This is a genomic window from Klebsiella michiganensis (assembly GCF_002925905.1).
GTDB classification, from domain to species: Bacteria; Pseudomonadota; Gammaproteobacteria; order Enterobacterales; family Enterobacteriaceae; genus Klebsiella; species Klebsiella michiganensis.
The window spans coordinates 56263-285592 of record NZ_PRDB01000004.1 but is presented as its reverse complement, the minus strand read 5'-3'; the positions used below and the strand labels follow the sequence as shown (position 1 = coordinate 285592).

213 protein-coding genes, 3 tRNA genes, 1 other RNA gene, 4 pseudogenes and 1 riboswitch (1 of these 222 cut by a window edge) are annotated in these 229330 nt (G+C 55.8%); of the genes and pseudogenes, 108 read left to right on the top strand and 113 right to left on the bottom strand.

Annotated elements, in window-relative coordinates:
• Positions 1-575: the 3' portion of a triphosphoribosyl-dephospho-CoA synthase gene (locus CDA56_RS12280; RefSeq protein ID WP_103814299.1), read on the top strand. It extends 130 nt beyond the left edge of the window; only the last 575 of its 705 coding nucleotides appear in the window; its start codon lies beyond the left edge, outside the window; it ends in the stop codon at positions 573-575.
• A 27-nt stretch (positions 576-602) separates the two neighbouring features.
• On the opposite strand, the gene degS is transcribed toward CDA56_RS12280, so the two are convergent.
• From degS to zapG, 3 genes are all read right to left on the bottom strand, one after another.
• Complete coding sequence (gene degS / locus CDA56_RS12275) at positions 603-1664, bottom strand: outer membrane-stress sensor serine endopeptidase DegS (protein ID WP_009651894.1); 1062 nt, start codon at positions 1662-1664, stop codon at positions 603-605.
• An 86-nt stretch (positions 1665-1750) separates the two neighbouring features.
• Entirely contained in the window at positions 1751-3118 is a 1368-nt protein-coding gene (degQ, locus tag CDA56_RS12270) for a serine endoprotease DegQ (protein ID WP_014226999.1), read from the bottom strand.
• Positions 3119-3290: 172 nt separating this feature from the next.
• Entirely contained in the window at positions 3291-3689 is a 399-nt protein-coding gene (zapG, locus tag CDA56_RS12265) for a Z-ring associated protein ZapG (protein ID WP_004854637.1), read from the bottom strand.
• Between the two features lie 190 nt (positions 3690-3879).
• Here zapG and zapE point away from each other — a divergent pair, with 190 nt between their 5' ends.
• From zapE to CDA56_RS12215, 9 genes are all read left to right on the top strand, one after another.
• Positions 3880-5013: a cell division protein ZapE gene (zapE, locus tag CDA56_RS12260; protein ID WP_064378048.1), complete on the top strand. Its 1134-nt coding sequence runs from the start codon at positions 3880-3882 to the stop codon at positions 5011-5013.
• 219 nt (positions 5014-5232) lie between these two features.
• The gene (gene rplM / locus CDA56_RS12255; protein ID WP_004106200.1) at positions 5233-5661 is read left to right on the top strand and encodes a 50S ribosomal protein L13; all 429 of its coding nucleotides are present in this window, start codon (positions 5233-5235) and stop codon (positions 5659-5661) included.
• Positions 5662-5676: 15 nt separating this feature from the next.
• A complete protein-coding gene (gene rpsI / locus CDA56_RS12250) occupies positions 5677-6069 on the top strand; it encodes a 30S ribosomal protein S9 (protein WP_000829815.1) in 393 nt (130 codons plus the stop codon).
• 311 nt (positions 6070-6380) lie between these two features.
• Positions 6381-7019: a stringent starvation protein SspA gene (gene sspA, locus CDA56_RS12240; RefSeq protein ID WP_014226997.1), complete on the top strand. Its 639-nt coding sequence runs from the start codon at positions 6381-6383 to the stop codon at positions 7017-7019.
• Between the two features lie 3 nt (positions 7020-7022).
• Positions 7023-7511 carry a ClpXP protease specificity-enhancing factor gene (sspB, locus tag CDA56_RS12235; RefSeq protein ID WP_014226996.1) on the top strand — a complete coding sequence of 163 codons (489 nt, stop codon included), beginning with the start codon at positions 7023-7025 and terminating at the stop codon, positions 7509-7511.
• 751 nt (positions 7512-8262) lie between these two features.
• Positions 8263-8940, top strand: a complete 678-nt coding sequence (locus tag CDA56_RS12230) for a DUF1120 domain-containing protein (protein WP_049084455.1) — start codon at positions 8263-8265, stop codon at positions 8938-8940.
• Between the two features lie 106 nt (positions 8941-9046).
• Positions 9047-9757, top strand: a complete 711-nt coding sequence (locus CDA56_RS12225) for a fimbria/pilus chaperone family protein (protein ID WP_103814297.1) — start codon at positions 9047-9049, stop codon at positions 9755-9757.
• A gap of 9 nt (positions 9758-9766) precedes the next feature.
• On the top strand, positions 9767-12181 hold the full coding sequence (locus CDA56_RS12220; protein ID WP_064378047.1) for a fimbrial biogenesis usher protein: 2415 nt from the start codon (positions 9767-9769) through the stop codon (positions 12179-12181).
• Positions 12172-12732: a DUF1120 domain-containing protein gene (locus tag CDA56_RS12215; RefSeq protein ID WP_064378046.1), complete on the top strand. Its 561-nt coding sequence runs from the start codon at positions 12172-12174 to the stop codon at positions 12730-12732. Before CDA56_RS12220 ends, CDA56_RS12215 begins: the two co-directional genes overlap by 10 nt.
• A 53-nt stretch (positions 12733-12785) precedes the next feature.
• Here the strand turns inward: CDA56_RS12215 and gltD are convergent, their stop codons facing one another.
• Both gltD and gltB read right to left on the bottom strand, forming a co-directional pair.
• Positions 12786-14204: a glutamate synthase subunit GltD gene (gltD, locus tag CDA56_RS12210; RefSeq protein ID WP_004854608.1), complete on the bottom strand. Its 1419-nt coding sequence runs from the start codon at positions 14202-14204 to the stop codon at positions 12786-12788.
• A gap of 9 nt (positions 14205-14213) precedes the next feature.
• Entirely contained in the window at positions 14214-18674 is a 4461-nt protein-coding gene (gene gltB, locus CDA56_RS12205; RefSeq protein ID WP_103814295.1) for a glutamate synthase large subunit, read from the bottom strand.
• A 673-nt stretch (positions 18675-19347) separates the two neighbouring features.
• Here gltB and mnmL point away from each other — a divergent pair.
• The 4 genes from mnmL (at position 19348) to mtgA (ending at position 24364) form a co-directional block, all read left to right on the top strand.
• The gene (mnmL, locus tag CDA56_RS12190) at positions 19348-20283 is read left to right on the top strand and encodes a tRNA modification radical SAM protein MnmL/YtqA (protein ID WP_014226987.1); all 936 of its coding nucleotides are present in this window, start codon (positions 19348-19350) and stop codon (positions 20281-20283) included.
• Between the two features lie 131 nt (positions 20284-20414).
• Positions 20415-22754, top strand: coding sequence for an aerobic respiration two-component sensor histidine kinase ArcB (gene arcB, locus CDA56_RS12185; RefSeq protein ID WP_025108151.1), 2340 nt, complete (start codon positions 20415-20417; stop codon positions 22752-22754).
• 234 nt (positions 22755-22988) lie between these two features.
• A complete protein-coding gene (gene elbB, locus CDA56_RS12180) occupies positions 22989-23642 on the top strand; it encodes an isoprenoid biosynthesis glyoxalase ElbB (protein WP_014226985.1) in 654 nt (217 codons plus the stop codon).
• Positions 23639-24364 (top strand): monofunctional biosynthetic peptidoglycan transglycosylase, encoded by a 726-nt coding sequence (gene mtgA / locus CDA56_RS12175; protein WP_104011367.1) that lies wholly within the window; start codon positions 23639-23641, stop codon positions 24362-24364. The genes elbB and mtgA overlap by 4 nt, the downstream gene beginning before the upstream one ends.
• 52 nt (positions 24365-24416) lie before the next feature.
• Here mtgA and npr read toward each other — a convergent pair whose 3' ends face one another.
• The 11 genes from npr to CDA56_RS12120 all read right to left on the bottom strand — a co-directional run bounded on the left by npr (position 24417) and on the right by CDA56_RS12120 (position 32308).
• Positions 24417-24689: a PTS phosphocarrier protein NPr gene (npr, locus tag CDA56_RS12170; protein ID WP_004106170.1), complete on the bottom strand. Its 273-nt coding sequence runs from the start codon at positions 24687-24689 to the stop codon at positions 24417-24419.
• Positions 24686-25540 carry an RNase adapter RapZ gene (gene rapZ, locus CDA56_RS12165; RefSeq protein ID WP_004106169.1) on the bottom strand — a complete coding sequence of 285 codons (855 nt, stop codon included), beginning with the start codon at positions 25538-25540 and terminating at the stop codon, positions 24686-24688. The genes npr and rapZ overlap by 4 nt, the downstream gene beginning before the upstream one ends.
• Before the next feature lie 45 nt (positions 25541-25585).
• On the bottom strand, positions 25586-26074 hold the full coding sequence (gene ptsN / locus CDA56_RS12160; protein ID WP_004854593.1) for a PTS IIA-like nitrogen regulatory protein PtsN: 489 nt from the start codon (positions 26072-26074) through the stop codon (positions 25586-25588).
• Between the two features lie 65 nt (positions 26075-26139).
• The gene (gene hpf / locus CDA56_RS12155; protein ID WP_004106167.1) at positions 26140-26427 is read right to left on the bottom strand and encodes a ribosome hibernation promoting factor; all 288 of its coding nucleotides are present in this window, start codon (positions 26425-26427) and stop codon (positions 26140-26142) included.
• A 22-nt stretch (positions 26428-26449) separates the two neighbouring features.
• The gene (gene rpoN, locus CDA56_RS12150) at positions 26450-27883 is read right to left on the bottom strand and encodes an RNA polymerase factor sigma-54 (protein WP_004854591.1); all 1434 of its coding nucleotides are present in this window, start codon (positions 27881-27883) and stop codon (positions 26450-26452) included.
• A gap of 47 nt (positions 27884-27930) precedes the next feature.
• Positions 27931-28656, bottom strand: a complete 726-nt coding sequence (lptB, locus tag CDA56_RS12145) for an LPS export ABC transporter ATP-binding protein (protein ID WP_004125705.1) — start codon at positions 28654-28656, stop codon at positions 27931-27933.
• Between the two features lie 6 nt (positions 28657-28662).
• A complete protein-coding gene (gene lptA / locus CDA56_RS12140) occupies positions 28663-29208 on the bottom strand; it encodes a lipopolysaccharide ABC transporter substrate-binding protein LptA (RefSeq protein WP_004125703.1) in 546 nt (181 codons plus the stop codon).
• On the bottom strand, positions 29177-29752 hold the full coding sequence (gene lptC / locus CDA56_RS12135; RefSeq protein ID WP_004854587.1) for an LPS export ABC transporter periplasmic protein LptC: 576 nt from the start codon (positions 29750-29752) through the stop codon (positions 29177-29179). The genes lptA and lptC overlap by 32 nt, the downstream gene beginning before the upstream one ends.
• Positions 29749-30315: a 3-deoxy-manno-octulosonate-8-phosphatase KdsC gene (gene kdsC / locus CDA56_RS12130; RefSeq protein WP_004854584.1), complete on the bottom strand. Its 567-nt coding sequence runs from the start codon at positions 30313-30315 to the stop codon at positions 29749-29751. The genes lptC and kdsC overlap by 4 nt, the downstream gene beginning before the upstream one ends.
• Positions 30316-30329: 14 nt before the next feature.
• The gene (kdsD, locus tag CDA56_RS12125; RefSeq protein WP_160741439.1) at positions 30330-31334 is read right to left on the bottom strand and encodes an arabinose-5-phosphate isomerase KdsD; all 1005 of its coding nucleotides are present in this window, start codon (positions 31332-31334) and stop codon (positions 30330-30332) included.
• Entirely contained in the window at positions 31331-32308 is a 978-nt protein-coding gene (locus CDA56_RS12120) for a calcium/sodium antiporter (protein ID WP_004854581.1), read from the bottom strand. Before CDA56_RS12120 ends, kdsD begins: the two co-directional genes overlap by 4 nt.
• Positions 32309-32517: 209 nt before the next feature.
• Here CDA56_RS12120 and mlaF point away from each other — a divergent pair, with 209 nt between their 5' ends.
• The 7 genes from mlaF to murA all read left to right on the top strand — a co-directional run bounded on the left by mlaF (position 32518) and on the right by murA (position 37324).
• Entirely contained in the window at positions 32518-33330 is an 813-nt protein-coding gene (gene mlaF / locus CDA56_RS12115; RefSeq protein ID WP_004125691.1) for a phospholipid ABC transporter ATP-binding protein MlaF, read from the top strand.
• A gap of 7 nt (positions 33331-33337) precedes the next feature.
• Entirely contained in the window at positions 33338-34120 is a 783-nt protein-coding gene (gene mlaE / locus CDA56_RS12110) for a lipid asymmetry maintenance ABC transporter permease subunit MlaE (protein WP_004125690.1), read from the top strand.
• A gap of 4 nt (positions 34121-34124) precedes the next feature.
• Positions 34125-34676, top strand: a complete 552-nt coding sequence (gene mlaD / locus CDA56_RS12105) for an outer membrane lipid asymmetry maintenance protein MlaD (protein ID WP_014226983.1) — start codon at positions 34125-34127, stop codon at positions 34674-34676.
• An 18-nt stretch (positions 34677-34694) separates the two neighbouring features.
• Complete coding sequence (gene mlaC / locus CDA56_RS12100) at positions 34695-35330, top strand: phospholipid-binding protein MlaC (protein WP_004125682.1); 636 nt, start codon at positions 34695-34697, stop codon at positions 35328-35330.
• Entirely contained in the window at positions 35330-35620 is a 291-nt protein-coding gene (mlaB, locus tag CDA56_RS12095; RefSeq protein ID WP_102803999.1) for a lipid asymmetry maintenance protein MlaB, read from the top strand. The genes mlaC and mlaB overlap by 1 nt, the downstream gene beginning before the upstream one ends.
• Positions 35621-35755: 135 nt before the next feature.
• Positions 35756-36010: a BolA family iron metabolism protein IbaG gene (gene ibaG, locus CDA56_RS12090; RefSeq protein ID WP_004106141.1), complete on the top strand. Its 255-nt coding sequence runs from the start codon at positions 35756-35758 to the stop codon at positions 36008-36010.
• Positions 36011-36064: 54 nt separating this feature from the next.
• Entirely contained in the window at positions 36065-37324 is a 1260-nt protein-coding gene (murA, locus tag CDA56_RS12085; protein WP_004854569.1) for a UDP-N-acetylglucosamine 1-carboxyvinyltransferase, read from the top strand.
• Positions 37325-37379: 55 nt separating this feature from the next.
• On the opposite strand, the gene sfsB is transcribed toward murA, so the two are convergent.
• On the bottom strand, positions 37380-37652 hold the full coding sequence (gene sfsB, locus CDA56_RS12080) for a DNA-binding transcriptional regulator SfsB (protein WP_004854566.1): 273 nt from the start codon (positions 37650-37652) through the stop codon (positions 37380-37382).
• Positions 37653-37849: 197 nt separating this feature from the next.
• Positions 37850-38821 carry an octaprenyl diphosphate synthase gene (gene ispB / locus CDA56_RS12075; protein ID WP_004854564.1) on the bottom strand — a complete coding sequence of 324 codons (972 nt, stop codon included), beginning with the start codon at positions 38819-38821 and terminating at the stop codon, positions 37850-37852.
• Between the two features lie 260 nt (positions 38822-39081).
• Here ispB and rplU point away from each other — a divergent pair, with 260 nt between their 5' ends.
• The 4 genes from rplU to cgtA all read left to right on the top strand — a co-directional run bounded on the left by rplU (position 39082) and on the right by cgtA (position 41918).
• Positions 39082-39393 carry a 50S ribosomal protein L21 gene (gene rplU, locus CDA56_RS12070; protein WP_004106123.1) on the top strand — a complete coding sequence of 104 codons (312 nt, stop codon included), beginning with the start codon at positions 39082-39084 and terminating at the stop codon, positions 39391-39393.
• A gap of 19 nt (positions 39394-39412) precedes the next feature.
• Complete coding sequence (gene rpmA, locus CDA56_RS12065) at positions 39413-39670, top strand: 50S ribosomal protein L27 (RefSeq protein ID WP_003861831.1); 258 nt, start codon at positions 39413-39415, stop codon at positions 39668-39670.
• A gap of 95 nt (positions 39671-39765) precedes the next feature.
• Positions 39766-40749 carry a DMT family transporter gene (locus CDA56_RS12060; RefSeq protein ID WP_104011366.1) on the top strand — a complete coding sequence of 328 codons (984 nt, stop codon included), beginning with the start codon at positions 39766-39768 and terminating at the stop codon, positions 40747-40749.
• Complete coding sequence (gene cgtA / locus CDA56_RS12055) at positions 40746-41918, top strand: Obg family GTPase CgtA (RefSeq protein ID WP_004125676.1); 1173 nt, start codon at positions 40746-40748, stop codon at positions 41916-41918. The genes CDA56_RS12060 and cgtA overlap by 4 nt, the downstream gene beginning before the upstream one ends.
• Positions 41919-41963: 45 nt before the next feature.
• Here cgtA and dacB read toward each other — a convergent pair whose 3' ends face one another.
• Positions 41964-43397 carry a serine-type D-Ala-D-Ala carboxypeptidase gene (dacB, locus tag CDA56_RS12050; protein WP_103814289.1) on the bottom strand — a complete coding sequence of 478 codons (1434 nt, stop codon included), beginning with the start codon at positions 43395-43397 and terminating at the stop codon, positions 41964-41966.
• A gap of 234 nt (positions 43398-43631) precedes the next feature.
• On the opposite strand from dacB, the gene greA reads away from it, so the two are divergent.
• A complete protein-coding gene (gene greA, locus CDA56_RS12045) occupies positions 43632-44108 on the top strand; it encodes a transcription elongation factor GreA (RefSeq protein WP_004854554.1) in 477 nt (158 codons plus the stop codon).
• A gap of 152 nt (positions 44109-44260) precedes the next feature.
• Here greA and yhbY read toward each other — a convergent pair whose 3' ends face one another.
• Positions 44261-44554, bottom strand: a complete 294-nt coding sequence (gene yhbY / locus CDA56_RS12040) for a ribosome assembly RNA-binding protein YhbY (protein WP_004139797.1) — start codon at positions 44552-44554, stop codon at positions 44261-44263.
• Between the two features lie 124 nt (positions 44555-44678).
• Here yhbY and rlmE point away from each other — a divergent pair, with 124 nt between their 5' ends.
• From rlmE to CDA56_RS12005, 6 genes are all read left to right on the top strand, one after another.
• Positions 44679-45308 carry a 23S rRNA (uridine(2552)-2'-O)-methyltransferase RlmE gene (gene rlmE, locus CDA56_RS12030; protein ID WP_004106110.1) on the top strand — a complete coding sequence of 210 codons (630 nt, stop codon included), beginning with the start codon at positions 44679-44681 and terminating at the stop codon, positions 45306-45308.
• A 99-nt stretch (positions 45309-45407) separates the two neighbouring features.
• On the top strand, positions 45408-47342 hold the full coding sequence (ftsH, locus tag CDA56_RS12025; RefSeq protein WP_004854549.1) for an ATP-dependent zinc metalloprotease FtsH: 1935 nt from the start codon (positions 45408-45410) through the stop codon (positions 47340-47342).
• Positions 47343-47440: 98 nt separating this feature from the next.
• Positions 47441-48289 (top strand): dihydropteroate synthase, encoded by an 849-nt coding sequence (gene folP, locus CDA56_RS12020; protein WP_025108148.1) that lies wholly within the window; start codon positions 47441-47443, stop codon positions 48287-48289.
• Positions 48282-49619 (top strand): phosphoglucosamine mutase, encoded by a 1338-nt coding sequence (gene glmM, locus CDA56_RS12015; RefSeq protein ID WP_103814287.1) that lies wholly within the window; start codon positions 48282-48284, stop codon positions 49617-49619. Before folP ends, glmM begins: the two co-directional genes overlap by 8 nt.
• Before the next feature lie 229 nt (positions 49620-49848).
• Positions 49849-50178: a preprotein translocase subunit SecG gene (secG, locus tag CDA56_RS12010; RefSeq protein ID WP_004106103.1), complete on the top strand. Its 330-nt coding sequence runs from the start codon at positions 49849-49851 to the stop codon at positions 50176-50178.
• A 14-nt stretch (positions 50179-50192) separates the two neighbouring features.
• Positions 50193-50279 (top strand) — tRNA-Leu (locus tag CDA56_RS12005).
• A 154-nt stretch (positions 50280-50433) separates the two neighbouring features.
• On the opposite strand, the gene argG is transcribed toward CDA56_RS12005, so the two are convergent.
• On the bottom strand, positions 50434-51777 hold the full coding sequence (gene argG / locus CDA56_RS12000; RefSeq protein WP_004106101.1) for an argininosuccinate synthase: 1344 nt from the start codon (positions 51775-51777) through the stop codon (positions 50434-50436).
• Between the two features lie 308 nt (positions 51778-52085).
• Here argG and CDA56_RS11995 point away from each other — a divergent pair.
• The 12 genes from CDA56_RS11995 (at position 52086) to mtr (ending at position 65801) form a co-directional block, all read left to right on the top strand.
• Positions 52086-52162 (top strand) — tRNA-Met (locus tag CDA56_RS11995).
• A gap of 206 nt (positions 52163-52368) precedes the next feature.
• Positions 52369-52821, top strand: a complete 453-nt coding sequence (gene rimP, locus CDA56_RS11990; RefSeq protein ID WP_004125659.1) for a ribosome maturation factor RimP — start codon at positions 52369-52371, stop codon at positions 52819-52821.
• A gap of 27 nt (positions 52822-52848) precedes the next feature.
• Positions 52849-54336, top strand: a complete 1488-nt coding sequence (gene nusA / locus CDA56_RS11985) for a transcription termination factor NusA (protein ID WP_004854539.1) — start codon at positions 52849-52851, stop codon at positions 54334-54336.
• A gap of 24 nt (positions 54337-54360) precedes the next feature.
• A complete protein-coding gene (gene infB, locus CDA56_RS11980; protein WP_064378043.1) occupies positions 54361-57051 on the top strand; it encodes a translation initiation factor IF-2 in 2691 nt (896 codons plus the stop codon).
• 91 nt (positions 57052-57142) lie between these two features.
• Positions 57143-57544 (top strand): 30S ribosome-binding factor RbfA, encoded by a 402-nt coding sequence (gene rbfA / locus CDA56_RS11975; RefSeq protein ID WP_004106092.1) that lies wholly within the window; start codon positions 57143-57145, stop codon positions 57542-57544.
• The gene (gene truB / locus CDA56_RS11970; protein ID WP_014839629.1) at positions 57544-58488 is read left to right on the top strand and encodes a tRNA pseudouridine(55) synthase TruB; all 945 of its coding nucleotides are present in this window, start codon (positions 57544-57546) and stop codon (positions 58486-58488) included. The genes rbfA and truB overlap by 1 nt, the downstream gene beginning before the upstream one ends.
• A gap of 147 nt (positions 58489-58635) precedes the next feature.
• Positions 58636-58905, top strand: coding sequence for a 30S ribosomal protein S15 (gene rpsO, locus CDA56_RS11965; RefSeq protein ID WP_002918244.1), 270 nt, complete (start codon positions 58636-58638; stop codon positions 58903-58905).
• A 241-nt stretch (positions 58906-59146) separates the two neighbouring features.
• A complete protein-coding gene (gene pnp / locus CDA56_RS11955; RefSeq protein ID WP_009651902.1) occupies positions 59147-61285 on the top strand; it encodes a polyribonucleotide nucleotidyltransferase in 2139 nt (712 codons plus the stop codon).
• Positions 61286-61392: 107 nt separating this feature from the next.
• Positions 61393-62277: a lipoprotein NlpI gene (gene nlpI, locus CDA56_RS11950; RefSeq protein ID WP_004854535.1), complete on the top strand. Its 885-nt coding sequence runs from the start codon at positions 61393-61395 to the stop codon at positions 62275-62277.
• Between the two features lie 100 nt (positions 62278-62377).
• On the top strand, positions 62378-62458 hold the full coding sequence (yrbN, locus tag CDA56_RS11945) for a protein YrbN (protein ID WP_085954934.1): 81 nt from the start codon (positions 62378-62380) through the stop codon (positions 62456-62458).
• On the top strand, positions 62451-64412 hold the full coding sequence (locus CDA56_RS11940; RefSeq protein ID WP_014839626.1) for a DEAD/DEAH family ATP-dependent RNA helicase: 1962 nt from the start codon (positions 62451-62453) through the stop codon (positions 64410-64412). Before yrbN ends, CDA56_RS11940 begins: the two co-directional genes overlap by 8 nt.
• A 144-nt stretch (positions 64413-64556) precedes the next feature.
• On the top strand, positions 64557-65801 hold the full coding sequence (mtr, locus tag CDA56_RS11935; protein ID WP_025108146.1) for a tryptophan permease: 1245 nt from the start codon (positions 64557-64559) through the stop codon (positions 65799-65801).
• 32 nt (positions 65802-65833) lie between these two features.
• Here the strand turns inward: mtr and CDA56_RS11930 are convergent, their stop codons facing one another.
• The 3 genes from CDA56_RS11930 to ubiU all read right to left on the bottom strand — a co-directional run bounded on the left by CDA56_RS11930 (position 65834) and on the right by ubiU (position 68867).
• Positions 65834-66841 (bottom strand): luciferase-like monooxygenase, encoded by a 1008-nt coding sequence (locus CDA56_RS11930; RefSeq protein ID WP_032693258.1) that lies wholly within the window; start codon positions 66839-66841, stop codon positions 65834-65836.
• A gap of 143 nt (positions 66842-66984) precedes the next feature.
• A complete protein-coding gene (locus CDA56_RS11925) occupies positions 66985-67863 on the bottom strand; it encodes a U32 family peptidase (RefSeq protein WP_064404321.1) in 879 nt (292 codons plus the stop codon).
• Between the two features lie 8 nt (positions 67864-67871).
• Positions 67872-68867, bottom strand: a complete 996-nt coding sequence (gene ubiU / locus CDA56_RS11920) for a ubiquinone anaerobic biosynthesis protein UbiU (protein ID WP_004106058.1) — start codon at positions 68865-68867, stop codon at positions 67872-67874.
• 221 nt (positions 68868-69088) lie between these two features.
• On the opposite strand from ubiU, the gene ubiT reads away from it, so the two are divergent.
• Both ubiT and CDA56_RS11910 read left to right on the top strand, forming a co-directional pair.
• A complete protein-coding gene (ubiT, locus tag CDA56_RS11915; RefSeq protein ID WP_004854523.1) occupies positions 69089-69613 on the top strand; it encodes a ubiquinone anaerobic biosynthesis accessory factor UbiT in 525 nt (174 codons plus the stop codon).
• On the top strand, positions 69607-70110 hold the full coding sequence (locus CDA56_RS11910; protein WP_004125592.1) for a GNAT family N-acetyltransferase: 504 nt from the start codon (positions 69607-69609) through the stop codon (positions 70108-70110). The genes ubiT and CDA56_RS11910 overlap by 7 nt, the downstream gene beginning before the upstream one ends.
• Here CDA56_RS11910 and CDA56_RS11905 read toward each other — a convergent pair.
• Complete coding sequence (locus CDA56_RS11905) at positions 70097-70381, bottom strand: GIY-YIG nuclease family protein (protein ID WP_025108143.1); 285 nt, start codon at positions 70379-70381, stop codon at positions 70097-70099. The two genes, CDA56_RS11910 and CDA56_RS11905, sit on opposite strands and share 14 nt — an antisense overlap.
• Positions 70382-70436: 55 nt before the next feature.
• On the opposite strand from CDA56_RS11905, the gene CDA56_RS11900 reads away from it, so the two are divergent.
• Entirely contained in the window at positions 70437-70880 is a 444-nt protein-coding gene (locus tag CDA56_RS11900; RefSeq protein WP_046878315.1) for a YhbP family protein, read from the top strand.
• Here the strand turns inward: CDA56_RS11900 and CDA56_RS11895 are convergent.
• On the bottom strand, positions 70860-71378 hold the full coding sequence (locus tag CDA56_RS11895; RefSeq protein ID WP_004854517.1) for a type 1 glutamine amidotransferase domain-containing protein: 519 nt from the start codon (positions 71376-71378) through the stop codon (positions 70860-70862). The genes CDA56_RS11900 and CDA56_RS11895 overlap by 21 nt on opposite strands.
• A 128-nt stretch (positions 71379-71506) precedes the next feature.
• Between CDA56_RS11895 and CDA56_RS11890 the strand changes: the two genes are divergently transcribed.
• Positions 71507-72157, top strand: coding sequence for an NAD(P)H-binding protein (locus CDA56_RS11890; RefSeq protein ID WP_102804061.1), 651 nt, complete (start codon positions 71507-71509; stop codon positions 72155-72157).
• Between the two features lie 69 nt (positions 72158-72226).
• Positions 72227-73267 carry a permease gene (locus tag CDA56_RS11885; protein ID WP_064404317.1) on the top strand — a complete coding sequence of 347 codons (1041 nt, stop codon included), beginning with the start codon at positions 72227-72229 and terminating at the stop codon, positions 73265-73267.
• A 107-nt stretch (positions 73268-73374) separates the two neighbouring features.
• On the opposite strand, the gene dolP is transcribed toward CDA56_RS11885, so the two are convergent.
• The 4 genes from dolP to CDA56_RS11865 are packed head-to-tail and all read right to left on the bottom strand — an operon-like array spanning position 73375 to position 76998.
• Complete coding sequence (dolP, locus tag CDA56_RS11880; protein WP_004125578.1) at positions 73375-73950, bottom strand: division/outer membrane stress-associated lipid-binding lipoprotein; 576 nt, start codon at positions 73948-73950, stop codon at positions 73375-73377.
• 9 nt (positions 73951-73959) lie between these two features.
• Positions 73960-74550 carry a DnaA initiator-associating protein DiaA gene (diaA, locus tag CDA56_RS11875; RefSeq protein WP_002918211.1) on the bottom strand — a complete coding sequence of 197 codons (591 nt, stop codon included), beginning with the start codon at positions 74548-74550 and terminating at the stop codon, positions 73960-73962.
• Between the two features lie 22 nt (positions 74551-74572).
• Complete coding sequence (locus tag CDA56_RS11870; protein ID WP_103814285.1) at positions 74573-74959, bottom strand: YraN family protein; 387 nt, start codon at positions 74957-74959, stop codon at positions 74573-74575.
• Entirely contained in the window at positions 74917-76998 is a 2082-nt protein-coding gene (locus tag CDA56_RS11865; RefSeq protein WP_103814283.1) for a penicillin-binding protein activator, read from the bottom strand. Before CDA56_RS11865 ends, CDA56_RS11870 begins: the two co-directional genes overlap by 43 nt.
• Before the next feature lie 63 nt (positions 76999-77061).
• Between CDA56_RS11865 and rsmI the strand changes: the two genes are divergently transcribed.
• On the top strand, positions 77062-77922 hold the full coding sequence (gene rsmI / locus CDA56_RS11860; RefSeq protein ID WP_009651852.1) for a 16S rRNA (cytidine(1402)-2'-O)-methyltransferase: 861 nt from the start codon (positions 77062-77064) through the stop codon (positions 77920-77922).
• A gap of 34 nt (positions 77923-77956) precedes the next feature.
• Here rsmI and CDA56_RS11855 read toward each other — a convergent pair whose 3' ends face one another.
• From CDA56_RS11855 to kbaZ, 9 genes are all read right to left on the bottom strand, one after another.
• Positions 77957-79846 carry an alpha-galactosidase gene (locus CDA56_RS11855; RefSeq protein WP_103814281.1) on the bottom strand — a complete coding sequence of 630 codons (1890 nt, stop codon included), beginning with the start codon at positions 79844-79846 and terminating at the stop codon, positions 77957-77959.
• Positions 79847-79937: 91 nt separating this feature from the next.
• Positions 79938-80810, bottom strand: coding sequence for a tagatose-bisphosphate aldolase subunit KbaY (gene kbaY, locus CDA56_RS11850; protein WP_004125566.1), 873 nt, complete (start codon positions 80808-80810; stop codon positions 79938-79940).
• 12 nt (positions 80811-80822) lie between these two features.
• Complete coding sequence (locus CDA56_RS11845; RefSeq protein ID WP_025108320.1) at positions 80823-81977, bottom strand: SIS domain-containing protein; 1155 nt, start codon at positions 81975-81977, stop codon at positions 80823-80825.
• A 304-nt stretch (positions 81978-82281) separates the two neighbouring features.
• The gene (gene nagA, locus CDA56_RS11840; RefSeq protein ID WP_103814279.1) at positions 82282-83415 is read right to left on the bottom strand and encodes an N-acetylglucosamine-6-phosphate deacetylase; all 1134 of its coding nucleotides are present in this window, start codon (positions 83413-83415) and stop codon (positions 82282-82284) included.
• On the bottom strand, positions 83412-83846 hold the full coding sequence (agaF, locus tag CDA56_RS11835; protein WP_004125557.1) for a PTS galactosamine/N-acetylgalactosamine transporter subunit IIA: 435 nt from the start codon (positions 83844-83846) through the stop codon (positions 83412-83414). Before agaF ends, nagA begins: the two co-directional genes overlap by 4 nt.
• A 17-nt stretch (positions 83847-83863) precedes the next feature.
• On the bottom strand, positions 83864-84742 hold the full coding sequence (gene agaE, locus CDA56_RS11830; RefSeq protein WP_004125554.1) for a PTS N-acetylgalactosamine transporter subunit IID: 879 nt from the start codon (positions 84740-84742) through the stop codon (positions 83864-83866).
• A complete protein-coding gene (gene agaW, locus CDA56_RS11825) occupies positions 84732-85511 on the bottom strand; it encodes a PTS N-acetylgalactosamine transporter subunit IIC (protein ID WP_009651887.1) in 780 nt (259 codons plus the stop codon). The genes agaE and agaW overlap by 11 nt, the downstream gene beginning before the upstream one ends.
• A gap of 10 nt (positions 85512-85521) precedes the next feature.
• Positions 85522-85995 carry a PTS N-acetylgalactosamine transporter subunit IIB gene (gene agaV, locus CDA56_RS11820; RefSeq protein WP_038423719.1) on the bottom strand — a complete coding sequence of 158 codons (474 nt, stop codon included), beginning with the start codon at positions 85993-85995 and terminating at the stop codon, positions 85522-85524.
• A gap of 12 nt (positions 85996-86007) precedes the next feature.
• Positions 86008-87309 carry a tagatose-bisphosphate aldolase subunit KbaZ gene (kbaZ, locus tag CDA56_RS11815; protein WP_038423717.1) on the bottom strand — a complete coding sequence of 434 codons (1302 nt, stop codon included), beginning with the start codon at positions 87307-87309 and terminating at the stop codon, positions 86008-86010.
• A gap of 250 nt (positions 87310-87559) precedes the next feature.
• Here kbaZ and CDA56_RS11810 point away from each other — a divergent pair, with 250 nt between their 5' ends.
• Positions 87560-88369 (top strand): DeoR family transcriptional regulator, encoded by an 810-nt coding sequence (locus tag CDA56_RS11810; RefSeq protein ID WP_025108325.1) that lies wholly within the window; start codon positions 87560-87562, stop codon positions 88367-88369.
• Between the two features lie 60 nt (positions 88370-88429).
• Here CDA56_RS11810 and garD read toward each other — a convergent pair whose 3' ends face one another.
• On the bottom strand, positions 88430-90001 hold the full coding sequence (gene garD / locus CDA56_RS11805) for a galactarate dehydratase (protein WP_025108326.1): 1572 nt from the start codon (positions 89999-90001) through the stop codon (positions 88430-88432).
• Between the two features lie 518 nt (positions 90002-90519).
• On the opposite strand from garD, the pseudogene garP reads away from it, so the two are divergent.
• From garP to CDA56_RS11755, 8 genes and pseudogenes are all read left to right on the top strand, one after another.
• Positions 90520-91855 (top strand): annotated as a pseudogene (garP, locus tag CDA56_RS11795) (galactarate/glucarate/glycerate transporter GarP).
• A gap of 28 nt (positions 91856-91883) precedes the next feature.
• Positions 91884-92654, top strand: a complete 771-nt coding sequence (garL, locus tag CDA56_RS11790) for a 2-dehydro-3-deoxyglucarate aldolase (protein WP_025108328.1) — start codon at positions 91884-91886, stop codon at positions 92652-92654.
• A 28-nt stretch (positions 92655-92682) separates the two neighbouring features.
• Positions 92683-93573: a 2-hydroxy-3-oxopropionate reductase gene (gene garR, locus CDA56_RS11785; protein WP_004105999.1), complete on the top strand. Its 891-nt coding sequence runs from the start codon at positions 92683-92685 to the stop codon at positions 93571-93573.
• 65 nt (positions 93574-93638) lie between these two features.
• The gene (gene garK, locus CDA56_RS11780; protein ID WP_025108329.1) at positions 93639-94784 is read left to right on the top strand and encodes a glycerate 2-kinase; all 1146 of its coding nucleotides are present in this window, start codon (positions 93639-93641) and stop codon (positions 94782-94784) included.
• 32 nt (positions 94785-94816) lie between these two features.
• Positions 94817-95195: RNase P RNA component class A (gene rnpB, locus CDA56_RS11775), an RNA gene on the top strand.
• A gap of 1106 nt (positions 95196-96301) precedes the next feature.
• Positions 96302-97654 (top strand): PAAR domain-containing protein, encoded by a 1353-nt coding sequence (locus tag CDA56_RS11765; RefSeq protein ID WP_104011365.1) that lies wholly within the window; start codon positions 96302-96304, stop codon positions 97652-97654.
• The gene (locus CDA56_RS11760) at positions 97647-98054 is read left to right on the top strand and encodes a hypothetical protein (RefSeq protein WP_032751389.1); all 408 of its coding nucleotides are present in this window, start codon (positions 97647-97649) and stop codon (positions 98052-98054) included. Before CDA56_RS11765 ends, CDA56_RS11760 begins: the two co-directional genes overlap by 8 nt.
• Before the next feature lie 466 nt (positions 98055-98520).
• Positions 98521-98931 carry a Spy/CpxP family protein refolding chaperone gene (locus tag CDA56_RS11755; protein ID WP_032751388.1) on the top strand — a complete coding sequence of 137 codons (411 nt, stop codon included), beginning with the start codon at positions 98521-98523 and terminating at the stop codon, positions 98929-98931.
• Positions 98932-98964: 33 nt separating this feature from the next.
• Here CDA56_RS11755 and CDA56_RS30900 read toward each other — a convergent pair whose 3' ends face one another.
• Positions 98965-99126, bottom strand: coding sequence for a hypothetical protein (locus CDA56_RS30900; protein WP_162934508.1), 162 nt, complete (start codon positions 99124-99126; stop codon positions 98965-98967).
• A gap of 24 nt (positions 99127-99150) precedes the next feature.
• Positions 99151-99852 carry a pirin family protein gene (locus CDA56_RS11750; protein WP_014226945.1) on the bottom strand — a complete coding sequence of 234 codons (702 nt, stop codon included), beginning with the start codon at positions 99850-99852 and terminating at the stop codon, positions 99151-99153.
• A gap of 104 nt (positions 99853-99956) precedes the next feature.
• Between CDA56_RS11750 and CDA56_RS11745 the strand changes: the two genes are divergently transcribed.
• The gene (locus CDA56_RS11745) at positions 99957-100853 is read left to right on the top strand and encodes a LysR family transcriptional regulator (protein WP_014226944.1); all 897 of its coding nucleotides are present in this window, start codon (positions 99957-99959) and stop codon (positions 100851-100853) included.
• A gap of 36 nt (positions 100854-100889) precedes the next feature.
• Here the strand turns inward: CDA56_RS11745 and CDA56_RS11740 are convergent, their stop codons facing one another.
• The 11 genes from CDA56_RS11740 to CDA56_RS11690 all read right to left on the bottom strand — a co-directional run bounded on the left by CDA56_RS11740 (position 100890) and on the right by CDA56_RS11690 (position 108334).
• Positions 100890-101258, bottom strand: a complete 369-nt coding sequence (locus CDA56_RS11740; RefSeq protein WP_004105984.1) for a DUF805 domain-containing protein — start codon at positions 101256-101258, stop codon at positions 100890-100892.
• 126 nt (positions 101259-101384) lie between these two features.
• Positions 101385-102371 carry a glutathione S-transferase family protein gene (locus tag CDA56_RS11735; protein ID WP_032693245.1) on the bottom strand — a complete coding sequence of 329 codons (987 nt, stop codon included), beginning with the start codon at positions 102369-102371 and terminating at the stop codon, positions 101385-101387.
• A gap of 69 nt (positions 102372-102440) precedes the next feature.
• A complete protein-coding gene (locus tag CDA56_RS11730; RefSeq protein ID WP_004125512.1) occupies positions 102441-102833 on the bottom strand; it encodes a DoxX family protein in 393 nt (130 codons plus the stop codon).
• 344 nt (positions 102834-103177) lie between these two features.
• Complete coding sequence (locus CDA56_RS11725; protein WP_032693244.1) at positions 103178-103477, bottom strand: YqjK-like family protein; 300 nt, start codon at positions 103475-103477, stop codon at positions 103178-103180.
• Positions 103474-103872, bottom strand: coding sequence for a phage holin family protein (locus CDA56_RS11720; protein ID WP_004854455.1), 399 nt, complete (start codon positions 103870-103872; stop codon positions 103474-103476). Before CDA56_RS11720 ends, CDA56_RS11725 begins: the two co-directional genes overlap by 4 nt.
• Before the next feature lie 2 nt (positions 103873-103874).
• Positions 103875-104180, bottom strand: coding sequence for an ElaB/YgaM/YqjD family protein (locus CDA56_RS11715; protein ID WP_004854453.1), 306 nt, complete (start codon positions 104178-104180; stop codon positions 103875-103877).
• A 45-nt stretch (positions 104181-104225) separates the two neighbouring features.
• Positions 104226-104594, bottom strand: coding sequence for a DUF1090 domain-containing protein (locus CDA56_RS11710; RefSeq protein ID WP_014226939.1), 369 nt, complete (start codon positions 104592-104594; stop codon positions 104226-104228).
• A gap of 149 nt (positions 104595-104743) precedes the next feature.
• Positions 104744-105121 carry an EnvZ/OmpR regulon moderator MzrA gene (mzrA, locus tag CDA56_RS11705; protein WP_161506366.1) on the bottom strand — a complete coding sequence of 126 codons (378 nt, stop codon included), beginning with the start codon at positions 105119-105121 and terminating at the stop codon, positions 104744-104746.
• 8 nt (positions 105122-105129) lie between these two features.
• Entirely contained in the window at positions 105130-105792 is a 663-nt protein-coding gene (gene yqjA / locus CDA56_RS11700) for a DedA family general envelope maintenance protein YqjA (RefSeq protein WP_004125499.1), read from the bottom strand.
• A 336-nt stretch (positions 105793-106128) separates the two neighbouring features.
• The gene (exuR, locus tag CDA56_RS11695; RefSeq protein WP_004854448.1) at positions 106129-106905 is read right to left on the bottom strand and encodes a transcriptional regulator ExuR; all 777 of its coding nucleotides are present in this window, start codon (positions 106903-106905) and stop codon (positions 106129-106131) included.
• 127 nt (positions 106906-107032) lie between these two features.
• A complete protein-coding gene (locus tag CDA56_RS11690; protein ID WP_004854445.1) occupies positions 107033-108334 on the bottom strand; it encodes an MFS transporter in 1302 nt (433 codons plus the stop codon).
• A gap of 481 nt (positions 108335-108815) precedes the next feature.
• On the opposite strand from CDA56_RS11690, the gene uxaC reads away from it, so the two are divergent.
• The 3 genes from uxaC (at position 108816) to CDA56_RS11670 (ending at position 112598) form a co-directional block, all read left to right on the top strand.
• A complete protein-coding gene (gene uxaC, locus CDA56_RS11685; RefSeq protein WP_014226936.1) occupies positions 108816-110228 on the top strand; it encodes a glucuronate isomerase in 1413 nt (470 codons plus the stop codon).
• Between the two features lie 18 nt (positions 110229-110246).
• A complete protein-coding gene (locus CDA56_RS11680) occupies positions 110247-111734 on the top strand; it encodes a UxaA family hydrolase (protein ID WP_014226935.1) in 1488 nt (495 codons plus the stop codon).
• 309 nt (positions 111735-112043) lie between these two features.
• Complete coding sequence (locus CDA56_RS11670; RefSeq protein WP_014226934.1) at positions 112044-112598, top strand: YgjV family protein; 555 nt, start codon at positions 112044-112046, stop codon at positions 112596-112598.
• Between the two features lie 18 nt (positions 112599-112616).
• On the opposite strand, the gene sstT is transcribed toward CDA56_RS11670, so the two are convergent.
• The 3 genes from sstT to CDA56_RS11655 form a co-directional block, all read right to left on the bottom strand.
• Positions 112617-113864 (bottom strand): serine/threonine transporter SstT, encoded by a 1248-nt coding sequence (gene sstT / locus CDA56_RS11665; RefSeq protein ID WP_048260489.1) that lies wholly within the window; start codon positions 113862-113864, stop codon positions 112617-112619.
• Positions 113865-114118: 254 nt separating this feature from the next.
• The gene (locus CDA56_RS11660; RefSeq protein WP_102803975.1) at positions 114119-115087 is read right to left on the bottom strand and encodes a TerC family protein; all 969 of its coding nucleotides are present in this window, start codon (positions 115085-115087) and stop codon (positions 114119-114121) included.
• A gap of 250 nt (positions 115088-115337) precedes the next feature.
• Positions 115338-116327, bottom strand: a complete 990-nt coding sequence (locus CDA56_RS11655) for a Gfo/Idh/MocA family protein (protein WP_016808035.1) — start codon at positions 116325-116327, stop codon at positions 115338-115340.
• Between the two features lie 159 nt (positions 116328-116486).
• On the opposite strand from CDA56_RS11655, the gene CDA56_RS11650 reads away from it, so the two are divergent.
• Together CDA56_RS11650 and CDA56_RS11645 are read left to right on the top strand one after the other, a co-directional pair.
• The gene (locus tag CDA56_RS11650; protein WP_004105957.1) at positions 116487-116708 is read left to right on the top strand and encodes a type II toxin-antitoxin system Phd/YefM family antitoxin; all 222 of its coding nucleotides are present in this window, start codon (positions 116487-116489) and stop codon (positions 116706-116708) included.
• Positions 116705-117079 carry a type II toxin-antitoxin system death-on-curing family toxin gene (locus CDA56_RS11645; RefSeq protein WP_103814272.1) on the top strand — a complete coding sequence of 125 codons (375 nt, stop codon included), beginning with the start codon at positions 116705-116707 and terminating at the stop codon, positions 117077-117079. The genes CDA56_RS11650 and CDA56_RS11645 overlap by 4 nt, the downstream gene beginning before the upstream one ends.
• On the opposite strand, the gene CDA56_RS11640 is transcribed toward CDA56_RS11645, so the two are convergent.
• From CDA56_RS11640 to CDA56_RS11630, 3 genes and pseudogenes are all read right to left on the bottom strand, one after another.
• A complete protein-coding gene (locus CDA56_RS11640; protein WP_025108311.1) occupies positions 117059-117562 on the bottom strand; it encodes a M48 metallopeptidase family protein in 504 nt (167 codons plus the stop codon). The genes CDA56_RS11645 and CDA56_RS11640 overlap by 21 nt on opposite strands.
• 78 nt (positions 117563-117640) lie before the next feature.
• Positions 117641-119283: pseudogene (locus CDA56_RS11635) on the bottom strand (glycoside hydrolase family 43 protein).
• 128 nt (positions 119284-119411) lie between these two features.
• Complete coding sequence (locus CDA56_RS11630; RefSeq protein ID WP_048260480.1) at positions 119412-120278, bottom strand: helix-turn-helix domain-containing protein; 867 nt, start codon at positions 120276-120278, stop codon at positions 119412-119414.
• 107 nt (positions 120279-120385) lie between these two features.
• On the opposite strand from CDA56_RS11630, the gene CDA56_RS11625 reads away from it, so the two are divergent.
• A complete protein-coding gene (locus tag CDA56_RS11625) occupies positions 120386-121729 on the top strand; it encodes a glycoside-pentoside-hexuronide (GPH):cation symporter (RefSeq protein ID WP_004105949.1) in 1344 nt (447 codons plus the stop codon).
• Between the two features lie 104 nt (positions 121730-121833).
• Positions 121834-122964 (top strand): 23S rRNA (guanine(1835)-N(2))-methyltransferase RlmG, encoded by a 1131-nt coding sequence (rlmG, locus tag CDA56_RS11620; protein ID WP_103814268.1) that lies wholly within the window; start codon positions 121834-121836, stop codon positions 122962-122964.
• Positions 122965-123014: 50 nt separating this feature from the next.
• On the opposite strand, the gene CDA56_RS11615 is transcribed toward rlmG, so the two are convergent.
• From CDA56_RS11615 to lsrR, 3 genes are all read right to left on the bottom strand, one after another.
• A complete protein-coding gene (locus tag CDA56_RS11615) occupies positions 123015-125036 on the bottom strand; it encodes an NADPH-dependent 2,4-dienoyl-CoA reductase (RefSeq protein ID WP_103814266.1) in 2022 nt (673 codons plus the stop codon).
• Between the two features lie 223 nt (positions 125037-125259).
• Positions 125260-126852, bottom strand: a complete 1593-nt coding sequence (gene lsrK, locus CDA56_RS11605) for an autoinducer-2 kinase (protein WP_103814265.1) — start codon at positions 126850-126852, stop codon at positions 125260-125262.
• Between the two features lie 37 nt (positions 126853-126889).
• Positions 126890-127861 carry a transcriptional regulator LsrR gene (gene lsrR, locus CDA56_RS11600; RefSeq protein ID WP_004105944.1) on the bottom strand — a complete coding sequence of 324 codons (972 nt, stop codon included), beginning with the start codon at positions 127859-127861 and terminating at the stop codon, positions 126890-126892.
• Positions 127862-128080: 219 nt separating this feature from the next.
• Here lsrR and lsrA point away from each other — a divergent pair, with 219 nt between their 5' ends.
• From lsrA to lsrG, 6 genes are read left to right on the top strand one after another with little or no spacing between them, the layout of a single operon-like run.
• A complete protein-coding gene (lsrA, locus tag CDA56_RS11595) occupies positions 128081-129568 on the top strand; it encodes an autoinducer 2 ABC transporter ATP-binding protein LsrA (protein ID WP_014226925.1) in 1488 nt (495 codons plus the stop codon).
• Positions 129565-130599: an autoinducer 2 ABC transporter permease LsrC gene (gene lsrC, locus CDA56_RS11590; protein WP_014226924.1), complete on the top strand. Its 1035-nt coding sequence runs from the start codon at positions 129565-129567 to the stop codon at positions 130597-130599. Before lsrA ends, lsrC begins: the two co-directional genes overlap by 4 nt.
• Entirely contained in the window at positions 130600-131592 is a 993-nt protein-coding gene (gene lsrD / locus CDA56_RS11585) for an autoinducer 2 ABC transporter permease LsrD (protein WP_103814263.1), read from the top strand. It abuts the gene before it with no gap.
• A 1-nt stretch (position 131593) separates the two neighbouring features.
• Positions 131594-132595, top strand: a complete 1002-nt coding sequence (lsrB, locus tag CDA56_RS11580) for an autoinducer 2 ABC transporter substrate-binding protein LsrB (protein ID WP_025108305.1) — start codon at positions 131594-131596, stop codon at positions 132593-132595.
• A gap of 11 nt (positions 132596-132606) precedes the next feature.
• Complete coding sequence (gene lsrF / locus CDA56_RS11575; RefSeq protein WP_004125444.1) at positions 132607-133494, top strand: 3-hydroxy-5-phosphonooxypentane-2,4-dione thiolase; 888 nt, start codon at positions 132607-132609, stop codon at positions 133492-133494.
• Positions 133491-133787: a (4S)-4-hydroxy-5-phosphonooxypentane-2,3-dione isomerase gene (gene lsrG, locus CDA56_RS11570; protein WP_004854408.1), complete on the top strand. Its 297-nt coding sequence runs from the start codon at positions 133491-133493 to the stop codon at positions 133785-133787. Before lsrF ends, lsrG begins: the two co-directional genes overlap by 4 nt.
• 39 nt (positions 133788-133826) lie before the next feature.
• On the opposite strand, the gene ygjK is transcribed toward lsrG, so the two are convergent.
• The 7 genes from ygjK to ebgR form a co-directional block, all read right to left on the bottom strand.
• Positions 133827-136175, bottom strand: coding sequence for an alpha-glucosidase (gene ygjK, locus CDA56_RS11565; protein ID WP_103814261.1), 2349 nt, complete (start codon positions 136173-136175; stop codon positions 133827-133829).
• A gap of 17 nt (positions 136176-136192) precedes the next feature.
• Positions 136193-137251 (bottom strand): protein YgjJ, encoded by a 1059-nt coding sequence (ygjJ, locus tag CDA56_RS11560; protein ID WP_103814259.1) that lies wholly within the window; start codon positions 137249-137251, stop codon positions 136193-136195.
• Positions 137252-137297: 46 nt separating this feature from the next.
• A complete protein-coding gene (locus tag CDA56_RS11555; protein WP_004854403.1) occupies positions 137298-138731 on the bottom strand; it encodes an amino acid permease in 1434 nt (477 codons plus the stop codon).
• A 228-nt stretch (positions 138732-138959) separates the two neighbouring features.
• Entirely contained in the window at positions 138960-140393 is a 1434-nt protein-coding gene (locus tag CDA56_RS11550; RefSeq protein WP_014226913.1) for an amino acid permease, read from the bottom strand.
• Between the two features lie 93 nt (positions 140394-140486).
• The gene (locus CDA56_RS11545; RefSeq protein ID WP_104011364.1) at positions 140487-140936 is read right to left on the bottom strand and encodes a beta-galactosidase subunit beta; all 450 of its coding nucleotides are present in this window, start codon (positions 140934-140936) and stop codon (positions 140487-140489) included.
• Positions 140933-144025: a beta-galactosidase subunit alpha gene (gene ebgA / locus CDA56_RS11540; RefSeq protein ID WP_103814257.1), complete on the bottom strand. Its 3093-nt coding sequence runs from the start codon at positions 144023-144025 to the stop codon at positions 140933-140935. The genes CDA56_RS11545 and ebgA overlap by 4 nt, the downstream gene beginning before the upstream one ends.
• 514 nt (positions 144026-144539) lie before the next feature.
• A complete protein-coding gene (ebgR, locus tag CDA56_RS11535) occupies positions 144540-145523 on the bottom strand; it encodes a transcriptional regulator EbgR (RefSeq protein WP_032720237.1) in 984 nt (327 codons plus the stop codon).
• Positions 145524-145742: 219 nt separating this feature from the next.
• On the opposite strand from ebgR, the gene CDA56_RS11530 reads away from it, so the two are divergent.
• Positions 145743-146075 (top strand): tRNA-binding protein, encoded by a 333-nt coding sequence (locus CDA56_RS11530; protein WP_102803965.1) that lies wholly within the window; start codon positions 145743-145745, stop codon positions 146073-146075.
• Between the two features lie 37 nt (positions 146076-146112).
• Here the strand turns inward: CDA56_RS11530 and ygjG are convergent, their stop codons facing one another.
• Entirely contained in the window at positions 146113-147492 is a 1380-nt protein-coding gene (gene ygjG / locus CDA56_RS11525; protein ID WP_004854393.1) for a putrescine aminotransferase, read from the bottom strand.
• 240 nt (positions 147493-147732) lie between these two features.
• The gene (locus tag CDA56_RS11515) at positions 147733-148287 is read right to left on the bottom strand and encodes a PadR family transcriptional regulator (RefSeq protein ID WP_004854392.1); all 555 of its coding nucleotides are present in this window, start codon (positions 148285-148287) and stop codon (positions 147733-147735) included.
• A gap of 238 nt (positions 148288-148525) precedes the next feature.
• Between CDA56_RS11515 and CDA56_RS11510 the strand changes: the two genes are divergently transcribed.
• The gene (locus CDA56_RS11510; protein WP_025105901.1) at positions 148526-149299 is read left to right on the top strand and encodes a siderophore-interacting protein; all 774 of its coding nucleotides are present in this window, start codon (positions 148526-148528) and stop codon (positions 149297-149299) included.
• A gap of 583 nt (positions 149300-149882) precedes the next feature.
• Here CDA56_RS11510 and CDA56_RS11500 read toward each other — a convergent pair.
• From CDA56_RS11500 to dhaK, 4 genes are all read right to left on the bottom strand, one after another.
• Positions 149883-151532 (bottom strand): glycerone kinase, encoded by a 1650-nt coding sequence (locus tag CDA56_RS11500; protein ID WP_049082849.1) that lies wholly within the window; start codon positions 151530-151532, stop codon positions 149883-149885.
• Between the two features lie 67 nt (positions 151533-151599).
• Positions 151600-153018 (bottom strand): dihydroxyacetone kinase phosphoryl donor subunit DhaM, encoded by a 1419-nt coding sequence (dhaM, locus tag CDA56_RS11495; protein WP_103814255.1) that lies wholly within the window; start codon positions 153016-153018, stop codon positions 151600-151602.
• A 10-nt stretch (positions 153019-153028) separates the two neighbouring features.
• Positions 153029-153661: a dihydroxyacetone kinase subunit DhaL gene (gene dhaL, locus CDA56_RS11490; RefSeq protein WP_014226902.1), complete on the bottom strand. Its 633-nt coding sequence runs from the start codon at positions 153659-153661 to the stop codon at positions 153029-153031.
• An 11-nt stretch (positions 153662-153672) separates the two neighbouring features.
• Entirely contained in the window at positions 153673-154743 is a 1071-nt protein-coding gene (gene dhaK / locus CDA56_RS11485; RefSeq protein ID WP_009651831.1) for a dihydroxyacetone kinase subunit DhaK, read from the bottom strand.
• A gap of 596 nt (positions 154744-155339) precedes the next feature.
• Between dhaK and CDA56_RS11475 the strand changes: the two genes are divergently transcribed.
• The 3 genes from CDA56_RS11475 to CDA56_RS11465 all read left to right on the top strand — a co-directional run bounded on the left by CDA56_RS11475 (position 155340) and on the right by CDA56_RS11465 (position 158918).
• On the top strand, positions 155340-156437 hold the full coding sequence (locus tag CDA56_RS11475) for a glycerol dehydrogenase (protein WP_009651847.1): 1098 nt from the start codon (positions 155340-155342) through the stop codon (positions 156435-156437).
• 104 nt (positions 156438-156541) lie between these two features.
• Entirely contained in the window at positions 156542-158455 is a 1914-nt protein-coding gene (gene dhaR / locus CDA56_RS11470; protein WP_103814253.1) for a dihydroxyacetone kinase operon transcriptional regulator DhaR, read from the top strand.
• Between the two features lie 139 nt (positions 158456-158594).
• Entirely contained in the window at positions 158595-158918 is a 324-nt protein-coding gene (locus CDA56_RS11465; RefSeq protein WP_071532228.1) for a DUF1889 family protein, read from the top strand.
• 95 nt (positions 158919-159013) lie between these two features.
• Here CDA56_RS11465 and CDA56_RS11460 read toward each other — a convergent pair.
• A tRNA-Ile gene (locus CDA56_RS11460) sits at positions 159014-159089 on the bottom strand.
• Positions 159090-159213: 124 nt separating this feature from the next.
• On the opposite strand from CDA56_RS11460, the gene mug reads away from it, so the two are divergent.
• On the top strand, positions 159214-159720 hold the full coding sequence (gene mug, locus CDA56_RS11455; RefSeq protein WP_009651862.1) for a G/U mismatch-specific DNA glycosylase: 507 nt from the start codon (positions 159214-159216) through the stop codon (positions 159718-159720).
• A 69-nt stretch (positions 159721-159789) separates the two neighbouring features.
• On the opposite strand, the gene CDA56_RS11450 is transcribed toward mug, so the two are convergent.
• The 4 genes from CDA56_RS11450 to rpsU all read right to left on the bottom strand — a co-directional run bounded on the left by CDA56_RS11450 (position 159790) and on the right by rpsU (position 165009).
• Entirely contained in the window at positions 159790-160452 is a 663-nt protein-coding gene (locus CDA56_RS11450) for a TetR/AcrR family transcriptional regulator (protein ID WP_025105906.1), read from the bottom strand.
• 244 nt (positions 160453-160696) lie between these two features.
• Positions 160697-162541 (bottom strand): RNA polymerase sigma factor RpoD, encoded by a 1845-nt coding sequence (gene rpoD, locus CDA56_RS11445; protein ID WP_004105908.1) that lies wholly within the window; start codon positions 162539-162541, stop codon positions 160697-160699.
• Between the two features lie 273 nt (positions 162542-162814).
• Positions 162815-164560 carry a DNA primase gene (gene dnaG / locus CDA56_RS11440; protein ID WP_014226898.1) on the bottom strand — a complete coding sequence of 582 codons (1746 nt, stop codon included), beginning with the start codon at positions 164558-164560 and terminating at the stop codon, positions 162815-162817.
• Positions 164561-164793: 233 nt separating this feature from the next.
• Positions 164794-165009, bottom strand: coding sequence for a 30S ribosomal protein S21 (gene rpsU, locus CDA56_RS11435; RefSeq protein WP_001144069.1), 216 nt, complete (start codon positions 165007-165009; stop codon positions 164794-164796).
• Positions 165010-165371: 362 nt separating this feature from the next.
• On the opposite strand from rpsU, the gene tsaD reads away from it, so the two are divergent.
• Entirely contained in the window at positions 165372-166385 is a 1014-nt protein-coding gene (gene tsaD / locus CDA56_RS11425) for a tRNA (adenosine(37)-N6)-threonylcarbamoyltransferase complex transferase subunit TsaD (protein ID WP_102803259.1), read from the top strand.
• Between the two features lie 47 nt (positions 166386-166432).
• Here tsaD and CDA56_RS11420 read toward each other — a convergent pair whose 3' ends face one another.
• The 8 genes from CDA56_RS11420 to CDA56_RS11385 form a co-directional block, all read right to left on the bottom strand.
• The gene (locus CDA56_RS11420; RefSeq protein ID WP_025105908.1) at positions 166433-168040 is read right to left on the bottom strand and encodes a purine-cytosine permease family protein; all 1608 of its coding nucleotides are present in this window, start codon (positions 168038-168040) and stop codon (positions 166433-166435) included.
• Positions 168041-168191: 151 nt separating this feature from the next.
• On the bottom strand, positions 168192-168809 hold the full coding sequence (gene ureG / locus CDA56_RS11415; protein WP_102803258.1) for an urease accessory protein UreG: 618 nt from the start codon (positions 168807-168809) through the stop codon (positions 168192-168194).
• An 8-nt stretch (positions 168810-168817) separates the two neighbouring features.
• The gene (locus CDA56_RS11410; protein WP_014226895.1) at positions 168818-169492 is read right to left on the bottom strand and encodes an urease accessory protein UreF; all 675 of its coding nucleotides are present in this window, start codon (positions 169490-169492) and stop codon (positions 168818-168820) included.
• Positions 169493-169966: an urease accessory protein UreE gene (gene ureE / locus CDA56_RS11405; protein WP_102803257.1), complete on the bottom strand. Its 474-nt coding sequence runs from the start codon at positions 169964-169966 to the stop codon at positions 169493-169495.
• A gap of 9 nt (positions 169967-169975) precedes the next feature.
• Entirely contained in the window at positions 169976-171679 is a 1704-nt protein-coding gene (gene ureC / locus CDA56_RS11400; protein WP_014839580.1) for an urease subunit alpha, read from the bottom strand.
• Complete coding sequence (locus CDA56_RS11395) at positions 171672-171992, bottom strand: urease subunit beta (RefSeq protein WP_014226892.1); 321 nt, start codon at positions 171990-171992, stop codon at positions 171672-171674. Before CDA56_RS11395 ends, ureC begins: the two co-directional genes overlap by 8 nt.
• 9 nt (positions 171993-172001) lie before the next feature.
• On the bottom strand, positions 172002-172304 hold the full coding sequence (locus CDA56_RS11390) for an urease subunit gamma (protein ID WP_025105909.1): 303 nt from the start codon (positions 172302-172304) through the stop codon (positions 172002-172004).
• A 9-nt stretch (positions 172305-172313) separates the two neighbouring features.
• The gene (locus CDA56_RS11385; protein ID WP_032692884.1) at positions 172314-173138 is read right to left on the bottom strand and encodes an urease accessory protein UreD; all 825 of its coding nucleotides are present in this window, start codon (positions 173136-173138) and stop codon (positions 172314-172316) included.
• Here CDA56_RS11385 and CDA56_RS31245 point away from each other — a divergent pair.
• Positions 173128-173211: pseudogene (locus tag CDA56_RS31245) on the top strand (short-chain dehydrogenase); the annotation flags it as partial. The gene CDA56_RS11385 and the pseudogene CDA56_RS31245 overlap by 11 nt on opposite strands.
• A gap of 298 nt (positions 173212-173509) precedes the next feature.
• Here the strand turns inward: CDA56_RS31245 and plsY are convergent.
• Positions 173510-174130 (bottom strand): glycerol-3-phosphate 1-O-acyltransferase PlsY, encoded by a 621-nt coding sequence (plsY, locus tag CDA56_RS11375; RefSeq protein ID WP_004854283.1) that lies wholly within the window; start codon positions 174128-174130, stop codon positions 173510-173512.
• A gap of 221 nt (positions 174131-174351) precedes the next feature.
• On the opposite strand from plsY, the gene folB reads away from it, so the two are divergent.
• Positions 174352-174735: a bifunctional dihydroneopterin aldolase/7,8-dihydroneopterin epimerase gene (gene folB / locus CDA56_RS11370; protein ID WP_014226889.1), complete on the top strand. Its 384-nt coding sequence runs from the start codon at positions 174352-174354 to the stop codon at positions 174733-174735.
• A gap of 203 nt (positions 174736-174938) precedes the next feature.
• Complete coding sequence (gene bacA, locus CDA56_RS11365) at positions 174939-175760, top strand: undecaprenyl-diphosphate phosphatase (RefSeq protein ID WP_004854277.1); 822 nt, start codon at positions 174939-174941, stop codon at positions 175758-175760.
• 10 nt (positions 175761-175770) lie between these two features.
• On the opposite strand, the gene CDA56_RS11360 is transcribed toward bacA, so the two are convergent.
• Both CDA56_RS11360 and CDA56_RS11355 read right to left on the bottom strand, forming a co-directional pair.
• Positions 175771-177012 (bottom strand): multifunctional CCA addition/repair protein, encoded by a 1242-nt coding sequence (locus tag CDA56_RS11360; protein ID WP_014226887.1) that lies wholly within the window; start codon positions 177010-177012, stop codon positions 175771-175773.
• 60 nt (positions 177013-177072) lie between these two features.
• Positions 177073-177693, bottom strand: a complete 621-nt coding sequence (locus CDA56_RS11355; RefSeq protein ID WP_014226886.1) for a TIGR04211 family SH3 domain-containing protein — start codon at positions 177691-177693, stop codon at positions 177073-177075.
• 214 nt (positions 177694-177907) lie between these two features.
• Between CDA56_RS11355 and CDA56_RS11350 the strand changes: the two genes are divergently transcribed.
• From CDA56_RS11350 to glgS, 4 genes are all read left to right on the top strand, one after another.
• Positions 177908-179206: a CYTH domain-containing protein gene (locus CDA56_RS11350; RefSeq protein ID WP_102803256.1), complete on the top strand. Its 1299-nt coding sequence runs from the start codon at positions 177908-177910 to the stop codon at positions 179204-179206.
• A 24-nt stretch (positions 179207-179230) separates the two neighbouring features.
• Complete coding sequence (gene glnE, locus CDA56_RS11345) at positions 179231-182065, top strand: bifunctional [glutamate--ammonia ligase]-adenylyl-L-tyrosine phosphorylase/[glutamate--ammonia-ligase] adenylyltransferase (protein ID WP_102803255.1); 2835 nt, start codon at positions 179231-179233, stop codon at positions 182063-182065.
• 58 nt (positions 182066-182123) lie between these two features.
• Complete coding sequence (gene hldE / locus CDA56_RS11340) at positions 182124-183557, top strand: bifunctional D-glycero-beta-D-manno-heptose-7-phosphate kinase/D-glycero-beta-D-manno-heptose 1-phosphate adenylyltransferase HldE (RefSeq protein WP_102803254.1); 1434 nt, start codon at positions 182124-182126, stop codon at positions 183555-183557.
• Positions 183558-183830: 273 nt separating this feature from the next.
• Positions 183831-184040 (top strand): cell surface composition regulator GlgS, encoded by a 210-nt coding sequence (gene glgS, locus CDA56_RS11335; protein WP_004854266.1) that lies wholly within the window; start codon positions 183831-183833, stop codon positions 184038-184040.
• A 53-nt stretch (positions 184041-184093) separates the two neighbouring features.
• On the opposite strand, the gene ubiK is transcribed toward glgS, so the two are convergent.
• Positions 184094-184375: a ubiquinone biosynthesis accessory factor UbiK gene (gene ubiK, locus CDA56_RS11330; RefSeq protein ID WP_004854265.1), complete on the bottom strand. Its 282-nt coding sequence runs from the start codon at positions 184373-184375 to the stop codon at positions 184094-184096.
• Positions 184376-184495: 120 nt separating this feature from the next.
• A riboswitch (FMN riboswitch) is annotated at positions 184496-184647 on the top strand.
• A gap of 106 nt (positions 184648-184753) precedes the next feature.
• On the opposite strand from ubiK, the gene ribB reads away from it, so the two are divergent.
• On the top strand, positions 184754-185407 hold the full coding sequence (gene ribB / locus CDA56_RS11325) for a 3,4-dihydroxy-2-butanone-4-phosphate synthase (RefSeq protein WP_004854262.1): 654 nt from the start codon (positions 184754-184756) through the stop codon (positions 185405-185407).
• An 85-nt stretch (positions 185408-185492) separates the two neighbouring features.
• Here ribB and CDA56_RS11320 read toward each other — a convergent pair whose 3' ends face one another.
• The 5 genes from CDA56_RS11320 to zupT all read right to left on the bottom strand — a co-directional run bounded on the left by CDA56_RS11320 (position 185493) and on the right by zupT (position 191704).
• A complete protein-coding gene (locus CDA56_RS11320) occupies positions 185493-186545 on the bottom strand; it encodes a pilus assembly protein (RefSeq protein WP_025105915.1) in 1053 nt (350 codons plus the stop codon).
• Between the two features lie 2 nt (positions 186546-186547).
• Positions 186548-187285, bottom strand: a complete 738-nt coding sequence (locus CDA56_RS11315; protein WP_032751302.1) for a fimbrial biogenesis chaperone — start codon at positions 187283-187285, stop codon at positions 186548-186550.
• Positions 187286-187298: 13 nt separating this feature from the next.
• Positions 187299-189827 (bottom strand): fimbria/pilus outer membrane usher protein, encoded by a 2529-nt coding sequence (locus tag CDA56_RS11310; protein ID WP_064375099.1) that lies wholly within the window; start codon positions 189825-189827, stop codon positions 187299-187301.
• An 88-nt stretch (positions 189828-189915) separates the two neighbouring features.
• On the bottom strand, positions 189916-190488 hold the full coding sequence (locus CDA56_RS11305; protein WP_032751300.1) for a fimbrial-like protein: 573 nt from the start codon (positions 190486-190488) through the stop codon (positions 189916-189918).
• Between the two features lie 445 nt (positions 190489-190933).
• Positions 190934-191704, bottom strand: a complete 771-nt coding sequence (gene zupT / locus CDA56_RS11300; RefSeq protein ID WP_025105919.1) for a zinc transporter ZupT — start codon at positions 191702-191704, stop codon at positions 190934-190936.
• A 193-nt stretch (positions 191705-191897) separates the two neighbouring features.
• Here zupT and ygiD point away from each other — a divergent pair, with 193 nt between their 5' ends.
• On the top strand, positions 191898-192689 hold the full coding sequence (gene ygiD / locus CDA56_RS11295) for a 4,5-DOPA-extradiol-dioxygenase (RefSeq protein ID WP_014226877.1): 792 nt from the start codon (positions 191898-191900) through the stop codon (positions 192687-192689).
• 46 nt (positions 192690-192735) lie between these two features.
• Here ygiD and CDA56_RS11290 read toward each other — a convergent pair whose 3' ends face one another.
• The 3 genes from CDA56_RS11290 to tolC all read right to left on the bottom strand — a co-directional run bounded on the left by CDA56_RS11290 (position 192736) and on the right by tolC (position 196188).
• Positions 192736-193896 carry a glutathionylspermidine synthase family protein gene (locus tag CDA56_RS11290; protein ID WP_025105920.1) on the bottom strand — a complete coding sequence of 387 codons (1161 nt, stop codon included), beginning with the start codon at positions 193894-193896 and terminating at the stop codon, positions 192736-192738.
• 5 nt (positions 193897-193901) lie between these two features.
• The gene (locus CDA56_RS11285; protein ID WP_004125303.1) at positions 193902-194570 is read right to left on the bottom strand and encodes a DUF1190 family protein; all 669 of its coding nucleotides are present in this window, start codon (positions 194568-194570) and stop codon (positions 193902-193904) included.
• A gap of 169 nt (positions 194571-194739) precedes the next feature.
• Positions 194740-196188 carry an outer membrane channel protein TolC gene (gene tolC / locus CDA56_RS11280; protein ID WP_004854252.1) on the bottom strand — a complete coding sequence of 483 codons (1449 nt, stop codon included), beginning with the start codon at positions 196186-196188 and terminating at the stop codon, positions 194740-194742.
• A gap of 195 nt (positions 196189-196383) precedes the next feature.
• On the opposite strand from tolC, the gene nudF reads away from it, so the two are divergent.
• From nudF to parE, 5 genes are read left to right on the top strand one after another with little or no spacing between them, the layout of a single operon-like run.
• The gene (gene nudF / locus CDA56_RS11275; RefSeq protein WP_004854249.1) at positions 196384-197016 is read left to right on the top strand and encodes an ADP-ribose diphosphatase; all 633 of its coding nucleotides are present in this window, start codon (positions 196384-196386) and stop codon (positions 197014-197016) included.
• Positions 197013-197435 (top strand): DUF1249 family protein, encoded by a 423-nt coding sequence (locus CDA56_RS11270; RefSeq protein WP_004854247.1) that lies wholly within the window; start codon positions 197013-197015, stop codon positions 197433-197435. The genes nudF and CDA56_RS11270 overlap by 4 nt, the downstream gene beginning before the upstream one ends.
• Before the next feature lie 24 nt (positions 197436-197459).
• Positions 197460-198287: a 3',5'-cyclic-AMP phosphodiesterase gene (gene cpdA, locus CDA56_RS11265; protein WP_004854245.1), complete on the top strand. Its 828-nt coding sequence runs from the start codon at positions 197460-197462 to the stop codon at positions 198285-198287.
• Positions 198287-198862: an esterase YqiA gene (gene yqiA, locus CDA56_RS11260; protein ID WP_004854243.1), complete on the top strand. Its 576-nt coding sequence runs from the start codon at positions 198287-198289 to the stop codon at positions 198860-198862. Before cpdA ends, yqiA begins: the two co-directional genes overlap by 1 nt.
• Before the next feature lie 30 nt (positions 198863-198892).
• Positions 198893-200788, top strand: a complete 1896-nt coding sequence (parE, locus tag CDA56_RS11255; protein WP_004854242.1) for a DNA topoisomerase IV subunit B — start codon at positions 198893-198895, stop codon at positions 200786-200788.
• Positions 200789-200829: 41 nt separating this feature from the next.
• Here parE and CDA56_RS11250 read toward each other — a convergent pair whose 3' ends face one another.
• The 4 genes from CDA56_RS11250 to qseB form a co-directional block, all read right to left on the bottom strand.
• The gene (locus CDA56_RS11250; protein ID WP_004125281.1) at positions 200830-201144 is read right to left on the bottom strand and encodes a putative quinol monooxygenase; all 315 of its coding nucleotides are present in this window, start codon (positions 201142-201144) and stop codon (positions 200830-200832) included.
• A 91-nt stretch (positions 201145-201235) separates the two neighbouring features.
• Positions 201236-201817 (bottom strand): NAD(P)H-dependent oxidoreductase, encoded by a 582-nt coding sequence (locus CDA56_RS11245; protein WP_014226872.1) that lies wholly within the window; start codon positions 201815-201817, stop codon positions 201236-201238.
• A 106-nt stretch (positions 201818-201923) separates the two neighbouring features.
• Positions 201924-203273: a quorum sensing histidine kinase QseC gene (gene qseC / locus CDA56_RS11240; protein WP_032720253.1), complete on the bottom strand. Its 1350-nt coding sequence runs from the start codon at positions 203271-203273 to the stop codon at positions 201924-201926.
• On the bottom strand, positions 203270-203929 hold the full coding sequence (gene qseB / locus CDA56_RS11235; protein WP_014226870.1) for a quorum sensing response regulator transcription factor QseB: 660 nt from the start codon (positions 203927-203929) through the stop codon (positions 203270-203272). The genes qseC and qseB overlap by 4 nt, the downstream gene beginning before the upstream one ends.
• A gap of 150 nt (positions 203930-204079) precedes the next feature.
• Between qseB and CDA56_RS11230 the strand changes: the two genes are divergently transcribed.
• The 6 genes and pseudogenes from CDA56_RS11230 to CDA56_RS11205 all read left to right on the top strand — a co-directional run.
• Complete coding sequence (locus CDA56_RS11230; RefSeq protein WP_014839568.1) at positions 204080-204487, top strand: YgiW/YdeI family stress tolerance OB fold protein; 408 nt, start codon at positions 204080-204082, stop codon at positions 204485-204487.
• Between the two features lie 77 nt (positions 204488-204564).
• Positions 204565-205434 carry an AraC family transcriptional regulator gene (locus CDA56_RS11225; protein WP_009651841.1) on the top strand — a complete coding sequence of 290 codons (870 nt, stop codon included), beginning with the start codon at positions 204565-204567 and terminating at the stop codon, positions 205432-205434.
• A 122-nt stretch (positions 205435-205556) separates the two neighbouring features.
• Positions 205557-207815, top strand: coding sequence for a DNA topoisomerase IV subunit A (parC, locus tag CDA56_RS11220; protein ID WP_025105924.1), 2259 nt, complete (start codon positions 205557-205559; stop codon positions 207813-207815).
• 192 nt (positions 207816-208007) lie between these two features.
• Positions 208008-208745 carry a 1-acylglycerol-3-phosphate O-acyltransferase gene (plsC, locus tag CDA56_RS11215; protein ID WP_004125254.1) on the top strand — a complete coding sequence of 246 codons (738 nt, stop codon included), beginning with the start codon at positions 208008-208010 and terminating at the stop codon, positions 208743-208745.
• A gap of 84 nt (positions 208746-208829) precedes the next feature.
• Positions 208830-210242 (top strand): cell division protein FtsP, encoded by a 1413-nt coding sequence (ftsP, locus tag CDA56_RS11210; protein WP_004854230.1) that lies wholly within the window; start codon positions 208830-208832, stop codon positions 210240-210242.
• Between the two features lie 30 nt (positions 210243-210272).
• A pseudogene (locus CDA56_RS11205) lies at positions 210273-212513 on the top strand (YgiQ family radical SAM protein); the annotation flags it as partial.
• 127 nt (positions 212514-212640) lie between these two features.
• Here the strand turns inward: CDA56_RS11205 and CDA56_RS11200 are convergent.
• From CDA56_RS11200 to yqhD, 3 genes are all read right to left on the bottom strand, one after another.
• On the bottom strand, positions 212641-213096 hold the full coding sequence (locus CDA56_RS11200; protein ID WP_102803251.1) for an HIT family protein: 456 nt from the start codon (positions 213094-213096) through the stop codon (positions 212641-212643).
• Positions 213097-213194: 98 nt separating this feature from the next.
• Positions 213195-214022, bottom strand: coding sequence for a 2,5-didehydrogluconate reductase DkgA (gene dkgA, locus CDA56_RS11195; protein WP_025105927.1), 828 nt, complete (start codon positions 214020-214022; stop codon positions 213195-213197).
• 132 nt (positions 214023-214154) lie between these two features.
• Entirely contained in the window at positions 214155-215318 is a 1164-nt protein-coding gene (gene yqhD, locus CDA56_RS11190; RefSeq protein WP_032692877.1) for an alcohol dehydrogenase, read from the bottom strand.
• Between the two features lie 196 nt (positions 215319-215514).
• Here yqhD and CDA56_RS11185 point away from each other — a divergent pair, with 196 nt between their 5' ends.
• Entirely contained in the window at positions 215515-216414 is a 900-nt protein-coding gene (locus CDA56_RS11185; protein WP_102803250.1) for an AraC family transcriptional regulator, read from the top strand.
• Between the two features lie 44 nt (positions 216415-216458).
• On the opposite strand, the gene yghB is transcribed toward CDA56_RS11185, so the two are convergent.
• Together yghB and metC are read right to left on the bottom strand one after the other, a co-directional pair.
• Positions 216459-217118, bottom strand: coding sequence for a DedA family general envelope maintenance protein YghB (gene yghB, locus CDA56_RS11180; RefSeq protein ID WP_004125241.1), 660 nt, complete (start codon positions 217116-217118; stop codon positions 216459-216461).
• 132 nt (positions 217119-217250) lie between these two features.
• A complete protein-coding gene (gene metC, locus CDA56_RS11175) occupies positions 217251-218438 on the bottom strand; it encodes a cystathionine beta-lyase (protein WP_032692874.1) in 1188 nt (395 codons plus the stop codon).
• 251 nt (positions 218439-218689) lie between these two features.
• On the opposite strand from metC, the gene exbB reads away from it, so the two are divergent.
• From exbB to yghX, 4 genes are all read left to right on the top strand, one after another.
• Positions 218690-219421 carry a tol-pal system-associated acyl-CoA thioesterase gene (exbB, locus tag CDA56_RS11170; protein WP_032692873.1) on the top strand — a complete coding sequence of 244 codons (732 nt, stop codon included), beginning with the start codon at positions 218690-218692 and terminating at the stop codon, positions 219419-219421.
• A gap of 6 nt (positions 219422-219427) precedes the next feature.
• Entirely contained in the window at positions 219428-219853 is a 426-nt protein-coding gene (gene exbD, locus CDA56_RS11165) for a TonB system transport protein ExbD (RefSeq protein WP_014226862.1), read from the top strand.
• Positions 219854-219995: 142 nt separating this feature from the next.
• The gene (locus CDA56_RS11160) at positions 219996-220490 is read left to right on the top strand and encodes a TIGR00645 family protein (RefSeq protein ID WP_103813978.1); all 495 of its coding nucleotides are present in this window, start codon (positions 219996-219998) and stop codon (positions 220488-220490) included.
• Positions 220491-220611: 121 nt separating this feature from the next.
• Positions 220612-221499: a YghX family hydrolase gene (gene yghX, locus CDA56_RS11155; RefSeq protein ID WP_064375102.1), complete on the top strand. Its 888-nt coding sequence runs from the start codon at positions 220612-220614 to the stop codon at positions 221497-221499.
• Between the two features lie 35 nt (positions 221500-221534).
• On the opposite strand, the gene yghU is transcribed toward yghX, so the two are convergent.
• Positions 221535-222401 (bottom strand): glutathione-dependent disulfide-bond oxidoreductase, encoded by an 867-nt coding sequence (yghU, locus tag CDA56_RS11150; protein ID WP_014226859.1) that lies wholly within the window; start codon positions 222399-222401, stop codon positions 221535-221537.
• Between the two features lie 72 nt (positions 222402-222473).
• A complete protein-coding gene (locus CDA56_RS11145; protein ID WP_103813976.1) occupies positions 222474-223034 on the bottom strand; it encodes a DsbA family protein in 561 nt (186 codons plus the stop codon).
• Here CDA56_RS11145 and CDA56_RS31535 point away from each other — a divergent pair.
• From CDA56_RS31535 to CDA56_RS11135, 3 genes are all read left to right on the top strand, one after another.
• Positions 223022-223165, top strand: a complete 144-nt coding sequence (locus CDA56_RS31535) for a hypothetical protein (protein ID WP_305955792.1) — start codon at positions 223022-223024, stop codon at positions 223163-223165. The two genes, CDA56_RS11145 and CDA56_RS31535, sit on opposite strands and share 13 nt — an antisense overlap.
• 76 nt (positions 223166-223241) lie before the next feature.
• Positions 223242-225113: a bifunctional glutathionylspermidine amidase/synthase gene (gene gss, locus CDA56_RS11140; RefSeq protein WP_009654105.1), complete on the top strand. Its 1872-nt coding sequence runs from the start codon at positions 223242-223244 to the stop codon at positions 225111-225113.
• Between the two features lie 265 nt (positions 225114-225378).
• Positions 225379-226560, top strand: coding sequence for an aminotransferase-like domain-containing protein (locus CDA56_RS11135; protein WP_014226856.1), 1182 nt, complete (start codon positions 225379-225381; stop codon positions 226558-226560).
• A gap of 333 nt (positions 226561-226893) precedes the next feature.
• On the opposite strand, the gene CDA56_RS11130 is transcribed toward CDA56_RS11135, so the two are convergent.
• Positions 226894-227082, bottom strand: coding sequence for a hypothetical protein (locus CDA56_RS11130; protein ID WP_014226855.1), 189 nt, complete (start codon positions 227080-227082; stop codon positions 226894-226896).
• Between the two features lie 273 nt (positions 227083-227355).
• On the bottom strand, positions 227356-229275 hold the full coding sequence (locus CDA56_RS11125; RefSeq protein ID WP_102803249.1) for a tyrosine-protein phosphatase: 1920 nt from the start codon (positions 229273-229275) through the stop codon (positions 227356-227358).
• Positions 229276-229330: the final 55 nt, after the last annotated feature.

Here is a 229330-nt window from a genome sequence, read left to right as displayed (position 1 = left end):
ATCCATCAATCGGTCAGGGGAGTCATGATTTCTTTTTCCAGTGTTATGACGCTGGCGTACAGCATGCGCAAGCGGAAGTCGCTGAAACGGTATCAGCGCTGCCTGATTCGCTGTCACATGAGCAGCAAAGATGCGCGCTGCTGTGTGCCGCAGCGGGTCGCCTGAATGCCCTGGGCCAGCCGCTGACGCACAATCGTCTATGCGATCTGGCCGGTCAGTATTGCGCCAGCGTGGCGGATGCTGATGCCGAAACCCGCAGCGGTTTTTATACCGTACGCAGCATATCGCTGCCGGTTTACCGGCGGCTGCTGCGGGATAAGCATCCTTCTGGCATCTGTCTGCAGCAGGCGCTGCTGCACCTGCTGGCCTGGAAGAGCGATTCCCCCTGGGCCCGGCAGCAGGCTCAACGGTTGCTCTGGCAGGGCGGCGTTCTGGGGGATAAAGGCGAGTTTGCGCTCATGACGCTGGGTGACGAGCTGCGGGAGCGCCAGTTTGCGTGGCCTGACCTGCGGTCGCTGCTGGCCATAACCGGGTTTCTGGCGACATTCCCGGCCGGGCCGCTATTTGCTGATTGAAAGGTGCTCCCCCGGCGGGGGAGCCTGTTAATTGGTTGCCGGATATTCCTGTACGGCGATATGCAGCGTGATTTTTTTATCGTCGCGCATAATCACCACCGGAATTTCCGAACCCGGACGAATCTCTGCGACCTGATCCATGGTTTCGAGGGCGGAAACGGCGGGCTTGTCGTTAACGGAAATAATCACGTCGTTGGCGCGGATACCCGCCTGGGCGGCCGGGCCTTCCGGCGCAACATCATTCACCACAATCCCCTGCAGCTGATCGATACCGCCGCCGCCCTGCGCATGCATCGGCGCAATTTCGCGGCCGCTGATCCCTATATAGCCGCGAATCACGCGGCCATCGCGGATCAGCTTATCCATAATCTTGGTTGCCAGCTGGAAGGGGATCGCAAAGCCGATGCCTTCCGGCGTTTCGCCGTCGTTGCTTTTATCAAATGACAGGGTGTTGATACCCATAAGCTCGCCCAGCGAGTTCACCAGCGCGCCGCCTGAGTTACCGTGGTTGATCGACGCGTCGGTCTGCAGGAAGTTCTGGCGCCCGGTGGGGTTCAGGCCGATACGGCCGGTGGCGCTGATAATGCCCTGGGTAATGGTTTGCCCGAGGTTGTACGGGTTGCCAATCGCCAGCACGACGTCACCGATATGCGGCACGCGTTTCGGATTAATCGGAATGACCGGCAGGCCGCCGCTGGCGTTGATTTTTAATACCGCCAGATCGGTGAGGGTATCGGAGCCGACCAGCAGCGCTTCAAAGACCCGTCCATCCTGCAGAGCAACAATAATCTGGTCGGCATCGTTGATAACGTGCTTATTGGTCAGGATATAGCCGCGCTGATCCATGATCACGCCGGAACCGAGCGTTAGCTGGTTATGGCTGGTGCTGTTGAGGGCGCGGTTATAGACGTTCACGACCGCTGGGGCGGCGCGGCGAACGGCGGAATTATAGCTGGCGGGGGATTCATCCGCGCTATCGTACTGCGTGGTCGGCGAAAGCTGCCACTGGCGCAGCGAAGGCATAACGGCCAGCAGCAGGCCGCCGACAATCAAACCGATAAGTATCGAACGTAAAAACTTTCCAGGCATGATGCAGATATCGTTGATGGATAGACAGGCGCAGCATAACACGTCTTGTCCGGACATCGCACTGCACGCGATGCCCGGAAGGCGAGTTAACGCAGCAGCAGATAGATGCTTTCGCTGCCGCGAATGACGTTCAGCGCAATCACCGTCGGTTTGCTTTCGAGCACTTTGCGCAGTTCGGCAATGGAGCGCACGCGCTCGCGGTTGAGGCCAATAATGATATCGTCTTTATGCAGGCCCGCCTGCGCGGCCGGGCTGCCTTTATCGACATTATCAATGACGATGCCTTTGGTTCCGTCTTTCATCTGACCGTCGCTTAACGATGCGCCCTGCAGGGCCGGTGCGATAAGCTCGGCGCTGGCGGAAGAAGAGGTGCTCTTGTCCAGAGTGACTTCCACTTCAACGGGTTTTCCTTCGCGCAAGAGTCCTAGCTTCACTTTGGTGCCCGGCTCGGTCGTGGCGATGCGTGAACGCAGTTCGGCGAAGCTGTTGAGCGGTTTACCGTTGAGGCTGACGATAACGTCACCAGATTTAATTCCCGCTTTGGCCGATCCGGAGTTTGGCAGCACCTCGCTGACGAACGCGCCGCGCTGGACGTCAAGGTTCATCGCTTTGGCGATATCCGCGCTCATTTCCATACCTTTAATACCCAGCAGGCCGCGTTTGATTTCACCAAACTGAATAAGCTGCTGGGAGAGGATTTTCGCCATATTGCTGGGGATCGCGAAGCCAATGCCGACGCTGCCGCCGCCCGGGGCCAGAATAGCGGTATTGATACCAATCAGCTCGCCGTTGAGGTTCAGCAGCGCGCCGCCGGAGTTGCCGCGGTTGATTGAGGCATCAGTCTGGATAAAGTTCTCCAGCCCCTCAAGGTTCAGGCCGCTGCGGCCAAGGGCTGAAATAATCCCTGAAGTGGCGGTCTGGCCCAGGCCAAACGGGTTACCGACGGCGACGGCGAAGTCGCCCACCCGCAGTTTATCAGAGTCGGCGATCGCGATTTGCGTCAGGTTGCTGGGTTTTTGCAGCTGCAGCAGGGCGATATCGCTCTGCTCGTCGCTGCCGACCAGTTTGGCATCGAACTCACGCCCGTCGTTGAGCTGGACGCTGATTTTCTGGGCCTGATTAATGACGTGATTATTGGTCAGCACGTAGCCTTTTGCAGCGTCAATAATGACCCCTGAGCCCAGGCCTTCAAAAGGCTGCGCCTGCTCTTGCGGCGCGTTGTCGCCAAAGTACTTCTTCAGCTCTTCCGGCATATTTTGCGCGGGTGACGCGGTACCCTCAACCTGTACGCTCACCACCGCCGGCAACACTTTCTCCAGCATCGGCGCGAGGCTTGGCAACGCGCCCTGACCGGGAACCTGTGTCGGTAAAGACGCTGCTGCCGGAGGTAAGGCGGACAACGACAACCCAATGCTTAACGCTAACGCACTCAACAGCAAAGTCGGTTTATTCATTAGTTGCTGGCTCTCGTAACCTAAGGTGTATGGTAAACGTCCCGAATGGCCTGATGTTATTGAATTTTCGACCCGGTAACAACGTGGGCAATCGTTAAATTGTAGCTGGGATGGAAGGTGGAAACGGGCGCAGAGGGTGCGCCCGGAAAATATTTTTACTGTCGTTGCCGGTTTAGTCGCGCTTTACGCCGCCGCGCAGCAGACCGGATGCGCCTTCAGAGTAGTCGCGCGGCATCTGGACCGGGGCCTGATCGTTGCCCGCTTCGGACTCTTCCAGACGATTGCGGAACGGGTTGGCGTCCGCCATGCTGTCCGGCAGCAGGTTGTTGGAGCTTTTCGCCATATGCTGATACAGCTGGCGGTAATCATGCGCCATGTTATCCAGCAGCTCTGCGCTCCGGGCAAAATGGCTCACCAGCTCTTCGCGGTACTCTTCCAGCTCTGCTTTATTCTTTTCCAGTTCGAACTGCAGCGCCTGCTGTTGGCGTAATTTGCGATTGCCAAAACGCATCGCGACGGCGCCGATAATGATGCCGACAACTAGCCCAATTAGCGCGTATTCCCAGGTCATGAACATCTCCCGTTGTTTTGTGGTTCCGTAGGGTGGCTGTGAGGCTCTCCGCCTGCGCCCGATAGTGCCACTATAACCGCTAATTCCACAGAAGTGGAATCCTGGCGTATCATCACGTAGTGTAGAGCGGCCTTTTTTTCGTCAATCGTGAGCTACGGCATTACGGTTTTCAAGGAATAACAATTAGATCATGCAAAGCCTGTCCCCAACATCGCGTTACCTTTCCTCTCTCAAGGAGGGGAGCCATCAACCTGACGACGTCCAGCGAGAAGCGGTCAGCCGCCTCGATACGATTTATCAAGAACTGCAGAATAAACCTTCGGTCGCGCCGCAAACCGGCGGCGGTCTGCGGGCCAAATTCGGCAAACTGCTGGGCAAGCGCGAACCCGTTGCCGAAACGGCTGCCGTTCGCGGCCTCTATATGTGGGGCGGCGTCGGCAGAGGAAAAACCTGGTTGATGGATCTGTTCTATCAAAGTTTGCCGGGAGAACGTAAACAACGTCTGCACTTTCATCGCTTTATGCTGCGGGTTCATGAAGAGTTAACGACGCTGCAGGGGCACAGCGATCCGCTGGAAATCGTCGCGGATCGCTTTAAAGCTGAAACCGATGTGCTCTGCTTCGATGAGTTTTTCGTTTCTGATATTACCGATGCAATGCTGCTGGGCGGCCTGATGAAAGCGCTATTTGCCCGCGGCATAACCCTGGTGGCGACGTCGAATATTCCGCCTGACGAGCTGTACCGCAACGGCCTTCAGCGCGCTCGTTTCCTGCCCGCCATCGACGCCATTAAACAGCATTGCGATGTGATGAATGTCGACGCCGGTATTGATTACCGCCTGCGCACGCTAACCCAGGCGCATTTGTGGCTGTCGCCGCTGAACGCTGAGACGCAGCAGCAGATGGATAAACTGTGGCTGGCGCTGGCGGGGGCAAAGCGCGAGCAGATGCCAACGCTGGAGATCAACCATCGCCCGCTGCCGACGCTGGGCGTTGAGAACCAGACGCTGGCGGCTTCCTTCTCCACGCTGTGCGTGGATGCGCGTAGCCAGCACGACTATATTGCGCTCTCGCGTCTGTTTCATACCGTGATGCTCTTTGATGTGCCGGTGATGACCGGGCTGATGGAGAGCGAGGCGCGGCGCTTTATCGCCCTGGTCGATGAGTTCTATGAGCGCCACGTCAAGCTGGTGGTCAGCGCGGCGGTACCGCTGTATGAGATCTATCAGGGCGAGAGATTAAAATTCGAGTTCCAGCGCTGTTTATCGCGCCTGCAGGAGATGCAGAGCGAGGAGTATCTGAAGCGGGAACACCTGGCGGGGTAAAACCGGGGACAAATCACATAAAGGGGTCGATCTTTGACCCCGACTTCTCTATAATCTTGCGACCCCACGTTACGAGAAGGTTTTTTTCCCAAAACTTTCTATGTGCCGGCATAGGCTATTCGAAGGGGTAGGTTTGCTGGACAATGTCGTGTGAACCTCAACTGACTAAACGTTTGGGTGTTCACCAACGTGTAACTTATTTATTTGGGTAAGCTTTTAATGAAAACTTTTACAGCTAAACCAGAAACCGTAAAACGCGACTGGTATGTTGTTGACGCGACCGGTAAAACTCTGGGCCGTCTGGCTTCCGAACTGGCTCTGCGCCTGCGCGGCAAGCATAAAGCGGAATACACTCCGCACGTTGATACCGGTGATTACATCATCGTTCTGAACGCAGAAAAAGTTGCTGTAACCGGCAACAAGCGCGAAGACAAAATGTACTACCACCACACCGGCCACATCGGTGGTATCAAAGAAGCGACCTTTGAAGAGATGATTGCCCGCCGTCCTGAGCGTGTGATTGAAATCGCGGTTAAAGGCATGCTGCCAAAAGGCCCGCTGGGTCGTGCTATGTACCGTAAGCTGAAAGTTTACGCGGGTAACGAGCACAACCACGCGGCACAGCAACCGCAAGTTCTTGACATCTAATCGGGATTATAGGCAATGGCTGAAAATCAATACTACGGCACCGGTCGCCGCAAAAGTTCCGCAGCTCGCGTTTTCATCAAACCGGGCAACGGTAAAATCGTTATCAACCAGCGTTCTCTGGAACAGTACTTCGGTCGTGAAACTGCCCGCATGGTAGTTCGTCAGCCGCTGGAACTGGTCGACATGGTTGAGAAATTAGATCTGTACATCACCGTTAAAGGTGGTGGTATCTCTGGTCAGGCTGGTGCGATCCGTCACGGTATCACCCGCGCTCTGATGGAGTACGATGAGTCCCTGCGTGGCGAACTGCGTAAAGCTGGCTTCGTTACTCGTGATGCTCGTCAGGTTGAACGTAAGAAAGTCGGCCTGCGTAAAGCACGTCGTCGTCCGCAGTTCTCCAAACGTTAATTGTTTTCTGCTCACGCAGAACAATTTGCGAAAAAACCCGCTTCGGCGGGTTTTTTTATGGATAAATTTGCCATTTTCCCTCTACAAACGCCCCATTATTACCACTTTTTCAGCATTTCCAGAATCCCCTCACCACAACGTCTTCAAAATCTGGTAAACTATCATCCAATTTTCTGCCCAAATGCAGGTGATTGTTCATTTTTTGTTTGGATGACGAACGAAATGAAGTCACGCAAATGGGGTTTTTACATCTGGCTGGCCATGCGTGGTCGGCAGCAGTACAAAAATTCTGAATATACCTGGAGGTTTTCATGGCTGTCGCTGCCAACAAACGTTCGGTAATGACGCTGTTTTCTGGTCCTACTGACATCTATAGCCATCAGGTCCGCATCGTGCTGGCCGAAAAAGGTGTTAGTTTTGAGATAGAGCACGTGGAGAAGGACAACCCGCCTCAGGATCTGATTGACCTCAACCCGAATCAAAGCGTACCGACGCTTGTGGATCGTGAGCTCACTCTGTGGGAATCTCGCATCATTATGGAATACCTGGATGAGCGTTTCCCGCATCCGCCGCTAATGCCGGTTTATCCGGTGGCGCGTGGGGAAAGCCGTCTGTACATGCACCGTATCGAAAAGGACTGGTATTCGTTGATGAATACCATTCAGACCGGTACCGCTGCGCAGGCTGATACTGCGCGTAAGCAGCTGCGTGAAGAACTGCAGGCGATTGCGCCAGTATTCACCCAGAAGCCCTACTTCCTGAGCGATGAGTTCAGCCTGGTAGACTGCTATCTGGCACCGCTGCTGTGGCGTCTGCCGGTTCTCGGCGTAGAGCTGGTCGGTGCTGGCGCGAAAGAGCTTAAAGGCTATATGACTCGCGTGTTTGAGCGCGACTCTTTCCTCGCTTCTTTAACTGAAGCCGAACGTGAAATGCGTCTCGGTCGGGGCTAAATGATGGATGTATCACAGCTGACGCCGCGTCGCCCGTACCTGTTACGAGCGTTCTATGAGTGGCTGCTGGATAACCAGCTGACTCCGCATCTGGTCGTTGACGTCACTCTGCCGGGCGTAATGGTCCCGATGGAGTACGCTCGCGATGGGCAAATTGTTCTCAATATTGCCCCACGTGCTGTCGGTAACCTCGAGCTGGCCAACGACGAAGTGCGTTTTAACGCGCGCTTTGGCGGCGTGCCGCGCAATGTCTCCGTGCCGATGGCGGCCGTGCTGGCGGTTTACGCGCGCGAGAATGGTGCGGGAACCATGTTCGAACCAGAAGCGGCTTATGATGAAGATGTCACTAGCCTGAACGATGACGAAGAGCTGCCTGACAGCGAAACGGTCATGTCGGTGATCGATGGCGATAAGCCGGATAATCACGACGACGATCCCGACGATACGCCGCCTCCTCGCGGCGGGCGTCCGGCGCTGCGCGTCGTTAAATAATGTTTATCAGGCCCTTCGGGGCCTGTTTTACTTTCTGCCATTCACCGTGATTACCGTAAAGCATCCCCGCTTTAATTCTCTATTTCATACTCTCCGATGCGGGTACGTGGCGTTGATTTCAAACTCCGCTAATAAACCTCATATTTCTACTACACTCCGTGTAGGGCTCCTGGGTTGATTGTATTCCCTTTCCACCCCCTTTTAAGTGTATATCCGCTATCTGGTACGTCTTTAATTAAGCTATTAAGCTGGGTTGCCGATGAGCGAAAGAGCTTGCTGAGTCTGTAATACATCAGGGGGTGGCTGAAATTATAATATAGTGCGAGAAATTTATGTGAATTTATTGAATTCATATAATTAATATGCGAGTATTTGATATTAACTTATTTTCCTTGTAAATGACTGTTCGGAATAATGGTGTTTTATTGCCGCTATGATGATAAAATATATCAATATTATTTTTATCGTTTATGACGGTTTTATAATCAAAGTCAATGAATATCCATGTTAAGGCGCAAAATCGTTGGGTTTTTGCTACGATTCATTATTGTTTTTTTTGTTTTCGTGAGTTGCAAAAAAGTAATCATAAGAATTAACTATTGATTAAGTTCTTCTACATTTAAAGTTAATTTTTCTAAGTGTATTTTATTGTACCCTTTAACGTATTATCCGTTTCGTATTTAAGACACGCTCTTTCTTTTAAAATGCGTTTATTAGATATGTAAATATATTATACGTTAAGGATTGACTCATGAAAAAAACACTTCTGGCTGCCATTCTGGCAATGAGCGCGACTTCGGCTATTGCTGCTAATCCTACTGCTGTATTAAAAGTAAAGGGTACTTTAACAAACGCAGCATGCACACCCACTCTGGATAATGGCGGCGTGGTGGACTATGGCACGATTAACCTCGGTGAATTATCTTCCACAGCGGTTAATCAGCTGGGGCAGAAAAATATCAACCTGACCATTAACTGTACTGCTGCAACCAAATTATCCTGGAATTTGATTGATGAGCGTAGCAGTTCTAATGCTAAATTAACCGTTGAAAATGCTACTGCTCTTGGTAACTCCCTGGATGATGAGCGCGTGACTTACGGCGTGGGCAAAGCGGGTAACGTCAATATTGGTTCTTATGGCATGTTCGTAAAAGTGGATAGCGTAACCGCTGACGGCGAAGGTGTGACCGCTATTAGCGCTGATTATTATGACTCAGGTGTTAAGTGGGCCAAGAGCACCGGCGGTATCACCGCAGGCACTTTCCGCGACTTTTCTGTTGCGGCCTTCGGTTCTGAAGCTCCGGTTGCATTCAAAACCGCGACTTTCCCACTGGTAACGTCTCTGGCTATTCAAAACACCAGCACGCTGGCTATTACTGATGACACTGCGCTGGATGGTGAGCTGACTATCAGCCTGCGTTATCTGTAATTATTGATACCATAGGCTATTAATAAAATGGGAGCGACTATTTTGGGCTGCTCCCATTTTTATTGTCGTGGTTAACACGGGGTGTGAATTATCCAAGGGGTTTGTTTTGCGTTTTTTTAATTATTCATCTGCCAAAATTATTATTTGTTCTATTTTCTCTTTTGTCTCACTCTCTGTTTTTTCTGAAGGAATGGTGCCGGAAACAAGTTTATTAGTCATTGATGAGGCGACTCACAGTGGCACAATGAACGTGAAAAATACGGATGCGCACCCCGCATTATTGTATACAACGGTTGTTGATTTGCCTGATGAAAGTAAGGATTTAAAGCTAATACCTACGCAACCCGTGGTTCGCGTAGAACCCGGGCAAACGCAACAAATCCGTTTTATTCTGCAGAATAATAAACCATTGGACGTCGAGCATTTTAAACGCGTGACGTTTGAAGGCATTCCGCCAAAAAGTGAAAATAAAAGAATTAAAATCGGCTTCAATATTCGTCAGGATTTACCCGTGCTGATTCGCCCCGCGGGCCTTCCCGTTGTGACTGATGCGTGGAAGTATCTGCAGTGGTCAGGCTCAGGAAATACTGCAAAAGTCGTCAATCCTGATAAATATGTCGTTCGTCTGGCTCCCGAGATAGTTTTTCTTCCCTCTGGTACGAAGGGGCATATTAGTAAAAGTTACATCTTGCCAGGAGAAACGTTAAATATCACCGTTTCAAAAAATATTAATGGTGATAATAAAGTTCAATTCTATCCTGCTAGCCGCTATGGTATTGAAGTGCCTAGTTTTATTTCGGACCTGAATGCAAAATAAGAAGCGTCTATGTTTAAAAAACGCCGTCTTACTTCTCGCTCCTGTGCGTCATTGTGTGGAATCTTGCCGCTGGCTGCGCTCTGTTCCGTTGATGTACAAGCCAAAGAGATAACGTTTGATACCGAGATGATTCAGTCACGCGGATTGAATGTCAATCTCAACCGTTATTTTGCGCGAGCTCCGCGCTTTCTCCCCGGTACGCATTCCGTGCAGGTGAAGATTAACGGTAAGGATAAAGGAACCGTCGCGGCGCGTTTTGGCGAGGATGGTACGCTGTGCGTTGATCGTGATTTTATTGAGTTTTCCGGGTTAATGCCGGTCCCCCTGAAAAAGAATGAAGAGTGCCATGACATCGTCAATGACTACGCGCAGGCGGTAGTGAAAGCCCTGCCAGGCCAGGAAATGGTCGAACTGTATCTCCCGCCGGAGGCGCTGAACGGGATGAATGGTGATATCAAAAACTTTCAGCACGGCGGAATAGCTGGATTGCTCAACTATGACCTGTTCAGTACCCGCAGCGAATATGGCGGCAGCGATACCAATCTCTATTCTCAGGCCAGTCTGGAAGGGGGCATAAACATCAGCGACTGGTCGTTGCGTAGCCGCTATATCCTTACCGACGATAATGGCGATAAGAATGCTGAAAGTGTTTACACCTTTGCCGAGCACGTTTTTGACGCGTTGAAGATGACTGCGCAGGTCGGGGAGATCAATGCCAGCTCATATGTCCTGAGCGGAGCCCCGATCGTTGGCGTACAGCTGATGCCTACCCGTGCTTTGCAGGGCAGCGGAAGCGGCGTCAGCGTTGCAGGAATGGCGCATAATGCTCAGGCCCGCGTGGAGGTACGTCAGAGCGGACGACTTATCTACAGCACGCTGGTTCCGGCCGGACCGTTCACGCTCGATGATGTACCGATAGCGAGCAGTAATGTGGAACTGGAGGTGACGGTTATTGAATCCGATGGTTCAAGCAATCGCTTTATTGTTCCAGCCGCATCCGTCATGGCGCGGAAGCTTTCCCGGCCGCAGGGCCTGGCCGCCTCTTTTGGTCAGATACGCGATATTAAAGGGGATTATGAAAATCCCTGGGTGCTTAACCTCTCTGACGGTTGGCGTATATTGCCTCGGCTGAATCTGCTGGCTTCTGGTGCGGCAACGAAAAATTACCTTGGCGGCGGCGTCCATACTGAATATCTGTTGACCGATAACTGGAGTGCCTCCACCAGCGTGGCCGCAAGCCAGGAAAAATTCGGCGAGAAAAACAGCGGTGTGAAAACTGAGCTACAGAGTTCACTTAAGCTGGCAGAATCTTTAAGTGCGTCAGCGAGCGCGGCACACTTTACCCCCGGCTATCGTGAACTGACGGACGCGCTGAACGATGATTTTCAACCCTATAGCAATACGTATTCCACCAGTTTGGCCTGGTTTACGCCGCCTGGGGGGACATTTAGCGCTGGTTTTAACTACAACCAAAGCAGAGGGGCGGGTAATGATTCCCGCTACCTGTTGCTTTCATGGGGCAGGAGCTTCGATCGAGCCACCGTTTCTGTTAACTGGCAGAGAGCGATGGGGAACAAAGACGGGCGCCAGGATGATGATCTGCTCTACGTTAACCTGAGCATTCCGTTTGGCGGTTCGCAGCGCGTCAGTAGCTATATGCGTAAACAGGGCAACCGTAACAGCTACGGCGTACAGAACTCTGGCGCACTGTCACAGGATTCTTACTACTATATCTCCGTCGATCGGGACAGGGGAGAGAGTGAGAATAGCGTTAACGGCAACCTGAGCACTAACTTACATTACACTCGATTAGGCATTGGCGGCGGGCGCGTGGGTTCCCGCCACCGTAATTATAATGCCACGCTCTCAGGTGGGGTTGCGGCGCATAAAAGCGGCGTCACCTTCACGCCTTATACCATTCGGAATACGTTTGCCATTGCAAAACTGAGTGAATCGAAAGCTGGCGTTGAAATCAGTACTCCGCAGGGGACGGTCTGGACCGATTATTGGGGGCAGGCTGTTATCCCTGGGCTGAATGAGTGGCGTAATTCGCGCATTGAAATTGACGCGAACAAGCTGCCTGCGAGTATGACGCTGGCAAATGGAACAAAGTATGTGGCAGCTGCGCATGCTTCGGTGAGCGAAGTCGGTTTTAAAGTCCTGAATAACCGTCGGGTGATGATCCGCGTTAAGCGTGCGGATAACAGGGCGCTGGATAAGGGATTATCCATCGTTGATGAGAAAGGCAATTATATTGTCACCAGCGTGGATGACGGGCATGTTTTCCTCAATGAGGCTGAGCAGGTTTCGGCACTGTATGTCATGGACGACGATAATAACCGACTGTGCAAGATTGATTACATCTTAAGCGACAAGAGGGATGAAGACGCATTTTACGAAGAGGTGGACGGCGTATGTCGATGAATCAGTGGATAGGGATGCTGTTATCTGCGGGAATGCTGCTGTCAGGCACCGTTCGTGCCGAAGAGTGCCAGATTACGCTCTCCCGGACAAAAATTGATTATAACCAGATACGCCGTGATGACATTGTTTCTACTACCCAGAATTGGCACAAACTGTCTGAGTGGGAAGTGAATGTGAATGTTTCCTGTTCTGAAATGCATCAGATGGCGGTGCTGGTTCAGGGTGCTGCTGGCGAGAAAGGTCGCTTTTTGTTTGGCGCTCGCGGTGGTGTTGGGCTTAAGGTTGAAAATATTACCGTTGATGGCAAGTCCTACAGCGCTGGAAAAACAGTGGACCAGCTGAACTTTACGCCGGAGAGCGGGACAACATCTCCTCTGTATGTGCGTAACAATGAGGCGGTGATCGCCGTAGAAAATAATGTTGTGCCGCAAGGGAAGCAGATGAGTTTTCGCGTGATGCTGTTCCCCGTGCTCAACGAGAGTATGTTCAGTGGAAATACCGATAACACAACAATGGAAGCGGATATCGCCTGGCGACTGCTCATCAAATAGCACTTAGCTAAACGCTAAACGCCGGACGATTTTCTCATCCGGCGTTTTGTTTTTTACACTTCCAGGTAGTTCAGGATGCCGTCAGCCGCCTTACGGCCTTCGGCAATCGCGGTGACCACCAGGTCAGAGCCGCGAACGATATCGCCACCGGCGAAGATTTTCGGGTTGCTGGTCTGGAAGGCGTTGTCGCTACCTTCCGGCGCAATCACGCGGCCCTGAGAATCGAGCTCGACGCTGTGCTTCGCCAGCCATTCCATGCTGTGTGGGCGGAAACCAAACGCCATCACCACGGCATCGGCGGGCACCACATGCTCAGAACCGGCCACGATTTCCGCGCGGCGGCGGCCTTTTGCATCCGGCTGGCCCATCTCCGTACGCGCCATCTTCACGCCGCAGACTTTACCGTTGGCATTCACTTCAATGCCCAGCGGCTGAACGTTGAACTGGAATTCCACGCCTTCTTCACGCGCGTTTTTCACTTCGCGCTTCGATCCCGGCATGTTCTCCTCATCACGGCGATAGGCGCAGATGACGTGGGTGGCGTTCTGGCGGATCGAGGTACGCACGCAGTCCATTGCGGTGTCGCCACCGCCGAGAACCACGACGCGCTTGCCTTCCATGCTAACGTACGGTTCATCCGCCGTTTCACCAAAGCCCATGATCTGCTTGGTATTGGCGATGAGGAACGGCAGCGCATCAAAGACCCCGCTGGCGTCTTCGTTTTCCAGCCCGCCGCGCATAGACTGATAGGTTCCGACGCCGAGGAACACCGCATCGTAATCTTTCAGCAGATCGTCGAGCTGTACATCGCGGCCCACTTCGATATTCAGTTTGAACTCGATGCCCATACCGGTAAAGATCTCGCGACGACGGGTCATCACCTCTTTCTCCAGCTTAAAGGCCGGAATACCAAAGGTCAGCAGGCCGCCGATCTCCGGATGGCGATCGAAGACCACCGCCTTCACGCCGTTACGGGTCAATACGTCGGCGCACGCCAGGCCCGCCGGGCCCGCGCCGATGATGGCGACGGTTTTACCGGTTTGTTTTACGCCGCTAAGGTCAGGACGCCAGCCCATTTCGAACGCTTTATCGTTGATATAGCGCTCAATGTTACCGATGGTTACCGCGCCGAACTCATCGTTCAGCGTGCAGGAACCTTCGCACAGACGGTCCTGCGGGCAAACGCGCCCGCACACTTCCGGTAGGGTATTGGTCTGATGCGACAGCTCCGCCGCTTCAAAAATACGCCCTTCGTTGGCCAGCTTCAGCCAGTTCGGGATGTAGTTATGAACCGGGCACTTCCATTCGCAGTACGGGTTGCCGCAGGACAGACAGCGGTCTGCCTGTGCTTTAGCCTGGCCTTCTGAAAACGGCTCGTAAATTTCCACAAATTCAATTTTACGGATCTTCAGCGCTTTCTTTGGCGGATCAACTCGCTGTAAGTCGATAAATTGATAGACATTCTGACTCATCTTAACCCCTTACTGCGCCTGCACCCGCAGCTCAGCTGCGGAACGACTACGGTGACCCAACAGTGCTTTAACATCGCTGGACTTCGGTTTAACCAGCGCAAACTTCGCTGAGAAGGCCGGCCAGTTGGCCAGAATCTCTTCACCGCGCTGCGAACCGGTAAGCTGCACGTGCTCGGTAATTAAACCGCGCAGGTGCTCTTCATGGATGGCCAGAGAGTCAACGTCCAGCACTTCTACCAGCTCAGGGTTCACGCGTTTGCGGAAGTCGCCGTCTTCATCCAGAACGTAACCAAAGCCGCCGGTCATGCCTGCGCCAAAGTTGACGCCGGTTTTGCCCAGCACGCAGACGATACCGCCGGTCATGTATTCACAGCCATTGTCGCCAATGCCTTCGACGACGGTGATCGCACCGGAGTTACGTACCGCGAAACGCTCGCCTGCACGACCCGCAGCATACAGACGACCGCCGGTCGCACCGTACAGACAGGTGTTGCCGATGATGCTGGCCTCATGGCTACGGAAGGCCGAGCCTACCGGAGGACGAATGGCGAGCAGGCCGCCGGCCATCCCTTTACCCACATAGTCGTTCGCGTCGCCGGTCAGATGCAGCTCAACGCCGCCGGCATTCCACACGCCGAAGCTCTGACCCGCGGTACCGCTAAAGTGGGCGATAATCGGATCGGCTGCCAGGCCTTGGTCACCGTGGGTCTGGGCGATATAGCCGGACAGCGATGCGCCAACGGAGCGGTCGGTGTTGCGGATATCGAACCAGAAAGTTTTGCTCTGCTTGCTGTCAACGTACGGTTTTGCCTGCTGCAACAGCTGAGCATTGAGTACGCCATTGTCGAACGGCGGATTGTTCTCTGTGCAGTACAGCGCTTTGCCGGGATGCGGCTCCGCGGTTTCCAGCAGCTTGCTCAGATCCAGCTTCTGCTGTTTGGCGGTAAAACCGTCCAGCTCTTTCAGCAGGTCGGTACGGCCAATCAGATCCACCAGACGCTTCACGCCCAGCTGCGCCATCAGCTCGCGCGTTTCGCGGGCGATGAATTCAAAGTAGTTGGTGACCTTAAACGGCAGACCGTGATAGTGGTTCTTACGCAGTTTGTCATCCTGAGTCGCTACGCCGGTTGCGCAGTTGTTCAGGTGGCAAATACGCAGATATTTACAGCCCAGCGCGACCATCGGGCCGGTACCGAAGCCGAAGCTCTCAGCCCCGAGGATGGCCGCTTTGATGATATCAAGGCCGGTTTTCAGACCGCCGTCCACCTGCAGACGAATTTTGTGGCGCAGCCCGTTGGCAACCAGCGCCTGCTGGGTTTCCACCAGTCCCAGTTCCCACGGACAACCCGCATACTTCACGGAAGAGAGCGGGCTGGCGCCGGTGCCGCCGTCGTAGCCGGCAATGGTGATCAAATCCGCATAGGCTTTGGCTACGCCGGTGGCGATAGTCCCGACGCCCGGTTCAGAAACCAGCTTCACGGAGATCATCGCTTTCGGATTTACCTGCTTCAGGTCGAAAATCAGCTGAGCCAGATCCTCGATAGAGTAAATATCGTGGTGCGGCGGCGGGGAGATCAGCGTTACGCCGGGTACGGAATAGCGCAGCTTGGCGATATAGGGGGTGACTTTATCACCCGGCAGCTGGCCACCTTCGCCGGGCTTCGCGCCCTGAGCGACTTTAATCTGAATAACGTCAGCGTTAACCAGGTAAGCCGGGGTCACGCCGAAGCGGCCGGAGGCGACCTGCTTGATGCGCGAGACTTTATTGGTGCCGTAGCGCGCCGGATCTTCGCCGCCTTCGCCGGAGTTGGAGTTACCGCCGATGCTGTTCATTGCTTCCGCCAGCGCTTCGTGCGCTTCTGGGCTCAGCGCGCCTATAGACATCGCCGCGGTATCGAAGCGTTTGAACAGTTCGCTGGCCGGCTCAACGTCGTCCAGGTTCACCGTGGTTCCGTCCGGCGTTACGCACAGCAGATCGCGCAGCGTTGCCGCCGGGCGCTCGTTAACCAGCTTCGCGTACTGCTGGTAATCGCTGTATTCGCCGCTTTGTACCGCTTGTTGCAGCGTGCGCACCACGTCAGGGTTATAGGCGTGATATTCGCCGCCGTGGACGTATTTCAGCAGGCCGCCCTGATCCAGCGGTTTACGCGCCAGCCAGGCACGTTTCGACAGGTTCAGCAGATCCTGCTGGAAATCCTCGAAGCCCGCGCCGCCGATACGGCTGACGACGCCCTGGAAGCACAGGTCGGACACTTCGCGATGCAGACCGACCGCCTCAAACAGCTTCGAGCAGCGATAGGAGGCAATAGTCGAAATCCCCATCTTCGACATGATCTTATACAGACCTTTGTTGATGCCGTTACGATAGTTCAGCATCACCGCGCGGTACGCTTTGTCGATGGCTTTGTTATCCACCAGCTTCGCCAGGGTTTCATAGGCGAGATACGGGTAGATAGCCGTCGCGCCGAAGCCGAGCAGCACGGCAAAGTGGTGCGGATCGCGGGCGCTGGCGGTTTCGACAATAATGTTGGCATCGCAGCGCAGGCTTTTATCGACCAGTCGGGTCTGGATCGCGCCTACCGCCATCGGAGCCGGTACCGGCAGACGGTTTTTGGCGATGTTGCGGTCAGAGAGCACCAGCAGAACGGTACCGCTGCGCACCATTTGTTCGGCTTTATCGCACAGCGCCTTCACGGTTTCAGCCAGCGTGGTTTCGGTGGCATCAAAAGTGATATCCAGGACGTCGGCGCGATAGTGCTCCTCTTCCATGGTGGTCAGCTGTTTAAAATCGGAGTACAGCAGAATCGGCGACTTGAAACTCAGGCGGTGCGCCTGGCCTTCCGCTTCGCAGAAGACGTTCATTTCACGGCCGATGCTGGTGGCCAGCGACATGACGTGCGCTTCGCGCAGCGGGTCGATCGGCGGGTTGGTCACCTGCGCGAACTGCTGGCGGAAGTAATCGTAAATGATACGCGGCTGGCTGGAGAGCACGGCAAATGGGGTATCGTCGCCCATTGAGCCGACCGCTTCCTGGCCGTTTTCACCCAGTACGCGCAGGACGGAGTCCAGCTCTTCGGCGCTGTAGTTGAACTGTTTCTGGTAGCTGGCGAGGGTATCATCATCCAGCTGGCGGCTACCGACTTCTTCATCCGGCAGCTCTTCGAACGGCACCAGACGACGGACGTTTTTCGCCATCCACTCTTTATACGGGTGACGGCTTTTCAGATCGTTGTCGGTTTCCGCGGAGTGCAGAATACGCCCCTCGCGGGTATCGATAACCATCAGCTCGCCCGGGCCGACGCGGCCTTTTTCAACCACTTCATCCGGCTGGTAATCCCAGATACCGACTTCGGAGGCGCAGGTGATGAGCTTGTCTTTCGTGATCACATAGCGCGCCGGACGCAGGCCGTTACGGTCGAGGTTACAGGCGGCGAAACGACCATCGGACATCACGATGCCCGCCGGGCCGTCCCACGGTTCCATATGCATGGAGTTAAAGTCAAAGAACGAACGCAGCTCAGGATCCATATCCGGGTTTTTCTGCCAGGCTGGCGGAACCAGCAGGCGCATAGCGCGGATAATGTCCATCCCGCCCGCCAGCAGCAGCTCCAGCATGTTATCCATTGAGCTGGAGTCAGAGCCGGTTTCATTGACGAACGGCGCGGCGTCGTGGAGATCCGGGATCAGCGGCGTCTGGAACTTATAGGTACGGGCGCGGGCCCACTGGCGGTTACCGGTGATGGTGTTGATCTCGCCGTTGTGCGCCAGATAGCGGAACGGCTGCGCCAGCGGCCAGCGCGGCACGGTGTTGGTGGAAAAGCGCTGGTGGAACAGGCAGATTGCCGACTCCAGGCGCAGGTCCGCGAGGTCCAGGTAGAAGCGCGGCAGATCCGCCGGCATACACAGACCTTTATAAATGTTGACCAGGTTCGACAGGCTGCAAACGTAGAAATCTTTATCTTCCTGCAGACGCTTTTCGATACGGCGACGCGCGATGAATAAACGGCGTTCCATATCGCGCGGACGCCAGCCAGCCGGGGCGTTCACAAAGATTTGTTCAATACGAGGCAGCGAGGAGAGGGCGATTTCACCGAGAACGCCTTCATTGGTCGGCACATCGCGCCAGCCGACGATAGACAGCGTTTCGCGTTGAAGTTCTTCTTCGACGATGCGGCGCGCCGCTTTGGCCAGTTCAGGATCCTTATTAAGGAACAGCATCCCAACGGCATAATTTTTGGCTAAACGCCAGCCGCGCTCTTCCGCAACAATTCGGAAGAAACGATCGGGTTTTTGTAGCAGCAAGCCACAACCGTCGCCGGTTTTTCCATCGGCAAGAATCGCGCCGCGGTGCTGCATTCGGGCCAGTGCGTGTATAGCGGTTCGCACTACCTTGTGGCTAGGTTCGCCTTCTATGTGGGCGATCAGGCCGAAACCACAGTTATCCCTCTCAAGGGATTTATCGTACAACATATCAGTGAACCTCCCCAGGCTCTACGGGACACCCTCCGATACCGATTGCGCACGGGCACAGAAAGAGCATGGCGACGGGGTTTACACCTCGCATTCGCCCTCTTTAAATCCTTTTCGCATCGGTACACAAGTTTGAGGACTTGCTGTTAAGAGGGAATCTCAATTACTGCATAAATATGATGAGCAGAGCACTCATCCAGAAAGCTTCCAGCGGATTCCCAACTTATCGGGAATCCACACATACGTCAAATGGCAATCTTATTTATACAAAAATGTGCTATACAACACCTAATTTGATGATTTTTAAGAAAATAATGGCATTTTAAATGCCAGGGAAACGTACCGGTCGTCATAATTGAGTGTGATCTGTCTCACTATATCGACGGCGAGACATTATCCTTCTGTGCTGAATTGTTTTTCCATTGCAGTTTTTTAAACTGGTTTTTGTTTGATTTGCGGTGACTGATACTGTTTTATGCCCTGGTAAAGATAATGGCAAATCAGCGGCTATATATAAGGAAAACTCATTACCATACGGATGAATTAAATTGCAGTTATCTTGAGTGTTTATGCAATGAGATAGGCAGCCGCGTTGACGATTGATCCAGGTCATCGCCGTCGGTAGCTAAAAATGGCAGGCTTGGCCCCTTTCTTAAGGCCGGTCTATCAGATTATGCAGTTACAAAAATTAGTCAATATGTTTGGTGGGGATCTTATGCGCCGCTATGGTGAAAAGGTTCATAAACTGACGCTGCATGGTGGATTTAGCTGCCCAAATCGCGATGGCACTATTGGTCGCGGCGGCTGTACGTTCTGTAATGTGGCCTCTTTTGCCGATGAAGAGCAGCAGCACCGCTCGATTGCGGAACAGCTGGCCCATCAGGCGCAGCGGGTGAATCGCGCAAAGCGCTATCTGGCCTATTTCCAGGCTTATACCAGCACTTTTGCCGAGGTGCAGGTGCTGCGCGCCATGTATCAGCAGGCGGTCAGCCAGGCGAATATTGTCGGGCTATGCGTAGGGACTCGCCCGGACTGCGTCCCCGGCGCGGTACTGGATCTGCTGACTGAATATCGGGAGCAGGGGTATGAAGTCTGGCTCGAGCTGGGTTTACAGACCGCGCATGATAAAACGCTGCACCGAATCAATCGCGGCCACGATTTTGCCTGCTATCAGCGAACCACCCGTCTGGCACGCGAACGCGGCCTCAAAGTGTGTAGCCACCTTATCGTGGGCCTGCCGGGCGAAGGGCAGCGCGAATGTCTGGAGACCTTAGCGCAGGTGGTAGAGACCGGCGTAGACGGCATTAAGCTGCATCCACTTCATATTGTGAAGGGCAGTATCATGGCCAGGGCGTGGCAGGCCGGCAGGTTAAACGGTATTGCGCTGGAAGCGTATACGGTCACTGCCGGAGAGATGATTCGCCATACTCCGCCAGACGTGATTTATCACCGTATCTCCGCCAGCGCCCGACGCCCGACGTTGCTGGCGCCGCTGTGGTGTGAGAACCGTTGGACCGGGATGGTTGAGCTGGATAAATATCTCAATGAATACGGCGTGCAGGGGTCAGCCATCGGGCGTTGCTGGATCTCTCCGGCTGCTGCCGAATAACGTCTTTTCCGGCTGACGGCTCTCCACCGTCAGGCGCGTAACTACAATCCTTCCCGCATTTTTGGCACAACTTACAGCGTCTTGCTCAGAATTGAGTATTATTGTGCGAAGTTGTCGCGAAGGAATCCCTTATGAAGCAAATCCGTATGCTGGCGCAGTATTATGTTGACCTGATGATGAAGCTGGGTCTGGTGCGCTTTTCAATGCTGCTGGCCTTTGCGCTGGTGGTGCTGGCGATCGTTGTGCAGATGGCCGTGACGATGGTGCTGCACGGCCAGGTGGAAAGTATTGATGTGATCCGCTCCATCTTCTTTGGCTTGCTGATTACCCCGTGGGCGGTCTATTTCCTGTCGGTGGTGGTTGAGCAGCTGGAAGAGTCCCGGCAGCGCCTCTCGAGGCTGGTGGAGAAACTGGAGGAGATGCGCGAACGCGATCTCAAGCTGAATGTGCAGCTTAAGGACAACATCGCCCAGCTTAATCAGGAAATCGGCGAACGTGAAAAGGCGGAAGCGGAACGTGAAACGACGCTTGAGCAGCTGAAAATTGAGATGAAAGAGCGTGAAGAGGCGCAAATTCAGCTGGAACAGCAATCCTCCTTCTTGCGCTCCTTCCTGGATGCCTCTCCGGACCTGGTTTTCTATCGTAATGAAGATAAAGAGTTTTCTGGCTGTAACCGAGCCATGGAACTGTTGACCGGTAAAAGTGAAAAGCAGCTTATTCATCTTAAGCCGCAGGATGTTTACAGCGAAGAGGTGGCGGAGAAGGTGCTGGAGACGGATGAGAAAGTCTTCCGCCATAACGTATCGCTCACCTACGAGCAGTGGCTGGATTATCCGGACGGGCGCAAGGCCTGCTTTGAAATCCGCAAAGTGCCTTATTATGACCGCGTCGGTAAGCGCCGCGGTCTGATGGGGTTTGGCCGCGATATTACGGAGCGTAAGCGCTATCAGGACGCGCTGGAGCGGGCCAGCCGTGATAAGACCACCTTTATCTCAACGATCAGCCACGAGCTGCGTACGCCGCTTAACGGCATCGTAGGCCTTAGCCGAATCCTTCTGGATACCGATCTTACCGATGAACAGGAAAGATACCTGAAAACCATCCACGTCTCAGCGGTAACGCTGGGTAATATCTTCAATGATATTATTGAGATGGATAAGATGGAGCGGCGTAAAATTCAGCTGGATAACCAGCCGGTGGACTTTACCGGCTTCCTGGCCGACCTGGAAAATCTCTCCGGCCTGCAGGCGCAGCAGAAAGGCCTGCATTTTGTGCTGGACCCCACGCTTCCGCTGCCGCATAAAGTGATCACCGACGGAACGCGTTTGCGCCAAATCTTGTGGAATCTTATTAGTAATGCCGTGAAATTTACTCCGCAAGGCGGGAATGTGAACGTCCGCGTGCGCTACGACGAAGGAGATATCCTGCACTTTGAAGTAGAAGATTCAGGGATTGGCATCCCTGAAGCGGAACAGGATAAAATTTTCGCTATGTATTACCAGGTGAAAGATAGCCAGGGCGGCAAGCCAGCGACGGGTACCGGCATCGGCCTCGCCGTATCGAGGCGCCTGGCGCGGAATATGGGCGGTGATATTTGCGTTACCAGCCTCCCGGGTAAAGGCGCGACTTTTACGCTTACCGTACACGCTCCGGCCGTGGCTGAAGAGGTCGAGGACACGCTGGCGGAAGATGAAATGCCATTACCTGCGCTGAACGTGCTGCTGGTGGAAGATATTGAGCTCAACGTTATCGTGGCGCGCTCGGTACTGGAGAAGCTGGGCAACAGCGTGGATGTGGCGATGACCGGCAAGGCTGCGCTGGAGATGTTTGTACCCGGCGAGTACGATCTGGTTCTGCTTGATATTCAGCTGCCGGATATGACTGGACTCGATATTTCTCGTCAGCTGAAACAACGCTTTGCCGCCGATGAGCTCCCGCCGCTGGTGGCGCTTACCGCTAACGTGCTGAAGAACAAGAAAGAGTATCTGGATGCGGGAATGGATGATGTTCTTAGTAAGCCATTATCGGTTCCGGCATTAACCGCGATTATCAAAAAATTCTGGGATGCGCCGGAAGAAGAGGAGAATGCAATGCCATCTGTAGATAGCAGTAAATCGGCTTCTGTACTGGATATTCCGATGCTTGAGCAGTATATCGAACTGGTAGGGCCGAAGCTGATTAATGACGGTCTGGCCGTTTTTGAAAGAATGATGCCGGGCTACCTGGCGGTCCTGGAATCCAATTTAACCGCTCGCGACCAGAAAGGCATTGTCGATGAGGGTCATAAGATTAAAGGGGCAGCGGGCTCAATCGGTTTGCGCCATATCCAGCAATTAGGGCAGCAGATTCAGACGCCGGATTTACCTGCGTGGTCGGATAACGTGGGTGAATGGGTTGAAGAGATGAAATCAGAGTGGCAAAACGATGTCGCGGTGCTGAAAGCGTGGGTCGCGGCGGCAGATAAAAAATGACCCCGGATAAACCGGGGTGCGCGAATACTGCGCCAACACCAGGGAACTGGTCGTTACGCCAGAATCATTTGAGTGATTTTTTTACACGGCGCAACCTGAGGATTTGGCTTACTCGCTCATTAAGATAGCAAACCTTAAATAGTTTGTTACATGAAACAGTAAAATATGTGAAGCATAGCGAGTAATTCAAAATTTTTGACTGCTTTCATAAACTTGTACTAAGGGGCTGATGTGATGAAGAAAATTGGTGTGGTGCTGAGCGGCTGCGGCGTTTATGACGGAAGTGAAATTCATGAAGCCGTCATTACCCTGCTGGCAATAGCCCGCAGCGGCGCTCAGGCCATCTGCTATGCGCCAGATAAAGTGCAAACCGATGTTATCAATCACCTGACCGGCGAAGCGCAGGCGGAAAGCCGTAATGTGCTCGTGGAAGCGGCGCGTATCGCACGCGGAGAGATTCAGCCTTTGGCCAATGCCCGAGCGGATGCGCTGGATGCGCTGATCGTGCCCGGCGGTTTTGGTGCAGCAAAGAACCTCAGCAGCTTTGCTTCACAGGGGAGCGAATGTGAAGTCGATCGCGATCTCAAGGCGCTGGCGCTGGCGATGCATCAGGCGGGTAAACCGTTGGGCTTTATCTGTATCGCTCCGGCACTGTTGCCGAAAATATTTGCTATACCGCTACGCGTGACCATTGGTACCGATCTTGATACTGCCGATGCGGTTGAGGAGATGGGGGCTGAACACGTGCCTTGCCCGGTCGACGATATTGTGGTGGATGAAGACAACAAAGTGGTGACGACCCCCGCGTATATGCTGGCGCAGAACATCGCCGAAGCGGCGAGCGGCATTGAAAAACTGGTCTCTCGCGTATTGGTTCTGACGGCATGACATTTCGCTTTTCGCCGTTGCGGTTGATTAAGCGCTTTGTGCTGAGGCTGCTGTTGGCTTGTGCGGTGCTATGGGGCGGCGGGATTGCCCTGTTTAGCTTCGTACCTGTTCCTTTTTCGGCGGTGATGCTGGAGCGGCAGGTCGGCGCCTGGCTTTCAGGGGATTTTCATTACCTCGCCCATTCCGACTGGGTGGATATGGATGAAATTTCGCCGTGGATGGGGCTGGCGGTTATTGCCGCAGAAGATCAGAAATTCCCGGAACACTGGGGATTTGACGTCACGGCCATTGAGAAGGCGCTGGCGCATAATGAACGCAATGAGAACCGCATTCGCGGCGCCTCAACCCTGTCGCAACAGACGGCAAAAAACCTGTTTCTGTGGGACGGCCGCAGCTGGCTGAGAAAAGGGCTGGAGGCGGGACTGACCGTCGGCATTGAGACGGTATGGAGTAAAAAGCGGATCCTCACGGTCTATCTCAATATTGCTGAATTTGGTGAGGGGACGTTTGGCGTTGAAGCCGCGTCGCAGCGCTATTTTCACAAACCGGCCAGTAAACTGACGGCTTCCGAAGCCGCGCTGCTCGCTGCGGTGCTGCCTAACCCAATACGCTTTCGCGCCGATGCGCCATCGGGTTATGTTCGCAGCCGTCAGGCGCGGATCCTGCGCCAGATGAGGCAGTTAGGTGGGGAAGGGTTTATGCAGGCGAATAAGCTGCATTGATGATTTCACAACCGGTAACCCGGAAGGCACGCTGCCGCCGGGGGAATGAAAGCTAATCCTCATCAAACCCGGCGTTGAACAGCGCGATAACCGCTGCCAGCGCCTCCACTTCCTGTGGGCCGTTGGCTTCAATCTCGATCTGACGCCCTTTAGCTGAATCGAGCATCAGCAGCGCAATCACGCTATTTGCTTCCGCTTCGGTACCTTCATCATTACGCAGCAGCACCTCGGCATCATAGTTCTGCATTAATTCAAACAGCTTCATCGCCGGGCGAGCGTGCATGCCCAGCTTATTGGTGATTTCAACGGTTTGCTTAACGGTCATGATTTGCGTTTTTCCAGCGTCCGATGACGAGACTGCACGTTCTTACCGCGCGAGCGGAAGTAGTCAGCCAGCTGTTCGGCGATGTAAACCGAACGGTGTTTACCACCGGTACAACCAATGGCCACCGTCAAATAGCTGCGGTTATTGGTCTCCAGCATAGGTAACCATAGCTCAAGATAGCTGCGGGTCTGGTAGATAAAATTGTGAACTTCCGTGTGCCGGTCGAGGAAGGCGGCGACGGGCTTATCGAGGCCGGTCATGGGACGAAGCTTCGGATCCCAGTGCGGGTTCGGCAGAAAGCGCACGTCAAAAACGTAGTCGGCATCGATAGGTATACCGTGCTTAAAGCCAAAGGATTCAAACACCATCGTCAGTTCGCGCTCGCGTTTGCCTAATAAACGCGTGCGCAGCATTTCTGCCAGCTCATGCACCGACATTTCTGAGGTATCGACGATCAGGTCGGCGCGGGAACGCAGAGGCTCCAGCAGGTCGCTCTCTTCATCGATGGCGCTTTCCAGCGACAGGTTTTTACTGGACAGAGGATGTAAACGACGCGTGTCGCTGTAGCGGCGAATCAGGGTGTTACGATCGGCATCCAGGAACAGCAGCTGAGGTGAAAATTCTGCGGGCAGATTTTTCATCGCCTGCTCGAAGATTTCCGGCGACTCGGGCATGTTACGCACGTCAATGCTGACGGCTGCCGAGATGTTTCTGTCGGCGAGCGAGCGCGCCAGCTCGGGCAACAGCACAACCGGCAGGTTATCGACGCAGTAAAAACCCATATCTTCCAGCGCTCGCAGGGCGACGGATTTCCCCGACCCTGAACGGCCGCTGACGATCATCAGTACCATGTACCGTTTCTCCTCAGTACGAAAAAGAGTAAGGTGCGACTTCCGTTACGCCTCATTATTACTTCCCGCTTCAGTAATGATTTCATACAGCTCTTCATCACTTTGCGCAGCGCGCAGGCGGCGGCAAATAGTTTTATCTGCCAGACGTTTCGCCACCAGCGAGAGCGTATGCAGATGCGTTTTAGTTTGATCGGCCGGGACAAGAAGGGCAAACAGCAGATCGACGGGTTGATTGTCGATAGCATCGAAGGCAATTGGGGTTTCCAACTGAACAAAAACGCCCACGGCCCGCAGCGTATCCTCTTCGAGTTTACCGTGTGGGATCGCAATACCGTTGCCAATCCCGGTACTGCCCATTTTCTCACGGGTGAGGATCGCCTCGAAGACGATCTGAGGCGGTAAGCCTAGCTGCTTTGCCGCCAGCTCGCTGATGATTTCCAGCGCGCGTTTTTTGCTCTGGCAGTGAACCTGGCTACGGGTACATTCCTGGTTAAGGACATTGCTCAGTTGTAGAGCCGAATCGTTATTTATCATAATTTCACCTGAGCTCTCCTGGCCAACCGCCTGCGGGCGGTTGGCGTAGGCTATTGCCCGGACAATTAGTGTTGTTTCAGTTTATCTTTATGTTTTGTTAGCTGTCTTGCCAGCTTATCGATAAGACCATCGATCGCAGCATACATATCCTGCCCTTCCGCACTGGCATGGATTTCACCACCGTTGACATGCAGATTGGCGTCCGCTATTTGCGTCACCTTCTCCACTTTTAACACAATGTAGACCTGGTTGATCCTGTCGAAAAACTGCTCCAGTTTGCTGAACTTCGCGGTAACGAAATCGCGCATCGCGGGGGTTATTTCAACGTTGTGTCCTGTAATGTTGAGCTGCATAGTGTCTTCCTTATCGGTTGGGTCAAACCAGCTGCTTACGCTGATTTGACGGCGGAATGGATAAAGACTCTCGGTACTTAGCAACGGTTCGCCGCGCCACCATAATACCCTGATCGGATAGCAGGGTGGTGAGCTTACTGTCACTCAATGGTTTCGCGGGGTTTTCCGCGGCGATTAATTTCTTCACCAGCGCACGAATGGCCGTCGACGATGCTTCGCCGCCGCCTTCGGTGTTTACATGGCTGGAGAAGAAATACTTCAGCTCAAAAATACCGCGCGGACTGTGCAGGTATTTTTGCGTAGTAACGCGTGAAATGGTGGATTCATGCATTTCGACGGCCTGAGCGATGTCCGCCAGCACCATCGGTTTCATAAACTCTTCACCTTGTTCAAAAAAAGCCTGCTGCTGTTCGACAATGCAGCGGCTGACGCGCAGAAGGGTGTCGTTGCGGCTCTCGAGGCTCTTGATAAGCCAGCGCGCTTCCTGCAGGTTGCTGCGGATAAACTGGCCGTCAGCGTCATTGCGCGTACTGTTACCCATGGCGGCATAGTGCTGGTTGATCTTCAGGCGCGGAAGGCTATCTGAATTGAGCTCAACCACCCAACGATCGTTCACTTTACGCACCAGAACGTCAGGAATGACATATTCTGGCTCGCCAGTCTGGATCGACTGGCCCGGGCGCGGATCCAGCGATTGGATCAGATTTACCGCTTCCTTTAGCACGTCTTCTTTGAGGCGGGTCACGCGCATCAGGCTACGGAAGTCGTGATTGGCAAGCAGATCAAGGTGGTCGCTGATGATCAGGCGAGCTTCATCAATCCACGGCGTCTCTTTGGCAAACTGTGAAAGCTGCACCAGCAGGCAATCGCGTAAATCTTTTGCTGCCACGCCGACGGGATCGAAACGCTGAATGCGCTTGAGAACCGCTTCTACTTCTTCAAGCCCGATTTCATCATCGCCAATACTTTCCACGATGTCTTCGACAGGAACGGTCAGGTAGCCAGTATCATCAACGGCATCGACGATAGAGGTCGCGATCGCGCGATCGGTATCGGTGAAGGGCGTCAGTTCAACCTGCCACATCAGATAATCCTGCAGGCTTTGCGTGGTCTCGCCCTGGTAGACGGGCAGTTCATCATCCTGGTAATCAACGCCGTTGCCTGACGGCGTTCCGGCGGTGTAAATCTCATCCCAGCTGGCATCAAGCGGCAGCTCTTCGGGCATGTCTTTCTGCTCAAGGGCATCGACGGTATCCAGAGACTCACGATCTTCGGCCTCTTTGGTTTCTACCTCATCGTGAAGATCGGTTTGCTCCAGCAACGGGTTGCTGTCCAGCGCCTGCTGGAGTTCTTGCTGGAGTTCTAACGTGGACAGCTGCAGTAGACGAATCGCCTGCTGCAGTTGTGGCGTCATGGCAAGCTGTTGGCTTAGCCTTAATTGCAAACCTTGCTTCATATTCAGGGCCAATATCTCCGGCTAAAACGTCTGTAACCTCTACCCTATCAGAGTCTGAAGTCTTCCCCAAGATACACGCGCTTAACCTGCTCGTCTTCAAGGATTTGCTGTGGCGTACCGTGAGCTATCAGGTGGCCCTGGCTGACGATATAAGCACGCTCACACACGGCCAGCGTTTCCCGGACGTTATGGTCGGTTATCAGGACGCCAAGACCGCTGTCGCGCAGGTGTTCAATAATGCGTTTGATATCAATGACGGAGATGGGGTCCACGCCGGCGAAGGGTTCATCCAGCAGGATAAATTTCGGGTTAGCGGCCAGCGCGCGGGCGATCTCGACGCGGCGGCGTTCACCACCGGAGAGCGCCTGGCCGAGGCTATCGCGCAGATGCTCAATGTGAAACTCCTCCATCAGCTCTTTCGCCCGGTCTTCACGCTGCTCGTTGCTCAGGTCGTCGCGAATCTGCAGTACCGCCATCAGGTTATCGTAAACGCTCAGGCGGCGGAATATGGAGGCCTCCTGCGGCAAATAGCCGATTCCGCGACGCGCGCGCGCGTGCAGGGGCAGCAGGCTGATATCTTCATCATCGATGATAATGTTGCCGGCGTCGCGCGGTACGATACCAACGACCATATAGAACGTGGTGGTTTTACCGGCACCGTTCGGACCGAGCAGACCAACAATCTCGCCCGAATTCACGGTCAGGCTGACGTCTTCTACAACGCGGCGGCCTTTATAGGCTTTAGCAAGATTCTTTGCAGTTAATGTTGCCATAACGAATTACTTACCCTTCTTTGACTGATCGCTACCCTTGTCCTGCAGCTGCGAAGGAACCAGAACCGTGGTCACGCGCCCGCCTTTATTGCTGAAGGCCTGCATTTTTTGCTCTTTCACCAGGTAAGTGATTTTGTCGCCCTGGATATTGCTATCGATCTGTTCCAGATGCGCATTGCCGGTCAGGACGACAAAGTCGTTTTGCAGTTCATAATGCATTTTCGACGCGCGGCCTTTTACCGGTTTACCGTTGTCCTGCATCTGGTAGAAGGTGGCCGGGTTACCGTAGCCATCAATAACCTCTTTGCCTTTCTCTCCACCCGGACGGGTCACAACAACTTTGTCGGCGTTGATTTTGATCGTTCCCTGAGTGACGACAACATTCCCCGTAAAGGTGACGACGTTGCCCTGCATATCCAGCGACTGCTGATCGGATTCAATGTGAATCGGCTGATCGGTATCACCTGTCTTTGCCTGTGCCGACAGGCTGGCGGCCAGTAAGGCGCTGGCGAGCGCAATCTTAAGGCTGAGTTTGTTTGTTCTGAATTTCATATGAGGTTCTAACCTTTTCAATCAGCTCGGCATTTTTACTGCGCAGGTTCCCGCGCATTTTCAGGCCGCTGGAATTAAATGTTGTTCCGTACAACGTCACCATGTCATCGGAGGTAACATCCTGCGTCACCAGGTTTATCTGGGCGTTATCCGTCGTAATTTTGCGCAGTTGAGAATCCGCCGTCAGCGCATTTACCTCAACGTGCCCGTAAAGATACAGCATGCGGTCATTCGTCAACTTAGCTTTATCCGCTTTGATAGACCAGGTTGGTACTTTATTGGTATCAAAGGTGGTCATCACCGGTTTTGTGAACCACGAGAGCTGCTGTTCGGAAAAATACTCCACGTGTTCCGCGATGAGCCGGTAGTTAAGCGCCCCTTCGGGACTATACACGACGGTATCGGTATGCTCGCTGGTATACGTTGGATCGTCAGGATTGATCGCTTGCTGGGTGGTATCGTCCGTACTCGCCAGGTTCAGGCCGATCAGGATCAGCGCGACCAGCGACAGTAAAATGATAACCCAACGTCTGGTTTTACTCATATAGATTGCCCTTTGGCCTCATCCAGCTTGCCCTGCGCCAATAGTAGCAAATCGCACACTTCGCGTACCGCTCCGCGACCCCCGTTGATACGAGTAACGTAATCCGCGCGCGGGAGCAGCAGCGGATGCGCATCGGCTACCGCTATGCTTAAACCCACTTCAGCCATCACCGGCCAGTCGATCAGATCGTCGCCAATATAGGCGACTTCATCCGCGCTAACGGCCAGTTTATTGAGTAGTTCACGAAACGCCAGCAGCTTATCCGACTGCCCCTGGTAGAGATGCGTAATGCCCAGCGTTTGGCAGCGATCTTCCACCAGTTTAGCGTTTCGCCCGGTAATTATCGCCACTTCAATATCTGAAGTCAGGGCGCAGCGGATACCGTAGCCGTCGCGCACGTTAAACGCCTTCAGCTCTTCGCCGTTGTTACCCATATAGATAAGACCGTCGGACAAAACGCCGTCTACATCAAGTATCAATAAACGGATCTTCGCCGCCCGGTCAAGAAAGTCCTGGCTTACCGGCCCGTAGCAGGTCGCTATCAGGGCATCAGCATTATTCATTATTTTTTCCTTACTTACACTACGCCCGCGCGCAGGAGATCGTGCATATGTATCACACCTACCAGACGGTCGCCATCAGCAACCAGCACGCAGGTGATATGACGGGACTGCATCAGGTTCAGCGCATCAACGGCCAGCGTGCCGGGACGGATGCGGATTCCGCCTCGCGTCATCACTTCGGCAATACTGGCGTTACGCATATCAATGCCGGTATCAAATACGCGGCGCAGATCGCCATCGGTGAAGATGCCGATGATATTCATTTCATCATCGCAAATGGCGGTCATGCCTAAATTTTTGCGCGTGATTTCCAGCAACGCATCGCGGAGCGTGGCCTCCAGGCCAACGTGCGGAATTTCATCGCCGGTGTGCATGATATCATTGACCCGCAGCAGTAGCTTACGGCCCAGAGCGCCGCCAGGGTGCGATAGCGCAAAATCTTCAGCGGTAAAACCGCGGGCTTCCAGCAGCGCTACGGCAAGGGCATCGCCCATGACCAGCGCGGCGGTGGTGCTTGACGTGGGGGCCAGCCCTAACGGGCAGGCCTCTTTGGGCACCTTCACGCACAGGTGAATATCCGCCGCGCGCGCCATACTGCTTTCCGGTCGGCTGGTGATACAAATCAGCGCCACCTGCTGGCGCTTAAGCACCGGAATCAGGGCGAGGATTTCATTTGACTCGCCCGAGTTGGATAGCGCGATCACCACGTCGCATGGAGTTACCATGCCTAAATCGCCGTGCGCGGCCTCACCGGGATGAACGAAGAAAGATGACGTTCCGGTACTGGCGAAAGTGGCTGCCATTTTTCGCCCGATATGGCCGGATTTCCCCATTCCCATCACCACAACTTTACCGGTACAGCGGAAAATGGTCTCACAGGCACGGGTAAAATCTTCATTAATGTATTGATCGAGCTGGGCCAGACCTTCACGTTCAATGTCCAGAACCTCGCGGCCTGCCCGTTGAAAGTCAAAATCCGCTGGCAAATCTATTTGCGACATAATGTTATCCCGAATCATTCAACGAAGAGCGGCGCTGTCCAGTACAGCATCGCTAACCAAAGCACAAAACCACCCAGCAGCAGGGCACCGGCAAGGCGACCGGGCTGCTGCTTACGGCGCCAGCACAGCGCGGCGAAGATCAGGCTGACCAGCAGCATGACGCCATAATCGCGGGTAAAGGCCTCGGCGGCAAAGGTGCCTGGCGCAATCAGCGCGGGGAGCCCGAGGACCAGTACAATATTAAGAATATTAGCGCCAATGATATTGCCGATAGCGATGTCATTTTCGCCTTTTCGCGCTCCGGCGATGGCCGTGGCCAGCTCGGGCAGGCTGGTGCCGATAGCGACGACCGTTAAGCCGACGGTCAGTTCGCTGATAGCAAAAAAGTTTGCCAGCACCGTGGCGTTATCGACCACCATCCGCGTAGCCATCGGCATCACAATCATCGCGACGCCCAACCAGAGCAGCGCGACGGGAAGCGAGCCTTCTCGCGGCAGCTCCGCCAGCTGTTCACGGGTCAGGCTGTCGTTACCCTGGCGTTCCGCAAGGCGGGCAATTTTAAGGGTAAACAGCAGCCACAGAATGGCCAGCGCCAGCAAAAAAAGGCCGTCTATCCGCGTAAGCTGGCCGTCGTACAGCACAAATCCTGCCAGTAAACTAACCAGCAACATTAACGGCAATTCGCGGCGCAGGATATCAGAATGCACGGTAAAAGGTTGAAACAGCGCGGTGAGGCCGAGGATCAGCAGGATATTGGTGATATTCGATCCGAGAGCGGTGCCGATCGCCAGATCGGTTTGCCCATGCAGGGAAGCGGCGGCGGAAACAATCACTTCCGGCAAACTGGTACCGATGCTGACTACCGTCATGCCAATAATCAGGGGAGGGATCCCCAGCATACGGCAGAGTATTGAAGCGGCGTAGACCAGACGATCGGCGCTGTAGACAACCAGCAATAAACCAATAATTAACAGAGCCGTCGCTAAGAGCATCTAAAGTCCTTTCTTCAGGTATAATCGTCGCCTCGCTGGCCGTCCGTAGGCAGCGTAACGAATTCTTAATTTTGACTTTATGTGTGCCAAAAGTAAAACAAATGCCAGCTTTCGCTAACCCGGGCGGGTAAGATTCTGTAAAAATGTTGGGTTTGTGGTGAAAGAAAGCGCCATGCTTAGCCCGACGGGTGTCTAGTAAGGATGATTTTATGAGCCAGAGTTCGGCGAATCTAGTCGAAGTGCGCGGTATTCGCTTCTCGAGGGGCGATCGCGTGATCTTCGATGATATCTCGCTATCGGTACCCCGCGGCAAGATCACCGCGATAATGGGGCCATCAGGGATCGGCAAAACCACCCTGTTACGTCTCATCGGCGGTCAGATCCCGCCCGATAAAGGCGAAATCCTGTTTGATGGTGAAAACGTACCGCAGATGTCGCGTTCGCGCCTGTATACCGTCCGCAAGCGCATGAGCATGCTGTTTCAGTCCGGCGCGCTGTTCACCGATCTGAATGTGTTCGATAACGTCGCTTATCCGCTGCGCGAGCATACGCGTTTGCCGGAAGCGCTGCTGCACACCACGGTGATGATGAAGCTGGAAGCCGTTGGGCTACGCGGAGCCGCGAAGCTGATGCCTTCTGAGCTTTCCGGCGGCATGGCGCGCCGTGCCGCCCTGGCGAGGGCGATTGCGCTCGAACCTGATTTAATCATGTTCGATGAGCCCTTTGTCGGGCAGGACCCCATTACGATGGGGGTGCTGGTGAAGCTGATTTCTGAACTCAATAGCACCCTGGGTGTCACCTGTATCGTGGTTTCGCATGATGTGCCGGAGGTGCTCAGCATCGCGGACTTTGCATATATCGTGGCGGACAAAAAGGTCGTAGCGCATGGGAGCGCGCAGTCGCTGCGTGAAAATGCCGATCCTCGGGTTCGTCAGTTCATTGATGGTATCGCCGACGGCCCGGTGCCGTTCCGCTATCCGGCGGGTGATTATCATCATGATTTATTGGGCAAAGGGAGTTAAGCGACTCATGTTGTTAAATGCGCTAGCCGCGCTTGGGCATCGCGGTATAAAAACTATCGCGACGTTCGGGCGTGCTGGATTAATGCTCTTCAACGCGGTTGTGGGCAAGCCTGAGTTTCGCAAGCATGCGCCGCTGCTGGTGCGTCAGCTGTACAACGTTGGCGTGCTATCGATGCTGATCATCATTGTATCGGGGCTGTTTATCGGTATGGTGCTGGGTCTGCAGGGCTATCTGGTGTTGACCACCTATAGCGCCGAAACCAGTCTGGGCATGCTGGTGGCGCTATCGCTGCTGCGTGAGCTGGGGCCGGTGGTCGCCGCGCTGCTGTTTGCCGGGCGTGCCGGCTCGGCGCTGACTGCTGAAATTGGCCTGATGCGCGCAACGGAGCAGCTCTCCAGTATGGAGATGATGGCGGTCGACCCGCTTCGCCGCGTGATCTCTCCGCGCTTCTGGGCGGGGGTGATTTCACTGCCGTTGTTAACGATTATTTTTGTGGCGGTCGGCGTTTGGGGCGGCTCGCTGGTCGGTGTCAGCTGGAAGGGCATCGATGGCGGATTCTTCTGGAGCGCGATGCAAAACGCCGTTGACTGGCGGATGGATCTGGTTAACTGCCTGATTAAGAGCCTGGTTTTCGCCATTACGGTAACATGGATCGCGTTATTTAACGGTTATGACGCTATCCCCACTTCCGCCGGGATTAGCCGGGCGACGACGCGTACCGTGGTGCATGCGTCGCTGGCGGTTCTGGGGCTGGATTTTGTGCTGACTGCGCTGATGTTTGGGAATTGAGTTCATGCAAACGAGAAAAAATGAAATCTGGGTAGGGGTGTTTTTACTGGTTGCGCTGCTGGCCGCGCTGTTTGTCTGCCTGAAGGCGGCAAACGTAACCTCTTTACGTACCGAACCGACTTATCGGCTCTATGCCACTTTTGACAATATCGGCGGTCTCAAAGCGCGCTCTCCGGTGCGGATTGGCGGCGTTGTCGTTGGACGCGTGGCGGATATTACGCTCGATCCTAAGACCTACCTGCCTCGCGTCGCGCTCGATATTGATGAGCGCTACAACCATATTCCGGATACCAGCTCGCTGGCGATCCGAACTTCCGGTCTGCTGGGCGAACAGTACCTGGCGATGAATATCGGGTTTGAAGATCCTGAGCTGGGAACCACTATCCTTAAAGATGGCGGTACCATTCAGGACACCAAATCCGCAATGGTGCTGGAAGATTTGATAGGCCAGTTCCTTTATAACAGTAAAGGTAGCGACAATAAGAATTCTGGCGATGAACAGGCTGCTGGAGAGAGTCATACTGACGCTACGCCGCCAGCCGGCACGACGCACTAATTTCAGGAGAGTTAAGATATGTTTAAACGCTTACTAATGGTCGCCATGCTGGTGATTGCCCCCTTGACTGCGGCCACCGCCGCGGATCAGTCCAATCCGTACAAGCTGATGGACGAAGCGGCGCAGAAAACCTTCGATCGCCTCAAGAACGAGCAGCCGAAGATTCAGGCCAACCCGAACTACCTGCGCGATATCGTCGATCAGGAACTGCTGCCCTATGTTCAGGTGAAATACGCCGGCGCGCTGGTGTTAGGTCGTTATTACAAAGAAGCGACCCCGGCGCAGCGTGAAGCCTATTTTGCCGCCTTCCGCGAATATCTGAAGCAGGCCTATGGCCAGGCGCTGGCGATGTATCACGGTCAGACCTATCAGATTGCCCCTGAGCAGCCTTTGGGCAGCGCGACCATTGTTCCTATCCGCGTCACCATCCTTGATCCGAATGGCCGTCCGCCGGTGCGCCTGGATTTCCAGTGGCGTAAAAATACCCAGACCGGTAACTGGCAGGCGTACGACATGATTGCGGAAGGGGTGAGCATGATCACCACTAAACAAAACGAGTGGAGCGATCTGCTGCGTACTAAAGGCGTTGATGGTCTGACGGCGCAGCTGAAGGCAAGCTCCGCGCAGCCGATTACGCTGGAACAGAAAAAATAATGACCGGGCAGCTGAGCTGGGCTCGCGATGGTGAGACGCTGGCGCTGCGCGGAGAGCTGGACCAGGATCTTCTGGTCCCGCTGTGGGAAGCGCGCGCGCAGGCGACGGATGGCGTGTCTTCCATCGACCTGAGCGCCGTGACCCGCGTGGATACCGCCGGGCTGGCGCTATTAGTGCATTTTATCGCACTGATTCGTCGGCAGGGTGGGGAGGCTAAATTGACCGGGCAGAGTGAAAATCTGCAAACCCTGGTCAGGTTGTATAACCTTCCTGCTGATATGATCCCATAACTTTTTCAGTGCCTTAGTGCTGAAGCTATTCTGAAAGCCCCATCAAACTTTTCGATGGGGCTTTTTGCTTGTTTAAGACGGCGCCACTTTCCTCTAAGATGTTGGGCTGTTTTCACTATCAGATAAATGTAGCCCATGGAAAATCATGAAATTCAGACCGTGCTGATGAACGCACTCTCCCTTCAGGAAGTCCACGTCTCTGGCGATGGCAGCCACTTTCAGGTTATTGCTGTGGGTGAGATGTTCGACGGCATGAGTCGGGTCAAGAAGCAACAGGCTATCTATGCCCCGCTGATGGAATATATTGCCGATAACCGCATCCATGCTCTGTCGATTAAAGCGTTTACTCCGCAGGAGTGGGCGCGAGACCGCAAACTTAATGGCTTATAAGCTGTGGGGATGTTCCCCGCAGCGTATGTGAATTCTTAACAGAGAACAGAATCAATGGATAAATTCCGTGTTCAGGGGCCAACTCGTCTTCAGGGCGAGGTCACCATTTCCGGCGCGAAAAACGCCGCCCTGCCAATCCTCTTTGCCGCGCTATTAGCCGAAGAGCCGATTGAGATCCAAAACGTACCGAAGCTGAAAGACATCGATACCACCATGAAACTGCTGAGCCAGCTGGGCGCGAACGTTAAGCGCAACGGCTCCGTATGGATCGATGCCGGCCCGGTCGACGTTTTCTGTGCTCCGTATGACCTCGTCAAAACCATGCGCGCGTCTATTTGGGCGCTGGGACCGCTGGTGGCGCGTTTTGGCCAGGGGCAGGTTTCTCTTCCCGGTGGCTGCGCCATCGGCGCGCGCCCCGTTGATTTACACATTACCGGCCTTGAGCAGCTGGGTGCGGAAATCAAGCTGGAAGAAGGTTATGTCAAGGCGTCGGTTAATGGACGTCTGAAAGGCGCGCATATTGTGATGGATAAGGTCAGCGTTGGCGCTACCGTGACCATCATGAGCGCTGCGACGCTGGCGGAAGGTACGACCGTTATCGAAAACGCCGCGCGCGAGCCGGAAATTGTCGATACCGCGAACTTTCTCAACACGCTGGGTGCGAAGATCAAAGGTCAGGGTACCGATCGCATCACCATCGAAGGCGTAGCGCGCCTCGGCGGCGGCGTCTACCGCGTTCTGCCGGATCGTATTGAAACCGGGACGTTCCTGGTGGCGGCGGCGATTTCTGGCGGTAAGATCCTGTGCCGCAATGCCCAGCCGGATACCCTTGATGCGGTTCTGGCCAAGCTACGCGACGCCGGTGCGGATATCGAAACGGGCGAAGACTGGATTAGCCTGGACATGCACGGCAATCGTCCGAAGGCCGTCAACGTGCGTACTGCCCCACACCCAGGCTTCCCGACCGACATGCAGGCTCAGTTCACCTTGCTGAATCTGGTTGCCGAGGGCACCGGCGTGATCACCGAGACGATCTTCGAAAACCGTTTCATGCATATCCCGGAACTGATCCGTATGGGCGCGCATGCGGAAATCGAGAGCAATACGGCGATTTGCCACGGCGTGAAGCAGCTTTCTGGCGCCCAGGTGATGGCGACGGATCTGCGTGCGTCAGCCAGCCTGGTACTGGCGGGCTGTATTGCGGAAGGTACGACGATTGTCGATCGTATTTACCACATTGACCGTGGCTACGAACGTATCGAAGACAAGCTTCAGGCGCTTGGTGCGAATATCGAACGCGTCAAAGGCGAATAAGCCGTAGCAGCAGCCCTCTGACGTTTGTCCGGGGGCTGTTGTCTGCAACCTCGCTTTACTTGTTGTTCTTCCTTGGGCGCATCATTTGCGTTCTGTCGATAAACTGATGGGTATGGGGATCGTGATAGCGCGATGGCCATATTACCCACGGATCGGTTTCCAGCGCGTTAGCAATAATCAGCTCGCCCTTGGGCCAGGGCCGGGTCAGCGCATTGGCGAGCGTTGAAGAACTTAAACCATTACGCCGCGATTCAGCTGCCAGCGACGTCCCTTTTTTGCGTAATCCGGCAATAATATCCGCCGGATGCCAGTCGATGAACTTATCCATAAATTCTCCTGGTAATAAACATGCCTGGCGTCCTTAATGGACGACAAAATGACTATACCGTGGGTTCCAGTAATGTTCTAACAAGTTCTTTTAATGGGTTTGATATTAGGAATATATCAAGGTATACGGCTGGTTCTTGGTTTTTTGACGCTTACTGGAACTTTCCCGCGGTTTGCGCGGGAAAGCAAGAGGAGGGGTTAGTGATCGCGTTGCACAGCGATGTGGGCAAGACCGATTAGCGCTTCACGCCACGGAGAATCGGGAAGGACCTGAAGCGCGGCAATCGCTTTATCAGCCTCTTCCTCCGCGCGTTTTTGGGTCCATTCCAGCGAGCCGCAGGTTGCCATCGTTTCCAGTACGGCGTCGAGAAGATGACGGCCATTACCCTGCTCAATCGCCCCACGGATCATGGCGGACTGCTCTGCGTTGCCGTGTTGCATAGCATGCAGCAGCGGAAGGGTGGGTTTGCCTTCATTCAGATCGTCACCGACGTTTTTACCCAGACGCTCACCGTCTGAACTGTAGTCAAGCAGATCGTCGATCAGCTGGAAAGCGGTACCCAGATAGCGTCCGTAATCCTGTAACGCTTTCTCTTGTTCCGCGCTGCAGTCGGCCAGAATGCCGGAGCACTGGGCTGCGGCTTCAAACAAACGTGCGGTCTTGCTGTAAATGACCCGCATGTAGTTTTCTTCAGTGATATCCGGGTCGTTAACGTTCATCAACTGCAGGACTTCGCCTTCGGCAATGACGTTAACGGCTTCCGACATCACTTCCAGCACTCTCAATGACCCAAGGCTGGTCATCATCTGAAAGGCGCGGGTGTAGATAAAATCACCGACCAGCACGCTAGCCGCATTGCCAAAAGCGGCGTTTGCGGTGGCTTTTCCCCGGCGCATATCAGACTCATCGACGACATCATCATGCAGCAGGGTGGCGGTATGGATAAATTCGATCAGCGCGGCAATGGCGACGTGAGCGTTTCCCTGATATCCAACGGCACGCGCGGCCAGTACGGCAATCATCGGGCGAATGCGTTTACCGCCTCCGCTAACAATGTAATAGCCTAACTGATTGATAAGCTGAACATCAGAGTCGAGTTGCTCAAGAATTGTCGCATTGACGCCCGCCATATCCTGCGCGGTTAACTCATTGATTTTTTCTAAATTCATCGCAAAAGCCGGGCCAAATGTCCTGTTACCGCGTATCCGAATGGGATCACAGAAGGATTAAGATAGAATTAAAAGAAGCTATGATTGTACTGAAAAATTGCCGTAGTTAAACGCTGGAGTGAAAGTTGTGTTTTTTTTCTGCGTTGATCGCTGATCGCTCTTGTCAAAGGCTCGCGTTTTGCGTAATATTCGCGCCCTATTGTGAATATTTATAGCGCACTCTGAATCATACGAAGAGGTGCGCGGAAGCGGAGTTTTATATGTACGCGGTTTTCCAAAGTGGTGGTAAACAACACCGAGTAAGCGAAGGTCAAACCATTCGCCTGGAAAAGCTGGACATCGCAACTGGCGAAGCTGTTGAGTTCGCAGAAGTGCTGATGATCGCAAACGGTGAAGAAATTAAAATCGGCGTTCCTTTCGTTGAGGGCGGCGTAATCAAAGCTGAAGTTGTTGCACACGGTCGTGGCGAGAAAGTTAAAATCGTTAAGTTTCGTCGTCGTAAACACTACCGTAAGCAGCAGGGCCATCGTCAGTGGTTCACTGATGTGAAAATTACTGGCATCAGCGCCTAAGACCTGAGGAGAGATTTAAATGGCACATAAAAAGGCTGGCGGCTCAACTCGTAACGGTCGCGATTCAGAAGCTAAACGCCTGGGCGTTAAGCGTTTCGGTGGCGAATCCGTTCTGGCGGGTAGCATCATCGTTCGTCAACGTGGTACCAAATTCCACGCTGGCACTAACGTAGGTTGCGGTCGTGACCACACTCTGTTTGCTAAAGCAGACGGTAAAGTGAAATTCGAAGTTAAAGGCCCGAACAACCGTAAATACATCAGCATCGTTGCTGAGTAAGTTTTTCGTGGTCCGGTAACGGATTAAAGCCCCGCAACGTGTTGCGGGGCTTTTTACATTGAAACCCCGGAAAATTTTCTGCAGGGAAAACGGGCATGAAGCAGCAGGCCGGCATCGGCATTATTTTAGCGCTCACCACGGCGATGTGCTGGGGTGCCCTGCCGATAGCAATGAAGCAGGTTCTTGAAGTGATGGAACCGCCGACGGTGGTGTTTTACCGCTTTTTGATGGCAAGTTTTGGTCTTGGCGCTATCCTCGCCATGAAAAGAAAGCTGCCCCCGCTGCGGATTTTTCGCAAGCCGCGGTGGTTGGTACTGCTGGTTATTGCGACAGCGGGTTTGTTCGGTAACTTCATTCTGTTTAGTTCTTCCTTGCAATATCTCAGCCCCACCGCTTCCCAGGTGATTGGCCAGCTGTCTCCGGTCGGCATGATGGTGGCCAGCGTTTTTGTCCTTAAAGAGAAAATGCGCGGCACTCAGGTTGTGGGAGCGCTGATGCTGGTGAGCGGTCTGGTGATGTTTTTTAACACCAGCCTGATCGAGATTTTTACCCGCCTGACGGACTACACGTGGGGGGTAATTTTCGGCGTAGGTGCGGCGACGGTGTGGGTGTGCTACGGCGTCGCGCAAAAGGTGTTATTGCGCCGTCTGGCATCACAGCAAATCCTTTTTTTGCTGTACACTTTATGTACGATATCGCTATTGCCATTAGCGAAGCCTTCGCAGGTGCTGGCATTAAGCGACTGGCAGCTGGCCTGTCTGGTTTTTTGCGGGCTCAATACCCTGGTCGGCTACGGCGCTCTGGCGGAAGCAATGGCGCGCTGGCAGGCGGCGCAGGTGAGCGCGTTGATTACCTTAACGCCGCTGTTTACGCTGCTGTTTTCAGATTTATTATCACTGGCCTGGCCCGACGTTTTCGCCAGACCGCTGTTGAACCTGATGGGTTATCTCGGTGCGTTTGTCGTGGTTGCGGGCGCGATGTATTCCGCCGTCGGTCATCGTCTTTGGGGACGATGGCGTAAGCGAGAAGCGGTTGTGCCGCTCCCCGCTCAGGCGAATGATTTACGGAGAGTAAAATGAAGTTTGTTGATGAAGCAACGATCCTGGTCGTAGCAGGCGATGGCGGCAATGGTTGCGTTAGCTTCCGCCGCGAAAAATATATCCCGAGAGGCGGCCCGGACGGCGGTGACGGCGGTGACGGCGGCGACGTCTGGCTTGAGGCGGACGAAAACCTCAACACCCTGATCGACTACCGTTTTGAGAAGTCTTTCCGCGCTGAGCGCGGGCAGAACGGTCAGAGCCGTGACTGTACCGGTAAACGCGGTAAAGACGTAACGGTGAAGGTACCGGTAGGGACTCGCGTCATCGATCAGGGCACCGGCGAGACGATGGGTGATATGACCAAGCACGGTCAGCGCCTGATGGTCGCCAAAGGCGGCTGGCACGGTCTGGGTAACACCCGTTTCAAATCGTCCGTTAACCGTACTCCACGTCAAAAGACGATGGGGACGCCGGGCGATAAGCGCGATCTGCAGCTGGAGCTGATGCTGCTGGCGGACGTCGGCATGCTGGGAATGCCGAATGCGGGTAAATCGACCTTTATTCGTGCCGTTTCCGCGGCGAAGCCTAAAGTCGCTGACTATCCGTTTACTACGCTGGTGCCGAGCCTCGGCGTGGTGCGTATGGACAACGAGAAGAGCTTCGTGGTGGCGGATATCCCGGGGCTGATTGAAGGCGCCGCTGAAGGCGCGGGTCTCGGTATTCGCTTCCTGAAGCACCTGGAGCGCTGCCGCGTGCTGCTGCATCTCATCGATATCGAGCCGATTGATGGTTCCGATCCGGTGGAGAACGCGCGGATTATTATCGGTGAGCTGGAAAAATACAGTGAGAAACTGGCTTCTAAGCCGCGCTGGCTGGTCTTTAACAAGATTGACCTGATGGACAAAGCTGAGGCGGAAGCGAAAGCGAAAGCTATCGCGCAGGCGCTGGGCTGGGAAGATAAGTTCTACCTGATTTCGGCGGCCAGCCAGCAGGGCGTAAAAGACCTGTGCTGGGACGTGATGACCTTTATCATCGAAAACCCGATTGTGCATGCGGAAGAAGCGAAGCCTGCCGAAAAAGTCGAGTTTATGTGGGACGACTATCACCGCCAGCAGCTTGAAGAAGCTGAAGTGGAAGATGATGAAGACTGGGATGATGATTGGGATGAAGACGACGAAGAAGGCGTTGAATTCATCTACAAACGTTAATCCTGAACAAACGAAAAGGGCCGCCAATGATGCGGCCCTTTTGCTTTAGTTGTTCTGATAGAGGTCTTTGTACAATCGGCTTTCGAACCGCACCAGTGGAATGCGGCGATTACGCTGGTCGGCCGGAGGCACCGCGTAGCCAGAAAGGTATTGCACGAACGCCATCTTCTGCCCGCTGGCCGTCGTGATGAAACCGGCCAGGTTATACACCCCCTGCAGTGAACCCGTTTTCGCCGAGACTTTGCCATCGACACCCGCCTGATGCAGGCCTGCGCGGTACTGCAGAGAACCATCATGGCCGGCCAGAGGCAGCATCGAGATAAAGTTGAGTTCATGATCGTGCTGGGCGATGTACTGCAGCACCTGCATCATCGTCGCGGGTGCGATGAGGTTATGGCGCGACAGACCTGAGCCATCGGCAATGATGGTATTCCCGAGATCGACGCCGGCCTGCTGACGTAAGATCTGCCGTACCGCATCGGAACCGGCTCGCCAGGTACCCGGTACGTTGAAGCGAGCGTGCCCAATGGTGCGGAATACCGTATCGGCGATCATGTTGTCCGATTTTTTCAGCATAATACGCAGCAGATCGTGCAGCGGCGCAGATTGTGTACTTGCCAGGACGGTACCCGGATCGTTTGCCAGCGTCTGGCGCAGCAGCGTGCCGCTCCAGGTGATGTCGGCGTCGGTCAGCTCAGCTTTCAGAATCGCACCGGCGTAGCTGGCGCCATCCTGAATGGCAAAAGCCAGCGGCAGCGGCTCGCTGCGCTGCGGCAGACAGCCGGTCAGGGTGTAACGGTTCAGATCGCCGGGAACCACGTCAAGCTCACAGTACTGCGCTTCAGAAGAGCCCCGGGGCAGCGTACGCACCTGGCTGAACATGGTCACCGGGTAGTAAGACGCCACGCGAATAAACGCCAGATCGCCCGGCTTTTGCGCGCTATAGAGCGAGATGGAGAAGCAGTTCCGATCGACAATCGCCGCCGCCGGCGGGGCGCTAAAGCACTGCGTCATATCGTTCCATGGCCAGCCAGGCGCTTTGTCATGGCTGGCGAAGATGGAGGTATCGATCAGCACATTACCTTCAATTCGCTGGACGCCTGCTTTCTTCAGCGTGGCCACCATATTACGAATATCCTGACGCCTGAGGGTAGGATCGCCGCCAAAGCGCGCAATGAGGTCGCCTTTCAGGACGCCGCCATCGAGGCTGCCTTTCGTTTCCAGCGTCGTGGTGAAGCGGAAGTCCGGACCCAGCTGCAGCAGCGCAGCAAGCGCGGTTATCACTTTTTGGGTGCTGGCGGGGAGCGCCATCTGCTGGCTATGGTAGTCTATCTCCGGCGTCGGGGATCCCACCTTCTGCGCCATAAAGGCAAGGTTTGCGCCCGCAGGAAGCTGATTGATGTACTCGTCAATATTCGCCGCCTGAGCGCTAAGCGCTATACCGGCAGTCAATCCGATGATAAATCTGGAAAATCGCATAATCTCGCGCTAACAACCTGAAACCAGTCCGTCATACTACGGTGCATCGCCCTGTAAAGTAAACGATGACCCATAGTGAACTTCAGGGTAAAATACGTATCAAATTGAAAATTGCTGCTGGCCTGGGGATGACTTTCCGGGTCGGTTTTCTTTTGCTCCGGCCCTGCTCAAGTCTTGACCGGCTGCGGAGCGGCGTTGTCTGCTCCATGAAGGAATGAAAAAGAGGTATAACAAATGCAAGCTATTCCGATGACCTTACGTGGCGCTGAAAAACTGCGCGAAGAACTGGATTTTCTGAAGTCCGTACGTCGTCCTGAAATCATCGCGGCCATCGCTGAGGCCCGCGAGCACGGCGATCTGAAAGAAAATGCTGAGTATCATGCTGCCCGTGAACAGCAGGGCTTCTGTGAAGGTCGCATTAAGGATATCGAAGCGAAGCTGTCGAACGCGCAGGTCATCGATATCACCAAAATGCCCAACAATGGCCGGGTGATTTTTGGTTCGACGGTCAGCGTTCTGAATCTCGATACGGATGAAGAGCAAACTTATCGTATCGTTGGCGATGACGAGGCCGATTTTAAGCAAAATCTGATTTCTGTAAACTCACCGATTGCACGTGGTTTAATCGGTAAAGAGCAGGACGATGTGGTGGTTATCCGTACACCGGGCGGGGAAGTCGAATTCGAAATTCTTAAGGTTGAGTACCTTTAATTCGAATTTAACGCTACGATGTTGATGGATTGTAAAGAAAGGAAAAAGGCCGCGTAGCGGCCTTTTATCAGCGTCCGGAGCATGGCATTTTGCTCGTCTACCCGCAGAAAACCCTCGATTTACACAAAGTTGTGTCGATAACCAGGATATTCTTAGCGTGGCAGCGAGATTTTACGCTCTTTAGTCGGGCGGTACAGAACCAGCGTTTTACCGATGACCTGTACATTACAGGCGCCGGTTTCGCGCACGATAGCTTCCACGATCAAGGTTTTAGTTTCGCGATCTTCCGAGGCGATCTTCACCTTGATAAGTTCATGGTGCTCTAACGCTTGTTCAATCTCGGCCAGTACCCCTTCGGTCAAACCATTGTTGCCAAGCATAACTACCGGCTTGAGCGGATGTGCCAGACCTTTCAGGTGCTGTTTTTGTTTAGTACTCAGATTCATCGTATTTTTTTGCTTACGTTGGGATTGAAAACGGTTCATTCTACCGCCATCTCCCATATATCGCCAAACTACCGCGTCGATTTTTACGTCGCGAAGTACGATGAACCCGAAATGGGAATGTTAAATGACAGGTAAAAAGCGTTCTGCCAGCTCAAGTCGTTGGCTTCAGGAACACTTTAGCGATAAATATGTTCAGCAGGCACAGAAAAAGGGGTTACGTTCCCGTGCCTGGTTTAAACTTGATGAAATACAGCAAAGTGACAAGATTTTTAAACCGGGGATGACGATAGTTGACCTCGGCGCTGCACCCGGTGGCTGGTCGCAATACGCGGTTACGCAGATCGGTAACAGCGGCCGCATCATTGCTTGCGATCTTTTACCTATGGATCCAATCGTTGGTGTGGACTTCCTTCAGGGCGACTTTCGTGATGAATTAGTCCTGAAAGCGTTACTTGAGCGTGTAGGTGACAGTAAAGTACAAGTTGTCATGTCCGATATGGCGCCAAATATGTGTGGAACACCGGCGGTGGATATTCCCCGGGCCATGTATCTGGTGGAACTGGCGCTTGGAATGGCTCGTGATGTATTAGCGCCAGGTGGTAGTTTTGTAGTGAAGGTGTTCCAGGGCGAAGGCTTCGATGAGTATCTAAGAGAGATTCGCTCCCTGTTTACGAAGGTCAAAGTTCGTAAGCCGGACTCTTCTCGCGCCCGTTCGCGTGAAGTGTATATTGTAGCGACCGGGCGTAAACCATAACCGGCAGATTTCAAACGAAAGTTTGAAAGACGCTGGATATAGAGTATCCTGACGCTGTTTTTAACACAGTTGTAATATGAGGTTAATCCCTTGAGTGACATGGCGAAAAACCTAATACTCTGGCTGGTCATTGCCGTTGTGCTGATGTCAGTATTCCAGAGCTTTGGGCCCAGCGAGTCGAATGGCCGCAAGGTGGATTATTCTACCTTCCTGCAGGAGGTCAATCAGGACCAGGTTCGCGAAGCGCGTATCAACGGACGTGAGATAAACGTTACCAAGAAAGATAGTAACCGTTACACGACCTACATCCCGGTGAACGATCCTAAGCTGCTTGATAACCTTCTGACTAAAAACGTCAAGGTGGTAGGTGAGCCGCCAGAAGAGCCGAGCCTGCTGGCTTCTATCTTCATCTCCTGGTTCCCGATGCTGCTTCTTATCGGCGTCTGGATCTTCTTTATGCGCCAGATGCAGGGCGGCGGTGGCAAAGGCGCCATGTCGTTCGGTAAGAGCAAGGCGCGTATGCTAACGGAAGACCAGATCAAAACCACTTTTGCCGACGTCGCCGGTTGTGACGAAGCGAAAGAAGAAGTCGGTGAACTGGTTGAATACCTGCGCGAGCCGAGCCGTTTCCAGAAGCTGGGCGGTAAAATCCCGAAAGGCGTCCTGATGGTCGGCCCTCCGGGTACCGGTAAAACCTTGCTGGCAAAAGCCATCGCGGGTGAAGCAAAGGTACCGTTCTTTACGATTTCCGGTTCTGACTTCGTTGAAATGTTCGTCGGTGTGGGTGCATCCCGCGTGCGCGACATGTTTGAACAAGCCAAGAAAGCGGCTCCGTGCATCATCTTTATCGATGAAATCGACGCCGTCGGCCGTCAGCGTGGCGCTGGCCTGGGCGGTGGTCACGATGAACGTGAGCAGACGCTGAACCAGATGCTGGTAGAGATGGACGGCTTCGAGGGTAACGAAGGTATCATCGTTATCGCAGCAACCAACCGTCCGGACGTTCTTGACCCTGCGCTGCTGCGTCCAGGCCGCTTTGACCGTCAGGTTGTGGTCGGTCTGCCGGATGTCCGCGGTCGCGAACAGATTCTGAAAGTGCATATGCGTCGCGTACCGCTGGCGCCGGATATCGACGCGGCAATTATCGCCCGCGGTACGCCTGGCTTCTCCGGTGCTGACCTGGCAAACCTGGTGAACGAAGCTGCGCTGTTTGCCGCTCGTGGCAACAAGCGCGTTGTATCGATGGTTGAATTCGAGAAAGCGAAAGACAAAATCATGATGGGTGCGGAACGTCGCTCCATGGTGATGACGGAAGCGCAGAAAGAGTCCACCGCGTATCACGAAGCCGGTCACGCAATTATTGGTCGCCTGGTGCCGGAACACGACCCGGTGCACAAAGTGACGATTATTCCGCGCGGTCGCGCGCTGGGTGTCACCTTCTTCCTGCCTGAAGGCGACGCGATCAGCGCCAGCCGTCAGAAGCTGGAAAGCCAGATTTCTACCCTTTACGGCGGTCGTCTGGCGGAAGAGATTATCTACGGCGTAGAGCATGTTTCTACCGGTGCGTCGAACGACATTAAAGTCGCGACCAACCTGGCGCGTAACATGGTGACCCAGTGGGGCTTCTCTGACAAACTCGGCCCGCTGCTGTATGCCGAAGAAGAAGGTGAAGTATTCCTTGGCCGCAGCGTTGCGAAAGCGAAGCATATGTCCGATGAAACGGCGCGTATCATCGACCAGGAAGTGAAGTCACTGATTGAGCGTAACTACAATCGTGCACGCCAGCTTCTGAACGATAATATGGACATCCTGCACGCGATGAAAGACGCGCTCATGAAATATGAGACCATCGACGCCCCGCAGATTGATGACCTGATGGCTCGCCGCGATGTTCGCCCGCCAGCTGGCTGGGAAGAACCGGGCTCGTCCAATAATTCTGACAACAATGGCACGCCTCGTGCGCCGCGTCCGGTCGATGAACCGCGTACGCCAAACCCGGGTAATACGATGTCAGAACAGCTGGGCGACAAATAAGTTAGCCGTTATTGATGCTGTTGTACTTTTCTAAAACCCCTGAGCGTTTGCTCCGGGGTTTTTCTTTTTCAATCTTTCTCTGACTCAGGGATTTAGCGATGAAACTTGTAGCCCAGGGCTCAACCCTCGATCTCTCTCACCCACATGTGATGGGTATTCTTAACGTTACCCCGGATTCGTTCTCTGATGGCGGGACCCACAACACGCTGGTCGAAGCCGTGAAGCATGCCAATCTGATGATCAATGCCGGGGCGACTATCATTGATATCGGTGGGGAATCGACGCGTCCGGGGGCGGCAGATGTCAGCGTCGAGGAAGAGCTGGCGCGAGTCATTCCGACGGTAGAAGCGATTGCCCAGCGCTTTGAAGTCTGGATTTCCGTTGATACCTCAAAGCCGGAGGTGATCCGCGAGTCAGCGCGTGTTGGCGCGCATATCATCAATGATATCCGCTCGCTGACCGAACCGGGAGCGCTGGAGGCGGCGGCTGAAACGGGCTTGCCGGTGTGCCTGATGCATATGCAGGGTCAGCCGAAGACAATGCAGGATGCCCCGAAGTACGCGGACGTGTTTGCTGACGTTGAGCGCTTTTTTATCGAACATATTGTGCGTTGCGAACGGGCCGGTATCGCAAAAGATAAATTGTTGCTCGACCCGGGATTTGGTTTCGGTAAAAATCTTTCTCATAATTATGAACTGCTTGCCCGACTTGGGGGATTCCATCATTTTGGTCTTCCGCTGCTGGTAGGCATGTCACGTAAGTCGATGGTAGGTCAGTTGCTGAATGTCGGGCCGACGGAACGCCTGAATGGCAGCCTGGCTTGCGCAGTCATTGCTGCAATGCAGGGCGCGCAGATTATTCGCGTCCATGATGTCAAAGAAACGGTAGAAGCGCTGCGCGTGGTGGAAGCTACCCTGGCCGCTAAGGAAAATAAACGTTATGAGTAACCGCAAATATTTTGGTACGGATGGTATTCGTGGCCGCGTAGGCGATGCGCCAATAACGCCAGAATTTGTATTAAAGCTGGGCTGGGCGGCGGGTAAGGTGCTGGCACGCCACGGTTCACGGAAGATTATTATTGGTAAAGATACCCGTATTTCAGGGTATATGCTGGAGTCCGCGCTGGAGGCTGGACTGGCCGCCGCGGGATTATCCGCTTCTTTTACCGGCCCGATGCCAACGCCGGCAATTGCCTATCTGACGCGCACCTTCCGCGCGGAAGCCGGGATTGTGATTTCCGCTTCACATAATCCGTTTTATGACAACGGCATCAAATTCTTCTCTATCGAAGGTACCAAGCTTCCGGATGAGGTAGAAGAAGCCATTGAAGCCGAAATGGAAAAAGAGCTGACCTGCGTGGATTCCGCCGAGCTGGGTAAAGCCAGTCGTATCGTCGACGCCGCCGGTCGCTATATCGAGTTTTGCAAAGGCACCTTTCCGAACGAGCTGAGCCTCAATGCTTTGAAGGTGGTAGTCGATTGCGCTCACGGGGCGACTTATCATATTGCGCCGAATGTTTTCCGCGAGCTGGGCGCTCAGGTTATAGCGATGGGCTGTGAGCCTGATGGCCTCAACATCAATGAAGAGGTCGGGGCGACGGACGTTCGTGCTCTGCAGGCGCGCGTGCTGGCGGAGAAAGCCGACCTGGGTATTGCCTACGATGGCGATGGCGATCGGGTCATCATGGTGGACCACGAAGGCAACAAAGTCGACGGTGACCAGATCCTCTATATCATTGCCCGTGAGGGGCTACGCCAGGGGCAGCTGCGGGGCGGCGCCGTCGGGACGCTCATGAGCAACATGGGCCTTGAACTGGCGCTTAAACAGCTGGGCATTCCTTTCGTTCGCGCGAAGGTGGGCGACCGCTATGTGCTGGAGAAGCTGCAGGAGAAAGGCTGGCGCATTGGCGCAGAAAACTCCGGTCATGTGATCTTACTGGATAAAACCACGACGGGGGATGGAATTGTCGCCAGCCTGCAGGTGGTGGCGGCGATGGTGCGTAACCATATGAGCCTGCACGACCTGTGCAGCGGAATGAAAATGTTCCCGCAGCTTCTGGTTAACGTTCGCTTTACTGAAGGTAGCGGCAACCCGCTGGAACATGAGTATGTAAAAGCAGTAACCGCGGAAGTAGAAGCGGCGCTGGGCAATCGGGGGCGCGTACTGCTGCGTAAATCAGGCACAGAGCCGCTGATTCGCGTTATGGTGGAAGGTGAGCACGAAGAGCAGGTGCACGAATTTGCCCACCGTATCGCCGATGCCGTAAAAAGCGTTTAATCTCTCTTGCTAAGTGATTAAAAAGGCGACGCTTGCCGCCTTTTTAATCGACAAAAAATCGCTTTTTGCTGTTTTTTTCCGCACTTGATACAATGCGCTGAAATTGCCCTTGCGAAGGTCATTCGCTTTGGTTAGTATTCACACCCGCTTCAGTGGGAAACGTTAAAACGTCCCGCTTTATTGGTCGAAGCACTTGGTATGCGGCAAATCCGCAAGGAACAGGTTGATTATGTACGAAGCTCTTTTAGTTGTTTTCCTTATTGTGGCAATTGGCCTTGTGGGTCTGATTATGCTGCAGCAAGGTAAAGGCGCTGATATGGGAGCCTCCTTCGGAGCAGGCGCTTCCGGCACTCTGTTTGGATCCAGCGGTTCAGGTAACTTCATGACCCGTATGACTGGTATCCTGGCTGCGCTGTTCTTCATCATCAGTCTGGCGCTGGGCAATATCAACAGCAACAAGACCAATAAAGGAAGTGAGTGGGATAACCTGAGCGCGCCGAAAACTGAGCAAACTCAGCCGACCGCGCCGGCGCAGCCGAGCAGCGACATCCCGCACTGATAAGCAGTATCCGTACCGAGGTGGTGGAATTGGTAGACACGCTACCTTGAGGTGGTAGTGCCCTAACGGGCTTGTGGGTTCGAGTCCCATCCTCGGTACCAATTTCCTGAAGAAAGACGCTGAAAAGCGTCTTTTTTTTCGTCCCGAAAAAGTTGAGCAGCTGCATCAGCGGCAGATATGTCACTCCGGTTGGGTTCGGGATTTTTCTGCATAAAAAAGGCCGCGTTAGCGGCCTTTGCGAATTTCTCTGGAGCGTTACTTCGCTTTATTTTCGAGGTTTTCCACCTGCGGCAGGCCAGTTGCGGAAGACGCGGTTAGCAGTCCAGACTGCGCGTAGCCAAACAGCTTATCGCGAGTATCGGTGATATCCAGGTTGCGCATTGTCAGCTGGCCGATACGATCCTCAGCGGAGAACATCGAGTCACCTTTTTCCATCGTCAGACGCTCTGCTTTATAGGTCAGATTATCAGAGACGGTATTCAGGATGGAGTAGTCGTTGCCGCGACGCAGTTCAAGCGTCACTTCGCCGGTAATTTGGCTTGCTACCCAGCGCTGCAGTCCGTCGCGCAGCATCAGCGCCTGGGAATCGAACCAGCGCCCTTGATACAGCAGACGACCCAGCTGACGACCGTGCGCGTGGTATTGCTCAATGGTATCTTCGTTATGAATACCGGTCAGCAGACGCTCATAGGCAATATGCAGCAGCGCCATTCCCGGGGCTTCATAGATGCCGCGGCTCTTTGCTTCGATGATACGGTTTTCGATCTGATCGCTCATACCCAGACCATGACGGCCGCCGATGCGGTTAGCCTCCAGCATCAGTTCAACGTCATCGCTAAAGGTCTGCCCGTTCAGCGCAACCGGATGGCCCTGTTCAAAGCGAACGGTGACTTCTTCCGCAGGGATTTTGACGCTTTCATCCCAGAACTTGACGCCCATAATCGGGTTCACAATCTTGACGCTGGAGTTCAGGAATTCAAGATCTTTAGCTTCGTGCGTCGCGCCCAGCATATTGGAGTCGGTTGAGTAGGCTTTTTCAACGGACATTTTATAGTCAAACCCGCAGGAGATCATAAACTCTGACATCTCCTGGCGGCCGCCTAACTCGTCGATAAAGTCGCTATCCAGCCACGGTTTGTAAATTTTCAGCTCAGCGTTGGTCAGCAGGCCGTAACGATAGAAACGTTCGATATCGTTGCCTTTATAGGTACTCCCGTCGCCCCAGATGTTAACACCGTCTTCCTTCATTGCGGCGACCAGCATGGTACCGGTCACTGCGCGGCCCAGCGGCGTAGTATTAAAGTAGGTCAACCCGCCGGTGGTGTTATGAAATGCGCCGCACTGGATCGCGGCAATGCCTTCCGCAACCAGCTGCTTACGGCAGTCGATCAGACGAGCCCCTTCAGCACCATACTCTTTGGCACGACGAGGAATGGCCTCGTAATCGTCTTCGTCTGGCTGTCCCAGATTGGCGGTATATGCATAAGGGACTGCTCCCTTTTTACGCATCCACAGCAGCGCGGCGCTGGTATCCAGCCCACCAGAAAAAGCAATACCAATACGTTGGCCAACCGGGAGATGCTTGAGAATCGTCGTCATAAAATAAAACCCTGCTAGATAGACTGTGGTGAGTTTGACTCAACAATCTTTATTGCATGTTTATGCATTAATTGTGAGTTTTCATTTAATCATCTTTTGCTGGCGACAGGAAGAGGCTGAGCCGCTTTTTGCCAAAAAACCCAGAAATACCAGCATGAACCGAAACCTGGCAATGTGAAATTCATGTTGACAAAATATATGAAGTATCAATACAATTCACTACGATTTTATGTCCCGTCTCTCGGTACCAAATCCCAGCAGTATTTGCGTCTTTTACTCAAAACGAGTAAAATATGCCACGTTTCAGGCGCGGGGTGGAGCAGCCTGGTAGCTCGTCGGGCTCATAACCCGAAGGTCGTCGGTTCAAATCCGGCCCCCGCAACCACTTTCCCATTAAGTACTTTTTCAAATATACTGTGAGGACCGGGTCCTTCGTAGACGAATTTGAAAGAATTCTTCTGGAAAGTGTTCCAGATCGCAGTTGCGATCTCAGGGTTCAGTTATCTAAAGCCCCGATTTATCGGGGTTTTTTGTTATCTGACTTCAGAATAACTGGGCTATACGCCCTTTTTTTATGTCTTGGGGGTGGGTTTGTCCACATTAGAGCAAAAATTAACAGAGATGCTCACAGCGCCAGTTGAAGCGCTTGGCTTTGAGCTGGTCGGCATCGAATTTATTCGCGGTCGCACGTCCACACTGCGCATCTATATTGATAGTGAAGATGGCATCAATGTTGATGATTGTGCTGATGTGAGCCACCAGGTCAGTGCTGTTATGGACGTAGAAGACCCGATTACAGTCGCTTATAACCTGGAAGTTTCTTCTCCAGGTCTCGATCGTCCTATGTTTACCGCCGAGCACTATGAGCGTTTCATCGGCGAAGAAGTTTCGCTGGTTTTGCGCATGGCGGTACAGAACCGACGCAAATGGCAGGGCCTTATCAAAGCGGTAGACGGTGAGATGATCACGGTAACCGTCGAAGGCAAAGATGAAGTGTTCGCGCTGAGTAACATCCAGAAGGCGAACCTGGTTCCCCACTTTTAACAGTCTGGATTGAGGTGAAAGGCCCCGATGAACAAAGAAATTTTGGCTGTTGTTGAAGCCGTTTCCAACGAAAAGGCGCTGCCGCGTGAGAAAATTTTCGAAGCGTTGGAAAGTGCGCTAGCAACGGCTACCAAGAAAAAATATGAGCAAGAGATCGACGTTCGCGTAGAAATCGATCGTAAAAGCGGTGATTTCGACACATTCCGTCGTTGGCTGGTTGTTGAAGAAGTGACCCAGCCGACTCGCGAAATCACGCTGGAAGCTGCGCGTTTCGAAGATGAAAGCATGAATCCTGGCGATTACGTCGAAGACCAGATTGAGTCTGTCACCTTTGACCGTATCACTACGCAGACCGCGAAGCAGGTTATCGTACAAAAAGTACGTGAAGCCGAACGCGCAATGGTCGTCGATCAGTTCCGTGAGCACGAAGGTGAAATCATCACGGGCGTAGTGAAGAAAGTGAACCGCGACAATATTACGCTGGATCTGGGCAACAACGCTGAAGCCGTGATCCTGCGCGAAGACATGCTGCCGCGTGAGAACTTCCGTCCGGGTGACCGTATCCGCGGCGTACTGTACGCAGTTCGTCCGGAAGCGCGTGGCGCGCAGCTGTTCGTGACTCGCTCCAAGCCGGAAATGCTGGTTGAACTGTTCCGCATTGAAGTTCCGGAAATCGGTGAAGAAGTTCTCGAAATTAAAGCGGCGGCTCGCGATCCTGGCTCTCGTGCCAAAATCGCGGTTAAAACCAACGACAAGCGCATCGATCCGGTTGGCGCCTGCGTCGGTATGCGCGGCGCGCGCGTTCAGGCAGTCTCGACTGAGCTGGGCGGCGAGCGTATCGATATCGTGCTGTGGGACGATAACCCGGCGCAGTTTGTCATTAACGCCATGGCTCCGGCTGACGTCGCATCTATCGTGGTAGATGAAGACAAGCACACCATGGATATCGCAGTAGAAGCGGGCAACCTGGCGCAGGCCATTGGCCGTAACGGTCAGAACGTCCGTCTGGCGTCTCAGCTGAGCGGCTGGGAACTCAACGTCATGACCGTTGATGACCTCCAGGCTAAGCATCAGGCTGAAGCCCATGCAGCGATTGATACCTTCACTAAATATCTTGATATTGATGAAGATTTCGCCACGCTGCTGGTTGAAGAAGGTTTCGCCACTCTGGAAGAGCTGGCCTATGTGCCAATGAAAGAACTGCTGGAAATTGACGGTCTGGATGAAGCGACCGTTGAAGCACTTCGTGAGCGGGCGAAAAACGCGCTGACCACGCTGGCGCTGGCCAAAGAAGAGAGCCTGGGTGACAGCAAACCTGCCGACGATCTGTTGAATCTGGAAGGTTTGGATCGCGCTCTGGCATTCACCCTGGCCGCCCGTGGTGTTTGTACGCTGGAAGATCTCGCCGAGCAGGGCATTGATGATCTGGCTGATATCGAAGGCTTGACCGACGAGAAAGCCGGAGAACTTATCATGGCCGCTCGTAATATTTGTTGGTTCGGCGACGAAGCGTAATAAACTGTAGCAGGAAGGAACAGCATGACAGATGTGACCATTAAAGCGCTGGCCTCAGAGATTCAGACCTCTGTGGATCGCCTGATACAGCAATTTGCTGATGCAGGGATCCGCAAATCGGCTGATGATTCTGTGACCGCGCAAGAGAAGCAAACCTTGTTGACGCACCTGAACCGTGAACACGGCTCAGCGCCCGACAAGCTGACGCTGCAGCGCAAAACGCGCAGCACGTTAAATATTCCGGGTACCGGTGGAAAGAGTAAGTCGGTACAAATCGAAGTCCGCAAGAAACGCACCTTTGTGAAACGCGATCCGCAAGAGGCCGAACGCCTTGCCGCGGAAGAGCAGGCGCAGCGTGAAGCGGAAGAGCAAGCCCGTCGTGAGGCAGAAGAAGCTGCCAAACGCGAGGCGCAATTAAAAGCTGAACGTGAGGCCGCAGAACAAGCGAAACGTGAACTCGCCGATAAAGCGAAACGTGAAGCCGCGGAAAAAGACAAAGTGAGCAATCAACAAACCGACGATATGACCAAAACCGCCCAGGCTGAAAAGCAACGCCGCGAAAACGAAGCTGCGGAGCTGAAGCGCAAATCGGAAGAAGAAGCACGCCGCAAACTTGAAGAAGAAGCGCGCCGTGTAGCGGAAGAAGCACGCCGTATGGCTCAAGAAAATGAAAAGAACTGGACTGAAGCGCCAGAAACCCCTGAAGAGACCACTGACTATCACGTAACGACTTCTCAGCATGCGCGTCAGGCTGAAGACGATAACGATCGTGAAGTTGAAGGCGGTCGCGGCCGTGGACGTAATGCGAAAGCAGCGCGTCCGGCTAAGAAAGGCAACAAACACGCTGAATCGAAAGCCGATCGTGAAGAAGCCCGTGCGGCCGTTCGCGGCGGTAAAGGTGGCAAGCATCGTAAAGGTTCTGCTCTGCAGCAAGGCTTCCAGAAGCCGGCTCAGGCGGTTAACCGTGATGTTATCATCGGCGAAACCATCACCGTTGGCGATCTGGCCAACAAGATGGCCATCAAAGGTTCTCAGGTCATCAAAGCGATGATGAAGCTGGGCGCCATGGCGACGATTAACCAGGTCATCGACCAGGAAACCGCACAGCTGGTTGCCGAAGAGATGGGCCACAAAGTTATCCTGCGTCGTGAAAACGAGCTGGAAGAAGCGGTAATGAGCGACCGTGACACCGGTGCTGCGGCTGAACCGCGCGCACCGGTTGTGACCATCATGGGTCACGTTGACCACGGTAAAACCTCTCTGCTGGACTACATTCGTTCAACGAAAGTGGCCTCTGGCGAAGCGGGCGGCATTACCCAGCACATCGGTGCGTACCACGTCGAAACCGACAACGGTATGATCACCTTCCTGGATACCCCGGGTCACGCCGCGTTTACCTCTATGCGTGCTCGTGGTGCGCAGGCGACGGATATCGTGGTTCTGGTTGTGGCGGCAGACGACGGCGTAATGCCGCAGACTATCGAAGCTATCCAGCACGCGAAAGCGGCGCAGGTACCTCTGGTGGTTGCGGTGAACAAAATCGATAAGCCGGAAGCGGACCTGGATCGCGTTAAAAACGAGCTCTCTCAGTACGGCGTTATGCCGGAAGAGTGGGGTGGCGAAGCGCAGTTCATCCCTGTATCCGCTAAAGCCGGTACCGGTATTGACGATCTGCTGAATGCTATCCTGCTGCAGGCTGAAGTTCTGGAGCTGAAAGCGGTTCGCAACGGTATGGCGAGCGGCGCGGTTATCGAATCTTTCCTCGATAAAGGTCGTGGTCCGGTTGCCACCGTTCTGGTACGCGAAGGTACGCTGCATAAAGGCGACATCGTCCTGTGCGGTTTCGAATACGGTCGCGTTCGTGCGATGCGTAACGAACTGGGTCAGGAAGTGCTGGAAGCGGGTCCGTCCATTCCGGTGGAAATCCTTGGCCTGTCAGGTGTACCGGCTGCCGGTGACGAAGTGACCGTTGTGCGTGACGAGAAAAAAGCACGTGAAGTTGCGCTGTATCGTCAGGGTAAATTCCGTGAAGTTAAACTGGCTCGTCAGCAGAAATCTAAGCTTGAGAACATGTTCGCCAACATGACCGAAGGCGAAGTTCACGAAGTGAACATCGTCCTCAAAGCGGACGTGCAGGGCTCTGTGGAAGCGATCTCCGACTCCTTGCTGAAACTGTCTACCGACGAAGTGAAAGTGAAGATTATCGGTTCCGGCGTAGGTGGTATCACCGAAACCGACGCGACCCTGGCGGCCGCATCCAACGCGATTCTGGTTGGCTTCAACGTACGTGCTGATGCATCCGCACGTAAAGTTATCGACGCGGAAAGCCTGGATCTGCGCTACTACTCCGTCATCTACCATCTGATCGACGAAGTGAAAGCAGCGATGAGCGGCATGCTGTCTCCGGAACTGAAACAGCAGATCATTGGTCTGGCTGAAGTCCGTGATGTGTTCAAATCGCCGAAATTCGGCGCCATCGCAGGCTGTATGGTTACCGAAGGTACGATCAAGCGTCATAACCCAATCCGCGTCCTGCGCGACAACGTGGTTATCTATGAAGGCGAGCTGGAATCCCTGCGCCGCTTCAAAGATGACGTTAACGAAGTTCGTAACGGTATGGAGTGTGGTATCGGCGTTAAGAACTACAACGACGTTCGCGTTGGCGATATGATCGAAGTGTTCGAAATCATCGAGATTCAACGTACCATCGATTAATCGTTTAGTAGGCCGGGGAAGCGCAGCGCCACCCGGTTATACAAAATTAAAGGGGGCCGCGTGGCCCCCTTATTTGTCTGGAGAATTTATTATGGCGAAAGAATTTGGTCGCCCGCAGCGCGTGGCCCAGGAGATGCAAAAAGAGATCGCAATCATCCTGCAGCGCGAAATTAAAGACCCGCGTCTGGGCATGATGACGACCGTTTCAGGCGTTGAAATGTCCCGCGACCTGGCCTATGCCAAAGTGTTTGTGACCTTCCTGAACGACAAAGACGAAGCCGCAGTGAAAGCGGGGATCAAGGCCTTACAGGAAGCGTCTGGTTTTATCCGCTCGTTGCTGGGCAAAGCGATGCGCCTGCGTATCGTGCCGGAACTGACCTTCTTCTACGACAATTCATTAGTCGAAGGGATGCGCATGTCGAACCTGGTGACCAGCGTGGTAAAACATGACGATGAACGTCGTGTGAACCCGGACGACAGTAAGGAGGACTAATGAGTCGTCCTCGTCGTCGCGGCCGTGACGTGCATGGCGTACTGTTGCTGGATAAACCGCAGGGCGCATCCAGCAACGACGTGCTGCAGAAAGTTAAGCGGCTTTATAATGCTAATCGGGCAGGGCACACCGGGGCGCTGGATCCGCTGGCGACCGGTATGCTGCCGATTTGCCTCGGGGAAGCGACAAAGTTTTCCCAGTATCTGCTCGATTCTGACAAGCGCTACCGCGTGATTGCCAGGCTTGGCCAGCGCACCGATACCTCTGATGCCGATGGCCAGGTGGTGGAGGAGCGTCCGCTGACGTTTAGCCCGGAGCAGCTGGCGGCAGCGCTCGACGGCTTCCGTGGCGAAACCCAGCAGGTACCGTCGATGTATTCGGCGCTGAAATACCAGGGGAAAAAGCTGTACGAATATGCCCGACAGGGGATTGAAGTACCGCGTGAATCCCGGCCGATTACGGTGTACGAGCTGCTGTTTATTCGCCATGAGGGGACGGAGCTCGAGCTGGAGATTCACTGCTCGAAAGGCACCTATATCCGCACGATTATTGATGATTTAGGCGAGAAACTCGGGTGCGGTGCGCACGTCATTTTCCTGCGTCGCCTGGCTGTCAGTAAATATCCCGTCGAACGGATGGTGACGCTGGAGCAGCTGCAGGCGCTTGTCGAACAAGCACATGCGCAGGATATTCCCGCAGCCCAGCTGCTGGACCCGCTGCTGATGCCGATGGACAGCCCGGCTTCGGATTACCCGCTGGTGAATATTCCGGAAACCTCGGCCGTCTACTTTAAAAACGGTAACCCGGTGCGGACATCGGGCGCGCCGCTGCAGGGGCTGGTTCGCGTTACTGAAGGCGCTGAAGAGAAGTTTCTTGGTATGGGTGAGATGGATGATGAAGGCCGCGTGGCGCCTCGTCGTCTGGTGGTTGAATACCCTGTCTGAGCGCTTTCCTTGCGATAAAAGGCTGCTGCGAGTAGAATATCGCCGCTTAACACTCGCCAACGTGTTTTAACATTTGCGAGCGTTATATCAGGGGTTGCTGAATTAGAGATCGGCACCCTTTCTTTCTTTTAATTTTGGAGTTCGAAAATGTCTCTAAGCGTTGAAGCTAAAGCAAAAATCGTTTCTGAGTTCGGTCGTGGCGAAAACGACAGCGGTTCTACTGAAGTTCAGGTTGCACTGCTGACTGCACAGATCAACCACCTGCAGGGTCACTTTGCAGAGCACAAAAAAGATCACCACAGCCGTCGTGGTCTGCTGCGCATGGTTTCTCAGCGTCGTAAACTGCTCGACTACCTGAAACGTAAAGATGTTGCACGTTACTCTGCGCTGATCGAGCGTCTGGGTCTGCGTCGCTAATTCTGCGAGTTTCAGAAGAAGGGGCCTCACGGCCCCTTTTTTCGACCGGGCGGCAGCAATTCATTAAAAACTCATGTATTGTTGCTATTAATGATCTTCATGCAGAGGTTCGCGCGGCTAATGAGAGGCTTGACTCGCAGGGGCGGGTAAAGGTTGTCATTAGTCGCGAGGATGCAGAAGATCGGGTCATACGATGTCTTATCGTGGATTTGACATCATCTATAGATAAAAGGATAGAATTTTGCTTAATCCGATCGTTCGTAAATTCCAGTACGGCCAACATACCGTAACGCTGGAGACCGGCATGATGGCGCGCCAGGCAACTGCCGCCGTTATGGTTAGCATGGATGACACCGCGGTATTCGTTACCGTTGTGGGCCAGAAAAAAGCGAAGCCAGGCCAGGATTTCTTCCCGCTGACCGTTAACTATCAAGAGCGTACCTACGCTGCAGGTAAAATCCCGGGTGGTTTCTTCCGTCGTGAAGGCCGTCCGAGCGAAGGCGAAACCCTGATCGCGCGTCTGATTGACCGCCCGGTTCGCCCGCTGTTCCCGGAAGGCTTCGTTAACGAAGTTCAGGTTATCGCGACCGTGGTTTCCGTTAACCCGCAGGTTAACCCGGATATCGTCGCGATGATCGGCGCTTCCGCAGCGCTGTCCCTGTCCGGTATTCCTTTCAACGGCCCAATTGGCGCCGCTCGCGTGGGTTATATTAATGACCAGTACGTGCTGAACCCGACCCAGGAAGAGCTGAAGTCCAGCAAACTGGATCTGGTTGTCGCAGGTACCGAAGCCGCAGTACTGATGGTTGAATCCGAAGCTGAACTGCTGAGCGAAGACCAGATGCTGGGCGCGGTCGTGTTTGGTCACGACCAGCAGCAGGTGGTTATTCAGAACATCAACGATCTGGTGAAAGAAGCCGGTAAGCCGCGCTGGGACTGGCAGCCGGAAGTGGTTGATGCGGCGCTGAACGCGCGCGTTGCCGCGCTGGCTGAATCTCGCTTGAGCGATGCTTACCGTATCACCGACAAACAGGAGCGCTATGCTCAGGTTGACGTGATCAAATCTGAAACTATCGCGACCCTGGTTGCGGAAGATGAAGCTCTGGACGCTAACGAACTGGGCGAAATCCTGCACGCAATCGAGAAAAACGTGGTGCGTAGCCGCGTACTGGCCGGTGAGCCGCGTATCGATGGTCGTGAAAAAGATATGATTCGTGGTCTGGACGTTCGTACCGGCGTTCTGCCGCGTACCCACGGTTCCGCACTGTTTACCCGTGGCGAAACTCAGGCGCTGGTTACTGCGACCCTGGGCACCGCACGCGACGCGCAGAACATCGATGAACTGATGGGCGAGCGCACGGACTCCTTCCTGTTCCACTATAACTTCCCTCCGTACTCCGTAGGCGAAACGGGAATGGTCGGTTCTCCGAAGCGTCGTGAAATTGGTCACGGTCGTCTGGCTAAGCGCGGCGTACTGGCCGTGATGCCGACTATCGAAGAGTTCCCGTACACCGTTCGCGTGGTTTCTGAAATCACCGAATCTAACGGCTCCTCCTCCATGGCTTCCGTTTGTGGCGCTTCTCTGGCGCTGATGGACGCAGGCGTGCCGGTGAAAGCCGCCGTTGCGGGTATCGCAATGGGTCTGGTGAAAGAAGGCGACAACTTCGTTGTACTGTCTGACATTCTGGGCGATGAAGATCACCTGGGCGATATGGACTTCAAAGTAGCGGGTTCCCGCGAAGGTATCTCTGCTCTGCAGATGGATATCAAAATTGAAGGTATCACCAAAGAGATCATGCAGGTTGCTCTGAACCAGGCTAAAGGTGCGCGTCTGCACATCCTGGGCGTGATGGAACAGGCGATTAACGCGCCGCGCGGCGATATCTCTGAATTCGCACCGCGTATCCACACGATCAAGATCAGTCCGGACAAAATCAAAGACGTTATCGGTAAGGGCGGTTCCGTTATTCGTGCGCTGACCGAAGAAACCGGCACCACTATCGAAATCGAAGATGACGGTACCGTGAAGATCGCGGCAACCGATGGCGACAAAGCGCAGCACGCGATTCGTCGTATCGAAGAGATCACCGCTGAGATCGAAGTTGGCCGTATCTACAACGGTAAAGTGACCCGTATCGTTGACTTTGGCGCGTTTGTTGCCATTGGCGGCGGTAAAGAAGGTCTGGTTCACATCTCTCAAATCGCCGACAAGCGCGTTGAGAAAGTGACCGACTATCTGCAGATGGGTCAGGAAGTGCCGGTTAAGGTTCTGGAAGTTGACCGTCAGGGCCGTGTCCGTCTGAGCATCAAAGAAGCAACTGAACAAACTCAGCCTGCGGCTGCGCCGGAAGCTCCGGCTGCCGAACAGCAGGGCGAGTAAGGTTGCCGTTTGCCCTCCGCATTGCGGAGGGCGCATTGCGGGCAGGACGCCCTGTTTGCAGCCGGGGAACTGGACGTTCATCCAATCGTTGTCTTCGGGAGTGGGAAATGAAGCCTTTTTTGCGCTGGTGTTTCGTGGCGACAGCTCTCACGCTGGCAGGATGCAGCAACTCTGCCTGGCGTAAGGACGCAGTCCTCGCGGTGCCATTGCAACCGACTTTGCAGCAGGAAGTGATTCTGGCGCGCATGGAACAAATTCTTGCCAGTCGGGCTTTAACCGATGACGAACGCGCACAGCTTTTATATGAGCGCGGAGTGTTGTATGATAGTCTCGGTCTGAGGGCATTAGCGCGAAATGATTTTTCACAAGCGCTGGCAATCCGACCGGATATGCCTGAAGTATTCAATTACTTAGGCATTTACTTAACGCAGGCAGGCAATTTTGATGCTGCCTATGAAGCGTTTGATTCTGTACTTGAGCTTGATCCAACTTACAACTACGCGCACTTAAATCGCGGTATCGCCCTGTATTACGGCGGTCGCGCTAAGTTAGCGCAAGATGATCTGCTGGCGTTTTATCAAGACGATCCCAATGATCCTTTCCGAAGCCTGTGGCTTTATCTCGCCGAGCGTCAGCTCGATGAGAAGCAGGCGCTTGAAGCACTGAGACAGCGCTTAAACAAGTCGGATAAAGAACAATGGGGATGGAACATTGTCGGGTTCTACCTTGGCGACATTAGCGAAAAAGAGCTAATGGACCGTCTGAAGGCAGACGCAACGGATAACACCTCGCTCGCTGAGCATCTCAGTGAAACCAACTTCTATTTAGGTAAGTACTACCTAAGTCTGGGGGACAAGGACAGCGCTACGGCACTGTTCAAACTGGCGGTCGCAAACAACGTTCATAACTACGTTGAGCACCGATACGCATTGTTGGAATTATCGCTCTTGGGCCAGGAGCAAGATGACCTGGCAGAATCGGACCAGCAATAGCTGACGAACACATCAGCCCTTTTTTGATTGCCATCACCTTTGCGGGTGAGGGCGTTGTTGTTCGTTAATACACCTACTTTGAGCCGGTTCACACTTTTCAATGAAAATTACCGAAAATTTTCACGATGAGTTATGTAGACTGGCCGCCATTAATTTTGAGGCACACGTACTACATGGCTGAATTCGAAACCACTTTTGCAGATCTGGGCCTGAAGGCTCCCATCCTTGAAGCGCTTAACGATCTGGGTTACGAAAAACCATCTCCGATCCAGGCTGAGTGCATTCCGCATCTGCTGGGCGGCCGCGACGTTCTGGGTATGGCCCAGACGGGTAGCGGTAAAACCGCAGCGTTCTCTTTACCGCTGCTGAACAACATCGATCCTGAGCTGAGAGCACCGCAGATTCTGGTGCTGGCGCCGACCCGCGAACTGGCGGTACAGGTTGCTGAAGCAATGACGGAATTCTCTAAACATATGCGCGGCGTAAACGTGGTTGCCCTGTACGGCGGCCAGCGTTATGACGTGCAGCTGCGCGCGCTGCGTCAGGGGCCGCAAATCGTTGTCGGTACCCCGGGTCGTCTGCTGGACCACCTGAAACGCGGTACGCTGGATCTCTCTAAGTTGAGCGGTCTGGTTCTGGATGAAGCTGACGAAATGCTGCGCATGGGCTTCATCGAAGACGTAGAAACCATTATGGCGCAGATCCCGGAGGGTCATCAGACCGCTCTGTTCTCTGCCACCATGCCGGAAGCCATTCGCCGTATTACCCGCCGCTTTATGAAAGAGCCGCAGGAAGTGCGCATCCAGTCGAGCGTAACGACTCGCCCGGACATCAGCCAGAGCTACTGGACTGCTTACGGTATGCGTAAAAACGAAGCGCTGGTGCGTTTCCTGGAAGCGGAAGATTTTGATGCGGCGATTATCTTCGTTCGTACCAAAAACGCGACCCTGGAAGTGGCCGAAGCGCTGGAGCGTAGCGGTTATAGCAGCGCTGCGCTGAACGGCGATATGAACCAGTCCCTGCGTGAGCAGACTCTGGAGCGTCTGAAGGACGGTCGTCTGGATATCCTGATTGCAACCGACGTTGCGGCCCGTGGCCTGGACGTTGAGCGTATCAGCCTGGTGGTTAACTATGATATCCCGATGGATTCCGAGTCTTACGTTCACCGTATCGGCCGTACCGGTCGTGCGGGTCGTGCTGGCCGCGCGCTGCTGTTCGTTGAGAACCGCGAGCGTCGTCTGCTGCGCAATATCGAACGTACGATGAAGCTGACCATTCCGGAAGTTGAACTGCCGAACGCAGAACTGCTGGGCAAACGCCGTCTGGAAAAATTCGCGGCGAAAGTTCAGCAGCAGCTGGAAAGCAGCGATCTGGATCAGTACCGTGCGCTGCTGGCGAAAATCCAGCCGTCTGCCGAAGGCGAAGAGCTGGACGTGGAAACGCTGGCCGCCGCGCTGCTGAAAATGGCTCAGGGCGAACGTCCGCTGATCCTGCCGCCGGATGCGCCTATGCGTCCTAAGCGCGAGTTCCGCGACCGTGACGATCGTTTCGAACGTCGCGGCGACCGTAACGACCGTGGCCCGCGCGGCGACCGTCCGGAACGCAGCGGCGAAGATCGTCCGAAGCGTGAGCGTCGTGACGTTGGCGATATGGAACTGTACCGTATTGAAGTGGGCCGTGATGACGGCGTTGAAGTTCGTCACATCGTTGGCGCAATTGCTAACGAAGGCGACATCAGCAGCCGTTACATCGGTAACATCAAGCTGTTTGGTTCTCACTCCACCATCGAACTGCCGAAAGGCATGCCGGGCGAAGTGCTGCAGCACTTTACGCGTACCCGCATCCTGAACAAGCCGATGAACATGCAGCTGCTGGGCGATGCTCAGCCGCGTCCTGAACGCAGCGGCGAACGTCGTGGCGGCGGTGAGCGTCGTGAAGGCGGTCGTAGCTTCGGCGGCGGTGAACGTCGTGAAGGCCGTGGTTTCGGCGGTGAGCGTCGCGAAGGCGGCCGTGGTGAAGGTCGTCGTTTCAGCGGCGAACGTCGTGAAGGTGGCCGCGCGCCGCGCCGCGATGATGCTTCAGCTCCGCGTCGCGATGACTCCGCAGGTCGTCGTCGTTTCGGTGGCGATGCATAATTAGCGCTTTCCGCTAACGTAAAGTAAACGATACAGCCCCGATCTTTATGATTGGGGCTTTTTTTATTCCCTTTGTACTCGTGTACTGGTACAGTGCGTCACGTTGATAACAAGAAAAGTATTTTCGACTGGAGATTTCGGCAAATGGCGACACTTACCACTACGGCAACCCGACCGTCCTTGTTTGGCGGCGTAGTGATTATTGGCGGGACGATTATTGGGGCGGGCATGTTCTCACTGCCGGTTGTGATGTCCGGCGCGTGGTTCTTCTGGTCTCTGGCGGCGCTGGTTTTTACCTGGTTTTGTATGCTTCACTCCGGGTTAATGATCCTCGAAGCGAACCTGAATTACCGGATTGGCTCGAGCTTCGATACCATTACTAAAGATCTGCTCGGCAAAGGCTGGAATCTGGTTAACGGCGTGTCGATCGCCTTTGTTCTTTATATTCTGACTTACGCCTATATCTCCGCCAGCGGCTCGATTCTGCACCATACGTTTAGCGAAATGTCGCTGAACGTACCGGCAAGGGCGGCAGGTTTCGGTTTTGCGCTGCTGGTGGCGTTTATCGTCTGGTTGAGCACCAAAGCGGTGAGCCGCATGACGGCCATTGTGCTGGGAGCTAAGGTCATTACCTTCTTTTTGACCTTTGGCAGCCTGTTGGGGCACGTCCAGCCGACCACCCTGTTTAACGTGGCTGAACAAAATGCCTCGTATATGCCCTATCTGCTGATGACGCTGCCGTTCTGCCTCGCGTCCTTCGGCTATCACGGCAACGTGCCGAGTCTGATGAAGTACTACGGCAAAGATCCGCGCACAATCGTTAAGTGTCTGGTTTACGGTACGCTGCTGGCGCTGGGCCTGTACGTGGTGTGGCTGCTGGTGACGATGGGTAATATCCCACGCCCTGAGTTTATCGGTATTGCGCAGAAGGGGGGCAACATAGATGTCCTGGTCCAGGCGCTCAGTGGGGTACTGAACAGCCGGAGTCTGGATCTGCTGTTAGTCATTTTTTCGAACTTTGCCGTTGCCAGTTCATTCCTTGGCGTGACGCTCGGTCTGTTTGATTATCTGGCGGATCTGTTCGGGTTCGATGACTCCGCGCTGGGACGCTTTAAAACCGCGCTTCTCACCTTTGTTCCGCCGATGGCGGGTGGCCTGCTGTGGCCGAACGGATTCCTCTACGCGATCGGCTATGCGGGGCTGGCGGCGACGATCTGGGCGGCAATTGTACCGGCGCTGCTGGCTCGCGCATCGCGTAAACGCTTTGGTAGCCCATTGTTTCGCGTTTGGGGTGGAAAGCCGATGATTGCTTTGGTTCTGCTGTTCGGGCTGGGTAACGTTATCGTGCATTTCCTGTCGAGCTTTAACGTATTACCCACCTATCACTAATTGAAAATGCGGCAAAAATGCCGCATTTTTCACTATCCGAGAAGCTCTTCTTTCACCTGCATCGCCAAATCAAATGAATGCAGGCGCGCCTGATGATCGAAGATTTGGCCGTTAACCATGATTTCATCGGCCTGGGTTTCCCGCAGGATCGACTCCAGCCCGTGACGGATTTTCGCTTTATCGCCGACCAGCGACATGCTCAGCGCTTTTTCGACGCCGTACTGCTCTGAAGCGGACCACAGCTGATGCATATTTTGCACCGGCGGCGGCAGCTGTCCGGTCTCGCCGCGGCGCAGTTTGACGAACGCCTGCTGCATGGACGTAAACAGAAATTCCGCATCTCTGTCGCTGTCGGCGGCAATAATGTTAATGCATACCATCGCGTACGGCTTCGCTAACCGCTCTGACGGCTGGAAGTGGGTGCGGTAGAGGTGCAGGGCCTGAAAGAGCATATCCGGGGCGAAGTGCGAGGCAAAGGCAAACGGCAGCCCAAGCTGCGCCGCCAACTGGGCGCTGTACAGGCTTGAGCCGAGCAGCCAGACCGGGATCTTCTCGCCATACCCGGGAACCGGGCGCACGTGCGGATTAGGATCGCGGGCGTCGAACCAGTCCACCAGCTCCGCGACATCGCGCGGGAAGTTATCGACATCGCCGCTCATATGGCGACGCAGCGCGCGCATGGTTGGCTGATCGCTGCCCGGCGCGCGGCCAAGGCCGAGATCGATGCGTCCCGGGTAGAGCGTATTGAGCGTACCGAACTGCTCGGCAATCACCAGCGGCGAATGGTTCGGCAGCATCACGCCGCCGGAGCCCAGATGCAGAGTGGTGGTATTCGCGGCAAGGTAGCCAATCAGTACGGAAGTCGCCGCGCTGGCGATACCGACCATATTATGGTGTTCGGCCAGCCAGTAGCGGTGATAGCCGCGCTTTTCCGCCAGCTGCGCCAGGTCTAAAGAGTGGGAGAAGGCTTCCTTTGCGGAAGAACCTTGCGGGATCGGCGCCAGATCGAGCACCGAGAACGAAACAGATTTGTCAGTCATAAAGGCTCACTTTGCTACAGCATCGTCATCAGATTGAAGGTCTTCTTCCAGCCTGGCGTATCCAGGATACGCCAGCCAGAAAAGCTGCATCTTTAATAGTGCATTAAAAAGCAGCGATAGCCATTAACAAAGTGAGCGGTTAATCAGCTCTGCAATTCCAGCCCGGCCAGTCGTCGCCAGTAGCCGTTGCAGTCGCTGTTCGCCGTCAGCGGCAGCGGCGCCGCGCCGTTTTCATTCGCCCGGAAGGCGTCCAGCATAGCGAAGGTCTCGCTACCCAGCGGCGACAGGCGAACCATATCCACCAGCCCGGTCATGGTGCTTAGCTCATTCCCGAGGTTGTAGACGTAGCCGCTCATGGTCTGAATGCCGTTGAGGACGAACACCTGCTGGTTCTCCTGCGAAAGCACGTCGCGCCCGTTAGGGTATTTTATGCAGCAGGTTTCACACTCGTCTTTCGGCCGGTCTTCCGAGCGCGCGGTAAAGCAGCGGGCGGAGTAGGCCAGCGGCAGATGACCGTAGCTCAGGACCTCTACCTCAAACCGGTCGCGAATGCCCAGCTCGTCGCACTGGGTCAGCAAATTCGCCAGCCAGTCGCGGGAAAGTTCGACCGGCATACACCAGCGCACCATGCCCTGCTTGAGCAGCAGACGCAGGGTGACGGCGTTGTAGCAGTTAAGCGCGTGCCCGGCGACGAACGGCAGCTTACGTTCCGCGCACAGGTTAACGACGCCGAGATCGCTGGCTTCAATCAGAAATTCGCCGTTATCGACATAGCGCTTCAGTTCGCCCAGCTCCGAGGACGCCTGCACCAGCGCGAGGGTGGAAAGCACCACCTGTTTACCGCTTCCCGCCAGCGTTTTTGCCATGTCGAGCCAGTCGCCGACTTTGGTGGCGCGACGTTTGCTGCATACCGCTTCGCCGAGGTAAATTGTGTCCGCGCTGCAGCTTGCCGCCTGCTGGTAAAAATCTTCCAGCGTCTCTTTTGGCCAGTAATAAAGCACCGGCCCTAATGAATATTTCATTGCTGTTCTCACTGCCATTTACGGTGATAGGCGCCAAGGGTGGTTTGCGTACCTTCGGACATGGAACCGAGGGTCTCCATCCACGCGGACTGCGGTACGAAGTTTTGCGGATCGGCTTTGCAGCGATCGATCGCCTGACGCCAGACTTTCGCCACCTGGGTAACATACGCCGGGCTGCGCTGGCGCCCCTCGATTTTCACCGAGGCAATATTGGCCGCCATCAGTTCCGGCAGCAGCTCCAGGGTGTTCAGGCTGGTGGGCTCTTCCAGCGCGTGGTAGCGTTCGCCGTCGACCAGATACCGCCCTTTACAGAGGGTGGGATAGCCGGCGTTTTCACCGTCCCGATAGCGGTCAATCAGCACTTCGTTAAGGCGTGATTCCAGCCCCTGCGGCGTTTGCTGCCAGCGCACGAAGCGCGCCGGCGAACAGGCGCCGACGGTATTCGGCGATTCGCCGGTCAGATAAGAGGAAAGGTAGCAGCGCCCTTCCGCCATAATGCACAGGCTACCGAAGGCAAAAACCTCCAGCGGCACCGGCGTGGCGCGCGCCAGCTGTTTGACCTGGTGAATCGACAGCACGCGCGGCAGCACCACGCGGGCGACGTCAAAATTGCGATGATAAAACTTTACCGCCTCTTCGTTGGTGGCCGAGGCCTGGACGGAAACGTGGCGCTCAATATGCGGATAACGCTCGGCGGCGTATTCCAGCATCGCGATATCGGCGAGGATCAGCGCGTCGGCGCCCAGCTGCGCCGCCATGTCGACCGCGCGCTGCCAGCGGGCATAACCATCAGGATGCGCGAAGGTGTTAATGGCAATATGCAGTTTGCGACGATGCTGGTGCACAAAGCTGACGGCTTCCTGCAGTTTCTTTTCGGTGAAATTAAGGCCGGCAAAGTGGCGGGCGTTGGTGTCATCTTTCAGCCCGATATAGACGGCATCGGCGCCGTTTTCGATGGCCGCCTTAAGCGCCGGAAGGTTACCGGCTGGGCAGAGCAGCTCCATAATTTTTCCTGAAAAACGCGGCCCGTCAGGGACGCTGGATGGTTAATGAGCTGGGATTTTAGTTAACCTTTTGGTGACAATTTTTGATTTGAGGCAGTTAAAAGCGTATTGGCGGGATCAATACCTGCGGCCCGGCATCGTGATTTTGTTGATTTACGCCGCTATGTCGTTTATTTGATATGGCACAATAGAGGAACTATTGCATTCATGGAGTAAAGCTTGTGTTGGATAAACTGCGTTCCAAACTGGTTCACTTTGGCCCGTCGATGATGAGCGTGCCGGTTAAGCTGGCGCCATTTGCCCTCAAGCGCCAGGTGCTGGAACAGGTATTAAGCTGGCAATTTCGCCAGGCGCTGGCGGATGGGGAACTGGAGTTTCTCGAGGGGCGCTGGTTAAGTATTCATGTGCGCGACATCGGCCTGCTGTGGTATACCTCGGTGGTGGACGGTCGTCTGGTGGTCAGCCCTGCGGCTGAAGCGGACGTTAGCTTCAGCGCCGACGCCAGCGACCTGCTGATGATCGCGGCGCGTAAGCAGGATCCGGATACGCTGTTCTTCCAGCGTCGCCTGGTTATCGAAGGCGATACCGAGCTGGGACTGTATGTAAAAAACCTGATGGATGCCATTGAGCTGGAGCAGATGCCAAAGGCGCTGCGTATTATGCTGCTGCAGCTGGCGGACTTTGTTGAAGCTGGCCTGAAAGGCCCGCAGAAACCTGAACAGACATCGGTAGGTGAGGCATGCTGATTCGAGTAGAGATTGGGATTGATGCGCCGGGTATCGATGCTCTATTGCGTCGTACCTTCGGCGGCGACGCGGAAGCGCAGCTGGTGCACAGTCTTCGTGAAGATGGCCTGATCACGCTGGGCGTGGTGGCGACGGATGACGAAGGTCAGGTCGTAGGCTACGTAGCCTTTAGCCCGGTCGCCGTCGAAGGCGAAGAGCTGCAGTGGGTTGGACTGGCTCCGCTGGCGGTCGATGAAAGCTACCGCGGTCAGGGCATCGGGCGTCAGCTGGTCTATGAAGGGCTCGATTCCCTGAACGAGTTTGGCTATGCCGCCGTCGTGACGCTTGGCGATCCGGCGCTCTATGGCCGTCTGGGCTTTGAACCCGCGGCGCGTTTCGATCTGCGCTGCCGCTGGCCCGATAGCGCTGAGGCTTTCCAGGTGCATCGTCTGGCCGATGACGCGCTGAACGGCGTGAGCGGGCTGGTCGAATATAGCGACCACTTTAATCGCTTCTGAGGCTTTCCAGCAGCGCCTCAAATGAACCGTCCCCGGCAACGAGGCGCTCTTTCTGGCGCTTCGTTAGCTGCTTAATACGATACTCAAGCCGTAACGCTAGTGAGCGTTCACCAACTTCCTGGCTGAAGGCCAGCTGAAGCTCGCCTTTTCCACGCAGCGCTTTCGCGCCCTTACCAGTCTGGTGCTGGCAAAAGCGGCGTGAAACATCGGTGGTAATCCCGGTATAAAGGCGATTATCGGCGGTACGAATCAGATAGAGAAACCAGCACACGGTACAGAGGTCGCTATGTTAAGGTGTGAACACCATAACATACTGGAGAGTAAAGATGGATACGCTCGCCGCGATCGGCCGCTGGCTGGGTAAGCAGCACGTCGTGACCTGGTGCGTCGCCCGCGATGATGAGCTGTGGTGCGCCAATGCTTTTTACGTTTATGACCCGGAGAAGGTCGCATTTTATCTGCTCAGCGATGAAAAAACGCGCCACGGTCAAATGACCGGGGAAAGCGCCAACGTGGCCGGGACGGTCAACGGCCAGCCAAAGAGCGTGGCGCTGATCCGCGGCGTACAGTTCAAAGGTAAAATTCGCCGCCTCACCGGGGAAGAAGAGGCGGCGATGCGCAAGCGCTACGTCAGCCGTTTTCCTGTCGCCCGCATGCTATCGGCGCCAGTCTGGGAGATTCGTCCCGATGAGATCAAGTTCACCGATAACACGCTGGGCTTTGGGAAAAAGCTGCACTGGCTGCGCGAATCAGGCGCCGAGCAGGCGTAAGGCTTCACGATTAAACGCCGGCAGGTCGTCCGGGGTTCTGCTGGTCACCAGCTGTTCGTTGTCGATAACCACTTCCTGGTCATAGAATTCGCCACCGGCGTTTTTCACGTCGACTACGATAGGCTTCACGGCCGTCAGTTTACGCCCGCGAATCACATCGGCGCTAATCAACAGCTGCGGGCCATGGCAGATGGCGAAGACCGGTTTGCCGCTGTTGACAAAATCGCGGGTGAAGGTGACAAAGCGTTCGTCGCCGCGCAGCGAGTCCGGTGAATATCCGCCCGGCAGCAGCAGGGCGTCGAAGTCGGCAGGGCTGACGTCATCAATGGCTTTATCGATAACGACTTCAGCTTCCCCTTTTTTCCCTTTTACCTTCTTCCCCGCCTGTTTTTCAATGGTCACCACCTTGTGTCCGGCCAGACGGTAGGCGTCCGCGGGTGAGGTGAACTCCGAGTCTTCAAAGTCGTCGGTAATTAAAACGGCTATCTTCTTACTCATTCTTCCTCCAGTGTTTCGGTGTGGAATGAGGCATTTCCCTGATGATGATGGATAATTACCTCGTAGAGTATTAAGTCTGGAACATGAGGCTGGGATCGCAACATAGAAAAATCTGCAAAGGAGTTTCGATGAGTCAAGTACTGTTAACGGGGGCAACCGGGTTAGTTGGTGGTCACTTACTGCGAATGCTACTCAACGCACAGGATATTAAGTCCATTGCTGCGCCCACGCGTCGGCCGCTGAGCGATATCTCCGGCGTATTTAACCCGCACGATCCGCAGCTCACGGACGCGCTGGCGCAGGTGGTCGATCCGGTCGATATTGTTTTCTGCTGCCTGGGGACCACCCGCCGGGAAGCGGGAAGCAAAGAGGCGTTTGTGCATGCCGATTATACGCTGGTCATTGATACCGCACTGGTGGGGAAAAAGCTGGGCGCGCAGCATATGCTGGTGGTCAGCGCGATGGGGGCGAACGCGCATTCCCCCTTTTTCTATAATCGGGTAAAAGGCGAGATGGAAGAGGCGCTGATTGCGCAGCAGTGGCCGAGGTTGACGATTGCCCGTCCATCAATGCTGGTAGGCGAGCGCGAAAAAAAACGCACCGGCGAGACGCTCCTGGCGCCGCTTTTTAGCCTGCTGCCGGGCAACCTGAAATCGATAGACGCGCGGGACGTGGCAAGCGCGCTACTCGCGGAGGCGCTCTCGCCCGCGCAGGAAGGCGTCCGCATTCTCTCCTCGTCGCAGCTGCGTGAGAGGGCCACGCGCGCGGGGGATTACTGATTTCCAAAGTTTCCCCGGAGGCGTAGTATTCATGTCCTCAATTTATCATGACACTCCCTGGGGAATGCTATGGCTGGTCAGTCTTCATCTCAGGCGGCAGCACCGTTTCAATGGTGGAAGCCCGCGCTGTTTTTTCTCGTCGTTATCGTTGGTCTGTGGTTCGTTAAATGGCAGCCCTATTACGGCAAAGCCTTTACCGCCGCTGAGACGCACAGTATCGGCAAATCCATTCTTGCAAATAGCGATGCGAATCCTTTCGCTGCGGCCTGGGATTACGCGCTGGTCTATTTCCTGGCGGTATGGAAAGCGGCGGTATTAGGCGTGCTGCTGGGATCGCTCATTCAGGTGCTGATCCCGCGTGACTGGCTGTGGCGCACGTTAGGGCAATCGCGTTTTCGCGGTACGCTGCTGGGGACCGCGTTCTCTCTGCCGGGGATGATGTGCACCTGCTGCGCCGCGCCGGTGGCTGCGGGAATGCGTAAACAGCAGGTATCCATGGGCGGCGCGCTGGCATTCTGGCTGGGCAATCCGCTGCTCAACCCGGCGACGCTGGTGTTTATGGGCTTCGTGCTGGGCTGGCAGTTTGCGCTGATTCGCCTGCTGGCGGGACTGGCGACTGTGCTGGTGGTCGCCACGCTGGTTCAGAAATGGGTGAAAGAAGCGGCGACGCAGCCCGCAGATGTGCCTGAATTGCCTGCGGAAACCGCGCAGGAAGGCTTCTTCAGCCGCTGGCTGCGCGCGCTGTGGACGCTGTTCTGGAATACCATCCCGGTTTATATTCTGGCGGTTCTGGTGCTGGGCGCCGCGCGGGTGTGGCTATTCCCTCACGCCGATGGCGTGGTGGAGAATACGCTGTTCTGGGTGATTGCCATGGCGATTGCCGGCTGTCTGTTTGTGATACCGACGGCGGCGGAGATCCCGATTGTGCAGACCATGATGCTGGCAGGTATGGGCATGGCGCCCGCGCTGGCGCTGCTGATTACGCTGCCTGCTGTCAGCGTACCGTCACTGATTATGCTGCGTAAAGCGTTCCCGGCGAAGGCGCTGTGGCTGACCGGCGGGCTGGTGGCGCTGTGCGGCGCGGTGGTTGGGGGCGTCGCTTTACTCTGATGATCTTCCCGGAGGCGGCGCTGCGCGCCTGTCCGGGCTACCGGCCCACAGCCAACGGTGAACACGTAGCCCGGCTCAGCGTGGCGCAGGCCGGGAGGCAGAGACGCTTACTTGATATAGGTAAAGGCGGTGGTGACGCGAGACACGCCGCTCACCCGGCTGGCGATATCCGCCGCCGCGCGTCCTTCACGGTCGGTGACCAGACCCATCAGGAACACTTCACCGTTTTCGGTTGTCACCTTCACGTTGGAGGATTTCACCTGGTCGGTACCCAGCAGCTGGGAGCGGACTTTGGTGGTGATCCAGGTATCCGAAGACGCGGTTCCTAAGCCGATCGGCTGGCCCTGACGCACTTCGTTAAACACCTCCGTCGTACCTTCTACGCCCATAGCGATTTGCTTCGCGCGCGCGGAGAGATCGGACGTTGGGGACTGCCCGGTCAGCAGAACTTTGCCCTGGTAGGCGGTCACGTTGATGCGGGCCTGTTTCTTAATTTGTTCATCTTTCGACAGCGCGCTGTTAACGCGCAGTTCCAGCGTGCTGTCGTCCACCTGAGTACCTACCGTACGCGGGTCCGTCGCGGCTTTAGTGCCGACTGCTGCCGTTCCGACTACCGCGGCAGCAACGCATCCCTGAAGCAGTAGCGCAGACAGCAGAATGGCGAGGGGCGAGAGAGCCTTCATGTGTTCTCCTTAATCGTCCTGGTGTGGAAAAAGCGTGTTATCGATCAAATCGCACAGACAGTTGACGGTGAGCATGTGCATTTCCTGAATTCGCGCGCTGCGATGCGACGGAATGCGGATTTCGACGTCCTGCTGCCCTAACAGGCCAGCCAGTTCACCGCCGTCATAACCGGTTAACGCCACGATAGTCATATCGCGGGTGACCGCCGCTTCCACGGCTTTCACGATGTCCCGGCTGTTGCCGCGCGTAGAAATCGCCAGCAGCACGTCGCCGGCGTGTCCCAACGCTCGCACCTGCTTAGCATAGATTTCGTCATGCAGGCGATCGTTGGCAATTGCGGTTAAGACCACATTATCGGTATTTAGTGCAATGGCGGGTAAACCAGGACGCTCTGTTTCAAAACGGTTAATCATACTGGCAGCAAAATGCTGTGCGTTGGCGGCGGAAGTGCCATTACCACAACAGAGGATTTTGTTGCCGTTCAGCAGCGACTGAACGAGCGTCATCGCCGCACGGGAGATGGCGTCCGGGAGTGCTTCCGCTGCTGCAATTTGGGTTTGAATGCTTTCGGTGAAGCAGGCTTTGATTCTGTCGAGCACGGGATCCCTTAATTCGTTTACGCTATTCGCCAAAGGCGTTTTTTAGCCATTGGATGTCGTTTCCGGTGAAGGCTACCACATCGAAACGGCAATCCACAGTCTCAAAGCTCCCATTCTGTCGGCAGAGCCACAGACGCGCGGCTTTGAGCAGTCTTTGTTGCTTTTGCGGCGTCACGCTGGAGGCGGCATCGCCGTAGTTTGCGCTGCGACGATAGCGTACTTCGACAAAGACGGTGACGCTGCCGTCGCGCATGATGAGGTCTATCTCGCCGCCGCGCTCGCGGACGTTGGCGGCGATAAAGCGCAGACCCTGGCTCTCCAGCCAGCGGCGCGCCTGGGTTTCCCAGGCATCGCCGGTATGTTTACTTAGTTGGCCGAGACGATTTGCCCACCCTGGTATTTGAGCCATGACAGTTTCCTGTTGATCACGCAATCCTGAGTGGCCGTAAGATCGCCGGTATTGCCGTTCAGCTCAAAGCCGGGAACCTGGCGCATCTGCGAGAAATGGTTGGCAAGGGACCAGGCGTCGGCGCCCATGGCGTACAGGCGCGCCAGCGAGTAGTCGTTACGAACGGCGGCCAGCGCCTGCTGCTGCAGGGCAGGGTTACTTCCCGCCAGCATCGGGATCTCGCTATATTGCAGACCTTCCATCTCCAGACGGAAGTCCGGTCCGGAAGTCCCCTGGGCGCTGCGGGAGCTGGCGTAGAGCGTCACGCCGCTCTGGCTGCCGTTACGCAGTGCGATCATCGGTTTGATGTAAGCGATTTGTTCCGGCGTGGCCAGGATATACGCGGCGTCGACGCCGCCGGTGCTGCTGACCGGCACATCGCTCGGGCTACCCAGGGCGCTGTCTTGCGCTGACGGCAGGGTTGAGACCGGCGTACCGCTTAGCGAAATACCGCTGTTGACGCTGCCGCGCAGCTCGGCGGTGGAGCCCAGGCGCTGTTGCAGGACGGTACCGCCCCCCAGCTTCAGCCACTCGTTGGCGAAGGCGGTAACCACCCGATCGCCCAGGGCGCCGCGAGGCACCAGCAGCAGCGGAGTCTGTTTGCCCTGATCGTGAATGTGATGCGCCGCGTCGCGGGCTTCATCTTCCGGCGAGAGGGCGAAATAGCAGATATTGGCCCGACTTTCGACTTTTTCCGGCTGATTGAGCGCCAGCACGTTCAGCGAGGTATTGCTCTTGATGACATCTTCGACATTATCTTTCAGCAGCGGACCGACGACGATGGTCGCGCCATCCTGCTGCACCTGGGCCAGCAGCTGGCTCATTGGCTGAGTGGTGGTGTCGTAGATTTTCAGTTCTGCGGAAGGGTTGGCTGGCGTTGCGGCGACGGCCTGAGCCTGCGGCGCTTCCGCCGGCTGGCTGGTGGCCTCCGGCGTCGGGGCTTGTACTACCGCCGGCGCGGTGACCGGCGCCGCGGTTTGCGCCTGGTCGGCCGCTGGCGCCTGTACCGGAGTCTGAGCGTTATTGGTGGTCGTCAGATCGGTGACCTCCGCCTGCGATGGGCTGACTACGGCGCTTTCGGCAACGTTCGCCGCCTGGGCGACCTGGGCGGGTACTGCGCTTCCTGCAACGGCAGGCGCGCCGTTCTTCGCCGCTTCAAAGCCCTGCTGGATCGTGCGGCCAAAAATCGCCGCCTGGCCGTTTAACGGCAGCAGCAGGGCGATTTTATTGATCGATGCGGCCTGGTAGTTCTGCATATTCACTAACTGCGTCGGCAGCATTTTCGCCCCCGGGTTTTGCGGGTAGCGAGTCTGCCAGTCTTTCACTCCCGCCTTGAGCATCGTCGGATCGCTGCGGTTATCAAACCACATGCGCTGCAGATCCAGCCAGCCCTGCAGGACGTTCTCATCGGCGTTAATGACCAGCGCGTTGGCCTGATCTTTGGTCATGGCGGTGAGCGCTTTCCAGGTCGCGTCGATGTTTTTCTGCTTTTGCGCAGGCAGGCTTAACAGCGACTGTTGGGCAATCAGGGCCCGCAGCAGGTTCAGCGAGGGTTGACCCTGGCTGGCGTCAATTTGCGCCTGCCAGTAGCGGGGCAGCTGGTTCTCCTCAAGGCTTGCCGGGTCGAGCTTGCTGAGCAGCGTCTGCGCGCCCTGGAAATCGTTCTGCGCCAGCTTCACTTCTACCGCCAGCAGCGACCTTTCGCGGCTTTGCGCACCGTTGAGATTAGACGGTAGCTGGTTGAACAGGTCGATCGCCTGCGGTTTCTTACCTTCCTTCAGCAGTGCACGAATGGCGAGTAATTGCCAGTTGGTCTTGCTATCATTCGTGCTTTGCTGCATTTGTTGCAGATAGTAACTGGAGTCTGCCTGAGCCGTACCCTGCAAATACGCCGTACTTTGATCCGGAGTATGGGTACCGCAGCCGGCAAAGATCAGCGCGGCCAGCAGTACGGGCAGACAACGCACGGGTTTAGAACGAAGAAATGTTGACGGTACCATATGTGTCCAGTGATATTTTTTTGGCTCAATGCTCAATATTAATTCGGCAATACGGACGAGACAATGAAACAACACGAATCAGCAGATAATTCTCAGGGACAGCTCTATATTGTGCCCACTCCGATAGGGAATCTGTCTGATATCACGCAACGCGCGCTGGAAGTGTTGCAAGCCGTTGATTTAGTTGCAGCGGAAGATACCCGCCATACCGGTTTGCTGCTGCAGCATTTTGCGATCAACGCCCGTTTATTCGCGCTTCATGACCACAACGAGCAGCAAAAGGCGGAAACGCTGGTCGCGAAGCTTAAAGCGGGGCAAAACATCGCGCTGGTTTCCGACGCCGGAACGCCGCTGATTAACGATCCCGGCTATCATCTGGTGCGCACCTGCCGTGAAGCTAATATCCGTGTGGTGCCTCTGCCTGGCCCTTGTGCGGCGATTGCGGCGCTGAGCGCGGCGGGTCTTCCTTCGGATCGCTTCTGCTATGAAGGCTTTCTGCCTGCCAAATCCAAAGGGCGTCGTGACACGCTGAAGGCGCTGGAAGAAGAGCCGCGGACGATTATTTTTTATGAGTCTACCCACCGTCTGCTGGAAAGCCTGGAGGATATCTGCGCTGTGCTGGGGGAGTCCCGCTACGTGGTGCTGGCGCGTGAGCTGACCAAAACCTGGGAATCGATTCACGGCGCGCCGATCGGCGAGCTGTTGGCATGGGTGAAAGAGGACGAAAATCGCCGTAAAGGTGAGATGGTGCTGATCGTAGAAGGTTTTAAAGCGCAGGAAGAGGCGCTGCCGGCGGTAGCGCTGCGTACGCTGGCCCTGCTGCAGGCTGAGCTGCCGCTGAAAAAAGCCGCCGCGCTGGCTGCGGAAATCCACGGCGTGAAGAAAAACGCCCTGTATAAGTATGCCCTGGAGCAGCAGGGGTAAGCAGAATGCCCGGGCGATTGCCCGGGTCAATACCTTATTTAGCGGGGGTTGCTTCGAATACAAGCATCTGTAATGGCTGCAACGTGACGACAATTGGGGCCTGGTATTTATCAGGGAATGTCGAATTGCTCCCGTAGATGCTTCTTAACGTGAAGTTTGAGGTTGCCCCATGCGGAAGCTCAAATGCTTTCGTCAGGTCGAGGTAGTATTGCTGCGGTTTATCCGATGGGTTACGTATCCCCAGGATAGCTTTTTCTTTGCTCCAGGATGCCCAACCATACACTTCCAGCGCAGTAGGATCGCCGCCCACCCAGTGGGTATCGACTAATATATCGGCGTTAGCGCGGGACCATTTTGCCGCCTGCGCCAGGACATCCCATTTCGCTTTATTGAGCATGGACGGTGTGATGTAAAGCTCTTGTAGCTGGGTGCCGGTAGCGAAATAGCTCCATACTTGATCGGCAAAGTCGCTATCCGTTTGTACCTTCTCAAGCCCGTAATAGGCGTTTTCAGCGCTAACTATGCCGTGGTACATCAGTGAGTTAAGTGGAAATAGTGGACCTTTTCGTACGATAGAGCGCCAGGTTTCTGCATCCCGATAAGTCATCCATTGCTGTACTGGCGTGCCGGGACCGTAGAGATTAATGTCATCACCCTGACGCCAGATAGCGTCAGCATAGAACAGCCATGAGGGGCTGGCGTTGGTCCCGGTGGTTAAATTAATAAACTGATTTGGGTTGGCGCTACGCATATTATGAAGTAGGGCAATTGACGCATCGAAGTCAGATGCGAACTCACTACCTTTAATATGTGAATTTGCGTTCCCCATACCATCCAGTTTAAATGAAGTGATATGCTCTTCTTTAATTAAATTAATAATCTGTGCATTAAAGTTTTTAAAATAGTTAGGGCCGGAGAGCGCAAATTTTCCATCGACGGTTTCGAAGCCATATTCTTTAGCATGGGATACGCGAATATCCCGCGGCTTGTTATATCCGCCCCAGGGAGAAAGCCAGAGTCCGATTGAACTATGCAAGCTATCGGCTTTTTCTCTTACCTTACTGAATCCGTTGCTAAAAGCCGGGCCAAATAACCATCTTCCGGTCCGATCATCCCAGCCATCATCTAACAGGAAGGCATCCAGCATTACACCGCGTCCGGTAATGAATTCCTTATTCCATTCATCCATACGCTGTAGAACTTCGGGTTCGGTATAGGTGGTAAAGAATCCAATATCCATCCAGCTGTTGTAGTGCAGATAGGGCTTATAGGGCCGCGGGCGAACCGCATTGATAAACTGGTTGACGCTTCGGCGTAGCTGGTTGATTTCCGGGAATGTACCGAACCAGGTGGTATAGCTAACGGCGGTGCCTGGCTGTAAAGGTGTTTTTAGTTCAACATTAAGATTGGTGGTTGCTTCATAAGCCCAGGTGTTCACTACGGGTTTATTCGGCAATATAAAAAATGAATCAGCAATAATCGGCGAGCTATTTATTGAGCCTTCTACCCACGGGGCTTGTGACTGTTTTCTGGTGGGGAAAAACGTGATTTTAGAGACCTCTTGCGCCTTCCCGAGGGCGGTAATCGTATAATCAATGCTGGCGTATTTATCTTTAACCAGATTCAGTTTTACCTCGACGTTAAAATCCGGATGAGCATAATCAATGATAATGGTGTTATCTTTCTTATCCACATGCTTTATTTTAAAGTCAGCGGCGTGAATGACCGCTTCATCCGGAAGAGTAAGAAAGAAAAGCTCTTCGGGTGAAAGCTGATGCTGTGATTTAACGTCTTTAAGCGCCATCACAGAATTCGCATCGTTAAATGAAACGGCAAGGTATTCGCTATCCAGTGCATATTGGGCGGCGAAAGCCCCGTTGGAAATAAGCAGAGCCAGTAACGAAACATTGAGCGTTTTTTTCATGAGAAAAGTCCTTGTTTTCGTTTTTTTTCAGAGGTAAGCAGCGTTAGCCTCCATTGGGTTAACGCTTTGGTAAGGGGGAGGCTGGCTACACTCAGGCTTCGGCGATTTGTAAAAGGCGGTTGGCTGACCCGCATACGGCGATCTTACTGCGTACCACCTCTTTCATCGCGTTCATGCCAACGCGCATGTAATAACGCGGATCGTTACCTTGCGGGTTTTCGGCAAACCATTTTTTCACCGCAGCAGCAAAGGCGATTTTCAGTTCAGTAGCGACATTGACTTTGCACACACCCAGTTCGATGGTGCGGCGAACATACTCATCAGGCACATCGCTTGCGCCATGGAGTACCAGCGGAATATCCACCACTTCACGGATTTCCGCCAGACGCTGGAAGTCGATTTTGGGTTTTTTGGTGTAAAGGCCATGAGCCGTACCAATCGCTACGGCCAGGCTATCTACGCCCGTTAGCTCAATAAAACGTTTGGCTTCCTGCGGATCGGTCAAAAACGCGCTTTCCGCATCCACACTCATGTCGTCTTCTACTCCACCCAGGCGTCCGAGTTCAGCTTCTACACTACAGTCGCGGGCATGGCAAAAATCCACCACCGATTTTACCAGTTTCACATTCTCTTCAAACGGGAAGTGGCTGCCGTCGATCATGGCGCTGCGTACGCCTGCGTCCACTTTCCGGCGAATATCTTCCAGCGATTCATGGTGATCGAGATGCAGAGCCAGCGGAATGCCGAAACTGGTGGAGTAGGCGCGGCATAGCGCGTAGATCTCCTCCAGCGCAATATGCTTAAAAGTACCCGGGGTTCCGGCGAGGATCACGGGTGATTGCATTTCGCTGCACACTTCCAGAATCGCCTGGATCGTTTCGGCGTTATGGATGTTGAACGCGGGTACCGCGTAGCCTTTTGCCTGGGCATCCTGCAGGAGATACTTGGTAGAAATAATGCTCATGATCGGATCCTCTTAAGCCAGCCATGGATGAATAACGACGCCCTGCACTACGCGGTTAACCGTGCCGCTGGCGGAGGGGGTATCCGGCGTATTTCCTACGGCGATCGACTGCGTAAGGGCGAATACCTGGGCGTACATCAGGAAGCAGAAGGCCAGTTCTACATCAACGAAGTGACGCGCTGGCGGCAGAAGGATATGTGGGCCAGCTTCAATAACGGCATCGCTCTCCGCGGCGATGGCCACCACACGCATGGCCTGCCGATCGCGCCGTAGTTCTGCCAGCAGGTCGAGATCGTATTGGCGGGTGTAGGGGTGGCTAGATATATACACCACAACCAGCGTTTCGTTATCGACCAGTGATTTTGGTCCATGGCGGAAACCGGTCGGTGAGTCATAGAACGCTGCCAGCTTACCCGCCGTTAGCTCCAGGACCTTTAACGCCGATTCACGCGCAGCGCCCTGTAACCCACCGCTGCCGAGATAAACGATCCGCTTCCAGGGCTCGCTGCCAAATACGCCGTGGCTGAAATCGCCGAGTGAGGTCAGTATTGCGTGGCAGCGATCGGCCACATCGCGGAATGTCTGGCTGTTAATAACTTCTGGCGCAAAGGCCGCCAGGCAACTGGCCATCATTGTGGTAATACTGCTGGTCATCGCAAAGCCGCGATCGTGCGTTTCTGCTGGCATCAATAGCGCAAAGGCGTTCCCGTTCTCAAGAGCGTTTTGATAAAGGCTACCCGCTTCGTTGCAGGTAATTGAAAGGTGATAGCACTCCGGGACGAACTGGTTTGCCAGCTCAACGGCGGCTACGCTCTCCGGGCTGTTGCCGGAACGGGCGAAGGAGACCAGCAGTAGCGGATGCGCCGGGTTCAGGTAATCCATCGGATTGGTAACTAGATCGGTAGTTGGTACCGCGCTAATGTTTTTTGCGCTGTGATTAGCAAGCCATGGAGCGATGATTTCGCCGATAAATGCCGAAGTGCCAGCTCCGGTCAGGATGATCCGCAGATCGTTTTTATGCAGCAGTGGCGTGAGAAAGTTGTCGATCGCCGGACGAATATTGTCGATGTTTTTCAGTGAGTGCATCCAACAGACAGGCTGCTGACGAATCTCTTCTTCTGTCCAGGTTCCGGTCGCCGCGGCAGCAGGGGTATAAATTTCTGACATAACGTAAGTCCTTATCTTGTGAACTCCACATCAGACGCTGGCAAATTGTCGCTATCTTTCGTTTTGTTTCACTTGTTCATGTGATCGATTGATTAAAATTTATAGGAAAGAAATCGAAAGTTCAATGATGCAAAATGAAATAAAACGAAATTTGTGATCGAGGGAGCGGGGGTTTTATATATGTAATTGATAAATGGATAATAAATCCCATGAAATCAACGTGAGAGTTTTGTTTTACGAAAGGAAAAGAAAGTAAAGGCCTTGCGATCGTAAGTCGAAGGCCACTATGACGTTTAATGAAGGGCTATAGAGGGAAAACCTGGCCCTGAATCCATATCCCTTGTAAATGCAGTCCACCGTTGAGGGCGATGGCGCTGGCGCGTTTACCGGCCTTTAGCGAACCTAACTGATGGTCGATTCCCAGCAGACGGGCTGGATGTAGTGAAGCCATATGGATAGCATTCTCAGGGGAGATACCGGTGAGTTCGACCATATTACGAACCGCCGCATCTACCGAAAGCGTACTGCCCGCCAGACTACCGGAAGCGGTCCGCACAATACCACCACGCATCTCTACCTTTTGGCCGCATAAGGTATAGCTCCCGTCAGGCATTCCCGCGGCCTGCATCGCATCGGTAATTAGTACTATCCGGTCTTGCGCGCAGCAGCAGCATAGCTTCATGGCAGTGGGGTGAACGTGGTGTCCGTCGGCGATAAGTTCCAGCCATGCACGTGCGTCGGTTAACCCTGCGCCAACCATGCCCGGTTCCCTATGGTGTAATCCCGTCATACCGTTATAGCAATGCACCAGCCCGTCCGCACCGGCATCAAAAGCGCTCCGGGTTTGCTCGCAGGTCGCCGCGCTATGCCCCAACATTACCCGCAGACCTCGATGCTTCAGATGGTTAATCGCCTGAAGTGCTCCGGTTTTTTCCGGTGCCAGCGCAACCACGCGCAGGGTATCGCGAGAAATGGCTATCATTTCATCCAGTTCTGCGAGATCCAGTTCGCGGAACCATTCCGCAGGATGAGCGCCTTTGTTCTGCGGCGTAAAATAAGGACCTTCCAGATAGCTTCCCAGCACCTGCGCTCCGGGACCTCTGGAATAGCAGCGTTGCGCTATACGCGCCAGCACTCGGGGTATCGTCTCTAACGGAGCCGTAACGGTGGTGGGGAGCCAGCCGGCAACCCCTTCACGTGCTTTGTGCATGGCTAGTTTATCAAGTACATCCGGAGCATCGTCCATCACATCGACCCCGGCGCCACCGTGGACGTGAGTATCGATGTAAGCGGGAGCGAGTAGCTCAGCATCACGGAGCATGGTTCCCATGGAGATAGGCTCTATTGCCGTAATGACACCCTCTTCAATACGCAGTTGATGATCGTCCAGCCAGCCTTGTTCCGTCAGCAGACGTCTGGCGCGCAGAATTTGTGTCATATCCCTTCCTCGGCGGTGCTCTCTTCGCGACAGCGTCCTAGCTCGTCCACCAGACTGGTCAAGCCACGGTGCCCGCACTCCAGGGCCTGTATGCGAAACGCCTCGCCGCTGAGTTCATCGCGATCCAGCACCATTTCCAGCAGTAGCTGCAGGTTGGTGCCGGTAATCACTTCACGGCCGGTTTTTTGCATCGCCAGTGTTGATGCAACGCGGAATGGCGTCCCGCCGAGCAGGTCGGTCAGGAATATGAGGCCTTCTTCGCCGTCCAGTTCTCCAACAGCCTGCTCAAGCTGCGAGGTAAGCAGCGCGGTGGTGGAAGTCTCAGGAAAATCGATAGCGATAAAGTGAGACTGCTCGCCGAGGATCTGCTTCATCGCTTTTTCCATGCCGCTGGCAAATCCGCCATGCCCCGTCAAAATGATACCTAACATCTCTGACCTCTTTTGCTTTACAGGAAGTGACAGAATTTACCGACGACGCCCAGAACCACGGTGATGCCAATAAGGCGCAGCGGACTCCAGCCTCTGCGTACCAGCCAGTACATGGTCAGGGTATAGACCAGCGGCAAAAATGCGGGCATCAATTTATCAATAACGTCGGCCTGCAGTTTAACCACCGCATCGCCGGCCTTGATTTCGAGCGTCGTATTCAGGCGAACATAGGTTGCTACCAGCGCCCCAATGACCGTCATCCCAACGATTGACGCCGCATGACCCACTTTCTTTGTGTTCGCTTTGATAAGCGGAATTGCTGCGACGCCCATTCGATATGCATAGTGCGCCAGACCAAAGCGTAGACCGAGATGGACGACGTTAAACAACACGATAAAGACTATTGCGCCAAGGATAGAGCCTTGCAGCGCCAGGCTGGCTCCTATCCCGCCGCAGATCGGCAACAGCGTCAGCCAGAACATGGCATCGCCAATCCCACCGAGCGGTGCGCCAACGGCGATTTTGGTGCTTTGGATGCTGTTGACATCCTGCTTGGAGCGTTCCATTGCCAGAATGATGCCAATAACAAACGTCACCAGGAAAGGATGGGTATTAAAGAATCCCATATGGCCTTTCATGGCTCGGGCCAAATCGCGTTTGTTGGTATGGATCTTTTTCAACGCGGGTAGCAGACCGTATAGCCAACCAGATGCCTGCATACGCTCATAGTTAAAAGAAGCCTGCAGCAGCATGGAACGCCAGGCCACGCGGTTAATGTCTTTTTTAGTGAGATCGGCGCCAATATTCTGATCTTCATAGACGTTTTCATTCACCCCGGTGAGCAGCGTTTCTTCATTTTCAGTCGTATTCGACAAGGTATGTTGGTTAGATGCCATCTTCGAATTCCTCTTTCTGTGCCGCTGGTTTAGTCGGTTCGGGAGATTTACGCAGCAGATCGATCAGCGCCATTGCCAGCGCGGCCGCGGCGATAGCCAGGACCGGAAGCTTGAGCCAGGCCGCGGCAACGAAACCTATGATGAAATAAGGGATATAGACGTTTTTCAGCATGATTTTTAGCAGTACGGCAAAGCCGATAGCGGGCATGATGCCGCCTGCAACGCCCAGGCCGTCAATCAGACGTTCGGGCAGCACATCAATGGCGGTTTTCGCGTGTTCTGCTCCGAAGTAAATTGGCAGGAAAGCGCAAAGGAAGTAGAAAATGCCTAGCGCCAGCAGCGCCAGATAGTTAACCCGTTCAATACCTGCTGTATCGGCATTTGCGGCCATGCGATCGCAGCGGGACATCACGCCGGACATGACGGAGAACAGGAAGGTAATGCCCATTTGTACTGCGACGGCAAACGGTACGGCGACCCCTACAGCCACGTCAGGTTTCACGCCGGTGGTTATGGCAAAAGTTGTTCCCACGATAGTGCCAATAATGACGTTAGGCGGCTGAGCGCCAGCGAGCGGCGCCAGACCCATCCACACCAGTTCCAGCGTGCCGCCGGTTAAAATACCGGTATGCAGATCGCCCAGTATCAGACCAACCAGCGGCCCAAGTACCACTGGACGGTGCATGTGTGTTAAACCGTTGAACATATCGAGGCCGGCAATAAAGGCGAGAATACCTAATGCAAAAGCCTGCAACAGACTAATTTCCATTGTGAATCCCTCAAAGTAGTTTAAAGAGATCCAAAGCAGGTTCTGTCGGGACACCCTGAACGAAGCATTCCACTCCGGACGCTTTCAGACCGTTAAAGGCGCTGATATCGTTCGCGTCGACAGAAACAGTTTTGGCAATTTGTTTTTTACCTTCGGCGTAATGCATGTTTCCCACATTGATGCGTGTGACGGGCACACCGCCTTCGACCAGCTTGAGAAAATCAGTCGGTGTTCTGCATACCAGTAAAATTTTCTGCCGGTCGGCGGCGCGGTGAATGTTATCGATCGTTTTTTGCAGCGACCAGAAACGTACGGCAATCCCTTCGGCCAAAACCATTTCCATCAGATTCTGCTGCACGGTGTCTTCAGCGACTTCATCATTAGCGACCAGTACCAGATTTGCCCCCGCAAATCCGACCCACTGTACGCCTACCTGGCCATGGATGAGTCTTTCGTCAATACGACTCAGTACGATATTTGGCATAGCGTTTTCCTCTTAGTTGTTATCCGTTATGGAAGTAACGCCCTGACAGGCGGCATGGTACTGCTGCAGTATGTCCTGAATGTGGCTCATGATGAGTTCCCGCGGCGTGGCACTGAGATCTCCCTCGCGTACTTTTACGTACTGCAAAGGTAAATACTGGCTGATAAGCGGTAGCGGGATTGGCTCACCCGCCAGATTGCGAACCAATCTTTCGAATGCGTCATCAATCTGGCTGTCCGGCCAGTAATAACGAACGCGATCGGAATAGCTGTAGCCGCGGGCCAGACGACGTGCGTTGCCATCGCCGTGATAGTGGCTTTGCCAGTATTCCGGGCGATCTAGCATTACGCTCTCAAGTACGTGACGCAGGCCAGAGCAGGCTTTGGCCGGCAACAGCTCCTCCTCAATGGCTGCTAGCGAGAACAGCGCTTCGCGCAGGGCGAAAGTCAACGCCGGACCAACTTTCAGAATGGCGAAGTGATCTTTCACTAGCTGGCGCAAAGATTGCGGCGTCTGGTAATCCGTGGAGTGTGCTTCGAATACCAACGTGTCGTAAGCTTCAACCATTTTGCTCAGAGCGACGGCTTTTTGCGGTTGGTAATCTATGATGTGCGTATGATCGAACTCGACGCCGGGTTGCACAACCAGGGCAATGATGCGGGACCAGATGGTATCCAGACCCAGTTTTTCAAACGCATGGCGATGGGCTTTCAGCGTGGCGCGTGCCGCATCGGGTGTAGTGACCTCTAGCTCGGCTAATGTTTCGTGGGCACCGCCTGGTACAGGCACTTCGGTGCCAATGACGTAGACGAGATCCGATTCGCCGAACTGCTCCACGCAGGTTTCCTCGGCAATCTTTGCCAGACGTGCAGCACGTTCAGCGACGATAGCATCGGTTAGCGGAACCGGATCGCCCTGACAGGACATGCTGCAATCAAGATGGATTTTTTTAAATCCAGAAGCCACGTAGCTTTTGATCAAACCGTCAGCATTGGCCATCGCCTGCTCTGCTGGCAGATGCTGCCAACGATTTGGGCCGAGATGGTCGCCGCCCAGAATTAACTGCTCTTCGGGGAAATCAAGCGAGTTGGCCAGTTGGCAGACAAAGTGGCGAAAATCAGCTGGGGTCATTCCCGTATAACCGCCAAACTGATCAACCTGATTGGAGGTTGCCTCGATCAGCAGAGGAGTTCGGTTAGCATGTGCGTAGCGTATTGCAGACTCCAGAACTAGTGGATGCGCCGAACAAACGGCATATATACCGTTTGCTTTCCCCCGTTTATGCTGTTCCACCATAGTCGTCAGATGTTTCACTTTCCTCTCCAGGTTGGATGGTTATGATAATTATCTTTCGTTTTGTTTCATTTTATACTGCATCATGGTGTTATAAAAATAAAACGAAAGATAATAGTTTTCCGATCTGTTTCACAAAAGAAACATAATGAAAGTGTTTTGCGGCGAGTTTATGGGCTGAGATACCTATCGCGGGGCTTGCATTCGGGTAAAAGAAAGGCGTTAATAAGGAAAACGAAATAAAACGAAAGAATTAGTTAAAGGATTTCTTATGAGCAACACAGACCATGCTGCAGATAAGCGGGTACCCGGTACCAGCGAAAGACGAGAGCAGATCATCCAGCGGTTGCGGCAGCATGGAAGCGTGCAGGTGAACGATCTTTCTGAATTGTTCGGCGTTTCTACGGTGACGATCCGTAACGATCTTGCGTTTCTAGAAAAGCAGGGGATCGCCGTTCGGGCTTATGGTGGTGCACTGATTTGCGACAGTAATATCCCCGGCGGAGAGCCTTCTGTTGAGGATAAAAGCTCGCTGAATACGGCGATAAAACGGCGTATCGCCGGAGCTGCTGTTGCGCTGATCGGGCCGGGGCATCGCGTTATTCTCGATTCCGGTACCACGACATATGAGATCGCCCGTCTGCTGCGCGAGCATACTGATGTTATTGCTATGACCAACGGTATGAATGTTGCTAATGCATTACTTGAAGCGGATGGTGTTGAGCTGTTGATGACCGGTGGGCACTTGCGTCGTCAATCGCTTTCGTTCTATGGCGACCAGGCAGAACAGTCGTTGCAAAATTACCACTTTGATATGCTGTTTCTTGGTGTTGATGCGATCGATCTGGAGCGGGGCGTCAGCACCCATAATGAAGACGAGGCCAGACTAAATCGTCGGATGTGTGAGGTTGCGGAGCGCATTATCGTGGTCACCGACTCGACAAAATTCAACCGTTCCAGCTTGCATAAGATCGTCGACACTCAGCGGATCGATACCATCATCGTTGATGATGGTATCCCGCCAGAAAGCCTGGAGGGGCTGCGTAAGAGCGGCGTTGAAGTCATTCTGGTGAATGCGTAAATATTGATACGCCGGGGGCGATGCTCATTCACCGCCGCCCGGCTTTTCTGCTAAGGATTATCACGTCACCGGCGCCGGGTTAAACACCGCCAGCTGATTGTGCAATCCCCACTGATCCGAGAAGGTCTTCTTGCGGCCGCTGGCGACATCAAGAATAAATTCAAACAACTTCAGCCCTACCTCTTCGATGGTTTCTTCTCCGGTGGCGATGGTTCCCGCGTTGATATCCATTAAGTCATACCAGCGGTTTGCCAGCTCGGTACGCGTCGCCATTTTTATGACCGGCACGGCGACCAGGCCGTACGGCGTACCGCGACCGGTAGTAAAGACCTGTACCGTGATCCCGGAAGCCACCTGCTGAGTACCGCAGACAAAGTCGCTCGCCGGCGTCGCGGCGTAAATCAGCCCGCGTTTGGTCGGGCGCTGCCCCGGAGAGAGCACTTCGGCAATCGCGCTCTTCCCGGATTTAGCGATAGAGCCCAGCGCTTTCTCGACGACGTTCGCCAGGCCGCCTTTCTTGTTGCCCGGGGAGGGGTTGGCGCTGCGGTCGGTTTTGCCCATATCGAGATAGTTATCGTACCAGGCCATCTCCTCCAGCAGGCGTTTTCCGACTTCTTCGTTGATGGCGCGCGGCGTCAGCAAATGGATCGCATCGCGCACTTCGGTGACTTCCGAGAACATAACGGTCGCCCCGCAGCGCACCAGCAGATCGGATGCGTAGCCCACCGCCGGGTTGGCGGTGACGCCAGAAAACGCATCGCTGCCGCCGCACTGCATACCGACAACCAGCTCGGAGGCCGGGCAGGTTTCACGCCGGCGCTGGTTCAGCTTCTCCAGGTGGCGCTCGGCGACCTGCAGAATGTCATCCACCATTGATTTAAAACCGACGTGCTTCTCATCCTGCAGGCTGACGATGCTGGCGCTATCCACGGGGATACTTTTCACATCGTCGGTGCCTTCCAGCAGGCGCTCCGGCTGCAGTTTTTCGCAGCCAAGGCCAATCACCATCACTTCGCCGCCGAAGTTTGGATTGAGCGCCAGGTTATGAATGGTGCGGATCGGGACGACCGCCGCCGGGGCGTTAATCGCCACGCCGCAGCCATACAGGTGGTTCAGACCCACAACGCCATCGACGTTGGGATACTTCGGCAGCAGATCGCGTTCGATAATTTTCACCACATAATCGACGACGCCCGCCACGCAGTGCACGCTGGTGCTAATGCCGAGCAGGTTTTTGGTGCCCACGCTACCGTCGGCGTTGCGATAGCCTTCGAAGGTATAGCCTTCCAGCGGCGGCAGCGGCGCCGGGACTTTGGTCGCCAGCGGTAGGGTATGCAGCGGCGGCGCTTTCGGTAGTTCGACCAGCGATTCGTCAATCCAGCTGCCCTGCGGAATATCGCGTACCGCATAGCCAATCACTTCGCCATAGCGGATGATTTCACCGTGGACGGGAATATCGACCAGCGCGACTTTATGGCCTTGCGGGATATGTTCAACGAGCGTGAGCCCGTCAGGGAAACGCGTTCCGGCCTTTAAACCTCGATCGTTAACAATAATCGCCACGTTATCCGTTTCGTGTACTTTTATATAAAACGCCGTTGGCGATTCTTGTCTAATTTCAATATCAGCCATTGTCCAGTATTCTCCAGCAAGGTGCGAATAATAAAATAAAACGTTTATATCCGTCATATTTCAAGCTGCATGTGCGTTGGCTTTCCTCGCTCACCTCAGTCACTTACTTTAGTAAGCTCCTGGGGATTCCCTGCGCTGCCGCCTTCATGCAACTCGAAATATTTAGGGTATATTCAATTTCTGATGTGCAGATTTGTGAAATAGAGAATGTCAGGTGTTTGAATCTGAAAATGTGATCTAAATCACCCATTGCTGCGCGGGCGAATACGTTAAAGAGGGAAATCGCTGGAACTGTGGAACAGCGCCCACTGATTATTGCATTTGCACAACAATAACGATAATTAAACGCCATTTACAGGTTATATGCACAGTGTTTAACGCTCGCAAGCTGATTATACTGAGTCATGCTTGCAATGCGCCGGATAAGTAAATCGATACCTCCTGATATTGATTTATGAATAATGAAGAATCACGCCAAAATAAATAATGGAAGGTGTGTTGTACCTGAGGAATATTAGATGAGTCTGGATGCAACGATAGAACAGAAAAGGGAAGTGCCAACTCGATATTTAATTCTGTTGATCATTTTCATTGTTACCGCCGTTAACTATGCCGACCGGGCGACGCTCTCGATCGCCGGTACAGAGGTGGCGAAAGAGCTGCAGCTGAGCGCGGTCTCGATGGGCTATATTTTCTCCGCTTTCGGCTGGGCCTACCTGCTGATGCAGATCCCCGGCGGCTGGCTGCTCGATAAATTTGGCTCGAAGAAAGTCTACTCTTACAGCCTGTTCTTCTGGTCGCTGTTTACCTTCCTGCAAGGCTTTGTGGATATGTTTCCACTGGCGTGGGCGGGTATCTCAATGTTTTTTTATGCGCTTTATGCTGGGTTTCTCTGAAGCGCCATCTTTCCCGGCAAACGCCCGTATCGTCGCGGCGTGGTTTCCGACGAAAGAGCGCGGGACCGCATCTGCGATCTTTAACTCCGCGCAGTATTTCTCCCTGGCGCTGTTCTCGCCGCTGCTGGGCTGGCTGACCTTTGCCTGGGGTTGGGAGCACGTCTTCACCGTCATGGGCGTGATTGGCTTTGTGCTGACCGGCCTGTGGGTAAAACTGATCCATAACCCCACCGACCATCCGCGCATGACGCAGGAGGAGCTTAAGTTTATCTCCGAGAACGGCGCCGTCGTTGATATGGACCATAAAAAGCCCGGCAGCGCGGCGACCAGCGGACCTAAACTGCACTATATCAAGCAGCTGTTGACCAACCGCATGATGCTGGGCGTGTTCTTCGGCCAATATTTTATCAATACCATCACCTGGTTCTTCCTCACCTGGTTCCCGATTTATCTGGTGCAGGAAAAGGGCATGTCGATTCTGAAAGTGGGTCTGGTCGCATCGATTCCGGCGCTGTGCGGTTTTGCCGGCGGCGTGCTGGGCGGGGTGTTCTCCGACTATCTGATTAAACGCGGTTTTTCCATCACCGTGGCGCGTAAGCTGCCGATCGTCCTCGGAATGCTGCTGGCTTCCACCATCATTCTGTGTAACTACACCGATAACACCGCGCTGGTGGTGACCCTGATGGCGCTGGCTTTCTTCGGTAAAGGGTTCGGCGCGCTGGGCTGGCCGGTGATTTCCGATACCGCGCCGAAAGAGATTGTCGGCCTGTGCGGCGGCGTCTTTAACGTATTTGGTAACGTCGCTTCCATCGTAACCCCGCTGGTTATCGGTTACCTGGTGAGCGAGCTGCACTCATTCAACGCAGCGCTGGTCTTCGTCGGATGCTCAGCCCTGATGGCGATGGTTTGCTATCTGTTTGTGGTCGGCGACATCAAACGCATGGAACTGCAGAAATAATTAACGGTTAAGTGACAAGGTATAAACGATGAACAACGATATCTTCCCGAACAAATTTAAGGCGGCCCTGGCGGCGCATCAGGTTCAGATCGGCTGCTGGTCCGCGCTGGCGAGCCCGATTAGCACCGAAGTTTTAGGTTTGGCAGGTTTCGACTGGCTGGTACTGGACGGCGAACATGCGCCGAACGACATCTCAACCTTTATCCCGCAGCTGATGGCGCTGAAAGGCAGCGCCAGCGCGCCGGTCGTTCGCGTACCGACCAACGAGCCGGTGATTATTAAGCGTCTGCTGGATATCGGTTTTTATAACTTCCTGATTCCGTTTGTCGAAACGGAAGAGCAGGCGGTTAACGCCGTCGCCTCAACCCGCTATCCGCCAGAAGGCATTCGCGGTGTATCCGTCTCGCACCGCGCCAATATGTTTGGCACCGTGCCGGATTACTTCGCGCAGTCGAACAACAACATCACCATTCTCGTGCAAATTGAGAGCCAGCAGGGCGTGGATAACGTTGATGCGATAGCCGCCACGCCGGGCGTTGACGGTATTTTTGTCGGCCCAAGCGATCTGGCCGCTGCGCTGGGCCATCTGGGCAATGCTTCCCATCCGGAAGTGCAGAAAGCTATTCAGCACATTTTTGCCAGCGCGAAAAAGCACGGTAAGCCGAGCGGCATTCTGGCGCCGGTTGAAGCCGACGCGCGCCGCTATCTGGAATGGGGCGCGACCTTTGTTGCCGTCGGCAGCGACCTGGGCGTTTTCCGTTCTGCCACGCAGAAGCTGGCTGACTCCTTTAAGAAATAACCACCACCGAAACTAGAGAGATAAAGACATGACAATGAAAGTTGGTTTTATTGGCCTCGGTATCATGGGTAAACCAATGAGTAAAAACCTCCTCAAGGCAGGTTACTCGTTGGTGGTTGCTGACCGTAACCCGGAAGCGATTGCCGAAGTGATTGCCGCAGGCGCAGAAACCGCCGCGTCAGCGAAAGCGATTGCCGAGCAGTGCGATGTGATCATCACCATGCTGCCGAACTCCCCGCACGTGAAAGAGGTGGCGTTGGGTGAAGGCGGCATTATTGAAGGCGCGAAGCCGGGCACCGTGCTGATCGATATGAGCTCCATCGCGCCGCTGGCGAGCCGCGAAATCAGCGAAGCGCTGAAAGCGAAAGGCGTCGATATGCTGGATGCGCCGGTCAGCGGCGGCGAACCGAAGGCCATCGACGGTACGCTGTCGGTGATGGTGGGCGGTGATAAAGCGATTTTCGACAAATATTACGATCTGCTGAAAGCGATGGCGGGTTCGGTGGTGCATACCGGCGAGATCGGCGCGGGCAACGTGACCAAGCTGGCCAACCAGGTGATCGTGGCGCTGAACATTGCGGCGATGTCCGAAGCGCTGACGTTGGCGACCAAAGCGGGCGTGAACCCGGATCTGGTATATCAGGCCATCCGCGGCGGGCTGGCCGGAAGCACCGTACTGGATGCCAAAGCGCCAATGGTGATGGACCGCAACTTCAAGCCGGGTTTCCGTATCGATCTGCATATCAAAGATCTGGCGAATGCGCTGGACACTTCTCACGGCGTGGGCGCCCAGCTGCCGCTGACCGCCGCGGTGATGGAGATGATGCAGGCGCTGCGCGCCGACGGTCTGGGTACCGCCGACCACAGCGCGCTTGCATGCTACTACGAAAAACTGGCGAAAGTGGAAGTCACTCGCTAACAAGAAGGGCGCGGATGCGCGCCCTGTAATTCTTGCCTCGCGCGGCACTGTCAGGCTACATAACTATGAAAATCGTAATCGCCCCAGACTCTTATAAAGAAAGCCTCTCGGCCACCGAGGTTGCTCAGGCTATAGAAAAAGGTTTTCGGGAAATTTTCCCCGATGCGCTCTACGTGAAGGTTCCTCTCGCCGATGGCGGAGAAGGTACCGTTGAGGCGATGATTGCCGCGACGCAGGGAACCGAAATGAGCGCCTGCGTGACGGGGCCGCTGGGTGTTCCGGTTAATGCCTGCTGGGGGCTTTCCGGAGACGGCAAAACCGCGTTTATCGAAATGGCTGCGGCCAGCGGGCTGGGGCTGGTTCCGCCCGCTCAGCGTAACCCGCTATTGACGACGTCGCGCGGTACCGGCGAGCTGATTTTGCAGGCGCTGGATCATGGGGCGAAAAATATCATCATTGGCATTGGCGGCAGCGCCACCAATGACGGCGGCGCGGGAATGGTTCAGGCGCTGGGCGCGCGTCTCTGCGATGCCAATGGCGCGGAGATTGGCAACGGCGGCGGTAGTCTGTGTAGCCTCAATTCGATAGATCTCTCCGGTCTTGACGCGCGACTGCATGATTGCGCTATTCGGGTCGCCTGCGATGTCACCAATCCGCTGACTGGCGATACTGGCGCATCAAGGATATTTGGTCCGCAGAAAGGGGCTACCGAAGCGATGATCCGCGAGCTTGACAGCAACCTGGCGCACTATGCGGACGTTATTAAGGCCGATCTGCATGTCGATGTGAAGCAGGTTGCCGGCGCGGGCGCGGCGGGCGGCATGGGCGCAGCGCTGATGGCGTTCCTGAACGCTGAATTACGCAGCGGGATTGAAATCGTGACCCAGGCGCTGAATCTGGAAGAGCATATCCTCGATTGTTCGCTGGTGGTGACCGGTGAAGGCCGGCTGGATAGCCAGAGTATTAACGGTAAAGTGCCGGTTGGCGTGGCGAACGTGGCGAAAAAGTATCATAAGCCGGTAATTGGCATTGCCGGTAGTCTGACCCGGGACGTCGGCGTGGTTCACCAGTATGGGATTGATGCGGTGTTTAGCGTGCTGACCAGCGTAACGACGCTCGAAGAGGCGTTTCGCGGCGCGGCGGACAATATTTATCATGCGTCGCGTAATATTGCGGCGACATTGCAGGTTGGGATGGCGACAGAAGGATGACAACCGTCGGTAAACCCTCTATACTTCGCGCCGAAGCTGACCAGACAGTCGCCGCTTCGTCGTCGTCCTCTTCGGGGGAGACGGGCGGAGGGGAGGAAAGTCCGGGCTCCATAGGGCAGGGTGCCAGGTAACGCCTGGGGGGCGCAAGCCCACGACCAGTGCAACAGAGAGCAAACCGCCGATGGCCCACGTAAGTGGGATCAGGTAAGGGTGAAAGGGTGCGGTAAGAGCGCACCGCGCGTCTGGTAACAGTTCGCGGCACGGTAAACTCCACCCGGAGCAAGGCCAAATAGGGGTTCATAAGGTACGGCCCGTACTGAACCCGGGTAGGCTGCTTGAGCCAGTGAGCGATTGCTGGCCTAGATGAATGACTGTCCACGACAGAACCCGGCTTAACGGTCAGCTTCCTCATTCAAAGAAAACCCTCGTCAGAAATGGCGGGGGTTTTTGTTTTCGGCTAAAGGTTGAAACAGAGGGCAGATGAATGACTGTCCACGACGCTATACCCAAAAGAAAGCGGCTTAACGGTCAGCTTCCTCATTCAAAGAAAACCCTCGTCAGAAATGGCGAGGGTTTTTGCTTCATACGGCAGTTTAAAACACAGGACAGATGAATGACTGTCCACGACGCTGTACCCAAAAGAAAGCGGCTTAACGGTCAGCTTCAACTTTCTACAAAACCCCTGCCAGCGATGGCGGGGGTTTTTGCTTCATATGGCGGGTTGAAACACAGGACAGATGAATGACTGTCCACGACGCTATACCTAAAAGAAAGCGGCTTAACGTTCAGCTTCATACTTTCTACAAAACCCCTGCCAGCGATGGCGGGGGTTTTTGCTTCATATGGCGGGTTGAAACAGAGGGCAGATGAATGACTGTCCACGACGCTATACCTAAAAGAAAGCGGCTTAACGGTCAGCTTCAACTTTTCAGAAAACCCCTGCCAGCGATGGCGGGGGTTTTTGCTTCATACGGCAGGTTGAAATACAGGACAGATGAATGACTGTTCACGACGCTATACCCCAAAAGAAAGCGGCTTAACGGTCAGCTTCAACTTTTCAGAAAACCCCTGCCAGCGATGGCGGGGGTTTTTGCTTCATATAGCAGGTTGAAACAAAGGGCAGATGAATGACTGTCCAAGATGCTATACCCAAAAGAAAGCGGCTTAACGGTTAGCTTCAACTACTTCTAAAGCAATACGTTGGCATGTCTCAGACCTTTAAAGGTGAAAATGCGACACAAACTGTGATACAGACGAGGCATACCAACGGCTGTTCCATCTCTAATATCCGTGGCGATTCATCGCTTAGGTCTAATGCTTATTGAATGTATGGTTATTGTTTGTAAAATGACCAGTATGATTGTTTTCATAAAACATAGAGGGACTTATGCAGCAATATACCAACGAGATCGCCCCCGAAATCCCGGAAGGATTCCTGAACATACCAGGGAGCAAACGTTAATGGGGGTCAAAGGTAATTATCTGTTCAGGGGGACAAAACTGCCTGTGGTGGCGTCATCATTGATGGGTGTCCCGATCATCAGCATTTTGGTAAAGACATGGCCTGCGAAGGCCACAGAGTAACCTGCGGCAAACATGAAGGGCTTTACCGTATTGCGGGAGGGATTCGCGACACTATCCACGGTAAGAGAGTTGCTGGTACCTTGCACAGCCGCAGTTCTTGCCCATGTAGATCGCGCCTTATACCCTCAAACTTCGATGATGATTACGAGCTTGATAATGAAGTCACTCCAACCAATATTGACTCGCAGCAGATTGCCAATCTTCCTGAACCCGTCCAGCACGCACAATCTACAAAAAAAGAGCCAAAATCTGATAAACCCAAAGGTATCGACGCTGGTTTTACCGTTATCCCGTATGGTGGCACGACAGAAGCCTGGCAACGTCTGTTATTCACAGAGAGCACGCCAGCAGGTGCGAAAGAACTCTTTGCCACGTTGAACGGCCCAGATGAAAGATATCCGGCCGGTTCTATTATGCTGGTAGTTGATCCTGATAAGCAGGACAACGAACAGATTGCCCACATGCAGGCCGCGAAAGCGCGGATTGATGCAGCATTAGCCCCCCTGTCTGTCAAACAGGCCAATTTTCTCTATAAGCATAAAGACACCATTGAGATGTTCGCCGCTGCCGCCAGTAAGGCGAGCGATGCCTATGGATATTCAGGACAGGCGACCGAAGCTGCGAAGGGATATTTCGAACAGGTAGAAAAAATCCTTGTCGAGATCGAGAAAACCTACAAGAACCAGTACATCACCAACGGCACACTCATTGGCGAACAATTCTTCGTTGAACGCCGTCGCCTGTTTGCTCAGCTTGATAGTGTCCTCAAAATGTTTATGAACCATCGGTTCATGTTCAACGAGTACACCGAACTTAAAAGCGCCCTTGGCCTCTCCAGCCGTTCAATTACTCATCGCTGGAACGAGACTGGCGTTAGCGATATTGAAGGTTACGCCACTCATATCGAAAAGCTGGCGAAATACGTAAAGCTGATGGAAACCGCAGGAAAGATAGGCCTTGGCTTGTCTGCCCTCGATACCGCGGCGAAAATTACGGAAGCCTGCACCGTTGGGCGCGATTGTGCCAAAACCTCGTTTACTTCCATTGGTGAGTTTGCGGGCAGCTTAGCTGGGGGGGCTTTAGCAAGTAGAATTCTTCAAGGCAGCGCTGCAAGTTCAATCTGCGCAGTAGTACTGGGAGCGGCAACCATAGAGGCTGGTGGTGCAGGTGCTTTGCTCTGCACGATCGGCGTAAGTGGTGGTATAGCATACGGGAGTGATAAAGCATTATCTGCCGTAGGAGAGTACTCCGGTGAACTTTTATACAAGGTAAGCAGCAATGATTAATACTCCAGATAAAGTATTCCTTGTGGCTACTTGCCTTGGTACTGTGTTCATCATTGCCAGTGTCATTGTCTCACTTCTGAACAGAAAGAGATTTAAGGAGATCTGCCAGCTATACAAAGAGAAGTTCGGCAGCCTTCCCGATGCCGTATTATTGTTCGAGAACGTTAACTCACTTTACTTCAAGGGCGCATACGGCATAAAAACGCAGTTTATATTTATGCCGCTATTGTGGAATAAAAGCTCAATACTGACCAAAAATGATGATAAAGATTTCATCCGGGGATTACCGAAACGGATTATCAGGCCATTTTATGTAGAGGCACTTCTTGGTCTGGTTAGTATAGTATTTTTTGTAATTGCAGGGATTTTGATGCTGGCGATAAAACACGGTTGGGTGTGAAAGACACGTACCTGGCGGGCTTTACCCTGCCATACAAAGTGAGATACGGTCTGCGACACAATCCCCAGCGCCGCAGATACCTGACGTATGGTTGAACGAAGCCGGCTGAGCGGTCCGTTTCAACTTATTAGACAACCCCTGCCAGCAATAGCGGGGCTTTTGCTTTGGGTTGTAGCAACGGCGCGGATGTAGTCGATCAGGAAAGGCGTCAGCCGCCACCTGACAAGAAAGCGGCACAATGGGGGAAACAGATTTGCCATCAACCGCATTATGACTCATACGGTTATGCGTCCTTCTTGCTTAATTAATATATTTAAAATAAATGACTTCAATTGTAGTATTCATGTTTGTTATGTATTTCCTGATTTAACTACATTTATGCGAACTATTTTTTACATTTCGTCATCGGCTTATGAAAAATAATAGCCAGCCACATCGGTGATAATTAATCAGGATAAAACAAAAAATGAAATTAATGACTCGCATTGCAGTGACAACCGTCCTCGCTACGGGCTTCTCAATGGCGGCACAGGCTGCGGATGTTAACGCTGCGCCAGTCCCGGCGCAGGATCCGATTGTCCAACACTTAAAACTGACCCAGGATCAGGTAACGAAAATTAAAAGCCTGCACCAGCAGCTGGAAAAAAACGTTCAGCAGATCTCCCAGAAAGATATTAAAGACGGCGTATTATTTGATGTGATTGATTCCGGAAAATGGAATGAAAAAGCGGTCAAAGATCAGCTGGCGGCGTTTAGTAAAGTCGAACAGCAGGTCCGCTATTATCGCGTGAAGTACTATTTTGATGTGAATCAGGTCCTGACGCCAGAACAGCGTAAGCAGGTCCAAAAAGATTTAGCTCAGGCGCTGAGTGAGTAAATTTATCGGCCCCGGCCGGGGCCGATATTGACGTCAGGCGACGCTTTCTTCTTCCTGGAGCCGTATCTCCGCTTCTGCGACGATCGCCTCCAGTTCGCTCAACATCTCTTCATAACCAAAGCTAACCGTTGTTATGGTTTCTGGCTGCGGCTGCGACGCTGCCAGCACCGCTTTTTTTGTTTTCTTCTTGCCCACTGACACACTCCCTTACTGCCGTTGTTACACAGGTAAATCTATCAGCAAAGCGCGCAGCGGCGTATCGGCAACGAGGGTAATGTTAGCTTCGTCACGAATAAACGCGCCATCACCGCAGGTCAAAGCCTGTTTCTCTTCTTCCTGCACTCGCGCATGTACCGTGCCGTGAATCGACTGCAGGTAGGCGCGTGGGCCGTGGAGCTGCACGTTAAGCTGCTCGCCTTTCGCCAGATTGATATGGTGGATCCATACCTGCTGGCGCAGCTGGAGACTGTTCTGGCTGCCGTCCGGCGAAGCCAGCAGCTGCTGCGCTCCCTCGGCGATAGCGATTTTTTGCACCAGCGGGTTTTCATGCTGCGGGCAGGCGTCCAGCCACAGCTGGATTCGCGTCAGCGAGCTCTCTTTGCTCAGGTTGTGCTCGCTGTAGCTCACGCCGGGCTGGGTGGATATCAGCAGCGCTTCGCCAGCTTTAGCCTGGATATGGTTGCCATCGCTGTCGCGGTATTCCGCTTCACCTTCCAGTATCAGGTTCAGAATGTCGACTTTCGGATAGGTACGCGGCTGGAACGACGCGCCGGGCGCCAGGACTTCCTGGTTGAGCACGCGCAGCGACGCGTAACCTAGCAATTTCGGGTCGAAGTAGTGGCCAAAGGAAAAGGTGTAGCGGGCCTGCAGCCAGCCGAAGTCGGCTTGACCGCACTGTTTGGCTGTTCGGGTTGTAATCATCTTCTTGACCTCTCTTTACACTAAATCAATGGTAAAGGTATGGACGCTGTATTGTTAGCCAGATATTCTGCCCGGTATGTTCAAATTTCCTGAATGAGAGAACGATGGCTAAAGAGAGAGCATTAACGCTGGAAGCGTTACGCGTTATGGATGCGATTGACCGGCGCGGAAGCTTTGCGGCGGCGGCTGATGAGCTTGGTCGAGTGCCTTCAGCGCTCAGCTATACCATGCAAAAGCTGGAAGAAGAGCTGGATGTCGTTCTGTTTGACCGTTCAGGTCATCGAACAAAATTCACCAACGTTGGCCGAATGCTGCTCGAGCGCGGGCGCGTTCTGCTGGAAGCGGCGGATAAGCTGACAACCGATGCTGAAGCGCTATCGCGCGGCTGGGAAACGCACCTGACCATCGTCACCGAGGCGCTGGTACCCACCACCGACCTGTTTCCGCTAATTGAAAAGCTCGCGACCAAATCGAACACCCAGCTGTCGATTATTACCGAAGTGCTGGCCGGGGCATGGGAGCGCCTTGAGCAGGGGCGGGCGGATATTGTCGTTGCGCCGGATATGCATTTTCGTTCCTCCTCGGAAATTAACTCCCGTAAGCTCTATTCGGTTATGAGCGTCTACGTTGCCGCCCCTGACCATCCCATTCACCTCGAGCCTGAGCCGCTTTCTGAAGTCACGCGCGTGAAGTATCGCGGCGTGGCGGTGGCGGACACCGCCCGCGAACGTCCGGTGCTGACGGTGCAGCTGCTTGATAAACAGCCGCGATTAACCGTGAGCTCGATCGAAGATAAACGCCAGGCGCTGCTGGCAGGGTTGGGCGTCGCCACGATGCCCTATCCGCTGGTTGAGCGGGATATTGCCGAAGGGCGCCTGCGGGTGGTCAGCCCGGAGTACAGCAACGAGATCGACATTATTATGGCCTGGCGCCGGGACAGCATGGGTGAGGCAAAATCATGGTGTCTGCGGGAAATCCCGAAGCTATTTATGGCAAGATAAAACAAAATGCGCCCCTTTTTGACGAGGGGCGCATGGTCAGTAAGAGGTCGGTTTCGGGTCCGGCCCGAAGCGGTTATTGCCGGGAGTGCCGTTCTGGCAATTGAAGACCAGGATCACCAGCCAGCCGATCACGGGGATCAGCAGTAATAACAGCCACCATGCCGAGCGGTCGGTGTCGTGCAATCGACGAAACTGCACCGCCCACCACGGTAAGAATATCAGCACGCCATAGATGGTCGTCAGAATGCCTTCCCCTCCGGCGCGCTGCCATCCGAGCATTTTATCAATAATGCTGAGTACGCCGGTCAGGATGATGTTGACCAGAATAAACATCCAGTACTCTTTGCGCCGGGCGCGGCCGCCAAATCCAATGTAGTTTTTTAATACTTTAAGATACCAGTCCATTTTTACGCCTCGATTAACCGTCAATCACTTGTTTTTAAAGCGATCGAAATAAGAATAGACGTGAATGAAATGCTGGTAAATATTTGTTTTGTGAATTGTTGGGCGCAGTAAAGGGCGCCCAACGGATTAGCGGAAGCGAAGATCGCGGCCGTGCGGTTCGTTAAGATCCTGCTGCGGGCCGACGGAGATAATCCCGGTTGGGTTGATCGTCTTATGGCTACGGTAGTAATGGTTGCGAATATGGGCAAAATCCACCGTTTCCGCGATGCCCGGCATCTGGTAGATATCGCGCAGGAAGCCATAAAGATTGAGATAATCGCTGATGCGGCGTTTGTCGCATTTAAAGTGGGTCACATACACCGGGTCGAAACGAACCAGGGTGGTCCACAGACGAATATCGGCCTCCGTCAGCTGGTTACCGGTCAGGAAGCGGTGTTGACCAAGGATTTGTTCCAGACGCTCCAGAGACGTAAATACCCCATCGACCGCTTCGTCATAGGCCTGCTGGCTGGTGGCGAATCCGGCTTTATAGACTCCATTGTTGACGTTGTCATAGATCCAGCCGTTCAGCTCATCAATTTGCGCGCGCAGCTCAGGCGGGTAGTAATCTCCAGCGCGGGCACCCAGTCCGTCAAACGCGGTATTCAACATGCGGATGATTTCCGCCGACTCATTGCTGACGATGGTTTGCTGCTTTTTGTCCCACAATACCGGCACCGTGACGCGCCCGCTGTAGTGGGGATCGGCATGCAGATAAAGCTGATAAAGAAATTCGTGCTGGTAGAGGGTATCGCCCGTCGCTGCCGGGAAGCTATCGTCGAAAGTCCAGCCGTTCTCGAACATCAGGGGGTTGACCACGGAGACGGAGATAAACGGCTCCAGTCCTTTCAGGCTGCGCAGGATCAGGGTGCGATGCGCCCATGGGCAGGCCAGAGAAACGTACAGATGGTAACGGTCTTTTTCCGCAGCGAACCCGGCTTCGCCGCTTGGGCCCGGCGCGCCGTCGGCGGTTAGCCAGTTGCGAAAGGCGGACACAGAACGCTTAAATCGCCCTCCGGTGGATTTGGTGTCATACCAGGTATCGTGCCAGACGCCGTCAACTAATTGTCCCATTATTTCCTCCTTCAGATAGCAAAAGCGAGGAGAAGTCCCCTCGCTTTTTTATTTACTAGTATAGTGCGCTTACCACTTTTTATTCAGGACGCGGTCAATACTAAAGGCGCCTGGACCGGTGATAGCCAGCAGCAGGAAGCCGCCTGCGATGCTCAGGTTTTTCATGAACATCAGCGAGTTCACGCCCTCAGCAAAGTTGCTGTGGAACAGAAACGCGGTCAGCACGGTGAAGCCTGCGGTGAACAGCGCGGTGGTGCGGGTCAGGAAACCGAACAGAATCGCCAGACCGCCGCCGAATTCAAGCAGGATAACCAGCGGCAGCATAAACCCAGGGACGCCCATGGCTTCCATATATTGTTGAGTACCCGCATAACCGGTGATTTTTCCCCAACCTGCGGTGATAAACAGAATGGGCATCAGAATGCGCGCTACCAGTACACCAACATCTTCTAATTTTTTCATTTCTTACTCCAGAAAACCCAAAGGGCGGCGATTTTGTTTTTTGGTGCAATCCTACGTAGTTACGCGGGCTTGCTGTCGATGGAGAGGATATTAGCGAGGATGAGATGTGATTGTTAGCAAGGAAAACTGTAGATCTTCTTCAAAGTTTCTGAGTAATTTTTGATAAAGGATATGAATGTAAGTGGGGCTGTAGCGGGTCGTACAGGCGGTGCTGCGCAAAATGACGGCAGACGCTGAAAGGCGAAAGCGGTCTGCTGGTGAGCAAGAAGAGAGGCAAACCTGACGGGGACAGCGGGGCGAGAGGGATGCCGGGCGGCGGCTGGCGCCGGACCCGGTCATTACCCTTAGCGCGATGCGGACTGCTGCAACAGCTTGCGGGCCATCCGCCAGGTGCTCCAGATACCGAGGCTGCGCTTTGCCCAGCGCATCAAAAAGCGCGGATGGCGAACGGACCATATTGCCACGATGCCGCTGCCGACCATTGCCCATGAACGCAGATTGAGGAAGGTGTTCCAGCCGCGATCAATGGGCGCGGTCGCTTCAATCCAGTGGCGGTGGCTGGCGCTAAGGTCCAGCCGCTGCTGTTGGATCAGGCGCAGCAAAAGCGCTTTTTGTCGTTCGCGTTCCTGCTGTTCGCGGCTCATGGCTTATCGTCCTCCAGCAATGCGCGGTCGTTAGCCAGCTCCTGACGCGTGAAGCGCAGGAACGTTGAACGCCGGGCTTTGCGTAAGGTCCAGATACCACCAATGAGCGCTGCCAGCAGCAGGATAGCGGTGGTGGCGATCATCACGTTGAGCCGATACTGCGCATCGACGGCCCAGATGATGAGCACCAGCATGCTCATCAGCCCGAACGCGGCAAACAGCAGCGTCAGCCCGAGCATCAGGAACAGCTGGAAGAGATTGGCTTTCTCCTCTTCCAGCTCCACGACGACCAGGCGCAGGCGCGTTTCCACCATCTCGACCAGCAAAGTGACTATTCGCTGTCCGATGCCGAAAACGCTTTGCCCAGGCCCTTGCGTGCTTTTAGAGTTCGCCATAATTAACGACGCGTCAGCAGGACACCCAGTACCAGCCCGACGGCAGCACCAATTCCCACGCCGGTCCAGGGGTTTTCACGGACGTATTCATCTGCACGCGCAGCGGTTTCTCGCGTTTGCTTCAGGAGAGCATCGCTGGTTTCACCCAGGCGAACACGGCTTTCCTTCAGCGCGCTTTCGGCTTTACTGCGCAGCTTACCAATCTCTTCTTTCGACTTATCCGTGGAGGAGTTCAGCACTTCTTCCAGGGTATCAGCCAGCGTCTTCAGTTCCGCACGCAGGTCTTCTGCAACGTTATCTTTAGCCATGTTTATCTCCTGTTAAAGTGGTCCATATTGGTCTTGCTTAATCGATTAGTACTCGCGAGACTGCAGCTCTTTCAGTTCCTGCTGCGCTTCATCAAGTTTACGTTGACGCTTGCTGATTTTGTCAGCATCGCCTTTCTGTTCGGCTTCGCGCAGGTCGTTCCGACGTTCGGTAATTTCTTCCTGCTGTTTGGCGATTTTTTTCTGGTGATCGGCTTTGAGCTGGCTGTCGCTGCAGTGCGCTTTTACTTCGCTCAGCGCCTTTTTCAGACCGTCAATACGGTGCTGGTTATGATGCTTTTCTGCGTAGCTGATCTCCCGCTGGATATCCTGCTCTTTTTCCTGGCAAGGGGAGATGGCAAAGGCGCTGGCGCTCAGTGATGACAGAACCAGGATCAAAGCGATGCGGTGTTTCATGGATACGACCTTCCATTGTGTGGGGGAATATCTCAGGATATCCCCTATCCAGTTGAGTAACGTGAGTCTGGTGACGCCCGCAAACTTAATGATAGTAAGTAAACCGGGAAATCACCAAACAGGGTGAATATATTCGGAATTTTCGTGGATTACCCGAATCTGTGCGGCGTATCGCGCAGGCGCGAAATCCAGGCGGTAGGCGAATCATCGTCTTCCACTAAAGCGATAATATAACCATGCGGTAGAGCGCGGCCCAAAACTTCTTTTGCCGCAGCGCCCTGAGCGCTGGAGTCAAACTTGATAAGCAAACCGTCATTCTGCGGCGTAATGCTTTTAAAACGGATACCGTTAGCGTCGAGATGGTGCCAGACGGAAAAACCGTCCGGCATGCTGATACCCTGACTAACGGGACGAATAGCCAGCGTGGATTCCTGCTGTTGCACGGTGAGCCAGAGCCAGAACAGGCCGCACAGGAGTAGCGAACCGCCCAGCACCCAGCTTATCTGACGCAGAGAGGAGCGTGTCATCTCCATTGTTAGCCCCGGCTTCTGTATTTTTTCTTCCACAGGACAATCAGCGAACCTATCAGGCCAAACACCAGCAGCGCGACGGGCAGCAGCATCAGGCAGGACATCAGCTGATCTTCATACTTCAGGAATACCGGCGTTTTCCCCAGCAGGTATCCCAGCGAGGTCAGAATCAGAACCCACAGCAGCCCGCTCATCCAGTTAAAAAACTGGAAGCGTGCGCTGCTCAGGCCTGATAGCCCGGCGATGGTCGGCAGCAGCGTACGAACGAAAGCGATAAAGCGGCCAATCAGCAGTGCGGAAAGCCCGTGCTTATGGAACAGGTGATGCGCGCGCTGATGATAGTGCGAAGGGAGGTGCGATAGCCAGTTTTGTACGATTCGCGTATTGCCAAGCCATCGGCCCTGAATATAGCTCAGCCAGCAGCCGAGACTTGCCGCCGCGGTGAGCAGCAGCAGCGTTTCCGGAAAGCCCATCGCGCCTTTGGCTATCAGGACGCCGACCAGCACAAGCAGGCTATCGCCGGGCAAAAAGGCGGCGGGCAGCAAACCGTTCTCAAGGAACAAAATCATAAATAAGACAAAGTACAGCATGCCAATCATGGAGGGATTAGCGAGAGTTTCGTAATCCTGAGCCCACAAGGCGTTCAATAATTGGGTTAATAGTTCCATTCACGATTCCTGGTACATCGGTTAACGGCACGTCTGAACGCGGTATATGCACGGCGACATAGCTTTTTATTAGATTATGGTCGCTACTGCGCTCTGAACGGTTCCCTGTTTAAAAGTGAAGTAAGCCAAAGCTAACTCTCAGAACGACAAAATGCATCTAATTGTAACAAACCCGCTGACTTTACGTCATAGAAATTGCAGTTTGTTGCATTCTGATTTTGCTGATTGCGAAGGAGGGTGGCGAGTGTATTTACACAGGCTGACACTATATATGCTTTGCTTACCCTGAGGCTTTACGGGCAGCGGAGGAATCGCTGCCCTGCAGAAGGAGAACGTCTATTTTACGCCGTTGGCGGCCGTATCGAGATGAACCACGGGATTATCGGCAAACAGGTAGCGATCGGCATTGAATTCAAAGTCGTCGCTGGTTTCGTTGAACAACATCAGCTTGGTATTTTCCAGATGCTGCCACATCGCCAGCTTAGCCGCATGTGGATCTTTGCGAATCAGCGCTTTAAGAATTTGGTCATGATCGTCGCACCAGTTATCGACGGTACGTGAGTCGATATGGTCGTGCAGTTTTTTCCAGTACGGGTTATGCACGCGCTGGGTCCACATTTTTTCGACGATAGCGGCTAACGCCGTATTTTGCGTCGCCAGCGCGACCTGGACATGGAACTGAAGATCCCATTCGGAATCGCGGAAGCACTTCTCTTTACGCGCTTTTTCCTGGATTTCCATCAGCTTCATGATGTCCTGCTTGGTCACCTGAGTCGCCGCGAATTCGGCAATATTGCTTTCTATCAGCTGACGGGCCTGCAACAGCTCAAAAGGACCATAATTGGCAAATTCCAGCGATTCGTCGGCAATTTGCTGATGTTTTGGATGATTAGAGATGACGTGGATGCCGGAGCCTTTGCGGACCTCAACGTAGCCTTCAACTTCCAGCATAATGATGGCTTCGCGAACCACGGTACGACTTACGCTTTTTTCATCAGCGATAAACCGCTCTGCGGGTAGCTTATCGCCCACAAGGTAGACACCTTGTTCAATGCGCGTTTTAAGCTCAGCAGCAAGCTGCTGATACAGACGACGCGATTCAGTGATTTCCATATTCGCTCCCGGGAGATGGCGACAATATTGGATTTGTTATACCACTTTTACGCGCTTCTCACCATAAGAAGAGACGAAAAAGCCGCCTTAATCAAGGCGGCTTTCGGAGGGGATAACTCGCGTGCCTCTAGCTTTGCGTGGCGGGTTTACTCGTTTCCAGCGGTGTCGTGTCGTCATCCGCCGATTTATTTTTCAGCACGGTCCAGATAACCACGGCGCCCAGCACATCGAAAACCGCCAGCACGGCGAACAGCGGGCTAAAGCCGATAGTGTCCGCCAGCGCGCCAACCACCAGGGCAAACATCGTGCTCGCCAGCCAGGCGGCCATACCGGTCATGCCGTTCGCCGTCGCTACTTCGTTACGCCCAAACACGTCGGAAGAGAGGGTAATTAACGCACCGGACAGCGCCTGGTGAGCAAAGCCGCCGACGCACAGCAGGGCGATAGCGACAAATGGGCTGGTGAACAGACCGATCATCCCAGGGCCAATCATCAGCACCGCGCCCAGGGTGACGACCATTTTGCGCGAAACGATGAGGTTTACGCCAAACCAGCGCTGGAACAGCGGCGGCAGATAGCCCCCAACGATACAGCCAAGATCGGCAAACAGCATCGGCATCCACGCAAACATCGCGATCTCTTTCAGGTTAAAGCCGTAGACTTTAAACATGAACAGCGGGATCCAGGCGTTGAAGGTCCCCCACGCCGGCTCGGCAAGGAAACGCGGCAGGGCGATACCCCAGAATTGACGGTTGCGCAGAATCTGCCACGGCGACATTTTCTTGCCGTTGTTGGTCTGATGCTGAGATTCCTGGCCGCCGATAATGTAGTCGCGTTCTTCTTCAGTTAATTTTTTCTGATCGCGCGGGTGTTTGTAGAAAATCAGCCACGCCATCGCCCAGGCAAAGCTCAGAACGCCGGAGATAATAAACGCCATCTGCCAGCTGTGCATCACGATGGCCCAAACCACCAGCGGTGGGGCAATCATGGCGCCGATCGAGGAGCCGACGTTGAAGTAGCCAACGGCGATAGAGCGCTCTTTTGCCGGGAACCATTCGGAGCTGGCTTTCAGGCCCGCAGGGATCATTGCCGCTTCGGCGGCACCCACCGCGCCGCGCGCCAGCGCCAGACCGCCCCAGCTTCCCGCCAGCGCCGTAGAGCCGCAGAACACTGCCCATGCGATAGCAAAGAAGGCATAGCCGATTTTAGTGCCTAAAACATCCAGCACGTAGCCGGCAACGGGTTGCATAACGGTATAGGCAGCGGAATAGGCCGCGATGATATAGGAATACTGTTGGGTGGAGATGTGTAACTCTTCCATCAGAGTCGGCGCAGCTGCCGCCACAGTGTTACGCGTCAGGTACCCCAGCACGGTACCTAACGTCACCAGTGCGATCATGTACCAACGTAACCCTTTAATTTTACGCATGTAAACCTCATCGTTTGTTATATATCCGCAGCGGGTGCGGCTATCTTCCAGCCCTGTAACTGAGGCGAAGAAGGTGAAACGGAGGGTTCAGGAGAGGAAACCTCGTATGGCCCGAACCTTGCCATTAACTGTTGTGTCTAATTCGGTGTCCATACCGGTAAATCCGACGTGATAGTTCGTCGGTAATGCATTCCGTCGGTTTATATGTTTCGACGGCAGCAAGATAACTTGTCATACAACTTCAAAAGTTGAGTGACGTCACAAAAGTGGGAAAGTTTGTGTGGGCATTCGTTCATGCGAAAAAGGCCAGAGCTGGCGCGCTCTGGCGGGGCGTTTACTCCTTTGATGGTACTTTTTTTGTCATCGTTTATTGATCTAACTCACGAAAAATACTTCGGCCTGTGTAAATTGGTGTGATAACTTTGTCAGCATTATAGTCAATCATCTGATGGGCTCCCCAGGGGGCGAAGAGGACACGAAAATGACACCGTTTATGACCGAAGATTTTCTGCTTGATACCGAGTTTTCCCGCCGCCTGTACCACGATTACGCGAAAGACCAGCCGATTTTTGACTATCACTGCCACCTGCCGCCGCAGCAGATCGCGGAGAATTATCGTTTCAAAAATCTGTATGACATCTGGCTGAAAGGCGATCACTATAAATGGCGCGCGATGCGTACTAACGGCGTAGCCGAGCGTTTGTGCACCGGCGATGCTTCCGATCGCGAGAAATTTGACGCCTGGGCGGCCACCGTACCGCATACCATCGGTAACCCGTTATACCACTGGACGCATCTTGAGCTGCGCCGTCCTTTTGGTATTACAGGTAAGGTTCTCTCTCCGGCGACGGCGGATGAAATCTGGAATCAGTGCAACGATCTGCTGGCGCAGGATAGCTTTTCCGCTCGCGGCATCATGCAGCAGATGAACGTGAAAATGGTCGGCACCACCGACGATCCGGTCGATTCGCTGGAGCATCACGCCTCCGTCGCTAAAGACAGTTCATTCTCCGTGAAAGTACTGCCGAGCTGGCGCCCGGACAAAGCCTTCAACATCGAACAGGCCACCTTCAACGACTACATGGCGAAGCTGGGTGAAGTGTCTGACACCGATATTCGCCGCTTTGCCGACCTCCAGTCCGCGCTGACCAAACGTCTGGATCACTTCGCCGCTCACGGTTGTAAAGTGTCTGACCACGCGCTCGACGTGGTGCTGTTCGCCGAAGCCAACGAAAGCGAACTGGATAGCATCCTGGCGCGTCGTCTGGCGGGTGAAGCCCTCAGCGAGCATGAAGTCGCGCAGTTCAAAACGGCGGTTCTGGTCTTCCTCGGCGCGGAATACGCCCGTCGCGGCTGGGTGCAGCAGTACCACATCGGCGCGCTGCGCAACAACAACCTGCGCCAGTTCAAACTGTTAGGGCCGGATGTAGGGTTTGACTCCATTAACGACCGCCCGATGGCGGAAGAGCTGTCCAAACTGCTCAGCAAACAGAACGAAGAAAACCTGCTGCCGAAAACGATCCTCTACTGCCTGAACCCGCGCGACAACGAAGTGCTGGGTACCATGATCGGCAACTTCCAGGGCGAAGGCATGCCGGGCAAGATGCAGTTCGGTTCCGGCTGGTGGTTCAACGATCAGAAAGACGGTATGGAACGTCAGATGACCCAGCTGGCGCAGCTTGGCCTGCTGAGCCGCTTTGTCGGGATGCTGACCGATAGCCGCAGCTTCCTCTCCTACACCCGTCATGAATACTTCCGCCGCATCCTGTGCCAGATGATTGGCCGCTGGGTTGAAGCGGGAGAAGCGCCGGCGGATATTCAGCTGCTGGGCGAGATGGTGAAAAACATTTGCTTTAACAATGCGCGTGACTACTTCGCCATTGAACTGAACTAAGACCAGAGGTCGGTTGATATGCAATACATTAAAATCCATTCGCACGATAACGTCGCGGTAGCGTTGGCGGATATGGCGGCAGGCACGGTAGTCACCATTGACGGCGATACGGTCACGTTGGCGCAGGATATTGCGCGCGGGCATAAGTTTACGCTGCGCGGCATTGCGAAGGGAGACAACGTCATTAAGTATGGTCTGCCGATAGGGCATGCGCTGGCGGATATTGCGCCGGGGGAACATATCCACTCCCATAATACGCGTACTAACTTAAGCGATCTCGACGCGTACAGCTATCAACCGGATCTGATCGAACCCGCCGCGCAGCCGGCGGATCGCGATATCCAGATTTATCGTCGCGCCAACGGCGAAGTCGGGGTGCGTAACGAGCTGTGGATCCTGCCGACCGTCGGCTGCGTCAACGCCATGGCGCGCCAGATGCAGAACCGTTTTCTGAAGGAAACCAACGACGCGGAAGGTATCGACGGCGTTCATCTCTTCAGCCATACCTACGGCTGCTCACAGCTCGGTGACGATCACATCAACACCCGTACCATGCTGCAAAATATGGTGCGCCACCCGAACGCCGGGGCGGTACTGGTGGTCGGTCTGGGCTGCGAAAACAATCAGGTTGATGCCTTCCGCGAAACGCTGGGCGAGTTCGACCCTGACCGCGTCCACTTTATGATCTGCCAGCACCAGGATGACGAAGTGGAAGCCGGGCTGGAGCATCTGCGCCAGCTATATGAAGTGATGCGCCACGACAAGCGCGAGCCGGGTAAGCTGAGCGAACTGAAGTTTGGTCTTGAGTGCGGCGGCTCTGACGGTTTGTCCGGCATCACCGCAAACCCGATGCTGGGCCGCTTCTCGGATTATCTGATTGCCAACGGCGGTACTACCGTGCTGACCGAAGTGCCGGAAATGTTCGGCGCCGAGCAGCTGCTGATGAGCCACTGTCGCGATGAAGAGACGTTTGGCAAGCTGGTGACGATGGTTAATGATTTCAAACAGTACTTTATCGCTCATGACCAGCCGATTTATGAGAATCCATCGCCGGGCAACAAAGCGGGCGGTATCACGACGCTGGAGGATAAGTCGCTGGGCTGCACGCAGAAAGCGGGCTCCAGCCAGGTGGTCGACGTCCTGCGCTATGGCGAGCGGCTAAAAGTGCACGGCCTGAACCTGCTGAGCGCCCCGGGCAACGATGCGGTTGCGACCAGCGCCCTGGCCGGCGCGGGCTGCCATATGGTGCTCTTCAGCACCGGTCGCGGCACGCCGTACGGCGGTTTTGTGCCAACGGTGAAAATTGCCACCAACAGCGAACTGGCGGCGAAGAAAAAACACTGGATCGACTTCGATGCCGGTCAGCTGATTCACGGTAAAGCGATGCCGCAGCTGCTGGAGGAGTTTGTCGATACCATTGTGGCCTTCGCGAACGGTAAGCAGACCTGCAATGAGCGTAATGATTTCCGCGAGCTGGCGATATTCAAAAGCGGCGTCACCCTTTAATTACTCGTCATCTTTCACGCCACAGCTGCGGCGTGAAACCTTGTTGAGTAATAAAGGGAGTCGTTTCAAAAGCGGCGTTTCAGAGTATGATGCGCCGTTTTGTCTTATACCCTAAATAATTCGAGTTGCAGGACAAAGCACTTGTGCTTTGAACAGCGCTGGCGCTGGCCCCGAAGGGGCGAGACCGCAGGCCGAGTAACGCGGCAAGTGAGCGAATCCCCGGGAGCTTACTGAAGTAAGTGACCGGGGTGAACGAACGCGGCTAACGCACATGCAACTTGAAGTATGACGGGTATATAAGGACTTTTCATGACCGCATACTGGCTTGCCCAGGGCGTCGGCGTTATCGCCTTTCTGATCGGGATTACGACCTTTTTCAACCGCGATGAGCGTCGCTTTAAGCTACAGCTGGCCGTCTATAGCGCCACCATTGGCGTGCATTTCTTTTTGATGGGCGCCTGGCCGGCGGGAATGAGCGCCGAGCTGAATACCGTCCGCACCCTGATCTCCATGCGCACCCGCAGGCTGTGGGTGATGGCCCTGTTTATCGTGCTCACCCTGGTGCTGGGGCTGGCGAAGCTGCAGCACGCCATGGAGCTGCTGCCGATTATTGGCACCCTGGCCAGTACCTGGGCGCTATTTCGCTGCTCGGGTCTAACCGTCCGCTGCGTCATGTGGTGTTCGACCGCCTGCTGGGTGATCCACAACTTTTGGCTGGGCTCGATCGGCGGCACCCTGATTGAAGGCAGCTTCCTGTTGATGAACGGTCTGAATATCATCCGATTCCGGCGGATGCAAAAGCGCGGTATCGATCCGTTTAAAGCGGAAAAGGCGGGGCAGAAAGAGAACCCCTCCGCGCGTTAGCGGAGGGGAGAGGTGAGATTAACTGCGCAGGGCGTTTTTCGCCAGCTGTTCGTCTTCAGCGATACAGGCGGCGGCGGTGAACAGCGCATCGGTCGAGGAGTTCAGCGCGGTTTCGCAGGAGTCCTGCAGAACGCCGATGATGAAGCCCACGGCGACCACCTGCATGGCAATATCGTTCGGGATACCAAACATATTACAGGCCAGCGGGATCAGCAGCAGCGACCCGCCCGCCACGCCGGAAGCGCCGCAGGCGCACAGCGAGGCGACCACGCTCAGCAGCAGCGCGGTCGGCAGATCGACCGGAACATTAAGCGTGTGTACGGCCGCCAGGGTCAGAACCGTGATGGTAATCGCCGCGCCGGCCATGTTAATGGTCGCGCCCAGCGGAATAGAGACCGAATAGGTATCGCGATCCAGATTCAGCTTTTCGCACAGGGCCATATTCACCGGAATGTTGGCGGCGGAGCTGCGGGTAAAGAAGGCGTATACGCCGCTTTCGCGCAGGCAGGTTATCACCAGCGGATAGGGATTGCGGCGGATTTTCCAGAACACCAGCAGCGGGTTAATCACCAGCGCCACCAGCAGCATACAGCCAACCAGCACCAGCAGCAGCTGGGCGTAGCCCCACAGGGTTTCAAAACCGGTCGTCGCCAGCGTGGAAGCGACCAGGCCGAAGATACCCAGCGGCGCAAAGCGAATCACCACTTTAACGATAAAGGTCACCGCGTGGGACATGTCGTTAATCAGATTTTTGGTGGTTTCATTGCCGTGGCGCAGCGCGAATCCTAAACCGACGGCCCATACCAGAATTCCGATATAGTTGGCGTTCAGCAGCGCGTCAATGGGGTTAGAAACCATGCTCATCAGCAGCCCGCGCAGGACTTCGACGATACCCGACGGTGGGGTGATGCTCTCTGCCGCCGCGTTCAGGTGCAGCGTTGACGGAAAGAGGAAGCTGAACAGCACCGCGGTTAACGCGGCGGCAAAAGTCCCCAGCAGATAGAGGAACAGAATCGGGCGAATGCTGGTTTTCTGCCCCTGCTGATGGTTGGCGATAGAGGCCATGACCAGCATCAGTACCAGCACCGGAGCCACCGCTTTCAGCGCGCCGACGAACAGCGTCCCCAGCAGTCCAACCGCCACGGCGGCCGGTTTTGAGACCGTCGCCAGCAGTACGCCGAGTACCAGACCAATTAAAATTTGTTTGACCAGACTGCCCTGAGCCAGTCGCCGTAGCAGGGTCGATCGGGGTGATGGGGTTGCCATAATTCATTCCTTCCAGTGATGTCGCTGTCCGTCCCGGCTACGTATTATTTGTAACGTTTATGTCCGGATGTAAATAGATGTTTGCCTGGTTGAGTATACGGAAAGAACGCTTCTGGGGAAGGGTAAAATGCTGTTTATCGCGCTGGGATCTTATTTTTTAACTATGTATTAACTATTTTGTGACATGAGTAAGAATAATGCGCGGCAAACGTTGCCGACCGGGTGAAACAGGTCTTCACCCGGCCGTTTACGTCTTACTGCAGCTGTTTTTTCCGATCGTTCTGCTTATTGACCCAGGCGTTGATAAGCAGCGTCAACGCCAGAATACCGCCGACCACGCCCAGCGAAATGCCGATGGGAATATGGTAAAAATCGACAATCAGCATCTTGATGCCGATAAACACCAGAATCACCGACAGGCCGTACTTCAGCATGGAGAAACGCTCCGCGACGCCCGCCAGCAGGAAATACATCGCGCGCAGGCCGAGAATCGCGAACAGGTTTGAGGTCAGCACGATAAACGGATCGGTGGTCACGGCGAAGATAGCTGGAATGCTGTCGACGGCAAAGATAACGTCGCTCAGCTCGACCAGGATCAGCACCAGCAGCAGCGGCGTGGCGTAGATAACACCGTTTTTGCGGGTAAAGAAGCGTTCACCTTCGATTTTATCCGTCATGCGCAGATGATTGCGGATCCAGCGTACCAGCGGTTTATCGCCGATCCCGGAATCGTCCTCTTTCGCCAGCGCCATCTTCACGCCGGTAAACAGCAGGAATGCGCCGAAGACGTAGAGCAGCCATTCAAACTGAGAAATCAGCCAGCTGCCGGCGAAGATCATGATCGTACGCAGCACGATCGCGCCCAGTACGCCGTAAACCAGCACTCTGCGCTGTAGCGAAGGCGGAACGGCAAAGTAGCTGAACAGCATCAGCCAGACGAAGACGTTATCCACGGCCAGCGCTTTCTCGATCAGGTAGCCGGTGAGGAACGCCAGCGCTTGCGGGTCGGCCACGGCGCGACCTTCGGTCTGCACCAGATACCACCAGAAAGCGGCGTTAAACAGCAGCGAGAGGGTAACCCAGAGAATGGACCAGCCAGCGGCCTGCTTCATGGTCATGCTATGCGCACCACGCCGTCCCTGCAGCAGCAGATCGATAGCCAGCATGATGACCACGACCACTGCGAATCCGCCCCATAACAACGGTGTGCCGACAGTATTCATTACTATTTTCCTTACATAAAAACAAAACGGCTGACGTCGGAAGACGGCAGCCGCTGCGCTTTTATGCATAGACCTCGCCTTCCGGCAAGGTCTCACTTACAACAAGAATCTGTTGCCCGGCGACCGGATGCGGTTTTTCACGCATCGTAATGACGATCGGCCGGCAAGGAAGTTACTCCCCTTTGCGCGTAACAAAGTATTACAGGTTATAAATGGCGTCAATGGAGGCCGACGGACCATTTACACAGCTTTACGCCACCGGTTGACTATCCGCCGGGAAGACCACGCCGGTCTGGCGACGAATTTCGCTCAGCAGCTTCGCCGTGATGCGGCTCACTTCCAGACCCGGATGAACCACCTCGTTGGCTTCGACCAGACGAGCGAACTCCTCCGCTTCATACAGCATCGTATTGATATGCTGCGGCTGGGTGAGATCCTGAGGCTTGCCGCCGCGCGGCACGAAGCAGACTTTCTGGCATTCGGAGATTTTTTCGATCACCAGCGCGCCGGCTTCGCCCTGAATTTCGCTGGGGATGGCGGAATCGCTGACCTTCGAGTGGTGCAGGGTGACATCAAAATCCCCGTAGCTAAGAACGACCGTGCCCTGGCCATCGACGCCGCTTTCCAGCAGGCTGGCGGTTGCGTGCACCGCGCGAGGCTCGCCCCACAGCGCCACCGCGGAGGCCAGACAGTAAAAGCCGATGTCCATGATCGAGCCGTTAGAGAAGGCCGGATTGAAGGTGTTGGGATTTTCGCCGTCGAGATAGCGCTGATAGCGGGAAGAGTACTGGCAGTAGTTAATAAAGGCTTTGCGCAGCTTGCCGATCTTGTCGAACGACTGTTTAAGCAGCAGGAAGTTTGGCAGGCTGGCGGTTTTGAACGCTTCGAAGAGCACCACGTTATTTTCCCGCGCCGTTTTGATCGCGGCTTCGACTTCCTGCAGGTTTGAGGCCAGCGGTTTTTCGCAAATCACGTGCTTTTTATGGCGCAGGAACAGGCGGGTTTGCGGGAAGTGCAGCGAGTTTGGGCTGGCGATATAGACCGCGTCAACGTCAGGGCTTTGCGCTAAATCTTCCAGCGAAGTGAACAGATGTTCGACGGGATAGTCGCTGGCGAAGGCCTGGGCTTGCTCAAGGCTGCGGGAGTAGATGGCGGTGAGTTTATATTTGCCGGTTTCATGGGCGGCATCGACAAACTGCTTGGTTATCCAGTTTGTGCCAACAACTGCGAAACGTATCATAAACGTTGACGAACTCCGTAAAAGGGACCTTTCGTCACTGTAGCACGCCATCATGACAAAACCAGTGCGCTATGGCGCAGAAGCTTGAAGAGTGGTGTGCTGTCTGATGTACGCATAAAGTGTACAATTAATGTGTACAATTCAAGCCGGGAGAAATTTATGCGCTCGTACAGTACATCTGAAGCCAGACAGAATATTGCGGCCGTCATGGACGCCGCTGCCAGCGGAGAACCGATTGAAATTACGCGGCGTGATGGAACGTCTAATGTTTTGATCAGTAAGGCGGAATATGAAACCTTTATGAATGCCAAACTTGATGCGGAGTTTGATTTTATTATGCAGCGACACGGCCGCACAGTTAAGGCGTTGACCGATCGATGAAATGGGTGAGCGCAAGCGAAGTCATTGCCTTTCATGATCGCATTTTACAACATCTCCCCGGCGTTAAAGGTATGTCCGATCCTGGTCGGGCGGAAGCCATAATTTATCGTGTACAGAACCGCTTTCACTATGAAGGGGTGAACGACATTTTTGAACTGGCTGCAACCTATTGGGTCGCTATCGCGCGTGGGCACATTTTTAATGATGGTATTAAGAGGACTGCTTTTTTTATCACCATGACGTTCCTGGCCCGCAATGGGTATCTTATCGCTGATGAAGATACCCGGTTGGAAGAACTCACTGTGCTGGCTGCGACAGGCGAAGCTACGGTAGTGGTTCTTGCTGATGCGTTACGGCAATTGGCGCTCTAACGAAAGCTGGGTCAGCCACAGGCGGGTATCAAACTCCAGCTGATGGTACTGCGGCTCCATATGGCAGCACAGCTGATAGAACGCTTTGTTGTGCTCTTTTTCCTTCAGGTGCGCCAGCTCGTGCACCACGATCATCCGCAGAAAATCCACCGGCGCATCGCGAAAGACGGTGGCGACGCGAATTTCGGCTTTGGCCTTCAGCTTGCCGCCCTGAACGCGGGAGATGGCGGTATGCAGGCCGAGCGCGTTGTTGAGGACGTGGATCTTGTTGTCGTACATCACCTTGTTAATGGGCGCCGCGCCGCGCAGATAGCGCGACTTTAGATCCTGGGTGTACTGGTACAGCGCTTTATCGTTGTTGATATCGTGACCCTGCGGATAGCGCTTTTTCAGCACCTCGCCGAGACGGTTCTGTTCGATTAACGCGGTGACCTGCGCCAGCAGGGATTCAGGGTAGCCCTGGAGATAGGTTAAAGTGCTCATGCAGCCTGTTTGGGTCATTCAGCGACAACTGCCGGGGATTCTAGCACCCCGCGCGGGCAGGATGCCAGAAAGGCGGCGTTACTCGATTATCGCGTCTTCTACCGCCCGGTAGCTAAAGAAGTCAAACAGCGCCTCTTTACGATGCAGCATGCTATCCACGCAGGCCATGCCGACAAACGCGCCGGTAAACTCGCCGTAGCGGCTGTATTCATCGGAAAAATGCGAGGTGTCGTAGACCGCGCCGATGTTTTGGTATTTTGCGCCATCCGCGGACCATGAGCATTGTATCTCCCGGCCGTTAATCGCCATCGCCAGATAGACTTCTCCCTCCGCAAGGCGGATTTTCTGCGGGTCGTCGTGACGCTCGCCGTTATCCATATAAATGATGGCCAGCTGCGCTGCGCCGGAGGCTTCATCCCAGGTTTTATGCAAAAACAGATAGTTCATGTTGTCGTAATAGAGCGTCAGGCCGGCGCTGTGCTGATAAATCTCCGGGCTGAACTCCATCTTCGTGACGATGGTGGCGTATACCGAGCTGAGCTTTTTCGCCAGCAGGCTGACTTTATTGAGCGAGCTCAGCGACTCCTGGCCGCGTAAGGCAAGGTAGCCCGCTTTACGTTCAAGGCTGGTAAAGCGCTGAAAGCGGATCCGCGGCGCATAGAAGGCGTTATCCAGCGTCTGCCCATCAAAATCATCCCTGTCTGGTTTAGCCGGAAACGGCTGAGAAGGCAGATTAGACTCTTCCACCTGGTGCTGAGCGAGGTTCCCCCGGCCGCCATGCGCAGCCAGCCATCGTCGCTCCATACCATCTTTTGTAGCGCCGTCTCGCGGCCCAGCGGGCAGCGCAGCGCCTGGCGGAAGGGTCTGCTGCAAAGATGGGTTAACCAGACTTCGCCCGTCGGGGTCTCGACGTAGCTGCCGTGCCCGGCTTTTTGCAGATAGGTTTGCGGATTGAAGTAGTGTGGTTTGAGATGGTCTGCGTCGTGGCGCGCGTTAAAGTTCTCCGGCCAGGAGGTGACGATGGGGTTTTGCGGATCGCCTTCATAGGGGCCGGCGACCTGCGTTGCGCGCGCCATGGTGACCGCATGGCCGTAGCCGGTGCCGCCTTCGGCGACCATCAGGTAGTAATAGTCGCCGCGGCGCGTCAAATGCGGTGCTTCAATACAGCCGCGATCGGTACCACCGCGCCAGATCCGCTGCGGATAGCCGACAACGCTTCGCGTTTGCGGCGAATACTCCACCAGGCAAATGGCGCCCGGTTTCTCGTACCCTTCGCGGGTTTCCCACTCCAGGGATACGATCCATTTTTTTCCGTCGGTGTCGTGCAAAATGGAGGCATCGAACCCGGCAGAGTGGAGATAAACCGGCTCACTCCACGGGCCGGTGATTTCACTGGCGGTAATAAGATAGTTATCTACATCGAAATAACGTGAATTCATGGAATTCATCACGCCATAAACAACGTAGAACAGCTTTTCCTCTTCACACCAGGTCAGGCTCGGTGCCCAAATGCCTTTGGCGGAGGGCAGCTTTTTTAAATCCGGATTATTATCATCGGTAAGAACGTGGGTAAGTAGTTGCCAATGTTTTAAATCCCTCGAATGATAAACCGGCAGGCCGGGAAACCATTCAAAGGAAGAGACCGCCACATAATAATCATCGCCGCGCCGACAGATACTGGGGTCAGGATTAAAACCTTTAAACACAGGATTCTGAATCATCGTATTTACCCTTAATGCGCAAAATATAGCGATGATTGTAAATAGGCGATGGCGACGGGGATATATAGACTCTGGCTATTTATATAATAAACGTCTACTTATCCGGTGATGCGGCTCACAAAAACGCGTTATTTCTCCGCCTGACGCCCTACGGCATCGGTGCTTCTGACTTTGTGACGGAAGGCCAGCGGGGTGTCGTTCATCATCTCTTTAAACTTGAGGCAGAAGTAGGCGCTGTCGGTGAAGCCGGCGCTTTGCGAGATATCGCTAATCTTCAGGTCGGTGTTGGTCAGTAGATTGATAGCGATATTCAGTTTGCGCAGCAGCATAAATTTTTTGAAGCTGATGCCGAAGGCGGATTTAAAGGTGCGGGAAAACCAGGATTTCGACCACCGGCAGCGGCGGGCGGCTTCTTCGGTTGTCATCTCAAAATTTTCATTCTCATCAATAGATTGCAGAAGTTCGATCAGCTCGCTCAGATAGTGGTGGTTGGTCCGTTCGGTAATGGGGACGGAATCTTTCAGGCTGTTAAAGGCATGCAGCAGCACGCTCTGCATCAGGGAACGGAACAGCGAATCGGCAAAGTCGCTGAACTCGCCGCACCAGCTCAGGAGCAGCTCCAGACGCTCGGCTTCCTCGCCGGAAAGGTAAGCGACTGCGCCGCAGTGCGCGGCGGGTAGCGACAGGTCGTATCCCTCGAGCCACTCTTTTTCGAATTGCATAAGATAACGCTTGTGGCTGGCAGCGGCCGGCAGCGTCATTTCATGGATCAATAAGGCAGGCACGAAAACCAGGGTATTGTTTTTTATCGTAAATTTCTCATCACCAATCGAATAGCTGCCTGCCGACTCTCTGAACCACATCAGTTCGTCCATCATATGAAAATGGGGGACTACGTTTATGCCATTGAAATCATTTATGTTATCTACCCGTAAGGTAAATAGCTCGCCGGCGCCCACGGGGATCTTTTCGAAAACGGGAGATTCGTCACTCATCGGGTACACTCTTCTTATATTTAACAGGATGATTTATACATAATCGGTAGGCCCTTCGCAATAACGTACAGAGGACAAATATTAACGATGTTTCTGGCGGAGGCGCGATGAACACTGCCCGTATCAGTATTAAAGAAAAATTTAGCTATGGGTTAGGGGATACCGGCTGTAATTTAGTCTGGCAAACAGTGATGCTGTTTATGGCCTGGTTTTATACCGACGTATTTGGTTTAAGTCCGGCGCATATGGGAACCATGTTTCTCGCGGTAAGGGTATTAGACGCGGTGACCGATGTATTAATGGGGGCGGTGGCGGATCGTACCCGAACTAAATATGGGCAATTCCGTCCTTATATTTTATGGTTCGCCATTCCTTTTGGCGTTCTTTGCTGCTTAACTTTTTATACGCCGGATTTCGGCTATACCGGCAAGCTCATTTATGCCTATGTTTCTTATACCTTATTATCGCTGGTTTATACGGCGATTAACGTTCCGTATTGCGCGATGATCAATAATATTTCTAACGACTCCCGCGAGCGCGTATCGCTCCAGTCCTGGCGCTTTGCGCTCAGTACGCTTGGCGGCCTGATTGTTTCGCTGACCGCGCTACCGCTGGTGGCCTGGCTGGGTCAGGGTAATGTGCAAAACGGCTATTTTTACACCATGATCGTAATGGGGGGCCTGAGCATCATCCTGTTCTTTATCTGTTTTGGCCTGACGAAAGAGCGTTACACCACGGATATCGCGGTCAACAACCAAAGCAGCATTCTTGACGATCTAAAAACTCTGCTCGCCAACAAGGACTGGCGCATTTTGTTCGCGCTCAACGTCGTTAACCTGATTGCGGTGCTGTTTAAAGGCGGGACCACGCTCTATTACGTCAACAACATTATGGGGCGGGCGGATCTGGGTAGCCTGCTGCTGACCACCACCCTGGCCTCGGGCGTGCTGGGGGCGATGCTCTCACCGTTTATCTTTAAAAATATTGATAAAGTGAAAGGGTTTAAAATCTCGATGGCCATCGAGGCGGCGCTGCTGACGGGCATGTACTTCGTCCCGGCGGGGAACGTGGCCGCTATCTTTGCGCTGGTGATTATCATCAATATTATCCAGCTGGCCGCCACACCGCTGCAGTGGAGCATGCTGTCCGATATCATCGATGCGGAAGAAAAACGCAGCGGTAAAAAGCTCAGCGGGATCGTTTTTTCAACGAACCTGTTTGCCATCAAGCTGGGGATCGCCATCGGCGGCGCGCTGGTGGGCTATATGCTGGCCTGGGGCGACTACGTCGGCGGCGCAGCCCAGCAAACCGAGTCCGCGCTGCAGATGATTAAGCTGTTGTTTACCGTCTTCCCCGGCGTGCTGGTGGCGCTGCTGATTGTTATCATGAGCAAATATAGTCTGGACGATAAGCGCCTGTCGCGCATGGCGCAGGACGACCTCCCGGCGTAACGGGCTATCGCCCGGAAGAAGGAGATAATCGGCGCATCTCTATTCTACTGGGCGGAGTTTGCGTATAAACTCGCGGTTTTTAGTGTTCCGGAGGCACAAAGGCGATGAGCCAGGTAGAGTTAAACGGTGAGTTATTCACATTAGAGCGGTTCCCGCCGAATGCTGAAGAGGAAGCGCTTCAGGCGTGGGAAGCGGCGGATGAATATCTGCTGCAACAGGTGAATGACGTCGACGGCCTGACGCTCATTTTCAATGACAGCTTTGGCGCGCTGGGCTGCGCGCTGGCGGAACGCAACCCGGTCAGCATCAACGATTCCTACGTATCTGAGCTGGCGACCCGCTACAACCTGCGGATGAACGGCATTGATGAAGAGAGCGTACGTTTTCAGGATCCCCTGAGCGAACTGCCTGCCGCGCCGGCGCTGGTGCTCATTAAGGTTCCGAAGCAGCTGGCGCTGCTGGAGCAGCAGCTGCGCGCGCTGCGCGAGGTTGTCACGCCGGAAACCCGCATCATCGCCGCCGCGAAAGCGCGGGATGTCCACAATTCCACCCTGGCGCTGTTTGAGAAGATCCTCGGCACCACCACCACATCGCTGGCATGGAAAAAGGCGCGGCTGATTTTCTGTACCTTTACCGCGCCTGAGGTGGCCGATGCGCCGCAAACCTACAGCTGGCCGCTGGACGGTACGCCGTGGACGATTCACAACCACGCCAACGTGTTCGCCCGCAGCGGCCTGGATATTGGCGCGCGCTTCTTCCTGGAGCATCTGCCGGCAAATATTGAAGGCGAGATCGCCGATCTTGGCTGCGGCAACGGCGTGATTGGCCTGAAAGCGCTGGCTTTAAACCCGGACGCCCGGGTGATGTTTACCGATGAATCCTATATGGCGGTCGCTTCCAGCCGGCTGAACGTCGAAACCAATATGCCGGATGACCTCGAGCGCTGCGAGTTTGTGGTGAATAACGCGCTGTCCGATATTGAGCCGGACCGCTTCGCCGCCATCCTCTGCAACCCGCCGTTTCATCAGCAGCATGCGATCACCGATCATATTGCCTGGCAGATGTTTAACGACGCCCGCCGCAGTCTGAAGTACGGCGGCGAGCTGTATGTCGTCGGCAACCGCCATCTCGATTATTTCCGCAAGCTGAAACGCGCGTTCGGTAACTGCGCGACGATCGCCACCAATAATAAATTTGTGGTGTTGAAAGCGACAAAGGTGCGCAAACAGCGCTGAGCGTTATCGGCTTTCCCGGTTTCCCCGGCTACCGGCCGGGTTTCCTTTCCCTAAATCGACAGCGCCAGCCGGGTGCCCTGAGCGATTGCCCGCCGGGCGTCCAGCTCCATCGCCACGTCGCAGCCGCCAATCAAATGCACCGTTTTACCCGCCGCCTGCAGCGGATCGGCCAGCTCGCGGCGGGGAACCTGACCGGCGCAGATAATCACATGATCAACGTTAAGCACCTGAGATTCGCCGCCGATCGTCACATGTAGGCCGGCATCATCGATCCGTTGATAGCTGACGCCGGGGATCATTTTGACGCCGCGGGCCAGCAGGGTGGCGCGGTGGATCCAGCCGGTGGTTTTCCCCAGCCCGTCGCCGGGCTTGCTGGTTTTGCGCTGCAGCATCACGATCTGGCGCGGGCTTTTAGCCAGCTGCATCCCCTCCGGGCGTAATCCGCCCGCGCTCTGCAGGCTGGTATCGATCCCCCATTCCGCACAGAACTCGTCGATATTCTGGCTGGTGGCGACGCCGGACTGGCTGAGGTACATGGCGGTATCAAAGCCGATCCCGCCGCAGCCGATAATCGCCACCTTCTCGCCGACCGGCACTTTATCACGCAGGACATCGAGGTAGCTCAGCACCTTCGGATGATCGATCCCGGCGATATCCGGCATCCGCGGGGCGATCCCGGTGGCGAGGATAATCTCATCAAATGCCCGCAGATCGTCGGCCGTCACCCGGGTTTCAAGCCGCAGCGCGACGCCGGTAAGATCCAGCATCCGGCGGTAATAACGCAGAGTTTCATGGAACTCCTCTTTGCCGGGGATCTGTTTGGCGATAGTAAACTGGCCGCCAATCTCATGGTGCCCGTCAAAGAGCGTCACCTGATGCCCGCGCGAGGCGGCGTTAACGGCAAAGGCCAGGCCGGCAGGACCGGCGCCGACTACCGCCAGCCGCTTCGGTGCGGTCGCGGGCGCTATCGGCATCAGGGTTTCATGGCAGGCGCGCGGGTTGACCAGACACGAGGTGACTTTACCGGCGAAGATCCGATCGAGGCAGGCCTGGTTGCAGCCAATACAGGTATTGATCTCATCCGCCCGCCCGCTCTGTGCTTTGGAGAGAAATTCGCTGTCGGCGAGGAAAGGGCGGGCCATCGATACCATGTCGGCGTCTCCGCGGGCCAGGATCGCCTCCGCCACGGCGGGATCGTTAATCCGGTTGGTGGTGACCAGCGGGATCGACACCGCGCCTTTCAGCTTGCGGGTGACCCAGCTAAACGCGCCGCGCGGTACCGGAGTGGCGATGGTGGGAATGCGCGCCTCGTGCCAGCCGATGCCGGTATTGATAATCGTGGCCCCGGCGGCCTCAATCGCTTTCGCCAGCGCGGTGACCTCCGCCAGGGTGCTGCCGCCGCTGACCAGGTCGAGCATCGACAGGCGGTAGACAATAATAAAATCGCTGCCCGCGCGCTCCCGCACGGCTCTGACCACCTCTACGGCAAAACGCATGCGTCGGGCGTAGTCGGCGCCCCACTGGTCGTCGCGCAGGTTGGTGCGCGCGGCAAGAAATTCGTTAATCAGATAGCCTTCCGAGCCCATCACTTCGACGCCGTCGTACCCGGCTTCCCGCGCCAGCTGGGCGCAGCGGGCAAAATCATCGATCAGCTGTAAGATCTCTTCGTGGCTCAGTTCGTGAGGCGTAAAGGGGTTGATCGGCGCCTGCAGCGCGGAAGGGGCCACCAGCTGCGGCTGGTAGCTGTAGCGCCCGGTATGCAGGATCTGCAGCGCGATTTTGCCGCCCTCCTCGTGTACCGCATCGGTGATATGGCGGTGATGAGCGAGATGGCTGGCGTCGTTAAGCACCGCGCCGCCCGCCATGGTGACGCCGGAAGGCGCCGGGGCAATCCCGCCGGTGACGATCAGCGCCACCCCGTGGCGGGCGCGCTCGGCGTAAAACGCCGCCAGCCGCTGTGCGCCGTCCGGCAGCTCCTCCAGGCCAGTGTGCATCGAGCCCATCAACACGCGGTTTTTGAGCGTTGTGAACCCCAGGTCAAGCGGGGCGAAAAGCGACGGGTAGCGGCTCATAATCTCTTCCAGTGTAAAATTATTGTTATGTGGTCGGATGAGTTACTAATTTAGCCGCCGCGGGCGAAAAGGGAAAAGGGGAGTGCGGCGATTGTGATGGGATTCAAAGAACGGCGGAAGGTTCTCCCTTACCCCGGCCCTCTCCCTCCGGGAGAGGGAGAAGGGCGGAATGGCGCTGGGGCCAGTTATGCCCGGACGGTTTCTTCTCCTGTAGGGGAGAGGCTTAGGGTGAGGGGGCAACAGGGGCACGGCGCGTCAGCCCCGGCGCCTGCCACATCGAGGTCGTTAATCCGCTGTCCACCAGACCGAGCTGCTCGGCGTACACCGACTGCCATTTGATCATCATCTCGTGATACAGCTCGCGATGCGCCGGATTGGGCGTAAATTCCCGGTGCCAGCTCACCAGCTTCTCGCCCGTCGCCGCCATATCGCCGTACAGCCCGGCGCCGGTGCCGGCGGCGATCGCGCAGCCCAGCGCCGTCGCCTCGCGGACCTCCGGCACCCGCACCGGGAGGCCGGTGACATCGCTGAGGATCTGGCTCCACAGCGCGCCTTTTGAGCCCCCGCCCGCAAAGACCAGGCTGTCAAACTGCACGCCGGAAAACTGCGAAATTTGCGCCAGATTACAGGCAGAGACAATCGCCGCGTTCTCTTCCAGCGCGCGGAAGAGGGTGGCCTTATTGCATTTTTCCGGGTCGATGGAGAGGTTAATAAACGACGGCGCGGCGTGGTACCACTGCTTAAAGTGCATGGCGTCAGAGAAGATCGGCATCACCCCGTGGGAACCCGCCGGCACGCGGCTGGCCATCTCTTCGAGCAGGCTGTAGGCGTCGACGCCGAGGCGCCCGGCAATCAGCTTCTCCTCCGCGCAGAACGCGTCGCGGAACCAGCGCATGGTCAGGCCGGTGAAGAAGCTGATGGACTCCGCCTGCGCCATGCCGGGAATGACGTGCGGGTTAACGCGAATATTCATCTCCGGGTCAGTTCGGACTTCCGGCAGATTAACCACCTGCTGCCAGAAAGTGCCGCCGAGCACCGCCGTCTGCCCGGCGCGCACCACGCCGAGGCCCAGGCAGCCGAGCTGGACGTCGCCGCCGCCCATCACCACCGGCGTACCCGCGCGCAGCCCGCTTTGCGCCGCCGCCGCGTCGGTCACCGCTCCCAGTACGCTGCCGGTCTCTTTGACCGGCGAGAGAATATCGGCCCGCAGCCCGGCCATATCCAGCAGCGCCGGGCGCCAGTCGCGGCTGAAGAGATCGAGCATGCCGGTCGTTCCGGCGTTAGAAGGGTCAACCGCCAGTTCGCCGGAAAGCTTTGCCGCCAGCCAGTCGCTGATCATGGTGATGGTCGCCGCTTTGCGGTAGATATCCGGGCGATGATGGGCCAGCCACAGCAGGCGCGGCATGGCGCTCAGTGCCAGGGCCTGCCCGGACACGCCGTACACTTCGGATTCAAAACGGTCGTCGTGGATCTCTTTGAGCTCCGCCACCTCGCGGCTGGCGCGGGCGTCAACGTTGGCGCAGGCCCAGATGGCCTCGCCGTTGCGGTCGTAAAGCACGATGCCTTCACGCATCGAGCAGCAGGCCACGGACTGAATATCCGCCGCAGAGAGATGGGCGGCGGCCAGCGCCTGACGGATACACTGGCAGGCCAGCTGCCAGTTGGTGCCAAGGTCGAACTCCATCGAGCCGGGGACATTGTCCACGCTCAGGTGCTTCCATTCGGCCTGGCCGACCGCTATCTGGCGGCCCTGGAGATCGAATACGACCGCCCGAATGCTGCCGGTCCCGGCATCTAACGCTAACAGGTAACTCATGACATGCGCCTCGCTCGTGTTGCGCGGCGCAGGGCCGTTATGAGGCCAGCGTCAGCACCGCGCGTGCTGTTGTCTCTTCCGTTACCAGGCCATTAATCCGCTTGCCGATAAGAGCCGCGTAAATCGCCTGCGCTTTTTCTGTGCCCCCGGCGACGCCCACGATGGTCGGCAGCTGCGCCAGCTCATCAAGGGTGACGCCGAGCAGTTCCCGATGGATCTCCAGCCCTTCAACCGGTTTGCCGTCGGCCTGCAGGAAATAACCTAAAATGTCGCCGACCGCGCCTTTGCGGGCGTACATCAGCTGTTCGCCTTCGCTGATATAGCCGGAGCGCAGGATGGTGGCGTCCCGGCGCTGGTCAATGGCGCCGATACCTACCACCGCCGCATCCGCCGCCGTCGCGGCGAGGATCACGTCGCGGACGCTCGATTCCCGGCGCAGGATCTCCGCCACATCCGCCGATGACACCCGCAGCGGCGCGGGGATCATACTGACGCTACAGGCGGCATCCAGCTGGCCAATGCCGGTCATATACGGGCCCACGCCGCCGGAAAGCGTCACCAGCCGAACCTGCTGGGAGCCGATAAACCCGCTCAGATGCTGCAGGCAGCTCATGGTGGCTTCGCCAAAGCCCACCGCCAGCAGCTGTCCCGGCTCCAGCACGCCCATTAACGATTGCGCCGCGCCAATCCCCAGACGGGTGTTCATCGGCGGGGTATTCAGCGCCGGCAGCACGCGGGCAATTTTCAGACCGAAGCGCTGCTGAAGTTCGGTTTCCAGCGCCAGGCAGCCCTCATAACGCGAATTAATCTGGACGCGGATCACCCCCGACTGGCGGCCCTTCTCCAGCAGGCGGGAGATCTTTAACCGCGGCAGCCCTAAACGCTCGCCGATGTCGTTCTGCGTCAGGCCGTCGTGGTAGTAACACCACGCCACCCGCGCCACCAGCTCCTCCTCGGCTAACGCCAGCCCGGCGTAGCGGCTCTCTTCCGTAATGCGTTTTTCGCTCATAAAGTGAACTCTTATAAAAATTTAGATCATATGTTCGTTATTGCGCGGTCGGAAAATGTGAGCCGACTGGCAAAACGGATCTTTCGTTGTCCGCTGGTTTTCTTCAAACGATCGAAAGCATAAAACTGTGATCGTTGCACGGTTGTAAATATAGTTCACCGTCTACGCTTTTGAACATTATTAATTTAAAAAATCTTTTGTTCAAAATGAGGCGCGATGATGAAGCCACTGCTTGAAGCTCGCCAAATCGGCAAACAGTTCTCCGGCGTCACCGTGCTGAAGCAGATTGATTTCACGCTGCTTTCCGGCCAGGTGCACGCGCTGATGGGCGGTAACGGCGCCGGAAAATCGACGCTGATGAAGATTATCGCCGGGGTAGAGACCCCCGACAGCGGTGAGCTCATCCTCGGCGAACGTACATTTGCGCGCCTTACTCCCGCTCAGGCCCATCAGCAGGGCGTGTATCTGGTGCCGCAGGAACCGATGTTATTCCCCAATCTGACGGTGCGGGAAAATATTCTTTTTCGTCTGCCAAAGCGGGCGGATACCGAGGCCCGCCTGCAGGAAAAGCTTCAGCAGCTTAGCTGCCAGCTTAACCTTGAGGCGGCGGCCAGCACCCTGGAAGTCGCCGACCAACAAATGGTGGAGATCCTGCGCGGGCTGATGCGCGACGCGCAGATCCTGATCCTCGATGAACCCACCGCCTCATTGACGCCGGGGGAAACCGAGCGCCTGTTTCGCCAGATCCGCTCTTTACAGGCGCTCGGCGTCGGGATCGTGTTTATCTCGCACAAGCTGCCGGAGATCCGCCAGGTCGCCAGCCACGTCTCGGTGATGCGCGACGGCGCGGTGGTGCTGAGCGGGGAAACCGCGCACTACGGCGACAATCAGCTGATCGGCGCGATGACGCCCGTCAGCCGCGATCGTGCGCTGAGCGACACGCAAAAGCTGTGGCTGGCGCTGCCGGGCAATCGCCGCACTCAGGCGCAGGATTTCCCGGTCCTTAGAGTAGAAGATCTGACCGGAGAAGGTTTTATCGATCTCAACCTGGAGATCCGCGCCGGGGAGATCGTCGGCCTCGCCGGGCTGGTCGGATCCGGGCGCACCGAATTTGCCGAAACGCTCTACGGTCTGCGACCGGCGCGCGCCGGGCGGGTATGGCTGGAAAACCGCGATATCAGCCGCGACAGTACGCGCGCCAGGCTTGCCTGCGGGCTGGTCTATCTGCCGGAGGACAGGCAGGTTTCCGGGCTGTTTCTCGATGCGCCGGTGCGCTGGAACACGGTGATGTTTAACCAGCCGTCGCTGTGGCAGCAGAACAGGCGCGAAGCGGCGGTGGTGGAGCGCTATCACCGGGCGCTGGGGATCAAAATGGCCGATGGCGATCGCCCGGTGCGCACGCTCTCCGGCGGTAACCAGCAGAAGGTACTGCTGGCGCGCTGCCTGGAGGCTAACCCGCTGCTGCTGATCGTCGATGAGCCGACCCGCGGCGTGGACGTTTCCGCCCGCGCCGACATCTATCAGCTGTTGAAAAGCGTCGCCGCGCAGAACGTGGCGGTATTGATGATCTCCAGCGATCTCGACGAGTTCGTTGGCCTGGCCGATCGGGTGCTGGTGATGCATCAGGGCAGGCAGAGCGGCGAGCTGGCGCAGCAGGCGGTCAGCGTTGACCGGATGATGACCCTGGCCTTCGGAGGGCAGGCATGAAAACGTTATTAAAGAATCGTGAACTGAGCGCCTTTCTCGCCATCGTGGTGCTGTTTGCCGGGCTGGTGGCGCTCAACCCGGCTTATTTCAGTTTACAAACCCTGGCCATGATCTTTGCCAGCGCGCAGATCCTTTGCCTGCTGGCGCTGGGGGCAACGCTGGTGATGCTCACCCGCAATATCGACGTTTCGGTAGGCTCCACCGTCGGCCTGAGCGCTATCGCGACAGGCGTGGCGCTGAATAGCGGGTATGGCCTGATGACCGCCATCGCCTTCGCGCTGGCGATCGGCGCGCTGGCCGGCGCCTTTAACGGCCTGTTGGTGGTGGGGCTGCGCATCCCGGCGATTGTCGCCACCCTCGGCACCCTCGGGCTTTATCGCGGGGTGATGCTGCTGTGGACCGGCGGTAAGTGGATTGAAGGCTTGCCGAACAGCCTGAAGGCGCTGTCGGAACCGGCGTTCATCGGTATTTCGCCGCTGGGCTGGCTGGTGCTGGCGCTGCTGCTGGCGGGCGGCTGGATACTGTCGCGCACCGCCTTTGGCCGTGATTTTTACGCCGTCGGCGATAACCTCGCCGCGGCCCGCCAGCTCGGGGTGGCGGTGAACCGTACGCGGATGCTGGCATTTACCCTTAACGGCATGCTGGCGGCCTGCGCCGGGATTGTGTTCGCCGCGCAGATTGGCTTTGTGCCCAATCAGACCGGCAGCGGCCTGGAGATGAAGGCCATCGCCGCCTGCGTGCTCGGCGGGATCTCGCTGCTTGGCGGTACCGGCACGCTGCTGGGCGCTTTTCTCGGCGCCTTCTTCCTCACTCAAATTGACACCGTGCTGGTGCTGTTCCGTCTCCCGGCGTGGTGGAACGACTTCATCGCCGGCCTGGTGCTGCTCGGCGTACTGGTGCTCGACGGGCGGCTGCGTCAGGCGCTGGCCCGCCATCAGCGGGCGCTGAAGTACAGCCGCTTTCAGCCCGGTAATAAAGGGGGCAAGCGCGTGGCCCCGTTTCCCGAACGCAAAAACAAAGAGGTGGCGTAAATGAAGCTCAACTGGGAAAGCGCGCTGCTGGCGCTACTGGTGCTGGAGATCCTGCTGTTTGGCGCCCTGAATCCGCGCATGCTGGATCTCAATATGCTGCTGTTCAGCACCAGCGACTTTATCTGCATTGGCATCGTGGCGCTGCCGCTGACGCTGGTAATTATCAGCGGCGGGATTGATATTTCGCTCGGTTCCACCATCGGCCTGTGCGCCATCGCGCTGGGGGTGATGATGCAGGCGGGCTGGCCCATGAGCCTCGCGATCCCCCTGACGCTGCTGCTCGGCCTGCTGTGCGGGTTGCTGAACGCGGCGCTGATTCATTACACCGGCATTAGCCCGCTGGTGATTACGCTCGGCACCCTTTACCTCTACGGCGGCGGCGCGCTGCTGCTTTCTGGCATGGCCGGGGCAACCGGCTACGAAGGCATCGGCGGATTCCCGGATAGCTTTACCGCCTTCGCCAACCTGACCCTGTTCGGCCTGCCGATACCGCTGGTGCTGTTCGCCGTTATCACCTTTTTCTTCTGGCTGCTGGCCCACCGCGGGCGCTTTGGGCGTCACCTTTTTCTGCTCGGTCAGAACACGCGCGCCGCGCGCTACGCCGCGCTTTCCGTTAACGGGATGCCCTACGCGCTGTATGGCCTGGTGGGCGTGGCGTCGGCGGTAGCGGCGCTGGTGATGGTCTCCTATTTCGGCTCGGCGCGCTCGGACTTAGGCCGCGACCTGCTGATGCCGGCGCTGACCGCCGCGGTGCTCGGCGGGGCCAATATCTACGGCGGTTCCGGCTCGATCGTCGGCACGGCGCTGGCCGCGCTGCTGGTGGGCTATTTACAACAAGGTTTGCAAATGGTCGGCATCCCCAACCAGGTGTCGAGCGCGCTGTCAGGGGCGCTGTTGGTTGTGGTGGTGATGGGGCGTTCGCTGAGCCTGCACCGTGAATGGGTGCGGATGAGCTGGCGGCGTCTTTTCTCGCGTAAAACAATCGGAGCATAAAATGAAAACAAAACTGATCGTGCTGGCGATGGCGCTGGGTATGGCATCGGCCCAGGCGGCGGACCGTATCGCCTTTATTCCTAAGCTGGTTGGCGTCGGCTTCTTTACCAGCGGCGGTAACGGCGCGAAAGAGGCGGGCAAAGCGCTCGGCGTGGACGTCACCTACGACGGCCCGACCGAACCGAGCGTCTCCGGCCAGGTGCAGCTGATCAACAACTTCGTCAACCAGGGCTACAACGCGATTATCGTCTCCGCCGTATCGCCGGACGGGCTGTGCCCGGCGCTGAAGCGGGCGATGCAGCGCGGGGTGAAGGTCCTGACCTGGGACTCCGATACCAAACCAGAGTGCCGCAGCATCTATATCAACCAGGGGACGCCGCAGCAGCTCGGCGGCCTGCTGGTGGAGATGGCGGAAAAGCAGGTGACGAAGCCTGGCGCCAAAGTGGCGTTTTTCTACTCCAGCCCGACGGTGACCGACCAGAACCAGTGGGTAAAAGAGGCGAAGGCCAAAATCGAAAAAGCGCATCCGCAGTGGGAAGTGGTGACCACGCAGTTTGGCTATAACGACGCCACTAAATCGCTGCAAACCGCCGAGGGGATCTTAAAAGCGTACCCGGATCTCGACGCCATTATCGCCCCGGACGCCAACGCGCTTCCGGCGGCCGCCCAGGCGGCAGAGAACCTCAAGCGCCAGGGCGTGGCGATTGTCGGCTTTAGTACCCCGAACGTGATGCGCCCCTACGTGGAGCGCGGCACGGTAAAAGCCTTCGGCCTGTGGGACGTGGTGCAGCAGGGCAAGATCGCGGTTAACGTCGCCGATCGTCTGCTGAAAAAGGGCGATCTTAACGTCGGCGACAGCGTTGATGTGAAAGATCTCGGCGTCCTGAAAGTCGAGCCCAACAGCGTACAGGGCTATCAGTATGAAGCGAAAGGCAACGGCATCGTGCTGCTGCCGGAGCGGGTGGTGTTCACCAAAGAGAATATCAATAACTACGATTTCTGATGGAGAATGAGATGGCTGATTTAGACGATATCAAAGAGGGAAAAAACTTCGGCTTAGACCGTCCGCAGCAGAATACGCTCTATACGCTGAAGGGCTGCGGGTCGCTGGAGTGGGGGATGCAGTCGCGGCTGGCGCGTATCTTCAACCCGCAGAGCAACCGTACGGTGATGCTGGCGTTCGACCACGGCTATTTTCAGGGGCCGACCACCGGGCTGGAGCGTATCGATCTCTCTATTGCGCCGTTGTTCGAAGAGACCGACGTGCTGATGTGCACCCGCGGCGTGCTGCGCAGTCAGGTGCCGGCGGCGACCAACAAACCGGTGGTGCTGCGCGCTTCCGGCGGCAACTCGATCCTCAGCGAACTTTCCAACGAGTGCGTGGCGGTGGCGATGGAGGACGCGCTGCGCCTGAACGTCTGCGCGGTGGCGGCGCAGGTCTATATCGGCAGCGAGCATGAGCATCAGTCGATCAACAACATTATCAAGCTGGTGGACGCCGGCAACCGCTACGGTATGCCGGTGCTGGCGGTAACCGGCGTGGGCAAAGAGATGACCCGCGATGCCCGCTACTTCTCGCTGGCCAGCCGCATTGCCGCCGAAATGGGGGCGCAGTTCGTGAAAACCTACTTTGTTGAGGAAGGCTTTGAGAAAGTCACCGCCAGCTGCCCGGTGCCGATCGTCATCGCCGGGGGCAAAAAGCTGCCGGAGCAGGAGGCGCTGGAGATGTGCTGGCGGGCGATCGACCAGGGGGCTTCCGGCGTGGATATGGGGCGGAATATCTTCCAGTCCAGCGCGCCGCGCGCGATGCTGAAGGCGGTGAAAAAAGTGGTGCATGAGAACCTGAGCGCCCGCGAGGCGTATCAATTCTGGCAGGAGGAAAAACAGGGAGAGCTGCAATGAACGTAACGCTGGTAGAAATCAATATCAAACCGGAACGGGTCGACGAGTTTCTTGAGGTATTCCGCGCCAACCACGAAGGGGCGCTGCAGGAGCCGGGCAATCTGCGCTTTGACGTCCTGCAGGACCCGGAGGTGAAGACGCGCTTTTTTATCTATGAAGCCTATATCGACGATGACGCGGTGCTGGCGCACAAGAAAACCCCGCACTATCTGGCCTGCGTGGCGAAGCTGGAGGCGCTGATGTCGCAGCCGCGGCAGAAGCGCAGCTTTATCGGCCTGCTGCCGGAGGTGTAAGACGAGCCCTCACCCCGGCGGGGTGAGGGGACATCGTAGCTACTTACGGAAAAACTCGTTATACAGCATGTACAGATGCGCCGCGCTCCAGGAGAAGTTCGGCGCGCCCTGCTGAGCGCCGGTGAGCGGATTGTAGTTCTCCTGAATCGGGCCATCGGAGGTTAACCCCCGGGCGTGCCTGAAGAAGGCGCCCGCCAGCTGCATCGCCTCTTCGCGGTGGCCGTAGCGCTCCATCCCTTTCAGGCCGAACCAGAACTGGTCCACCCACACGCGGCCGCGCCAGTAAATATCCGCGCCAAACGCCGGATTCGTTAATGCGGCGGTACCCAGCGGTACGAAAGTATTGAACTCTTTGTTGTCCAGCATCACCGAAATGACGTCATCGGCATGCGCCTGAGTGGCCGCGCCGTTGAACAGCGGCGACCAGCCCTCCGGCCCTTTGCCACGCTCGACGATCGGCTTACCGGCACAGCCGTTTGCCAGCGGCTGTGCTTCAATGCGAATGTCGTAATAGAATTTGCTCTGCGGGTCGAACATGCAGGTGTTGATATAGTCGGCGAGCTTTTGCGCCAGCGCCCGGTAGCGTTTTGCCTCCTCCGGCTTGCCGAGAAGGGTCGCCATCTCCGCCAGATAGTGGTTGTCGCTGTACATATAGCTGGCCTGATCGACCGACTCCTGCAGCAGCGAATAGCCGAGCAGATTGCCGCTTTTATCCCGGTTTTCAGCAAATTTCACCGTCCAGTCGCTGCGTTTGCCGCTGTCGGCGATGTATTTATCCAGCTGATCTTTATCGATAAAGCCGAAGACCGCCGCGTCGTCGCGCCCCGACTCCCAGGAGGCGGCCACCTGTGCCGGGATCTCCAGGCTGTCGTAATCGCCCTTCGCCGTCACCTGCTCGTAGGTTTTCAGGCCGGAAAGCGTCCGTTCTTTATCGCCCTTTTTCACGGTAAACAGCATCGCGCCATCGGCGGTGTTGTGCGCTTTATCGCGGGTCGCACCGTACTCCGGCACGCCGTTGCCGTTGTGGTCGCGGTTGCGCAGCCACCAGTCATGGTAGGCCACCAGCTTCGGGTACATTTCCGCCAGCCAGGCTTTATCTTTGGTGACGTTATAGACTTCCATCACCGACCAGGCCGCCAGGCTCGGTTTGGTATTTCGCTCGTTCCAGTTGCTGCCGTCGCCGCCGCGCTCCGGGCTCAGGTTCCAGGCGATCAGATCCGGAATGAACCCGGCATCCTGCGGCCGCACTTTATCGTCGGCGGCAATCTGCCAGGAGAAGACGGCGCGGATGTTCTCTTTCGCGATCTCCGGGTTGAAGTGGGCCATGGCGTAGGCCTGCTTCCAGGTATCCCACGGCCAGGTCTGGTTGCCGGAGAACCAGCGCCCGGTTACCGACGGCGTGACGGTGTTGTGCTTAACGGCGCCGCCCGGCGCGCGCCAGTTGCCGTTAAGGGTTTCGATCGCTTTCACCGCCACCCGGGTTTGCTGCGCCGTGGCATCAGGATTGGTCAGCCCCTTTTGCAGATAGCCGTTCCAGCGCGCCTCGGAAGCGCGCAGATAGTGCGCCGGTCGCGCCAGAATATCGCGGATTTGCGCTTTCTCAAGGCGCACCTGCTCGGCGTTCAGCAGGTGCGAATAGGTGGTATAGAGCGTGGTCGAGCCGTTGATTTGCGCGCTGCTGGTGAATCGATGGCCATCGATTTGGGTGACCGTCGGCAGGGAGCGATGGATCTGATACTGCGATTCGCCGGAGGTCATTAAATCCGATGCGGAACGGACTTTACCGAAGCTGACCGTCAGTCCGTCGTGGGTCGCGCTCAGGCGGCGCTGATAGTCCGGGAAGGCCTGGTCGATGGTTTGCGTTGACTGCGGTTTCCCCTCTTTGGCGGAGAGCGTCTCCAGCAGCTCGCCGTCCCAGACCAGCTTAAGCGGACCGCTGCTGGTGATTTTAGTCTCCAGTAAAGACGTGTGCGCGCTGGCAAAACGCAGGGTCATCTCGATCTGTACGCCGGGCGCGGAGAGCGTTTGCACCAGCGCCCCGGGCAGGCTCCAGGCCTGCATGGTGAAGGCGACTTTTTTGCCGTTCTGGTACACCGTCAGGCGATCGAAATGGGTCGCCATAAAGTTGATGTACTCCTCGGTGAGCAGCGCGGGCCCCGGAAAGCTGCCCATGGTGGCTGGACCGTCCGGCAGCAGATGCCCATGCCATGCGCCCAAATCGAAAAACGGGTTGAAACGCTGGTGGTCGTCGCCATCGAAATCCTGCATCGCCTGCGGCGCGCCGCTGCGGTTGATAACATTTTTAAAGTCATCCGCGGTCAGCGCGTGGGCGGAAAAGCTTAGCAGCAGGGCGCAGGCCAGCGGCGTCAGAGTGGTGATGATTTTCACGGTATTGATATCCCTTTTTACCAGTAGAAATATTGCATCAGGAAAACCTGGTCGCTCGGGTCTCCGGAGGCGTTTTTCATGTAGAAGCGGCTGTCCGCGGCGGTCGCGAACCGTCCGCCGCCGTATTCGTACCAGATGCCGAACTGCATAAACGAGGTGGTTTCCTCGGCGGCGCGATCCGGGCGGTGTTTGGCGTAGCTATAGGCGGTCGAGAGATACACGCCCTGGAGCGCTTCATACATGGCGCTGGCCATAAAGCCGGTCTCCGTTCCCGGCACGTTTTGCCCCCTGGCGCGCCCGGTATGGTGCCAGGCGCGGGCGGCGAGGTTGGGGGTGAGAATACCGGTTAACAAGAGCTGACCGGTACCGTCGGTTAGCTCAAGACCGTTCATCCAGGTGACCTTTTCGGCAATATCGTACTGGACGTAGCCGTTGACCATCGCCGGGTAGGTATATTTATCGTCGTAGCGGTCGTATTTGCCGAAATGGAGCCACGCTTTGCTTTCATCGTGGTGCCCGGCGGGCGTGGCGGTCACGCTGTAGCGAAAATCTCCCGCCAGGTTCTGCACCTTGAGCGCGTACATAATATCGCGCGTATTGGGGATCACGTAGCCGAGGTCGGGTGTGAAATCGCCCCACCACTGCAGATCGTCGAGCGATGAATCCTGGCGCAGGCTGAGCATAATCTCGGTGCTGCTATCGGTTTTATATCCGCCGTAGAGGCGGTTTATTCCACCTTCAAATCCGCCCCAGCCGTGGTCCGGTACCCAGGCATTCCCCTGACGATCGGCCTGGACCGTCCAGCCTTCGCCATAAATTAAGCCAAACCAGCTGCCGTGCTTTATTTCCAGCCCGCCTTCAATATAGGTGCCATCGCTATATTTATGTTTATCCTCACCTTCTAAATCCATATATCCGCCGACCCCCAGTTCACCGTAAAAACGATAGGAAGTGGCGCTCAGTTGAGGCGTTTTCATATCATCATGTTCCGCCGGGTGAGCAACATCAGCCGCTACGGCAGGTGTGCACAAGGCCAGGGCGGCAAGCGCCCCGTAAATCAAGTTATTCTTTTTCATCGCATTATTAAGAGATATTGTAATTTATTATTTTAGGGAAAATGGCTTATGACGCGTCCGAAGCCGGCGCCGCTTCAATTCTTTTTTCTTCTACCGTTAATCCCTTCACGTATTTGCTGTATTTCCACCACGCAAATCCGAGGAAGATAACAATGCCGCCGACGTTATAGAAAATAATGGTCAGAATATTGCCGCCGGTGGGAAAGGTTGAGGCGACGAAGCCGATAGCGAAAATAACAATCAGCATCGAGACCACCGTAATGCCGGTGGTGCGTGAGCCCATTTTAAAATCGCGCGGCAGATGATCGAGCCTGCGGCGCAGGTTGAGATACGCCAGCATGATAAACAGCGGCGGCAGCATCGAGGCGGCGGCGGTCATGTTGATGATGGTGTTCATTAAATCCTGCACGGTACTGGAGCCCATCATCGGGATAATCATCAGCGGAATCACAATCAGGAACTGGATCCACGCCGCGCGCGCCGGTACGCCGTTTTGATTGAGCTCGACGGTTTTTTTACCAAATATGCCGGCCGGGATTTCGGAGAAAAAGATTTTGACCGGCGTCGCGGTCCACATTAATAACGAACCAAACATGGCGGTAAAGGAGACCAGGCCGACAAAACGGTTGACCACGATTTCCGGCAGGCCAAACCAGACCGCCATGCCGTGGAAGACCTGTACCGATCCGCCTGTATATTTCAGCTCTTTACTGCTGATAAACACGTTAATCAGCACCGAGGAAATGGAGTACAGCACGCCAATCACGATCCCGGCGAGGATAATGACCTTAACGAATGATTTCGATCCGCCTTTCACGTCATTGACGTACACCGCGACGGACTCCGCCCCGCCGGCCGCCATAAAGATCCAGGTGGTGATGCCGAGGAACGCCCAGTTAAAGTTCGGGATCATTGCATCCACGGTAATCGGATCCGCTGGCTGAATACCGCCCACCAGCGCGCTGCCGGAAAGCAGAATGTAGGAGAGCGTCAGCAGCAGCATTAACGACGAGGTCACCGAGGTAATAGGACCCAGCATTTTTGCGCCGTTGGTGGACACCCAGGTCGACAGGGCGAACAGCGCCATGCTCAACATCGTGGTGGCGACGGGCGTCAGAATGTACTCGTAGCCGAGGAAGGCGTAGGAGGCATACGCGATGACTCTCGGCAGCAGCGAGGTGAAAAAGAACAGATTCACGAACCAGTAGGTGTAGGCGGTAATAAAGGCCCAGCGCCCGCCGAGGGAGCTTTTTACCCACGCATAAACCCCCGCTTCGGAGTTTTTATTCAGCGAAACGAATTCCGCGATGATCAGGCAGAAAGGAACGAAGTAGAGCAGGGTCGCGAGGAAGAACATCGGCGCCGACGCCAGCCCCAGCTCAATATTGTTATTGATCACGTTGTTAAAACTGAAGACGGCGGCGAAGGTCAGCGACAGCAGGCCGAACTTGCCGATGGTATTACGTTTGATATCAGACATAACACATCTCCACACATTGTCCTTCAGAGAATGGCCGAAGGGGATTGTGTTGTTTGTAGGGTAGAGGTAGTTAAGTATTGCGGTTAATTTTAGTAAAAATTTTAGTAAATAAAAGCGGTAAAAATGAATTGCTTTAACTCGATCACGAAAATGGTTGAGCGCGAGATCCTGGCTGGCGGGTAAAAAAATCCCGCCGGGCGATTTAACGCTGGCGGGAGGAACGGTCGCTTATTTCACCGGATTTACCGCTGATTTCAGCACCGATGGTTGGCTCTTGCGCTGTTTTTTCTCAAAGCGGGTTATCCACCACCACGCGAGTCCGGAGAAGACTGCGGTCATAAAGACGTTAATGAAGAAGGCATTCACCAGATCGACCCCCGGTGGGAAAGCCGAGGCGGTCATGCTGACCAGGAAAATCACCATCAGCATCGACACCACGGCCATCCCAACCTTTCGTGACCCCATGCGGAAGTCGCGCGGCGTGTCGTCGTGTTTCCAGCGGAAAACAAAGTAGGCAGCCATGATAAACAGCGGCGGTAGCATCGCGGTACCCGCGGTCAGGTTGATAGCGGTGTTCATCATTTGCTGAACGCTGGCGGAGCCGAAACCGTTCACGATGAGCATCAGAAAGACGAAGACAAATTGCCACCAGGCGGCGCGTACCGGCACGCCGTGGACGTTCAGCTCGGTGGTTTTTTTGCCATAGATGCCGGCAGGAATTTCAGAGAAGTGAATTTTTACCGGTGCGGCGGTCCACATCATCATGCTGCCGAAAATGGCGATAAACAGAATGATGCCGACGAAGCGGCCCATCAGCGCTTCTGAAATATGAAAATAGGCGCCGAGGCCGGTGAAGATTTCCACCATCCCGGCCGCATAGGTCAGATCTTCACGTGCCACAAAGACGTTGACCAGCAAAGAGCCCAGCGCGTACATGCCGCCAATCAGGATCCCGGCGGTGATGATGACTTTAATAAACGATTTCTGCCCACCTTTGGTGTCGTTCAGGTACGCGGCGACGGTTTCAGCCCCGCCTGCCGCCTGGAAAATCCAGCACATGATCCCCAGCGTCGCCCAGTTGATGGTAGGCGCCATGGCGTGCAGCGTAATCGGCTGCGCGGGGACATGGCCCGCGCCCAGCGCGGTAAAAGCGCCGACCACGTAAATCGCAAATAGCGCGAAGACGCCATACGCCACGCATTCGGAGATTTTCCCCAGCCAGGTCGCGCCTTTAGTGGAAATGTGGGTGGCCATGGCGAACAGGACGATAGAGATCAGCGACGTGACCATCGGCGAGAAAGGAATGGCGTAACCCATAATGGCGTACGAGGCGTAGGCCACCACGTTCGGCAGCAGCGACAGGAAAAAGAACAGGTTCACAAACCAGTACAGGAACGAGCCGAGATAGGCCGCGCGGGTACCTAAAGGCTGCTTCAGCCAGGCGTACATACCTGATTCGGAATTCTTATTCGCTGACACGAATTCGGCGATGATAAACACAAACGGAATAAAATAGACCACCGTCGCAAACAGAAAGATAGGGGCGGAGCTGAGCCCTAACTCGATGTTGTTATTAACAATATTTCGTACGTTAAATACGGCGGCAAACGCCATCGACAGCAGGGCGAATTTACCTATTTTGGCGCGAACTGATTCGGACATAAGTCCTCCGAAAAATTATCTGGCCCGCATTGAGGGTTAGGGCCGGGAAGGCCAGCTAGTCGATCCGCTGGCCTCATCTTGCTTCACGCGGGCTTACTTATTCAGGAAGTAGCCGTCTTCGATAGTTACTCTGAGCACCACCTTTTTGACCGGCGAGTCGCAGATAAAGCGATAGGCTTCATGGGTGTCGCAAATCACCATTTGTCCTTCGTGAACCTGCACGGTTTCACCAATGCCTTTCAAATATTCACGGTCGGTTTCATCGCGATAGCAGGCCACGGTCTGCTGCTGCTCTTTGGCGGCAAACTCAATTTTTTGCTGACCCTGAAGGTAGTAATGCACCTCGAAATAGCGGCGGTTGCCAACGAACAGCGCATCCGTGGTGCTGTCGCTTGCCACGCGATAGGAGAGCGAATCGCCGATAGAGTGGGCCACCCCGGGCCGAATATTGTCGATGTTATTAATCGCTTCTACGCAGCGCTGCCATTTACGCCCACTGTGATAAATTTGCTTAAACTGTTCTAAGTTATCGAGAATTCTCATTTTTCAGCCTCGCTGTGTGAATCGGAGGAAAAGAAACCGGCGCCAAAGCTATGATTCGCCAGCGTCTGCGAGGAAGCGCTCCCGCCTTCCAGCGGCAGCAGCGTAAAGCCATAGTTGAACGGTTTGAGCCACACCCGCCAGCTATCCAGCACCTCGCTCCCCCAGGAGTTAGAGCCCAGGCCGAGCAGTTGGGCGTCGATATTCAGGGTGATGTCATCGCTGCGACGCAGTTCGTTACAGTGCTGCGCGGCGTGCAGATTCTCCGCCGTATAGTGCCAGGCGCTGATGTTGAGCGGATCGCGCGGGACCACCATCAGACCGCTGCCGTGACGGTCGGTAAACGCGGCCCAGCGGACGTGCTGGCGGTTGCCGTTGTTCTGCGGGAACGGATAGTTCACGAACATGTCGTCCACGGTGGTGCGCCAGAGGTCAATGATGTTGCTCTGCTGGCTGTCGGCGTAGTTTTCGCCGGGACCGCGCCCGTAGTAATCCACCTGTTCAAACTGGCCGTTAATGCCCAGCATAAAACCGATGCACGGCACGATGTGCGGATAGTCGCCGTAACGTTCGCCCGCAAGCTCAACGTTAATATGCCCCTGCGGGGTAATCTGCCAGCGGTAGGTGCAGCGCATGCCGAAATCGAAAACCGGCGGGGCGATGATGCTGCGGGCGGTGATAATCACCGTATCGCCGCGCTGCTCGGCGCTGAATTCACGCAGATGCTCCTGCATGATTTGCAGATGATTTGGCTGCCACAGCCCTTCGTATTCCTGCTTGTGGTTATCAATCATTGGTTTGAAGAAGTTAATCTTCGGCTCACGGGTCACCTGGTCTACGCCGTTCACCTGCCATTCGCTCAGTTTGCCGCTGATTTTAGAGAAGACCACGCGGAAGTTATGCCCGGTGATGCTGTAGCTCAGTCGTTCATCAACTATCCGTAGCGGGGTTGCGCTGGCATTCATCAGCGGCGATTTCGTTGCCGTCTGTTCTTTTAGCCGGAACTGGTAAACGGCGATCGGATGGTTGGCCTCGCTGTACGGCGTACGGGAATCTTTGGTTACCATGATGTTGACGAAGGTTTCGCGATCGTCCAGCTCCGGCAGGTCGATAGTGATATCGCGGCCGCTGTTTGGCGCAAGATCGCGCACCTTAAGCTGCTGGCTGGCAAGCGTAGCCCCCTCGGCGCGCACTTCCACGCGCAGGGTGTAGTCATCGAGGGTCGAGAACCAGAGCTTATTGTCGATGCGCAGCTCGCCGCGGGCGATGTCCGTCGCCTGAACTTTTACCGGGGCGATAACCTGCTTGTACTCTCTGAGCCCGGGTCCAGGCGTCTGGTCGGAGAAAATCAGCCCGTCGAGGCAGAAGTTGTAGTTATTGGGATAGTCGCCGTAGTCGCCGCCGAATTTGTACCATACCGCGCCGCTGTCGTCGGTGGCCTGGATTCCGTGATCGCACCACTCCCATACGTAGTGGCCCTGAATACTGTCATGCTGATAGAACACGTTCTGGTATTCGCTCAGCCCGCCGGGACCGTTGCCCATCGCATGGGCGTATTCGCAGATAATCCGCGGCTTGGCATGCGGATATTCCCCAAATTCGTTCATCAGCGGTACGCGGGTATACATGGTGGAGATGATATCCACCACCTCCGCGTCGCGATCCTCTTCGTAATGCACCAGCCGGGTATCATCGATCGCCTTAGCGGCGTGATACATCGCGCGAATGTTGCAGCCGTAGCCGGACTCGTTGCCTAGCGACCAGATGACGATCGACGGATGGTTTTTCTGCGCGTGGACGTGGCGCACGATCCGCTCAACGTAAATATGCTCCCATGCCGGGTCATCGGTGATGGCGCTCAGGTTGCCGACGTTGGCGAAGCCGTGGGATTCGACATCGGTTTCCGCCATCACGAACAGGCCGTAAATGTCGCACATCTCATAGAAACGCGGGTCGTTGGGGTAGTGGGCGGTACGTACCGAGTTAATATTGTGCTGCTTCATCAGCAGCAGATCTTTCTCAACGCGATCCATTCCTACGGCGCGGCCCTTCAGATGGTCGTTGTCGTGACGGTTAACGCCGTGGAGCATCACGTAGCGGTTATTGATATAGAACAGGCCGTTGCGCACTTTGATATCGCGAAAACCGACGCGCTGCGGGATAACTTCGATAATCTCCCCGGCGGCGTTTTTCAGCGTCATCACCAGGTGATAGAGCCAGGGATTTTCTGCCGACCACTGCTGCGGCGCCTTCACGTCGATCGCAAAGTCGACGTTCAGCAGCTGGCTGACGCTCAGGCGCGGCGTTGCGCCTTCATACAGCACCTTTTCGCCGTCGAACAGCGCGTATTCCAGCGTCGCTGCGTCCGGCTGAGCGGCGAGATTTTCCAGCACCAGCTGGCAGGAGAGCGTGGCGTCGACGTAGTCATCGTTAAAATCGGTGCGCAGAGTGAAGTCCTGGACGTGAAGCGGGTTTTTGCCCATCAGATACACGTCGCGGAAGATACCCGCCGACCACCACATATCCTGATCTTCTATATAGGTGGAGTCCGCCCACTGCATGACGCGCACGCAAAGCAGGTTGTCGCCGATTTTTACCGCGTGACTAATATCAAACTCCGCCGTCAGGCGGCTGCCTTTGCTGAAACCGATGTACTGACCGTTAACGTACACTTCAAAATAGGTTTCGACGCCATCAAATTTAATCAGGGTCTGCTGGCCCTGCCAGCCCTTGCAGAGGGTGAAGATGCGCTGATAGGCGCCGGTAGGGTTGTCGGTCGGCACGTAGGGAACGTCAATCGGGAAAGGAAAGCCTTCGTCGGTGTACTGTAGCTGGCCGTGGCCTTCCATCTGCCACATTCCCGGTACGGTAATCGGCCCCCAGTCGCTCATGTATTGCGAGGTGAACGCTTCCGGCACCCGCAGCGGGTTGTTAAAGAAGCAGAAGTTCCACTGTCCGCTAAGGGACAAAAAGCGGCTGCTGGTTTCACGGGCGAAGGTTCGCGCCTGGGCCTGCGAATCGTAAGAGAAGAAATAGGCGCGCGGAGGCAGCCGGTTTTCATGAGTGAGTTGAAGATTTTCCCAGCGATTCATATCGCCTCCCTGAACGGACTAAACGGATGGAGGTTATTTTAGTAAAATTTTTACTAAATAAAATCACCGGGAGCGATTTACTTTAACTCGATCACAAAATGAGCGTTACCGGACGCCTGCGGTTAGCGTCGGGAAGGGGACATTCCCGGAGGCGATGCTGCGCATCTGTCCGGGCTACCGTTTGGCAGGCGGCGGTGAACCCGTAGCCCGGGCAAGGCGCGGTAAGCGCCGCCCCCGGGAGCCGGGCGCAGAGAGGGGGAATTTCCCGGAGGCGATGCTGCGCATCTGTCCGGGCTACCGTTTGGCAGACGGCGGTGAACCCGTAGCCCGGGCAAGGCGCGTCAAGCGCCGCCCCGGGAGCAGAGCGCAGAGAGGTGGAGTTTCCCGGAGGCGATGCTGGCGCATCTGTCCGGGCTACCGTTTGGCAGACGGCGGTGAACCCGTAGCCCGGGCAAGGCGCGATAAGCGCCGCCCCCGGGGGCCGGGCGCAGAGGATTTAGCGTCAGAAACGGGATTAGCGGGTGGTGCCGCGCAGCTTCAGCACGCTGGGGACAAAGACGTTTAGCGGCAGCGCACGGCCATCGCGGGCTTTCTCAACCAGCAGGTTGACGCCCTGGCTGCCCATCATTTCTGAATGAATGCGCACCGTGGAGAGCGGCGGAAAGGTAAAACGCGCGGTGGGGATATCGTTAACGCTAATGAGCGAAATATCTTCCGGGATCGAAAGACCGCGTTCATGAATGGCGCGCAGCACGCCGATGGCGATAGAGTCTGACGCGACGAACAGCGCGGTGGGGAAATCCGCCTTTGCCAGCATCGTTTTTGCCAGCTCATAGCCGGAGGAGCTGGAAAACCCGCCGCGCCAGATATCTTCTTCCGAAACCACTCCCTTCAGGCGGCCATATTCGACGAAGGCCACTTCGCGGATGTCGGCTTTACCCGGCTCATCCTGGCCACCAATAAAGCCGATGCGCCGCGCGCCCTGGGCGATAAAAAAGTCGATAACTTCTTTGGCGATGCGCACCAGATCGATGTCGACGGCGTCATAGCTGCTGCCGGGTTCATGGAAATCAATAAAGCAGACGTTGTCGGTTAACGCCGTGGCGGCGTCGCGAATCGCCCGCGAAGGCTGGCCGACAATCAGAACGCCGGTCACTTTTTTCAGCTCGGGTAGCGCGTTGTTAAAGTAGCAGTTGGTCAACTCGATACCGAGCTTTTCGCATTGCGTTTCGATGCCGTGGCGGATTGCCAGATAGTAAGGATCGTTGATTTCCAGATCCTGCTGGTAGCTGTAGATGGCCAGAATATGGTGGTGGCCGACGGTGTGAACCTGAGCCTTACGCGAGCTGGTACTTTTATATTCCAGCTTTTCCGCCACCTCAAGAATGCGATGTTTTGTCTCTTCTTTCACGTTCAGAGTGGGGTCGTCGTTTAAAACGCGGGAAACCGTCGCCAGTGAAACGCCTGCTTCGGTCGCGATATCTTTTAGTGTGGCCATTGTTTTCCTTATCTGACGTTGCCCCATCGACGCAAACCATTGTAAAGCAAGCGCGGGCAGCTGCATCTCTTTTCAGTAAATTTCCGCCGTATTATTCATCCCCGCCGCAGCGTTTCCACCGCGCAAAAGAGTGATGAATCTAACATTCTTCGCACTATTATGCGGAAACCTCGCCGACATTTGTTATCTTTTACTAAAATTTTACTTGAGAGGTGCAAGATGGAAACGGTGCTTTATGCTGATTTTGCCAGACTGGAAATGCGTACGGGAAAAATTGTGGCGATAAAACAACATGAGAATGCCGACAAGCTCTATATTGCCCGGATTGATGTTGGCGATCGCACGCTGCAGACGGTAACCAGCCTCGTGCCGTACTACAGCGAAGAAGAGCTGCTGGGAAAAACGGTCGTGGTCCTGTGTAATCTGGCGAAAGCCAAAATGCGCGGTGAAACCTCGGAGTGCATGCTGCTTTGCGCCGAAACGGACGATGGCAGCGAAAGCGTACTGCTTACGCCGGAAAGGGCGATGCCTGCTGGCGTGCGGGTGGTATAACGCAATGCCCTCTCCCTGTGAGGGAGAGGGCAGGTCACTACGCCTCTTCCACCGAAACCCGCAGCGCCGCCAGCGCCAGGCGGGCCGCTTTTAGCACCTGTTCACACTGCTCAGGGGTCAGCGTCAGCGGCGGTTCAATGCGGATCGTTCTTGCGTTGTTGAGCGTTCCTGCCACCAGTACGCGCTGGCGGAACATCTCGCTGGCAAAGTCATAGCCGATTTCGTTATCGACAAACTCAATGGCCATCAGCATACCTTTGCCGCGCACGTCATTCACCAGATCCGGATATTCGCGGGCCAGCTGACGGAAGCCGTCCAGCAGCATGTCGCCTTTCTGCTCCGCCTGCGCGGGCAGGTTTTGCGTCAGCAGCACGTTGATGGTCGCCAGCGCCGCCGCGCAGGCCAGCGGGTTGCCGCCGAACGTGGTGGTATGCAGGAACGGGTTATCGAACAGCACCGAGAATACCTCTTCGGTGGCGACCGTTGCGCCAATCGGCATGACGCCGCCGCCCAGCGCTTTGGCAAGGCACAGAATGTCCGGCTGGACGTTTTCATGCTCGCAGGCGAACATCTTGCCGGTGCGCCCCATGCCGGTTTGCACTTCATCGAGGATCAGCAGCGCGCCAAACTCGTCGCACAGCTTGCGCACCGCGGGCAGATAGCCCGGCGGCGGCAGAATCACCCCGCCTTCGCCCTGAATAGGCTCAAGGATCACCGCCGCGACGTCATCACCGGTCTTTTTGCACTCGCTCAGCAGGGTGCGCATCGCGTTGATATCGCCAAAAGGCACATGACGGAATCCCGGCAGCAGCGGCATAAAAGGCTTACGGAAAGTCGATTTCGCGGTGGCCGAAAGCGCGCCCAGCGACTTACCGTGAAACGCGCCGCTGGTGGCGACGAAGGTAAACTTGCCGCGCGGAGACTGATAAGCCTTCGCCAGCTTTAACGCCGCTTCGACCGATTCGGTACCGCTGTTGCTAAAGAAGCTGTATTTCAGTTTGCCCGGCGTTAAGGCCGCCAGGGTTTTAGCCAGCATGGCCCGCAGCGGGTCCAGCAGTTCCTGACTATGAAGGGGTTGTTTAGCGAGCTGATTTTCGACGGCGGAAACGACAACTGGATTACGGTGCCCTACATTAAAAATCCCAAACCCACCCAGGCAGTCGATAAACTCCTGTCCCTGAGTGTCGACAAGCGTATTTAACCCTCCCGCTTGCCACTCTACGGCTCCGTAATCCCCGCCAGCAGTGACCGATTTTCGATACGCTAAAAACCCCGGGTTCACATGCTCTTTAAAGTATTCCCTGACCTCCTGGTTAAGTGATTTCATCTCCTCATGATCGAGCGTTCGCTTCTCAATGAGATTCAGTGCGTGTGCGCTGCAGGCCAGAGCCGATGCGCTGGAAGGTAACCTGTTCAAAATATGCTCCTTGGCGGGGCGTATCACATGATACTGAATTAAGTATTGCAGGGATTACGCCACTTCGGCGCGGGCCAGGAAAATCGGGATAAACGCAACGTGAAATTGCGGTTGAGCAAAATTTAATCTTATCGCGAAATTATTGGCATGTTTTACTCCTGAAGGCGTGAAACCATGCGCAGAAGGGGTCCCGCCGCGTGCTTCGCGGCGGTGCAGGCTGCCCGGCGATGGGGCAGAGGGCTAGTCGAGCTGGGAGATTTCCATTGCCGCGCGGTCAATGACGCCGACGATCTGCTTTAGCTGAGCTTCGGTTATTTCCTGCTGGTTAACCCTTAAATCCAGTACCGCCTTAAAATTCTCCAGCGCGCGCTTCATCTGCGGATTTTTACGCAGTTCACAGCCCACCATGCGCGCCTGCAGCCTGGTCTGAATATGCTCCAACTGCTCCAGGTTCTCCGCGTGCAGCTGACTGCCTTCGGCGGTAATGGCGATTTTTTTGCGGCCGTTTTCGTCAGCCACGCTGATTAATCCCTGATCCTGAAGTAAATCGAGCGTCGGGTAGATGACGCCGGGGCTCGGGCTGTAGTTGCCCTGGGTCAGGGTTTCGATCTCTTTAATCAGTTCGTAACCGTGGCTGGCATTGCGGGTGAGGATGTCCAGAATCACCAGGCGCAGCTCGCCGTGACCAAAGAAGCGCTGCCGGCGTCCGCCGCCTCTGCGACCGTGCTCGCCGTGTTCGCTATGTTCCCCGTGGCGTCCGCGTGGGCCACGGCCTTCTTCGTGATGGTGTCTCATGTTTTTCTCCTGTGATTATTTGATATATCTAATTTATATCTAAAAATAATAAAGTAGCAACAAAGTAGTGAATGTATTTTTTATTTAATTGATATTTAACGTTTTAATTTTTGATTTTGGCTTTTGTGGCGTTTTTCTATGACTATATCAAAAAACGCTTGCATTCTTTTTTAATGGCAATCATTATCATTTGCAAGATTTTTAGATATATCTATTCCGTTCACGAAGGCGATGAAAGATGACAACGACCAGGCACCCCAAATACCCGCAGCGCGTACGTAATGAACTGCGCTTCCGTGAGTTAACCGTATTGCGCGTCGAGCGTATCGGCAGCGCATTCCAGCGTGTCGTGCTGGGCGGAGAGGCGCTGGAAGGCTTTGTTTCCCAGGGTTTTGACGACCACACCAAGCTCTTTTTCCCGGCCGCGGGCGCTGCGTTCACGCCACCGGAGGTGACGGATGAAGGCATTAACTGGGGCGATGGCGTGCGTCCGGCGACCCGCGACTATACGCCGCTGTACGACGCCGGGCGTCATGAGCTGGCGTACGACTTTTTTATTCACGATGGCGGTATTGCCAGCAGCTGGGCGCTGGCGGCGAAAACGGGCGATAAGCTGGTGGTCGGCGGGCCGCGCGGTTCGCTGGTGGTGCCGGAAGATTACGCCTGGCAGCTGTATGTGACCGATGAGTCAGGCATGCCCGCGCTGCGCCGCCGTCTGCTGGGATTGCAGCAGCTTCCGACGCGCCCGCAGGTCACGGCGCTCGTCACCATTGGCGATGAGTCTTATCAAGATTACCTGGCCGATCTCGATGGTTTTCATATCGAGTGGGTGGTGGGACATCACTCCTCTGCCGTGGCCGAGCGCCTGGCGCGAATAGCGGTGCCGGCTGAGGACTATTTTATCTGGCTGACCGGGGAAGGCGCGGTGGTGAAATCGCTGCTGGCGCGCTTTGAAGGCCCGGGGATTGATCCGCAGCTGGTGCGTTCGCAGGCCTACTGGCACAGCAAATAAGCGCGGAGAAACCCCGGGTTGCGGCTGGCGCCTTACCCGGGCGACCGGCTTGCAGACGGGGGTGAACCCGTAGCCCGGGCAAGGCGCGTTAAGCGCCGCCCCCGGGAGCAGAGCGCAGAGTGGCAGAATTTCCCGGAGGCGATGCTGCGCATCTGTCCGGGCGACCGGCCCGCAGACGGGGGTGAACCCGTAGCCCGGGCAAGGCGCGTTAAGCGCCGCCCCCGGGAGCAGAGCGCAGAGTGGCTGAATTTCCCGGAGGCGATGCTGCGCATCTGTCCGGGTGACCGGCCCGCAGACGGGGGTAACCCGTAGCCCGGGCAAGGCGCATTAAGCGCCGCCCCCGGGAGCAGAGCGCAGAGTGGCCGATTTTCCCGGAGGCGATGCTGCGCACCTGTCCGGGCTACCGTTTGGCAGATGGCGGTGAACCCGTAGCCCGGGCAAGGCGCGTTAAGCGCCGCCCCCGGGAGCAGCGCGCAGAGTGGCTGATTTTCCCGGAGGCGATTCTTACGCATCTGTCCGGGCTACCGGCCCGCAGACGGCTGCGAACCCGTAGCCCTGCTAAGCGCAGCGCGAGCAGGGGAGACTATTTCTGCGCCAGCGCTTTAAATACCATGGCCACCGCGTGGGCGCCGGGGTCCATATTGCCGCGCAGGCTATCGCTGTTCAGATACGATGCGCGCCCGGCGCCCGCTTTGCTGGCGTGAAGCGTACGATCCGCGCCCGCCTGTGCCGCGGCGAAAGCCGCCTGCAGGTTATCCGGTTCGGCCAGCAGCGCCGTTAGCGCCGGCTGCAGGGCGTCAATCATGGTCCGGTCGCCTTCATCCGCACCGCCGTAAAACTTCATCTGCGCCAGACCGGCGTTTAATGCTTCGGCGACGCTTGCCCCCTGTTCCAGCTTCTGCCCGGCGGCGGTAAAGAAAATCGACATCAGCACGCCGCTGGAGCCGCCCATCACAACCGTCAGACGCTCGCCAATCAGGGCAAACAGCGTGGCGAGGTTAGCCAGCGGCAGCTGACGACGCTGAAGTAAGTCGGCGATGTCGCGCGCGCCGGCGGCGAAGGTGGAGCCGGTATCGCCGTCGCCGACTTTCGCATCCAGCGCGTTAAGGTCTGCTTCCAGCCCGGACAGCGTGCCGGTCACACGTTCCACGTAGCCCGCAACTTCGCCGTTCTCCGAGGGCGCAAACTCCACCCGCGTACTGCGCAGCGATGATGGCATCACGCTGACCGCGCGCGGCTGTACCGGCGTCTGCCAGCCGGCGGTTTCTACCGCGGAAAGCAGCGCCTTCTCAATGCTCTCTTCCAGCACGATGGCAGTGAGGGAGAAGCCTTTCATATCCAGCGCGGTGACCAGCGACGCCGGGCCTATCAGCCAGTCGATACGCTGATGCAGCGGAGTATTGGCCAGCTCGCGGGTCAAAATCGCCATTTCGGCAATCGACACGCCGCCGAGATTATTGATCATCACCGCCAGGCGGCCGGTTTCCGGCAGGGCGGCGCTGAGCTTCTCTACCATCAGCGTAACGATTTCCGCGCTGTTCTGCGTGGCGATAACCGAAGCGCCCGGTTCGCCGTGGATCCCCATCCCCAGCTCGGCCTGATCCGGATGATGGCGCGGAGTCGTTTCCGCATCCTGCGGCAGATGACAGCTGGAAAGGGCCAGGCCAAGGCTGAAGGTGTGTCTGGCGGCATACTGCGCCTCGCGCAGCACGGTTGCCAGATTGTGGCCGCGTTCGGCGAAGTAGCCGGCCACTTTATGCACCAGAATCGTCCCGGCAATGCCGCGCGGGTGTTTGTTATCCGGCAGCGAAATATCATCGCCGACGATCAGCATTTCGACGTTATAGCCCATACGGCGCGCTTTCTCCGCGGCGAGGCCGAAGTTCAGACGATCGCCGGTGTAGTTCTTGACGATCAGCAGGCATCCGGCATCGCCGGTCACGGCCTGGATGGCGGTCAGCACCGCATCGACGCTTGGCGAGGCAAACAGATCGCCGCAGACGGCGGCGGTCAGCATGCCTTTACCGACAAAGCCCGCGTGGGCCGGTTCGTGACCGGAACCGCCGCCGGAGATTACCGCCACGTTGTTTTTGTCGAGATCGCGACGCACCACCACGCGAATGGCGGGATCGCTCTCCAGCCGCGCCAGGTTATTCCACGGGCTGGCGATAATGGTCCCTTCAATCACTTCGTTGACGAGGTTGGCGCGCTGATTAAAAAAGAATTGAGACATAACGGATCCTGAAAGTTAAGCGAGTTCCCGGAGGGGACAGCCTCCGGGGCGGAAAGGTTAGGGCAGGTTAGCCGCGAATCACGCGTTTGCCGGGAATATCAAAGATGACGTTCTCGCCATCTTGCAGCGTCAGGGCATCGCTCTGCTGGCACAGCATCGCGATACCCGCCTGGCGGGCGATAATGGCGCCGTGAGAGAGCTCGCTGCCGGCCTGCAGGCAGATCCCCTTCACCTGCTCTGCGTTAAGCTGCAGGACGGTTGAAGGGAAGATATCGTCGGCAACGAGGATCGAAGGCGCGCTAAACTGCGGCAGCGCTTCATCGCGCTCGTTAAGGTGACGCAGCGTGCGGTGCAAAATATCTTCAATATCAATATAGCGCGCCTGCAGGTAAGCATCGTCGAGATGGCGATATTGTTGGCTTAAATCGCTCAGCACCTGTTGCCAGGCCCACGCCGCGCTGCACTGCTCGTCGCGTATGATGTCGCACGCCGCTGCGTATAAATCAGGGTCATCGAGCAGGGTATGATGCCCGGAGAAGATCGCCGCGATGTCGGCGGAAAACGTCGCCTCTGCCAGAGTCGTCAGCGCGCTAAGGTCTTCCAGCGTCCGGTCGATGGCCCGTTTCAGCCGCAGCTGCTGCTGGCCGATGGCGGCGCTCGTTTCCCGCGAGATCCTGTCCTGCGGCTGGGGATAAAGCACGACCTTACCCTCAACGCGGTCGGCGCTGGCGGGCCGACGCGCGGGCGCCGCCTCGGTTGGCTCGCCGAAGTTCTCCGCCGCCAGCGCCTGGAACGCCGCCAGCGCGGCGTCGGCGTCCGGGCCGCGGGCAAGCAGCCTTAAGGTATCGTTCCGGCGCACCTGAAGCAGGGCGATTTGGTTGAGGCTGTCCGGCGTGACGCATTTACCCCCTTTCTCCAGCACCAGGTCGGCATTGAATCCCGCCAGCGCGGCGACCAGCTTTGACGCCGGACGAATGTGCAGGCCGTTGTGGTTTTGAATCACCACGGAAACCGAGCGCGCGTCGCGGTCGTCGACCGGCGCGGCGGCCAGCGAAGCGTGTTGCGGTTGCGATGGTAACCCCAGCTGTACGCGCTTTGCCTCCAGCGCGTTCATGGCGTCTTCGATCACCTTGTCGATGCCGGCTCCGGCGGCGGCGCTCACCGTCGCCGCCAGAGTCCCTTCCACCAGCGGCGCCGCGCACAGGCGAACCTTCGCCGCAATGGCCGGATCGAGGAGATCCAGCGCGGTTTCGGCGCTCAGCAGGGCGCTGCCGATATCCATCATCACCAGGATATGATCGGCGTCGGCGACGGACTCGATGGCTTCCATAACCTTAATGGGATCGGTGCCGATCGGACTGGCGGGATCGTCAATTCCGGCGGCGATCGCCAGCTTACAGCCATCGTTCATTAACATCTGCCGGGCCAGTTCTCCGACACCTTCGCCCAGACGGGCGCTATGAGAAACAATAACCAGGTTTACCATCGCGTTTTCCTTACTCTTTGGCCGCTGCGGCCAGCATCTGAACCATCAACATCACCGAGGTCGCGCCCGGATCCTGGTGCCCGATGCTGCGTTCGCCCAGGTAGCTGGCCCGCCCTTTGCGAGCCTGCATGGCGATCGTGGCGTGGACGGCGGCTTGCGCCTGTTCGCAGGCAGCATCAAGGGCGCCTGGTATCGACAGGTGCTGTTCGCTGGACTGGCGCAACGATTCCACCACCGGCAGCCAGACGTCGCACATGGTTTTATCGCCCGGCTCGGCTTTGCCGCGATTCACCACCCCTTCCGCGCCTTCGCGAAAGGTCTGATAGAGCTCCTCCAGGGTCAGGCTCTGGTGGGCCTGGGTCACCTGAGCGGCGCGGATAAAGAAGGTGCCGAACAGAGGGCCGCTGGCCCCGCCGACGTTGGAGAGCAGCGTCATACCGGTATTTTTAAGAATAAAACCAATGTCTTTATCGGCAATCGACGGCAGCTTTTCCACCACCTTGCTAAAACCGCGATGCATATTCAGGCCGTGGTCGGCATCGCCGATTTCCCGGTCCAGACCGGTCAAAAAATCGCTCTCTTTGGTGAAAATATCGCCGCAGCGATAGAGCCAGTCTACGATTTGCGTTCTGCTTAATGACATGTCGTTGCTCCTTATTTGCCCCAGTTCAGCGCCGGGGTGTGTACCGGGGCGTCCCATAATGCCAGCGTCTCTTCATCGGCCTTTAGCAGGGTGATGGAAAAGCCCACCATATCCAGAGAGGTACAGTAGCTGCCGATAAGGTTGCGCGCGATAACGATACCGGCCTCCTCGCAGCGCTGCGTCAGACGGTTATAGACGCCGTAGAGTTCGGACAGCGGCGTGGCGCCGAGGTTGTTGACCAGCGCGATAACCCGATCGCCTTTTTGCAGCGCCTGCTTGGTCTGCGTGACCTCCTGCCACGCGCCTTTCACGTTGTCCCAGTGGCGCAGCGTGCGGCTATAGGCGCCGTTTTCCAGCAGGGTATCGAACATTTCGTCAACGGTGCGATCGAGAGAGGTGAAGCGGCGGCGGTCGATGCCCGGTTCGCCGTGAATGCCGACGCCGAACTCCATCTCATCGTCCTGCAGTTCGAATGAGGGTTGCCCGGCGGCCGGAACGGTGCAGGCGCCGAGCGCGATGCCGATAGAGTGGCCGAGGTTGTTGAGCTTGCGCCCCAGTTCGGCGCAGGCTTCCAGCGAGTCGCCGCGTTCGGCGGCCGCGCCCACCAGTTTTTCAATCAGCACGGTATTCGCCACGCCGCGCCGCCCGGCGGTATAGAGGCTGTCTTTCACCGCCACGTCGTCATCGACTACCACGGTGGTAACCTTGACGCCGCTTTCGTGCAGCAGCTCGGTGGCGGTTTCGAAGTTAAGAATATCGCCGGTGTAGTTTTTGATAATCAGCAGCACGCCTTCGCCGCCGTCGATGGTCATGGCGCACTCAAACATTTTATCCGGCGTCGGGGAGGTGAAAATTTCTCCCGGGCAGGCCCCGGAAAGCATGCCCTGGCCAATATAGCCGCAGTGCATCGGCTCGTGGCCGCTGCCGCCGCCGGAGAGCAGCGCCACTTTCCCGGCCACCGGCGCATCGGCGCGGGTGACGTAGACCGGATCCTGGTGCAGCGTCAGTTCAGGGTGGGCTTTTGCCAGGCCAGCCAGTTGTTCACTCAGGACATCTTCGACACGGTTAATCAGTTTTTTCATTGTTTATGCTCCGTCGGAGTTTCGATGCGGCCTCTCTGCTGACGGAGGCGGTCATCGTGTAGGGGTACCGCCTGACGATATGCGATATCGGGCGATGTATTGATTCTGGCTGAGTTGGCGGGAAAAAAAATCGCCATAAAATGAGTTTCATTACGAAACGTAATTATTAATTGTTGTTCCTTAATGAAACATTTTTGCGCAAGGAAAGGGAAAAATGCGAAGTAAGGCGCCTCTTTCACCTCGCTTCATCAGCGTGGAAAGCCCGCTCAGAGAAATAATTTTGCCCCTTCTTGCCGCCCGTGGTGGTGAAAAACGTCGACGATCGTCCGGCTGGTGACCTTCTTTTGCGCCAAAGGGGCGGATCGAGATCGCAATCCCATCGTTTCACATGAATTCATGTTTCAATATGAAACAATATAATTTATGTCCTGTTTCATATCGGGACAAAAAGGGGAAAGATTTTTTTGCCCGCGGCTCGCCCTACAGTGATGGCATCGCTCAGGTAGCGCTTTCGTCCCCGCCTTTGATGTAAGGCCGGACGGAGAAACACCGGGGCTCATCATGTCAAAACATGCACTTATTTGAGGGTGAACGGAATGCTAAAAGTTATTCAATCTCCAGCCAAATATCTCCAGGGACCAGATGCATCCACGCTGTTTGGGCAATACGCCAAAAACCTGGCGGACAGCTTTTTCGTGATTGCCGATGACTTCGTGATGAAGCTAGCGGGAGAGAAAGTGCTGGAAGGTTTGCACAGCCACAACATCAGCTGCCATGCGGAGCGCTTCAACGGCGAATGCAGCCACGTTGAGATCAATCGCCTGATCGCCATTCTGAAACAGCACGGCTGCCGCGGCGTGGTGGGCATCGGCGGCGGCAAGACGCTCGATACGGCGAAAGCCATTGGCTACTACCAGAAGCTACCGGTGGTGGTGATCCCGACGATCGCCTCCACCGATGCGCCAACCAGCGCGCTGTCGGTTATCTACACCGAAGCCGGCGAGTTTGAAGAGTATCTGATCTACCCGAAAAACCCGGACATGGTGGTGATGGATACGGCGATTATCGCTAAAGCTCCGGTGCGCCTGCTGGTGGCCGGGATGGGGGATGCGCTTTCAACCTGGTTCGAAGCCAGGGCCTGCTATGATGCCAGAGCCACCAGCATGGCCGGCGGCCAGTCGACGGCAGCGGCGCTGAGCCTGGCGCGCCTGTGCTATGATACGCTGCTGGCGGAAGGCGAAAAAGCCCGCCTCGCCGCCCAGGCCGGCGTGGTGACCGATGCGCTGGAACGCATCGTTGAAGCGAATACCTACCTCAGCGGTATCGGCTTTGAAAGTAGCGGTCTGGCCGCCGCGCACGCCATTCACAACGGTTTCACCATCCTCGAAGAGTGCCACCATCTGTACCATGGCGAGAAAGTGGCGTTTGGTACTCTGGCGCAGCTGGTGCTGCAAAATAGCCCGATGGAAGAGATCGAAACGGTGCTGAACTTCTGCCATACCGTCGGGCTGCCGGTTACGCTGGCGCAAATGGGCGTTAAAGAGGGCATCGATGAGAAAATTCAGGCAGTCGCCAAAGCGACCTGCGCGGAAGGTGAAACCATTCATAACATGCCGTTCCCGGTCAGCGCGCAGAGCGTGCATGCGGCGATTCTGACCGCCGACCTGCTCGGACAGCAGTGGCTGGCGCGCTAATTTAGCGTCGTCCTGTCCCGCCTCGTTAATGAGAAGGGGCGTTTTATCCCCCTCTGGCGGTTACCGCCGGAGGGGTTGTCGTTTATGAAACAGCGGATAGGGATATGACTGCGCAGACTCAGAGCTTTCCTTTGGTGATAACCCAGTCGTGGCATCGCTGCAGCAAGTTTATGCAGCGGGAAACCTGGCAGACGCCGCATCAGGCGCAGGGGCTGACGTTTGAATCGATTTGTCGGCGCAAGACCGCGCTGTTGACGATTGGTCAGGCGGCGCTGGAGGATGCCTGGGAGTTTATGGATAACCGCCCCTGCGCGCTGTTCATCCTCGATGAGTCCGCCTGTATTCTTAGCCGCTGCGGCGATCCGCAGACCCTCGACCAGCTGGCGGCGCTGGGATTTCGTGACGGCAGCTACTGCGCGGAAAGCATTATCGGCAGCTGCGCGCTTTCGCTGGCCTCCATGCTCGGGCAGCCGGTCAAAACGATGGGCGAGGAGCATTTTAAACATGCCCTGCACGGATGGTCGTTTAGCTCCACGCCGGTGTTTGATAACCACGGGCGCCTGTTCGGTTCCATTTCCCTGTGCTGCTTGACGGAAGAACAGGCTTCGCCTGACCTCTCCCTGACCCTGGCTATCGCCCGGGAAGTCGGCAACTCGCTGCTCACTGATAGCCTGCTGGCCGAGTCGAATCGCCATCTTAACCAGATGTACGGTCTGCTGGAGAGCATGGATGACGGGGTGATGGCGTGGAACGAGCAGGGGATTTTGCAGTTTCTTAACGTGCAGGCCGCGACGCTGCTTCATCTTGATGCCCAGGCCAGCCAGGGGAAAAATATTAATGAGCTGGTGACGCTGCCGGCCCTGCTGCGTCGGGCCATTAAGCACGCGCGCGGGCTGAACCATGTGGAGGTCACCTTCGAAAGCCAGCATCAGTTTGTCGACGCCGTGATTACGCTCAAGCCAATCGTTGAAGAGCAGGGCAACAGTTTCATTCTGCTGCTGCATCCGGTCGAGCAGATGCGCCAGCTGATGACCAGCCAGCTTGGCAAAGTGAGCCATACCTTTGAACAGATGTCGGCGGACGACCCGGAAACCCGGCGGCTGATTCACTTTGGCCGCCAGGCGGCGCGCGGCGCTTTCCCGGTGCTGCTGTGCGGTGAAGAGGGGGTGGGTAAGGAGCTGCTCAGCCAGGCGATTCACAATGAGAGCGAGCGGGGCGGCGGGCCGTATATCGCGGTCAACTGTCAGCTGTATGCCGACAGCGTCCTGGGCCAGGATTTTATGGGCAGCGCGCCGACGGACGATGAAAACGGTCGCCTTAGCCGTCTTGAGCTGGCCAACGGCGGGACGCTGTTTCTGGAAAAAATCGAATACCTGGCGCCGGAGCTGCAGTCCGCGCTGCTGCAGGTGATCAAGCAGGGGGTTTTAACCCGTCTGGATGCCCGCCGCTTGATTCCGGTAGACGTTAAAGTGATCGCCACCACCACCGTCGATCTGGCCAATCTGGTGGAGCAAAACCGCTTTAGCCGCCAGCTTTACTACGCGCTGCACTCCTTTGAAATCGTTATCCCACCGCTGCGCGCGCGGCGTAACAGTATTCCTTCGCTGGTGCACAATCGCCTTAAGAGCCTGGAAAAGCGCTTTTCCTCGCGACTGAAAATGGATGAAGATGCGCTGGCGCAGCTGGTGGCCTACTCCTGGCCGGGCAACGATTTTGAGCTGAACAGCGTGATTGAAAATATCGCCATTAGCAGCGATAACGGCCATATCCGGCTGAGTAATTTGCCGGAATATCTGTTTGCCGAGCGGCCCGGCGCCGACGCGGGCTCCTCGCTGCTGCCCGCCAGCCTGACCTTTAGCGCCATTGAGAAAGAAGCGATTATCCATGCCGCCCGCGTGACCAGCGGGCGTGTGCAGGAGATGGCGCAGCTGCTGAATATTGGCCGCACCACGCTGTGGCGAAAAATGAAACAGTACGATATCGATGCCGGCCAGTTTAAGCGCGGACGTATGGAGTAGTTTCCTGTGGGGAGTAGTACGGAATAGTCGAGCAGAAAAGCACCACGCAAGCGTTTAGCTGCGGTCTGAATCAAAGAAAGGCAACGATCTCTTTGATATCCCGCCGAAGATGGGTCCATAGTGTCATCATGTTCATTACGTGGTTAATTTTAAGGATAAGAGTATGCCAACAGCAATCGATAAAGCCCTGGATTTTATTGGTGGTATGAACACATCGTTGTCGGTGCCGAATACTATGGATGAAAGTACCGCTAAGGGAATTTTGAAGTATTTGCATGAACTAGGCGTACCGGCAAATCCTGCCGACGTCATGGCCCGGGGTGAAAAGGAGGGATGGGATGCCGGGTTCACGGAAAAAGTGGCCGGCTGGGCGGAAAAAATTGCCTCCGGTAACCGGATCGTCATTAAAAACCCGGAATTCTTCACCGTCTATATGCGCGAACAGCTGCAGGCGCTGGTGTAAGCCGCCTGTCGCGAACCTCACGTTAAGCTGCGGCGCCCCGAGGGGGCCGCACAATGCAAAAGGGCCGACGATTTTTCGTCAGCCCTTGCTGTATCTGGTGGCCCCTGCTGGACTTGAACCAGCGACCAAGCGATTATGAGTCGCCTGCTCTAACCACTGAGCTAAGGGGCCGTGGCGAGGGATTATAAAGTAACTGTTCCCCGCAATCCAGCCTAAAAATCACGCCTGCTGTTTTTATAAACAACGCATTTTCAATCCTTTATAATTACCTTTTAGGCATTGAGCTGGGGAAAACATGATTAACGATATTCTGGCGCCGGACCTGCGGGTGGTCTTTTGCGGTATCAATCCGGGGAAGTCTTCCGCCCATACCGGTTTTCATTTCGCCCATCCGGGCAATCGCTTCTGGAAAGTGATTCACCAGGCCGGCTTTACCGACCGTCTTCTGAAACCCGAGGAGGAACTCCAGCTGCTGGATACTCGCTGCGGGATTACGATGCTAGTCGAACGCCCGACGGTGCAGGCCAGCGAGGTTGAGCTGCTGGAGCTCCGCGATGGCGGCCGTGAACTGGTCAGAAAAATGGAAGAGTATCAGCCGCGCGCGCTGGCGATCCTGGGTAAACAGGCCTTCGAGAAAGCGTTTCAGGTGCGCGGCGTAAAATGGGGCAAGCAGCAGGTGACCATTGGGGCGACGGAAGTTTGGGTGCTGCCGAATCCCAGCGGCCTCAACCGGGCGACGCTGGATAAACTGGTGGAGGCCTACCGGGAGCTTGACGAGGCGCTGGCCACGCGAGGGCTTTAATGCATTTCCGACGACAAAAGGGTTACGGCTTTCAGCCCGGTCGTCGGCGGCTGGCTTAAGCCTGAGGCTTTAGTCAGCTTTTTCGCAATCGCTAATATTCCCTTTTTCTATCATGAATAAGAGGGCGTCAAAAGCGAAGTCGAGAAAGGTTTTACGGTCTTTCTCAAGGTGACGTAAAAGACATTCTTCTCTGTATGAGGACTTTTCCACTAGCCCGGTCAGGCAGAGCCAGAACAGCATCATGACGTCCGCGACGGGAGCATTTAATCCAATCTCTTTTTTTTCGGCGGCGTCTGTGATTCGCTTTGCGATAATCTGGTGGATCTGTTCTCCAGTCATAGCGATATTTTTCAACGCCTTATTGTTTTTAGTGATTTTTTCAGAACAGGCGATCTTCCCGGCTATCGCGGAAAAGTAGGCAAGGCTTGTTTCGTGGAGAGCCATCAGCGCATGGCACAGCTCGCGATAAAATTCGCGAAATGAATTTTGCCGATTAGCGATTGGTATGAGCTCCTGATAGAAACGCGCCATTACCTCCAGGATAAGATGATCCAGAATATCCTTTTTATTGTCGAAATAGGTATAAAGCGTGGTTTTACTAAAACCGGCTTCATGTGCGATCTCATCCATGGTGGTACTTTCTATTCCACGGCTTAGAAATAATGTATTAGCGGTGGTTAAAATAACCGTTCTATTAAAATCAGCTAGCTGAATTTTACGCTTGCTATTCATTTCATTTCCCTATGATTTGCCTGCGGTTTTAGGCGTAAATACGCCCCATCAACCAGCCAATAGTACAATCGTAAAACTATGAGTCCAGCGGTTTAATGGCACATAAATAAATAATAAGAATAAGACCTGGATATATATTGATGGGTTTTATATTGGGGTTTTAATATTTATTAAATAAATGGTTTCTGCTTAGACATAAAAAAAGCCAGTCATGTGACTGGCTTTTCAGGGGACGCGGCGATAATTAATCGTCGAGGAAGCTACGCAGCACTTCAGAACGGCTCGGATGGCGCAGTTTACGCAGCGCCTTCGCTTCGATCTGACGAATACGTTCGCGGGTTACGTCAAACTGTTTACCCACTTCTTCCAGCGTGTGATCGGTATTCATGTCGATACCAAAGCGCATACGCAGGACTTTCGCTTCACGGGCGGTCAGGCCAGCCAGAACGTCGTGGGTGGCGGCGCGCAGGCTCTCGGTGGTGGCAGAGTCCAGCGGCAGCTCGAGGGTGTTATCCTCGATAAAATCTCCCAGATGCGAATCTTCATCGTCGCCAATCGGCGTTTCCATGGAGATAGGCTCTTTGGCGATTTTCAGCACCTTACGAATTTTGTCTTCCGGCATCAGCATGCGTTCTGCCAGCTCTTCCGGCGTCGGCTCGCGGCCCATTTCCTGCAGCATCTGGCGGGAAATACGGTTGAGCTTGTTGATAGTCTCAATCATATGCACCGGAATACGGATGGTGCGCGCCTGGTCTGCGATAGAGCGGGTGATCGCCTGACGGATCCACCAGGTTGCGTAGGTGGAGAACTTGTAGCCGCGGCGGTATTCAAACTTATCAACCGCCTTCATCAGACCGATGTTGCCTTCCTGGATCAGATCGAGGAACTGCAGACCGCGGTTGGTGTATTTCTTGGCGATCGAGATAACCAGACGCAGGTTCGCTTCAACCATCTCTTTCTTCGCACGGCGCGCTTTCGCTTCACCGATGGACATACGACGGTTGATATCTTTTACCTGCTCGATGGTCAGGCCGGTCTCTTGTTCAATCTGCTGCAGTTTCATCAGGCCGCGCTGAACGTCTTCTTTCACGTCAAGCAGCTTCTCTGACCACGGCTTGTTCATGGCGATGGCCGCATTGAACCAGGTTTCGCTGGTTTCGTTGCCGGTGAACAGAGTGATGAAGTTTTTCTTCGGCATTTTGCACTGCTCAACGCACAGCTTCATGATGATACGTTCTTGAGTACGAACGCGATCCATCATGATACGCATGCTGTTAACCAGGTAATCGAACTGCTTCGGTACCAGACGGAACTGTTTGAACACTTCGGACAGCTTGAGGATCTCTTCCTGCGCTGCGGCGTGGCTACGACCTTTCGCTTTGATGGTGTCGCGGGTCAGTTCGTACTGCGTACGCAGCTCGGCGAATTTCTCGCGCGCCAGCTCGGGGTCGATGCTGTTGTCGTCATCGCTGCTGTCGTCGTCTTCTTCTTCATCTTCGTCTTCGTCGTCATCCATCTCTTCCTGAGAGAGTTCAGAACCGACGTGCGTCGCCGTTGGCGCCATATCTTCTTCGGCGTTCGGGTCGACAAAACCGGTGATCAGATCGGACAGACGCGCTTCTTCCGCTTCAACGCGATCGTACTGCTCCAGCAGATAGGTGATCGCTTCAGGGTATTCAGCCACCGAGCACTGAACCTGGTTAATGCCGTCTTCGATACGTTTAGCGATGTCGATTTCGCCTTCGCGCGTCAGCAGTTCGACGGTACCCATTTCACGCATGTACATGCGCACCGGGTCGGTTGTGCGTCCGATTTCAGACTCAACGCTGGAGAGAACCTGCGCCGCAGCTTCTTCCGCATCTTCGTCAGTATTGTTGTTCGTTTCAGCAAGCAAAAGATCATCGGCATCCGGTGCTTCTTCCATCACCTGAATGCCCATGTCGTTGATCATTTGGATGATGTCTTCGATCTGGTCGGAGTCGACGATATCTTCCGGCAGATGGTCATTGACCTCGGCATAGGTCAGATAGCCTTGCTCCTTACCACGTTGGACAAGAAGCTTCAGCTGTGACTGCGGGTTTTGCTCCATAAGACGGTATCCACACTTAATTCGTTTGATTGGTGTAAGCAGGCGAACTGCCAACATTTAAAGCGAGGGCGTACTTATATTATTGCCGCTGCGCCTCGAGCGGCTGTCGGGGTCTTCCCGAACGATATTCGGCACTTAAGCCGTTCAATGCGTTATCTTTCAAGTTGTCTCTGCGTTAGCTACGTTCTCTCATCCTGGTCATGTGCTTGTGCGCACTCCCGGGGATTCGTTCTCTTGCTGCCTTGATACAACTTGAATGAGTTTGTCTTTCGTTTATTTTTTGGCCAGTTCCTGGCTGATGGTCCAGAGTTCCCGGCGCTCTTCACTGCTTAAGCCGTGCGTGCGGTCGCGAGCTATCAACTCTTCTTGCCGCAGCTCCAGCAGTGAATCAAACATATGGTTGAGCGAGTCGGTGAAGGTTTTTTCAGCAATATCCTTATCTGCTATATCGTCCCACATCGACAGTTTTTCAAGGGTTGCGGCCTCATTTGTGCCGCGATACTGCTCTAACAGCAGCCCGGTGGTCAGGCCCGGCTGTGCCAAACAGGTTTTAACCAGTTCGTTGAACAACCCAAGCCCCGGCATTTTACGCGGGTCCAGCCCTTCCAGGGGCGGTACCAGCGGCGCCAGATCCGGGTTTTGTACCAGTAACCCTATCAGTATACGCATGGTCGTGCGTTTTAGCTGCGGAGCAGGGCGCTGGATGCCATTTTCAGACTGTTTTGGCATTAAACGTTCAAGCTGCGCATCATCTAAAATCCCCAGCTTATTGCCTAACTCCTGGCGCAGGTAAATGCGCAGCGTTTCACCCGGCACCTGCGTTATCAGCGGCAGCGCTAAGGTACTCAGCTGCGCGCGGCCGTCCGGGGTGCTCAAATCCACCTGCGGTAGCAGGCTGTTGAACAAAAACGTGGAGAGCGGTTGAGCCTGCTCCATCCGCGCTTCAAATGCGGCTTTCCCTTCTTTGCGCACCAGCGTATCCGGGTCTTCGCCATCCGGCAGAAACATAAAGCGCAGCTGGCGCCCGTCGGTCATATACGGCAGCGCCGTTTCCAGCGCGCGCCAGGCGGCATCGCGGCCGGCCCGGTCGCCGTCGTAGCAGCAAACCACCTGATTGGTGACCCGGAACAACAGCTGAATATGGTCAGCGGTCGTCGACGTTCCCAGCGATGCAACGGCATAGTTAATGCCGAACTGCGCCAGGGCCACCACGTCCATATAACCTTCGACCACCAGCAGGCGGGGCGGTTCAGCGTTATCCTGCTGCGCTTCATAAAGACCGTACAGCTGGCGGCCTTTATGGAAAATATCGGTCTCCGGGGAGTTCAGATACTTCGGCATGGCGTCACCCAGCACGCGACCACCAAAACCAATCACCCGGCCTCGCTTATCGCGGATGGGGAACATCACCCGTTCGCGGAAGCGGTCGTAACTGCGTCCCTGATCGTTAGTGACCAGCATGCCCGCATCAATCAGCGACTGGCGGTTTTCTTGATTACCGCCAAAACGTTTTAAAACGTTGTCCCAACCGGGAGGGGCGTAGCCAATCGCGAAGCGCGTAATCACCTCGCTGCTTAAGCCGCGTTTTTCCAGATACTGGCGCGCGGGGCCGGCGGCGGGTTGCATCAGAGACTGTTGATAAAACGTGTTCAGACCATCCATCAGCTGATAGAGATTTTGCCGCTGATGGCGCTCAATCTGGCTGGGTCCGCTACCTGCTTCATACGGCACGTCTAAATTATGCATGGCAGCCAGCTCTTCGACGGTTTCCACGAACTCGAGCTTGTCGTAGTTCATCAGGAAGTCGATAGCGTTGCCGTGCGCACCGCAGCCGAAGCAGTGGTAAAACTGTTTTTCACCGTTGACGGTGAAAGAGGGGGTTTTTTCGTTATGGAACGGACAGCACGCGTGAAAATTTTTGCCCTGCTTTTTCAGCTTTACCCGGGCATCGATCAGATCGACGATATCGGTGCGCGCCAGCAGGTCATTGATAAATACTCGTGGAATTCGTCCAGCCATATGCCCCGTTTTATACACGTTACCCTTCAAGCTGCCTCTGCGTTGGCTTCGCTCGTTCACCCTGTCACTTACTTCGGTAAGCTCCGGGGACTCACTCCCTTGCCGCCTTGATGCATCTTGAATGATTGAGTGTATATGCTAATGCATAAACGAAAATAAGCCGCGCATTCCTTTCGGAAGCACGGCCTTACAACTACAACTCGGTCTGAATTGAGAGCGTGGCTCCCAACAGATTAGTACAGACGAGTGCGGCGTGCGTTTTCGCGAGCCAGTTTCTTCGCGTGACGTTTCACTGCGGAAGCTTTAGCGCGTTTACGTTCGGTAGTCGGTTTTTCATAGAACTCACGACGACGAACTTCCGCCAGAACACCTGCTTTTTCGCATGAACGTTTGAAGCGACGCAGCGCTACGTCGAACGGCTCGTTTTCACGTACTTTAATTACCGGCATGTAACTCTCACCTTTGATAAATTCGGTTTGCCGCTGGCATCAGCGCCAGCTTATTTCAAAATGGTGCGGAATTTTACTGCAATTGCTGCTGCTTTGTAAAGCACCGACGCGATTTTTGAAAGGGACTTTTATAAGGACAGGGAGTATACACGAAGTGAACGCCAGGGGTGAGGAAAGTTTTATACCCGTCGTCTTTCAGCCCGCAGGAGCGTTGGCTTTTCTCGCTTACCCCAGTCACGTACTTTCCGTACGCTCGGGGGATGCGCTGCGTCGCCGCCTTCCCGCGACCTGAAATTCTTAGGGTATACATCAACCCGCATTGGTCCTACACTGCGCGGTATTGAAACGAGGTAAAACTAGCCATGCGTGTACTGGGAATTGAAACATCCTGCGATGAAACCGGCATCGCCATTTATGACGACGAAAAAGGTCTGTTAGCCAACCAGCTGTATAGTCAGGTGAAATTACACGCTGACTACGGCGGCGTGGTGCCCGAGCTGGCCTCGCGCGACCACGTACGTAAAACCGTCCCCCTGATTCAGGCGGCGCTCAAGGAAGCCGGGCTGACGGCAAAGGATATCGATGCCGTTGCGTATACGGCGGGCCCCGGCCTGGTGGGCGCGCTGCTGGTCGGCGCAACGGTTGGCCGTTCGCTGGCGTTCGCCTGGAACGTGCCGGCGATCCCGGTACACCATATGGAAGGGCATCTGCTGGCGCCGATGCTGGAAGATAATCCGCCGCAGTATCCTTTTGTCGCCCTGCTGGTTTCCGGCGGCCATACCCAGCTGATCAGCGTCACCGGCATTGGCCAGTATGAACTGCTGGGCGAATCGATTGACGACGCGGCGGGCGAAGCCTTCGATAAGACAGCGAAACTGCTGAGGCTGGATTATCCCGGCGGCCCGATGCTGTCGAAGATGGCCTCCCAGGGCACCGAAGGGCGCTTTGTCTTCCCGCGCCCGATGACCGACCGCCCCGGGCTGGATTTCAGCTTTTCTGGCCTCAAGACCTTTGCCGCGAACACCATTCGCAGCAACGGCGATGACGATCAAACCCGCGCCGATATCGCCCGCGCTTTCGAAGATGCGGTCGTGGATACGCTGATGATTAAGTGCCGCCGCGCGCTGGATCAAACCGGCTTTAAACGGCTGGTGATGGCGGGGGGCGTCAGCGCGAACCGTACGCTGCGCGCAAAGCTGGCGGAAATGATGAAAAAGCGCGGTGGTGAAGTCTTCTACGCTCGTCCTGAATTCTGTACCGATAACGGCGCGATGATTGCCTATGCGGGGATGGTCCGTCTGCGCTCCGGCGCTAAAGCGGAGCTCGGCGTCACCGTTCGTCCGCGCTGGCCGCTGGCCGAGCTTCCGGCGGCATAACGTCTGATATTTCACTGGCCGACGTCCTGTCGGCCTGCCTTCGCGACTTATTCCATACTCTTACACAGCGAGCAAATCGCCCCCTGGTGCTTGTGCGAATGCATCACGTCAGGACGTTCGTACTCTTCCCGGCAGCTCAGGCAGCGGTAAACGGTGATCGACGCGTTACCCTGCGCATCGTAGCGCGGCTCGGCGATACCATCATCGTGCTGTTTAATGTAATAGCGCCCGCGGGTGGCGATCCCCATGACCGGCGTCATCACGAAAGCCACCGCCAGCGCAATCAGCGGCGAGAACGGCGCCAGCGTTTCGCCCAGCAGGCCGAAGAAGGCGCTAATCGAAAGGCCTGCCGCGAGGGCAAAAGAGACCACGCCTACCGGGTTGACGTTGTAGATCATCCCGCGGCGATACTCCGGCTGCGCCGGCGCCAGCTTCAGCACCCCTTTGTTGACGGTGATGTCGGTGGCGACCACCACCACCCAGGCGATGGCAAAGTTAGAATAGAAGCCGAGGATCCACGCCAGAGCGCTAAACATGTCGCCTTCCATCAGGGCAAGGGCAATCGTCAGGTTGACGATGACGAAAATAATCCGCCCCGGATAACGTTTGGTGGTGCGCGTCCAGGCGCTGGTCCACGCCAGAGAGCCGGAATAGGCGTTGGTGACGTTAATTTTAATCTGCGAGATAACCACCAGCACCACCGCGAGGGTGAGCGCCAGCCAGCCGGGGACCAGGTTATCGAAGACGCTGACGAACTGTTGCACCGGTTCGGTGTTGTGCACCGCCGGGAAGCGGGTCAGCAGATAGAAGCCGAGGAAAGCGCCGATAATCTGTTTAATCGCGCCTAATACGACCCAGCCCGGGCCGGCGGAGAACACCGCCAGCCACCAGCTTTTGCTGTTTTCCGCGGTCTTCGGCGGCATAAAGCGCAGATAGTCGATCTGCTCGCCAATCTGCATGATCAGCGACAGGCAGACCCCCGCGCCGAGCATAATGGCGGTTAAATCTACCGTTGAGGCGTTGTTTTTACCGGCGAAGTTCATAAAGCCGTCCACCAGATCCGGATCTTTGGCGATAAGCCACGCCACCGGAACCACCATCAGGACCAGCCACAGCGGTGTCGTCCAGACCTGAAGGCGAGTCAGCGCCTTCATGCCGTAGACCACCAGCGGCAAGACCATCAGCGTGGCGATGAGGTAGCCCATCCACAGCGGGATCCCCAGGCCCACCAGCAGCCCCTGCGCCATGATCGAGCCTTCAAGCGCGAAGAAGATAAAGGTAAATCCGGCGAAGATAATGCTGGTGATCACCGAACCAAAGTAGCCGAAACCGGCGCTGCGGGTGATCAGGTCGAGGTCGATGTTATAGCGCGCGGCGGTAATCGCCAGCGGAATACCGGTAAGAAAAATAACCAGCGCCGCCAGCAGGATCGCGTAAATCGCATTGGTGGTGCCCCAGGCCATGCCGATGCTGGCGCCGATAGAAAAGTCAGCCAGATAGGCGATGCCGCCCAATGCGGTCACCGCGACAACCCCCGGTCCCCAGCGGCGAAAGCTCAGCGGAGCATAGCGAAGGGTATAATCTTCCAGCGTTTCTTTGGAGCCGGAGGCACTGGTTTGCGCAGGTAAATCAGTTTTTATATCCAGTGATGACATAGTCATTCCTTAATGGTTAGGCATGACTGGAATTAGCAAACCTTATGCCACATCGCAGGGCAGGCGCTATCAGGGCTTCATGAAGGGGATGGTTAAAGAGAGGGCAGGGTATGCACCATCCCGACACCTCTGCGCCGGGATGGTGCAGGGGTTACTTGCCGAGCATGCCTTTGTCTTCGATAAAGGCGATGATATTTTGCAGGCCGTCGCTGCTTTTCAGGTTGGTGAAGCTCCACGGGCGTTCGCCGCGCATGCGCAGGGTATCGCGCTCCATCACTTCCAGAGACGCGCCCACGTACGGTGCAAGATCGGTTTTGTTGATCACCAGGAAGTCGGATTTGGTGATCCCCGGTCCGCCTTTGCGCGGGATTTTTTCCCCTTCCGCCACGTCGATGACGTAGATGGTGAGATCCGCCAGCTCCGGGCTGAAGGTGGCGCTCAGATTATCGCCGCCGCTTTCTACAAAGATGAGATCGAGATTGCCGAATTTCTCGCTCAGCGCTTCCACTGCGGCAAGGTTCATCGACGCATCTTCCCGAATAGCGGTATGCGGGCAGCCGCCGGTTTCGACGCCGACAATTCGTTCAGGCTCCAGGGCGCCAGCCTCGGTGAGAATGCGCTGATCTTCTTTGGTGTAGATATCGTTGGTCACCACCGCCAGCTGCCAGGTGTCGCGCATGGCTTTGCAGAGGGCTTCCAGCAGCGCGGTTTTTCCGGAGCCGACCGGGCCGCCGACGCCGACGCGCAGCGGTTGCTTAATCATGTTCATACCTTCTCCTAAGAACGGAATAATCGGGAATACTGGGTTTCGTGCCGGGCGGAAGCGATAGCCGCAAGCGGCGTCGCCGAACCGATGGCGTCGTCCGGGGTCGCCAGGGCGCTGTCCATGTCCGCCGCGTAGCGGTCGCACAGGCGAAGAATCAACTGCTGGGCCGCCTGCTGGCCAAAGGGCACCAGCTTGACGCCCGCCATCACCGCGCTTTCAATCCAGCTATAGCCAAGGCTCAGGGCCAGGTCAGGAATGGCGATTTGCCAGCGTACGCCGAGCCACGCCATGCCGGTTAGCTGACTTTGCTGGCACAGCTTGCGCCACTCGGGCGGGCAGTCCGGCTGCCAGTCGGCCAGCAGCCGGGTGAAGGCCGCGCCGCGGTTGCGCTCTTCATCGCGCAGCTCGCGGGTTTCCCGGCAGGCGAGCAGATAAGCGGTCCAGCGCCGGGCGCAGGCCAGATCGCCCGCTTCGCAGGCCCGGTAGAGGCGGGCAAACAGCGGCAGGTCGACGGTAAAAAAGCTCTGCTCCATTTGGCGCAGCTGCCAGCGCTCAAAGGCGGCGGTATCCGCTACCCAGCCCGCTTCCACCGCCCACTCCAGCCCCTGGGACCAGCTGTAGCCGCCAACCGGGAGGCTGCTGCTGGCAAGCTGCATCAAGCGCAGACGTTTTTCCGGCGTCGGCATTTAGTGGCTGTGCTCACGATCGTGATGGTGGTGGTGATGGCCGTGCGATTCGCTGGCGTAGGCGCCGGCTTCCGGTTCAAACGGCAGATGCGCGAAATCCACGGCCAGGCCAAACTGGCGCAGCATATCGTCCAGGACGTGATCGTGATGATAGCGCAGCTCGCCGGGCATAATCTGTAGCGGCACGTGGCGATTGCCAAGGTGATAGCAGGCCTTCGCCAGCATAAAGGGGTCATCGCAGCGTACGACCGAAACGGCTTCATCAGCGGCGATCACTTCAATGAATTCCCTACCGTTTTCGTTACTGAGAATGTCGCCGCCGCGCAGCAGCAGACCGCGCGGCAGCAGCAGGCCCGCCTGACGGCCATCGTTAAGCGTGACTTTAATGCGGCTTTTTACCCGCACGTCAATCGGCAGGGTAACGCTGGCCGTGGCCTGCGCAGGGGTCTCCACCCGTTGGGTCAAATAAAGCATTTGCGCTCCTTAAAACAGGAAATAACGTTGCGCCATCGGTAACACGTCCGCCGGTTCGCTGGTTATCAGTTCGCCGTCGATGCGCACCTCGTAGGTTTGCGAATCCACGGTAATAGTGGGCAGCAGGCCGTTGTGGTGCATATCGCCTTTTTGTACCGTGCGGCAGCCTTTAACCACCGCCGTCGCGCTGTGCAGGTTCAGCCGTTCAGCGACGCCGTTTTCCGCCGCCGCCTGCGACAGAAAGGTCAAACGGCAGCGGTGGCGAGCGCTGCCCAGCGCGCCGAACATCGGGCGATAGTGCACCGGCTGCGGCGTCGGGATAGAGGCGTTGATGTCGCCCATCGGCGCCATCGCGATCATGCCGCCTTTGACGATCGTCGCCGGCTTCACGCCGAAGAACGCCGGGGACCACAGCACCAGATCCGCCAGTTTACCCACTTCAATCGAACCGACTTCATGGGCGATACCGTGGGTTAACGCCGGATTAATGGTGTACTTGGCGATATAGCGCTTCACGCGGAAGTTGTCGTTATCGCCGCTCTCTTCCGCCAGCGGGCCGCGCTGGACCTTCATCCGGTGCGCTACCTGCCAGGTGCGCAACACCACTTCGCCGACGCGGCCCATCGCCTGTGAATCAGACGAGGTGAGGGAGAAGGCGCCCAGATCGTGCAGGACGTCTTCCGCGGCAATGGTTTCCCGCCGAATGCGCGATTCGGCAAACGCCACGTCCTCGGCGATATCCGGGTCGAGATGATGGCAAACCATCAGCATATCCAGATGTTCGTCAATGGTGTTGACGGTATAGGGCAGCGTCGGGTTGGTTGACGAGGGCAGAATATTGGGGTGCGCGCAGGCGGTAATAATATCCGGCGCATGGCCGCCGCCCGCCCCTTCGGTATGGAAAGTATGGATAGTGCGCCCGCCGATGGCCGCCAGGGTATCCTCAACGAATCCGGACTCATTGAGGGTGTCGCTGTGCAGCGCGACCTGCACGTCCATTTCGTCGGCCACCGTCAGCGCGCAGTCGATTGCCGCCGGGGTCGCGCCCCAGTCTTCGTGAATCTTCAGGCCGATAACCCCGGCCGCGACCTGCTCACGCAGCGCATCCGGATTCGAACCATTGCCTTTACCCAGCAGGCCAATATTGACCGGCAGGCTGTCCGCGGCCTGCAGCATCCGCGAGATGTACCACGGCCCGGGCGTGCAGGTCGTGGCGTTGGTGCCCGCCGCCGGGCCGGTCCCGCCGCCGATCATGGTGGTGACGCCGGAGACCAGCGCCTCTTCCGCCTGCTGCGGACAGATCCAGTGAATATGCGTATCGACGCCGCCGGCGGTGACGATCTTGCCTTCCGCCGCAATAATTTCCGTGGCCGCGCCGATCGGGATCGTGACGTTGGGCTGAATATCCGGGTTGCCGGCTTTGCCGATCGCGAAGATCCGCCCGTCTTTGACGCCGATATCGGCTTTGACGATCCCCCAGTAATCGACGATCAGGGCATTTGTCAGCACCAGATCCACACACCCGGCGGAAAGCATCTGTCCCTGGCCCATACCGTCGCGGATCACTTTGCCACCGCCGAATTTGACCTCTTCGCCGTAGGTGGTCAAATCATCTTCGACCTCGATCCACAGCTCGGTGTCCGCCAGGCGAACTTTATCGCCGGTGGTGGGGCCGAACATGTCGGCATAGGCCTGACGTGAAATGTCACTCATCGTTTGCCTCCAGCGCGCCCATAACGTCTCCGCGGAAACCGTACACCGCGCGGGTTCCGGCCAGCGCCACCAGCTCCACCTCGCGCTTTTGGCCAGGTTCGAAGCGCACTGCGGTGCCGGCGGCGATATTCAGGCGATAGCCGGTCGCCTGCTGGCGATCGAACTTCAGCGCCGGGTTGACCTCGGCGAAGTGGTAATGCGAGCCGACCTGAATCGGCCGATCGCCGTGATTTTCAACGATAATGCAGCAGGTGGCGCGGCCGACGTTAATCGCTATCTGGCCGGGTTTTACCTGATATTCTCCTGGGATCATCGCGCTACCTCAGATTATCGGGTTATGGACGGTAACCAGCTTCGAGCCGTCCGGGAAGGTGGCTTCGACCTGGATATCGGGGATCATTTCCGGCACGCCTTCCATGACCTGGTCGCGGCTCAGGACGTGGCGTCCTTCTTCCATCAGCGCCGCGACGCTTCTGCCATCGCGCGCGCCCTCCATAATAAAGGCGCTAATCAGGGCCACGGATTCGGGATAGTTGAGCTTCAGACCGCGGGCCAGGCGACGCTCAGCCACCAGCGCGGCGGTAAACAGCAACAGCTTGTCTTTTTCTCTGGGTGTCAGTTCCATAGCGTTCTCTTAAGTCAGCCAGATTCGGGGGAGTACCGGAGATTTGCCGGTCAGGTGCGGGCGCATAAATTGCCAGATATCGCGCATCGCCCGCTGGCAAAGCAGATTATCGTCACTTAGAAAGCGTACCGTCAGCAGGCCGTCGGTGAGCGTCGCGCCGGCGTAGTTTGCCAGCGGCGTAAGTTTTTCGCGTACGCCTTCGAGCAGCGTTTCGTTCGCCGGGTAGAACAGCATCGTTCCCACCCACGGCTGCTGCGCGACGCAGGCCAGCTGTCCATCGGCCAGGCTCAGGCGCTCAATCAGCAGCGGAGAGCCGTCGACCCACACCTCCAGGCGATTGGCGAGCGCGCCGTGGCTAAAGGCTTCGCCGATGACCGGCCGGCCAAGGCACAGCAGGTCCCACGCCAGCAGCGTGCTGGACGCGGCGAGATGAAAGGCGGTAGACAAAGCGGCGTTGGCGCCGGGAAAGAAGATCGCGTCCTGCGGCAGCCACTCGAGCGTTGAGTTTTCGGCCAGCGTCAGGGTTTGCTGAAGACGCGCCTGCGCGCCGCTGCTGCGATAGAACTTGCTGGCGCCGGGCATGGTGATCAGCGTGTGGCACCCGGGATCCATCGTCGCGCTAATGGTGAGCTCATCGCCGCCGACGATACCGCCGGGCGGATGAAGCAGATAGAGGTGACAGGTCTCTTCTTCGGGATAAAACGGGCGCTGAACGGTGAGGGGACCGACATGACGACGGGAGGCGAGCGTGGTTTTCCCGCCGAGAAATTGAAACTGGAGGTCCAGCGAGGCCTGCCAGCCTTTTTTATTCTGTGGTAACACGGTGCCGTGCAATGTCGCGCCCCTGCAAAATCAAGATAAAACAGCAGCGAAGAGTATTGATCGGGGGCCAATCATCCCGGTCATATGAAAAGCTTATGCCCGTCATACTTCGAGCCGCAGCCGCGTTGGCTACGGGCTACTCGGCCCATCCATGGGCCTCGCCCTGGCGGACCGTCGCAAGCGACGTTCAAATCTGCTCCCGGCAGATTTGTCGTTCGCCCGAATCACTTACTGGAGTAAGCTCATCGGGACTCACTCACTTGCCGCCTTGCCGCAACTCGAATTATTTAGGGCATAGAATTGTCATGCTTCGAGCCGCAGCCGCGTTGGTTTACTTTAATCACCTGGGGCTTACTTGCCGCGAAGTTGCGGCGCAGCAAAGTTTATTTCTGCTCCGGCGTTTTTTTCTTCTTTTTGAGCCGGGTCCAGATGCGGGTTTCCTGACGACGCCACAGACGCTGTATGTTGTCGTGATGGCGCAGCAGAATCAGGCATGACAGCATCGAAACCGGGAAAGTGTACTGCGGTTTGAACCACCAGACATAGAACGGAGCAATCAGCGCGCTCACGATAGCCCCCAGCGAGGAGTAGCCGCTGAGCAGAATCGTCAGCAGCCAGGTTCCGGCCATCACGCCGGTGAGATCCCAGCCGATAGGAGCAATGGCGCCGAAAGCGGTGGCCACGCCTTTACCGCCGCGAAAGTTAAAAAATACCGGCCAGATATGGCCCACGCAGGCGGCGATCGCCACCAGGCCGAGCCAGAACGGCGTCAGGCCTAACGCCCACGCGCCCCAGACCGGCAGCATGCCTTTCAGTACGTCAAAAATAAGCACCGCTACGGCTGCGCCCTTGCCGCCAATTCGCAGGACGTTCGTCGCCCCTGGATTGCCGGAGCCGCTGTCGCGAGGATCGGGAAGACCAGCGAGGCGGCAAACGAGAATGGCGCTGGAGATTGAGCCGCAGAGGTAGGCGAGGATAACCAGTCCAGGCGCGATTGCACTCATCAGCTGTTCCATTTTGAAAGTGTCGTTTTATCCCCTGCGCACTGCGCGTTGTCCGCGCATGGGCTCTCCGGGACCCATAGCGATGCTATGCTCCTGGAGCCTTGCCGCGTCGCTGTCTTCCTGCAACGCAAATTATTTAGGGGATGTCTTTGCATCTGTGGATAATACGCATAATTGGCCGGAAGTGGTATCCGGTTTAGCCAAAAAGCAGGCAGGTCGTGATGGATATTGTATTTATAGAGCAACTTTCGGTAATCACCACAATTGGTGTTTACGACTGGGAACAGACCATCGAACAGAAGCTGGTGTTCGATATCGAAATGGCGTGGGATAACCGCAAAGCGGCGGCCAGCGATGATGTCAGCGATTGTCTCAGCTATGCTGATATCAGCGAGCTGGTAATCAGCCACGTCGAAGGCGGGCGTTTTGCGCTGGTGGAACGCGTGGCGGAAGAAATTGCCGACCTGCTGCTGGAAAAGTTTCAATCTCCATGGGTACGTATTAAAGTCAGCAAACCTGGGGCGGTAGCCCGGGCGGCTAACGTCGGCGTCATTATTGAACGTGGCCTTAATCTGAAACAAAACTTTTCAGGTCATACTCGTTAAACAAATTGCGTTTATACCGGTCATAGAATCCGGCCATCAGGCTATTTTCTTTGCCGTTTTGCCCTGTGACAGCGCTCGAAATCCTTGCGTACAACCTGTACGCTCACTTTTCTGCGCGCTGTCTGTGGCCAAATAAGCACGCCTGATAGCTCGGTTCTTCGTTCCTGGTTTTTTTCATTTTACTTTTTAAAGGGTTTAATTGGATGAGCGATATACACTCGCTGCTGATAGCGGCAATATTGGGTGTGGTTGAGGGTTTGACAGAATTTTTACCTGTCTCCAGTACTGGTCATATGATTATTGTCGGTCATCTGCTGGGTTTTGAAGGCGATACCGCGAATACGTTTGAAGTCGTCATTCAGCTTGGTTCCATTCTGGCCGTTGTGGTGATGTTCTGGCGCCGCCTGTTTGGTCTTATCGGCATTCATTTTGGCAAAAAGCCCGAGCATGAAGGCCAGGGCAGCGGTCGCCTGTCGCTTATCCATATTCTTTTGGGGATGATCCCGGCGGTGGTGCTGGGGCTGATTTTCCACGATACCATCAAGTCGCTGTTTAACCCGATAAACGTGATGTATGCGCTGATTGTGGGCGGCGTGCTGCTGATCGCGGCGGAGGTGCTGAAGCCGAAACAGCCGCGCGCGGTGGGCATTGATGATATGACCTATCGTCAGGCGTTCGTCATCGGCTGCTTCCAGTGTCTGGCGCTGTGGCCGGGCTTCTCGCGTTCCGGGGCGACGATTTCCGGCGGGATGCTGATGGGCGTCAGCCGCTATGCGGCCTCTGAGTTCTCGTTCCTGCTGGCGGTGCCGATGATGATGGGCGCAACCGTACTGGATATGTACAAGAGCATTGGCTTTCTGAACGCCGGCGATATTCCGATGTTTGCCGTCGGTTTTATCACGGCATTTATCGTCGCGCTGATTGCGATTAAAACCTTCCTGCAGCTGATTAAACGTATTTCGTTTATCCCGTTCGCCATCTACCGTTTTATCGTTGCGGCAGCGGTCTACGTGGTCTTCTTCTAAGCGCCCGCCCTCAGTCCCGCGGCTGAGGGCAACGCTTTTCTTTCCAGCGAGCGACGGCCTGAATCCGCCGACGCGTCAGCTCTTCACGAATTTCAACGCCCTGAAAACCTTCCGCCACCACCTCTTTAGTTGAAACCGACCGGGCAACGTCCCAGGCTTCCAGCAGCAGGCGACCCTGCGGATAATCGCAGGCTTCAAAGCCGGTGCGCCCGCGCACGTCGGCCTCGCTGGTTAACGCGATTTGCCTGACACGATGCGGCTTGCGCCAGGCGTCGATATTATCGAACAGCTTGACCAGCGTTTTCGGCTGCAGGATGGGCAGGGTATGAATCAGATCGTGAAATTCGGCGACCAGTTTTGCCAGGTCGCGCAGCTCGTTTGGCACCCGCAAACGGGCGCAGAGCTGCTCGACCAGCTTAACGCCAGCCGGACCGTGACCATGATGGCGCGGCCAGAGCGCTTTCGGCGTCAGCCCTTTCCCGAGGTCGTGGCATAGGGTGGCAAAACGGACATCCACTTCGGGCGAGAGCATCGCCGCCATGGTGACGGTCATCAGCGTGTGCAGGCCAGTGTCGATTTCCGGGTGCCATTTAGCCGGGGCCGGTACGCCATAAAGAGCGTCGACTTCCGGGAACAGCACCTTGAGCGCGCGGCAGTCGCGTAATGTCTGGAAGAAGACCTGCGGATTGCGGGTAGATAGGGCGCTTTCCGTCTCTTTCCACACCCGCTCGGGCGTGAGGTGCGCCAGCTCGCCAGCATCGGCCATCGCCCGCATCAGCGCCATGGTTTCATCGGCGATACGGAACCCCAGATGCGCGTAGCGGGCGGCAAAACGCGCCACGCGCAGGACGCGTAGCGGGTCCTCGCTAAAGGCGGGCGAGACGTGGCGCAGCAGGCGCTGGCGTAAATCAGCCTGGCCGCCGTAGGGATCGATAATCTGGCCGTCGGCGTCCTGGGCCAGCGCGTTGATCGTCAGATCGCGGCGCAGCAGGTCTTGCTCAAGGGTGACGTCAGCGGCGGCATAGCAGGTAAAGCCGGTGTAGCCGGAGCCGGACTTGCGCTCGGTGCGCGCCAGCGCATACTCTTCGCGGCTTTGCGGATGCAGGAACACGGGAAAATCACGGCCTACCTGCTGGTAGCCCGCATCGAGAAGTTGCTGAGGCGTGGCGCCAACCACGACCCAATCTTTGTCTTTAACCGGTAGCCTTAATAACGCATCTCGTACTGCACCACCGACCAGATAAACCTTCACGCCTCACTCTCCCGTCTTTATTTTCTTACGATGATACGTAAGTCTGGCAGAGAAGACGAATTAGTTCATCCAGCGGTCTTTGCGTTTGCGGCTCGGTACCAGGTGCGGCAACACCAGTCCGAGGATCAGGCCGACGCCCAGCACGCCGCCGCCGTACATAAACCACTGCATGATAATGGTGCGCTGTTTGTCATCAAGCTGCAGATTTGCGGCGTTTACCTTTTTCTGCGCGACAACCAGCTCATTTTTCAGCTTTTGGTTCTCTTCTTTCAGACCGTTTATCACGGCGTCGCTACCGGCGACTTTCTTCTGCATGTCCGCCGTGCGCTGATTCCAGGTGGTGTCGATGTTGTTGAGTTTGTCGGTCAGGGTTTTGACCTGGTTTTCCAGATCCGGCACGCGGGTGCGCAGGCTGGGCTCGTTGCTCAGCTCTTTTAAGGGGATCCAGGCGGTACGGCCGCTGTTGTCGCGTACCTGAGCATAGTTCGTGCTGTCGTTGGTTTGCAGCACCGCGACTTCTTCACCGGCGTTGATGGTGCCCACGAGACGATAGTTATCGCCCGGACCGCTGCGCACCCAGGTATTCAGTTCATCTGAAACGTAACGTTTTTCTTCCGCGTGGACCGCCGTGGCGGCGCTCAGCGCCAGCAAAGTCAATGTAATAAGGCGTAATTTTGGCATCAGGTCATCGTTTGGTCATAAAAAGTTGAACGATAGTAGTGGCATCGCCGAAGCGACGCAAAGTTTTCCGCCACAATCGGAATCATCCAGGAGGTGGCCCGGCAAAATGCGCATTGCATGGCGATTCGCCGCAAAATACTATTTACTGACAAGAAATATCGTTGTTAGTTCGCCGCAATTTCCCGGCACAGCATATAAGCGGAAGAATTCAGTCATGGCTCAAGAAATCGAATTAAAGTTTATCGTCGCTCAGGATGGCGTTGACGCGCTGCTTCAGCACCTCAACGCGCTGGAGGCAAAGCATACGCCAGCGGGTCAATTGCTGAATATTTACTATGAAACGGCGGATAACTGGCTGCGCCGCCACGACATGGGGCTGCGCATTCGCGGCGACCAGGGGCGCTATGAAATGACGCTGAAAATCGCCGGGCGCGTCGTCGGCGGCCTGCATCAGCGTCCGGAATACAACATTCCGCTGGACACGCCGGAGCTGGCGCTGGAGAAACTGCCGGCTGAGGTCTGGCCGCAGGGGGAACTGCCGGCGGCGCTCGCACAGAACGTACAGCCGCTTTTCAGCACTGATTTTGAGCGTGAAAGATGGGTGGTCAAAGAAGGCGACAGCGAAATTGAAATCGCGCTTGACCGCGGCGAAGTTAAAGCCGGCGAGCATCAGGAACCGATTTGTGAACTGGAGCTGGAACTGCTGTCCGGTACTACGCAGGACATTCTGACCCTTGCCCGTCGCCTGCTGGATACCGGCGTACTGCGTCAGGGCAGCCTGAGCAAGGCGGCGCGCGGTTATCATCTGGCGCAGGGCAATGAAGAACGTCCGCTGACCGCGTTAACGATCCTTCGCGTCGCGCCGAAGGCCAGCGTCGAGCAGGGTCTGGAAGCGGCGCTGGAAAGCGCGCTGGCGCACTGGCTGTATCATGATGAACTCCTCAATCGCGGCAATGCAAAAGCGAAAGCGGAGATTTTGCACGCTATCGCCCGCGTGCGGCACGCGCTGGTGCTGTTTGGCGGTATTGTCCCGCGCAAGGCCACCACGCTGCTGCGTGAGCGTCTGAGCGAAGCTGAGGCGGCGCTGGCGGAGGCCGAAACCGCCCAGGCGGCGCTTTTCAGCGTGGCGACCGTCAGAGCCAAGCTGACGCTCACCGATCTGCTGATAAACCGCGGCTGGCGTCCCTTCCTGAACGCAGCCGGAGAGCAGAAAATTGCCGGTTCGTTTAAACGCTTCGCGGATATTCAGCTCTCCAGAGCGGCGGCGGAGCTGAAAAACGCCTTCCGCCAGCCGTCCGCTGACGGTTATGTCGATCAGCTTCCGCGCCTGACCCGTGAAATTGACACCGTTCAGCTGCTATCCGGAGCTTATATCGACGCTGCCGCGCCGTGGCTGGAAAACTGGCAAGAAACCCGCCGGGCGATTGCGCATAACGACAGCAGCGTCATCGAATATTTTCGTCGCCAGGCGCTGGCCGCGGAGCCGTTCTGGCTGCATAGTGGAAAACGATAATTTTCAGGCCAGGGAGCCCCTAAGATGCCGCTTTCTTCGCAATTACAGCAGCACTGGCAGACGGTCGCAGACCGGCTACCAGCGGATTTTCCCGTATCGACGTTGAGCGATCGGGCGCAATCGGTCATGGCCTTTAGCGATTTCGTCGAACAGAGTCTGATCGCGCAGCCGCAGTGGCTGGCAGAGCTTGAAAGTGCGCCCCCCGAGGCGCAGGAGTGGCATCACTATGCCGACTGGCTGCAGGTTCGCCTGGCCGAGGTCAATGATGAAGCCGCGCTGATGCGCGAGCTGCGCCAGTTTCGCCGTCGGATCATGGTGCGTATCGCCTGGGCCCAGGCGCTATCGCTGGTCAGCGAAGAGAGCAGCCTGCAGCAGCTAAGCGCGCTGGCGGAGACCTTAATCGTCGCCGCGCGCGACTGGCTATACGCCGCCTGCTGCCGTGAATGGGGCACTCCGTGTAATGCTGAAGGTACGCCGCAGCCGCTGCTGATCCTCGGGATGGGCAAGCTCGGCGGCGGCGAGCTGAATTTCTCCTCCGACATCGATCTGATTTTCGCCTGGCCGGAGCATGGCGCCACGCGCGGCGGCCGTCGCGAGCTGGACAACGCCCAGTTTTTTACCCGCCTCGGGCAGCGCCTGATTAAGGTGCTGGATCAGCCCACCCAGGATGGCTTTGTCTACCGCGTTGATATGCGCCTGCGCCCGTTTGGCGACAGCGGCCCGCTGGTGCTGAGCTTTGCCGCGCTGGAGGATTATTACCAGGAGCAGGGGCGCGACTGGGAGCGCTACGCGATGGTGAAAGCGCGAATCATGGGCGATAACGATGGCGTTTACGCCAGCGAGCTGCGCGCCATGCTGCGGCCGTTTGTCTTCCGCCGCTATATTGATTTCAGCGTGATTCAGTCTCTGCGTAACATGAAGGGAATGATCGCCCGTGAGGTGCGCCGTCGGGGACTGAAGGACAATATCAAGCTCGGCGCGGGCGGCATCCGCGAAGTGGAGTTTATCGTCCAGGTCTTCCAGCTGATTCGCGGCGGACGCGAACCGATGCTGCAACAGCGGGCTTTGCTGCCGACGCTGGCCGCCATCGAAGAGCTGCACCTGCTGCCGGAAGGGGATGCGCAGAGGCTGCGCGAAGCCTATCTGTTTTTGCGTCGCCTGGAAAACCTGCTGCAAAGCATCAACGACGAGCAGACGCAAACCCTGCCGCAGGATGAACTTAATCGCGCACGGCTGGCCTGGGGGATGGGGGCTGCCGACTGGGATACGCTCAGCGCGCGGCTGGCGGAGCAGATGGCCAACGTGCGGCGCGTGTTTAATGAATTGATCGGCGACGATGAAACCCAGTCGCCGGATGAACAGCTTGAAGAGTACTGGCGCGAACTGTGGCAGGACGCGCTGCAGGAGGATGATACCAGCCCGGCGCTGGCGCATCTCGCCGACAGCGATCGGCGCAGCGTGCTGGCGCTGATCGCCGATTTTCGTAAAGAGCTGGACCGGCGCACGATTGGCCCGCGCGGCCGTCAGGTACTCGACCAGCTCATGCCGCATCTGCTCAGCGAAATCTGCTCGCGCGCGGATGCCCCGGTGCCGCTGGCGCGCATTACGCCGCTGCTCACCGGGATTGTCACCCGCACAACCTATCTGGAGCTGCTGAGCGAATTCCCCGGCGCGCTAAAGCACCTGATTAGCCTGTGCGCGGCATCGCCGATGGTCGCCAGCCAGCTGGCTCGCCATCCGCTGCTGCTGGACGAGCTGCTGGACCCGAATACGCTTTATCAGCCAACGGCCACCGATGCCTATCGCGATGAACTGCGCCAGTATCTGCTGCGCGTACCGGAAGATGATGAAGAGCAGCAGCTGGAGGCGCTGCGCCAGTTTAAGCAGGCGCAACTGCTGCATATCGCCGCGGCCGATATCGCCGGAACCCTGCCGGTGATGAAAGTGAGCGATCACTTAACCTGGCTGGCGGAGGCGATGATTGACGCGGTGGTCCAGCAGGCCTGGCTGCAGATGGTGGCCCGCTACGGGCAGCCGACGCACCTGCACGATCGCCAGGGGCGCGGTTTTGCGGTGGTTGGCTACGGTAAGCTGGGGGGCTGGGAGCTGGGCTACAGTTCCGATCTCGATCTGGTGTTCCTCCACGATTGTCCGATGGAGGTGATGACCGACGGCGAGCGCGAAATCGACGGTCGTCAGTTTTATCTACGGCTGGCGCAGCGCATCATGCATCTTTTCAGCACTCGCACCTCGTCGGGCATTCTGTACGAAGTGGACGCTCGCTTACGTCCTTCTGGTGCGGCGGGCATGCTGGTGACCACCGCCGATGCCTTTGCTGATTATCAACAAAATGAGGCATGGACCTGGGAGCATCAGGCGCTGGTTCGCGCCCGCGTAGTGTATGGCGATCCTGAGCTACAGGCGCGCTTTGACGCCATTCGTCGGGATATTCTTACTACCCCGCGAGAAGGCGAAAAACTGCAGACCGAAGTGCGGGAAATGCGCGAAAAAATGCGCGCTCACCTGGGGAATAAGCATCACGATCGCTTTGATATTAAAGCCGATGCCGGGGGTATCACGGATATTGAATTTATTACCCAGTATCTGGTCCTACGCTATGCCAGTGATAAACCGAAGCTCACGCGCTGGTCCGATAACGTCCGTATTCTGGAACTGCTGGCGCAGAACGACATTATGGACGAGGCAGAGGCGAGGGCGTTAACTCACGCTTACACCACGCTGCGCGATGCGCTCCATCACCTGGCGCTGCAGGAGCAGCCGGGGAACGTGGCGCCAGAAGCGTTTAGCCAGGAGCGTGAACAGGTCAGCGCCAGCTGGCAGAAGTGGTTGATGGCTTAACTAAAAAACCGGGTGTGCTATTATCGCGCGCAAAGTTTGCGTCTCGCAGGAGAGAGGAATGAAAGTAACGCTGCCAGAGTTTGAACGTGCAGGAGTGTTGGTGGTTGGCGATGTGATGCTGGACCGCTACTGGTATGGTCCCACCAGCCGTATTTCGCCGGAAGCGCCGGTGCCGGTGGTGAAGGTGGAAAATATCGAAGAACGTCCTGGCGGCGCGGCAAACGTGGCGATGAACATTGCGTCGCTCGGCGCGACCTCTCGTCTGGTTGGCCTGACCGGGATTGACGATGCCGCCCGCGCGTTAAGCAAGGCGCTGGTGGACGTCAACGTGAAGTGCGACTTTGTGTCCGTCCCGACCCATCCGACGATTACCAAACTGCGCGTGCTGTCGCGCAACCAGCAACTGATTCGTCTCGATTTTGAAGAGGGTTTCTCCGGCGTCGATCCGCAGCCGATGCACGAGCGTATTCAGCAGGCGCTGAGCTCCATTGGCGCGCTGGTACTGTCTGATTACGCCAAAGGCGCGCTGACCAGCGTCCAGACCATGATTAAGCTGGCTCGCGACGCGGGCGTTCCGGTGCTTATCGACCCGAAGGGCACGGATTTTGAACGCTATCGCGGCGCCACCCTGCTGACGCCTAATCTCTCAGAGTTTGAGGCGGTCGCGGGTAAATGTAAGGATGAAGAAGAGATCGTTGAGCGTGGGATGAAAATCATCGCCGATTTTGACCTCTCGGCGCTGCTGGTGACCCGTTCCGAGCAGGGGATGACGCTGCTGCAGCCGGGGCGACCGCCGCTGCATATGCCCACTCAGGCCCAGGAAGTCTATGATGTTACCGGTGCGGGTGATACGGTCATCGGCGTGCTGGCGGCGACGCTGGCCTCCGGCAATACTCTGGAAGAGGCCTGCTACTTTGCCAACGCGGCGGCGGGCGTCGTGGTCGGTAAACTCGGTACCTCTACCGTTTCGCCTATCGAACTGGAGAACGCGGTGCGCGGGCGCTCCGAGACCGGTTTTGGCGTGATGAGCGAAGAAGAGCTGAAGCTGGCGGTTGCCGCGGCGCGCAAGCGCGGCGAGAAAGTGGTGATGACCAACGGCGTGTTCGACATTTTACACGCGGGCCATGTTTCCTACCTGGCTAACGCGCGCAAGCTGGGCGATCGGCTGATCGTTGCGGTGAACAGCGACGCGTCAACCCGGCGTCTGAAAGGCGACTCTCGCCCGGTCAACCCGCTGGATCAGCGGATGATCGTGCTGGGCGCGCTGGAAGCCGTCGATTGGGTGGTCTCTTTTGAAGAGGATACCCCGCAGCGGCTGATTGCCGGAATTCTGCCGGATCTGCTGGTAAAAGGCGGCGACTATAAGCCGGAACAGATCGCCGGTAGCGAAGAAGTCTGGGCAAACGGCGGCGAGGTGCTGGTGCTCAACTTTGAAGATGGCTGCTCGACGACCAACATCATCAAGAAGATCCAGAAAGATAACAAACAGTAATGTTTTCTCTTCGCACCGTAGCGGCGGTATGTCCGGAATTACCGCGCTAACCGAGGCGTAACCGGCGATAACGCTGCAAAACAGGACAAAAGAGGCCCGCGATCGCCTAATCGCGGGCCTCTTTTTATTTAATGACGGCATAAATGATTTGGCTCAACAAATCGCCATTTGAGGCGCATTTTTCGTACAAAAAAAGCTAAGGTAAGGATAAATACTGAAGTCAGTAAAAAGCATATGACCAATCAGAACACCAACGGCTGAAGGAGTATGCGTATGAAGAAAAACGATATGTATTTAATGAAGAATTTTGATTTTCTGGCCCAGAGCTTCGCCAGAATGAACGCACAAGGTCAGCCCGTCGATCTTCAGGCCATTGTTGGTAATATGGATGAAGCGCATCGCGAATGGTTTTGTCAACGCTATGAACTTTACTGCCGCCAGGCGAATAAAACCATGACGCCAGAAGCGGAGCTGGAGCACTAATCTACTTACCGCAGTACAGATACGACAACGGGCCTGACGGCCCGTTGCTTGTTTTACGGCTTCTCTTCGACGTCCGGCGCTGCCGGCGCGCTCGGCGAACGGTTTTCCAGATCGTTAAGACGCTGCTCCAGAAGCGCCAGCTTTTCACGCGTGCGCAACAGCACCTGCGTCTGCACGTCGAACTCTTCGCGGCTTACCAGGTCCAGGCGAGTTAACTGCGACTGGAGCACCTGACGGATTTTTTTCTCCACGTCTTCCCCCAGATCGCGGAGCCCCTTCGGCATTGATTCATGAACCTGACGGGCGATTTGTTCAATTTTTTTCGGGTCAATCATGGTGGTTTCCTGCTCTGGTCGGTTATCCGCTCATTGTAGTGCGATCGTCGGCGCCTATAAACCATAAATGTTTGAAGCTTATGCATTGCCGACGATAGTCAATAGCGTTATAGTTGCTTTGCTTATTCTCAGGGCGGGGCGAAATTCCCCACCGGCGGTAAATCAACCATAGCGTTGAAAGCCCGCGAGCGCTTTCTGCGAATGCAGAAAGGTCAGCAGATCCGGTGTAATTCCGGGGCCGACGGTTAGAGTCCGGATGGGAGAGAGTAACGGCTCAGCCGGGTTTGTACCCGCTTGCGTTGACTTTTGCCGCTAAACCGGCGCTCCTAAGACTGCCCTGATTCTGGTAACCATACAATTAATGAGGTTTTTTTTACCATGAATCAGACGCTACTTTCCTCTTTTGGTACCGCTTTTGAACGTGTAGAACGTGCTCTGGATGCACTGCGCGAAGGCCGCGGTGTGATGGTGCTTGACGATGAAGACCGTGAAAACGAAGGCGATATGATTTTCGCCGCTGAAACCATGACCGTTGAGCAGATGGCGCTGACCATTCGCCATGGCAGCGGCATTGTCTGCCTGTGCCTGACGGAAGATCGCCGTAAACAGCTCGACCTGCCAATGATGGTTGAGAACAACACCAGCGCCTACGGTACCGGTTTTACCGTGACCATCGAAGCCGCTGAAGGCGTGACCACCGGCGTTTCCGCCGCTGACCGCGTGACCACCGTGCGCGCGGCAATTGCCGATGGCGCGAAGCCGTCCGACCTGAACCGCCCTGGACACGTTTTCCCGCTGCGCGCGCAGCCTGGCGGGGTTCTGACCCGAGGCGGCCATACTGAAGCAACCATCGATCTGGTCACGCTGGCTGGCCTCAAACCGGCGGGCGTACTGTGTGAACTGACCAACGACGACGGCTCTATGGCGCGTGCGCCGCAGTGCATCGAGTTTGCTCAGCAGCACAATATGGAAGTGGTCACGATTGAAGATTTAGTGGCCTACCGTCGCGAACACGAGCGTAAAGCCAGCTGATTGCAGTCGTTGCGCTAAAAGTTGCGCTAAAAAATGAGAAAGCCGGGATATCCCGGCTTTATTGTTGAATAGCTCCAAAAGAAAGCTACTGATAGTTAATCTTTATAATCACATCTTTGCTAAAAGGGCCATCCTTGACTGAGACGGAGGGATTTTGGGTCAGCTCAGCAATATAGTTATGCGTGACGGTTGATGGTCGTCCCGGAATATAGGTAGCGAATGGCATATATTGGTTGAATATAACGTTAGTACTAGCCGTGCTATCATAGATATTCAATAGAAAGCCATTATTCATATCCAAATGAGTAATATCGTATAGGGTATCATTAGTATAGAAGCTGGTCGTGATATCGAATTGTTCAGTACAGCCTGCCGCCTGATCCCGGATGGTGGAGAGGCTGAACGTTTTTTTCAGCGCTGGCATGTCGGTTTTATAAGCATGAATGACGCCAAAATCCACTGTCTGACTTTCAGGGAAAAGCTTAACGGAAGCTGTACAGGTCAAAAACCGCACGTTATCTAATCCAGTAATATAATAACGTAAATTTTTGGCATCACTGAGCAGGTTTGCTCCCCCTTCGCCATCAAATTGCAGTACATTAATGTCACCAAAATTATAGACTGTTGAGCTATCGGGAGGAATCGCTTTAACTTTAATATACAGGCGGAAGCGGGCGTTAAAGGATACATTTTTTTGCAGTACCGAACCATTACATACCGGGTCATGATAGATATTTGGCAGCGGTTTCTGATCTATTCTATCCAGACAGGCGCCTGTCTTGATGCCTTGATTAATGCCTTCGTAATCGACACCATCGTATGTTACGCCAAAAGTAAAATAAGGATTATTGAGTACCTCACTGCTATTAAACGCCGAGAGTTTTATCCAGGCATAAAGCTCTTCCGTTGGGGCAGCGCGACTCCAGTGGGAGGCTTTATCGCAGTACACGGTAATATTAATGTCGGAACTTTCCCAAATTTTCTTGCCAGGCGTAATGTCGTTAGGAATGGTAAAGGAAGGAAGTGTAGCAATGTAAGAAAGCGCTCCTCCTTCGTTATTTTGATAGCAATTTACTGCCCATGATGGCACAGAAAACAGGCTGATTAATAACGTTAAAAAACTTAGTAGTCTTTTCATTATTATCCCTTTTTCACCGGTTCAGACTGACAGACCACTTGTACAGAATTACAGCTGACTTTAAACATATTCAGGCCGCCGTAATCGCCAATAAAGCCTACCTGGAAATTAGCCGGCAGGTCTTTAATCTCCTGCGACGCCAGGCCAAACGGTTCAGCCATCATGCTGGATGTTTTTGGCAGCAGCGTTTTGCCATTCGTGCCAATATAACCCACGGTGATAAAGTAGGGGGAGTTGTTCTTTAACGTTAACCCGCTGGCCGTTCGGCTAATATCGAATTTACCGGTCAGATTCACCTGCCCGTTCTTCACTTCGACTGCCTTTGGTCGCCAGAAAATTTTAATGCGGCTCTGCATGGCAATTTGCATGACGTTTTTCTGTTCCGAGCGCGGCGGAATTTCGCGCACGTTGAAATAAAACAGCGATTCCCTGTCTGCCGGAAGCTGCGTCAACGTTGGCTGAGGAATCAGGCGAACCTGTACTTGCTCACCCGCCTCGAGGCGCACCATTGGCGGAACAGCAGTAATATAGTTTCGGGATTTTTTATTATCCTTATCCTCAATCCATGATTGGGCAAGGAAAGGGGCCGTTGTGCTCTGGTTGGTCAAGCGCACGGAGACGCTCTTATCCGACTGGTTAAGAATAATGCGGGTTCTGTCGGGCGACACGGCGGCATTTACCGCAAAGCTGGTACTCAACAGACAGAATAGTCCTTTCGCAAATGTCTTAATTTTCATCATCATTCATCCTGAATTAATGTGCGGGCTTACACGGTAAAATAATGGCCTGACCATCGAGATTGCTATGGTTAGGCGGTGTCAAATCACACACGTTGTCGTTCCATTTTAGCGTCAGGATGCTGTTTTCCTGTATTCCGCTCAGGTATACAAAGCCGTCATCAGCGACTAAACCTATATCGCGACCTGTTGCTTTGTCGGTTACGGTCACGCCCAGCGGTGGATAGCGTCCGTCTTCCAGGCGGATGACGCCGATGATCTGATAGCCTTTGGTCGCGCTCAGGGGCATATAGCCAATAGCGCCTTCGGTCAGCGTGGTGCGGATTACCGAGTTGGTTACATCCACGCCATCCGGCAGGTTGTTGTTGTTCACCATCACCATCGCCGTTGTGTAGTTACCCACTGACGGAACCACGGAAATACCAAACATATTGGTCATACTACGATGATTGTTTACCTCAACACCGGCTATTCCATCCGCATCCACCATGACGCGAGAACTGTTGCCAGAGTTGTAATCATGTAATGCCGCACCGTAACGGGTTGCCGTGAACGAGCCGTTCCAGCCAGCGCTGAGCGAGCGATAGCTGCTTGGCTTCACGCTACCGTTTACATTCAACCGGCCATAGGGTGAATAGTGCTGATAGTATCCGCGCATGGCCGCTTCGCCATCGCCAAACTCTTTATCTGTGCCTGAAACGGACATATTCCACGGGTTATTACGATCTGAACCATCGTACCAGGTTGCCGTTTGCGTCGTTGCGTCGTCGCCATAGCGCTGCAGGCTGTACATAATATTGCGATTATTTTCCAGCGGCAGGGTGAGTGAAAAGTAATATTGATTCTCTTCATCATCATTCCAGCGCACGCGGCTCATCGCCAATGAAGCTGAAATATTTTTAAACGCACCAATATCAAAGCTCCGGCTCAGAGAAAACGAGTAGTTCGTATTGGTTTCACTGTTCCAGTAGGTATTACGTGTGACACTCAGATAGGTATTTAGCTCCAGCGGCGCAACGAACTGATTAAAGGAGAGCACATAGCTCTCTTTCTCATTGGAGCTGGAGTCGGAGCCATCGCGCGAGCTGATATATTCGCTCATCGTGACGTACTCTTTATCTGAGAACCGGTAACCCGCGAAGGTTACCTGACTGTTTGTTTCTTCAAAACGTTTGGCATAGTTAGCGCGATAGCTGAAGCCGCGCTGTTTACCTTGATCGTCATTACGTAGATTAGCCTCGGCGCGGGTAATATCAAGGGAGAATGAGCCAAAACGGTTAAGGTTAAAGCCAACCCCACCGGTTGCCGCCTGATAGTCATCGGCGGTGACGATAGCGCCGCCGTAGAGAGAAACATCACTCAACCAGCCCCAGGAAGCCTCCCCGGTCCAGAAAAGGGGGTTATTCACATCATTGTGGGTCGTTGATGTGGGTTTACCCACTGAACTTTTATAACGTACCTGCCCTTTACGCGTCAGGTAAGGGATAGAGGCGGAACCAACCTGGAACGTACTTTTGCGTCCGTCTTCTTCCTCGATCGTTACATCCAGCTGCCCCTGCAAGGTTGTGCCCAGATCGGCGATGGTGAATGGCCCGGGGGAGACGGTCGTTTGATAGAGCGTGCGGCTGTTTTGCGTAACGGTGACTTTAGCGTTGGTCTGCGCGATGCCGCTTATTTGCGGCGCATAGCCGCGTAAATCCGGCGGCAGCATTTGTTCATCACTTTCCAGAGAGGCGCCGGTAAAGTGAAAAGTATCGTAGAGGCCTGAGCTCAGGTCGTACTGGCCCATCGTGAATTTTGACGCCAGGGACGGAATCGGGCGGAATAAATAGGTACGCGGCAGGCTGCTGCTGGTACCCGTTGATTTGCGCTCAGTAAACGATTGATCGTACTGATAATCGCTACGTAAGCGCCATGCACCGAGGTTGAAACCCAGTGTGCCATATGAGTTGACGCTCTGGTTGCTGTCGCCGTGGCTCGGCGTGTACTGGCTGGCGTAAAGGTTATAATCAAGCATAAGCCCCGCGATACCGTCGTCCCAGTACTCCGGCGGCGTCCAGTTTTTAGCCTGATATTTCATCCATGCCTGGGGTACGGTTAACGTCAGTACCATGTTCGCTTTATCCAGACGAATAATCAGCTCTGGCTGATGGCTGAGATCGAGACAGCCTTTTTGATTCCACATTTGTAGCGGTTCAATAAACGCATCGGCAAAGCCGAACTCTGCCAGGCGCTCTTTAGTGAGGCAAAGCTGAGATCCGCTTTCGTTATCAGCTTTTATCCACTCCAGGTGATAGGCTTTTGGTAAGGTATTTTTGTTGATCTGTACGCGTGCTACATAGGTGCCGACAGGAATATAGCCTTTTTTTTCAAATTGCGAGAGATCGATGTTTTTCCTGTCCTCAGCATCAATCATATCGGTATTGAATTCTATTGCATAAAGCGGCATTGATAGTGATGCGGTAAAACATACTGAGCAAAGGGTATGCTTTATTAAAAGGAATAACTTTCCTGGCATTAAACCGCTATGAATAATAGTGCGCATAAAATCCGTTTCTTTTAATAAAATAGACCAGGAAAGCCGGTGAATCCATCACCGGCTTGAATCGATAAAAATTAAGCGAAAGCGATAATTATTTATAAGCCAGGACGTAGTTTGCCTGAGCGTAAACATCACCCTCGGTTGCATTTTTACCTTTAGATTCCATGCGGGCGTGGAAGTCCAGGTTCTGAGTCGGGTTGGTATCGGTAAACACTACCGGCACTGCGGATCCCAGGGTTACGGTGTTGTAACCTGCGTCCATAATACGTACGCCAACGCCGGTAGCGCCGCCGTAGTTGCTTTCTTTGGTATTTACCATCAGGCTGGCGTCATTGCTGTCGACGTTGGCAGAAGTGAAGGTCACGTTCACTTTATCCGTTGTCGTTTTCACGCCTTTATCATCCGTTGTGCTCAGAATACAGTCGCGCAGTTTGATAGAGAAATCTGCAGGCTGAGAGTACTGGCCGCCGTTCAGTACGCTATCGGCAACCTGGCCGAGATCGACATCAATCTGAGAGCTTTCCGGTGTCACAGAGCAAGGGGCGGTAATAACGGTACCGGAGAAGGTGACAATACCGTGGCCCTGATCTTCAGCGCTGGCATTAAAAGCAGTCGCAGAAAAAACAGCGGTAGTGACAACAGCGAGCAGCGTTTTTTTAAACATGGAATATAGTCCTTTATAGATGATCAATATTAAATATGAGGTTTACGACAACTGGTATGGGATTGGGTTTGCTTGAATTAATATTAATTCAACGCGTAAAAACTATCATGCTGCTCACTGTTACGCATGTTAATTGTAATTAAAGGTAACTCGCAGTTTTCCTTAATGTATGCATTTTAGTGCGCTTTTTTTAGGATATTTCGCAATGTAATATCTCTTTTGACGGTGGCTTTACCTGTATTGATTGTTGATGTGAATAAATTTCGTTTGATACCCGCAGAATTAACGTCAAATTAATGCCAAAGCAATGAGGGCGAATGCTGTGAAAAGGCTATTTACGCATGGTCTTAATTGACTAAAGGTTAAATTTAATACCTGTTCTCAATTCATCATTAATGATGAATTCATGTAATGAATTGACAAGTGAAATAATGGGGGCATTGACTCAGCCAATGCCCACCGTTTGCAAAACCACCAGGCTTAATCCCATCACTGACATCCCGCACAGCACGCCATAGCTCGGGTTGCTTTGTGGATCGAGCTCTTTCGCCAGCGGCATAAGCTCATCAACCGACAGCGCAATCATGATACCGGCAACCGCGGCCATAACGGCGCCCATCATCACCGGGGATATCGCGCTGCCCAGCACCAGCCAGGCCAGCACGCCGCCGAAGATTTCCGCCATGCCGGAAAGACCCGCCCAGAACACCGCTTTACTTCTGGAGCCCGTGGCGGCATATACCGGTCCGGCTACCGCCAGTCCTTCCGGGATGTTGTGTAGTGCAACGGCTAACGCGACCCCCATGCCCAGCTCGAGATTATTGCTGGCCGTCACGAAGGTCGCAATGCCCTCGGGGAAGTTATGCAGGCTGATGCCTAAGGTCAGCAAAATCGCCGTACGGCGCAGGTTGCGCGGGCGGGAAATGCCGGGAGACATCAGATCCTGCGGGTGGGCGTGAGGCAGCATGCGGTCAAGCGCAAAGTAGCCCAGAAGGCCGATAATAAACATGCCGTAGCCGAGCAGGGGGGACATGCCTTCGGTAGCCAGCGCGGCGGGCAGCATCTCCATCAACGAAATCAACAGCATGATCCCGGCGGCGAATCCCAGTGAGAATCCCAGTAAGCGATTCGAGGGTTTCTGCCCGATAACGCCGAAAATGGCGCCAATAAAGGTAGCGCTCCCTGCCAGCAGGGTCAAAATGACGGGTGAGGACAACATTCACCTCCTTATGAAAATGATTCTTATTAAGAGTATCGTGATCCATTGACGATCGCGAGCGCGCGGATTCACTCTTTACCGCCGCTTACATTCAAATTTTCTGACGATCATCATCATGCTTATCTGAGTTTATCCTCCATAGAAAGAGCGTAATGTAAATACATCAACTTTCTTAATAAAGGATATCACTATGTCCCGTACCCGCATGCCCGCGCTGTTTTTAGGTCACGGTAGCCCGATGAACGTGCTGGAAGATAACATCTATACTCGCGCCTGGCGGCATCTGGGCGAGACGCTGGCGCGGCCTAAAGCCATTGTGGTGATCTCCGCGCACTGGTTCACTCGCGGTACAGGAGTGACCGCGATGGAGGCGCCGAAAACGATTCATGATTTTGGCGGTTTCCCTCAGGCGCTCTACGATACGCATTATCCGGCGCCGGGTTCGCCTGAGCTGGCCCAGCGTCTGGTCGAGCTGCTGGCGCCGGTGCCGGTGACGCTGGATAAAGAAGCCTGGGGCTTTGACCATGGTTCCTGGGGCGTGTTGATTAAAATGTATCCCGATGCCGATATTCCGATGGTACAGCTGAGTATTGATAGTACGAAGCCCGCGGCATGGCATTTCGAAATGGGGCGTAAGCTGGCTCAGCTGCGCGATGAGGGCATTATGCTGGTGGCAAGCGGCAACGTGGTGCATAACCTGCGTACCGCACGCTGGCACGGCGAAAATACACCTTATCCCTGGGCGGCGTCATTTAATGACTACGTGAAGGCGAACCTGGACTGGAAAGGTCCCGTAGCGGAACATCCGCTGGTGAATTACCTGGCGCATGAAGGCGGATCGTTATCGAACCCGACGGCCGATCACTTTCTGCCGCTGTTGTATGTGCTGGGCGCCTGGGACGGTGAAGAGCCGATTACGATTCCGGTTGAAGGAATGGAAATGGGCTCCCTGAGCATGCTGTCGGTGGTCATTGGCGCCTGAAAATAGATAAAACCCCGGCAGTAAACAATGCCGCCGGGGTTTGCTGTTACTCGACGAAAATGTGCGGATAAAAGCGCGACAGATCCTGAGTGATCAGCGCCCGGTCTTCGCGAATGCCAATTCCGGCAGGCTGGTCGTTAATCAGCCAGCTGCCGATGAGCGTGTAGCTGTCGCCAAACTTCGGCAACGGATAGAACGCCTGGACGATGGTGCCCTCTTCACCGTACGGCCCTTCTACCGCCTCCAGCACTTTGCCATTCTCCACGATAGAGACGTTAGCGCCTTCGCGGGAGAAGATCGGTTTGATAACGTACTTCTCCAGCTCCGGATGCGCATCTTCGCTGAAATAAGCGGCCAGCAGGTTCGGATGGTTGGGGAACATCTCCCACAGCAGCGGCAGCAGCGCTTTGTTGGAGATAATGCTCTTCCACGCCGGCTCCAGCCAGCGCACGCCTGCATCTTCCAGCTTGGTGGAGAACACCTCGCGCAGCATGTACTCCCATGGATAGAGCTTGAACAGATTACCAATCACCTGATCCTGCAGGTCGGTAAACTGGCCTTTTTCGCCGAGACCAATATCTTCGATGTAGAGGAACTCGGTCGCCACGCCCGCTTCTGCGGCGCAGTCCTGTAAATATTGCACGGTACCGCGGTCTTCAACGGTATCGCGACAGCAGGCCATATGCAGCAGCTGGAAGCCGAACTGCTCGCGCAGCTCGCCAAAGCGATCGATCAGCTTCTCCTGCAGGCTGTTGAACTGATCGCTGCCTGCCGGCAGCTGACCGGCGTTCAGCTGATCTTCCATCCAGATCCACTGGAAGAATGCCGCTTCATAGAGAGACGTCGGCGTATCGGCGTTGTTCTCCAGCAGCTTCGGCTCACCCACGCCGTCCCACGCGAGATCGAGACGCGAATACAGCGAGGGCTGATGGGTTTTCCACGACTGGCGTACGAAGCCCCAGGTGTGTTTGGGGATGCGAAATTTGGCCATTAACTCATCGCTGGCGATGACTTTTTCCACCGCCTGCAGACACATCTGATGCAGCTCTGCGGTGACCTCTTCAAGCTTTTCAACCTGCGCCAGCGTCAGTTTGTAATAGGCTTCTTCGCTCCAGTACGGCTCGCCGTACATGGTGTGAAAGTTAAAGCCATATTCTGTCGCCTTTTCGCGCCAGTCCGGGCGCTCGGTAATGCTGATTCTTTCCATGTCGCTTAGCCGCCCATCGAGCGTGAAGAAGAGGAGCTTGCTGAGCTACGCTGCATGGTTGATTGCTTAGCGACCGAGTCGCCAAACCCGCCGCGCGTTACGGTGCTGGTGGTGGCTGGTTTTGGCGCCATCGCAGTTTTCGGCACGGTCATGGTACGGCCCGGCTGCGCTGCTCCGTAGCTCTTACCGCCCGCGTCGGTGTATTTACCATAGGCCGGGCTGGCCGGGTTTTTTGAGCTGAACAGCGGCTGCTGAGCGCCCATTCCGCCGCCCATCATCCGGCCCATCATGTAGCCAGCCATCAGCGGCATCCAGAAGCTGCCGCTGCTTTGCGCCTGGGCCTGGTTTTCCGGAGCCATGCCTGCCTGAGCCGGCGCCTGCTGGCACTGACCTTCACCGAATTCGGCGACGCAATCTTCACGAGAGGCGTATTTTGGCGCGGTACGTTCTGCTTCTTTGAGTGCGTTGTTGTAAGCGGTGGTGCACTCTGCGGATTTGCTCGGGTTAGCGGCAGAGCAGTCATCGGCGTTTTGATACAGAGAAACCGTTTCATCGCTTTGTTCACAGCCGGCGAGCATAAATACCGCCGTCACGGCGAGCGCAACGGGAGTTAAATGACGAGCGCTCCAGCTTTTGCGGAAGGAGGCGTGTTTAATATTTTTTGTCCGTTTCATGTTTGTCTTCCTGGACCCAGTGGTATGCGTTTTGTTAACGCTCAGGATAGAGGATGAGTGGTGGAAAATGAAGCGAATAGGGGCGGAAAGCGGGGGATCTTTACGTTGCCTTACGTTTAACGCTTCGCTTACCCGCGGGGTAAGCGAAGCGTGGAGTGCGCAAGCTTAATTACTGGCGGAACGGATTGCTGCCGCTGGTGCTGCGTGCGGACGCCGGTTTTGCCGCGGCGGTGTTGCTGTAGCCGTCAGCGCTGGCATCCTGCTGCGGATTTTCCGGCGCGACGCTGTCAGGCGAGGTCGGAATCGCTTTACCCAGCGTGTTGTTCAGCGCAACCAGGTCCTGCTCGTTCAGCGTACCGAGCGCGGACTTGATGTTCAGCTCGTTAATCAGGTAGTTATAACGCGCGTTGGACAGCTGCTGTTTTGCGTTATACAGCGTGGTGGTCGCGTCCAGGACATCGACGATGGTACGCGTACCCACTGAATAACCGGCTTCCATGGCATCCAGTGAACTTTGGGCAGACACCACGGCCTGTTTGTAGGCATTGATGCTGCTGATGGACGCGTTCACGTTGTTAAAAGAGGAACGAACGGTCTGCACCACGCTACGATGCGCGCTTTCCAGCTGCTCGCTGGCGCCGACAAAGTTGTACTGCGCCTGTTTAACCTGGGAGTTCACCATCCCGCCCTGATACAGCGGCAGGGAGAAGTTCAGGCCGATTTGGTTCTGCCCGATATCTCTGTCCTGCGTGGTGTTTTTAGAACCACTGTAGCTGTTATTAGATACGCTACTGGACGCGTTTAAATTCAGGGTCGGCAGATGCCCATCCTGCGCCTGGCGAATTTGCTCGCGCGCCAGGTCCTGGCTGAGTCGGGCCTGCAGCAGCGACAGGTTGCGGTTTTCCGCTTCTTTCAACAGCGCGTTCACCGCCGATGGTTTAGTGGTTTTAAAACCATCAACGTTCAGCGAGGCCAGCTCCGGATAGTAGTTGCCGGTCACCTGACGCAGCCCTTCTACGGCGTTATCGAGGTCGTTGCGCGCGGTGACTTCATTCGCCAGCACGGCATCGTACTGCGAACGGGCGTTCTGTACGTCAGTAATCGCCACCAGGCCAACGTTAAAGCGCTGGGTGGTCTGATCTAACTGGCGGTAAATAGCCTGTTTCTGCGCTTCGGTATAGGAGAGCGTATCGATCGCGGCCAGCACTTTAAAATAGGCCGTCGCGGTGTTCAGAATCAGCGTTTGCTGATCCGTCTGATAGGTGACGTCCTGAATGCCGGCGTTCTTTTCCTGCAGCGTCAGCGCACGCCATTTCGACATATCAAACAGAACCTGCGTGAGCTGCAGCGACCCGCTGGTGACGTCGGAATTCTGGTCTTTAGCATCACGGAAGCCGCTGGTATAGGTATAATCTGCACCCAGACCGAGCTGTGGCAATAACGGGCTACGCGCTTCGTTGATCTTCTCGAATGCGGCATCACGATCGGCTGCTGATTTACGCAGATCAGGGTTGCTGACACGCGCCTGCTGATAAACCTGCAGCAGGTTTTCAGCCTGGCTCATGGCGCTGAAGCCAGTCAGGCCCAGGCCGATAAGGATGGGAAAGAGTTTCTTCATTTGCATTCCTTGTTGTGAAGCATTTAGCGCTACTCAAATTCTAAAAATAATCACTGATTGTATAGAGTCTGTTACCGTAAAAAGTTGGCGTTATGTGCCATGGGGCGGTAATTTGCACCAATCTAGCATACGAGCCGTAAAACGGTAGCCACACCGCCTATAAATTCATAACTTCATGTTCTACAGGATATCGAAATGAGCGACGTCAATCAGCAGGGGATTACCTTCTCTAAAAACGATGTAGAAATTATTGCACGCGAAACGCTTTATCGCGGTTTTTTTTCGCTCGATTTATATCGTTTTCGCCATCGCCTGTTCAACGGTGGGATGAGCGGCGAAGTGACCCGCGAAATTTTTGAGCGCGGCCACGCCGCAGTCTTGCTACCCTTTGACCCGGTACGCGATGAAGTTGTGCTCGTCGAGCAGATCCGTATTGCGGCGTATGATACCAGCGCGAGCCCGTGGCTGCTCGAAATGGTCGCCGGTATGATAGAAGAAGGCGAGTCTCCTGAAGATGTCGCCCGTCGTGAAGCGGTGGAAGAGGCCGGGCTTATTGTTGGCCGGGTTAAACCGGTCCTCAGCTACCTGGCCAGCCCCGGCGGCACCAGCGAAAGGCTGTCTATTATGGTGGGTGAAGTCGATGCAACGACGGCAAAAGGAATTCATGGACTGGCCGACGAAAACGAGGATATTCGCGTTCATGTGGTGAGCCGGGAACAGGCTTACAGATGGGTGGAAGAGGGGAAAATCGACAACGCAGCCTCTGTCATCGCGCTGCAATGGCTGCAACTGCATTATCACAATTTACGAAACGAGTGGACAAAATGAAGCGTTATACGCCTGACTTTCCTGAAATGATGCGCCTGTGTGAAACCAACTTTGCCCAGCTGCGCCGCCTGTTGCCGCGAACGGATGCAGCGGGAGAAAAGGTGAGTTACCAGGTGGGCAACGCGCAATACCGATTAACCATCGTCGAATCGACCCGCTACACTACGTTAGTGGCGATTGAACAGACGGCGCCGTCGGTGAGCTACTGGAGTCTGCCGTCAATGACGGTACGGCTCTATCACGATGCAATGGTCGCTGAAGTGTGTTCAAGTCAGCAGATCTTTCGCTTTAAAGCGCGGTATGATTATCCTAATAAAAAGTTGCATCAACGCGACGAAAAGCATCAAATTAATCAGTTTCTGGCCGATTGGCTGCGATACTGTTTTGCACATGGAGCGATGGCGATTCCGGTTTGTTAGCGTCGTGAAACCTAAGGACACCATTTGGAAAGCCTGTTAAACCTACCTTTGGCTGGTGAGGCCAGAGTCAGGATATTACAAATTACCGATACTCACCTGTTTGCTGAAAAACATGAAACGCTGTTAGGTATCAATACCTGGGAAAGCTATCAGGCCGTACTGGATGCGATCCACGCCTCACAGCGAGAGTGCGACCTGATCGTTGCTACAGGCGATTTGGCGCAAGATCACTCTGCCGCGGCCTACCAGCATTTTGCTGAAGGCATCGCGAGTTTTACTGCACCCTGCGTCTGGCTACCGGGTAATCATGATTTTCAACCGGCAATGTACAGCACGCTGCAGGAATCCGGCATCTCTCCCGCTAAACGCGTATTGCTGGGCGACCACTGGCAAGTATTGCTGATGGATAGCCAGGTGTTCGGCGTGCCGCACGGCGAGCTGAGCGATTTCCAGCTGGAATGGCTTGAGCAGAAGCTGACCGAAGTTCCGCAGCGGTATACGCTGCTGCTGTTGCACCATCATCCCATGCCGTCAGGCTGTAGCTGGCTGGATCAGCATAGCCTGCGCAATGCCGGGGCGCTTGATTGCGCGCTGGCCGCTTTTCCTCGCGTTAAGCATCTGCTCTGCGGCCATATTCACCAGGAGCTGGACCTTGACTGGAACGGACGGCGCATGATGGCCACGCCATCCACCTGCGTGCAGTTTAAACCGCACTGCGCGAACTTCACGCTCGATACCGTCTCCCCAGGCTGGCGCTGGCTGGAACTGCATCCTGACGGCACATTGACCACTGAAGTTTGCCGCCTCGAAGGCGTGAAATTTCACCCGGATATCGCTTCAGAAGGATACTGATGTCTACGCTTCTCTATCTGCATGGTTTTAACAGCTCGCCTCGGTCGGCAAAAGCGACTGCGCTGAAAGCGTGGCTGGCGCAGACCTATCCTGACATCTCGATGGTGATACCGGAGCTCCCGGTTTATCCCGCGCAGGCGGCTGAGCATCTGGAGTCTATCGTGCTGGAGCATGGCGGTGAACCGCTGGGCGTTGTCGGGTCGTCGCTGGGGGGATATTACGCGACCTGGCTATCGCAGTGCTTTATGCTGCCCGCCGTGGTAGTGAACCCCGCGGTGCGCCCGTTTGAGCTGTTGAACAATTTCCTTGGCCCCAATGAGAATCCATACACGGGGCAGCAATATGTGCTAGAGTCTCGCCATATTTACGATCTCAAGGTCATGCAAATTGACCCGCTGGAAGCGCCGGATTTAATCTGGTTATTGCAGCAAACGGGTGATGAAGTGCTTGATTACCGCCAGGCCGTGGATTATTTCGCCTCCTGCCGACAAACGGTAGAGGAGGGCGGTAATCACGCATTTGTTGGCTTTGAAGATCATTTCACTCAGATTATCGATTTTCTGGGCCTGCGCTGAGCGGTTCGGAACGACCTACGAATACACACCATGACGCAATCTTCATATAACGCTGATGCCATTGAGGTACTCACCGGGCTAGAGCCGGTTCGCCGCCGTCCGGGAATGTACACTGATACCACACGTCCAAACCATCTTGGTCAGGAAGTTATTGATAACAGCGTGGATGAGGCCCTGGCCGGTCACGCGAAACGCGTGGAGGTGATTCTCCACGCCGATCAGTCGCTGGAAGTCATCGACGATGGACGCGGAATGCCGGTGGATATCCACCCTGAAGAGGGGGTTCCGGCAGTTGAACTGATTCTTTGCCGCCTGCACGCCGGGGGGAAGTTCTCCAATAAGAACTACCAGTTCTCCGGCGGCCTGCACGGCGTAGGGATTTCGGTGGTCAACGCCTTATCGAAACGCGTTGAGGTGAACGTGCGCCGCGACGGCCAGGTCTACAGCATCGCGTTTGAAAACGGCGATAAAGTAGAAGATCTCCACGTGACCGGTACCTGCGGTAAGCGCAATACCGGTACCAGCGTGCACTTCTGGCCGGACGAAAGCTTTTTCGATAGCCCGCGTTTTTCCGTCTCGCGCCTTTCTCATTTATTAAAGGCCAAGGCCGTTCTCTGCCCGGGCGTAGAGATTGTTTTCCGCGATCTGGTTAACGACAGCGAACAGCGCTGGTGCTACGCCGATGGTCTGACCGACTATCTTAGCGAAGCGGTTAACGGCCTGCCGCTGCTGCCGGAAAAACCGTTCGTCGGCACCTTCTCCGGCGATACCGAAGCGGTTGACTGGGCGCTGCTGTGGCTGCCGGAAGGCGGTGAACTGCTGACCGAAAGCTACGTCAACCTGATCCCGACGATGCAGGGCGGTACCCACGTTAACGGCCTGCGCCAGGGGCTGCTGGACGCCATGCGCGAGTTCTGCGAATACCGCAATATTCTGCCGCGCGGCGTGAAGCTGTCGGCGGAAGATATCTGGGAGCGCTGCGCCTACGTCCTGTCCGTGAAGATGCAGGACCCGCAGTTTGCCGGGCAAACGAAAGAGCGCCTCTCTTCACGTCAGTGCGCCGCGTTTGTTTCAGGGGTGGTCAAAGACGCCTTCAGCCTGTGGCTGAACCAGAACGTTCAGTCGGCAGAGCTGCTGGCGGAAATGGCGATTTCCAGCGCCCAGCGTCGCCTGCGCGCGGCGAAGAAAGTGGTGCGTAAAAAGCTGACCAGCGGTCCGGCGCTGCCCGGTAAGCTGGCGGACTGTACCGCCCAGGATTTGAACCGAACCGAACTGTTCCTTGTGGAAGGGGATTCGGCGGGCGGATCGGCCAAGCAGGCGCGCGATCGCGAGTATCAGGCGATCATGCCGCTGAAAGGTAAAATCCTGAACACCTGGGAAGTCTCTTCCGATGAGGTGCTGGCTTCCCAGGAAGTGCATGATATTTCCGTCGCCATCGGTATCGATCCGGATAGCGACGACCTGAGCCAGCTGCGCTACGGCAAGATTTGTATTCTGGCGGATGCCGACTCCGACGGCCTGCACATCGCGACGCTGCTGTGCGCGCTGTTTGTCAGGCACTTCCGCACGCTGGTTAAGCAGGGTCACGTCTACGTGGCGCTGCCGCCCCTGTACCGTATCGACCTCGGCAAAGAGGTGTATTACGCGCTTACAGAAGAAGAGAAAACCGGCGTGCTGGAGCAGCTTAAGCGCAAGAAAGGCAAGCCGAACGTGCAGCGCTTTAAAGGGCTGGGTGAGATGAACCCGATGCAGCTGCGCGAGACCACGCTGGATCCGAATACCCGCCGTCTGGTACAGCTGATTATCAACGATGAAGACGAGCAGCAGACGACCGCCATGATGGATATGCTGTTAGCGAAGAAGCGTTCTGAAGATCGGCGTAACTGGCTGCAGGAGAAGGGCGATCTGGCGGAGCTGGACGGATAATAAAAAATCGGCCGGGAAACCGGCCGATGTCGTTTGCTTGCTTAAATACCCGCTTCAAGAATACGAATATTCATTTCCAGTACGTCGCCTTTCACGGCTTCGCCGTAGGCTTTCATGTGCGGCGTCTGCAGGTGCGCTTCAAGATGCGCGACGCTTTCCCACTGCTCGACCATCACGATGGAATCCGGTGAAGTAGTCTGAAAACTGACGCCAGCGGCGTGATCCACCAGCGGCGCATAGCCGTGGCAGCCTTCTTCCTGGAGAACGGTCGGGGTAATTTTTGCGAACTGATCCAGCACCGCCTGACGATGGTGTTGGCCCGGACGAGTGCGAATTTCAGCGATCACTGTCAACATGGTTAACTCAACTCCTTCTGTATATTCTCATCATACTTCAAGCCGCCGCTAAAATGAGCCGCGCTTGTCGTCTTTTCATAACTCACTACAGTTAACCAAAAATTTCCGCCAGATGCTTGCGATATTCTGCCGTATAACGCGGAACATCGGGCATTTTGATCACATCGTTGGCGATGAAGGTGGGCAGGGCGCTCATCCCAAGGAACTGGTTGGCCTTATGGAATGGCAGGTACACCCCGTCGACGCCAACGCCGTGGAAGAACTGATCTTTCTCGGTGAACGCTTCCATCGGCGCGTTCCAGGTCAGGGACAGCATATATTTTTTCCCCTGAATCAGGCCGCCGGAACCATATTTCTTACTGGCGTCGGAGCGGGTGCGGCCATCGCTGGCATACAGCGCGCCGTGACCTTCGGTAAAGACATCATCAATGTACTTTTTCACCGTCCACGGTGCGCCCATCCACCAGCCCGGCATCTGCCAGATAACCACGTCTGCCCAGAGAAAATTCTGCACTTCTTCTTTGATGTCGTAGTCGCTCTCGGCGCGGACGACCTTAACATCATGCCCGGCGTCGCGCAGATAACCATCCGCGACCTCGGTCAGGGTGTCGTTCAGCTGGCCGTTAGAGTGGGCGAATTTTTTCGCACCGTTAATAATCAGGATGTTGCTCATTTTTTATCCTCAACTTTTCAATTTTGAGGCTAATTTTACCCCGCAGGGCAAAGCGGTAAAATGAGCAAAATGTGCAAAGTCTTTTGCTTTTTTAGCAATAATGCCGCTACCAGCGAATGCGCGCCTCGAATCCGCCGTCCCGGGCGTTGTCGAAGCTGGCCGTCATCCCGTGCAGCGCGGCGATGCGTTTGACGATGGAGAGCCCAAGGCCGCTGCCGGGTTGTTCCTGGCCGGGAGGGCGATAAAAGCGCTCGCCGATGCGCGTCAGGGCCTCGGCGCTGATGCCCGGGCCGTTATCGCGTACGCGAAATTCACCCGCATCAAGGATGATGTCGACCTGGCGTCCGGCGGCGCTATAGCGCACGGCGTTATCCAGAAGATTGCGCACCAGCAGGCTCAGCAGCAGCGGCTGGCCGGTGCGCGTGATGTTTTTCGCGTTCAGGTGCAGGCGTAGCTCAACGCCGGCCTGCTGCGCGGGGTGGTACATCTCCATGACCGCCGACTGCAGCAGTTCATCAAGGGCGATAGTCTGGAGATCGTCCAGCTGCGCCAGCGAATCCAGACGCGACAGGGTGAGCAGCTGGTCGACCAGGCGAGTGGCGCGATCGATCCCCTGGTGAAGCTGCGCCAGCGCTTTATCCAGCCCTTGCGGATCGTCCGTTGAGAGCTGAGCCACTTCGGTCTGCACCTTCAGCGCCGCCAGCGGGCTGCGCAGCTCGTGGGCGGCATCGGACGTGAAGCGACGCTCGCGGATCATGGTGTCATGCGTCCGGGTAAAGAGCTGATTTAGCGCGTCGACCAGCGGGCGAACTTCGCTGGGCACGTTCTCGCTATTTAGCGTTTCGGCGGAGTCCGGCGCCCGGGCGCGCAGCGTGGTGGCCAGCTTTTTCAGCGGCGCCAGCTCCCGGCTCAACAGCACGATGAGCAGCAAAAACATCAGCGGCAGCGCAACCAGCCAGGGAGTAAGCTGGGAGGTGACAATATCCAGCGCCATCTCGCGGCGGTAATCCCACTCCTGACCGACGGCGATACGATGGCGACCGTCGCGGGTGGTAAGCCACAGGAAGCGCCACTCGTCATCGTCGCCGCGCAGGTAGCCATCGCTGAACCCCTCCCGATGGTTACCCCACTGGATATCCTGGCCATTTTCGCCATCGTTAAGCACCATTTTGCCATCGGCGGTAAAGATAGCGAAAGCCAGCGCATCGTCATCGAGATGGCCATGTTTGACCTTTTTCTGCTCCCGTACCTGCGGAGCGAGGGTATGGAGTTCGTCAACATTCATCGCGCTCAGGCGGCGGGCGAACAGCAGCTGCTGGGTATCGAACAGTTTATCCAGTTTGTCGGCGGTTTGTTGCCAGGCCACAAGGCTGGCAATGCCCCAGGCGGCGCTGGTCAGCAGCAGAAAAAGCAGCGTCAGGCGGACGCGCAGGCTCAGTCTACCCAGTCGTTTCATGCATCCCCCAGGGTATAGCCGATGCCGTGCACGGTGCGAATGAAGCCGCTGCCAAGCTTACGGCGCAGATGATGGACGTGCACTTCTACCGCGTTACTGGAGACATCGTCATCCCAGCTATAGAGCTTTTCCTCAATCAGCTTACGCGGCAGCACGCGTCCGGCGTTGCGCATCAGGAGTTCCAGCAGAGCAAACTCCTTTGGCTTGAGCGGCAGGCTCTCGCCGTTTAGCGTGGTCGTGAGTCGGCCTGGATCGAGAACAACATTGCCGTGCCGCAGCTCGCTGCTGCTGTGGCCGTGGGCGCGACGCATCAGCGCTTCCAGACGCGCGGCGACTTCAACCAGCGCGAAAGGTTTGCAGAGGTAGTCATCGGCGCCGAGACGTAACCCTTCAACGCGCTGGCTGAGCGCGTCGCGGGCGGTGAGGATCAGTACCGGTTCGTGGCGGCCTTTGTCGCGCCATTCGCGCAGAATATCCAGCCCATCGATGCCGGGCAGGGTCAGGTCCAGAATAATGGCGTCGTAAGGGGCGTGGTACAGCGCGGCTTTGCCCTCTTCGCCGCGGGTAAACCAGTCGACGCTGAAGCCCAGCTTGGTCAGTCCGGTTTTAAGGCCGTCGCCGATCAGTTTGTCGTCTTCCACCAGTAAAATGCGCATTTTCTGCTCCTGTGTCCCTCGGATATTCCCGCAGTAAAGCGCGTTGCGGCGCGCGCTGTACAGGAATAAAATTTATTTTTTCCGCTTAAGAAGTCGTTAAGTTTTGCCCGGTGTAATAGTGACGATATAAACACAAAGGGAGAACACATCATGAAGAAAATCGCCGCAATGACCGCTATCATCGCCTTAGTTTCCATGCCGGTACTGGCCGCCGGGCAGGGCGGATTTTCCGGACCCGGCTCGACGCAAACCAGCCAGACGACCACGCAAAACGGCGGGTTCATTGGCCCGAACGGGAGCGTAACGACGGTTGCGAATGCGAAAAGCCTGCGTGACGATACCTGGGTGACCCTGCGCGGTAAAATCGTGGAGCGTATTTCCGACGACCTGTATAAATTCCAGGACAGCTCCGGCACCGTGAACGTCGATATCGATCACAAGCGCTGGAACGGCGTGACCGTGACCCCGCAGGATACGGTAGAGATTCAGGGTGAAGTGGATAAAGACTGGAACTCAGTGGAAATCGACGTAAAGCAGATTCGTAAAATCACGCCATAATTTTCTTATCATCTTAAGCAAGATCGGTCAGGAACCGCACTCCTCGCTCTGTCAGAGTATGTTTCCGGGAGGATGCGATGAACGATACTCAGGTAAGCCCGGCCTTTGCCGGGCGTTTTCAGCAAGTGTGCTTGTACATTGAACGCCATCTGGACACGCCGCTGTCGCTGGAGACGCTTAGTGCGATAGCCCACAGCTCGCCGTATCATTTTCACCGGCAATTCAGCGCCTATAGCGGGGTACCGCTCTATCGCTATATCCAGTGGCTACGTCTGCGTCGCGCCTGTTGGCGACTGGCGTTTAATCCACAGGAAAAGATTATCGATATTGCCCTTGATGCGGGGTTCCAGAATCCTGAGTCGTTCAGCCGTGCCTTCCGCAGCGCTTTCGCGCAAAGCCCCAGCCAGTTCCGTCAACAGCCGGACTGGCTGGAATGGCATCGACGCGTGCCGAAACATACGCTACAGGAGCAACACCCGATGGATGTTAAAATAATCCAGCTACCTACCACTCAGATCGCGAGGCTGCGGCATCGCGGCAACCCTGATTTAGTCAATGAGACCGCCGCGAAGTTTATCGCCTGGCGCAAGGTGAGCGGTCTGTCCCCGGTCGCCAGCTGCGCAACCTGGGGAATCTCCTGGGACGACCCCGCGGCCACGCCGGCTGACGATTTTCGTTTCGATATTGGCGGTACGGTCAGCCAGCCGGTGCCGGAAAACAGCTTCGGCGTGGTGAATGGCGAGATCCCCGGCGGACGTTGCGCAGTGGTGCGTCATCACGGATCTCTGGACACGCTCGCGCAGAGCATCTGGTTTCTTTATCGCGACTGGCTGCCCGCATCGGGAGAGTCGCTGCGCGATTTCCCTGTTTTCTTTCGCTACCTCACTTTCGTGCATGAAGTCGGTGAGCATGAGCTGCAGACGGACGTTTATCTTCCGCTGAAATGAAGGATGTCCACTGAATTCCTCAACCGGCCTAACGCCCTGTGACTCAGGGCGTCAGATAGGGTATTATCGCCGGTAGTTTTGCCGTCCGAACGGCCGGTACGCAGATTGAGGATTCACGATTAATGAGCGATATGGCAGAGCGCCTTGCGCTGCATGAATTTACGGAAAACGCCTACCTGAACTACTCCATGTACGTCATCATGGACAGGGCGCTGCCGTTTATTGGCGATGGCCTGAAGCCGGTCCAGCGTCGCATCGTCTATGCGATGTCTGAGCTGGGTCTCAACGCCAGCGCCAAGTTCAAAAAGTCCGCCCGCACCGTCGGCGACGTGCTGGGTAAATACCATCCGCACGGCGATAGCGCCTGCTATGAAGCCATGGTGCTGATGGCGCAACCCTTCTCTTACCGCTATCCGCTGGTTGATGGTCAAGGGAACTGGGGGGCACCGGACGATCCTAAATCCTTCGCCGCGATGCGTTATACCGAATCCCGTTTGTCGAAGTATGCTGAACTGCTGCTGAGCGAACTGGGGCAGGGCACCGTTGACTGGGTACCGAACTTCGACGGCACTTTGCAGGAGCCGAAGATGCTGCCTGCGCGCTTGCCTAATATTCTGCTCAACGGCACTACCGGCATTGCCGTCGGCATGGCGACGGATATTCCGCCGCACAACCTGCGTGAAGTCGCTCAGGCGGCCATTACCCTGATTGAAAAACCGCAGACCTCGCTGGACGATCTGCTGGATATCGTACAGGGGCCGGATTACCCGACCGAAGCGGAAATCATCACCCCCCGCGCCGAGATCCGCAAAATCTACCAGAACGGCCGCGGTTCGGTGCGGATGCGCGCGGTGTGGACGAAAGAAGACGGCGCGGTGGTGATCAGCGCGCTGCCGCATCAGGTTTCCGGCGCCCGCGTGCTCGAGCAGATCGCCGCCCAGATGCGCAACAAAAAGCTGCCGATGGTGGATGACCTGCGCGACGAATCGGATCACGAAAACCCGACTCGCCTGGTGATCGTCCCGCGCTCTAACCGCGTGGATATGGAGCAGGTGATGAACCACCTGTTCGCGACGACCGATCTGGAAAAGAGCTATCGTATCAACCTGAATATGATCGGGCTCGATAACCGTCCGGCGGTAAAAAATCTGCTGGAAATCCTCTCGGAATGGCTGACTTTCCGCCGCGATACCGTGCGCCGTCGTCTCAGCTACCGTCTGGAAAAAGTCCTTAAGCGCCTGCATATCCTGGAAGGTTTGCTGGTGGCGTTTCTGAATATCGATGAAGTTATCGAAATTATCCGTCACGAAGATGAGCCGAAGCCGGCCCTGATGTCGCGCTTTGGCATCAGCGAAACTCAGGCGGAAGCGATTCTGGAGTTAAAACTGCGCCATCTCGCCCGGCTGGAAGAGATGAAGATTCGCGGTGAGCAGAATGAGCTGGAAAAAGAGCGCGACCATCTGCAGGCCATTCTGGCGTCTGAACGCAAAATGAATAACCTGCTGAAGAAAGAGCTGCAGGCCGACGCCGACGCCTTTGGCGACGATCGCCGTTCGCCGCTGCGCGAGCGTGAAGAAGCGAAAGCGATGAGCGAGCACGATATGCTGCCGTCCGAGCCGGTCACCATCGTTCTGTCGCAGAGCGGCTGGGTGCGCAGCGCCAAAGGCCACGATATCGACGCGCCGGGGCTGAACTATAAAGCGGGCGACAGTTTTAAAGCCGCAGTGAAAGGGAAGAGCAATCAGCCGGTGGTCTTTATTGACACCACCGGGCGTAGCTACGCGATTGACCCAATCACCCTGCCGTCCGCACGCGGACAGGGCGAGCCGCTCACCGGTAAGCTGACGCTGCCGCCGGGGGCGACGGTAGAACATATGCTGATGGAGGCCGATGACCAAAAACTGCTGCTGGCTTCCGACGCAGGCTACGGGTTTATTTGTACTTTCAACGATTTGGTCGCGCGCAATCGTGCCGGTAAGACGTTGATTAGCCTTCCGGATAACGCGCACGTAATGCCGCCGCTGGTGATTGAGGATGAGTCCGATATGCTGCTGGCCATTACCGCAGCCGGCCGCATGCTGATGTTCCCGGTGAGCGACCTGCCGCAGCTGTCGAAAGGCAAAGGCAACAAGATCATCAGTATTCCGTCGGCGGAAGCGGCTGCGGGCCAGGATGGCCTGGCGCACCTGTTCGTTCTGCCGCCGCAAAGTACGCTGACGATTCACGTCGGCAAACGGAAAATCAAACTACGTCCGGAAGAGCTGCAAAAAGTCACCGGCGAGCGCGGCCGCCGCGGCTCTCTGATGCGCGGATTACAGAAAATTGACCGGGTGGAGATTGATTCACCGCGTCGCGCCTCCGCGGGCGATAGCGAAGAGTAGGAGCATCCTCCCCCGCGGTTCGGCGGGGGAGGTTAATATTTACCGCAAAATCGTTGTTTATTCAGGCATTGCGATGAACAATATCCGCCAGCGTCATTCGAGATGCGCAACGCGCTTTGCAATGATGCCCGATGCCTGCAATCTGCGAAACAGCGAGTATAATTCTAAGCGGTTTGGGTTTCAGAGGTAGCTATGCTATTTATTTTTCGACTAATTATCGTTGTCATCTATTGTATTCTGGTCTGCATCTTCGGCTGTATTTATTGTCTGTTCAGCCCGCGTAACCCTAAGCACGTCGCCACCTTCGGCCACCTGTTTGGCAAACTGTCGCCGGTCTTCGGCCTGAAAGTCGAGCTGCGCAAGCCAGCCGACGCGGAAAGCTACGGCAACGCTATCTATATCGCTAACCACCAGAATAACTATGATATGGTGACGGCATCAAATATCGTGCAGCCGCCGACCGTGACCGTGGGTAAAAAGAGCCTGGCGTGGATCCCCTTTTTCGGCCAGCTCTACTGGCTCACGGGGAACCTGCTGATCGATCGCAATAACCGGGCAAAGGCGCATGGCACTATTGCCGAAGTCGTGAACGCATTTAAAAAGCGCAATATCTCTTTTTGGATGTTTCCGGAAGGGACCCGCAGCCGCGGCCGCGGTTTGCTGCCTTTTAAAACCGGCGCTTTTCATGCCGCTGTCGCGGCTGGCGTGCCAATTATTCCGGTGTGCGTGTCTAATACATCGAATAAAATTAATCTCAATCGCCTGAATAACGGTCTGGTGATTGTAGAAATGCTGCCGCCGGTAGATACCAGCCAGTATGGAAAAGAGGGCGTTCGCGCGCTGGCGACGCACTGCCGCGAGCTGATGTCCGCGAAAATCGCTGAGCTGGATAAAGAAGTTGCCGAACGCGAAGCGGCCGCAAAGAAATAACACAGGAAACGCCGCAAACAGCGCGCGGATTGCTGGCGGGAAACGAATTCCCTTATTAATTAGTCAGTATTTCATGGAGTTAATATGTCACTCAGTCGGCGTCAGTTCATTAAGGCTTCAGGCGTAGCGCTGTGCGCGGGCGCCGCGCCGCTGAAGGCACAGGCCGCTGGCCAGCAGCCTGCGCTGCCGATCCCCCCTCTGCTGGAGTCCCGCCGCGGGCAGCCGCTATTCTTGACGCTACAGCGCGCGCACTGGTCGTTTACGCCCGGTACCCGCGCCTCGGTGTGGGGGATTAACGGTCGCTATATGGGGCCAACCATTCGCGTCTGGAACGGCGACGATGTCAAGCTGATCTACAGCAACCGCCTGACGGAAAACGTGGCGATGACCATCCGTGGTCTGCAGGTCCCCGGTCCGCTGATCGGCGGCGCCGCGCGCATGATGTCCGCTAACGCCGACTGGGCGCCGGTACTGCCAATCCGCCAAAGCGCGGCGACCCTGTGGTATCAGGCCAACACCCCAAACCATATGGCAAAACAGGTCTATAACGGCCTGGCCGGCATGTGGCTGGTGGAAGATGATGTCAGTAAGAATCTGCCGATCCCCAATCACTACGGCGTGGATGATTTTCCGGTGATTATTCAGGACAAGCGTCTGGATAACTTCGGTACGCCTGAATACAGCGAGCCCGGTAGCGGTGGTTTCGTGGGCGATACGCTGCTGGTGAACGGCGTACAGGGGCCTTTCGTTGAGGTGTCGCGCGGCTGGGTGCGCCTGCGCCTGCTGAATGCATCCAACTCCCGTCGCTATCAGCTGCAGATGAGCGATGGCCGATTGCTGCACGTGATTTCCGGTGACCAGGGGCTCCTGCCCGCGCCGGTTTCGCTGAAGCAGCTGTCGCTGGCGCCGGGCGAGCGTCGAGAAATTCTGGTCGATATGACCAACGGCGATGAAGTGTCGATCACCTGCGGGGAAGCGGCAAGCATCGTCGATCGTATTCGCGGCTTCTTCGAACCGTCGAGCATTCTGATCTCCACGCTGATTCTGACATTGCGCCCGACGGGCCTGCTGCCGCTGGTGACCGATAGTCTGCCCGTGCGTTTGCTGCCGACGGAAATTCTGGCCGGCGCGGCGATTCGCAGCCGTGAGATCACCCTTGGCGACGATCCGGGGATCAACGGTCAGCTGTGGGATCCGCAGCGTATCGATATTACGGCGCAGCAGGGCACCTGGGAGCGCTGGATTGTGCGCGCCGATCGGCCGCAGTCGTTCCATATTGAAGGCGTCATGTTCCAGGTGCGTAACGTCAACGGCTCCGCGCCGTTCCCGGAAGATCGCGGCTGGAAGGATACCGTCTGGATCGACGGCCAGGTTGAACTGTTGGTCTATTACAATCAGCCCTCCTGGCCGCACTTCCCGTTCCAGTATTTAAGCCAGACGCTGGAGCTTGCCGACCGGGGCTCCATTGGCCAGATTCTGGTGAATCCGGCGCCGTAATTTATTCTGTCCCGGTTCCATGCGGCCGGGATTGGAAAAACCTCCTTCATTTCTTCCATCGTTCCGGCTTATAATCGCCGCCCTTTTTGATTATTTTTTTATCATTTCCCCGGAAGCAATATGAGCGCAATATCCCTGATCCAACCGGATCGTGACCTTTTCTCCTGGCCGCAGTACTGGGCCGCCTGCTTTGGCCCCGCGCCGTTCTTGCCGATGTCGCGAGAAGAGATGGATCAACTTGGCTGGGATAGCTGCGACATCATTCTGGTTACCGGCGATGCCTATGTCGATCACCCGAGCTTCGGCATGGCGATTTGCGGACGCATGCTGGAAGCGCAAGGGTTTCGCGTGGGGATTATTTCCCAGCCGGACTGGAATAATAAAAACGATTTTATGCGCCTGGGTAAACCGAATCTGTTCTTCGGCGTCACCGCCGGCAACATGGATTCGATGATCAACCGCTACACCGCCGACCGCAAGCTGCGTCATGACGATGCCTACACGGCGGGTAACGTTGCCGGTAAACGCCCGGATCGCGCCACGCTGGTCTATACCCAGCGCTGTAAAGAAGCCTGGAAAGATGTCCCGGTGATCCTCGGCGGTATCGAAGCCAGCCTGCGCCGTACCGCGCACTACGACTACTGGTCTGATACCGTGCGTCGCTCGGTTCTGGTGGACTCCAAAGCCGATATGCTGATGTTCGGCAACGGCGAGCGTCCGCTGGTGGAAGTGGCGCACCGTCTGGCCGCCGGCGAGCCCATCGGGCAAATTCGTGACGTACGCAACACCGCCATCATGGTGAAAGAGGCGCTGCCGGGCTGGAGCGGAGTGGATTCCACGCGTCTGGATACGCCGGGGAAAATCGACCCGATTCCGCATCCGTACGGTGAAGATTTGCCGTGCGCGGATAACAAAACCGTCGCGCCGCCAAAACAGGAAGCGAAGCGCGTTACCGTGCAGCCCCCGCGTCCGAAGCCGTGGGAGAAGACCTACGTCCTGCTGCCTTCCTTTGAGAAGGTGAAAGGCGACAAGGTTCTCTACGCGCACGCGTCGCGTATTCTGCACCATGAAACCAACCCCGGCTGCGCCCGCGCGCTGATGCAGAAGCACGGCGAGCGCTATATCTGGGTTAACCCGCCCGCAATCCCGCTCTCCACCGAAGAGATGGATAGCGTGTTTGCCCTGCCGTATAAGCGCGTTCCGCATCCCTCATACGGCGATGCCCGCATTCCGGCCTACGAGATGATCCGCTTCTCGATTAACATTATGCGCGGCTGTTTTGGCGGCTGTTCCTTCTGCTCAATTACCGAGCATGAGGGGCGTATCATTCAGAGCCGTTCCGAAGATTCGATCATCAATGAAATCGAAGCGATTCGCGACACGGTTCCCGGTTTTACCGGCATTATTTCCGATCTTGGCGGCCCAACGGCCAACATGTATATGCTGCGCTGCAAGTCGCCGCGCGCCGAGCAGACCTGCCGCCGCCTGTCATGCGTTTATCCGGATATCTGCCCGCATATGGACACTAACCATGAGCCGACGATTAATCTCTATCGCCGCGCCCGTGACCTGAAAGGCATCAAAAAGATCCTCATCGCTTCCGGCGTACGTTACGACATCGCCGTTGAAGACCCGCGCTATATCAAAGAGCTGGCTACCCACCACGTTGGCGGCTATCTGAAGATTGCCCCGGAGCATACGGAAGAGGGACCGCTGTCGAAAATGATGAAGCCGGGTATGGGCAGCTACGATCGCTTTAAGCAGCTGTTTGATACCTATTCGAAGCAGGCCGGTAAAGAGCAGTATCTGATCCCATACTTTATTTCCGCCCACCCCGGCACGCGGGATGAAGATATGGTGAATCTGGCGCTGTGGCTTAAACAGCATCGTTTCCGCCTGGATCAGGTGCAGAACTTCTATCCGTCGCCGCTGGCGAACTCGACCACCATGTATTACACCGGCAAGAACCCGCTGGGTAAGATTGGCTATAAGAGTGAGGATGTGGTGGTGCCGAAGGGTGACAAACAGCGCCGCCTGCACAAGGCGCTGCTGCGCTATCACGATCCGGCCAACTGGCCGCTGATCCGCCAGGCGCTGGAAACCATGGGTAAAAAGCACCTGATCGGCAGCCGTCGCGATTGCCTGGTACCGGCGCCGACGATCGACGAAATGCGCGAAGCGCGTCGCCAGAACCGCCATACCCGTCCGGCGCTGACCAAGCATACGCCGATTGTGCACCAGCGCTCGAACGGCGGGGCGACGGCGAAGAAGCCCGTAAAACGCGGTAAGGTTGTCGGTCGTTAATTCGGCTGCCTGCCCGCTGGCGCTTCTGTATGACCGGGCCTGATAATTCCGGGCCCGGTCAGCCGCTTGCCAAACGGCAAAGCAAATTCTATGGCTATGCCTCTCTGATTCTGGCCGCCAGCGCCGCCAGCTTTTCATCATCCGCCCGCTCATGATCGTTGGAAGAGAGATAGCCTTCATATTGCGCAAAAAACTTAGTCTGACGCGACTCGATAGGCCGCCACTGGGTCATATCGCCGGTGCCGTGCATCGGGCTGAGTTTGCTGTGGACATGGTCAACGCCATAGCCTTCAAAAAACATCCCCGTACGGCCCACGTCATCAAAGGCTTTATCCAGAAGCTTCGCCACCTTCTGCGTAGCCAGCACCAGATCGGCCAATGCCTGCGGCGGCATATCAAACGCATAGCTGGGGTAGTGCTTCTTCGGGATCACGACCGTAAAACCGTCGGTATTAGGGAAAATAGAGAGAAAGGCGAGGTGGTGTTCATCTTCCCACACCTTATGGCAGGGGGCTTTCCCCTCAACAATTTGGCAGAAAATACAGCTCATCAGCACGCATCCATTTGATTGCAATAAACCCTGAATGTACGTGGTTTTAGCCAGATAGCAAAGCGATGCTCCGCCGGAAGCCGACGGAGCAGGAAAGGTTAACCGCCGAACTGATCCGGGTCGGGTCCCAGGCGTTTGTTCTGGTCCAGTTTAGTGATTTCACTCAATTCATCTTTATCAAGACGGAAGTCCCAGACGTTAAAATTCTCGGCAATGCGCGATGGCGTCACCGATTTCGGGATCACCACCAGGCCGCTGTCGAGATGCCAGCGGATAACGATCTGCGCCGGGGTTTTACCGTATTTATCCGCCAGTTGACGAATAATTTTCTGATCGAATACCCCTTCGCCGCCCTGCGCAAGCGGGCTCCAGGACTCGGTCTGGATCTTATGCGTCGCATTCCAGGCGTGAAGCTGGCGCTGCTGCATCAGCGGGTGAAGTTCAATCTGGTTTATCACCGGAGCGACGCCGGTTTCATCGATGATTTTTTGCAGATGATGAACCTGGAAATTACAGACGCCGATGCTTTTTGCCAGTCCCTGCTGCTGCAGCTCAATTAAGCTTTTCCAGGCGTCGACGTAATGGTTAGTTGCCGGAACCGGCCAGTGAATGAGGTATAAGTCGACGTAGTCGAGCTTCAGTTTTTTAAGGCTTTCCTGCAGCGCTTCTTTGGGCTGTTTTTGATCGTCATTCCACAGTTTCGTGGTGACGAACAGCTCATCGCGGGCGACGCCTGCGCTGCTTAACGCATTGCCGACGCCGGTTTCATTCTGGTACACGGCGGCGGTGTCAAACGAGCGATAACCGACTTCCAGCGCCTTATGAATGGCGGAGACGACTTCCTCGTTGCCTGCTTTCCACACGCCGAGCCCCAGCTGCGGCATCAGGTTGCCGTCGTGTAGTTTTATAACGGTTGGATGTGTCATGCCTTCCTCCTGTTAATGAACTCAGCGGAATAAATTCCGCTGAGGGGTAGCATTAAGTCTGGACGAAATAGCTAAAAACGGTAGTTAAACTCCTCTCCTTTGCGCGAGTTTACGCGTCGGAGAGGGCGTTGATTAGCGCGCAGCCTCGTAAATACGGCGGCTGACGTCCAGCGTAATATCCTGATTTTCACCGAGCTGGGTCATGCCGTGCTCTTCCAGTTTCGCCAGCAGCGCCGGGATGGAGCTGCCATCCAGACCGTAGGCGGAAAGGCGCGTCGGGACGCCCATCTGTTCGAAGAAATCACGCGTTGCGGCGATGGCGGCGTCAATGCGCTCTTCCTCGGAACCTTCGGTGATGTTCCAGACGCGGGCGCCGTACTGCAGCAGCTTGGCGCGTTTAGCATCGCGTTTTTCATTCCACAGGGCCGGCAGAACGATAGCCAGCGTCTGGGCGTGATCGAGACCGTGCATGGCGGTCAGCTCGTGGCCGAGCATATGGGTCGCCCAGTCCTGCGGCACGCCTGCGCCAATCAGGCCGTTCAGCGCCTGGGTGGCCGCCCACATAATATTGGCGCGAACGTCGTAGTTTTCCGGCTCTTTCAGCGCTTTCGGGCCGTCTTCCACCAGGGTCAGCAGAATACCTTCGGCAAAGCGGTCCTGGATTTTGCCGTCGACCGGATAGGTAACGTACTGCTCAACGGTATGGACAAATGCGTCAACGACGCCGTTAGCCACCTGGCGCGGCGGCAGGGTGTAGGTGTAAACCGGATCCAGAATAGCGAACACCGGCTGGACGTGGGTGGACATAAACGCGCGTTTGTCGCCGGTGGTTTTACGCGAGATCACCGCGCCTTTATTGGATTCGGAACCGGTCGCCGGCAGCGTCAGCACGGAGCCCATCGGGATAGCGCTGGCCACTTTGCTGCCGTAGGTTTCGAGGATTTCCCACGGATCGCTATCGGCCGCATAGTGGGCCGCCGCGGCGATGAATTTGGTGCCGTCGAGAACGGAGCCGCCGCCCACCGCCAACAGGAAAGTGATCTTTTCATCACGCGCGATTTTCACCGCGTTCATCAGCGTTTCGTAGGACGGGTTTGGCTCGATGCCGCCAAATTCCCGAACGTCAATGCCGTTCAGCGCGCTCAGAACCTGATCAAGCACGCCGGTTTTCTTCACGCTACCGCCGCCGTAGGTGACAAGCACGCGTGCATCCGCCGGGATTTGATCGCGCAGATTTTCAATCGCGCCTTTACCGAACAGAATGCGGGTTGGGGTATGTAGGTCGAAATTATTCATGGCTGGTGCCCTCAAATAGATAAAACCGCCAACAGAGACAATACCTCTGCCAGATGACGGACATTGTGTTCCCGCGGGCCGTTCCCCTCAATGCACATTCCTGCCGTTGTCTTGCCCATTTCTCCTTGGGGCTGGAGAAATTCGCCGGAAGTGCGCACAATGCGAAGGTATAAAAACGTTCGGAGAAGCACGATAAATGAACCGCGCTGAGATATGCCAGCTATTAACGCATAAGGTTAATCAGCTGAAAGATAAAGAAGAAATTCTTAGTGCTCTGCTGCCGGATATTCGCCTGCTGTACGGTACCCAGCCGGGGACGCGCACGCCGGTTATGTATCAGCCGGGGATCGTTTTTCTCTTTTCCGGGCATAAAATTGGCTACATTAACGAGCGTACCTTTCGCTATGACACCAATGAGTATCTGCTGCTGACGGTACCGCTGCCGTTTGAATGCGAAACCTTCGCCACTCCGGAAGTCCCGCTGGCGGGGATTCGGCTGAACGTCGATATTCTTCAGCTGCAAGAACTGCTGATGGATATCGGGGAAGATGAGCAGTTTCAGCCGTCCATGGCGTCGAGCGGGATCAACTCTGCGGTACTGTCCGAAGAGATATTGTGCGCGGCGGAGCGCCTGCTGGATGTCATGGAGCGCCCGCTGGACGCGCGCATTCTTGGCAAACAGATTATCCGCGAAATTCTCTATCACGTGCTGACCGGGCCGTGCGGGGGGGCGCTGCTGGCGCTGGTCAGTCGTCAGACCCACTTCAGCCTGATTAGCCGCGTATTGAAGCGTATTGAAAGCCAGTACACAGAGAACCTCAGCGTCGATCAGCTGGCGGCGGAAGCGAATATGAGCGTCTCGGCGTTCCACCATAACTTTAAATCGGTCACCAGCACCTCCCCGCTGCAATACCTGAAAACCTATCGCCTGCATAAAGCGCGCATGCTGATGATCCACGATGGTATGAAGGCCAGCGCGGCGGCGATGCGGGTGGGGTATGAAAGCGCGTCGCAGTTCAGCCGCGAGTTTAAGCGTTATTTCGGCATGACGCCGGGGGAGGATGCGGCGCGTATCAGAACGATTCAGGGGATGTGACGAACGATGTAAGGGCGGCGAATTCGCGCCGCCCCGGTAAACGATCAGGCGTTACAGTATTTCTTTTTAATCACCACGATAACCGTACCGAGCAGCCCGGCGATCAGCAGCGCGATAGGCAGAATCATCAGGCAGGTCATAACCTGATCTTCATGGCGCTTAACGAAGGGAATCATGCTCAGCGCATAGCCCAGACCGGTGACTACGCCAACCCACAGCAGCGCGCTCAGCCAGTTGAAGAACTGGAAGCGGCGGTTTGGCAGCCCGGAAATGCCCGCCATGGTAGGCAGAAGGGTGCGAACAAACGCCAGGAAACGCCCGGCCAGCAGCGCCAGCAGGCCGTGTTTGTCAAACATGCAGGTTGCCCGCTGATGGTACTTATGCGGCAGATGCCCAAGCCAGCGCTTAACCGTAACGGTGTTACCCAGCCAGCGCCCCTGGATATAGCTCAGCCAGCAGCCGAGGCTGGCCGCGGCGGTTAAAATGGCGACCGTAGGTACAAAGTCCATTACGCCTTTGGCGATGAGCGCCCCGGCGAGCAGCAGCAGGCTATCGCCCGGTAAAAATGAGGCGGGCAGCAGACCGTTTTCCAGAAACAGGGTTGCGAACATGACCAGATATACAACGCCCACAACGTGGGGGTTTGCCAACGCGGCAAAATCATGCTGCCACAGCGCGGCGACAATTTCTTGAATGACAACCATGGACTTTCCTAAGTGGTACCGTGTTTTTTGTCTAGTGTACTCCTGAAGAGGCTCGGGCACCTTGATCCCGGGCGCAACTAAAGCGGCCGTTTTTCTAAAAAACGTCCGCTATTGTTGCCACTGACTGTCACTTTACACGATACGCGCGAAGCCCGCCGCTAAATCATCCAGCAGATCGGTAACATTTTCTAACCCGACATGAAGGCGGATCAGCGTGCCGCTGAAATCAACTTCAGCATCAGGACGGATTGCGGCAATGTGTTCCGGCTGGTTGGCTAAAATCAGCGATTCAAAGCCGCCCCAGGAGTAGGCCATGCTGAACAAGCTGAAGTGGTCCAGATAAGCGGAGAGTTCGGCGTCGGTCAGGCGTTTATTGAGCACGAAAGAGAACAGACCGCTGCTGCCGGTGAAGTCGCGCTTCCAGTACTCATGGCCTTTGCTGCCGGGCAGGGCGGGATGATTCACGCGCGCCACCTGCGGATGCTGCGCCAGCCATTCGGCAATCTGCAGGCTGCTTTCATGGTGCTGACGCAGGCGGACGGCCAGGGTGCGCAGGCCGCGGCTGGTCATATAGGCGGTATCGGCATCCACCATTTGCCCCATCAGATAGGCGTTTTCGCGCAGCTGCGCCCAGCAGCGCTCATTGGACACGGCGGTACCCACCATCGCGTCGGAATGGCCGATCAGATATTTGGTGCCGGCCTGAATGGAGATATCGATACCAAACTCCAGCGCTTTAAACAGCACGCCCGCCGCCCATGTGTTGTCGATCATAATGATGGCTTCGGGAGCGACGCGACGTACCGCCGCGACGATCGCCGGAACATCATGGACTTCCATGGTGATGGAGCCGGGGGATTCGAGGAACACCACGCGGGTGTTCGGCTGCACCAGACGAGCGATATCGCCGCCGATGAGCGGGTCGAACCAGCCGGTGGTGACGCCGAGTTTGGCGAGAATTTTCGTACAGAAATCCTGGGTAGGCTCATAGGCGGTGTTGGTCACCAGAATATGGTCGCCCTGCTCGACGAACGCCAGAATGGTATTCGCGACCGCCGCCGCGCCGCAGGGGAAGAGGGCGCAGCCGGCGCCGCCTTCCAGCTCGCACATCGCTTCCTGCAGGGAGAAATGGGTCAGCGTCCCGCGACGCCCGTAGAACAGCTCGCCTTTGGCGCGGTTGCGCGTCGCGTGCTTTTTCGCTTCGACGGTGTCGAAAACCAGCGATGAGGCGCGCTGAATGACGCTGTTTACCGAGCCCAGGGTGTATTTTTTGCTGCGCCCGGCGTGAACCAGCGCAGTATCAAGATGTTTATCAGCCATGTTCAGATAACCTGTTTTTATACGTCTGGACGTCTAAACTAACATGAATGCCCGTTGATGTACCGGGTCGCGGCGGATACAGGTAAAAATTTTATCAACGGCGGGGTCAGCAACTTTTTTACTGCGTAAGCGCAAGGAAAATAAACGTGATTTGCTGCACAGTGTAAATACTAATGAGAACCACTATCAATTCGATGTCGTTTTGATATTATTGTGCGCAGATTTTGTGATTTACGTCCTGGAGATACAGTGTGGGTAATAATTTGATGCAGGCGGATCTCTCCGTTTGGGGTATGTATCATCATGCCGATATTGTCGTTAAGGTAGTGATGATCGGCCTGATTCTGGCGTCGGTAGTCACATGGGCTATCTTTTTCGGCAAAGGCGCAGAGATCCTGGCCAGCAAGCGCCGCCTCAAGCGCGAACAGCAGCTGGTTGCTGAAGCACGCTCTCTCGACCAGGCCAGCGACATCGCTAACGGTTTCGATGCGAAAAGCCTGACCTCGCGCTTGATCAACGAGGCGCAGAACGAGCTGGAGCTTTCCGCGGGTTCTGAAGATAACGAAGGCATTAAAGAACGTACCGGTTTCCGACTGGAGCGTCGCGTGGCGGCGGTGGGTCGTTACATGGGACGCGGCAACGGTTATCTGGCGACCATCGGCGCGATTTCCCCGTTCGTCGGCCTGTTTGGTACCGTCTGGGGCATCATGAACAGCTTTATCGGGATTGCCCAGACCCAGACCACTAACCTGGCGGTGGTTGCTCCGGGTATCGCGGAAGCGCTGCTGGCCACGGCAATTGGCCTGTTCGCTGCGATTCCGGCGGTGGTCATCTACAACATTTTTGCCCGCATGATCGCCAGCTACAAAGCGTCCCTTGGCGATGTCGCCGCCCAGGTTCTGCTGCTGCAAAGCCGCGACCTGGACCTGAGCGCCAGCGGCGTTAAGCCGGTACGTACCGCCCAGAAACTACGCGTAGGTTAATGCTTTATGGCGATGCATTTTAACGAAAACCTCGATGATAACGGCGAAATGCACGACATCAACGTGACGCCGTTTATCGACGTCATGCTGGTGCTGTTAATCATCTTTATGGTGGCGGCGCCGCTGGCTACCGTCGACGTGAAGGTGAATCTGCCTGCTTCCTCCAGCCAGCCGCAGCCGCGTCCGGAAAAGCCGATCTATCTGTCGGTGAAGGCGGATAAAACCATGTTCCTCGGCAATGACCCCATTACCGACGAGAGCATGATCGCCTCGCTGGATGCGCTGACCGAAGGCAAGAAAGACACCACCGTCTTCTTCCGCGCGGATAAAACCGTGGACTACGAGACGATGATGAAGGTTATGGATACCCTGCACCAGGCGGGCTATCTGAAGATTGGCCTGGTGGGCGAAGAAACCGTCAAAGCGAAGTAACCTCTCTCCACCCATCTTCTCAGGCTGGCCTTGCGCCAGCCTTTTTTATCTCCTCGAATCGCTCTCTTGTTGGACGCCTGTTGCTATAACGTTGCCCTGTTGCGGTATAATGGCGGCCGTTTATGTTAACTGACAGGATCTTATGGAACGCTTTCTGGAAAATGCTATGTACGCCTCGCGCTGGCTGCTGGCGCCGGTTTATTTTGGCCTTTCGCTCGGTTTGATTGCGCTGACGATCAAATTTTTTCAGGAGATCTTCCGCATACTGCCGCATATTTTCAGCGTCAGTGAGTCGGATATGATTCTGACCCTGCTGTCGCTGGTGGATATGACCCTGGTGGGCGGTCTGCTGGTGATGGTGATGTTCTCCGGCTATGAAAATTTTGTTTCCCAGCTGGATATCAACGAGGGCAAGGAGAAGCTCAGCTGGCTGGGCAAAATGGACGCCACTTCGCTGAAAAATAAGGTTGCCGCCTCCATCGTGGCGATCTCTTCCATTCATCTGCTGCGGGTGTTTATGGATGCGAAAAACGTCCCGGACAATAAGCTGATGTGGTACGTCATCATCCACCTGACCTTTGTGCTGTCGGCCTTTGTGATGGGCTACCTCGATCGTCTGACCAAAGTGAAACACTGATCCCTCCTCTCCCGGCGGTGTTGGCCGCTGGGCTTTTTACTCCCCGTTTCTGCTTTTCTCCGCTGGCGTATGTCCGGGCTTCTGCTTTGCTTAAAGGGCGCTTAATAACGGAGGCAGGGTGATGACGCGACTAACGGCCAAAGATTTTCCGCAGCAGCTGCTCGAATACTATGACTACTACGCCCACGGCAAAATCAGCAAACGCGAGTTTCTCCAGCTGGCGGGGAAGTATACCGTCGGCGGGATGACCGCGCTGGCGCTGTTTAACCTGCTGAAGCCCGACTATGCTCTGGCGGAGCAGGTGGCGTTTACCGACCCGGATATCCGTCCGGAGTATATTCATTACCCTTCTCCTGACGGCCACGGCGAAGTGCGGGCTTATCAGGTGACGCCGGTGAAAATAGCCGACAAAGCGCCCGCCGTGGTGGTGGTTCATGAGAATCGCGGCCTGAATCCCTATATTGAAGACGTTGCCCGGCGGGTGGCGAAAGCGGGCTATATCGCGCTGGCGCCGGATGGCCTGAGTTCCGTCGGCGGCTATCCCGGTAATGATGATGAAGGCCGCGCGCTACAGCAGAAAGTCGATCCCGTGAAGCTGATGAATGATTTCTTTGCGGCGGTCGCGTTTATGGCGAAGCATCCGCAGGCGACGGGGAAGGTCGGTATCACCGGGTTCTGCTACGGCGGCGGCGTCAGCAACGCGGCGGCGGTGGCGATCCCTGAGCTGGCCTGCGCGGTGCCGTTTTACGGCCGCCAGCCGCCGCTAAATGAGGTCGATAAAATTAAAGCGCCGCTGCTGCTGCATTATGCCGGACTCGATAGCGGCATTAATGAAGGCTGGCCCGCCTATGAAAAAGCGCTGAAGGCACACAATAAAGTCTACGAGGCCTATATTTATCAGGGTGTTAACCACGGCTTTCATAATGACTCCACGCCGCGCTATGACCGGGCCGCGGCTGACCTGGCCTGGCAACGCACGCTGGCGTGGTTTGAGAAGTATTTGCGCTAAAAACCGGAGGCGGAAGCCTCCGGCGGGCATGGGCGCTACGCCTGGCGTTTATCTTCGGTTTGCGTGTCGAAGTCGCTGGCGTCATGGCGCTCGTGAAGCTGCTCGTTGAGCGGGCCTGAGGTGCGGTTAACCATCCGCCCGCGCTGAACGGCGGGGCGCTTACCCACATCCTGCGCCCAGCGCAGCACGTTTTTATAGCTACCGGCATCCAGGAACTCGGCGGCGTTGTAAACATTCCCCAGCACCACGTTGCCGTACCACGGCCAGATGGCCATGTCGGCGATGGTGTACTCCTCTCCTGCCACAAAACGGCCGCGGGCAAGCTGCTTGTCCAGCACGTCAAGCTGGCGCTTGGCTTCCATCGTAAAGCGGTCGATCGCGTATTCGATTTTCACCGGCGCATAGCTGAAGAAGTGGCCAAAGCCGCCGCCGAGGAACGGGGCCGAGCCCTGCAGCCAGAACAGCCAGTTGAGGGTTTCGGCGCGGCCTGCCGGATCTTTGGGCAGGAAGAAGCCGAACTTTTCCGCCAGATAGAGCAGGATGCTGCCGGATTCAAAAACGCGGGTCGGCGGAGTGGTGGAGTGGTCGCGGAGCGCGGGGATTTTTGAGTTCGGATTAACCTCGACAAAGCCGCTGGAGAACTGATCGCCTTCGCCGATGCGAATCAGCCAGGCGTCGTACTCCGCGCCGCTGACGCCTAACGCCAGCAGCTCTTCCAGCATAATGGTCACTTTCTGGCCGTTGGGCGTCCCCAGCGAATAGAGCTGAAGCGGATGCGCGCCCACCGGCAGCTCCCGATCGTGCGTTGCGCCGGAGACGGGACGGTTGATATTGGCGAATGCGCCGCCGTTGTTTTGCTTCCATTCCCACACTTTAGGTGGCTGGTAGTTATTCTCTGACATGCTGATCTGCCTTTTTAGTGAGGTGTTGATGTCGTGTCGCTGGCGTTACCGCGCCGGCGCGGGAGAGTCGTACTAAGCCAGAATCCGCGCGGCCCATACGCTGACGTCGTCGCCGCTGCCGAGATCCGCCTGCACCAGGCCGTTAACCACAAAGGTCGGCGACACGTGGATGCCGTTCTGGCGCGCGTACTTGCTATGCCATTTGATCTCGTTTTGCAGCTCCGGGCGGGCAAACGCCGCGGCCAGCGAGACGTGGCTATAGCGTTCGATACGCTCGATAATCTGCTGCGGCGTGGCGTTCATGTTCGGCCCGCTGCAGTGGTCGGTAAACTCAAACTCTTCACGGTGGTCGGCGACGGCTTTAAGCACCTTATGCGCCTGCTCGCGGCCGTGCGGCAGGGTTGAGGCTGCGAGAATGCAGCGGACGATGACGCCGGAAAACAGATGCCACGGTTGAGACTGCAGACGAATTTTGATCGTCACGTTATCCGCGCCAACTTCATCCAGCAGGTCATCAAGCTTATTAAATGCCCGCACGGAGAAAGGACAGGTGGGTTCGAGGAACACCTCAAAGGTGCGGGGGCCATGCCCCCAGACCAGCGGTTGGGCGGTCAGATGCGATGGTGTGCTCATTGTCGACTCCTGATTGTTTTTTTATCTCAAATAACGATATCACTTTTGCCCGGGGGCGCAGGCTTATTTTCCTTAAGGGCACGATTAGCGAATCGAATGAGTGGTATCATCATTCCACCTCTGTCTGGTAAGTGCCTGCGGCAGGATAAGAAGAGGGAGTTTTGTTTCGCCAACTGCCCGGGCTGCATTAATTTGAGGTCAGGCTAAATGAGCAAAGGTTCCACAAGCAGTGACGCCCCGTTTGGTACACTATTAGGCTACGCACCGGGCGGCGTGGCGATTTATTCTTCTAATTACAGTAGCTTAAATCCGCAAGATTATCCGGATGACGCCACGTTCCGCAGCTATATCGGTAATGAGTATATGGGGCACAAATGGCAGTGCGTGGAGTTCGCGCGCCGCTTTCTGTTCCTCACCTACGGTTTTGTTTTCACCGATGTCGGCATGGCCTACGAAATCTTCTCCCTGCGTTTTCTCCGCGAGGTGGTCAACGACAATATTCTGCCGCTGCAGGCGTTCGCCAACGGCTCCCGCCGTCCGCCTCTCGCCGGCTCACTGCTGATCTGGCAGAAAGGCGGCGAGTTTAAGCACACGGGCCACGTGGCGGTGATTACGCAACTGATAGGGAATAAGGTCAGGATCGCCGAACAGAACGTCATTCACTCGCCGCTGCCGCAGGGCCAGCAGTGGACCCGCGAGCTGACGCTGGAAGTGAAAAACGGCCTCTACACGATTAAAGACACCTTTGCCGATACCGAAATCCTCGGCTGGATGATCCAAACCGCCGATACCGAGCACAGCCTGCCGCAGCCGGTGCTGCCGGGTGAGGCGATGGCCATCAAAGGCGCGCGTCTGCCGAATAAAGGCCAATACCGCGGCAACTGGCTCAACGAGAAAGATTCGCTGCAAAAAGCCTACGTGGAAGCCAACGGCCACGTCATCAATAAAGACCCTTACCAGTATTTCACCATCACCGAAAGCGCCGAGCAGGAGCTTATCAAAGCCACCAATGAGCTGCATCTGATGTACCTGCACGCCACCGACAAGGTGATGAAGGATGACAGCCTGCTGGCGCTGTTCGATATTCCGAAAATTCTCTGGCCGCGTCTGCGCCTCTCGTGGCAGCGCCGTCGCCATCATATGATTACCGGCCGCATGGATTTTTGTATGGATGAGCGCGGGCTCAAGGTGTATGAGTACAACGCCGATTCCGCGTCCTGCCATACCGAAGGCGGGCTGATCCTCGAGCAGTGGCTGAAGCAGGGCTACTACGGCACCGGTCACAACCCGGCGGAAAATCTGCTGGATGAGCTGGCCGGAGCGTGGAAGCACAGCCGGGCGCGCCCATTCGTGCACATCATGCAGGATAAGGATCTGGAGGAGAACTACCACGCGCAGTTTATCCAGCGCTCGCTGACCCAGGCCGGCTTCGAGAGCAAAATTCTGTTTGGCCTGGATGAGCTGCGCTGGGATGCCGCCGGGCAGCTGATTGATGCCGACGGTCGTCTGGTCAACTGCGTCTGGAAAACCTGGGCATGGGAGACCGCCATTGAGCAGGTGCGGGAAGTCAGCGCCGATGAGTACGCGGCGGTGCCGATACGTACCGGACACCCGAATAATGAAGTGCGCCTGATAGACGTTCTGCTGCGCCCGGAAGTATTAGTCTTCGAGCCGCTGTGGACGGTCATCCCCGGCAACAAGGCGATTTTGCCGGTGCTGTGGTCGCTGTTCCCCAATCATCGCTATCTTCTGGATACGGATTTTGTGGTCAACGAGCAGCTGGCGGAAAGCGGCTATGCGGTTAAGCCTATTTCGGGCCGCTGCGGCAACAATATCGACCTGATTGGCCCGCAGGACGAAGTGCTGGATAAAACCAGCGGCCAGTTTTTCGACCGCAAAAATATCTACCAGCAGCTATGGTGCCTGCCAAAAGTGGATGGCAAATACATCCAGGTTTGCACCTTCACCGTCGGCGGTAACTACGGCGGGACCTGCCTGCGCGGAGATGATTCTCTGGTAGTTAAAAAAGAGAGCGATATTGAGCCGTTAATCGTGCTAAAAGACACAGATAGCCGTTAAGTTTGGCCCCGGATTGCGGCGGTGAGCGCCTTATCCGGGCTGCGGTTCTCGTTACCTGCGGCATTTGTAGCCCGGGCAAGGCGCATCGCGCCGCCCCCGGGGGAAGGCCGCAGGATGCTGAAGAATAACCCGGAGGCGATGCTGCGCATCTGTCCGGGCTACCGAACATACGAACCCGTAGCCCCAGTGAGCATAGTGCGACCGGGGGAATGAACGGTAAAAATAGATAAAACATCACAACAACAAGACAGAAAAGGAAAATAGTATGCACGATCGGCGACTCGCCGCCCGCGCGGGTGAACTTAAGCCCTCCGCCGTCCGCGAACTCCTCAAGCACAGTAAGCTGCCCGGCGTTATCTCTCTGGGCGGCGGTATTCCGGCCCCGGAGCTTTTTGATACCGAAGGCCTGAACCTGGCGGTGCAACAGGTGATGAACGGGCGCTTTAACGATGCGTTCCAGTACGGTTTGACCGAAGGTTATCCGCCGCTGCGTCAGGCCGTTAGCGAACTGTGTCAGGCGCGCGGCGTGGCCTGTTCGGCAAGTCATGTCTATATCACTTCCGGTTCGCAGCAGTCGCTGGATATCGTCGCCCGCACCCTGCTCGATCCGGGTGATGCGATTGTCGTTGAGCGTCCGACCTATCTGGCGGCGCTGCAGGTCTTCCAGCTGGCGCAGGCCAATATTCTCAGCGTGGATACCGACGATGACGGCATGCTGGTGGAACAGCTGGCCGATCTGCTGGAAACCACGCGTGTGAAAGCCGTTTACCTGGTGCCGACGTTTGGCAACCCTGGCGGGAAAACCCTGAGCGAAGCTCGTCGCCGCCGCCTGGTTGAGCTGGCGAAAAAGCACGACTTCGTCATTATCGAAGACGATCCGTACGGTGAAATCAGCTTCACTGATGAAGTTCGCCGCCCGCTGTATCAGTATGCGGTTGAGCTGGGCTGTGAAGATCAGGTGGTTTATACCTCCACCTTCTCCAAAATCCTCGCGCCGGGGATGCGTATTGGCTGGATCGTGATGCCGGACTGGCTGGCGCAGCAGACGGTGATCGTTAAACAGGCGGCGGATCTGCACACTAATATGCTCTCGCAGGTCATCACCGCGGAATACCTGAGCATGAACCGTCTGGAAAGCCAGATTGCCCTGATCCGCGAAGATTACCGCAAGAAGTGCGTGGCGCTGGCCGACGCGCTGGAATCGCAGCTTGGCGAGCATCTGGCGTTCAGCCGTCCTAAAGGCGGTATGTTCCTGTGGGCTCGCTTCCGTTATCCGTTCGATACCATGGAATGGATGAAGAAAACGCTGGAAAATGGCGTGGTCTACGTACCAGGAGAAGCGTTCTATAACGATAACCCGGATACCCGCACGCTGCGCCTGTCCTACTCGACGGTGTCGACAGAGGGTCTGATGACCGCCGTCGAGCGCCTGGCGAAGTCGCTGTAATCGCCGTGCTCCGCGCCGTCGGCGGCGCGGGGCTCCCTTCTCGTTTTCTTCTTTAAGCCCCTGTTTTTATGCGAATGCATGATCTGCCGGCGGGCGAAAATCATCAGTGCGTAATGTGAAAACGGGATTGGCGGGTTTTTTGAATCGCCCGCAGCCGATGGCTACGGGCGAGAGAAACACAGAGGCGGGCGGTTTTGCGGCTTATCGCCGGCCCGGGTCGTTAATCCTGGTCGGTAATGCGATCGTCAAGCCAGATCAGCATCAACGTGGAAAGAAAAGCAACAGCGACGGTACCAATAGCTAACAGCATAAGAAGAGCCTCAGGGGTTTTTATTATTTTTCTGCTTTGACCGATGAGCGATTATTTCTGTCTGTGATGGTGACTTTTGTTCCTGACTGGGATGTTGCGAGGGTGAAAAAATCGTCAGCATCAATATCGAAATTGAGAACGATTTCTTTGTACTTCCCACAATTCATTAACTCTTTTGCTTCTTTCATACTACTGGCTGTAATAGTAGGCATCAGTTTCATCTCGTTTAAAAACTGAGAAGCAAAATAAGAGCTTGTCGATACCAGATCAACTACTTTTTATGGTAAGGACAATCATGCATCAGATTGATGATTGCCGCTGCCAGTAGCGGATTGAAACATAATTTCTGTTTTACCTTTCCTGCCAGCGTTTCGTTTTGCCCATGGCGGCGAAAAATGCGCCGATCCTCGGCGGTGTATGTTTAACCGCTTTGCATTTTCGTGGCTAAGAGCAGGCCGCCCGCGGCGGCGGCCTGCTGGGGATGTTTAAAAGGCGTAGCCCACGCTAAGGCTGCCGCTGTAGCCGTGGCTGTCGCCGCCGCTGGCGACGTCAGCCTGGCCGCCAAGGTTCAGGCTCAGCGCACCGCGCGTGATGCTCAAACTGGCGCCAGCGTTGACCATGTCACGGCTATCGAAGGCCGCGTTCTGTACGACCTCATAGTGATAAACCTGTCCCTGAGTGCGTACCGAAGGGCCGCTGAAACTGTGTTCATAGCCGATATTTATCGCCGGCGCGAAGCGCCAGCCGCCGCCGTTTTGCGAATGAAATGCGATACTCACATTGGCAATACCGCTGGCGTTATTTTCACTGACGCGGTCGACGTTGAGCGCCAGCTCGCTGCCGCTTTCGCGGAAAGCGTCCATCCGCAGTTGGGTCAGGCGGGTCCCGACGGCGTACTCAACGCTGGCAAAATCGAGCGGACTGACGTAGCCGAGGCGCAGCGTGCCGCCAACCAGCTGGCCATGGGTATCGCCGGTGGCCGTACCCAGCCCGCCATTCAGCCGGCGCGTACTGCTATAATCGATCCAGCCTGCGTTAAGATCGGCGGCGGCAAAGAGGCCATGATTTAAATCCTCAAAAGCATAGCGACCGCCGAACCCCAGCAGAGTGGTGTTGGCATCCGCATCGGCGCTGGCGCTGCCCAGCGAGCCCCAGCTATATCCCAGAGTGCCGTAGCCGCTAAGCTGCGCGTTAAACCGCCAGGTATAGCCCAGCAGCGAGCCGGTGGTATGCTCATTACTGCTGGCGGCGCGGGCGGAACCATCGGTGCCAAGATAGCCGCTAAGCCCGGTCAGCCACAGTTTTCCTTCCCCATCCCGCAGCTGACGGCTATCAATATTCGGCGTTAACGCCCTGTCTAATCGCGAGCCGCTGCGCAGCAGGTAGCTGGCGGCGTCCGCGTAAATCTGCCCGCCGACCTGAGTCTCCACGCCGCCGAGGGTTCCGGCATCAATGGCCGATTGCAGATAATAGTTATAGTCGGTGTAGCGGCCCGATAGCTCGCTGTTTTGCAGGGCGTTAAGCAGCGCAGCGCCCTGCGCCGCATTCCCCCGCAGTTCGCTTTGTCCCGGCAGCTGGCCGTACTGCACCATTTTGCCGCGCAGGACGTAGAGCGTCTCCTGCGACAGCCCCAGGCCCTGCTTCAGATAGTTATCCACCGATCCGTACTCGCGGCTGATTTCATCCAGCCCGGCCTGAAGATAGCTGGCATCGACGCCCAGCAGCGGCTCGTAAATCGCCGCCATGGCGGGGGGCATCATCGCCAGGGTCGTTTCGACGCGCTGGCGGGTATAGTCGTTGGTGGCGAGGTAGTTTTCCATAATGGTCCCCTCATCGACGCCGGCAATGTTCAGCAGCATCGCGGCGGTCCAGCCGGTGCGGTCCTTGCCCGCGGTACAATGGAACAGCGCTGCGCCGTCGGCGCTGGCCAGATCGTTAAATAGCGTGGTGAACCGGGCGCGCATCCCGGCATCGCTGACGAAGGAGACGTTGGTCTGCTGCATCATCGCTTTGGCTTCAGCGGCGCTACTGAACGTTATTGAGGTGATGTTGCTGCCCGAAGCGGTGTTGCCGATGATATCAATATGGGTATATCTCGCCCCGTCGGGCATCACGTCCGGGCTGCTGGCGATTTCGCTGGCCGTGCGCAAATCATAAACATCGCTGATACCGAGCGTGCTCAGCGTCGCCTGGTCCGCGGAGGATAATGCCAGGGCATTAGAACGATAAAAAACGACGGTGCGCAGGGTGCCGTCGTGGCTGGTGGTATAAACAGACGTCGTGCCAGCGATATCGCGGAAATTATCCATCGTAGCGAGTACGGGCGTATTTATCGGCGCAGCGTAGAGCACGCCGGAAACGGCGGCGGCGACCAGAGAGAGCGAAACGGGAATATAACGAATCAAAATAAGCCTCGATAATTATTGGTTATAATTTACTGTTTATTAAGGCCTGGAAATA

Excerpts from the sequence above, each read along its gene's own strand:
- degS (WP_009651894.1), bottom strand. The coding sequence starts at position 1,664 with ATGCCTGGAAAGTTTTTACGTTCGATACTTATCGGTTTGATTGTCGGC.
- degQ (WP_014226999.1), bottom strand. The coding sequence starts at position 3,118 with ATGAATAAACCGACTTTGCTGTTGAGTGCGTTAGCGTTAAGCATTGGG.
- zapG (WP_004854637.1), bottom strand. The coding sequence starts at position 3,689 with ATGACCTGGGAATACGCGCTAATTGGGCTAGTTGTCGGCATCATTATC.
- zapE (WP_064378048.1), top strand. The coding sequence starts at position 3,880 with ATGCAAAGCCTGTCCCCAACATCGCGTTACCTTTCCTCTCTCAAGGAG.
- rplM (WP_004106200.1), top strand. The coding sequence starts at position 5,233 with ATGAAAACTTTTACAGCTAAACCAGAAACCGTAAAACGCGACTGGTAT.
- rpsI (WP_000829815.1), top strand. The coding sequence starts at position 5,677 with ATGGCTGAAAATCAATACTACGGCACCGGTCGCCGCAAAAGTTCCGCA.
- sspA (WP_014226997.1), top strand. The coding sequence starts at position 6,381 with ATGGCTGTCGCTGCCAACAAACGTTCGGTAATGACGCTGTTTTCTGGT.
- sspB (WP_014226996.1), top strand. The coding sequence starts at position 7,023 with ATGGATGTATCACAGCTGACGCCGCGTCGCCCGTACCTGTTACGAGCG.
- CDA56_RS12230 (WP_049084455.1), top strand. The coding sequence starts at position 8,263 with ATGAAAAAAACACTTCTGGCTGCCATTCTGGCAATGAGCGCGACTTCG.
- CDA56_RS12220 (WP_064378047.1), top strand. The coding sequence starts at position 9,767 with ATGTTTAAAAAACGCCGTCTTACTTCTCGCTCCTGTGCGTCATTGTGT.
- CDA56_RS12215 (WP_064378046.1), top strand. The coding sequence starts at position 12,172 with ATGTCGATGAATCAGTGGATAGGGATGCTGTTATCTGCGGGAATGCTG.
- gltD (WP_004854608.1), bottom strand. The coding sequence starts at position 14,204 with ATGAGTCAGAATGTCTATCAATTTATCGACTTACAGCGAGTTGATCCG.
- gltB (WP_103814295.1), bottom strand. The coding sequence starts at position 18,674 with ATGTTGTACGATAAATCCCTTGAGAGGGATAACTGTGGTTTCGGCCTG.
- mnmL (WP_014226987.1), top strand. The coding sequence starts at position 19,348 with ATGCAGTTACAAAAATTAGTCAATATGTTTGGTGGGGATCTTATGCGC.
- arcB (WP_025108151.1), top strand. The coding sequence starts at position 20,415 with ATGAAGCAAATCCGTATGCTGGCGCAGTATTATGTTGACCTGATGATG.
- elbB (WP_014226985.1), top strand. The coding sequence starts at position 22,989 with ATGAAGAAAATTGGTGTGGTGCTGAGCGGCTGCGGCGTTTATGACGGA.
- mtgA (WP_104011367.1), top strand. The coding sequence starts at position 23,639 with ATGACATTTCGCTTTTCGCCGTTGCGGTTGATTAAGCGCTTTGTGCTG.
- npr (WP_004106170.1), bottom strand. The coding sequence starts at position 24,689 with ATGACCGTTAAGCAAACCGTTGAAATCACCAATAAGCTGGGCATGCAC.
- rapZ (WP_004106169.1), bottom strand. The coding sequence starts at position 25,540 with ATGGTACTGATGATCGTCAGCGGCCGTTCAGGGTCGGGGAAATCCGTC.
- ptsN (WP_004854593.1), bottom strand. The coding sequence starts at position 26,074 with ATGATAAATAACGATTCGGCTCTACAACTGAGCAATGTCCTTAACCAG.
- hpf (WP_004106167.1), bottom strand. The coding sequence starts at position 26,427 with ATGCAGCTCAACATTACAGGACACAACGTTGAAATAACCCCCGCGATG.
- rpoN (WP_004854591.1), bottom strand. The coding sequence starts at position 27,883 with ATGAAGCAAGGTTTGCAATTAAGGCTAAGCCAACAGCTTGCCATGACG.
- lptB (WP_004125705.1), bottom strand. The coding sequence starts at position 28,656 with ATGGCAACATTAACTGCAAAGAATCTTGCTAAAGCCTATAAAGGCCGC.
- lptA (WP_004125703.1), bottom strand. The coding sequence starts at position 29,208 with ATGAAATTCAGAACAAACAAACTCAGCCTTAAGATTGCGCTCGCCAGC.
- lptC (WP_004854587.1), bottom strand. The coding sequence starts at position 29,752 with ATGAGTAAAACCAGACGTTGGGTTATCATTTTACTGTCGCTGGTCGCG.
- kdsC (WP_004854584.1), bottom strand. The coding sequence starts at position 30,315 with ATGAATAATGCTGATGCCCTGATAGCGACCTGCTACGGGCCGGTAAGC.
- kdsD (WP_160741439.1), bottom strand. The coding sequence starts at position 31,334 with ATGATTCGGGATAACATTATGTCGCAAATAGATTTGCCAGCGGATTTT.
- CDA56_RS12120 (WP_004854581.1), bottom strand. The coding sequence starts at position 32,308 with ATGCTCTTAGCGACGGCTCTGTTAATTATTGGTTTATTGCTGGTTGTC.
- mlaF (WP_004125691.1), top strand. The coding sequence starts at position 32,518 with ATGAGCCAGAGTTCGGCGAATCTAGTCGAAGTGCGCGGTATTCGCTTC.
- mlaE (WP_004125690.1), top strand. The coding sequence starts at position 33,338 with ATGTTGTTAAATGCGCTAGCCGCGCTTGGGCATCGCGGTATAAAAACT.
- mlaD (WP_014226983.1), top strand. The coding sequence starts at position 34,125 with ATGCAAACGAGAAAAAATGAAATCTGGGTAGGGGTGTTTTTACTGGTT.
- mlaC (WP_004125682.1), top strand. The coding sequence starts at position 34,695 with ATGTTTAAACGCTTACTAATGGTCGCCATGCTGGTGATTGCCCCCTTG.
- mlaB (WP_102803999.1), top strand. The coding sequence starts at position 35,330 with ATGACCGGGCAGCTGAGCTGGGCTCGCGATGGTGAGACGCTGGCGCTG.
- ibaG (WP_004106141.1), top strand. The coding sequence starts at position 35,756 with ATGGAAAATCATGAAATTCAGACCGTGCTGATGAACGCACTCTCCCTT.
- murA (WP_004854569.1), top strand. The coding sequence starts at position 36,065 with ATGGATAAATTCCGTGTTCAGGGGCCAACTCGTCTTCAGGGCGAGGTC.
- sfsB (WP_004854566.1), bottom strand. The coding sequence starts at position 37,652 with ATGGATAAGTTCATCGACTGGCATCCGGCGGATATTATTGCCGGATTA.
- ispB (WP_004854564.1), bottom strand. The coding sequence starts at position 38,821 with ATGAATTTAGAAAAAATCAATGAGTTAACCGCGCAGGATATGGCGGGC.
- rplU (WP_004106123.1), top strand. The coding sequence starts at position 39,082 with ATGTACGCGGTTTTCCAAAGTGGTGGTAAACAACACCGAGTAAGCGAA.
- rpmA (WP_003861831.1), top strand. The coding sequence starts at position 39,413 with ATGGCACATAAAAAGGCTGGCGGCTCAACTCGTAACGGTCGCGATTCA.
- CDA56_RS12060 (WP_104011366.1), top strand. The coding sequence starts at position 39,766 with ATGAAGCAGCAGGCCGGCATCGGCATTATTTTAGCGCTCACCACGGCG.
- cgtA (WP_004125676.1), top strand. The coding sequence starts at position 40,746 with ATGAAGTTTGTTGATGAAGCAACGATCCTGGTCGTAGCAGGCGATGGC.
- dacB (WP_103814289.1), bottom strand. The coding sequence starts at position 43,397 with ATGCGATTTTCCAGATTTATCATCGGATTGACTGCCGGTATAGCGCTT.
- greA (WP_004854554.1), top strand. The coding sequence starts at position 43,632 with ATGCAAGCTATTCCGATGACCTTACGTGGCGCTGAAAAACTGCGCGAA.
- yhbY (WP_004139797.1), bottom strand. The coding sequence starts at position 44,554 with ATGAATCTGAGTACTAAACAAAAACAGCACCTGAAAGGTCTGGCACAT.
- rlmE (WP_004106110.1), top strand. The coding sequence starts at position 44,679 with ATGACAGGTAAAAAGCGTTCTGCCAGCTCAAGTCGTTGGCTTCAGGAA.
- ftsH (WP_004854549.1), top strand. The coding sequence starts at position 45,408 with ATGGCGAAAAACCTAATACTCTGGCTGGTCATTGCCGTTGTGCTGATG.
- folP (WP_025108148.1), top strand. The coding sequence starts at position 47,441 with ATGAAACTTGTAGCCCAGGGCTCAACCCTCGATCTCTCTCACCCACAT.
- glmM (WP_103814287.1), top strand. The coding sequence starts at position 48,282 with ATGAGTAACCGCAAATATTTTGGTACGGATGGTATTCGTGGCCGCGTA.
- secG (WP_004106103.1), top strand. The coding sequence starts at position 49,849 with ATGTACGAAGCTCTTTTAGTTGTTTTCCTTATTGTGGCAATTGGCCTT.
- argG (WP_004106101.1), bottom strand. The coding sequence starts at position 51,777 with ATGACGACGATTCTCAAGCATCTCCCGGTTGGCCAACGTATTGGTATT.
- nusA (WP_004854539.1), top strand. The coding sequence starts at position 52,849 with ATGAACAAAGAAATTTTGGCTGTTGTTGAAGCCGTTTCCAACGAAAAG.
- infB (WP_064378043.1), top strand. The coding sequence starts at position 54,361 with ATGACAGATGTGACCATTAAAGCGCTGGCCTCAGAGATTCAGACCTCT.
- rbfA (WP_004106092.1), top strand. The coding sequence starts at position 57,143 with ATGGCGAAAGAATTTGGTCGCCCGCAGCGCGTGGCCCAGGAGATGCAA.
- truB (WP_014839629.1), top strand. The coding sequence starts at position 57,544 with ATGAGTCGTCCTCGTCGTCGCGGCCGTGACGTGCATGGCGTACTGTTG.
- rpsO (WP_002918244.1), top strand. The coding sequence starts at position 58,636 with ATGTCTCTAAGCGTTGAAGCTAAAGCAAAAATCGTTTCTGAGTTCGGT.
- nlpI (WP_004854535.1), top strand. The coding sequence starts at position 61,393 with ATGAAGCCTTTTTTGCGCTGGTGTTTCGTGGCGACAGCTCTCACGCTG.
- yrbN (WP_085954934.1), top strand. The coding sequence starts at position 62,378 with ATGAAAATTACCGAAAATTTTCACGATGAGTTATGTAGACTGGCCGCC.
- CDA56_RS11940 (WP_014839626.1), top strand. The coding sequence starts at position 62,451 with ATGGCTGAATTCGAAACCACTTTTGCAGATCTGGGCCTGAAGGCTCCC.
- mtr (WP_025108146.1), top strand. The coding sequence starts at position 64,557 with ATGGCGACACTTACCACTACGGCAACCCGACCGTCCTTGTTTGGCGGC.
- CDA56_RS11930 (WP_032693258.1), bottom strand. The coding sequence starts at position 66,841 with ATGACTGACAAATCTGTTTCGTTCTCGGTGCTCGATCTGGCGCCGATC.
- CDA56_RS11925 (WP_064404321.1), bottom strand. The coding sequence starts at position 67,863 with ATGAAATATTCATTAGGGCCGGTGCTTTATTACTGGCCAAAAGAGACG.
- ubiU (WP_004106058.1), bottom strand. The coding sequence starts at position 68,867 with ATGGAGCTGCTCTGCCCAGCCGGTAACCTTCCGGCGCTTAAGGCGGCC.
- CDA56_RS11910 (WP_004125592.1), top strand. The coding sequence starts at position 69,607 with ATGCTGATTCGAGTAGAGATTGGGATTGATGCGCCGGGTATCGATGCT.
- CDA56_RS11900 (WP_046878315.1), top strand. The coding sequence starts at position 70,437 with ATGGATACGCTCGCCGCGATCGGCCGCTGGCTGGGTAAGCAGCACGTC.
- CDA56_RS11895 (WP_004854517.1), bottom strand. The coding sequence starts at position 71,378 with ATGAGTAAGAAGATAGCCGTTTTAATTACCGACGACTTTGAAGACTCG.
- CDA56_RS11890 (WP_102804061.1), top strand. The coding sequence starts at position 71,507 with ATGAGTCAAGTACTGTTAACGGGGGCAACCGGGTTAGTTGGTGGTCAC.
- CDA56_RS11885 (WP_064404317.1), top strand. The coding sequence starts at position 72,227 with ATGGCTGGTCAGTCTTCATCTCAGGCGGCAGCACCGTTTCAATGGTGG.
- dolP (WP_004125578.1), bottom strand. The coding sequence starts at position 73,950 with ATGAAGGCTCTCTCGCCCCTCGCCATTCTGCTGTCTGCGCTACTGCTT.
- CDA56_RS11870 (WP_103814285.1), bottom strand. The coding sequence starts at position 74,959 with ATGGCTCAAATACCAGGGTGGGCAAATCGTCTCGGCCAACTAAGTAAA.
- CDA56_RS11865 (WP_103814283.1), bottom strand. The coding sequence starts at position 76,998 with ATGGTACCGTCAACATTTCTTCGTTCTAAACCCGTGCGTTGTCTGCCC.
- rsmI (WP_009651852.1), top strand. The coding sequence starts at position 77,062 with ATGAAACAACACGAATCAGCAGATAATTCTCAGGGACAGCTCTATATT.
- CDA56_RS11855 (WP_103814281.1), bottom strand. The coding sequence starts at position 79,846 with ATGAAAAAAACGCTCAATGTTTCGTTACTGGCTCTGCTTATTTCCAAC.
- kbaY (WP_004125566.1), bottom strand. The coding sequence starts at position 80,810 with ATGAGCATTATTTCTACCAAGTATCTCCTGCAGGATGCCCAGGCAAAA.
- CDA56_RS11845 (WP_025108320.1), bottom strand. The coding sequence starts at position 81,977 with ATGTCAGAAATTTATACCCCTGCTGCCGCGGCGACCGGAACCTGGACA.
- nagA (WP_103814279.1), bottom strand. The coding sequence starts at position 83,415 with ATGACACAAATTCTGCGCGCCAGACGTCTGCTGACGGAACAAGGCTGG.
- agaF (WP_004125557.1), bottom strand. The coding sequence starts at position 83,846 with ATGTTAGGTATCATTTTGACGGGGCATGGCGGATTTGCCAGCGGCATG.
- agaE (WP_004125554.1), bottom strand. The coding sequence starts at position 84,742 with ATGGCATCTAACCAACATACCTTGTCGAATACGACTGAAAATGAAGAA.
- agaW (WP_009651887.1), bottom strand. The coding sequence starts at position 85,511 with ATGGAAATTAGTCTGTTGCAGGCTTTTGCATTAGGTATTCTCGCCTTT.
- agaV (WP_038423719.1), bottom strand. The coding sequence starts at position 85,995 with ATGCCAAATATCGTACTGAGTCGTATTGACGAAAGACTCATCCATGGC.
- CDA56_RS11810 (WP_025108325.1), top strand. The coding sequence starts at position 87,560 with ATGAGCAACACAGACCATGCTGCAGATAAGCGGGTACCCGGTACCAGC.
- garD (WP_025108326.1), bottom strand. The coding sequence starts at position 90,001 with ATGGCTGATATTGAAATTAGACAAGAATCGCCAACGGCGTTTTATATA.
- garL (WP_025108328.1), top strand. The coding sequence starts at position 91,884 with ATGAACAACGATATCTTCCCGAACAAATTTAAGGCGGCCCTGGCGGCG.
- garR (WP_004105999.1), top strand. The coding sequence starts at position 92,683 with ATGACAATGAAAGTTGGTTTTATTGGCCTCGGTATCATGGGTAAACCA.
- garK (WP_025108329.1), top strand. The coding sequence starts at position 93,639 with ATGAAAATCGTAATCGCCCCAGACTCTTATAAAGAAAGCCTCTCGGCC.
- CDA56_RS11760 (WP_032751389.1), top strand. The coding sequence starts at position 97,647 with ATGATTAATACTCCAGATAAAGTATTCCTTGTGGCTACTTGCCTTGGT.
- CDA56_RS11755 (WP_032751388.1), top strand. The coding sequence starts at position 98,521 with ATGAAATTAATGACTCGCATTGCAGTGACAACCGTCCTCGCTACGGGC.
- CDA56_RS11750 (WP_014226945.1), bottom strand. The coding sequence starts at position 99,852 with ATGATTACAACCCGAACAGCCAAACAGTGCGGTCAAGCCGACTTCGGC.
- CDA56_RS11745 (WP_014226944.1), top strand. The coding sequence starts at position 99,957 with ATGGCTAAAGAGAGAGCATTAACGCTGGAAGCGTTACGCGTTATGGAT.
- CDA56_RS11740 (WP_004105984.1), bottom strand. The coding sequence starts at position 101,258 with ATGGACTGGTATCTTAAAGTATTAAAAAACTACATTGGATTTGGCGGC.
- CDA56_RS11735 (WP_032693245.1), bottom strand. The coding sequence starts at position 102,371 with ATGGGACAATTAGTTGACGGCGTCTGGCACGATACCTGGTATGACACC.
- CDA56_RS11730 (WP_004125512.1), bottom strand. The coding sequence starts at position 102,833 with ATGAAAAAATTAGAAGATGTTGGTGTACTGGTAGCGCGCATTCTGATG.
- CDA56_RS11725 (WP_032693244.1), bottom strand. The coding sequence starts at position 103,477 with ATGAGCCGCGAACAGCAGGAACGCGAACGACAAAAAGCGCTTTTGCTG.
- CDA56_RS11720 (WP_004854455.1), bottom strand. The coding sequence starts at position 103,872 with ATGGCGAACTCTAAAAGCACGCAAGGGCCTGGGCAAAGCGTTTTCGGC.
- CDA56_RS11715 (WP_004854453.1), bottom strand. The coding sequence starts at position 104,180 with ATGGCTAAAGATAACGTTGCAGAAGACCTGCGTGCGGAACTGAAGACG.
- CDA56_RS11710 (WP_014226939.1), bottom strand. The coding sequence starts at position 104,594 with ATGAAACACCGCATCGCTTTGATCCTGGTTCTGTCATCACTGAGCGCC.
- mzrA (WP_161506366.1), bottom strand. The coding sequence starts at position 105,121 with ATGACACGCTCCTCTCTGCGTCAGATAAGCTGGGTGCTGGGCGGTTCG.
- yqjA (WP_004125499.1), bottom strand. The coding sequence starts at position 105,792 with ATGGAACTATTAACCCAATTATTGAACGCCTTGTGGGCTCAGGATTAC.
- exuR (WP_004854448.1), bottom strand. The coding sequence starts at position 106,905 with ATGGAAATCACTGAATCGCGTCGTCTGTATCAGCAGCTTGCTGCTGAG.
- CDA56_RS11690 (WP_004854445.1), bottom strand. The coding sequence starts at position 108,334 with ATGCGTAAAATTAAAGGGTTACGTTGGTACATGATCGCACTGGTGACG.
- uxaC (WP_014226936.1), top strand. The coding sequence starts at position 108,816 with ATGACACCGTTTATGACCGAAGATTTTCTGCTTGATACCGAGTTTTCC.
- CDA56_RS11680 (WP_014226935.1), top strand. The coding sequence starts at position 110,247 with ATGCAATACATTAAAATCCATTCGCACGATAACGTCGCGGTAGCGTTG.
- CDA56_RS11670 (WP_014226934.1), top strand. The coding sequence starts at position 112,044 with ATGACCGCATACTGGCTTGCCCAGGGCGTCGGCGTTATCGCCTTTCTG.
- sstT (WP_048260489.1), bottom strand. The coding sequence starts at position 113,864 with ATGGCAACCCCATCACCCCGATCGACCCTGCTACGGCGACTGGCTCAG.
- CDA56_RS11660 (WP_102803975.1), bottom strand. The coding sequence starts at position 115,087 with ATGAATACTGTCGGCACACCGTTGTTATGGGGCGGATTCGCAGTGGTC.
- CDA56_RS11655 (WP_016808035.1), bottom strand. The coding sequence starts at position 116,327 with ATGATACGTTTCGCAGTTGTTGGCACAAACTGGATAACCAAGCAGTTT.
- CDA56_RS11650 (WP_004105957.1), top strand. The coding sequence starts at position 116,487 with ATGCGCTCGTACAGTACATCTGAAGCCAGACAGAATATTGCGGCCGTC.
- CDA56_RS11645 (WP_103814272.1), top strand. The coding sequence starts at position 116,705 with ATGAAATGGGTGAGCGCAAGCGAAGTCATTGCCTTTCATGATCGCATT.
- CDA56_RS11640 (WP_025108311.1), bottom strand. The coding sequence starts at position 117,562 with ATGAGCACTTTAACCTATCTCCAGGGCTACCCTGAATCCCTGCTGGCG.
- CDA56_RS11630 (WP_048260480.1), bottom strand. The coding sequence starts at position 120,278 with ATGAGTGACGAATCTCCCGTTTTCGAAAAGATCCCCGTGGGCGCCGGC.
- CDA56_RS11625 (WP_004105949.1), top strand. The coding sequence starts at position 120,386 with ATGAACACTGCCCGTATCAGTATTAAAGAAAAATTTAGCTATGGGTTA.
- rlmG (WP_103814268.1), top strand. The coding sequence starts at position 121,834 with ATGAGCCAGGTAGAGTTAAACGGTGAGTTATTCACATTAGAGCGGTTC.
- CDA56_RS11615 (WP_103814266.1), bottom strand. The coding sequence starts at position 125,036 with ATGAGCCGCTACCCGTCGCTTTTCGCCCCGCTTGACCTGGGGTTCACA.
- lsrK (WP_103814265.1), bottom strand. The coding sequence starts at position 126,852 with ATGAGTTACCTGTTAGCGTTAGATGCCGGGACCGGCAGCATTCGGGCG.
- lsrR (WP_004105944.1), bottom strand. The coding sequence starts at position 127,861 with ATGAGCGAAAAACGCATTACGGAAGAGAGCCGCTACGCCGGGCTGGCG.
- lsrA (WP_014226925.1), top strand. The coding sequence starts at position 128,081 with ATGAAGCCACTGCTTGAAGCTCGCCAAATCGGCAAACAGTTCTCCGGC.
- lsrC (WP_014226924.1), top strand. The coding sequence starts at position 129,565 with ATGAAAACGTTATTAAAGAATCGTGAACTGAGCGCCTTTCTCGCCATC.
- lsrD (WP_103814263.1), top strand. The coding sequence starts at position 130,600 with ATGAAGCTCAACTGGGAAAGCGCGCTGCTGGCGCTACTGGTGCTGGAG.
- lsrB (WP_025108305.1), top strand. The coding sequence starts at position 131,594 with ATGAAAACAAAACTGATCGTGCTGGCGATGGCGCTGGGTATGGCATCG.
- lsrF (WP_004125444.1), top strand. The coding sequence starts at position 132,607 with ATGGCTGATTTAGACGATATCAAAGAGGGAAAAAACTTCGGCTTAGAC.
- lsrG (WP_004854408.1), top strand. The coding sequence starts at position 133,491 with ATGAACGTAACGCTGGTAGAAATCAATATCAAACCGGAACGGGTCGAC.
- ygjJ (WP_103814259.1), bottom strand. The coding sequence starts at position 137,251 with ATGAAAAAGAATAACTTGATTTACGGGGCGCTTGCCGCCCTGGCCTTG.
- CDA56_RS11555 (WP_004854403.1), bottom strand. The coding sequence starts at position 138,731 with ATGTCTGATATCAAACGTAATACCATCGGCAAGTTCGGCCTGCTGTCG.
- CDA56_RS11550 (WP_014226913.1), bottom strand. The coding sequence starts at position 140,393 with ATGTCCGAATCAGTTCGCGCCAAAATAGGTAAATTCGCCCTGCTGTCG.
- CDA56_RS11545 (WP_104011364.1), bottom strand. The coding sequence starts at position 140,936 with ATGAGAATTCTCGATAACTTAGAACAGTTTAAGCAAATTTATCACAGT.
- ebgA (WP_103814257.1), bottom strand. The coding sequence starts at position 144,025 with ATGAATCGCTGGGAAAATCTTCAACTCACTCATGAAAACCGGCTGCCT.
- ebgR (WP_032720237.1), bottom strand. The coding sequence starts at position 145,523 with ATGGCCACACTAAAAGATATCGCGACCGAAGCAGGCGTTTCACTGGCG.
- CDA56_RS11530 (WP_102803965.1), top strand. The coding sequence starts at position 145,743 with ATGGAAACGGTGCTTTATGCTGATTTTGCCAGACTGGAAATGCGTACG.
- CDA56_RS11515 (WP_004854392.1), bottom strand. The coding sequence starts at position 148,287 with ATGAGACACCATCACGAAGAAGGCCGTGGCCCACGCGGACGCCACGGG.
- CDA56_RS11510 (WP_025105901.1), top strand. The coding sequence starts at position 148,526 with ATGACAACGACCAGGCACCCCAAATACCCGCAGCGCGTACGTAATGAA.
- CDA56_RS11500 (WP_049082849.1), bottom strand. The coding sequence starts at position 151,532 with ATGTCTCAATTCTTTTTTAATCAGCGCGCCAACCTCGTCAACGAAGTG.
- dhaM (WP_103814255.1), bottom strand. The coding sequence starts at position 153,018 with ATGGTAAACCTGGTTATTGTTTCTCATAGCGCCCGTCTGGGCGAAGGT.
- dhaL (WP_014226902.1), bottom strand. The coding sequence starts at position 153,661 with ATGTCATTAAGCAGAACGCAAATCGTAGACTGGCTCTATCGCTGCGGC.
- dhaK (WP_009651831.1), bottom strand. The coding sequence starts at position 154,743 with ATGAAAAAACTGATTAACCGTGTCGAAGATGTCCTGAGTGAACAACTG.
- CDA56_RS11475 (WP_009651847.1), top strand. The coding sequence starts at position 155,340 with ATGCTAAAAGTTATTCAATCTCCAGCCAAATATCTCCAGGGACCAGAT.
- dhaR (WP_103814253.1), top strand. The coding sequence starts at position 156,542 with ATGACTGCGCAGACTCAGAGCTTTCCTTTGGTGATAACCCAGTCGTGG.
- mug (WP_009651862.1), top strand. The coding sequence starts at position 159,214 with ATGATTAACGATATTCTGGCGCCGGACCTGCGGGTGGTCTTTTGCGGT.
- CDA56_RS11450 (WP_025105906.1), bottom strand. The coding sequence starts at position 160,452 with ATGAATAGCAAGCGTAAAATTCAGCTAGCTGATTTTAATAGAACGGTT.
- rpoD (WP_004105908.1), bottom strand. The coding sequence starts at position 162,541 with ATGGAGCAAAACCCGCAGTCACAGCTGAAGCTTCTTGTCCAACGTGGT.
- dnaG (WP_014226898.1), bottom strand. The coding sequence starts at position 164,560 with ATGGCTGGACGAATTCCACGAGTATTTATCAATGACCTGCTGGCGCGC.
- rpsU (WP_001144069.1), bottom strand. The coding sequence starts at position 165,009 with ATGCCGGTAATTAAAGTACGTGAAAACGAGCCGTTCGACGTAGCGCTG.
- tsaD (WP_102803259.1), top strand. The coding sequence starts at position 165,372 with ATGCGTGTACTGGGAATTGAAACATCCTGCGATGAAACCGGCATCGCC.
- CDA56_RS11420 (WP_025105908.1), bottom strand. The coding sequence starts at position 168,040 with ATGTCATCACTGGATATAAAAACTGATTTACCTGCGCAAACCAGTGCC.
- ureG (WP_102803258.1), bottom strand. The coding sequence starts at position 168,809 with ATGAACATGATTAAGCAACCGCTGCGCGTCGGCGTCGGCGGCCCGGTC.
- CDA56_RS11410 (WP_014226895.1), bottom strand. The coding sequence starts at position 169,492 with ATGCCGACGCCGGAAAAACGTCTGCGCTTGATGCAGCTTGCCAGCAGC.
- ureE (WP_102803257.1), bottom strand. The coding sequence starts at position 169,966 with ATGCTTTATTTGACCCAACGGGTGGAGACCCCTGCGCAGGCCACGGCC.
- ureC (WP_014839580.1), bottom strand. The coding sequence starts at position 171,679 with ATGAGTGACATTTCACGTCAGGCCTATGCCGACATGTTCGGCCCCACC.
- CDA56_RS11395 (WP_014226892.1), bottom strand. The coding sequence starts at position 171,992 with ATGATCCCAGGAGAATATCAGGTAAAACCCGGCCAGATAGCGATTAAC.
- CDA56_RS11390 (WP_025105909.1), bottom strand. The coding sequence starts at position 172,304 with ATGGAACTGACACCCAGAGAAAAAGACAAGCTGTTGCTGTTTACCGCC.
- plsY (WP_004854283.1), bottom strand. The coding sequence starts at position 174,130 with ATGAGTGCAATCGCGCCTGGACTGGTTATCCTCGCCTACCTCTGCGGC.
- folB (WP_014226889.1), top strand. The coding sequence starts at position 174,352 with ATGGATATTGTATTTATAGAGCAACTTTCGGTAATCACCACAATTGGT.
- bacA (WP_004854277.1), top strand. The coding sequence starts at position 174,939 with ATGAGCGATATACACTCGCTGCTGATAGCGGCAATATTGGGTGTGGTT.
- CDA56_RS11355 (WP_014226886.1), bottom strand. The coding sequence starts at position 177,693 with ATGCCAAAATTACGCCTTATTACATTGACTTTGCTGGCGCTGAGCGCC.
- CDA56_RS11350 (WP_102803256.1), top strand. The coding sequence starts at position 177,908 with ATGGCTCAAGAAATCGAATTAAAGTTTATCGTCGCTCAGGATGGCGTT.
- glnE (WP_102803255.1), top strand. The coding sequence starts at position 179,231 with ATGCCGCTTTCTTCGCAATTACAGCAGCACTGGCAGACGGTCGCAGAC.
- hldE (WP_102803254.1), top strand. The coding sequence starts at position 182,124 with ATGAAAGTAACGCTGCCAGAGTTTGAACGTGCAGGAGTGTTGGTGGTT.
- glgS (WP_004854266.1), top strand. The coding sequence starts at position 183,831 with ATGAAGAAAAACGATATGTATTTAATGAAGAATTTTGATTTTCTGGCC.
- ubiK (WP_004854265.1), bottom strand. The coding sequence starts at position 184,375 with ATGATTGACCCGAAAAAAATTGAACAAATCGCCCGTCAGGTTCATGAA.
- ribB (WP_004854262.1), top strand. The coding sequence starts at position 184,754 with ATGAATCAGACGCTACTTTCCTCTTTTGGTACCGCTTTTGAACGTGTA.
- CDA56_RS11320 (WP_025105915.1), bottom strand. The coding sequence starts at position 186,545 with ATGAAAAGACTACTAAGTTTTTTAACGTTATTAATCAGCCTGTTTTCT.
- CDA56_RS11315 (WP_032751302.1), bottom strand. The coding sequence starts at position 187,285 with ATGATGAAAATTAAGACATTTGCGAAAGGACTATTCTGTCTGTTGAGT.
- CDA56_RS11310 (WP_064375099.1), bottom strand. The coding sequence starts at position 189,827 with ATGCGCACTATTATTCATAGCGGTTTAATGCCAGGAAAGTTATTCCTT.
- CDA56_RS11305 (WP_032751300.1), bottom strand. The coding sequence starts at position 190,488 with ATGTTTAAAAAAACGCTGCTCGCTGTTGTCACTACCGCTGTTTTTTCT.
- ygiD (WP_014226877.1), top strand. The coding sequence starts at position 191,898 with ATGTCCCGTACCCGCATGCCCGCGCTGTTTTTAGGTCACGGTAGCCCG.
- CDA56_RS11290 (WP_025105920.1), bottom strand. The coding sequence starts at position 193,896 with ATGGAAAGAATCAGCATTACCGAGCGCCCGGACTGGCGCGAAAAGGCG.
- CDA56_RS11285 (WP_004125303.1), bottom strand. The coding sequence starts at position 194,570 with ATGAAACGGACAAAAAATATTAAACACGCCTCCTTCCGCAAAAGCTGG.
- tolC (WP_004854252.1), bottom strand. The coding sequence starts at position 196,188 with ATGAAGAAACTCTTTCCCATCCTTATCGGCCTGGGCCTGACTGGCTTC.
- nudF (WP_004854249.1), top strand. The coding sequence starts at position 196,384 with ATGAGCGACGTCAATCAGCAGGGGATTACCTTCTCTAAAAACGATGTA.
- CDA56_RS11270 (WP_004854247.1), top strand. The coding sequence starts at position 197,013 with ATGAAGCGTTATACGCCTGACTTTCCTGAAATGATGCGCCTGTGTGAA.
- yqiA (WP_004854243.1), top strand. The coding sequence starts at position 198,287 with ATGTCTACGCTTCTCTATCTGCATGGTTTTAACAGCTCGCCTCGGTCG.
- parE (WP_004854242.1), top strand. The coding sequence starts at position 198,893 with ATGACGCAATCTTCATATAACGCTGATGCCATTGAGGTACTCACCGGG.
- CDA56_RS11250 (WP_004125281.1), bottom strand. The coding sequence starts at position 201,144 with ATGTTGACAGTGATCGCTGAAATTCGCACTCGTCCGGGCCAACACCAT.
- CDA56_RS11245 (WP_014226872.1), bottom strand. The coding sequence starts at position 201,817 with ATGAGCAACATCCTGATTATTAACGGTGCGAAAAAATTCGCCCACTCT.
- qseC (WP_032720253.1), bottom strand. The coding sequence starts at position 203,273 with ATGAAACGACTGGGTAGACTGAGCCTGCGCGTCCGCCTGACGCTGCTT.
- qseB (WP_014226870.1), bottom strand. The coding sequence starts at position 203,929 with ATGCGCATTTTACTGGTGGAAGACGACAAACTGATCGGCGACGGCCTT.
- CDA56_RS11230 (WP_014839568.1), top strand. The coding sequence starts at position 204,080 with ATGAAGAAAATCGCCGCAATGACCGCTATCATCGCCTTAGTTTCCATG.
- CDA56_RS11225 (WP_009651841.1), top strand. The coding sequence starts at position 204,565 with ATGAACGATACTCAGGTAAGCCCGGCCTTTGCCGGGCGTTTTCAGCAA.
- parC (WP_025105924.1), top strand. The coding sequence starts at position 205,557 with ATGAGCGATATGGCAGAGCGCCTTGCGCTGCATGAATTTACGGAAAAC.
- plsC (WP_004125254.1), top strand. The coding sequence starts at position 208,008 with ATGCTATTTATTTTTCGACTAATTATCGTTGTCATCTATTGTATTCTG.
- ftsP (WP_004854230.1), top strand. The coding sequence starts at position 208,830 with ATGTCACTCAGTCGGCGTCAGTTCATTAAGGCTTCAGGCGTAGCGCTG.
- CDA56_RS11200 (WP_102803251.1), bottom strand. The coding sequence starts at position 213,096 with ATGAGCTGTATTTTCTGCCAAATTGTTGAGGGGAAAGCCCCCTGCCAT.
- dkgA (WP_025105927.1), bottom strand. The coding sequence starts at position 214,022 with ATGACACATCCAACCGTTATAAAACTACACGACGGCAACCTGATGCCG.
- yqhD (WP_032692877.1), bottom strand. The coding sequence starts at position 215,318 with ATGAATAATTTCGACCTACATACCCCAACCCGCATTCTGTTCGGTAAA.
- CDA56_RS11185 (WP_102803250.1), top strand. The coding sequence starts at position 215,515 with ATGAACCGCGCTGAGATATGCCAGCTATTAACGCATAAGGTTAATCAG.
- yghB (WP_004125241.1), bottom strand. The coding sequence starts at position 217,118 with ATGGTTGTCATTCAAGAAATTGTCGCCGCGCTGTGGCAGCATGATTTT.
- metC (WP_032692874.1), bottom strand. The coding sequence starts at position 218,438 with ATGGCTGATAAACATCTTGATACTGCGCTGGTTCACGCCGGGCGCAGC.
- exbD (WP_014226862.1), top strand. The coding sequence starts at position 219,428 with ATGGCGATGCATTTTAACGAAAACCTCGATGATAACGGCGAAATGCAC.
- CDA56_RS11160 (WP_103813978.1), top strand. The coding sequence starts at position 219,996 with ATGGAACGCTTTCTGGAAAATGCTATGTACGCCTCGCGCTGGCTGCTG.
- yghX (WP_064375102.1), top strand. The coding sequence starts at position 220,612 with ATGACGCGACTAACGGCCAAAGATTTTCCGCAGCAGCTGCTCGAATAC.
- yghU (WP_014226859.1), bottom strand. The coding sequence starts at position 222,401 with ATGTCAGAGAATAACTACCAGCCACCTAAAGTGTGGGAATGGAAGCAA.
- CDA56_RS31535 (WP_305955792.1), top strand. The coding sequence starts at position 223,022 with ATGGTGTGCTCATTGTCGACTCCTGATTGTTTTTTTATCTCAAATAAC.
- CDA56_RS11145 (WP_103813976.1), bottom strand. The coding sequence starts at position 223,034 with ATGAGCACACCATCGCATCTGACCGCCCAACCGCTGGTCTGGGGGCAT.
- gss (WP_009654105.1), top strand. The coding sequence starts at position 223,242 with ATGAGCAAAGGTTCCACAAGCAGTGACGCCCCGTTTGGTACACTATTA.
- CDA56_RS11135 (WP_014226856.1), top strand. The coding sequence starts at position 225,379 with ATGCACGATCGGCGACTCGCCGCCCGCGCGGGTGAACTTAAGCCCTCC.
- CDA56_RS11130 (WP_014226855.1), bottom strand. The coding sequence starts at position 227,082 with ATGCCTACTATTACAGCCAGTAGTATGAAAGAAGCAAAAGAGTTAATG.